General features: G+C 72.4%; 212 protein-coding genes, 1 tRNA gene, 1 pseudogene and 1 other annotated feature (1 of these 215 only partly in view). Of the genes and pseudogenes, 79 read left to right on the plus strand and 135 right to left on the minus strand.

Annotated elements, in window-relative coordinates; translation table 11 throughout:
• The 3 genes from ACFQQI_RS24400 to ACFQQI_RS24410 all read right to left on the minus strand — a co-directional run.
• On the minus strand, positions 1–2109 hold the 5' portion of the coding sequence (locus tag ACFQQI_RS24400; protein WP_378569216.1) for an FtsX-like permease family protein. Its footprint begins 969 nt before the window's first position; 2109 of the gene's 3078 nt are visible here — the first part of the coding sequence; its start codon is at positions 2107–2109; the stop codon falls past the left edge of the window.
• A gap of 82 nt (positions 2110–2191) precedes the next feature.
• Positions 2192–3826, minus strand: coding sequence for a heme peroxidase family protein (locus tag ACFQQI_RS24405; RefSeq protein WP_378569217.1), 1635 nt, complete (start codon positions 3824–3826; stop codon positions 2192–2194).
• A 65-nt stretch (positions 3827–3891) separates the two neighbouring features.
• Entirely contained in the window at positions 3892–4488 is a 597-nt protein-coding gene (locus ACFQQI_RS24410) for a GNAT family N-acetyltransferase (RefSeq protein WP_378569218.1), read from the minus strand.
• A 57-nt stretch (positions 4489–4545) separates the two neighbouring features.
• Here ACFQQI_RS24410 and ACFQQI_RS24415 point away from each other — a divergent pair, with 57 nt between their 5' ends.
• From ACFQQI_RS24415 to ACFQQI_RS24425, 3 genes are all read left to right on the plus strand, one after another.
• Positions 4546–5262: an SDR family NAD(P)-dependent oxidoreductase gene (locus ACFQQI_RS24415; RefSeq protein WP_378569219.1), complete on the plus strand. Its 717-nt coding sequence runs from the start codon at positions 4546–4548 to the stop codon at positions 5260–5262.
• Positions 5259–6257: an S-adenosylmethionine:tRNA ribosyltransferase-isomerase gene (locus tag ACFQQI_RS24420; RefSeq protein WP_378569220.1), complete on the plus strand. Its 999-nt coding sequence runs from the start codon at positions 5259–5261 to the stop codon at positions 6255–6257. Before ACFQQI_RS24415 ends, ACFQQI_RS24420 begins: the two co-directional genes overlap by 4 nt.
• Positions 6258–6465: 208 nt before the next feature.
• A complete protein-coding gene (locus tag ACFQQI_RS24425; RefSeq protein ID WP_378569221.1) occupies positions 6466–7731 on the plus strand; it encodes an HNH endonuclease signature motif containing protein in 1266 nt (421 codons plus the stop codon).
• Between the two features lie 80 nt (positions 7732–7811).
• Here ACFQQI_RS24425 and ACFQQI_RS24430 read toward each other — a convergent pair whose 3' ends face one another.
• Positions 7812–8624, minus strand: coding sequence for an inositol monophosphatase family protein (locus ACFQQI_RS24430; protein WP_378569222.1), 813 nt, complete (start codon positions 8622–8624; stop codon positions 7812–7814).
• Positions 8621–9028, minus strand: a complete 408-nt coding sequence (locus ACFQQI_RS24435) for a secondary thiamine-phosphate synthase enzyme YjbQ (protein WP_378569223.1) — start codon at positions 9026–9028, stop codon at positions 8621–8623. The genes ACFQQI_RS24430 and ACFQQI_RS24435 overlap by 4 nt, the downstream gene beginning before the upstream one ends.
• Positions 9029–9064: 36 nt before the next feature.
• Between ACFQQI_RS24435 and ACFQQI_RS24440 the strand changes: the two genes are divergently transcribed.
• Positions 9065–9853: a GNAT family N-acetyltransferase gene (locus ACFQQI_RS24440; protein WP_378569224.1), complete on the plus strand. Its 789-nt coding sequence runs from the start codon at positions 9065–9067 to the stop codon at positions 9851–9853.
• Between the two features lies 1 nt (position 9854).
• Here the strand turns inward: ACFQQI_RS24440 and ACFQQI_RS24445 are convergent, their stop codons facing one another.
• From ACFQQI_RS24445 to ACFQQI_RS24470, 6 genes are all read right to left on the minus strand, one after another.
• Entirely contained in the window at positions 9855–10499 is a 645-nt protein-coding gene (locus ACFQQI_RS24445) for a DUF3105 domain-containing protein (protein ID WP_378569225.1), read from the minus strand.
• Positions 10496–10795: an MTH1187 family thiamine-binding protein gene (locus tag ACFQQI_RS24450; protein ID WP_378569226.1), complete on the minus strand. Its 300-nt coding sequence runs from the start codon at positions 10793–10795 to the stop codon at positions 10496–10498. The genes ACFQQI_RS24445 and ACFQQI_RS24450 overlap by 4 nt, the downstream gene beginning before the upstream one ends.
• 57 nt (positions 10796–10852) lie before the next feature.
• Complete coding sequence (locus ACFQQI_RS24455; RefSeq protein ID WP_378569227.1) at positions 10853–13660, minus strand: aconitate hydratase; 2808 nt, start codon at positions 13658–13660, stop codon at positions 10853–10855.
• A 159-nt stretch (positions 13661–13819) separates the two neighbouring features.
• A complete protein-coding gene (locus ACFQQI_RS24460) occupies positions 13820–14656 on the minus strand; it encodes an SDR family oxidoreductase (protein WP_378569228.1) in 837 nt (278 codons plus the stop codon).
• 46 nt (positions 14657–14702) lie between these two features.
• Positions 14703–15824 carry a class I SAM-dependent RNA methyltransferase gene (locus ACFQQI_RS24465; protein ID WP_378569229.1) on the minus strand — a complete coding sequence of 374 codons (1122 nt, stop codon included), beginning with the start codon at positions 15822–15824 and terminating at the stop codon, positions 14703–14705.
• The gene (locus ACFQQI_RS24470) at positions 15821–17866 is read right to left on the minus strand and encodes an APC family permease (RefSeq protein ID WP_378569230.1); all 2046 of its coding nucleotides are present in this window, start codon (positions 17864–17866) and stop codon (positions 15821–15823) included. Before ACFQQI_RS24470 ends, ACFQQI_RS24465 begins: the two co-directional genes overlap by 4 nt.
• Before the next feature lie 80 nt (positions 17867–17946).
• Here ACFQQI_RS24470 and ACFQQI_RS24475 point away from each other — a divergent pair, with 80 nt between their 5' ends.
• Positions 17947–18609 (plus strand): potassium channel family protein, encoded by a 663-nt coding sequence (locus ACFQQI_RS24475; protein WP_378569231.1) that lies wholly within the window; start codon positions 17947–17949, stop codon positions 18607–18609.
• A 7-nt stretch (positions 18610–18616) separates the two neighbouring features.
• Positions 18617–19288 (plus strand): potassium channel family protein, encoded by a 672-nt coding sequence (locus ACFQQI_RS24480; RefSeq protein ID WP_378569232.1) that lies wholly within the window; start codon positions 18617–18619, stop codon positions 19286–19288.
• A gap of 12 nt (positions 19289–19300) precedes the next feature.
• Here ACFQQI_RS24480 and ACFQQI_RS24485 read toward each other — a convergent pair whose 3' ends face one another.
• The 4 genes from ACFQQI_RS24485 to dut are packed head-to-tail and all read right to left on the minus strand — an operon-like array spanning position 19301 to position 21538.
• Entirely contained in the window at positions 19301–20029 is a 729-nt protein-coding gene (locus tag ACFQQI_RS24485) for a DUF3159 domain-containing protein (protein ID WP_378569233.1), read from the minus strand.
• Entirely contained in the window at positions 20026–20391 is a 366-nt protein-coding gene (locus ACFQQI_RS24490) for an OB-fold nucleic acid binding domain-containing protein (RefSeq protein WP_378569234.1), read from the minus strand. The genes ACFQQI_RS24485 and ACFQQI_RS24490 overlap by 4 nt, the downstream gene beginning before the upstream one ends.
• 16 nt (positions 20392–20407) lie before the next feature.
• A complete protein-coding gene (locus tag ACFQQI_RS24495; RefSeq protein WP_378569235.1) occupies positions 20408–21049 on the minus strand; it encodes a DUF3710 domain-containing protein in 642 nt (213 codons plus the stop codon).
• Between the two features lie 6 nt (positions 21050–21055).
• Positions 21056–21538 (minus strand): dUTP diphosphatase, encoded by a 483-nt coding sequence (gene dut, locus ACFQQI_RS24500; RefSeq protein WP_378569534.1) that lies wholly within the window; start codon positions 21536–21538, stop codon positions 21056–21058.
• 67 nt (positions 21539–21605) lie between these two features.
• Here dut and ACFQQI_RS24505 point away from each other — a divergent pair, with 67 nt between their 5' ends.
• Positions 21606–22073 carry a DUF3093 domain-containing protein gene (locus ACFQQI_RS24505; RefSeq protein ID WP_378569236.1) on the plus strand — a complete coding sequence of 156 codons (468 nt, stop codon included), beginning with the start codon at positions 21606–21608 and terminating at the stop codon, positions 22071–22073.
• 22 nt (positions 22074–22095) lie between these two features.
• Entirely contained in the window at positions 22096–22392 is a 297-nt protein-coding gene (locus tag ACFQQI_RS24510) for a DUF4235 domain-containing protein (RefSeq protein WP_378569237.1), read from the plus strand.
• A 66-nt stretch (positions 22393–22458) separates the two neighbouring features.
• Here the strand turns inward: ACFQQI_RS24510 and ACFQQI_RS24515 are convergent, their stop codons facing one another.
• The 3 genes from ACFQQI_RS24515 to ACFQQI_RS24525 form a co-directional block, all read right to left on the minus strand.
• Positions 22459–22749: a DUF4193 domain-containing protein gene (locus tag ACFQQI_RS24515; protein WP_378569238.1), complete on the minus strand. Its 291-nt coding sequence runs from the start codon at positions 22747–22749 to the stop codon at positions 22459–22461.
• A 164-nt stretch (positions 22750–22913) separates the two neighbouring features.
• Positions 22914–23753, minus strand: a complete 840-nt coding sequence (locus tag ACFQQI_RS24520) for an inositol monophosphatase family protein (RefSeq protein WP_378569239.1) — start codon at positions 23751–23753, stop codon at positions 22914–22916.
• Positions 23750–24838, minus strand: a complete 1089-nt coding sequence (locus ACFQQI_RS24525; protein WP_378569240.1) for a ferrochelatase — start codon at positions 24836–24838, stop codon at positions 23750–23752. The genes ACFQQI_RS24520 and ACFQQI_RS24525 overlap by 4 nt, the downstream gene beginning before the upstream one ends.
• 68 nt (positions 24839–24906) lie before the next feature.
• On the opposite strand from ACFQQI_RS24525, the gene ACFQQI_RS24530 reads away from it, so the two are divergent.
• Complete coding sequence (locus ACFQQI_RS24530; RefSeq protein WP_378569241.1) at positions 24907–26082, plus strand: MFS transporter; 1176 nt, start codon at positions 24907–24909, stop codon at positions 26080–26082.
• Positions 26083–26095: 13 nt separating this feature from the next.
• Positions 26096–27400 (plus strand): D-arabinono-1,4-lactone oxidase, encoded by a 1305-nt coding sequence (locus ACFQQI_RS24535; protein ID WP_378569242.1) that lies wholly within the window; start codon positions 26096–26098, stop codon positions 27398–27400.
• Here ACFQQI_RS24535 and ACFQQI_RS24540 read toward each other — a convergent pair.
• Positions 27397–28032, minus strand: coding sequence for a trimeric intracellular cation channel family protein (locus tag ACFQQI_RS24540; protein WP_378569243.1), 636 nt, complete (start codon positions 28030–28032; stop codon positions 27397–27399). The two genes, ACFQQI_RS24535 and ACFQQI_RS24540, sit on opposite strands and share 4 nt — an antisense overlap.
• Positions 28033–28228: 196 nt before the next feature.
• Here ACFQQI_RS24540 and sepH point away from each other — a divergent pair, with 196 nt between their 5' ends.
• Positions 28229–29173 (plus strand): septation protein SepH, encoded by a 945-nt coding sequence (gene sepH, locus ACFQQI_RS24545; protein ID WP_378569244.1) that lies wholly within the window; start codon positions 28229–28231, stop codon positions 29171–29173.
• 18 nt (positions 29174–29191) lie between these two features.
• Here sepH and ACFQQI_RS24550 read toward each other — a convergent pair whose 3' ends face one another.
• On the minus strand, positions 29192–29995 hold the full coding sequence (locus tag ACFQQI_RS24550) for a sulfurtransferase (protein ID WP_378569245.1): 804 nt from the start codon (positions 29993–29995) through the stop codon (positions 29192–29194).
• 38 nt (positions 29996–30033) lie between these two features.
• Between ACFQQI_RS24550 and ACFQQI_RS24555 the strand changes: the two genes are divergently transcribed.
• Both ACFQQI_RS24555 and ACFQQI_RS24560 read left to right on the plus strand, forming a co-directional pair.
• Positions 30034–30687: a thymidine kinase gene (locus ACFQQI_RS24555; RefSeq protein ID WP_378569246.1), complete on the plus strand. Its 654-nt coding sequence runs from the start codon at positions 30034–30036 to the stop codon at positions 30685–30687.
• Positions 30688–30733: 46 nt separating this feature from the next.
• Positions 30734–31384: a potassium channel family protein gene (locus tag ACFQQI_RS24560; RefSeq protein WP_378569247.1), complete on the plus strand. Its 651-nt coding sequence runs from the start codon at positions 30734–30736 to the stop codon at positions 31382–31384.
• A 300-nt stretch (positions 31385–31684) separates the two neighbouring features.
• Here ACFQQI_RS24560 and ACFQQI_RS24565 read toward each other — a convergent pair whose 3' ends face one another.
• Together ACFQQI_RS24565 and ACFQQI_RS24570 are read right to left on the minus strand one after the other, a co-directional pair.
• Positions 31685–31945, minus strand: a complete 261-nt coding sequence (locus tag ACFQQI_RS24565) for a hypothetical protein (protein WP_378569248.1) — start codon at positions 31943–31945, stop codon at positions 31685–31687.
• Positions 31946–32104: 159 nt separating this feature from the next.
• Positions 32105–32308, minus strand: coding sequence for a cold-shock protein (locus tag ACFQQI_RS24570; RefSeq protein WP_378569249.1), 204 nt, complete (start codon positions 32306–32308; stop codon positions 32105–32107).
• A 195-nt stretch (positions 32309–32503) separates the two neighbouring features.
• Between ACFQQI_RS24570 and ACFQQI_RS24575 the strand changes: the two genes are divergently transcribed.
• Positions 32504–32689: a hypothetical protein gene (locus ACFQQI_RS24575; protein ID WP_378569250.1), complete on the plus strand. Its 186-nt coding sequence runs from the start codon at positions 32504–32506 to the stop codon at positions 32687–32689.
• On the opposite strand, the gene ACFQQI_RS24580 is transcribed toward ACFQQI_RS24575, so the two are convergent.
• The 4 genes from ACFQQI_RS24580 to ACFQQI_RS24595 are packed head-to-tail and all read right to left on the minus strand — an operon-like array spanning position 32682 to position 37735.
• Positions 32682–33800 carry an alkaline phosphatase family protein gene (locus tag ACFQQI_RS24580; protein ID WP_378569251.1) on the minus strand — a complete coding sequence of 373 codons (1119 nt, stop codon included), beginning with the start codon at positions 33798–33800 and terminating at the stop codon, positions 32682–32684. The genes ACFQQI_RS24575 and ACFQQI_RS24580 overlap by 8 nt on opposite strands.
• Before the next feature lie 9 nt (positions 33801–33809).
• On the minus strand, positions 33810–34397 hold the full coding sequence (locus ACFQQI_RS24585) for a DUF5998 family protein (RefSeq protein ID WP_378569252.1): 588 nt from the start codon (positions 34395–34397) through the stop codon (positions 33810–33812).
• A 26-nt stretch (positions 34398–34423) separates the two neighbouring features.
• Positions 34424–37120 (minus strand): GNAT family N-acetyltransferase, encoded by a 2697-nt coding sequence (locus ACFQQI_RS24590; RefSeq protein ID WP_378569253.1) that lies wholly within the window; start codon positions 37118–37120, stop codon positions 34424–34426.
• 9 nt (positions 37121–37129) lie between these two features.
• Positions 37130–37735 (minus strand): dihydrofolate reductase family protein, encoded by a 606-nt coding sequence (locus ACFQQI_RS24595; RefSeq protein WP_378569254.1) that lies wholly within the window; start codon positions 37733–37735, stop codon positions 37130–37132.
• A 59-nt stretch (positions 37736–37794) separates the two neighbouring features.
• Between ACFQQI_RS24595 and ACFQQI_RS24600 the strand changes: the two genes are divergently transcribed.
• The 6 genes from ACFQQI_RS24600 to ACFQQI_RS24625 all read left to right on the plus strand — a co-directional run bounded on the left by ACFQQI_RS24600 (position 37795) and on the right by ACFQQI_RS24625 (position 44377).
• Positions 37795–40272, plus strand: a complete 2478-nt coding sequence (locus ACFQQI_RS24600) for a DNA topoisomerase (ATP-hydrolyzing) subunit A (RefSeq protein ID WP_378569255.1) — start codon at positions 37795–37797, stop codon at positions 40270–40272.
• A gap of 4 nt (positions 40273–40276) precedes the next feature.
• Positions 40277–40978, plus strand: a complete 702-nt coding sequence (locus tag ACFQQI_RS24605) for an LppX_LprAFG lipoprotein (RefSeq protein ID WP_378569256.1) — start codon at positions 40277–40279, stop codon at positions 40976–40978.
• A 7-nt stretch (positions 40979–40985) separates the two neighbouring features.
• A complete protein-coding gene (locus ACFQQI_RS24610; protein WP_378569257.1) occupies positions 40986–42752 on the plus strand; it encodes an MFS transporter in 1767 nt (588 codons plus the stop codon).
• 20 nt (positions 42753–42772) lie between these two features.
• Positions 42773–43264, plus strand: a complete 492-nt coding sequence (locus ACFQQI_RS24615; protein ID WP_378569258.1) for a beta-class carbonic anhydrase — start codon at positions 42773–42775, stop codon at positions 43262–43264.
• Between the two features lie 111 nt (positions 43265–43375).
• Positions 43376–43987, plus strand: coding sequence for a hypothetical protein (locus ACFQQI_RS24620; protein ID WP_378569259.1), 612 nt, complete (start codon positions 43376–43378; stop codon positions 43985–43987).
• Positions 43988–44101: 114 nt separating this feature from the next.
• The gene (locus tag ACFQQI_RS24625) at positions 44102–44377 is read left to right on the plus strand and encodes a hypothetical protein (protein WP_378569260.1); all 276 of its coding nucleotides are present in this window, start codon (positions 44102–44104) and stop codon (positions 44375–44377) included.
• Here ACFQQI_RS24625 and ACFQQI_RS24630 read toward each other — a convergent pair.
• Entirely contained in the window at positions 44344–46332 is a 1989-nt protein-coding gene (locus tag ACFQQI_RS24630) for a type IIA DNA topoisomerase subunit B (protein ID WP_378569535.1), read from the minus strand. The two genes, ACFQQI_RS24625 and ACFQQI_RS24630, sit on opposite strands and share 34 nt — an antisense overlap.
• Before the next feature lie 492 nt (positions 46333–46824).
• Between ACFQQI_RS24630 and ACFQQI_RS24635 the strand changes: the two genes are divergently transcribed.
• The 4 genes from ACFQQI_RS24635 to ACFQQI_RS24650 all read left to right on the plus strand — a co-directional run bounded on the left by ACFQQI_RS24635 (position 46825) and on the right by ACFQQI_RS24650 (position 49882).
• Entirely contained in the window at positions 46825–47058 is a 234-nt protein-coding gene (locus ACFQQI_RS24635; protein ID WP_378569261.1) for a hypothetical protein, read from the plus strand.
• Between the two features lie 91 nt (positions 47059–47149).
• Positions 47150–47626 carry a DUF456 domain-containing protein gene (locus tag ACFQQI_RS24640; RefSeq protein ID WP_378569262.1) on the plus strand — a complete coding sequence of 159 codons (477 nt, stop codon included), beginning with the start codon at positions 47150–47152 and terminating at the stop codon, positions 47624–47626.
• On the plus strand, positions 47623–48459 hold the full coding sequence (locus ACFQQI_RS24645; RefSeq protein WP_378569263.1) for an EamA family transporter: 837 nt from the start codon (positions 47623–47625) through the stop codon (positions 48457–48459). Before ACFQQI_RS24640 ends, ACFQQI_RS24645 begins: the two co-directional genes overlap by 4 nt.
• 31 nt (positions 48460–48490) lie before the next feature.
• Positions 48491–49882 (plus strand): phytoene desaturase family protein, encoded by a 1392-nt coding sequence (locus ACFQQI_RS24650; RefSeq protein WP_378569264.1) that lies wholly within the window; start codon positions 48491–48493, stop codon positions 49880–49882.
• 8 nt (positions 49883–49890) lie between these two features.
• Here ACFQQI_RS24650 and ACFQQI_RS24655 read toward each other — a convergent pair whose 3' ends face one another.
• Both ACFQQI_RS24655 and ACFQQI_RS24660 read right to left on the minus strand, forming a co-directional pair.
• Positions 49891–51360, minus strand: a complete 1470-nt coding sequence (locus tag ACFQQI_RS24655) for an RNA polymerase sigma factor (protein WP_378569265.1) — start codon at positions 51358–51360, stop codon at positions 49891–49893.
• Between the two features lie 137 nt (positions 51361–51497).
• Complete coding sequence (locus tag ACFQQI_RS24660) at positions 51498–51734, minus strand: hypothetical protein (protein WP_378569266.1); 237 nt, start codon at positions 51732–51734, stop codon at positions 51498–51500.
• Between the two features lie 285 nt (positions 51735–52019).
• On the opposite strand from ACFQQI_RS24660, the gene ACFQQI_RS24665 reads away from it, so the two are divergent.
• Entirely contained in the window at positions 52020–52220 is a 201-nt protein-coding gene (locus ACFQQI_RS24665) for a hypothetical protein (protein ID WP_378569267.1), read from the plus strand.
• Between the two features lie 6 nt (positions 52221–52226).
• On the opposite strand, the gene ACFQQI_RS24670 is transcribed toward ACFQQI_RS24665, so the two are convergent.
• The 5 genes from ACFQQI_RS24670 to ACFQQI_RS24690 all read right to left on the minus strand — a co-directional run bounded on the left by ACFQQI_RS24670 (position 52227) and on the right by ACFQQI_RS24690 (position 55104).
• Entirely contained in the window at positions 52227–52802 is a 576-nt protein-coding gene (locus ACFQQI_RS24670; protein WP_378569268.1) for an HhH-GPD-type base excision DNA repair protein, read from the minus strand.
• Positions 52803–52867: 65 nt separating this feature from the next.
• Positions 52868–53203: a hypothetical protein gene (locus ACFQQI_RS24675; RefSeq protein ID WP_378569269.1), complete on the minus strand. Its 336-nt coding sequence runs from the start codon at positions 53201–53203 to the stop codon at positions 52868–52870.
• A 139-nt stretch (positions 53204–53342) separates the two neighbouring features.
• The gene (locus tag ACFQQI_RS24680) at positions 53343–53927 is read right to left on the minus strand and encodes a hypothetical protein (RefSeq protein WP_378569270.1); all 585 of its coding nucleotides are present in this window, start codon (positions 53925–53927) and stop codon (positions 53343–53345) included.
• A gap of 115 nt (positions 53928–54042) precedes the next feature.
• Positions 54043–54579 (minus strand): hypothetical protein, encoded by a 537-nt coding sequence (locus tag ACFQQI_RS24685; protein ID WP_378569271.1) that lies wholly within the window; start codon positions 54577–54579, stop codon positions 54043–54045.
• A 123-nt stretch (positions 54580–54702) separates the two neighbouring features.
• Entirely contained in the window at positions 54703–55104 is a 402-nt protein-coding gene (locus ACFQQI_RS24690; protein WP_378569272.1) for a universal stress protein, read from the minus strand.
• Positions 55105–55257: 153 nt separating this feature from the next.
• On the opposite strand from ACFQQI_RS24690, the gene ACFQQI_RS24695 reads away from it, so the two are divergent.
• A complete protein-coding gene (locus ACFQQI_RS24695; protein WP_378569273.1) occupies positions 55258–55713 on the plus strand; it encodes a hypothetical protein in 456 nt (151 codons plus the stop codon).
• An 18-nt stretch (positions 55714–55731) separates the two neighbouring features.
• On the opposite strand, the gene ACFQQI_RS24700 is transcribed toward ACFQQI_RS24695, so the two are convergent.
• From ACFQQI_RS24700 to ACFQQI_RS24710, 3 genes are read right to left on the minus strand one after another with little or no spacing between them, the layout of a single operon-like run.
• Positions 55732–57195, minus strand: coding sequence for a glutamate-cysteine ligase family protein (locus tag ACFQQI_RS24700; RefSeq protein ID WP_378569274.1), 1464 nt, complete (start codon positions 57193–57195; stop codon positions 55732–55734).
• 9 nt (positions 57196–57204) lie between these two features.
• Positions 57205–58350, minus strand: coding sequence for a glutamate--cysteine ligase (locus tag ACFQQI_RS24705; protein ID WP_378569275.1), 1146 nt, complete (start codon positions 58348–58350; stop codon positions 57205–57207).
• Positions 58351–58359: 9 nt separating this feature from the next.
• Complete coding sequence (locus ACFQQI_RS24710; protein WP_378569276.1) at positions 58360–59385, minus strand: DUF4192 domain-containing protein; 1026 nt, start codon at positions 59383–59385, stop codon at positions 58360–58362.
• 136 nt (positions 59386–59521) lie between these two features.
• Between ACFQQI_RS24710 and ACFQQI_RS24715 the strand changes: the two genes are divergently transcribed.
• The gene (locus ACFQQI_RS24715; protein WP_378569277.1) at positions 59522–60853 is read left to right on the plus strand and encodes a DNA polymerase IV; all 1332 of its coding nucleotides are present in this window, start codon (positions 59522–59524) and stop codon (positions 60851–60853) included.
• On the opposite strand, the gene ACFQQI_RS24720 is transcribed toward ACFQQI_RS24715, so the two are convergent.
• From ACFQQI_RS24720 to ACFQQI_RS24730, 3 genes are all read right to left on the minus strand, one after another.
• On the minus strand, positions 60816–61682 hold the full coding sequence (locus ACFQQI_RS24720; protein ID WP_378569278.1) for a biotin-dependent carboxyltransferase family protein: 867 nt from the start codon (positions 61680–61682) through the stop codon (positions 60816–60818). The genes ACFQQI_RS24715 and ACFQQI_RS24720 overlap by 38 nt on opposite strands.
• The gene (locus ACFQQI_RS24725; RefSeq protein WP_378569279.1) at positions 61679–62275 is read right to left on the minus strand and encodes an allophanate hydrolase subunit 1; all 597 of its coding nucleotides are present in this window, start codon (positions 62273–62275) and stop codon (positions 61679–61681) included. Before ACFQQI_RS24725 ends, ACFQQI_RS24720 begins: the two co-directional genes overlap by 4 nt.
• A gap of 478 nt (positions 62276–62753) precedes the next feature.
• Positions 62754–63446, minus strand: coding sequence for a LamB/YcsF family protein (locus ACFQQI_RS24730; RefSeq protein WP_378569280.1), 693 nt, complete (start codon positions 63444–63446; stop codon positions 62754–62756).
• A gap of 24 nt (positions 63447–63470) precedes the next feature.
• On the opposite strand from ACFQQI_RS24730, the gene ACFQQI_RS24735 reads away from it, so the two are divergent.
• Together ACFQQI_RS24735 and ACFQQI_RS24740 are read left to right on the plus strand one after the other, a co-directional pair.
• On the plus strand, positions 63471–65615 hold the full coding sequence (locus ACFQQI_RS24735; RefSeq protein WP_378569281.1) for a S9 family peptidase: 2145 nt from the start codon (positions 63471–63473) through the stop codon (positions 65613–65615).
• Between the two features lie 174 nt (positions 65616–65789).
• Positions 65790–66743 carry an RNA polymerase sigma factor RpoD/SigA gene (locus tag ACFQQI_RS24740; protein ID WP_378569282.1) on the plus strand — a complete coding sequence of 318 codons (954 nt, stop codon included), beginning with the start codon at positions 65790–65792 and terminating at the stop codon, positions 66741–66743.
• 66 nt (positions 66744–66809) lie between these two features.
• On the opposite strand, the gene coaE is transcribed toward ACFQQI_RS24740, so the two are convergent.
• Complete coding sequence (gene coaE, locus ACFQQI_RS24745; RefSeq protein ID WP_378569283.1) at positions 66810–67397, minus strand: dephospho-CoA kinase; 588 nt, start codon at positions 67395–67397, stop codon at positions 66810–66812.
• Entirely contained in the window at positions 67382–68338 is a 957-nt protein-coding gene (locus ACFQQI_RS24750; protein WP_378569284.1) for an NAD-dependent epimerase/dehydratase family protein, read from the minus strand. Before ACFQQI_RS24750 ends, coaE begins: the two co-directional genes overlap by 16 nt.
• A 109-nt stretch (positions 68339–68447) precedes the next feature.
• Here ACFQQI_RS24750 and ACFQQI_RS24755 point away from each other — a divergent pair, with 109 nt between their 5' ends.
• The 3 genes from ACFQQI_RS24755 to ACFQQI_RS24765 all read left to right on the plus strand — a co-directional run bounded on the left by ACFQQI_RS24755 (position 68448) and on the right by ACFQQI_RS24765 (position 71514).
• Positions 68448–69137 carry a TetR/AcrR family transcriptional regulator gene (locus tag ACFQQI_RS24755; RefSeq protein WP_378569285.1) on the plus strand — a complete coding sequence of 230 codons (690 nt, stop codon included), beginning with the start codon at positions 68448–68450 and terminating at the stop codon, positions 69135–69137.
• 67 nt (positions 69138–69204) lie between these two features.
• Positions 69205–70248, plus strand: coding sequence for an NAD(P)-dependent alcohol dehydrogenase (locus ACFQQI_RS24760; RefSeq protein ID WP_378569286.1), 1044 nt, complete (start codon positions 69205–69207; stop codon positions 70246–70248).
• Positions 70249–70272: 24 nt separating this feature from the next.
• A complete protein-coding gene (locus ACFQQI_RS24765) occupies positions 70273–71514 on the plus strand; it encodes a class I adenylate-forming enzyme family protein (RefSeq protein ID WP_378569287.1) in 1242 nt (413 codons plus the stop codon).
• Here the strand turns inward: ACFQQI_RS24765 and ACFQQI_RS24770 are convergent.
• Genes ACFQQI_RS24770 through ACFQQI_RS24780 form a run of 3 tightly spaced genes read right to left on the minus strand, consistent with a single transcriptional unit; the run spans position 71489 to position 75425 of the window.
• Entirely contained in the window at positions 71489–72574 is a 1086-nt protein-coding gene (locus ACFQQI_RS24770; protein WP_378569288.1) for an ABC transporter ATP-binding protein, read from the minus strand. The two genes, ACFQQI_RS24765 and ACFQQI_RS24770, sit on opposite strands and share 26 nt — an antisense overlap.
• A 44-nt stretch (positions 72575–72618) precedes the next feature.
• Positions 72619–74352 carry an ABC transporter permease subunit gene (locus ACFQQI_RS24775; protein WP_378569289.1) on the minus strand — a complete coding sequence of 578 codons (1734 nt, stop codon included), beginning with the start codon at positions 74350–74352 and terminating at the stop codon, positions 72619–72621.
• Complete coding sequence (locus ACFQQI_RS24780; protein ID WP_378569290.1) at positions 74349–75425, minus strand: extracellular solute-binding protein; 1077 nt, start codon at positions 75423–75425, stop codon at positions 74349–74351. The genes ACFQQI_RS24775 and ACFQQI_RS24780 overlap by 4 nt, the downstream gene beginning before the upstream one ends.
• Positions 75426–75580: 155 nt before the next feature.
• On the opposite strand from ACFQQI_RS24780, the gene ACFQQI_RS24785 reads away from it, so the two are divergent.
• Entirely contained in the window at positions 75581–77203 is a 1623-nt protein-coding gene (locus ACFQQI_RS24785; RefSeq protein WP_378569291.1) for an arylsulfatase, read from the plus strand.
• A gap of 4 nt (positions 77204–77207) precedes the next feature.
• On the opposite strand, the gene ACFQQI_RS24790 is transcribed toward ACFQQI_RS24785, so the two are convergent.
• Complete coding sequence (locus ACFQQI_RS24790) at positions 77208–78152, minus strand: GlxA family transcriptional regulator (RefSeq protein ID WP_378569292.1); 945 nt, start codon at positions 78150–78152, stop codon at positions 77208–77210.
• Positions 78153–78233: 81 nt separating this feature from the next.
• On the opposite strand from ACFQQI_RS24790, the gene ACFQQI_RS24795 reads away from it, so the two are divergent.
• Complete coding sequence (locus ACFQQI_RS24795; RefSeq protein ID WP_378569293.1) at positions 78234–78392, plus strand: hypothetical protein; 159 nt, start codon at positions 78234–78236, stop codon at positions 78390–78392.
• A 75-nt stretch (positions 78393–78467) separates the two neighbouring features.
• Here ACFQQI_RS24795 and rpsA read toward each other — a convergent pair whose 3' ends face one another.
• The gene (rpsA, locus tag ACFQQI_RS24800) at positions 78468–79940 is read right to left on the minus strand and encodes a 30S ribosomal protein S1 (RefSeq protein ID WP_378569294.1); all 1473 of its coding nucleotides are present in this window, start codon (positions 79938–79940) and stop codon (positions 78468–78470) included.
• Between the two features lie 210 nt (positions 79941–80150).
• Here rpsA and ACFQQI_RS24805 point away from each other — a divergent pair, with 210 nt between their 5' ends.
• On the plus strand, positions 80151–80960 hold the full coding sequence (locus ACFQQI_RS24805) for a class I SAM-dependent methyltransferase (RefSeq protein WP_378569295.1): 810 nt from the start codon (positions 80151–80153) through the stop codon (positions 80958–80960).
• A 33-nt stretch (positions 80961–80993) separates the two neighbouring features.
• Here ACFQQI_RS24805 and ACFQQI_RS24810 read toward each other — a convergent pair whose 3' ends face one another.
• Together ACFQQI_RS24810 and ACFQQI_RS24815 are read right to left on the minus strand one after the other, a co-directional pair.
• On the minus strand, positions 80994–81944 hold the full coding sequence (locus ACFQQI_RS24810; RefSeq protein WP_378569296.1) for a DUF3068 domain-containing protein: 951 nt from the start codon (positions 81942–81944) through the stop codon (positions 80994–80996).
• Positions 81945–82070: 126 nt separating this feature from the next.
• Positions 82071–82796: a hypothetical protein gene (locus ACFQQI_RS24815; protein WP_378569297.1), complete on the minus strand. Its 726-nt coding sequence runs from the start codon at positions 82794–82796 to the stop codon at positions 82071–82073.
• A 41-nt stretch (positions 82797–82837) separates the two neighbouring features.
• On the opposite strand from ACFQQI_RS24815, the gene ACFQQI_RS24820 reads away from it, so the two are divergent.
• Positions 82838–84076 carry an acyltransferase family protein gene (locus ACFQQI_RS24820; protein WP_378569298.1) on the plus strand — a complete coding sequence of 413 codons (1239 nt, stop codon included), beginning with the start codon at positions 82838–82840 and terminating at the stop codon, positions 84074–84076.
• On the opposite strand, the gene ACFQQI_RS24825 is transcribed toward ACFQQI_RS24820, so the two are convergent.
• Positions 83968–88089, minus strand: coding sequence for an alpha-(1->3)-arabinofuranosyltransferase family protein (locus ACFQQI_RS24825; protein ID WP_378569299.1), 4122 nt, complete (start codon positions 88087–88089; stop codon positions 83968–83970). The genes ACFQQI_RS24820 and ACFQQI_RS24825 overlap by 109 nt on opposite strands.
• On the minus strand, positions 88086–88838 hold the full coding sequence (locus ACFQQI_RS24830; RefSeq protein WP_378569300.1) for a class I SAM-dependent methyltransferase: 753 nt from the start codon (positions 88836–88838) through the stop codon (positions 88086–88088). Before ACFQQI_RS24830 ends, ACFQQI_RS24825 begins: the two co-directional genes overlap by 4 nt.
• Positions 88839–88860: 22 nt before the next feature.
• Between ACFQQI_RS24830 and ACFQQI_RS24835 the strand changes: the two genes are divergently transcribed.
• Positions 88861–90186 carry an acyltransferase family protein gene (locus ACFQQI_RS24835; RefSeq protein WP_378569301.1) on the plus strand — a complete coding sequence of 442 codons (1326 nt, stop codon included), beginning with the start codon at positions 88861–88863 and terminating at the stop codon, positions 90184–90186.
• 1763 nt (positions 90187–91949) lie between these two features.
• Here the strand turns inward: ACFQQI_RS24835 and ACFQQI_RS24840 are convergent.
• Positions 91950–93761: pseudogene (locus ACFQQI_RS24840) on the minus strand (alpha-(1->3)-arabinofuranosyltransferase family protein); the annotation flags it as partial.
• Complete coding sequence (locus ACFQQI_RS24845; protein WP_378569302.1) at positions 93758–97810, minus strand: alpha-(1->3)-arabinofuranosyltransferase family protein; 4053 nt, start codon at positions 97808–97810, stop codon at positions 93758–93760. The gene ACFQQI_RS24845 and the pseudogene ACFQQI_RS24840, both read right to left, overlap by 4 nt.
• Positions 97811–97963: 153 nt before the next feature.
• Here ACFQQI_RS24845 and ACFQQI_RS24850 point away from each other — a divergent pair, with 153 nt between their 5' ends.
• Positions 97964–98683 carry a class I SAM-dependent methyltransferase gene (locus ACFQQI_RS24850; protein ID WP_378569303.1) on the plus strand — a complete coding sequence of 240 codons (720 nt, stop codon included), beginning with the start codon at positions 97964–97966 and terminating at the stop codon, positions 98681–98683.
• Between the two features lie 16 nt (positions 98684–98699).
• Here the strand turns inward: ACFQQI_RS24850 and ACFQQI_RS24855 are convergent, their stop codons facing one another.
• Positions 98700–99521, minus strand: a complete 822-nt coding sequence (locus ACFQQI_RS24855) for a class I SAM-dependent methyltransferase (RefSeq protein WP_378569304.1) — start codon at positions 99519–99521, stop codon at positions 98700–98702.
• 114 nt (positions 99522–99635) lie between these two features.
• Here ACFQQI_RS24855 and ACFQQI_RS24860 point away from each other — a divergent pair, with 114 nt between their 5' ends.
• On the plus strand, positions 99636–100799 hold the full coding sequence (locus ACFQQI_RS24860) for a glycosyltransferase family 4 protein (RefSeq protein WP_378569305.1): 1164 nt from the start codon (positions 99636–99638) through the stop codon (positions 100797–100799).
• 80 nt (positions 100800–100879) lie between these two features.
• Here ACFQQI_RS24860 and ACFQQI_RS24865 read toward each other — a convergent pair whose 3' ends face one another.
• Both ACFQQI_RS24865 and ACFQQI_RS24870 read right to left on the minus strand, forming a co-directional pair.
• Entirely contained in the window at positions 100880–101029 is a 150-nt protein-coding gene (locus tag ACFQQI_RS24865; protein ID WP_378569306.1) for a hypothetical protein, read from the minus strand.
• A 58-nt stretch (positions 101030–101087) separates the two neighbouring features.
• Complete coding sequence (locus tag ACFQQI_RS24870; protein ID WP_378569307.1) at positions 101088–102821, minus strand: hypothetical protein; 1734 nt, start codon at positions 102819–102821, stop codon at positions 101088–101090.
• An 87-nt stretch (positions 102822–102908) separates the two neighbouring features.
• On the opposite strand from ACFQQI_RS24870, the gene ACFQQI_RS24875 reads away from it, so the two are divergent.
• Complete coding sequence (locus ACFQQI_RS24875) at positions 102909–104171, plus strand: lipopolysaccharide biosynthesis protein (RefSeq protein WP_378569308.1); 1263 nt, start codon at positions 102909–102911, stop codon at positions 104169–104171.
• Here ACFQQI_RS24875 and polA read toward each other — a convergent pair.
• Positions 104165–106879 carry a DNA polymerase I gene (gene polA, locus ACFQQI_RS24880; RefSeq protein ID WP_378569309.1) on the minus strand — a complete coding sequence of 905 codons (2715 nt, stop codon included), beginning with the start codon at positions 106877–106879 and terminating at the stop codon, positions 104165–104167. The two genes, ACFQQI_RS24875 and polA, sit on opposite strands and share 7 nt — an antisense overlap.
• Here polA and ACFQQI_RS24885 point away from each other — a divergent pair.
• A complete protein-coding gene (locus ACFQQI_RS24885; RefSeq protein WP_378569310.1) occupies positions 106878–107306 on the plus strand; it encodes a PaaI family thioesterase in 429 nt (142 codons plus the stop codon). The genes polA and ACFQQI_RS24885 overlap by 2 nt on opposite strands.
• Positions 107307–107409: 103 nt before the next feature.
• Here ACFQQI_RS24885 and ACFQQI_RS24890 read toward each other — a convergent pair whose 3' ends face one another.
• Positions 107410–107985: a GNAT family N-acetyltransferase gene (locus ACFQQI_RS24890; RefSeq protein WP_378569311.1), complete on the minus strand. Its 576-nt coding sequence runs from the start codon at positions 107983–107985 to the stop codon at positions 107410–107412.
• Positions 107986–108096: 111 nt separating this feature from the next.
• Here ACFQQI_RS24890 and ACFQQI_RS24895 point away from each other — a divergent pair, with 111 nt between their 5' ends.
• Together ACFQQI_RS24895 and ACFQQI_RS24900 are read left to right on the plus strand one after the other, a co-directional pair.
• A complete protein-coding gene (locus tag ACFQQI_RS24895) occupies positions 108097–108843 on the plus strand; it encodes a DUF554 domain-containing protein (protein ID WP_378569312.1) in 747 nt (248 codons plus the stop codon).
• Between the two features lie 172 nt (positions 108844–109015).
• Positions 109016–110329 carry an ABC transporter substrate-binding protein gene (locus ACFQQI_RS24900; protein ID WP_378569314.1) on the plus strand — a complete coding sequence of 438 codons (1314 nt, stop codon included), beginning with the start codon at positions 109016–109018 and terminating at the stop codon, positions 110327–110329.
• A gap of 180 nt (positions 110330–110509) precedes the next feature.
• On the opposite strand, the gene ACFQQI_RS24905 is transcribed toward ACFQQI_RS24900, so the two are convergent.
• From ACFQQI_RS24905 to ACFQQI_RS24930, 6 genes are all read right to left on the minus strand, one after another.
• Positions 110510–111298 (minus strand): ABC transporter ATP-binding protein, encoded by a 789-nt coding sequence (locus ACFQQI_RS24905; protein ID WP_378569316.1) that lies wholly within the window; start codon positions 111296–111298, stop codon positions 110510–110512.
• Positions 111295–112293 carry an ABC transporter ATP-binding protein gene (locus tag ACFQQI_RS24910; RefSeq protein ID WP_378569318.1) on the minus strand — a complete coding sequence of 333 codons (999 nt, stop codon included), beginning with the start codon at positions 112291–112293 and terminating at the stop codon, positions 111295–111297. Before ACFQQI_RS24910 ends, ACFQQI_RS24905 begins: the two co-directional genes overlap by 4 nt.
• Positions 112286–113461: a branched-chain amino acid ABC transporter permease gene (locus ACFQQI_RS24915; RefSeq protein WP_378569320.1), complete on the minus strand. Its 1176-nt coding sequence runs from the start codon at positions 113459–113461 to the stop codon at positions 112286–112288. The genes ACFQQI_RS24910 and ACFQQI_RS24915 overlap by 8 nt, the downstream gene beginning before the upstream one ends.
• Before the next feature lie 11 nt (positions 113462–113472).
• Positions 113473–114660 carry a hypothetical protein gene (locus ACFQQI_RS24920; protein WP_378569322.1) on the minus strand — a complete coding sequence of 396 codons (1188 nt, stop codon included), beginning with the start codon at positions 114658–114660 and terminating at the stop codon, positions 113473–113475.
• 296 nt (positions 114661–114956) lie between these two features.
• The gene (locus ACFQQI_RS24925) at positions 114957–115574 is read right to left on the minus strand and encodes an ANTAR domain-containing response regulator (RefSeq protein ID WP_378569324.1); all 618 of its coding nucleotides are present in this window, start codon (positions 115572–115574) and stop codon (positions 114957–114959) included.
• A gap of 34 nt (positions 115575–115608) precedes the next feature.
• Positions 115609–115791 (minus strand): hypothetical protein, encoded by a 183-nt coding sequence (locus tag ACFQQI_RS24930; protein ID WP_378569325.1) that lies wholly within the window; start codon positions 115789–115791, stop codon positions 115609–115611.
• Positions 115792–115913: 122 nt separating this feature from the next.
• Between ACFQQI_RS24930 and ACFQQI_RS24935 the strand changes: the two genes are divergently transcribed.
• A tRNA-Leu gene (locus tag ACFQQI_RS24935) sits at positions 115914–115986 on the plus strand.
• Between the two features lie 94 nt (positions 115987–116080).
• On the opposite strand, the gene ACFQQI_RS24940 is transcribed toward ACFQQI_RS24935, so the two are convergent.
• The 9 genes from ACFQQI_RS24940 to trpC form a co-directional block, all read right to left on the minus strand.
• Positions 116081–116605 carry a 2'-5' RNA ligase family protein gene (locus ACFQQI_RS24940; RefSeq protein ID WP_378569327.1) on the minus strand — a complete coding sequence of 175 codons (525 nt, stop codon included), beginning with the start codon at positions 116603–116605 and terminating at the stop codon, positions 116081–116083.
• Positions 116606–116638: 33 nt separating this feature from the next.
• Positions 116639–118108: a pyruvate kinase gene (gene pyk, locus ACFQQI_RS24945; RefSeq protein WP_378569329.1), complete on the minus strand. Its 1470-nt coding sequence runs from the start codon at positions 118106–118108 to the stop codon at positions 116639–116641.
• Positions 118109–118170: 62 nt separating this feature from the next.
• Positions 118171–119637 carry a glutamate synthase subunit beta gene (locus tag ACFQQI_RS24950; protein ID WP_378569331.1) on the minus strand — a complete coding sequence of 489 codons (1467 nt, stop codon included), beginning with the start codon at positions 119635–119637 and terminating at the stop codon, positions 118171–118173.
• On the minus strand, positions 119630–124189 hold the full coding sequence (gltB, locus tag ACFQQI_RS24955) for a glutamate synthase large subunit (protein ID WP_378569333.1): 4560 nt from the start codon (positions 124187–124189) through the stop codon (positions 119630–119632). The genes ACFQQI_RS24950 and gltB overlap by 8 nt, the downstream gene beginning before the upstream one ends.
• Positions 124190–124373: 184 nt before the next feature.
• Positions 124374–125342 (minus strand): prolipoprotein diacylglyceryl transferase, encoded by a 969-nt coding sequence (lgt, locus tag ACFQQI_RS24960; RefSeq protein WP_378569335.1) that lies wholly within the window; start codon positions 125340–125342, stop codon positions 124374–124376.
• Between the two features lie 6 nt (positions 125343–125348).
• Positions 125349–125954 (minus strand): SCO family protein, encoded by a 606-nt coding sequence (locus tag ACFQQI_RS24965; protein ID WP_378569336.1) that lies wholly within the window; start codon positions 125952–125954, stop codon positions 125349–125351.
• Complete coding sequence (gene trpA / locus ACFQQI_RS24970; RefSeq protein ID WP_378569338.1) at positions 125947–126723, minus strand: tryptophan synthase subunit alpha; 777 nt, start codon at positions 126721–126723, stop codon at positions 125947–125949. Before trpA ends, ACFQQI_RS24965 begins: the two co-directional genes overlap by 8 nt.
• Positions 126720–127898 carry a tryptophan synthase subunit beta gene (gene trpB, locus ACFQQI_RS24975; protein ID WP_378569536.1) on the minus strand — a complete coding sequence of 393 codons (1179 nt, stop codon included), beginning with the start codon at positions 127896–127898 and terminating at the stop codon, positions 126720–126722. Before trpB ends, trpA begins: the two co-directional genes overlap by 4 nt.
• Before the next feature lie 38 nt (positions 127899–127936).
• Positions 127937–128719: an indole-3-glycerol phosphate synthase TrpC gene (gene trpC / locus ACFQQI_RS24980; protein WP_378569340.1), complete on the minus strand. Its 783-nt coding sequence runs from the start codon at positions 128717–128719 to the stop codon at positions 127937–127939.
• 135 nt (positions 128720–128854) lie between these two features.
• Between trpC and ACFQQI_RS24985 the strand changes: the two genes are divergently transcribed.
• Positions 128855–129166, plus strand: a complete 312-nt coding sequence (locus tag ACFQQI_RS24985; RefSeq protein WP_378569342.1) for a DUF4190 domain-containing protein — start codon at positions 128855–128857, stop codon at positions 129164–129166.
• A 21-nt stretch (positions 129167–129187) separates the two neighbouring features.
• Here ACFQQI_RS24985 and ACFQQI_RS24990 read toward each other — a convergent pair whose 3' ends face one another.
• The 6 genes from ACFQQI_RS24990 to ACFQQI_RS25015 all read right to left on the minus strand — a co-directional run bounded on the left by ACFQQI_RS24990 (position 129188) and on the right by ACFQQI_RS25015 (position 134644).
• Positions 129188–129634, minus strand: a complete 447-nt coding sequence (locus ACFQQI_RS24990; protein ID WP_378569344.1) for a DUF2752 domain-containing protein — start codon at positions 129632–129634, stop codon at positions 129188–129190.
• A gap of 10 nt (positions 129635–129644) precedes the next feature.
• On the minus strand, positions 129645–129845 hold the full coding sequence (locus ACFQQI_RS24995; protein WP_378569346.1) for an HGxxPAAW family protein: 201 nt from the start codon (positions 129843–129845) through the stop codon (positions 129645–129647).
• A gap of 66 nt (positions 129846–129911) precedes the next feature.
• A complete protein-coding gene (locus ACFQQI_RS25000) occupies positions 129912–130499 on the minus strand; it encodes a Trp biosynthesis-associated membrane protein (protein ID WP_378569348.1) in 588 nt (195 codons plus the stop codon).
• Positions 130492–130845, minus strand: a complete 354-nt coding sequence (hisI, locus tag ACFQQI_RS25005; RefSeq protein ID WP_378569350.1) for a phosphoribosyl-AMP cyclohydrolase — start codon at positions 130843–130845, stop codon at positions 130492–130494. The genes ACFQQI_RS25000 and hisI overlap by 8 nt, the downstream gene beginning before the upstream one ends.
• A 221-nt stretch (positions 130846–131066) precedes the next feature.
• On the minus strand, positions 131067–132851 hold the full coding sequence (locus ACFQQI_RS25010) for an ABC transporter ATP-binding protein (protein ID WP_378569352.1): 1785 nt from the start codon (positions 132849–132851) through the stop codon (positions 131067–131069).
• A complete protein-coding gene (locus ACFQQI_RS25015; protein ID WP_378569354.1) occupies positions 132848–134644 on the minus strand; it encodes an ABC transporter ATP-binding protein in 1797 nt (598 codons plus the stop codon). Before ACFQQI_RS25015 ends, ACFQQI_RS25010 begins: the two co-directional genes overlap by 4 nt.
• A gap of 105 nt (positions 134645–134749) precedes the next feature.
• Here ACFQQI_RS25015 and ACFQQI_RS25020 point away from each other — a divergent pair, with 105 nt between their 5' ends.
• Positions 134750–135379 (plus strand): TIGR03085 family metal-binding protein, encoded by a 630-nt coding sequence (locus tag ACFQQI_RS25020; protein WP_378569356.1) that lies wholly within the window; start codon positions 134750–134752, stop codon positions 135377–135379.
• A gap of 135 nt (positions 135380–135514) precedes the next feature.
• On the opposite strand, the gene hisF is transcribed toward ACFQQI_RS25020, so the two are convergent.
• Genes hisF through ACFQQI_RS25085 form a run of 13 tightly spaced genes read right to left on the minus strand, consistent with a single transcriptional unit; the run spans position 135515 to position 149788 of the window.
• A complete protein-coding gene (hisF, locus tag ACFQQI_RS25025) occupies positions 135515–136276 on the minus strand; it encodes an imidazole glycerol phosphate synthase subunit HisF (RefSeq protein WP_378569358.1) in 762 nt (253 codons plus the stop codon).
• The gene (priA, locus tag ACFQQI_RS25030) at positions 136273–137007 is read right to left on the minus strand and encodes a bifunctional 1-(5-phosphoribosyl)-5-((5-phosphoribosylamino)methylideneamino)imidazole-4-carboxamide isomerase/phosphoribosylanthranilate isomerase PriA (protein ID WP_378569360.1); all 735 of its coding nucleotides are present in this window, start codon (positions 137005–137007) and stop codon (positions 136273–136275) included. Before priA ends, hisF begins: the two co-directional genes overlap by 4 nt.
• A gap of 5 nt (positions 137008–137012) precedes the next feature.
• On the minus strand, positions 137013–137342 hold the full coding sequence (locus ACFQQI_RS25035; RefSeq protein ID WP_378569362.1) for a hypothetical protein: 330 nt from the start codon (positions 137340–137342) through the stop codon (positions 137013–137015).
• Positions 137339–137974: an imidazole glycerol phosphate synthase subunit HisH gene (gene hisH / locus ACFQQI_RS25040; RefSeq protein ID WP_378569364.1), complete on the minus strand. Its 636-nt coding sequence runs from the start codon at positions 137972–137974 to the stop codon at positions 137339–137341. Before hisH ends, ACFQQI_RS25035 begins: the two co-directional genes overlap by 4 nt.
• Positions 137971–138579, minus strand: a complete 609-nt coding sequence (gene hisB, locus ACFQQI_RS25045; protein ID WP_378569366.1) for an imidazoleglycerol-phosphate dehydratase HisB — start codon at positions 138577–138579, stop codon at positions 137971–137973. The genes hisH and hisB overlap by 4 nt, the downstream gene beginning before the upstream one ends.
• Positions 138576–139667 carry a histidinol-phosphate transaminase gene (locus ACFQQI_RS25050; protein WP_378569368.1) on the minus strand — a complete coding sequence of 364 codons (1092 nt, stop codon included), beginning with the start codon at positions 139665–139667 and terminating at the stop codon, positions 138576–138578. Before ACFQQI_RS25050 ends, hisB begins: the two co-directional genes overlap by 4 nt.
• Complete coding sequence (hisD, locus tag ACFQQI_RS25055) at positions 139664–141004, minus strand: histidinol dehydrogenase (protein WP_378569370.1); 1341 nt, start codon at positions 141002–141004, stop codon at positions 139664–139666. The genes ACFQQI_RS25050 and hisD overlap by 4 nt, the downstream gene beginning before the upstream one ends.
• 9 nt (positions 141005–141013) lie before the next feature.
• A complete protein-coding gene (locus tag ACFQQI_RS25060) occupies positions 141014–142246 on the minus strand; it encodes a hypothetical protein (RefSeq protein WP_378569372.1) in 1233 nt (410 codons plus the stop codon).
• Complete coding sequence (locus tag ACFQQI_RS25065) at positions 142243–143862, minus strand: glycosyltransferase family 2 protein (RefSeq protein WP_378569374.1); 1620 nt, start codon at positions 143860–143862, stop codon at positions 142243–142245. The genes ACFQQI_RS25060 and ACFQQI_RS25065 overlap by 4 nt, the downstream gene beginning before the upstream one ends.
• Positions 143859–146624 carry a glycosyltransferase family 39 protein gene (locus tag ACFQQI_RS25070; RefSeq protein ID WP_378569376.1) on the minus strand — a complete coding sequence of 922 codons (2766 nt, stop codon included), beginning with the start codon at positions 146622–146624 and terminating at the stop codon, positions 143859–143861. The genes ACFQQI_RS25065 and ACFQQI_RS25070 overlap by 4 nt, the downstream gene beginning before the upstream one ends.
• On the minus strand, positions 146621–147814 hold the full coding sequence (locus ACFQQI_RS25075) for a hypothetical protein (protein ID WP_378569378.1): 1194 nt from the start codon (positions 147812–147814) through the stop codon (positions 146621–146623). Before ACFQQI_RS25075 ends, ACFQQI_RS25070 begins: the two co-directional genes overlap by 4 nt.
• A complete protein-coding gene (locus ACFQQI_RS25080; protein WP_378569380.1) occupies positions 147811–148980 on the minus strand; it encodes a glycosyltransferase in 1170 nt (389 codons plus the stop codon). Before ACFQQI_RS25080 ends, ACFQQI_RS25075 begins: the two co-directional genes overlap by 4 nt.
• Positions 148970–149788, minus strand: a complete 819-nt coding sequence (locus ACFQQI_RS25085) for a glycosyltransferase (RefSeq protein WP_378569382.1) — start codon at positions 149786–149788, stop codon at positions 148970–148972. Before ACFQQI_RS25085 ends, ACFQQI_RS25080 begins: the two co-directional genes overlap by 11 nt.
• A 316-nt stretch (positions 149789–150104) precedes the next feature.
• Between ACFQQI_RS25085 and ACFQQI_RS25090 the strand changes: the two genes are divergently transcribed.
• Both ACFQQI_RS25090 and ybaK read left to right on the plus strand, forming a co-directional pair.
• Positions 150105–150770: an LON peptidase substrate-binding domain-containing protein gene (locus ACFQQI_RS25090; RefSeq protein ID WP_378569384.1), complete on the plus strand. Its 666-nt coding sequence runs from the start codon at positions 150105–150107 to the stop codon at positions 150768–150770.
• Positions 150771–150910: 140 nt separating this feature from the next.
• Complete coding sequence (gene ybaK, locus ACFQQI_RS25095) at positions 150911–151402, plus strand: Cys-tRNA(Pro) deacylase (protein ID WP_378569386.1); 492 nt, start codon at positions 150911–150913, stop codon at positions 151400–151402.
• Here ybaK and ACFQQI_RS25100 read toward each other — a convergent pair.
• From ACFQQI_RS25100 to mraZ, 26 genes are all read right to left on the minus strand, one after another.
• Positions 151389–152963: a hypothetical protein gene (locus ACFQQI_RS25100; protein ID WP_378569388.1), complete on the minus strand. Its 1575-nt coding sequence runs from the start codon at positions 152961–152963 to the stop codon at positions 151389–151391. The two genes, ybaK and ACFQQI_RS25100, sit on opposite strands and share 14 nt — an antisense overlap.
• A gap of 51 nt (positions 152964–153014) precedes the next feature.
• On the minus strand, positions 153015–153536 hold the full coding sequence (locus ACFQQI_RS25105; RefSeq protein ID WP_378569390.1) for a hypothetical protein: 522 nt from the start codon (positions 153534–153536) through the stop codon (positions 153015–153017).
• 56 nt (positions 153537–153592) lie between these two features.
• A complete protein-coding gene (gene dnaE / locus ACFQQI_RS25110; protein WP_378569537.1) occupies positions 153593–157144 on the minus strand; it encodes a DNA polymerase III subunit alpha in 3552 nt (1183 codons plus the stop codon).
• Between the two features lie 172 nt (positions 157145–157316).
• The gene (locus ACFQQI_RS25115; RefSeq protein ID WP_378569392.1) at positions 157317–158030 is read right to left on the minus strand and encodes a GNAT family N-acetyltransferase; all 714 of its coding nucleotides are present in this window, start codon (positions 158028–158030) and stop codon (positions 157317–157319) included.
• Positions 158020–158952, minus strand: coding sequence for an RluA family pseudouridine synthase (locus ACFQQI_RS25120; RefSeq protein WP_378569394.1), 933 nt, complete (start codon positions 158950–158952; stop codon positions 158020–158022). The genes ACFQQI_RS25115 and ACFQQI_RS25120 overlap by 11 nt, the downstream gene beginning before the upstream one ends.
• Complete coding sequence (gene lspA, locus ACFQQI_RS25125; protein WP_378569396.1) at positions 158949–159554, minus strand: signal peptidase II; 606 nt, start codon at positions 159552–159554, stop codon at positions 158949–158951. Before lspA ends, ACFQQI_RS25120 begins: the two co-directional genes overlap by 4 nt.
• Complete coding sequence (locus ACFQQI_RS25130) at positions 159527–160573, minus strand: TraR/DksA family transcriptional regulator (protein ID WP_378569397.1); 1047 nt, start codon at positions 160571–160573, stop codon at positions 159527–159529. The genes lspA and ACFQQI_RS25130 overlap by 28 nt, the downstream gene beginning before the upstream one ends.
• Before the next feature lie 204 nt (positions 160574–160777).
• Positions 160778–161515: a DivIVA domain-containing protein gene (locus ACFQQI_RS25135; protein WP_378569399.1), complete on the minus strand. Its 738-nt coding sequence runs from the start codon at positions 161513–161515 to the stop codon at positions 160778–160780.
• 102 nt (positions 161516–161617) lie between these two features.
• Positions 161618–161911 (minus strand): YggT family protein, encoded by a 294-nt coding sequence (locus tag ACFQQI_RS25140; RefSeq protein WP_378569401.1) that lies wholly within the window; start codon positions 161909–161911, stop codon positions 161618–161620.
• A gap of 12 nt (positions 161912–161923) precedes the next feature.
• Positions 161924–162424: a cell division protein SepF gene (locus ACFQQI_RS25145; protein ID WP_378569403.1), complete on the minus strand. Its 501-nt coding sequence runs from the start codon at positions 162422–162424 to the stop codon at positions 161924–161926.
• Between the two features lie 60 nt (positions 162425–162484).
• Positions 162485–163195, minus strand: coding sequence for a YggS family pyridoxal phosphate-dependent enzyme (locus ACFQQI_RS25150; RefSeq protein ID WP_378569405.1), 711 nt, complete (start codon positions 163193–163195; stop codon positions 162485–162487).
• Entirely contained in the window at positions 163192–163884 is a 693-nt protein-coding gene (locus ACFQQI_RS25155) for a polyphenol oxidase family protein (RefSeq protein WP_378569407.1), read from the minus strand. Before ACFQQI_RS25155 ends, ACFQQI_RS25150 begins: the two co-directional genes overlap by 4 nt.
• A 4-nt stretch (positions 163885–163888) precedes the next feature.
• On the minus strand, positions 163889–165073 hold the full coding sequence (gene ftsZ, locus ACFQQI_RS25160) for a cell division protein FtsZ (RefSeq protein WP_378569409.1): 1185 nt from the start codon (positions 165071–165073) through the stop codon (positions 163889–163891).
• Positions 165074–165377: 304 nt separating this feature from the next.
• Positions 165378–166187, minus strand: a complete 810-nt coding sequence (locus tag ACFQQI_RS25165) for a cell division protein FtsQ/DivIB (RefSeq protein WP_378569411.1) — start codon at positions 166185–166187, stop codon at positions 165378–165380.
• A complete protein-coding gene (gene murC / locus ACFQQI_RS25170) occupies positions 166180–167550 on the minus strand; it encodes a UDP-N-acetylmuramate--L-alanine ligase (RefSeq protein WP_378569413.1) in 1371 nt (456 codons plus the stop codon). Before murC ends, ACFQQI_RS25165 begins: the two co-directional genes overlap by 8 nt.
• Positions 167547–168641 carry an undecaprenyldiphospho-muramoylpentapeptide beta-N-acetylglucosaminyltransferase gene (gene murG, locus ACFQQI_RS25175; RefSeq protein ID WP_378569415.1) on the minus strand — a complete coding sequence of 365 codons (1095 nt, stop codon included), beginning with the start codon at positions 168639–168641 and terminating at the stop codon, positions 167547–167549. The genes murC and murG overlap by 4 nt, the downstream gene beginning before the upstream one ends.
• A 15-nt stretch (positions 168642–168656) precedes the next feature.
• Entirely contained in the window at positions 168657–169904 is a 1248-nt protein-coding gene (gene ftsW, locus ACFQQI_RS25180; RefSeq protein ID WP_378569417.1) for a putative lipid II flippase FtsW, read from the minus strand.
• A 20-nt stretch (positions 169905–169924) separates the two neighbouring features.
• Entirely contained in the window at positions 169925–171385 is a 1461-nt protein-coding gene (murD, locus tag ACFQQI_RS25185; RefSeq protein WP_378569419.1) for a UDP-N-acetylmuramoyl-L-alanine--D-glutamate ligase, read from the minus strand.
• Entirely contained in the window at positions 171385–172494 is a 1110-nt protein-coding gene (gene mraY / locus ACFQQI_RS25190) for a phospho-N-acetylmuramoyl-pentapeptide-transferase (protein WP_378569421.1), read from the minus strand. Before mraY ends, murD begins: the two co-directional genes overlap by 1 nt.
• Positions 172491–173834 carry a UDP-N-acetylmuramoyl-tripeptide--D-alanyl-D-alanine ligase gene (gene murF / locus ACFQQI_RS25195; RefSeq protein ID WP_378569539.1) on the minus strand — a complete coding sequence of 448 codons (1344 nt, stop codon included), beginning with the start codon at positions 173832–173834 and terminating at the stop codon, positions 172491–172493. The genes mraY and murF overlap by 4 nt, the downstream gene beginning before the upstream one ends.
• Positions 173831–175303, minus strand: a complete 1473-nt coding sequence (locus tag ACFQQI_RS25200) for a UDP-N-acetylmuramoyl-L-alanyl-D-glutamate--2,6-diaminopimelate ligase (protein ID WP_378569541.1) — start codon at positions 175301–175303, stop codon at positions 173831–173833. Before ACFQQI_RS25200 ends, murF begins: the two co-directional genes overlap by 4 nt.
• Positions 175304–175380: 77 nt before the next feature.
• Positions 175381–177156, minus strand: a complete 1776-nt coding sequence (locus tag ACFQQI_RS25205; protein ID WP_378569423.1) for a peptidoglycan D,D-transpeptidase FtsI family protein — start codon at positions 177154–177156, stop codon at positions 175381–175383.
• Between the two features lie 57 nt (positions 177157–177213).
• Entirely contained in the window at positions 177214–177798 is a 585-nt protein-coding gene (locus ACFQQI_RS25210; protein WP_378569425.1) for a hypothetical protein, read from the minus strand.
• Positions 177795–178757 carry a 16S rRNA (cytosine(1402)-N(4))-methyltransferase RsmH gene (gene rsmH / locus ACFQQI_RS25215; protein ID WP_378569427.1) on the minus strand — a complete coding sequence of 321 codons (963 nt, stop codon included), beginning with the start codon at positions 178755–178757 and terminating at the stop codon, positions 177795–177797. Before rsmH ends, ACFQQI_RS25210 begins: the two co-directional genes overlap by 4 nt.
• 1 nt (position 178758) lies before the next feature.
• Positions 178759–178950: a hypothetical protein gene (locus tag ACFQQI_RS25220; protein WP_378569429.1), complete on the minus strand. Its 192-nt coding sequence runs from the start codon at positions 178948–178950 to the stop codon at positions 178759–178761.
• A gap of 241 nt (positions 178951–179191) precedes the next feature.
• Entirely contained in the window at positions 179192–179623 is a 432-nt protein-coding gene (gene mraZ / locus ACFQQI_RS25225) for a division/cell wall cluster transcriptional repressor MraZ (RefSeq protein WP_378569431.1), read from the minus strand.
• Positions 179624–180085: 462 nt separating this feature from the next.
• Here mraZ and ACFQQI_RS25230 point away from each other — a divergent pair, with 462 nt between their 5' ends.
• The 3 genes from ACFQQI_RS25230 to ACFQQI_RS25240 are packed head-to-tail and all read left to right on the plus strand — an operon-like array spanning position 180086 to position 184734.
• Positions 180086–181057 carry an AAA family ATPase gene (locus ACFQQI_RS25230; protein ID WP_378569433.1) on the plus strand — a complete coding sequence of 324 codons (972 nt, stop codon included), beginning with the start codon at positions 180086–180088 and terminating at the stop codon, positions 181055–181057.
• 33 nt (positions 181058–181090) lie between these two features.
• The gene (locus ACFQQI_RS25235) at positions 181091–182359 is read left to right on the plus strand and encodes a DUF58 domain-containing protein (protein ID WP_378569435.1); all 1269 of its coding nucleotides are present in this window, start codon (positions 181091–181093) and stop codon (positions 182357–182359) included.
• On the plus strand, positions 182356–184734 hold the full coding sequence (locus ACFQQI_RS25240) for a transglutaminaseTgpA domain-containing protein (RefSeq protein ID WP_378569437.1): 2379 nt from the start codon (positions 182356–182358) through the stop codon (positions 184732–184734). The genes ACFQQI_RS25235 and ACFQQI_RS25240 overlap by 4 nt, the downstream gene beginning before the upstream one ends.
• 191 nt (positions 184735–184925) lie before the next feature.
• Here the strand turns inward: ACFQQI_RS25240 and ACFQQI_RS25245 are convergent, their stop codons facing one another.
• The 4 genes from ACFQQI_RS25245 to ACFQQI_RS25260 all read right to left on the minus strand — a co-directional run bounded on the left by ACFQQI_RS25245 (position 184926) and on the right by ACFQQI_RS25260 (position 187397).
• Entirely contained in the window at positions 184926–185360 is a 435-nt protein-coding gene (locus tag ACFQQI_RS25245; RefSeq protein ID WP_378569439.1) for a DUF3040 domain-containing protein, read from the minus strand.
• Between the two features lie 195 nt (positions 185361–185555).
• Positions 185556–186296, minus strand: a complete 741-nt coding sequence (locus ACFQQI_RS25250; RefSeq protein ID WP_378569441.1) for a methyltransferase domain-containing protein — start codon at positions 186294–186296, stop codon at positions 185556–185558.
• A 43-nt stretch (positions 186297–186339) separates the two neighbouring features.
• Positions 186340–186774 carry an SAV_6107 family HEPN domain-containing protein gene (locus ACFQQI_RS25255; RefSeq protein WP_378569443.1) on the minus strand — a complete coding sequence of 145 codons (435 nt, stop codon included), beginning with the start codon at positions 186772–186774 and terminating at the stop codon, positions 186340–186342.
• Positions 186775–186938: 164 nt separating this feature from the next.
• Positions 186939–187397, minus strand: a complete 459-nt coding sequence (locus tag ACFQQI_RS25260) for a hypothetical protein (protein ID WP_378569445.1) — start codon at positions 187395–187397, stop codon at positions 186939–186941.
• A 50-nt stretch (positions 187398–187447) separates the two neighbouring features.
• On the opposite strand from ACFQQI_RS25260, the gene ACFQQI_RS25265 reads away from it, so the two are divergent.
• From ACFQQI_RS25265 to ACFQQI_RS25275, 3 genes are read left to right on the plus strand one after another with little or no spacing between them, the layout of a single operon-like run.
• On the plus strand, positions 187448–187921 hold the full coding sequence (locus ACFQQI_RS25265; protein WP_378569447.1) for a YbaK/EbsC family protein: 474 nt from the start codon (positions 187448–187450) through the stop codon (positions 187919–187921).
• On the plus strand, positions 187921–188277 hold the full coding sequence (locus ACFQQI_RS25270; protein WP_378569449.1) for an ArsC/Spx/MgsR family protein: 357 nt from the start codon (positions 187921–187923) through the stop codon (positions 188275–188277). Before ACFQQI_RS25265 ends, ACFQQI_RS25270 begins: the two co-directional genes overlap by 1 nt.
• Positions 188278–188283: 6 nt before the next feature.
• Positions 188284–189585, plus strand: coding sequence for a phytoene desaturase family protein (locus ACFQQI_RS25275; protein ID WP_378569451.1), 1302 nt, complete (start codon positions 188284–188286; stop codon positions 189583–189585).
• A 74-nt stretch (positions 189586–189659) separates the two neighbouring features.
• Here the strand turns inward: ACFQQI_RS25275 and metF are convergent, their stop codons facing one another.
• Positions 189660–190550, minus strand: a complete 891-nt coding sequence (gene metF / locus ACFQQI_RS25280; protein ID WP_378569453.1) for a methylenetetrahydrofolate reductase [NAD(P)H] — start codon at positions 190548–190550, stop codon at positions 189660–189662.
• Positions 190551–190614: 64 nt separating this feature from the next.
• On the opposite strand from metF, the gene ACFQQI_RS25285 reads away from it, so the two are divergent.
• Positions 190615–191685 (plus strand): polyprenyl synthetase family protein, encoded by a 1071-nt coding sequence (locus ACFQQI_RS25285; protein WP_378569455.1) that lies wholly within the window; start codon positions 190615–190617, stop codon positions 191683–191685.
• Between the two features lie 3 nt (positions 191686–191688).
• On the opposite strand, the gene ACFQQI_RS25290 is transcribed toward ACFQQI_RS25285, so the two are convergent.
• Both ACFQQI_RS25290 and ACFQQI_RS25295 read right to left on the minus strand, forming a co-directional pair.
• Positions 191689–193389, minus strand: a complete 1701-nt coding sequence (locus tag ACFQQI_RS25290; RefSeq protein ID WP_378569457.1) for a hypothetical protein — start codon at positions 193387–193389, stop codon at positions 191689–191691.
• 131 nt (positions 193390–193520) lie between these two features.
• Positions 193521–193901 (minus strand): Rv2175c family DNA-binding protein, encoded by a 381-nt coding sequence (locus ACFQQI_RS25295; RefSeq protein WP_378569459.1) that lies wholly within the window; start codon positions 193899–193901, stop codon positions 193521–193523.
• A 121-nt stretch (positions 193902–194022) separates the two neighbouring features.
• Here ACFQQI_RS25295 and pknB point away from each other — a divergent pair, with 121 nt between their 5' ends.
• The 5 genes from pknB to ACFQQI_RS25320 all read left to right on the plus strand — a co-directional run bounded on the left by pknB (position 194023) and on the right by ACFQQI_RS25320 (position 200247).
• A complete protein-coding gene (gene pknB, locus ACFQQI_RS25300; protein WP_378569461.1) occupies positions 194023–196065 on the plus strand; it encodes a Stk1 family PASTA domain-containing Ser/Thr kinase in 2043 nt (680 codons plus the stop codon).
• 26 nt (positions 196066–196091) lie between these two features.
• Entirely contained in the window at positions 196092–196967 is an 876-nt protein-coding gene (locus ACFQQI_RS25305) for a deoxyribonuclease IV (protein ID WP_378569463.1), read from the plus strand.
• A gap of 81 nt (positions 196968–197048) precedes the next feature.
• Positions 197049–197939 (plus strand): hypothetical protein, encoded by an 891-nt coding sequence (locus tag ACFQQI_RS25310; protein WP_378569465.1) that lies wholly within the window; start codon positions 197049–197051, stop codon positions 197937–197939.
• A gap of 13 nt (positions 197940–197952) precedes the next feature.
• Entirely contained in the window at positions 197953–198663 is a 711-nt protein-coding gene (locus ACFQQI_RS25315) for a lipase family alpha/beta hydrolase (protein WP_378569467.1), read from the plus strand.
• A 57-nt stretch (positions 198664–198720) separates the two neighbouring features.
• A complete protein-coding gene (locus tag ACFQQI_RS25320) occupies positions 198721–200247 on the plus strand; it encodes a methyl-accepting chemotaxis protein (RefSeq protein ID WP_378569469.1) in 1527 nt (508 codons plus the stop codon).
• Here the strand turns inward: ACFQQI_RS25320 and ACFQQI_RS25325 are convergent.
• From ACFQQI_RS25325 to ACFQQI_RS25340, 4 genes are all read right to left on the minus strand, one after another.
• Positions 200244–201236 (minus strand): threonine aldolase family protein, encoded by a 993-nt coding sequence (locus ACFQQI_RS25325; protein WP_378569471.1) that lies wholly within the window; start codon positions 201234–201236, stop codon positions 200244–200246. The genes ACFQQI_RS25320 and ACFQQI_RS25325 overlap by 4 nt on opposite strands.
• 34 nt (positions 201237–201270) lie before the next feature.
• Complete coding sequence (locus ACFQQI_RS25330; RefSeq protein WP_378569473.1) at positions 201271–202611, minus strand: class II 3-deoxy-7-phosphoheptulonate synthase; 1341 nt, start codon at positions 202609–202611, stop codon at positions 201271–201273.
• A gap of 59 nt (positions 202612–202670) precedes the next feature.
• The gene (locus ACFQQI_RS25335) at positions 202671–204140 is read right to left on the minus strand and encodes an APC family permease (protein WP_378569475.1); all 1470 of its coding nucleotides are present in this window, start codon (positions 204138–204140) and stop codon (positions 202671–202673) included.
• A gap of 81 nt (positions 204141–204221) precedes the next feature.
• On the minus strand, positions 204222–204794 hold the full coding sequence (locus tag ACFQQI_RS25340) for a hypothetical protein (RefSeq protein WP_378569477.1): 573 nt from the start codon (positions 204792–204794) through the stop codon (positions 204222–204224).
• Positions 204795–204849: 55 nt separating this feature from the next.
• Here ACFQQI_RS25340 and ACFQQI_RS25345 point away from each other — a divergent pair, with 55 nt between their 5' ends.
• Positions 204850–205614 carry an endonuclease/exonuclease/phosphatase family protein gene (locus ACFQQI_RS25345; RefSeq protein ID WP_378569479.1) on the plus strand — a complete coding sequence of 255 codons (765 nt, stop codon included), beginning with the start codon at positions 204850–204852 and terminating at the stop codon, positions 205612–205614.
• On the opposite strand, the gene ACFQQI_RS25350 is transcribed toward ACFQQI_RS25345, so the two are convergent.
• Together ACFQQI_RS25350 and ACFQQI_RS25355 are read right to left on the minus strand one after the other, a co-directional pair.
• Positions 205611–206639, minus strand: coding sequence for a 6-phosphofructokinase (locus tag ACFQQI_RS25350; protein WP_378569481.1), 1029 nt, complete (start codon positions 206637–206639; stop codon positions 205611–205613). The two genes, ACFQQI_RS25345 and ACFQQI_RS25350, sit on opposite strands and share 4 nt — an antisense overlap.
• Positions 206640–206684: 45 nt before the next feature.
• Entirely contained in the window at positions 206685–207893 is a 1209-nt protein-coding gene (locus tag ACFQQI_RS25355) for a pyrophosphate--fructose-6-phosphate 1-phosphotransferase (protein WP_378569483.1), read from the minus strand.
• Positions 207894–208025: 132 nt separating this feature from the next.
• Between ACFQQI_RS25355 and ACFQQI_RS25360 the strand changes: the two genes are divergently transcribed.
• Together ACFQQI_RS25360 and ACFQQI_RS25365 are read left to right on the plus strand one after the other, a co-directional pair.
• A complete protein-coding gene (locus ACFQQI_RS25360) occupies positions 208026–208853 on the plus strand; it encodes a DUF1028 domain-containing protein (protein WP_378569485.1) in 828 nt (275 codons plus the stop codon).
• Complete coding sequence (locus ACFQQI_RS25365) at positions 208850–210328, plus strand: FGGY family carbohydrate kinase (protein WP_378569487.1); 1479 nt, start codon at positions 208850–208852, stop codon at positions 210326–210328. Before ACFQQI_RS25360 ends, ACFQQI_RS25365 begins: the two co-directional genes overlap by 4 nt.
• Before the next feature lies 1 nt (position 210329).
• On the opposite strand, the gene ACFQQI_RS25370 is transcribed toward ACFQQI_RS25365, so the two are convergent.
• Genes ACFQQI_RS25370 through ACFQQI_RS25380 form a run of 3 tightly spaced genes read right to left on the minus strand, consistent with a single transcriptional unit; the run spans position 210330 to position 212486 of the window.
• Positions 210330–211226 (minus strand): hypothetical protein, encoded by an 897-nt coding sequence (locus tag ACFQQI_RS25370; protein WP_378569489.1) that lies wholly within the window; start codon positions 211224–211226, stop codon positions 210330–210332.
• Positions 211227–211232: 6 nt separating this feature from the next.
• Positions 211233–211742 carry a flavin reductase family protein gene (locus tag ACFQQI_RS25375; RefSeq protein ID WP_378569491.1) on the minus strand — a complete coding sequence of 170 codons (510 nt, stop codon included), beginning with the start codon at positions 211740–211742 and terminating at the stop codon, positions 211233–211235.
• Between the two features lie 18 nt (positions 211743–211760).
• A complete protein-coding gene (locus ACFQQI_RS25380) occupies positions 211761–212486 on the minus strand; it encodes a lysophospholipid acyltransferase family protein (RefSeq protein ID WP_378569493.1) in 726 nt (241 codons plus the stop codon).
• 59 nt (positions 212487–212545) lie between these two features.
• Between ACFQQI_RS25380 and ACFQQI_RS25385 the strand changes: the two genes are divergently transcribed.
• The 3 genes from ACFQQI_RS25385 (at position 212546) to ACFQQI_RS25395 (ending at position 215478) form a co-directional block, all read left to right on the plus strand.
• The gene (locus ACFQQI_RS25385; RefSeq protein WP_378569494.1) at positions 212546–213319 is read left to right on the plus strand and encodes an alpha/beta hydrolase; all 774 of its coding nucleotides are present in this window, start codon (positions 212546–212548) and stop codon (positions 213317–213319) included.
• A 31-nt stretch (positions 213320–213350) separates the two neighbouring features.
• Entirely contained in the window at positions 213351–213872 is a 522-nt protein-coding gene (locus ACFQQI_RS25390; protein ID WP_378569496.1) for a hypothetical protein, read from the plus strand.
• A 361-nt stretch (positions 213873–214233) separates the two neighbouring features.
• Positions 214234–215478 carry a TIGR00300 family protein gene (locus ACFQQI_RS25395; RefSeq protein WP_378569498.1) on the plus strand — a complete coding sequence of 415 codons (1245 nt, stop codon included), beginning with the start codon at positions 214234–214236 and terminating at the stop codon, positions 215476–215478.
• Here ACFQQI_RS25395 and ACFQQI_RS25400 read toward each other — a convergent pair.
• Entirely contained in the window at positions 215411–216376 is a 966-nt protein-coding gene (locus ACFQQI_RS25400; RefSeq protein ID WP_378569499.1) for an ROK family protein, read from the minus strand. The genes ACFQQI_RS25395 and ACFQQI_RS25400 overlap by 68 nt on opposite strands.
• Before the next feature lie 271 nt (positions 216377–216647).
• Here ACFQQI_RS25400 and ACFQQI_RS25405 point away from each other — a divergent pair, with 271 nt between their 5' ends.
• The 13 genes from ACFQQI_RS25405 to ACFQQI_RS25465 all read left to right on the plus strand — a co-directional run.
• Positions 216648–218045 carry a xanthine dehydrogenase small subunit gene (locus tag ACFQQI_RS25405; protein ID WP_378569501.1) on the plus strand — a complete coding sequence of 466 codons (1398 nt, stop codon included), beginning with the start codon at positions 216648–216650 and terminating at the stop codon, positions 218043–218045.
• On the plus strand, positions 218042–220342 hold the full coding sequence (gene xdhB / locus ACFQQI_RS25410) for a xanthine dehydrogenase molybdopterin binding subunit (protein WP_378569503.1): 2301 nt from the start codon (positions 218042–218044) through the stop codon (positions 220340–220342). The genes ACFQQI_RS25405 and xdhB overlap by 4 nt, the downstream gene beginning before the upstream one ends.
• Complete coding sequence (gene xdhC / locus ACFQQI_RS25415) at positions 220339–221178, plus strand: xanthine dehydrogenase accessory protein XdhC (RefSeq protein WP_378569505.1); 840 nt, start codon at positions 220339–220341, stop codon at positions 221176–221178. The genes xdhB and xdhC overlap by 4 nt, the downstream gene beginning before the upstream one ends.
• A complete protein-coding gene (locus tag ACFQQI_RS25420) occupies positions 221175–222410 on the plus strand; it encodes a DUF6986 family protein (protein ID WP_378569506.1) in 1236 nt (411 codons plus the stop codon). The genes xdhC and ACFQQI_RS25420 overlap by 4 nt, the downstream gene beginning before the upstream one ends.
• Positions 222411–222417: 7 nt before the next feature.
• Positions 222418–223320 carry a factor-independent urate hydroxylase gene (pucL, locus tag ACFQQI_RS25425; RefSeq protein ID WP_378569508.1) on the plus strand — a complete coding sequence of 301 codons (903 nt, stop codon included), beginning with the start codon at positions 222418–222420 and terminating at the stop codon, positions 223318–223320.
• Entirely contained in the window at positions 223320–223778 is a 459-nt protein-coding gene (gene uraD / locus ACFQQI_RS25430) for a 2-oxo-4-hydroxy-4-carboxy-5-ureidoimidazoline decarboxylase (protein WP_378569510.1), read from the plus strand. Before pucL ends, uraD begins: the two co-directional genes overlap by 1 nt.
• Positions 223775–224086 (plus strand): hydroxyisourate hydrolase, encoded by a 312-nt coding sequence (uraH, locus tag ACFQQI_RS25435; RefSeq protein ID WP_378569512.1) that lies wholly within the window; start codon positions 223775–223777, stop codon positions 224084–224086. The genes uraD and uraH overlap by 4 nt, the downstream gene beginning before the upstream one ends.
• Positions 224076–225416, plus strand: a complete 1341-nt coding sequence (gene allB, locus ACFQQI_RS25440; RefSeq protein ID WP_378569514.1) for an allantoinase AllB — start codon at positions 224076–224078, stop codon at positions 225414–225416. The genes uraH and allB overlap by 11 nt, the downstream gene beginning before the upstream one ends.
• A complete protein-coding gene (locus ACFQQI_RS25445) occupies positions 225413–226246 on the plus strand; it encodes a bifunctional allantoicase/(S)-ureidoglycine aminohydrolase (protein WP_378569516.1) in 834 nt (277 codons plus the stop codon). Before allB ends, ACFQQI_RS25445 begins: the two co-directional genes overlap by 4 nt.
• Positions 226247–226999, plus strand: coding sequence for a hypothetical protein (locus tag ACFQQI_RS25450; protein ID WP_378569518.1), 753 nt, complete (start codon positions 226247–226249; stop codon positions 226997–226999).
• A gap of 433 nt (positions 227000–227432) precedes the next feature.
• Positions 227433–228515: a DUF222 domain-containing protein gene (locus ACFQQI_RS25455; RefSeq protein ID WP_378569520.1), complete on the plus strand. Its 1083-nt coding sequence runs from the start codon at positions 227433–227435 to the stop codon at positions 228513–228515.
• A 15-nt stretch (positions 228516–228530) separates the two neighbouring features.
• Positions 228531–228860 (plus strand): transposase, encoded by a 330-nt coding sequence (locus ACFQQI_RS25460; RefSeq protein WP_378566762.1) that lies wholly within the window; start codon positions 228531–228533, stop codon positions 228858–228860.
• Positions 228818–228946, plus strand: a sequence feature (AL1L pseudoknot). (Overlaps the previous gene by 43 nt.)
• Positions 228914–229124, plus strand: a 211-nt coding sequence (locus tag ACFQQI_RS25465; protein WP_378569522.1) for an IS3 family transposase, incomplete at its 3' end; no start/stop codon positions are given. It overlaps the preceding feature by 33 nt.

Below are 229124 nucleotides of genomic sequence, written 5' to 3' on the forward strand. Positions count from 1 at the left end.
CGCGCCCGGCAGGCTGCCGAACCAGATCGACGTGACCGTGCAGCCCTCCGTGCACGGCGCCGTGCCGCGCAGGACCGCGTGCTCGGTGGGACCGGACAGCCGGCCCAGGGTCGTGTGGAGGACCTCGCCGGCGGGACTGACGAGGTCGACGCCCACGGTGACCGGGTACGGCGACCCGTCGACCCGCACCGAGCCCAGGGTCGAGTCGTCGGCGTCCAGCGTGAACGTGCGGCCGGTCAGCACGACCGCCGCGGTCTCCGGTGGCCGGAGCTCGTCCCACACGGCGGAGTCGGGTGTGCCGCCCGGGAAGAGCGCGACGGCGCGAAACCCGTCGGGCAGCACGCCGAGCGTCTCGCCGGCGTCCGCGTCGGGGGCCGGCACCCGCACCACCGGCGTCGCCTGCTGCCCGCCGGGGTCCACCTCGTCGAGCGCGGCACGCACCGACGCCAGGTCGGTGCCCTGGACGTCCGCCACCAGCGGCGCGCCGGCGGCCTGCTCCGCCGCGGCCGCCCGGTTGCGCTCGCCGATCAGCAGGGCGTCCGCGGAGAAGACGGCCAGCGCCGACGCGAGCGTCACCACCGCGATGGTCCGCCGGGTGACGGGGCTGCGCGCCGCGTCGAGGATGCTCACGCCCGCCCGGACTCGGCCGCGCCGCAGCTGGGCCCGACCGAGCAGGCTCGCCGCCGGCGTCGTCACGTGGGCGAGGAGCACACCGGCCACGACGGCGAGGAGCGCGGGCGCGACCATCGCAGCGGGGCCCTCCAGGCCGCCGGTCGCGAAGAGCACGACCACGGCGCCGCACCCGGTCACGACGACCGCGTCCAGGGCCCCGAGGGCCCAGGTCGACTGGCGCGGCGGCACGCGTCGGAGCAGGGCCGCGACCGGCTCCCGCGAGACGCGCACGGAGGCGATCACCGTCACGACGACCAGCACGACCGCGGCCAGCACGGCCGCGAGGATGACCGGGAGCCTCAGCTCGAGGGGTACGTCGCCGGGCAGCGCGACCGTGCGGGCGGACCACGCCGCGACCAGCGCCAGCAACGCGCCGGGCAGCAGGCCGGCGAGCGTGATCGGCAGCAGCTCCGCGAGCAGCAGCGATCGGGCGCCGCGCCGACCGTGGCCGCGCAGCTGCGCCAGTGCCACCTCCGGCCGGCGCTGCTCGGTGACCCCGAGTAGCACCAGCCACAGCACCACGACGGCGAGCAGGCCCAGCTGCGCCATGAGCAGCGGCACGGTGATCCGCGACTGGTCGATCTGTGCCTCGATCTCCTCGGAGAGGTCTGCGATGCCCGAGGCCACCTGGACGGGGAGGTCCCCCAGCCGCTGCGGTCGGTCCGCCAGGTCCGCGATCGCCGGCCCGAGCTCGAGGACCTCGTCGACGCCCGCCCGCTCCGGGTCGATCCGGTAGCCGGCCCACGACGACGTGGTGTCGGCCAACGCGCTCGCACCCTCGAAGGTGTCGCGCACCGTGAGCCACACGTCGTGCTGGACGTGCGGCGGCGTGTCCAGGCTGTCGACGCCCGACCAGCCCGTCAGGACCCGACCGAACCAGTAGTCGTCGGGGTCCTGGCGGTAGGTGCCGACCACCGTCAGCGGGAGCGTCCTCGAGCGCAGGAACCGCCCCTCCTGGTAGAGCCGGCCCGAGACCTCGGTCGTCGCGCCCACGTCGAGGTCGAAGATCCGGGCGTCGGCGCGACTGACCAGCACCTCGCCCGGGGCCTCGGGGCAGCGGCCCTCCTCGATCGTGACGTGGTCGCACTGGCCGCTGCGCCAGACCAGGTCGCCGATCGGGTCGCTGCCGCCACCGGGCAGCACGGCGGCGCTCCCGCCGTACCCGAGGACGACCGGCCGGAAGTCGGGGCGGAAGCCCTCCGGCAGCAGCCCCGCCACCGTCTCCGGCGGCGTCACCGGCTGGAGGATGTCGTCGGTGTTGGACACCGTGAGCTGGACGCTGGAGGTGAGGACCGGGGCCCGGTCGATCGTCACCTGCGTCAGTGACTGCTGCATCGCCCGGTCGTAGAGCGGCGCGAAGAGCGCGCACGCGGCGACCAGGGCAGCCAGCACGGCGATCGCCACCGCCTGCACCGGCCGGTACCGCCAGCGCCTCACGTCCCACTCCCCCGTGTCTCGAAAACCGGCCCACCTTCTCACAGACGGCGATCGTCCGGTGGGGCGGCGTGCGGGTCGGGGGTCAGGCGCCGCCGAGCGGGTTGATGCCGGTCTTCTTCCCGGCGAAGGCGAAGAACAGCAGGTCGGTCATCTCGAAGGTGTCGCCGCGGCCGTGGGCGGGCGTGAAGCCGGGGTTGCGGACCAGCGAGAACCGGCTGCCCTCCATCGCACGGTGGAAGGTCTCCGCGACGATCCGGCCGCCGACCCTGCGCATCCTGCCGTCGCCGGTCTCGGCCTCGCGGAGCACGTAGAACCACAGCGGCGTCCGCTCGACGAGGGCGTCCTGCTGCGCCTCGGTGAGCCCGTCCAGCCTGGCCCCGCCGTTGCCCCGGACGATCTGGCGGCGGCTCAGCGGCTGGACGGCGACCCCGGCGGCGCGCAGCGCGTCCACCATCTGCTGGCCGCTCGCGAGCTTCAGCATCGAGGCGCGCACCAGGTTGCGGAAGGCGAGGTTGCGGCGCCGGTCGTCGAACGGGATCGCCGCGCCGCCGCCGAACGTGCTCGGCGGCAGGTTCTTCAGCGGGTCGGTGAGCAGCGTGTCGATCCGCTGCGCCATGTTCACCTCGTCGGGCGGGCCGAGCGCCGGGCGCCCGCCGGCCGGGAAGTCGTACATCCGCCGCCAGTCGGCGAGCCAGTTGCTGAGCAGCCGGTCCTCGCCGCCGAGGTCGCCGCCGAGGGCCGAGAACTGGAACATGTAGTCGAGGAACCCGATGCCCTCGGGGAAGCGCCGGTTCCAGTCGTAGACGGGCCGCACCATGCTGTGCCCGAGCCGGAACGCCGCGACCGAGAACTCCACGGGCATCCGCGGCATGTCGGTAGGCGCCGCATCGGGGTCGACCAGCTTGCGGCCGTTGGTGAAGACGTCCTCGACGATGCCGGGCTCGACGATCCGCGGCAGGTAGTCATGGCGGATCAGCCACTGGTAGTGCAGCGTGACCGCCTTGCGCGCCTGCCGGAAGCGCTGGGCGGCCGGGACGCTCGCCGGGAGCTTGTCGACCACGCGGTTGTGGAACCGGATCATCGCCAGGTGGGTCTGCGCCACGATCAGGTTCTCGTCGTTGCGCGGGTCCGGGATCAGCGCCCGGCGCCGCTCCTTCCGCGAGCCCGTGCCGACGCGCGGCAGGTCGTGGCCCGTCTTCTCGCGGTCGGGCCCGATCCGGATCGTGTCGCCCGTCTTCAGGCGTACGCCGTCCGCGGCGTAGAACTTCGCCGAGCCGGGGTTGGCCGGGCCCGCGCCGTACAGCGAGTCGAGGTCCAGGGTCGGCGACCGCCCCTGGAGCAGCTCGGCCGGCGTGACCTCGTCGCCGAGGCTGACGTCCGTGGCGTCCATGGTGAGGTCGTGGTCGATGAACTGGCCGAGGTAGGTGTAGCCCGCCGGGATGTCGCTGCGGCCGCCGCCGCCCTTGGTCATCGCGTTCGCCAGCGCCAGCGAGAGCGGCTCCGGCAACGCGCGGCCGCGCGGGCCGATACGGGAGAAGCGGAACGGCGCCACTCTGTTGGTCGAGCCTGTCGAGACCCCTGAAGCGGACGCGCCTGCCGGTCGCGCCTCGGGCTCCGTGATCGGGTCGGGCTCGTCGCCGCGACGTCCGCCGAGCTGGGTGTTGACCACACCCTCGCCCTCGATGAAGAAGGTCTCTGAACCGTGCCGAGTGTTCATGGCCCGACGCTAGGGGCGGCAGATGCCGGGCCGCGTACCCCAAGGTGGCCATCTTCGGCGGCAGGTCAGGCCGTCGGCTCGCCCTCCAGCCCGGCGAGCAACGGGTCGCGCAACCCGACGCAGTCGAGCGCCCAGAACGGCTCGCAGTAGACGAGCGGGCCGGTCATCCACTCCTCGTGCGCCGGCAGCAGGACGACCTGGAACGCCGGGTCGGGGATCCGCGGCGAGGGCTTGGTGAAGCCGAGCGGGCCGGCGGCGGACCAGCCCCGCGCGGCGTAGTAGCCGGGGTCTCCCTCGAGGAAGACCGCCGGCGCACCCAGCCGCTCCGCCTCGGCGACGGCGGCGTCGAGGAGCTCTCGCCCGATGCCCTGCCCCTGGTGGTCGGGGTGCACGGAGAGTGGGCTGAGCACGAGCACGTCCACCAGCGCCCGCCGGGCGTCGACCCACGACCGGTTGAGCTGGACATGACCGACGACGCCGCCGTCCGGCCGGTCGGCGAGCTCCGCGACGAGGCTGGCCCGAGTGCTGCCCGCATCGTCGAGCGCGCCGACGAGGCGCGCGACCGTCGGCCCCTCGTCGGGCCCGAACGCCGCCTCGACCAGATGGCGCACCGAGGCGTCGTCCTCGGGCAGAGCTGCCCGGACCCTTGACTTGAAGTTCACTTCAACTTGCAGCCTTCTCGGAGACGAACCACGACGAGAACACTAGGAGACACCGACATGCCTGTCGCCGTCATCACCGGAGCATCCCAGGGGCTCGGCCTCGCGCTGGCCCACGGCCTGGCCGACGCGGGCTGGTCCGTCGTCGCCGACGCCCGCGACGCCGACCGCCTCGCCGCTGCCGTCGCCGGGCTCCCGGGCGGCCCGCACCTCGCCGTACCCGGGGACGTCGCCGACTCCTGGCACCGCGGCGCGCTCGCTGCCTCGGCGACCGACCTCGGCGGCGCGGAACTGCTGGTCAACAACGCCAGCACGCTGGGCTTCGAGACGGGAGGCGCGACCCCGCTCCCCCGCCTCGCCGACCTGGACCCCTCGGCGTACGCGCGCACGTTCGAGGTCAACGTCGTCGCGCCCGTCGCGCTCGCCGGGATGTTGCTCCCGCAGCTGCGCGAGCGCCGGGGCCGGGTCGTGTCCGTGACGTCCGACGCGTCGGTCGAGGCCTACGAGACCTGGGGCGGCTACGGCTCGTCCAAGGCGGCGCTCGACCACGCGATGCGGGTGCTCGCGGCCGAGGAGCCGCTCGTGCGGGTGTACGCCGTGGACCCCGGCGACCTGCGCACGGCGATGCACCAGGCGGCGTTCCCCGGCGAGGACATCTCCGACCGGCCGGAGCCGGCGTCCGCCGTACCCCACCTGATGACGCTCGTGGCCGGCGACCTGCCCAGCGGCCGCTACCGGGCGGCCGACGTGGTGCCCGCGTCGGAGGTGCGCGCATGACCGCGACGATCCGCGAGGCGACCGTCCCGCCGGAGGCGCGCGGCGTGGCCCGCGACGAGGTGCGGCTCGCGGTGGTGACGCCCGCCGGCACCACCCACACCCGGGCCGTCGCCCTCCCCGACCACCTGCGCCCGGGCGACCTGCTCGTGGTCAACACGAGCGCGACACTGCCGTCGGCCGTCGACGCCGACGGCCTCGGCGTGCACGTCTCCGCGGCGCTCGACGACGGCACCTGGGTGGTCGAGGTGCGCCAGCCCGACAACAGCGGCCCGGCAGTCCCGGTGCCGGGCGAGGTGTTGACGCTGCCCGGCGGGCTCACCCTGCGCGTCGTGGCGCCGCACCCGGCCGGCCAGACCCGGCTGTGGCGCGCGGTCCCCACCCCCGGGGTCGACCGCGCGGCGTACCTGCACCGCTGGGGTCGCCCGATCCGCTACCGCTACGTCCAGGGCTCGTGGCCGATCGAGGCCCTCCAGAACGTCTACGCCACCCATCCCGGGAGCGCCGAGATGCCCAGTGCCGGTCGGCCGCTGACCGAGCGGCTGCTCGTGCGGCTGATGGCGCGGGGCGTCGTGGTCGCCCCGATCGTCCTCCACACCGGCGTGGCCAGCCAGGAGAAGCACGAGCCGCCGCAGCCGGAGGAGTACGCCGTCCCCGCGGCGACCGCCCGGCTCGTCGCCTCGACCCGGGCCGCCGGTCGCCGGGTCGTCGCCGTCGGCACCACGGTCGTGCGCGCGCTCGAGTCCGCCGCGACCGTCGACGGCCGGGTCGTCCCGACCGCGGGCTGGACCTCGCTGGTCCTCGACCCGTCGCGGCCCGCCCGGGTCGTCGACGGCCTGCTCACCGGGCTGCACGAGCCCGAGGCCTCGCACCTGCACCTGCTCGCGGCCGTCGCCGGCCGCGAGCAGGTGGACCGCGGCTACTCCGACCTCTCGGCGCCTGACGCCCCGGAGTATCTCTGGCACGAGTTCGGCGACTCGATGCTGCTGCTGCCCTGACGGGCGATGAGCACCGGGCTTAGGCCAAGGCGCAACGTCGAGACCTCCTGCGGGTGGTCTCGTGGTTGCGACCGACAGGCTGGCTACGGGCGAAGGCGGGTGCGGGGTTGCGGTCCGCCGCCGACTGCGGACCGCAGAAGACCAGAACGACCGGTCCACAGTGCCGATCCCTACTAGAACATATGTGCGAATCGTTGTAGAATGTGGCATGGCCCTGAAGCAGCGCACCACGACACCGGACCCGGTGCTGGATGCGGCCGCGGAGCACACCCGGGTCGCCGCGTTGGCCGAGGCGGCGCGGTTCGAGCTCGCGGCGGTCTGGGCAGAGGCGCATCCCGCGCCGGTCGACGAGCTGGTCGATCAGGTCGTGGACGAGGCCGGGGTGTTGATCCTGTACGGCGACCAGCCGCTGACCATCGCGGGCGAGGGGGCCCCGCAGATGGCGGAGTTCGCGGTCGCGGAGTTCGCCGCGGCCTGCGGGCTGTCGACCTTCCAGGGCCGCGCACTGCTCGGGTCGGCGGTGGAGGCCAGGCACCGGCTCCCCGACATCTGGGTCCGTGCGATCGGTGGGCAGGTGCCGGTGTGGAAGGTGCAGCGGGTCACCGACCGCACCCACCGCCTCACCGCCGCGGCGGCGGCGCAGGTCGACGCCGCGCTCGCTCCGATCCTGGGCTCGTGCTCGTTCGCGCAGATCGAGCGGGCCGTGGCCGCCGCGGAGGCCGAGGCCGACCCCGAGCACGCCGAGGACACCCGCCTGGAGCCGCACAACGCCCCGCACGTGCAGCTCCGGTTCGACGACGCCCACCTCTACGGCGGCCGGGTCCCGTTCTTCGGGCTGCTGGACTACCCCGACGCGCTGGCCTTCGAGGCCACCGTGCAGGCCAAGGCGAGCGAGCTCACCGAGACCTTCCCGAACCTCGAGCTCGACGAGCGCCGCGCCCTCGCCCTGGGCCGCCTCGCCCCCACCAACGGCACCACCACCTCGGCGCCGGCCAAGGAGGTGGTGGTCTACGCCCACTACACGCCCGAGGACCGGCACGGGATCATGGACGTGGAGAAGCTCGGCGCCACCACCCTCGAGCAGGTCGCGGAATGGTGTACCCAGTCCGCCACCAGGATCACCCTCCGGCCGGTGCTCGACCTGGACCTCGAGATCGGCACCGAGACCTACCGCCCCACCCCACGCCAGCGCGAACAGGTCATCCTGACCTGCCCCACCTGCGTGTTCCCCGGGTGCGGCCGCCACGCCCGCGGCTGCGATCTCGACCACATCGTCCCCTTCGACCCCGACAACCCTGACGGCGGGAAGACGACGTCGTGGAACCTCGCACCCCTGTGCCGCCTGCACCACCGGCTCAAGACGCTCGGGTTCTGGACCTACCGCCGCCTCACCCGCACGTCCTTCACATGGACCAGCCCCTGCGGGCGGACCTACCTCGTCGACCACACCCACAAGCGCCGACGAACCCGCTGACCCCCACCTCACCGGCACCGCCGGTGGGGTGCCGCGGCGACCACGTAGTCGTCGCGCGTCTCGATGAGTTCGCCCTAGAACTACGCCGCGTCGCGCTGACCGATCAGACCCAGCAACTCCGCATGCGTCTCCGCGTCGGCGGCGACGAGGAGTCCACTGCCGCCCGGGGTGCCCAGCGGCTCGCCGCGCAGGTCGGTGACGACGCAGCCAGCGGCCCGGCAGAGCGCGATTCCGGCGGCGAAGTGGACGTTGTCGGCGAAGCCGCCGTCCTGGCTCTCGGTGACGTACGCCGCGCGCCGGCCCGCCGCGACCCAGGCCACGGCAAGCGTCGTCGAGAGCACCCGGCCGCCGTACCGAGCCCGGAAGTCGGGGTGCCCGAGCAGCTCGGCCGGACGGAATCGACCGGGGTCGGGGTGGACGGCGTCGAGGTTGACGTCGACGAGCGCGTTCCGGGGAGACGGCTCGAGCCGGACGTCCTCCGAGCCGCGGCGCAGCCACGCACCGTCCCCGTCGGTCCAGAACGCCTCGCCGGCGATCGGGTCGACGACGCCCGCGACGTGGACGGACGGTCCGACGCGGAGCGCGACGTTCACGGCGATCAGCGGCGTGGTCGCCGCGAAGTTGAGGGTGCCGCAGAGCGGGTCGACCAGCCACGTGCGCTTGGCGGCGTCGGAGCCGGTGAGCCCGCTCTCCTCGCCACGCAGGGCGTCGTCCGGGCGGACCTCCCGGAGCACCGCGAGGATGGCCGCCTCGGCGTCGATGTCGGTCGCGGTCGCGAAGTCGGTGTCCGACTTCGCGAACCTCTCCTGCGGGGTGCCGTAGCGCTCCCGGACGACGGCGGCACCGGCGAGCGCGGCGGCGAGGGCGATCTCGGCGTCGGTCCGCGCGGTCACGCGCCACCGACGAACGAGAAGCGCACCTCGCGCTCGGAGTTGTCGACGTTCAGGTCGACCAGGCACACGCTCTGCCAGGTGCCGAGCGCCATCCGGCCGTCGATCACCGGCACCGTCGCATGCGGAGGCACGATCGCCGGCATCACGTGGGACCGGCCGTGACCGCGACTGCCGTGGCGGTGCCGCCAGCGGTCGTCGGCGGGCAGCAGGTCGCCGAGGGCGGCGAGCAGGTCGTCGTCGCTGCCGGCGCCGGTCTCGATGATCGCGATGCCGGCGGTCGCGTGCGGGACGAAGACGTTGAGCAGGCCGTCGCCACGGCCGGAGACGTACTGCCTGCAGTCGTCGGTGAGGTCGAGGACGACCTCGCGGTCTCCGGTGCGGTAGAGGCGGGTCTGGGAATCCACGGGATCGATCGTGCCACGGTCCGCTACCGTCGCCCGGTGCACGTCGAGTCCCTCGCATTCCGTACCGATCTCGAGCTCCTTCGCCTGTCCGGCAGCGAGGTCGAGGACCACGGCTCGTACGTCGCGGTGCGGACGCCCGACAACCCGACGTACTACTGGGGCAACTTCCTGCTGCTCCCCCACGCTCCGACGACGGAGGACCTGCCGGAGTGGATCGAGCGGTTCGGCGCGACGTACCCGCGGTCCCGGCACCTGGCGTTCGGCGTCGACGGCCCTGACGGCACGCTCGACGACCTGGAGCCCTTCCGCGTGGCGGGACTGGACGTGGACGCGTCGTCGGTGATGACGGCGACCGCCGTCCACGAGCCGGCACGGCCGAACCTCGAGGCGACGTACCGCCCGCTCGCCGGCGACGACGACTGGCACCAGCAGCTCGAGCTCGGCATCGCCGGCGAGCACGAGGAGAGCGGCCGCGACTTCGTGGTCGCGAAGACCGCGTCCGAGCGCGCGCTGAGCGGCCGCGGCATCGGCACCTGGTGGGGCGCCTTCATCGGCGACCGGCTCCTCGCCTCGATGGGCCTCTTCGCCGTCAGCCCGGGCCTCGCGCGGTTCCAGCAGGTCAAGACCCACCCCGACGCCCGCGGTCGCGGCCTCGCGGGCACGCTCGTCCACCGGGTGAGCCAGTACGGCTTCGCCGAGCTCGACGCCCGCACGCTCGTGATGGTCGCCGACCCGGACTACCTGGCGATCCGGATCTACCGGTCCGTGGGCTTCGACAGCACCGAGACCCAGCTCCAGGCGGAGCGCAAGCCGGCGACGGACTGAGTCAGACGCTCGTCCCCGGCTCGTCCGCGGGGCCGCCCTCGGGATCGCGCACCCCGCCGGCGCACGACGCGAACGGCTCGGGCGCGGTCTCGCCCCCGCCGTACCGCCGGATGAAGAGCGGCAGCCGCGCGTCGTCGGCCGCCTCGAGCTCGAGCTGGCGACCCCAGACGGTGACGACGACCGGGACGGGCAGGCCCGGGTACGGCGCGAGGATGCCGTTCTGCGGCAGCTGCTCGGCGAGCGTCTCGACGTCGCCCCGGTTGAGATCCGGGTCGTAGCTGATCCAGACCGCACCGTGCTCGAGGTCGTGCACGGCGTTCTCCTCCCGCACCGGCTCGTCGTAGACGCCGCAGTCGAGCCACGTCGGGTCGTGCGGTCCGCCGACGGCCGGGCTCTGCGGGTAGTTGACGTCCTCGGCCGTGTGGTCGAGCGCGAGGTCGTCGTACGCCCGCACCGCGCTGAGGTCCGCGGGCGTGGGGTCCTCGGTGAGGAACATCGGTACGGCGACCGCCAGGCAGATCACGATCGCGGCACCGATCACGGCGAGGGCGATGACGGGGCCGCGCGAACGTGGCGGCGGTGTCGGCTCGGAGGAGACCAGGAAGGCCGGCGGCGGGTGCCCCGGCGGCGGGGGCAGGTCGGTCATTCCGAGAGCAGCCGCTCGACGCGCTCGACCTTCGCGGTCAGCTGGTCCTCCCAGCCGGGCCGGATGTCGGCCTTGAGCACGAGTCCCACGCGCGGGGAGACCTCGGCGACGACGTCGACGGCCCGCTTCACGACCGCCATCACCTCGTCCCACTCCCCCTCGATGTTGGTGAACATCGAGTTCAGCTCGTACGGCAGCCCCGACTCCTTCACCACCTGCACGGCAGCGGCGACCGCTTCGGACACGCTGCCGGTCTCGTCACCCGAGGTCGGGGAGATGCTGAACGCGACGATCATGGCGTCAGGCTAGACGCTGACCCGCCAGAGTCCCTCTGACGGGTCAGCGACCGGGGCTCAGGCGCGGCGGAGGTTCCGCAGGACGTACTGCATGATGCCGCCGTTGCGGTAGTAGTTCGCCTCGCCGGGGGTGTCGATGCGGACGACCGCGTCGAACTCCTTGTCGCCTGCCTTGACCTTGACGGTCTTCGGCGTGCGGCCCTCGTTGAGCTCGGTGATGCCGGAGATCGAGAACTCCTCCTCGCCGGACAGGCCCAGCGACTCAGCGGTCTCGCCCTGCGGGAACTGCAGCGGGATGACGCCCATGCCGATCAGGTTCGAGCGGTGGATGCGCTCGTAGGACTCGGCGATGACGGCCTCCACGCCCAGCAGCGAGGTGCCCTTGGCCGCCCAGTCGCGCGACGAGCCGGAGCCGTACTCCTTGCCCGCGAGGACGACGAGGGGGGTGCCGGCGGCGATGTAGCTCTCCGACGCCTCGAACACCGTCGTGACGTCGCCACCCGAGGTGAAGTCGCGGGTGAAGCCGCCCTCGGTGCCCGGCGCGAGCTGGTTGCGCAGGCGGATGTTCGCGAACGTGCCGCGGATCATCACCTCGTGGTTGCCGCGCCGCGAGCCGTAGGAGTTGAAGTCCCGCTGCTTGACGCCGTGCTCGGCGAGGTACTTGCCCGCGGGCGAGTCCTTCTTGATCGCGCCGGCCGGGCTGATGTGGTCGGTCGTGACCGAGTCACCCAGCTTGAGCAGCACCCGCGCGCCCTCGATGTCGGCGACCGGCGCCGGCTCGTCGGGCATGCCCTCGAAGTAGGGAGGCTTCCGGACGTACGTCGAGTCCTCGTCCCACGCGAAGGTCTTGCCCTCCGGCGTCGGCAGCGACTGCCAGGTCTCGTCGCCCGCGAACACGTCGCGGTAGCTCTCGCCGAACATGTCGGAGTTGATCGCCTGGGCGATGACCTCCTCGACCTCGGACGGCGACGGCCAGATGTCCTTCATGTAGACGTCGTTGCCCTCGGTGTCCTGGCCCAGCGGGTCGTTGAACAGGTCGAGGTCCATCGAGCCGGCGAGCGCGTAGGCGACGACCAGCGGCGGGGACGCGAGGTAGTTCATCTTCACGTCCGGGTTGATCCGGCCCTCGAAGTTGCGGTTGCCCGACAGCACCGAGACGACCGCGAGGTCCTTCTCGTTGACGGCGGCCGAGACCTCGGGGATCAGCGGGCCGGAGTTGCCGATGCAGGTGGTGCAGCCGTAGCCGACCAGGTTGAAGCCGAGCTTGTCGAGGTACGGCGTGAGGCCGGCCTTCTCGTAGTAGTCCGAGACCACCTTCGAGCCCGGCGCCAGCGTCGTCTTGACCCACGGCTTGCGCTGCAGGCCCTTCTCGACGGCCTTCTTCGCCAGCAGCGCGGCGCCGATCATCACCGACGGGTTGGACGTGTTGGTGCACGACGTGATCGCCGCGATCGTGACCGCGCCGTGGTCGAGCGTGAACTTGGTGCCGTCCTCGAGGGTGACCTCGACGGGGTCGCTCTTGCGACCGCCGCCGGTCGCCGCGGCGCTGAAGTGCACCGGGGCCGCCTCGCCGTGGCCGTTCGACGGCGGGTCGGAGGCCGGGAAGGACTCGGCCACGGCCTCGTCGTACCCGTTCTCGTCACCAGCGGTGTCGACGTAGTCCTTGAGCGCGGCGCGGAAGCCGGCCTTGGCGTCGGCGAGCTCCACGCGGTCCTGCGGGCGCTTCGGGCCGGCCAGCGACGGTACGACGGTCGCGAGGTCGAGCTCGAGCTTCTCGCTGTAGCGCGGCTCGGCGTCCGGGTCGTGCCAGAGGCCCTGGGCCTTGGCGTAGGACTCGACGAGCGCGAGCTGCTCCTTCGAGCGACCGGTGAGCTCGAGGTACTTGGTGGTCTCCTCGTCGATCGGGAAGACCGCGATCGTCGAGCCGAACTCGGGGCTCATGTTGCCGATCGTGGCGCGGTTGGCCAGCGGCAGCGCGGAGACGCCGGGACCGTAGAACTCGACGAACTTGCCGACGACGCCGTGCTTGCGCAGCATCTCGGTGATCGTGAGCACGAGGTCGGTGGCTGTCGAGCCCTCGGGCAGGTCGCCGGAGAGCTTGAACCCGACCACGCGCGGGATGAGCATCGAGACCGGCTGGCCGAGCATCGCGGCCTCGGCCTCGATGCCGCCGACGCCCCAGCCGACCACGCCGATGCCGTTGACCATCGTGGTGTGGGAGTCGGTGCCCACGCACGTGTCGGGGTAGGCGAGGAGCTCGCCGTCGACCTCACGGGTGAAGACGGTGCGGGCGAGGTGCTCGATGTTGACCTGGTGCACGATGCCGGTGCCCGGCGGGACGACCTTGAAGTCGTCGAAGGCGCCCTGGCCCCAGCGCAGGAACTGGTAGCGCTCGCGGTTGCGCTCGTACTCGATCTCGACGTTGCGCTCGAAGGCCTCCGGCGTACCGAAGACGTCGGCGATGACGGAGTGGTCGATGACCATCTCGGCCGGGGCGAGCGGGTTGATCTTCGTCGGGTCGCCGCCGAGGTCGGCCATCGCCTCGCGCATGGTGGCGAGGTCGACGACGCACGGCACGCCGGTGAAGTCCTGCATGATCACGCGGGCCGGCGTGAACTGGATCTCCTTGTCGGGCTCGGCGTTCTCGTCCCAGCCCGCCAGCGCCTTGATGTCGTCGGCGGTGATGTCGGCGCCGTCCTCGGTGCGGAGCAGGTTCTCCAGCAGCACCTTGAGGCTGAACGGCAGCGACGCGACGTCGAGGCCCTCGCCCGTGACCGCGTCGAGGCGGAAGATCTCGTAGGACTTGCCGTCCACGTCCAGGGTGCTCTTGGCACCGAAGCTGTTCTGACTGGCCACAGCCGTCATCTCCTGATGTCTCGTCGTCCCGTGATCGCGCCCTCCATCCTGCCGCCGCGCGCGAACGCGGCAAAAGGAAGGTTCCCCTAACTTTCAGGAGAGGGAGCCGTTCGCATATCTCTTGATATCAAGATACACGATACCGAGACGCCAGGCGACCAGGCATGGTCAGCCCTGGGCGGTCTCCGCGACGTGCTGCCACTGCTCCCAGCCCGCGAGCCGCGACTCGTAGTCCGCCCGGGCGATCCGGATCGGGGCGGTGCCGAAGAAGACCCGCAGCGGCGGCTCGTCGGCGTCGACGACCTGCAGCACGGCGTCGGCGGAGGCGACCGGGTCGCCCGGCGCGGCGACCCGCGCCTTGCGCTGCTCGGCCGCCTTCTCGCGGAACGCGTCGTAGTCCGGGTTGGGCGCGGCGAGCTTGGCCGAGGCACCGCCCCAGTCGGTGGAGAAGCCGCCGGGCTCGATCAGCGTGACCTTCACGCCGAAGTCGGCGACCTCCTGCGCCAGCGCCTGCGAGAAGCCCTCCAGCGCCCACTTGGAGGCGTTGTAGATGCCGATGTTCGGGAACGCCGAGATGCCGCCGATCGACGACACCTGCAGGATGTGGCCGCTCCCCTGCTCGCGCAGGATCGGCAGGGCGGCCTGGGTGACCCACAGGGCGCCGAAGACGTTGGTCTCGAACTGTGCGCGGGCCTCGTCCTCGCTGAGCTCCTCGATCATGCCGAACTGGCCGTAGCCGGCGTTGTTGACCACGACGTCCAGCCGGCCGAAGTGCTCGTGGGCCCGCTGGACGGCGGCGAAGTCCGCCGCCCGGTCGTTGACGTCGAGCTCGATCGCGAGGAGGGCGTCGCCGTACTTCACGACGAGGTCGTCGAGCGTGCTGGTGTCGCGGGCGGTGGCGGCGACCCGGTCGCCGCGCTCGAGGGCAGCGATGGCCCACTCCCGGCCGAAGCCGCGCGAGGCGCCGGTGATGAACCAGGTCTTGGCAGAGGTCTGCTCAGTCATGCCCCGAACGTAGAGGGTGGCGCCCAGCCCCGTTCAAGGGTTTTGCTCAGCGTGAGGCGTGAGGCGTGAGCAGCGCGACGCACTCCACGTGGTGGGTCATCGGGAAGAGGTCGAAGCCGCGCAGCTCGCGCAGCGCGTATCCCAGCTCGGCGAACGTCGCCAGGTCGCGCGCCAGCGCCGCCGGGTCGCAGGCGACGTAGGCGACCGCCCGGGGCGAGCGCGCCACGACCGCCTCCACGACCGGCCGCCGGGCGCCCTCCCGCGGCGGGTCGAGCACGACGAGGTCGAACGGCTCGTCGTACGCAGTGGCGAGCACCTCGGCCACGCCCCCGGCCCGCGCCTCGACGCCCGGGCAGTTCGTCGCCGACAGCGCCGACGCGGCCGGGTCGCCCTCGACCGCCACGACGCGGCCCGACTCCCCCACGGCATCGAGGAGGAAGCCCGCGAAGAGCCCGACCCCGGCGTACAGGTCGAGGCAGCGCTCGCCGGGCTGCGGGCGGAGCATCTCGAGCACGGTGCGCACGAGCACGTCAGGCGCGCCGGGGTGCACCTGCCAGAAGCCGTCGTCGGCGACCTCGAAGTGACGCCCGAGCGCCGTGTGGTCCGACGGCTGCGGTGCCTCGATCAGGCAGGTCTCCACCGGGACCAGGTCGTTGGAGCGGTGCTTGCGCATCGCGCGCCCGCCGTCGGGGAGCCGGACGTAGCGCTGCCGGGTCCGCCACCGCAGGCCGTGGTCGTCGCCGGGCACGGCCTCGACATCGCCGTCCCAGGTGATCCCGGCCAGCCGGGTGAGCTGCTCGCGGACGACGTCCGTCTTCAGCGCACGCTGCCGCGGCATCGCCACGTGCTGGAAGTCGCAGCCGCCGCATCGGCCCGGTCCGGCATAGGGACACGGAGCCGGCACCCGGTCCGGCGAGGGCTCGAGCACCTCTACGGCGTCGCCGCGCCAGAACCGGTCGCCGTCGGTGCCCTCGGTGATCTCGAGCACGACCCGCTCGCCCGGGATCGCGTGGCGCACGAAGACCACCCGGGAGATCGGGTCGGGAAGGCGTACGACGCAGTGGCCGCCGTGGGCGACCGGGCCGACGACGGCCTCGAACCGCTCGCCGACGCGGGAGGCGCCGCGCGCCTTCCGCGCGCGGGGCCGGCGCGCCCGCGGTCCGGTCACTTCCGGACCTGCCGGTCGCGGGACCGGCTCTGCACGTTGCCCATCCGCAGCTCGCCCGGACGCACCCAGGTGCCCTCGCGCTCCTCACGCTCGCGCACGAGCTCCGACGAGCGCAGCTGGTAGGGCACCGAGGTCACCATGACCCCCGGGGCGAACAGCAGTCGACCCTTGAGGCGGAGCGCGGTCTGGTTGTGCAGGAGCTGCTCCCACCAGCGGCCGACGACGTACTCGGGGATGTAGACCGAGACCACGCCACGCGGGTTGGCCTTCTTGATCTCCATGGCGTACTCGACGATCGGGCGCACCAGCTCGCGGTACGGCGAGTGCAGCACCTTGAGCGGGATGTCGATGTTGCGCTCGTCCCACTCCTCGAGGAGCCGGTTGGTGGCGTCGGCGTCGACCGAGACGTAGACGCCCTCGAGCACGTTCGGCCGGGTCGCCTTCGCGAAGGCCAGCGCGCGCAGCGTCGGCTTGTGCAGCTTGGAGACGAGGACGATGGCGTGCACCCGCGTGGGCATCACCTTGTCCTCCTCGTCGGCGGCGAGCTCGTCGTTGACGTTGTCGTAGTGGCGGTGGATGCCGCGCATGATGATGAAGAAGACGAGCATGGCCAGGATCGTGATCCAGGCGCCGGCGAAGAACTTGGTGATCAGCACGACGATGAGCACGACCGCGGTGAGCGCGAGACCGACGGCGTTGATCAGCCGGGACCGGAACATGCGCCGGCGTTCGGCCGGGTCCCGCTCGGTCTTCAGGAGGCGGGTCCAGTGCCGGATCATGCCGAGCTGGCTGAGGTTGAACGACACGAAGACGCCGACGATGTAGAGCTGGATCAGCCGGGTCGGCTCGGCGTCGAAGATGACGATCAGCGCGATCGCCATCGCCGCCAGGAAGACGATGCCGTTGCTGTAGGCGAGCCGGTCGCCGCGAGATCCGAGCGCCCGGGGGGCGTACCCGTCGCGGGCGAGGATCGAGCCGAGCACCGGGAAGCCGTTGAAGGCGGTGTTGGCCGCGAGCACGAGGATGACGCCGGTGACCGTGACGACGAGGTAGAAGCCCGGGCGGAAGTCCTGGAAGAGCGCATCGGCGATCTGGGAGATCGCGGTGTGCTGGTCGTAGCCCGGCGGCAGCGGCTCGCCGTCGCGCGTCAGCCGGTCGAGGTCGTCGGGGTCGACCAGCTGCATCCCCATCTGCTTCGCCAGCACGATGACGCTCATCATCATGGAGATCGCGATCAGACCGAGCAGCAGCAGCGTGGTCGCGGCGTTCCGGCTCTTCGGGCGCCGGAACGCCGGGACGCCGTTCGAGATCGCCTCGACGCCGGTGAGCGCCGCACAGCCCGACGAGAACGCCCGCGCGAGCAGGAACAGCAGCGCGACGGTCGTCATGGAGTCGCCGTAGCCGGGCGCGGGCACGAGCTCCAGGCCCGCGCTGCTGACCTCGGGCAGGTCGTCGGTGGCCAGGCGGTAGAAGCCGAAGAGCGCCATGCCCAGGATCGCGACCATGAAGGCGTACGTCGGTATCGCGAAGAACGTGCCGGACTCGCGGATGCCGCGCAGGTTCATCGCCATCAGGAGCAGCACCGCCACGCTCGCGACCGTCACCTCGTGCTCGGAGAGCGCGGGGATCGCGGACGCGGCGTACTGCGCACCCGAGGAGATCGACACGGCCACCGTCAGGACGTAGTCGACCAGCAGCGCGCTGGCGACCGTGGTGCCCGCGGTCCGGCCGAGGTTGACCGTGGCCACCTCGTAGTCGCCGCCGCCGGACGGGTAGGCGTGCACGGTCTGCCGGTAGGACGTGACGACGGCCAGCATCACCAGGGCGACCGCGATGCCGATCTTCCATGACCAGACGTACGCCGAGGCGCCGGCCAGCGAGAGCATGATGAAGATCTCGTCCGGTGCGTACGCGACCGACGAGAGCGCGTCGCTGGCGAAGACGGGCAGGGCGATGCGCTTCGGGAGCAGCGTCTCCCCCAGCTGGGAGCTCCGCAGCTTGCGTCCGAGGAGGACGCGCTTCGAGACGTCGCCGATGCCCACGACCGGAAAGGCTAGACCTTCCGGCTGGCGCGCGGTGCATCCGCCGGGGCGCGGCGTACGCCCTGTTGTAGCGTCGTCCCGTGCACGTCGTGATCATGGGGTGCGGCCGGGTCGGCTCGACCTTGGCGCGCAGCCTCGAGGACCGCAACCACACCGTGTCGGTCATCGACGCCGACCCCGACGCGTTCCGTCGCCTGGGACCGGGGTTCAACGGCGACAAGGTGACCGGCCAGGGCTTCGACCAGGAGGTCCTCGAGAAGGCCGGAGTACGCCGCGCCGACGCGTTCGCCGCGGTGTCCAGCGGCGACAACTCCAACATCATCGCCGCGCGGGTGGCCCGGGAGACGTTCGGGATCCAGCAGGTCGTCGCGCGCATCTACGACCCCGGCCGGGCCGAGGTCTACCAGCGGCTCGGCATCACCACGGTCGCTACGGTGAAGTGGACCTCCGACCAGATCCTGCGGCGCCTGCTCCCGGCGGGCGCCGAGCCGGACTTCCGCGACCCCTCCGGCACCATCCGGGTCGACCACCTGCCGGCGCCCGAGTCATGGATCGGCCACCGGACCGTGGACTTCCAGACGCAGTCGAAGAGCCGGATCGCGTGGATCGACCGGCTCGGCGAGGGCATGCTGCCCACGCGGGACAGCGTGATCCAGGAGGGCGACATCCTGCACGTCGCCCTGCGCGAGGAGCACGCCGCCCACGCCTACCAGGTCATCGACGCCGGCCCGGACGAGAGCTGAGGACGTCATGCGAGTTGCCATCGCCGGGGCCGGCGCAGTCGGACGGTCCATCGCCCGCGAGCTGATCCACAACGGCCACGAGGTGCTGCTGATCGACAAGAACCCCGACTCGATCAAGCCCGAGCGGGTGCCCGACGCCGAGTGGCTGCTGGCCGACTCGTGCGAGCTGTCCTCGCTCGAGGAGGCGCGCATGGAGCGCTGCGACGTCGTGATCGCCGCGACCGGCGACGACAAGGTCAACCTGGTGACCTCGCTCCTCGCCAAGACCGAGTTCGGCGTCCCGCGGACGGTGGGACGGGTCAACCACCCCAACAACGAGTGGCTCTTCACCGAGGCCTGGGGCGTCGACGTCAACGTCTCGACCCCGCGCATCATGTCGGCGCTGGTCGAGGAGGCCGTCACCGTCGGCGACCTGGTGCGGCTCTTCACGTTCCGGCAGGGCAACGCCAACCTCGTCGAGATGACGCTGCCCTCGGACTCGCCGTACGTCGGCAAGCCCGCCGGCCTGATCCCCTTCCCGGAGAACTGCGCGCTGGTCACCATCCTGCGCGACGGCCAGGTCTACGTCCCCAGCGACGACCAGCCGATCGAGGCAGGCGACGAGCTGCTCTTCGTCGTTCCCGCCGACGTCGAGGAGAACCTCGAGCGCCTCCTCGCCCCCTCCGCGCACGGGGGCTGAGCGAGGGTCCGGTCAGGCCTCGACGGGCTCGACCGGCGTGTGGTTGCGCGACAGCACCCAGACCATCGCGCCGAGCGCGAGCAGCTGGAGCGGCCACCCCATCGCGATCTTGAGGACGCCCAGGGCCGCGATCGCGGAGTCGGCGTCGATCGCGCCCGACTTGGCGCCCAGCCAGATCGGCGCCTGCACGACCACGCGCAGCACGCAGGGCAGGGCGAGCAGCCAGGTCAGCAGCCCGCACAGCCGCACCACCTGCTTGTCCTTGTGCCAGGCCGTCGGGTCGCCGGTGACGCTGCCGACCATGAAGCCGACCAGCGGCCAGCCGATCAGGCAGGTCGCGGCGAGCACGACGGAGTAGCCGGCGTTGTAGAGGATGCCGGGCAGGAAGTACGCGAGCGCCTGGTCGTCCTCGCTGCCGCCCCGGCTCGCGGAGATCGTGACGAACAGCCAGCCGATGCCGATGCCGAAGAGCGCGTTGAGCGCGAACTGCACCGTCGAGCGCTGCACCAGCCGGACCACGAGCAGCACGACGGCCGCGGCGACGCTCACGCCGAGCGCGAGCCGCATCTCCCGGGTCGTCAGCCACAACACGGTGAAGGCGATCGTCGGGACCGCCGCCTCGATCATGCCCCGGCGGCCGCCCAGGGCCTTCGACATCTGCGCCCGGACGACCGCCTCGACGGTCTCGACGCCGGTTGCCGGCTCGGTGGTTCCCTGCGGGGTCGGCTCCGGATGGCTCACGGGATCAGCTCGTAGCGGGGGTTGAAGAGGATGCGCTGCCCGCCCTGCTGCCCGATCCGGCCCTCGACCGACAGCGACCGCCCCGGCCCGATGCCGGTGATCCGGCGCCGCCCCAGCCACACGATGGTGATGACGCCGGTGCCGTCGGAGAGCTCCGCCTCCAGCGCGGGCACGCCGCCGCGCGGACGCAGCGTGACGGTCTGCAGGGTGCCGCGGAGCCGGACGCGCTCCCGGTCCGGGGCCTCACCGATCCGGGTGTGGCTCGGCTCCGCGTGATGGGCCTTGCGCAGGTCGCGCACCTCCTGGTCGGTGGAGTCTGCCCACCGGCTGATGGTGCGTCGCAGCCTGTTCTTCTCCGCCATCGCTCCCGTCCTCGCGCTAGGACTCGCGGCGGACCAGGCGGTCGCGCGGCGGCAGCGTGAGCGGCAGCTCCGCGCCGGCGGGCATGGCCTGGTTGCCGCGGCGTACGACGGTCGCCTCGAGCGCGGCGTCCCAGGGCCCGCTGGCCTCCGGCTCGACGGCGGGCCGACCGAGGAACGTGGCGCGCAGCATCCACCGCGGACCGTTGATGCCGATCACCCGCGACGGCTGGGTCGCGGTCTTGCCGTCGTCGGTGCGGACCGTGATCTGGCAGACCAGCTCGGTGCCGTAGCGGCCCTCGCGCTCGGTGGCGGTGCCGCCGCGCTGGGCGTACTCCGCGGCGATCCGCGGGCGGACCTCCGCCCACAGGTCGCCGTTGCGGGGCGCGGCGAACGCGCGCAGCTCGACCGCGCCCTCGGGGCCGGCGTGCATCACGGACTGCACCCGGTCGTTGGACTCGTCGACCTGCATCCGGACCTCCAGCTCCTCGACCGGCGTCAGCACCAGAGAGCCGAGGTCCACGCGCTCGACGTCGTCGAGGTCGTCGACGTCGTCGATGTCGAACGGGCCGGTCGCCGACGCGGTCGGCTCGTCGGCGGCCGAGGCCTCGTCGGGGGTCCCCTCGACCGGGGTCTCGTCGGACTTGCGGCGGAACTTCACGCGGACCTACTCACTCTCGCTGACGGACGACCCGACGGTCGACTGGAACCCTCCAGTAGAACCGTAGCCCCCGGCACCCCGCACCGACTCCGGGAGTGCGGGCACCTCCACGAACGCCGCCCGCTCGCACCGCTGGAGCACCAGCTGGGCGATCCGGTCGCCGCGGCGAAGCTCGATCGGCTCGCGGGGGTCGTGGTTGATCAGCATCACCTTGATCTCGCCGCGGTAGCCCGCGTCGATGGTCCCCGGGGTGTTCACGATCGAGAGCCCGTGGCGCGCGGCCAGCCCGGAGCGCGGGTGCACCAGCGCGACGTACCCCTGGGGCAGCGCGAGCGCGATCCCGGTCGGCACCATCGCCCGCTCCCCCGGCGCCAGCGAGACGTCGACGGTGGTCAGCAGGTCGGCGCCGGCATCACCCGGATGGGCGTAGGCGGGCAGCGGCAGGTCGGGGTCGAGGCGCTGCACGAGCACCTCGAGCGGGCTGTCGATCACGGGGCGGGACCCTACCCGCAGGCCCGCCGCCGACCAATGCGCCGGCCAATGACAGGATTCAGCCGTGACCGTGAGCCCCACCTACGCCGAGCGCCTCGGCGTCCCGCTGCGATGGTGGGTCCAGGGGACGATGCTGGTCGCGACCCTCTGGCTGGCCGTCGTCGTGGCCGTCCCGGGGCCGGTCGCGTGGGTGGTCACCGCGATCGCGCTCGCCGGGCTGTTCGGCGGGCTGTGGTCCTACGGCAACGCGCGCCTGTGCGTCGACGACGGCACGTTCCGGGCCGGCCGGGCCCACATCGCCGCGGCGTATGTCGGCGCCGCCACCGCGCTCGACGCCGCGCAGACCCGCCGGCTGGCCGGTGTCGACGCCGACGCCCGCGCCTACCTGGTGCTGCGTCCCTACCTCAAGCGTTCGGTCCGGGTCGACATCACCGACCCGGCCGACCCGACGCCGTACTGGCTGGTCTCCACCCGCCGGCCCGAGGACCTCGCGAAGGCCCTGACGGCGCTGGGACAGTCCGTTCGGCCGTGACCCGGCTGGGTACTGTTCGGCCATGGCTGAAGGTGGATCGAAGATCTGGACGGCCTTCTCGCTGGCCTCCGCGCTGACCGCGGCGGCCCTGGCGAAGAAGGCGATGGACAAGTCCTGGACCGTGGCGACCGGCAAGAAGCCCCCGGAGAACCCCGCCGACCCCGACGTCGCGATCTGGGAGGCGGTCAGCTGGGCCGTCGTCAGCGGCACCGCCGTCGGCCTGGCGAAGATGCTGGCGCAGCGCCGGGCCGCGTCCTACTACACGCGCTCCACCGGTCACCTGCCCCCGGACCTGCAGAAGGACGACCAGAAGGCCTGACCCGCGTACACATGACGAAGGGCCGCAACCCCCGGGTTGCGGCCCTTCTCGTCTCGTCAGGTGCGCTCAGGCGCAGTCCTTGCAGATCATCTTCTTCGCGTCGGCCAGCTGGCTGCGGTGGTGGACGAGGAAGCAGCTCATGCAGGTGAACTCGTCCTCCTGCTTCGGCTTCACCTCGACGGCCAGCTCCTCGTGGGAGAGGTCCGCGCCGGGCAGCTCGAAGGACTCTGCGGCCTCGGTCTCGTCCTCGTCGACCTTCCCCGAGTTCTTGTCGTGGCGACGGGCCTTGAGCTCTTCGATGCTCTCCTCGGACTGGTCCTCTTCGGTCTTGCGCGGTGCGTCGTAGTCGGTCGCCATTGGTCACTCCACTCTCGGAGGCGCGCTGGGCTTCGCGCCTCGTGCATCTTCATATCGTCTCGTCGTCGGCCCGGCCGGGTGTCGGCGCCAGATTGTGCACCATGGAACGGCCTGTTGGCACACCTGTCCGTCGCCGGGGCAGGTGAACATCCGGTGACCGGCTGCTATTCCCCTGAAACGGGTGAGAATCCGGCGGACCGGATCGCGGCCAGGAAATCGTCGAATCCGTGGTCCGGCGCGCACACCAGCAGGGCGAGCCCGCCGACGCCCTCGGTGACCAGCGTGCGGGCCCCGGCGATGCGCGCGATCAGCCCGGCAGCGGCGTGGTCCCAGTAGTTGACGCCCTCCTCGACATAGGCGTCCATCCGGCCGTCGGCCACCAGACAGAGGTCGAGCGCGCACGACCCGAGACGGCGTACGTCGCGCACGTGCGGCAGCAGCCTGGTCACCGCCTCGGCCTGGAGCACGCGGACCCGCCGGTCGTACGAGAAGCCGGTGGCCACCAGGCGCTCCGCCAGCGGAGCCGGCCCGCGCACCTGGATCGGCTCCCCGTCGCGGGTCGCCGACGCGGGGCGGTCGTCGTCGGCCACGTGGCCGGCGTACTCGGTGCCGGCCTGGACGTCGACGACCACCCCCGCGACGACCTCGCCGCCGCGCTCGGCCGCGACCGAGACGGCGTACTGCGGGATGCCGTAGAGGAAGTTCACGGTGCCGTCGATCGGGTCGACGACCCAGCGGACGTCGCTGGTGCCGACGACGTCGTCGCCCTCCTCCCCGAGGCTCTCTTCACCGAGGAAGGCGTCGTCGGGGCGGGCGGCCAGGAGGTGGGCCCGGATCAGCGCCTCGCTGGCGCGGTCGGCCTCGGTGACGACATCGATGTCGCTCGACTTCACCGCCGCGACGGTGACGTGGCCCCGGGCGCGCTCGCGGACGAGCGCGGCGGCCTCGCGGGCGGCGGCCAGCGCGAGGTCGGCGAGGTCGCGGGGGGAAGCGGGGGCCGTCACGAGTCCGCGCCCGCCAGCGCGGGCCGGTCGCCCCGCGGGTTGGGGCAGCACCCGACCGGGCACCGGTCCCAGCACGCCGGGTAGGACCCGACGCTCGCGCGCACGACCTCCTCGCCGCGCTCGACGGCGGCCCGCTCGAGCAGCAGGTCGCGCACGGTCGCCACGAACCGCGGGTCGATGCCGGCGGTCGCGGCGCGGACGGCCGGCACCCCCAGCTTCTCGGCGGTCGCGAGCGCCTCGGTGTCGAGGTCGTAGACCACCTCCATGTGGTCGGAGACGAACCCGATCGGCACCAGCACGACGCCGGGCACGCCGTCGGCGCCCAGCTGCTCGAGGTGGTCGTTGACGTCGGGCTCCAGCCACGGGATGTGCGGTGCGCCGGACCGGGAGCAGTAGACGAGGGCGTGCGCGTGGCGTCGGCCGGTCTCCTGCCGCACCCGCTCGACGACCTCGGCGACCAGGCTCTGGTGCTGCTCGACGTACGCCCCGCCGTCGGGGCCGCTCCCGTCGTTCATGGAGTCCGGGATCGAGTGGGTGACGAAGACCAGGTGGGCGCGCTCGCGGACGTCGTCGGGCAGGTCCGCCAGCGCCGCGAGCGTCGCGTCGACGTTCGGCTCGACGAAGCCGGGGTGGTTGAAGTAGACGCGGAGCTTGTCGAGCACCGGGGCGCCCTCGACACCGTCGGTGGCGTCGAAGAGGTTCTCCCGGTACTGCCGGCACGAGGAGTACGACGAGTAGGCGCTCGTCACGAAGCACGCAGCGCGCGTCACGCCGTCGGCCGCCATCTGCCGGACCGTGTCGGTCAGGTAGGGGTCCCAGTTGCGGTTGCCCCAGTAGACCGGCAGGTCGATGCCGGCGCCGGCCAGGTCCTCCCGCAGGGCGGCGAGGAACGCCCGGTTGAGGTCGTTGATCGGGGACCGCCCGCCGAAGCCGTAGTAGTGCTGCCCGACCTCCTCGAGCCGATCGCGCGGGATGCCCCGCCCCCGGGTGACGTTCTCCAGGAACGGCACCACGTCCTCGGGCTTCTCGGGGCCGCCGAACGAGACCAGCAGGACCGCGTCGTACGGGCTCGGATCGGGGGTCATGGCGCCAATCCTAGGAAGGCGCCGATATCGATTGGTCGGCGGTCGGTGCGCCCGGATAGCGTCGGGCGGTGTTCACGTCGTACCGGCGGATCCTGGCGGAGCCGGGCGCCCTGCGGATGTCGATGGCCGCCCTCGTCGCGCGGCTGCCCATCTCGATGGTCGGGCTCGGCATCGTGCTGCTCGTCTCGGCCGCGACCGGACGGTACGGCGTGGCCGGCGCGATCTCGGCGGCGTACATGATCGCGAACGCGCTCCTCGCCATCCTCCAGGGCCGCCTGCTCGACCGGCTCGGCCAGGCCATGGTGCTGTCCGTCGCCAGCATCGGCTTCGGCACCGCGATCTCGCTCCTCATCGTCTCGGTCCAGGCGGACTGGCCGATCGCGACGACGTACCTCTTCGCGGCGATCGGCGGCGCCCTGCTCCCCCAGGTCGGCTCGGCAGTGCGCGCGCGGTGGTCGCACGTGCTGGACCGGCCCGCCGACGTGCAGACGGCGTTCGCCCTCGAGGCGGTGCTCGACGAGGCAGTGTTCATCCTCGGCCCGATCGCGGTCGCGGTGCTCGCGACGGCCTGGCACCCGGTCGCCGGCCTGGCGGTCGCCCTGATCGCCTGCGTGGTCGGCACCCTGGTCTTCACCGCCCAGACGTCGACCGCGCCGCCGGCCCACCCCCGCGACGACACCACGGGCCCGCGGCCGTCGATGCCGTGGCGGGCGGTCATCCCGCTCGCCGTCGTCTGCGCGGCGCTCGGCGTCCTCTTCGGAGCCGCCGAGGTGACGACCGTGGCGTTCGCCGAGGAGGAGGGCCACAAGGCGGTCTCGGGCGCGCTCCTCGCGCTGTGGGCGGCCGGCAGCCTCTCGGCAGGCGTGATCACCGGCGCCGTCCACTGGCGCCGCGGCCCGGCGACCCGGGTCCGGTGGGGCTCGCTCGCGATGGCGTGCGCGATGACGCCGCTCTACTTCGTCGGCTCGCTGCCGGTGATGGGCCTGGTGCTGTTCGTGGCCGGGTTCGCGATCGCGCCGACGATGATCGCGTCGATGTCGCTGACCGAGTCGGTCGTGCCGTCCGGGCGACTGACGGAGGGCATGGCGATCATGCAGACAGGTCTCGTCGCCGGGGTCGCGCCCGGCGCCACCCTCAGCGGCATCGTCGTCGACCACCAGGACGCGTCGGCGGCGTACCTCGTCTCGGTCGCGGCCGGCCTGGTCGCCGCGCTGGCCGCACAGACGCTGCCCAGGTCGGGGTGACTACGATCCGCCCGTGAGCAACTGGCAGAACTGGTCCGGGATCGAGTCGGCGCTGCCGGCCCGCGTCGAGGAGCCGGCCGACACCGCCGCCGTCGTGGCCGCGGTCGAGCGGGCCCGCTCCGAGGGCACCACGCTGAAGATGGTCGGCACCGGCCACAGCTTCACCGCGATCTCCGCGCCCGAGCACACCATGCTGCGACCGGGCCGGATGACGGGCATCGTGGCGGTCGACCGCGACGCGATGACGGTGACGGCGCTGGCCGGCACCCGGCTCGCGGACCTCAACTCCGGGCTCGAGGCCCTCGGCCTGAGCCTGCACAACATGGGCGACATCGCCGAGCAGACACTCGCCGGCGCGACCTCGACCGGCACCCACGGCACCGGCGGCACCTGGGCCTCGCTCTCGGCGCAGATCGCCGGCTTCGAGATGGTGACCGGCACCGGCGAGGTGGTGCGCGCGAGCGCCGAGGAGAACCCCGAGATCCTCGACCTGGGCAGGGTCGGCCTCGGCGCCCTCGGCGTGCTCACCACGATCACGTTCCGGGTCGAGCCGGCCTTCGTGCTCGAGGCCACCGAGACGCCGATGGGCTGGGACGCGGCGCTCGACGGCTTCGACGAGCGCCTGGCGAGCCACCACCACGTCGACACCTACTGGTTCCCGCACACCGACCGGCTGATGGTGAAGACCAACGACCGGCTCGACGTACCCGTCGAGGAGGCCGAGCCGCTCTCCCGGCTGCGCGGCTGGTGGGACGACGAGTTCCTGTCCAACACGGTCTTCGGCGCCGCCAACCACGTCACGAACCGCTTCCCGGGCACCATCCGGCGGTTCAACCAGGTCTCGAGCCGGCTGCTCTCGGCCCGCTCCTACAGCGACGTCGCCCACAAGGTCTTCGTGACGCCGCGCACCGTCGTCTTCCGCGAGATGGAGTACGCCGTGCCGCGCGAGGCCGGCCTCGCCGCGCTCACCGAGGCGCGGGCGGCGATCGAGGCGTCGCACCTGAACATCACGTTCCCCGTCGAGATCCGGGTGACCCCGGCCGACGACATCCCGCTGTCGACGTCGACGGGCCGCGAGTCGGTCTACCTCGCGTTCCACACCCACCGCGACATGGACCACCTGGCGTACTTCGCCCTGCTCGAGCCGATCCTGCGCGCCCACGACGGGCGGCCGCACTGGGGCAAGGTGCACACCCGCACCGCGGCCGACCTCGCGCCGGCGTACCCCCGCTTCGCCGAGTTCCTGGCCCTGCGCGACAAGCTCGACCCCGACCGGGTGTTCGCCAACGCCTACCTGCGCCGGGTGCTCGGGGACTAGACGCTCGCGGGGCCGGCCGCGACCGGCGCGTGCCAGTGCCGCCAGATCGCCAGCAGCCGCCAGACGGTGCACAGGCCGCCGCCGAGCAGCGCGATGGTCCAGTAGCTCAGGTCCGTGTGGGCCAGCGCCACCACGACCGCCGAGCCGGCGAGGGCGGGCGTCGCGTAGAGCTCGCCCCGGAAGACCACCGGCACGCGTGAGGCGAGCAGGTCGCGCAGCATCCCGCCGCCGATGCCGGTGGCCATCCCCATGAGCGCGGCCGCGGCGGGGCCCAGGCCGAAGTCGAGCGCCTTGAGGGCGCCGGTGACGCAGAAGAACCCGAGCCCGAAGGCGTCGAGGACGTTGATGGAGCGCTCCATCCGGCCGATGGCCGGGTGGTACATGAACGCCAGCAGCCCGGAGACGAGCGGGACGACGAGGTAGCGCCAGTCCTCCAGCGCGGCCGGCGGCGTCGCGCCGATCAGCACGTCGCGGATGAAGCCGCCGCCGAGGCCCGTCGTACCGGCGAGGACGAAGACGCCGAAGACGTCCAGCCCCTTGCGCACGCCGACCAGGGCGCCGGTGATCGCGAACACGAAGATGCCCAGGAGGTCGAGCACGACCTGGGTGGTGGAGGGGTCCGTGGTGGTCACGACTGGACGGTAGTCCCCGGGTGCTGGTGCCCGTGTGACGGGAGTGACCGTGAGCCACGCCCACCGCGGTCCCCGACTCGCGACCGTCACTGGCGTAGGCTCGGCGCCACCGATGACTGCACCCATCCAGCACCAGACGCACGAGCCCGATCCCCGGAAGGACCCAGCTCCGGGCCCGGGGACGGGGGCCCTTGCCATGTCCTACCTCCGGTTCACCGGCGTGAGCGAGGACGGCACCCGGTTGCGCCTGGTCGACGAGGAGGGAGCCGAGCACGAGCTCGCGGTCGACGACCGACTGCGTGCGGCGGTGGCTGCCACCACGACCGCCGCGACCCCCGCACCCCCGGCCCGAGGAATGGAGAAGACGATGGAGAGCATGCTCCGGCCTCGAGACATCCAGGCCCGGATCCGTGCGGGAGAGACGCCGGAGGCGGTCGCGCAGGCCGCGCAGACGTCGGTGGAGAAGATCATGGCCTTCGCTGCTCCCGTGCTCGCCGAGCGCGAGCACGTCGCGCAGCGCGCCCAGCGGTCGTCGGTACGCCGCAGCGACGGGGCCGCACCGGCCGGCGCCCGCACCCTCGGCGACGCCGTCGCCACCCACCTGCGCAGTCGCAACGTCGACCCCGAGACCGTGTCGTGGGACGCCTGGCGCCGCGAGGACGGCCGCTGGACCCTGACCGGCGACTACTCGACCACCGATCGGTCCGGCAGCGCGTCGTTCACGTTCGACGCCCCCGGCAACTACGTCACCCTCGACGACGAGGACGCCCGCTGGCTGGTCGGCGAGGTGATCACGCCCGCGACGCCCGCCCGTCCCGACGACCTGCAGGCCGCGCGGGAGCGCCGCCTCACCGCCGTCGAGGACCAGCTGCCGCTCGGCGACGACTCCGACCAGCTCGGGATCGACGCGATCGACCTGGTCGCCGAGCAGCCGGTCGAGGCGTTCCTCGACGACGCTCCCCCGAGCGACCCGGAGGTCGCCGAGGAGGAGGCCGAGGTGCGCGAGGAGGCCGCCGACGCGGCCGCCGCCGAACCCGAGCCCGAGGAGCCCCCGGCCCGCCGCCCGGTCAGCAAGAAGCGTGGCCGCGCCTCCGTCCCGAGCTGGGACGAGATCATGTTCGGCGGCGGCGACCGGGGCTGAACCGGCTGCTCGATCGCCCTAGGCGATCGGCCGGTCCGGGTCGGTGATCCAGCCCGACCAGCTGCCCGGGTAGAGCGCGGCCGGGATCCCGGCGACCTCGAGCGCGATGATGTCGTGCACAGCGGTCACGCCGGACCCGCAGTAGACCGCGACCCCCTCATCGCCTTCGACCCCGGCGGCGGCGTACAGCGCCCGGAGCTCCGCCGCGCTGCGGAATCGCCCGTCGGCGCGCAGGTTGGTCGTGGTCGGCACGTTGACGGCGCCCGGGATGTGGCCGGCGACCGGGTCGACCGGCTCGGTCTCGCCCCGATAGCGCTCGGGAGCCCGGGCGTCGACCAGCACCGGTACGCCGAGCACGTCGGCAGCCTCGACGACCGGCATCTGCCCGGGTCGTGCCGTGAAGTCGCCCCGGCTCGGCAGCAGCACGCCCGTGTGCACCTGCCCGCCGGCCTCGACCCAGGCCGGCCAGGCCCCGTCGAGCACCCGCACATCGGCGTGGCCGTGGTGGCGCAGCAGCCACCAGGCCCGACCGGCGGCGAGGCCGTTCCAGTCGTCGTACACCACCACGGGCCGGTCGTCGCGCACCCCGACCCGGCGCATGGCGGCCTCGAAGTCGGCGGTCTCCGGCAGCGGGTGGCGGCCGCCCACTCCCGGCGGGGCGGCGAGGTCGGTGTCCATGTCGACGTACGCCGCGCCCGGGACGTGGCCCTTCTCGTACTCCGCGCGCCCGCCGATTCCGCCCATCCGGTAGCGCACGTCGAGCACGGTCACCTCCCCCAGCCGCTGGTGGAGCTCGGACACGGAGATCAGGGGTGTCGGCATGCGCCCAATCCTGCCGGAGCGTGAAAGGATCCCTCCCCGTGGCTGAACTGCACTTCTTCACCGGCACCATGGACTCCGGCAAGAGCACGCTCGCGCTCCAGACCAACCACAACCACGCGGCGCGCGGCCGGGTCGGGAAGCTGTTCACCACCCATGACCGCGCGGGCCAGGCCACCCTCTCCAGCCGCCTCGGGCTCACCCACGACGCGCACGAGGTCGAGGAGGACTTCGACTTCTGGCGGTACGTCGTCTCCACGCTCACCCAGGGCGGCCGGGTCGACTACCTCATCTGCGACGAGGCGCAGTTCTACACCCGAGACCAGATCGACCAGCTCGCCAAGATCGTCGACGAGCTCCAGATCGACGTCTTCGCCTTCGGCATCCTCACCGACTTCCGCACGCACCTCTTCGAGGGCAGCGCGCGGCTGGTGGAGCTGGCCGACCGGATGAACGTCCTCCAGGTCGAGGCGCTGTGCTGGTGCGGCAAGCGGGCCACCCACAACGCGCGCACCGAGAACGGCGTGATGGTCGTCGAGGGCGAGGTCATCGTCGTCGGCGACGTCGACAAGGTCGACCAGCCGCCCGCCGACGTCGCCTACGAGGTGCTGTGCCGCCAGCACCACCGCCGGCGCCTCACGGCCGCCCGCGCCAAGGCGGTCTCGATGGCTCCCGAGCCGCTCCCCTTCGGATAGGCGCGCCTCCGGACCCCGGCGCCCGACGCCTCCTAGCGTTCGGCGTGTGAGTCGCGTCGAACGGTGGGAGCGCCGAGCCGAGGTGCCGCTCCTGCTCCTCGCCGTCGCCTTCCTCGTCGCCTACGCATGGCCGGTGCTCGACCCGCGCCTCGACCCCGACCTCCTCACGTTCCTCCGGATCACGTCGTGGACCGTGTGGATCGCCTTCGCCGTCGACTTCCTGATCCGGCTCGCGCTCGCCGACGAGCGCCGCAGCTATGCGCGCACCCACTGGTACGACCTCGCGCTGATCGTGCTGCCCATGCTCCGTCCGTTGCGGCTCCTGAGACTCCTCGCGCTCGCTCGCATCCTGAACCGCTCCGCGACGAGCTCCCTGGTCGGCCGGGTCTCGACCTACATCGCGGGCGTGGCGGTCATGGCGGTCGCGCTCGGCGCGATCGCGGTCCTGGACGTCGAGCAGGACGCATCCGACGCGAACATCACGACGTTCGGCGACGCCCTGTGGTGGGCGACCTCGACCGTGATGACCGTCGGCTACGGAGACCGGTACCCGGTCACCGCGGAGGGTCGGGTCATCGCCGCCGCGCTCATGGTCGTCGGGATCGGCGTCCTCGGTGCGGTGACCGCCTCCGTCGCCGCCTGGATGGTCGGGCAGGTCGGCGACCAGCAACGAGGCGCCCGCGACCGCGGCGAGTGACCTCGCTCAGGCGGCGAGGAGGATGTTGGTCAGGTAGATCTCGCCGGCGCTGGCTTGCCGAAGTGAGCTGGGGGCCGGCGCCAGGGGTGCGATGGTCCATCGGTCAAGGTTGGATGCGTGCAGATCCGCGCCTTGGGTGCGGCCGGAAAGCCGGCGGCGAACCGCAACCCCGCGCCCGCCGTACCCCGCTTCGCTGCCCGTCGGTCGTCGCAATCGGAGCGGACGCGCAAGGTGCCGACACTCACCGCGGGCGTGAGCGCTTCTGGGGTCTCGACAAGCTCGACCACCGGTGCCACTGGGTCAGCCGCGGTCGCCGATCTGCCGGTAGAGCGCCAGCTCGTCGCGGATCCGGTAGGGCAGCGGCAGGCCGCCGGCGGCGAGGGCGTCGGCGTAGTTCTGCAGGGCGGTCACCAGGTCGGCGCGGAGCTGCTGCTCCTCCCACCGTGACACCTTCGCGTGGCGTCCGGCACTCAACCGCCGTCGCGCCAGGTGGAGCTCCTGGGAGCACCGTTCGAGCAGGTGGTGCTCCATGCCTCGCGCGCCGTTCGGCGGTTCCGACATATCTCATCCCCCACCGTTGCCCACCCAGACGCACCATGCGCAGGTTCACAGGCGATCATCGACAGTAGCCCGTTCGGACCCGCGTTGTCTGCCGCTACATGCAACGGTGCCCCGGCCTGGGTAGGCCGGGGCACCGTGGAGCGTGCGATGGTGAGTCGCTCAGATGGCGCGAACGTTCTCCGCCTGCGGGCCCTTCGGACCCTGGGTGACGTCGAACTCGACCTTCTGGTTCTCGTCGAGGCTCTTGTAGCCCTGTCCCTGGATGGCGGAGAAGTGCACGAACACGTCGGCGCCGCCGTCCTCCTGCGCGATGAAGCCGAAGCCCTTCTCGGAGTTGAACCACTTCACGGTTCCAGTAGCCATGATCTGTTCCTCTATCTCTGCGGCGCGGACACCGTGTCCGCTGCCAACCGGATGCATCCAGTGAAGTTGATGCCCAGCTGACGCAAAGACCAAGAACTACAGAAGATGTGGAGCACCTGCTCCCTCCAGCATGCAGCACGCTATCACCGCGTACGGCGGGACAGGGCATTGCGATCTGCGGCCTACGATCGGGCCATGAGCGGTGACCTGGCCCGGCTGCTCCGCTGGGAGGACCACGGCGGCGCGTGGCGGGTCGTGCGCCGTACGGACGACGACGTCACCCTCGCGCTGCTGACCTGCGACGGCGGCACCGAGATGGAGCGGTTCACGTCCGACGACACCGCGGTGCGGGAGCACGTCGGCGACCGGGACGTCAGCTGAGCAGCATCGGGATCAGCATCTCGTCGGGGGTCAGCGACCCGTGCAGGCCGACGAGCGTCGCCTCGTAGGGGAAGTCGGTGGTGGACAGGATCGCCGTGTCGCCGTGGCAGGCCACCACGACGTCGCCGAGCCGCGGCAGCACACCCGGCAGCACGGGCCCGAACCAGCCCCGGGCGATCGCGTCGCTGCGCGGCAGCACCGTGGCGCGACCCTCGAGCACCTCACGCCAGGTGGCGACGACGTCGCTGACAGCGCCGCGGTGGCAGTAGAGGTGGCGGAAGCGGGCCTCGCCGCCGAGCAGCGCGACCCCGTCGCGCAGCTCCGTCCGGTCGTCGACGTCGATCCGGCTGTCGGCGGCGGAGTCGATCATGCCGTGGTCGGCGATGACGAGCAGGCGCACGTCGTGGGGCAGCGCCTCGCGCAGCTGTTCGGCCTCCGCGTCGACCATCGACAGCTGCTGGAGCCAGGGGCTCGAGGCGACGCCGTACCGGTGCCCGGTCCAGTCGAGGTCGCCGTCGTAGAGGTAGGTCAGCGACGAGCGCTCGGCCGACGCGGCCACGGCTGCCGCGATCCGCTCGCCGACCCGGTCGGCGCCGACGTACTCGGCCCCGCGATGGGCGGCGACGGTGAGCCCGCTGCCGCGGAACTCGCGCTTGTTGACGACCGTGACCGCGGCGCCGAGCGCGTGCAGCCGGGCGAACGCCGTCTCATGGGGCTGCCACTCGACCGGGTCGACGTCCTTGTCCCAGAGCAGGGCGTTGAGCAGCCGGTCCGTGCCGGGGACCCGCGAGGTGAAGCCCACGAGCCCGTGGGCGCCGGGCGTCAGGCCGGTGCCGAGCGAGGTGAGGCTGGTCGCCGTCGTCGACGGCACGCCCGCGGTCGCCGGGGTGCTGGTGGCGAGGAGTCCCGCGAGGAACGGCGCGGCGTGCGCGTACCGCTCCAGCAGCCGTACGCCGAGCCCGTCGACGAGGAAGACGACGTACGCCGAGGCGTCGGGCAGCGTCAGCCTGGTCGGCGCCCCTGGGGCGGGCAGGCCGAGCGCGGTCGCGACGGCCGGCACGACGTCGCCGAGTGAGCGCTCGCCGTACTCCGGCTCGAGGAACTCGCCCACACGCGGAGGCTAGCGGGTGTGGGTGCGCGCGGAGAGGGACTCCGCGAAGGCCAGCAGCCCCTCGACGGCGTCCTTGCCGTCGGCCGCCGCGGAGACCCGCAGGGAGAAGTCGTCGGAGGCGAGGACGCCGGTGTAGCCGTGGTCGGCGTCGCACTGCGGGTCGTTGCAGCCCGCGGGCTCGAGGTCGACGCGGCTCACGCCGCCCCACCCGATCGTCATGACGGCCTCGGCCGCCGGGGCCGGCCCCGAGGTCGGGTTGGCGACCATCCGCGTGACGACGACGGACCGGACCGACGTCAGCCGGATGGCCTCGGTCGACGTCGACGTGTAGGGCTCCGGGAGCAGGTCGTCGCCCTCGTGCTCGTCGGTGTGCGCCAGGATCAGCCGGCTCGGAGTGAGCACGACGACGGAGAGGTGGCGGCGCACCTCGTCGCGGTCGAAGGTCGGCTCGTGGTGGACGAAGAACGAGACGATCTCCTCGCCGGCGACGGCGCTCTCCACGCCCTCCGTGACGACGTCCGGGTAGTAGCCCGTGCGGTCGATCGCATCCCTGAGCTCGACGGCTCGGCCGCGACCCTCGGTCCTGGTGCTGCGCATACGTGCAGTCTGTCACGCAGGGTGGTTCACGACGGCAGCGTGTCCCCAGCGGGCCGGGAGAGGCGCCGGACGAACCAGTCCGACCGGGGATCGACGACCGGCTCCACCCGCCCCGCGGCGGTCAGCACGGTGGCGCCGTCGGCGCCGGCGAGCACCAGCGACAGCTCGAGCGCGCTCACCTGGGGCAGGTCGTTCTGCAGCTGCGCGACCCGCTGGATCAGCCGCTCGATCTCGGCGACGTCGACGACCTCGCTGCCCCGGTAGCCGAACAGCATCGGCGACGACTTGATCTCGCGGACCATCGACGCGGCGTCGCGGCCGCCGAGCGGCGGGATCCGATACGAGCGGTCCGCGAGCAGCTCGGTGAGCGGGCCGGCGATGCCGAACGACACGACCGGCCCGAAGAGCGGGTCCTCGATGCTGCGGATCGCCACGGGTACGCCGGGGCGCGAGTTCTTCTGCACGACGAACCCGGCGTGCTCCGGCTCGGAGATCACGCTGCCGAGCGTGTCCCAAGCGTCGCCCATCTCGTCGGCGTCGTCGATGTTGCGCCACACGTGCGCCTGGTCGGGCCGCTCGCGCAGGTGCTCGGCCGTCGCCTTGAGCACGACGTCCCAGCCGAGGTCCTCCCCCGCCTTGACCGCGTCCGCACGGGAGGCCACGTGGCGGGTCTGCCACAGCTCGATGTCGTAGGCCGCCAGCAGGTCGGTGAGGTCGTCGAGGCCGAGCTCGGTGCCGCCGGGGTGCTCGGCGAGGATCCGGGTGACGAGCCGCTTCGCCCCGGCCTCGTCGACCGCCTCGCGGTCGACCGACTCGCCGTCGGGCGTCCGCAGCCACACGGCGTACTCGACCACGTGCGCGAGCGCGCGGACGGCGGCCTCGACGCCGGGGTACGACGGCACCGAGCCGCGGCCGGCCGTCGAGCCCGCCACGTCGGGCACGCGCAGGAGCTCGGGCACGCCCTCGGCACCGAGGAACGACGAGACCAGCGGCTTGTCGGACTGCTCGCCGACCGCGGCCAGCACGTTGGCGACGTCCTCGCCCGAGACGTTGATCGGCGGCACGTAGACCGCGATCACCGAGTCGATCTCGGGGTCGTCGATCGCCTCGTCGAGCGCGTCCTCGAAGTCCTCGCCGCTCGCGTCGGCGCCGAGCGCGGTCGACTTGTTGACCACGAGGCCGACGGCGGCGGCGGCGTCGGCGGCCAGCAGGCCGAGCGCGTCGGAGTTGCCGACGATCGCCACTCGCCGGCCGCGCGGCAGCGGCTGGTGGGCGACGAGCTGCGCGACGTCGAACATCTCGTCGAGGGTGTCGACCTGGATCACGCCGGCCTGGCGGAACATCGCGTCCACCGCGGCCGGCGGCGCCGCGATCCGGCGTACCGCGTGGCCCATCGGCACGCCCTGGGTCGTCCGGCCCGAGCGCACCGCGATGATCGGCTTGCGCAGCGAGACCCGCCGGGCGATCCGGGAGAACTTGCGCGGGTTGCCGATCGACTCGAGGTAGAGCAGCACGACCTCGGTGGAGTCGTCCTCCTCCCAGTACTGCAGCAGGTCGTTGCCGGAGACGTCGGCGCGGTTGCCGGCGCTGACGAACGTCGAGAGGCCCAGGCCCCGGTTGTAGACCTTCTCCAGGATCGCGGTGCCGAGCGCGCCCGACTGGCAGAAGAAGCCGGCGCGGCCGCGCGGCGGCATCAGCGGCGACAGCGACGCGTTGAGCGAGACCTTGCCGTCGGTGTTGATGATGCCGAGGCAGTTGGGGCCGATCAGCCGCAGGCCGTAGGACCGCGAGAGCCCGACCAGCTTGCGCTGCCGCACCCGGCCCTCCTCGCCGGTCTCGGCGAAGCCCGCCGAGACCACGACCAGGCCGTGCACGCCCTTCGCCGCGCAGTCGAGCACGACGTCCTGCACCGACTCGGCCGGAACCGCGACGACCGCGACGTCGACGTCGTCGGGGATGTCGGTCACGGACTTGTACGTCGGGAGCCCCGACACGGCGTTCGACGTGGGGTTCACGGCGTACACGCGGCCGGTGAAGTCACCGGTCACCAGGTTGCGCACCAGCGCCTGGCCGATGGTCTCCTGGCGGCGGCTGGCGCCGATGACCGCGACCGACCGCGGGTTGAAGAACCGCTCGATGGACGCCGCCTCGGCGCGGTGCTCGCGCGCGGACATCAGCCCGATGGCGGTGTCGGTCGGGTCGATCGAGAACTCGAGCTGGAGCACGCCCTCCTCGTACTCGCTCGCCACCCGGTAGCCCGCGTCGCGGAAGGTCTGGATCATCCGGGCGTTGTCGGGCAGCACCTCGGCGATGAAGCGCTCCACGCCGCGCTCACGGCCCGCCTGGGCGAGGTGCTCGAGGAGCAGCTGGCCGATGCCGCGCCCCTGGTGCTGGTCCTCGACCAGGAAGGCGACCTCGGCCTCCCCCGGCTTGATCACGTCGTAGCGGCCGACCGCGATGATCCGGCCCTGGAGGGTGAGCACGAAGGCGACCCGGTCGACGTGGTCGACGTGGGTGAACCGGTCGACGTCGCGGTCGGAGAGCCGGGGCATCGGCGAGAAGAACCGGTAGTACTTCGACTGGTCCGACACCCGGGAGTAGAACTCGACGAAGACCTCGCGGTCCTCGGGCCGGATCGGCCGGATGTGCGCGGTCCTGCCGTCGCGCAGGAGGACGTCGGCCTCCCAGTGGGCCGGGGCGACGGGCACGTCCTGCTGGGTCACACGAGAAATCTACCGGCCGCCCCGGACGCGATAGCGCAGGTGCAGCACCCGGTCGCCCCGGACCACCGTGTGCGGGTCCTCCAGGAGGTGCTGGGCCGCGATCGACCCGAAGTAGCGCTTGCCCGTCCCGAAGACGACGGGCACCACGTCCATGGCGACCTCGTCCACCAGCCCGAGCGCGAGCGCCTGGGCGCCCATCTCGCCGGCGCAGACGGCGACCACCCGGTCACCGGCCCGCGTCTTCGCCTCCTCGACCGCGGCGGCCACGTCGTCGAAGAACGGCACGTCGGCCTCGGGGTGCCAGCCGTCGGGCTTGGGCCGGTGGGACACGACCAGGAGGTGGTCGCCGGCCGGCGGCTTCGCCTCCCAGCCGTTGGTGAGGTCGAAGAGGTGCCGGCCCTGGATGATCGCCCCGATGCCGTCCCACATCGGCCGCGTGTAGTCGTAGGAGGCCCGCGAGACGCGGAACCCGCCCGGCTCGGGGTCGGCCATCTCCCCCGACGCGAGCGAGACGTCACCGTTGAAGTACCACTCGAACAGCGGCCCGACGTCGTCGTGCTCGTCGGCGATGAAGCCGTCGACCGACACCACTGCGTGCATGATCACGGTTCCCATGCCGGGACAGACCGGACCGCCTCCGCGGATTCATCGGACCGACCGGCAAGAATGGCGCCATGGCACGGCGTACGACGAAGCAGGACCCGCTCCCCGACGACTTCGAGGAGCACATCCTCGACACCGACATCAAGCAGGAGATGGAGTCGTCGTTCCTCGAGTACGCCTACTCCGTCATCTACTCCCGGGCGCTGCCCGACGCCCGCGACGGGCTGAAGCCGGTGCAGCGCCGGATCCTGTTCACGATGAACGACATGGGCCTGCGGCCCGACCGCGGCCACGTCAAGAGCGCCCGCGTCGTCGGCGAGGTCATGGGCCGGCTGCACCCGCACGGCGACAGCGCGATCTACGACGCACTGGTGCGCATGGCCCAGCCGTGGTCGATGCGGCTGCCGATGATCGACGGGCACGGCAACTTCGGCAGCCCGGACGACTCCCCCGCCGCGATGCGCTACACGGAGTGCCGGATGGCGCCGCCCGCGGTCGCCATGACCGCCTCCATCGACGAGGACACGGTCGACTTCAAGCCCAACTACGACAGCCGCGAGTACGAGCCCGGCGTGCTGCCGTCCGCGATCCCCAACCTCGTCGTCAACGGTACGACGGGCATCGCGGTCGGCATGGCGACCAACTGTGCGCCCCACAACCTCGTCGAGGTCGTGCAGGCCCTGCGCCACCTGATCACCCACCCCAAGGCCGACCTCGACGACCTGATGCGGTTCATCCCGGGACCCGACCTGCCGACCGGAGGCAAGATCGTCGGCCTCGACGGCATCCGTGACGCCTACGAGGCCGGCCGCGGGTCGTTCCGGATGCGCGCCACCGCCCGGGTCGAGAGCATCACCAACCGCCGCAAGGGCATCGTGGTGACCGAGCTGCCGTACGGCGTCGGCACCGAGAAGGTCGTCGAGCGCATCAAGACGCTCGTGCAGAGCAAGAAGCTCCAGGGCATCTCCGACATCAAGGACCTCACCGACCGCGAGAACGGCCTGCGGCTGGTGATCGAGGTCAAGAACGGCTTCGTGCCCGAGGCGCTGCTCGAGCAGCTCTACAAGCTGACGCCGATGGAGGACTCGTTCGGCATCAACGCGGTCGCGCTCGTCGACGGCCAGCCGCGCACGCTGTCGCTCAAGGAGATGCTCCAGGTCTTCCTCGACCACCGGTTCGAGGTCGTCCGGCGCCGCTCGGTCTTCCGCCGCGGCAAGGCCGCCGACCGACTGCACCTCGTCGAGGGCCTGCTGATCGCGATCCTCGACATCGACGAGGTCATCCAGCTGATCCGCTCCAGCGACAACGCCGCGGCCGCCAAGGAGCGGCTGATGTCGGTCTTCGACCTGACCGAGATCCAGGCCGACTACATCCTCGACATGCCGCTGCGCCGCCTGACGAAGTTCTCCCGCATCGAGCTGGAGAAGGAGCAGGACGAGCTGCGCCGCACGATCGAGGAGCTCGACGCGATCATCGAGGACGAGAAGCTCCGCTGGAAGGTCGTCTCCGACGAGCTGGCCGAGGTCGCCAAGACGTACGGCACCCCGCGGCGCACCGTGCTGCTCGAGTCCGCGGGCACGACGGTCAGCGCCGCCGCCGTACCGCTCGAGGTCGCCGACGACCCGTGCTTCGTCTATCTCTCGTCGTCGGGCCTGCTGGCGCGCACGGCGAACGCCGAGCAGCCCGGCCAGGGCGGCGGACGCGCCAACCACGACGTCGTGGTCTCGGCCGTGCGCGCGACCGCGCGCGGTGAGGTCGGCGGCCTGACGAGCGCCGGCCGGCTCGTGAAGATCGGCGTGCTCGAGCTGCCGCAGCTGCCCGACACCGCCAACGACCCGCACCTCGCGGGCGGCCTGCCGGTGAGCGAGATCCTCAGCCTCGAGACCGGCGAGCGGCTGCTCGCGCTCTGCACGCTACGGACCGACGGCCCGGGCCTCGCGCTCGGCACCCGCCAGGGCATCGTCAAGCGGGTCAACCCCGAGGTCCTCAACCGCGACGACTGGGAGGTGATCCGGCTGGCCGACGGCGACGAGGTCGTCGGCGCCGTCGAGCTCACCACCGGCGCGGAGACCCTGTGCTTCGTCACCTCCGACGCCCAGCTCCTCCACTTCGGCGCCGACGCGGTCCGGCCGCAGGGCCGCTCGGGCGGCGGCATCGCCGGCATCCGGGTGACGGCCGGCCAGCGGGTGGCGTGGTTCGGCGCGGTCGACCCGGACGCACCCGAGGGCTCGGTCGTCGTCACGTCGTCCGGGTCGTCGACCGCGCTGCCCGGCACGGAGCCCGGTGCGCTGAAGGTCGCGCCGTTCTCGGAGTACCCCGCCAAGGGTCGCGCGACCGGCGGCGTGCGCTGCCACCGCTTCCTCAAGGGCGAGGACGCCCTGGTCTTCGCGTGGGTCGGCACGGCGCCCGCCCGCGCCGCCGCTGCCAGCGGTGCCCCGGTCGAGCTCCCGCCGGCGACCGGCAGGCGCGACGGCTCCGGCACGCCCGCGAGCCAGCCGATCGTCGCCTGCGCAGGCCCGGTAGCGACGCGGATCCGTGTGGAAGGCTGACCGCGTGCGCTCTTCCACCCGTCTGACGGCGGCCCTCGCGGCCGGGTTCCTCGCACTGTCGCTCTCCGCCTGCAGCGGCGACGACGGCGGTGGGTCCGACCAGGACCCCGAGGAGGCGCTCGCCGCGGCGAAGCAGACGCTCGACGAGACCAGCGGCGTCGCGCTCACGCTCAGCACCGAGGACCTCCCCGACGGCGTCACCGGCGTCGAGCGGGCCGACGGCGTCGGCACCCACGCCCCGGCGTTCGAGGGCACGATCACGGTCGTGCTGTCCGGCCAGGCCTTCGAGGTGCCGGTCGTCGCCGTCGACGACAAGGTCTTCGTCCAGCTCCCGCTGACCACCGGGTGGCAGGACATCGACCCGGCAGAGTACGGCGCGCCCGACCCGGCCGCGCTGATGAGCCCCGACGCGGGCTTCTCGTCGCTGCTCGACGCGACCACGGACCTCGAGGCGGGCGAGAGCGTGCGCGGCGGCGAGGACAACAAGGAGGTCCTCACCGAGTACACCGGCACGGTCTCCGGCGACGTCGTCAAGAACATCATCCCGACCGCCTCGGGCGACTTCGACGCGACGTACACCGTCACCGACGACGGCGAGCTGCGCAGCGCCGACCTCACGGGCGTCTTCTACGAGGACGCCGACTCGATGACCTACACGGTGACCTTCGACGAGTACGGCACCGAGAAGGACATCACCGCGCCGTGAGCGCGACATGACCCGCTCGTCGCGCTGGCTGCTGGGCCTCGCCGCGGTCGCCGTGGCCTTCGCGGCCGCCGACACCTACGTCGTCGTGCTGGCCCTGCCCGACATGATGGCGAGCGCGGGCATCCCCGTGGAGCAGCTGCAGCGGGCGGCGCCGATCGTCTCCGGCTTCCTGCTCGGGTACGTCGCGATGCTGCCGCTGATCGGCCACATCGCCGACCTGCGCGGGCGGGTGCCGGTGCTCGTCGCGGCCCTGCTCGTCTTCGCGCTGGGCTCGCTGCTCACGACCCTCGCCTACGACATGCCGACGATGGTCACCGGCCGGTTCCTGCAGGGCGTCGGCGGCGGCGGGCTGGTGCCCGCCACCCTCGCCCTGGTCGCCGACCTCTACCCGGTCGAGCGGCGCGGCGTACCGCTCGGGGTGGTGTCGGCAGTCCAGGAGATCGGCAGCGTCCTCGGCCCGCTGTTCGGCGCGCTGGTGCTGGCGGTCGCCGACTGGCGGGCGATCTTCCTGATCAACCTCGCCGTCGGCCTCGTGCTCGCCGCCGCGATCCACCACCTGGGCGGTGACCACACGGTGGTTGAGGAGGGCGTTCTGCGCCCGTCTCGAAACCACCGGACGTTCGACTGGATCGGCCTCGCCCTGGCGCTCGTCACGCTGGTCGCGGGCACCCTCGTATTCGTCCAGCCCAGCGAGCTGATGCGCGACCTGACCTGGGGCCGGCTGTTCATCCCGTTGACCGGCGACAGCCGCTGGCTCACCCCCCTCGGCCTCATCGCGATCGGCGCCTTCGTGCTCCTCGTCCTGCGCTGCTGCACGGCACCGCGCCCGCTCCTCGACATCCGCGGGTGGATCCGCACCGTGCGCGAGGCCGACGCGCTCGGCGCGCTGCTGCTCGCGCTGGCGCTGGCCGGGATCGTGCTGGCGTTCGCGACCGCCGACCCGAAGGTGCAGGTCTTCTCCGACCAGGGCGCCTGGTACCTGCTCGCCGCTGCCCTCGCCGCCGTCGCCTTCGTCGTGCACGTACGCCGTGTCGAGCGGCCGCTCGTCCCGGCGGGCGCGATGCGGCGTACCCCCGCCTGGGGCGCGATGCTCGTGAGCTTCTTCGTCGGCGCGGCCCTCATCGCCGCCCTGATCGACATCCCGCTCTTCGCGCGCACCACGGTCTACCCCGGGTCGCAGCTGATGGCGGCGCTGGTGCTGGTGCGCTTCCTGGTCGCCCTGCCGGTGGGTGCCGTCGTCGGCGGCTACCTCACCCACCGCCTGCCGGCCGGGGTCGTGACCGCCGCCGGCATGGCGCTGGCGGCGGCCGGCTTCCTCTGGATGGCGACGTGGGACCTCGAGTCCCTGGAGAGCCCGGTCTCCACGCTGCCGCTGGTGATCGGCGGCCTGGGCTTCGGGCTCGCGCTCGCGCCGGTCAACGCGGCCGTGCTCGCCAGCACCGACGACGACGTCCACGGCCTCGCGAGCGCCTTCGTCGTCGTGTCGCGGATGGTCGGCATGCTCGTCGGCATCTCCGCGCTCACCACCATCGGGCTGCGCCGCTACTACGCCGAGCAGGCCGACGTGCCTCCGGTCCGCGAGGTCTGCGACGGCGAGAGCCGGTGCGCCGAGTTCACCCGGCTGCTCAAGCTCGCGGGCATCGCGCAGGAGCAGACGGTGTTCATCGGGGCCGCGGTCTGCGCCGTCGTCGCGGCCCTGCTCGCGCTGCTCCTCTTCCGCAACGCCCCGACCCGGGCGATCTCGACCGGCGACCTGCTGCGCTCGGCCGGCTGATCCTCGGTTATGTTCCCCGGGTGACCTTCGACGACCTGCTGGCCGCCAACCGGGATTTCGCCGCCTCCTTCGACCTCGCCGGATTCGACGGCGTCGCCCACGCCGGCGTCGCGATCGTCACCTGCATGGACTCACGCATCGACCCGCTGGGGATGCTCGGGCTCAAGCCCGGCGACGCCAAGATCTTCCGCAACCCCGGCGGGCGCGTCACGCCGCAGGCAATGGAGGCCCTGGTGCTCGCCGTGCACCTGCTGCGCGTCGAGCGGGTCCTGGTCGTCCCCCACACCCGCTGCGCCGTCGCCAGCAGCACCGAGGAGGAGCTGCGCGAGCGGGTCTCCGCCTCCGCCGGCATCGACGCGTCGTGGCAGCCGTTCCCCGTCATCGCCGACCAGGTGTCCGCCCTCGGGGAGGACGTCCACAAGGTCCGCTCGCACCCGCTCGTCCCCGACTCCGTCGAGGTGGGCGGCTTCATCTACGACGTCGACACCGGCCTGCTCGACCAGAGGTTCTGAGGGAGGCGAAATAGGGAGGTCGCACCCACAACAGGGGCATCTCCCCGATTCGCAGACCCCGCCCCCGCCGCCAGTCTCGTCCGGTCAGGAACCGAACGAGAGGAGGCGGCCATGCCGCTCCACACGCAGGTCCACTCGCGCAAGCGCTCCCGCATGACCCGGCGCCGGCTCGCCGTACTCGTCGCGGTGTCGGTGCTGACCCCGACGACCGCCGCCGCCGCGCCCGGCCATGACGGTCCGGGGCACGGACCGGAGCCCGGACCGAAGGTCCGCGCCCAGGTCGAGGACGTGCGCGACCACACGGCGAAGTACCGGCACCCGAAGCGCGCGAAGGCCGACGGCTACGCGCTGCTCCGCGACGCGGCCGGCATCGCCTGCATCGACGACCCCGCGGGCGGCATGGGCGTCCACCTGGTCGACGGCGACGCGGTCGCCGACGGGCGGGCCCGCGCCGGACACCCCGAAGCGCTGGTCTACGAGCCGACCGCCCACGGCAAGCGGCTGGTCGCGGTCGAGTACGTCGTCTTCCGCTCCGACTGGCGCGCGAAGCACCCGACCGGCCGGCCCCGGCTCTTCGGCCGGCCGTTCCACTTCGTCGGCGCCGACAACCGCTACGGGCTGCCGCCGTTCTACGAGCTGCACCTGTGGGCGTGGAAGCACAACCCCGCCGGACTCTTCGACGACTGGAACCCCCGGGTCCACTGTCCACCCGCTCGGCGCTAGGAGCCGAGCGGGCCACGTCGGCCGACGGCGCCCTCCCCACCCCCTCAGGCCGGGGCGCCGTCGGCCGATGGACTCCCCGACACCAGATCCACGACCAGGGAGGTCACGCGCCGCATGGCCGACTACAACGTGCTGACGCACTCGGACATGGTCACCGCCGGTCGCCAGCACTACCGCGGCCGCTCCGGCCGCGCGCCCGAGCACCACTACATCGAGGCGACGATGATCGAGCTCACCACCAACCAGAGCTACGACTTCGTCGGCCTGGTCCCCGCGTGGGGCGACCGCGAGCCGCTCTACATCTTCGCGTCGCGGCTGGTGCTGCGTAACCAGGAGGAGAAGCACCGCCTCGGCGGTCAGGCGTCGAGCGCCTCCATGTCGACCTCGTAGGCGCCCTGGACGATGAACTCCTTGCGCGGAGCGACGTCGGAGCCCATCAGCAGCTCGAAGATCCCCGACGCGCTCTCGGCGTCGTCGATGGTCAGCCGCCGCAGCGTGCGGTGGCGCGGGTCCATCGTGGTCTCCGCCAGCTGGTCGGCGTCCATCTCGCCGAGCCCCTTGTAGCGCTGCACCGGGTCCTTCCAGCGGATGTTCTTCTTCTTGAGGTCGGCCAGCTTCCGCTGCAGCTCGTCGTCGGAGTACGTGTAGACGTACTTGTCCATCCCCTTCCTCGGGTTGGAGATCTCGATGCGGTGCAGCGGCGGCACGGCGGAGTAGACCCGCCCGTCGGCGATCAGCTCGGGCATGTACTTGAAGAAGAGGGTCGCGAGCAGGCAGCGGATGTGGGCGCCGTCGGAGTCGGCGTCGGCCATGAAGATGATCCGGCCGTAGCGGCGGGCCTCGAGCTCGAACGTGCGTCCGGAACCCGCCCCGACGACCTGGATGATCGAGGCGCACTCGGTGTTCTTGAGCATGTCGCCGACCGAGGCCTTCTGGACATTCAGGATCTTGCCGCGGATCGGCAGCAGCGCCTGGAACTCGGAGTTGCGTGCGAGCTTGGCGGTGCCGAGCGCCGAGTCACCCTCGACGATGAACAGCTCGGTCTTGTCGTTGTCGGCCGCGCGGCAGTCGGCCAGCTTGGACGGCAGCGCCGACGACTCCAGGGCGTTCTTGCGGCGCTGGGTCTCCTTGTGCTGGCGCGCGGCGAGGCGCGTCTTGGCCGCGTTGGCGACCTTCTCCATGACGAGCTTGGCCTGGGCCTTCTCGGCGCGCTTGGTCGACGTCAGGAACTTCTTCAGCTCGGCCGACACGACGCGGCGTACGACGGTGCGTGCGGCCGGCGTGCCGAGGATCTCCTTGGTCTGACCCTCGAACTGCGGCTCCGCCAGGCGCACGGTGACGACCGTGGTCAGACCCTCCAGCACGTCGTCCTTGACGACGTCGTCGTCGTTGACCTTGAGCACCTTCGTGGCCTTCATCGCGTCGTTGAAGGTCTTGGTGATGGCGCTCTCGAAGCCGCTGACGTGGGTGCCGCCCTTGGGCGTGGCGATCACGTTGACGAACGACCGCAGCACGGTCTCGTAGCCGGTGCCCCACCGCACGGCGACGTCGACGTGGAGCTCGCGCTCGACGTCCTGCGGCGTCATGTGCCCCTTGTCGTCGAGCAGCGGCACGGTCTCGGTGAACGTGTCGGAGCCCTGGAGCCGGACGATGTCGGTGACGGGCTCGTCGGGCGCCAGGAAGTCGGCGAACTCGGCGATGCCGCCGTCGTGGCGGAACTTCTCCTCCCGCGGCGTCTCCCCCCGCAGGTCGCGGATCACCAGCTCGAGGCCGGGGACGATGAACGACGTCTGGCGCGCGCGGCCGATGAGGTCGTCGTAGACGAACCCGGCGTCCTTGGTGAAGATCCGCCGGTCCGGCCAGAAGCGGATGCGCGTGCCGCTCCGGCCCTTCGCGACCCGCCCGCCCTTGCGGGTCAGCCCCGACTTCGGCTCGAACGCCGCGTCGGGCCCCTCGCTCGCGAAGACCCCGGGCGTGCCGTGGCGGAACGACAGCCCCTGCGCCGACGGCGAGCGCTCCACGTCGATGTCCATCCGCGCCGACAGCGCGTTGACGACCGACAGGCCGACGCCGTGCAGGCCGCCCGTCGCGACGTACGAGCCACCGCCGAACTTGCCTCCCGCGTGCAGCTTCGTCGCGACGACCTCGACGCCCGGGAGCCCGGTCTTGGGCTCCTTGTCGGTCGGGATGCCCCGGCCGTCGTCGTGGACCTCGGCGGAGCCGTCGGCGTGGAGCGTCACCTCGACGGTGTGCGCGGCGCCCGCGAGCGCCTCGTCGACGCCGTTGTCGATGATCTCCCACAGGCAGTGCATGAGGCCCCGGGTGTCGGTGGACCCGATGTACATGCCGGGGCGCTTGCGGACCGCCTCGAGCCCCTCGAGGACGAGGAGGTGCGCTGCGTTGTACGTGTTGTCGGCGATCGTGGGGCTCCTGCGGGATGGACGGGAAATCCGGTCGTGCGTCGGCTCCGAATCTACCTGCGACACGCCGGGCACCGGTGCAGGCACGCCTGCCAGGCCCCGGTCTAGCGTGGAGAGCGCTTCCCCGGCTCGACCGCGTGGGATCCACGTCACGATGTGGACACGATCGGGTATATGGTGCCGCGTTTCGGCACCGGGGCCCGGTCCTGCCCGTCAAACTCGACAGCACCTCTGGACCAGTGACCGAATTTGTGCACCGACACCCTTTCAACGCATGGAAATGTGCCGATGGGGGAAGGTGGAACGTGATTGGATCGACGTGTTCCGCACCACGGTTCATCAGCACCAGGACGGGAATCTTGGGACCGATGGCTACGTTGTGGCAGACACCGAGGCAGTACGAGAAATGAGGCCGATGTGACCACTGCAGTTGCCCCCAGCACCGCGGCGCTGAGCGCAGCGGACCGTTGCGACCGTTGCGGAGCCCAGGCCTACCTTCGCGTGGAGCTCCAGTCAGGTGGTGAGCTGCTCTTCTGCGCCCACCACGCCCGCGAGCACGGGGACAAGCTCAAGGAGATCGCCGTCAACGTCGTCGACGAGACCCACAAGCTCTCGAACACCCCCGCCAGCGCCAGCGACGACGAGCGCTGACCGCTCGTCCCCGACTTCCGCCGCGGCCCCGGACCTCGTGTCCGGGGCCGCGGCGCATTTGGCCGTCGTCGATCTGTGGGAGATTGCTCCCGTGACCGCCGCCACCGTCATCGCCGCCCTGCTGGTGGCCGTCGGGCTCGTGGGGATCGTCGTGCCGATCCTGCCCGGGTCCGTGCTGGTCGTCGCCGGCGTCCTCGTCTGGGCCTGGGCCGAGGGCGGCGCCACCGCGTGGGCGGTGTTCGCCGTGGCCACCGCGCTGGTGGCCGCCGGCCAGGTGGTCAAGTACGTCGTCCCCGGTCGCCGGCTCCAGGTCGCGGGCGTGCCGGCCACCACCCAGGCGGTCGGCGCGCTGCTGGGCGTGGTCGGGTTCTTCGTGGTCCCCGTCGTCGGGCTGTTCATCGGCTTCGTGCTCGGCGTCTACCTCGCCGAGGTCGTGCGCCTGGGCAGCAGGGAGGCCTGGCCCTCGACCGTCCACTCCCTCAAGGCCGTGGGCCTGAGCATCGTCATCGAGTTCCTGGCCGCATTCGTGGCCGTCCTCGTCTGGATCGGCGGAGTCGTCGCGACATGAGCGTGCTGCTGTCGCTGCTGGCGGCCGCGTCGTACGGCCTCGGCGACTTCAACGGCGGCATCTTCTCCAAGCGCGGCGGCGCCTGGGCGGTGTCCCTGATGGCCCAGCTCGCCGGCACCCTGCTGGTGCTGACGGTCGCGCTGGTCGACGGGGGCTCACCGACCGCAGGCGACCTCGGGTGGGCGCTGGTCGCGGGGGTCAGCAACGGCTTCGGCACGGCGTTCCTCTACCGCGGGCTCTCCTCGGGCCGGATGGGCGTCGTGGCGCCGGTGTCCGGCGTCGGGGCCGTGCTGGTGCCGGTCGTGGTCGGCGTGGCCGCCGGAGAGCGTCCCGGCGCGCTGGTCTGGCTGGGCATCCTCGCCGCGCTGCCGGCGATCTGGCTGGTCTCCCGCGAGCCGGCCGACGAGGGCCCGCCCGTCGGCCCCGGCTCCGGCCTGCTCGACGGGGTGCTCGCCGGCCTCGGCTTCGGGTCGCTGTTCGCCGCCCTCGCCCAGATCTCCGAGGAGGCCGGCTGGCTGCCGCTCGCCCTCAACCAGCTGGTCGCGGGCGTGGCGATCATCGCGATCGCGACGACGCTCCGGCAGGACTGGGTGCCGCGCAACCGCTACGCGCTCGGCGGGATCATCAGCGGCGCCCTCGGGTCGCTCGCGACCGGGCTCTTCCAGGTCGCCACCCAGCGGGGCTTCCTGACCGTCGCCGCGGTCATCACCTCCCTCTACCCGGCGTTCACGGTGCTGCTCGCCGCCACGGTGCTGCGCGAGCGGGTGCACCGGACGCAGGCCCTCGGGCTCGCGCTGTGCGCCGGCGCGGTCGTCCTGGTGGCCGCGGGCTGATGAGCCGTCGCGCGATGGGAACCTGAGGACCATGAGCGTGGACGCCGTCGTCGTCGGCTCCGGGCCCAACGGGCTCGCCGCCGCGGTCACGTTCGCCCAGCACGGGCTCTCGGTGACCGTGCTGGAGGCGCACGACGAGATCGGCGGCGGCACCCGTACCGCGGAGCTGACCGTCCCCGGCCTGCGCCACGACGTCTGCTCGGCGATCCACCCCTTCGGCGTCGGCTCGCCGTACCTCCGCTCGCTGCCGCTCGCCGACCACGGCCTGGTCTGGCGCTGGCCGGAGGTCGACCTCGCGCACCCGCTCGAGGACGGTACGGCAGGGGTGCTGGTGCGCGACCTCGACGAGACGGCCGCCGGCCTCGGCGTCGACGGCGACCGCTGGCGCTCGATCTTCGGACCGCTCGCGCGGCGCTTCGACGACGCGGCACCCGACATCCTGGCGCCGATGCTGCACGTCCCCCGGCGGCCGGTGGCGCTCGCGCGCTTCGGGCTCCGGGCCGCGCTGCCCGCCACGGCCCTCGCGCGCGGCTTCCGCACCGACGCCGCCCGCGCGCTCTTCGCCGGCTGCGCGGCCCACATCTGCCGCCCGCTGGACCGGCCGACCACCGCGGCCGTCGGCGTCACGCTCATCGCGTCCGGCCACCGGCACGGCTGGCCGGTGGCCGAGGGCGGCTCGCGGGCGATCACCGACGCGCTCGCGAGCCTGCTGCGCTCACTCGGCGGCGAGATCCGCACCGGCGTCCGGGTCCGCGCGTTCGCCGACCTGCCCGAGGCCCGGGTGCGGCTCTTCGACACCTCCCCGACCGGGTTCGCCGACATCGCGCGTCGCCCGCGGCCGCGGTGGCGCTACGGCATGGCGGCGTACAAGCTCGACCTGGCCGTGCGCGGCGGGGTGCCGTGGACGGCCGAGGCGTGCCGGCGGGCCGGCACCGTCCACGTCGGCGGCACGTTCGAGGACGTCGCCCGGGCCGAGGCGCAGGCGGCGCGCGGCGAGCTGCCGGAGCAGCCGTTCGTGCTCGTCGGCCAGCAGTACCTCGCCGACCCGACACGGTCGGTCGGCGACGTGCACCCGGTGTGGGCCTACGCCCACGTGCCGCACGGGTACGCCGGCGACGCGACCGACCTCGTGCTCGACCGGCTCGAGCGGTTCGCGCCCGGCCTGCGGGAGCGGATCGTCGCGCAGCACGTCACCGACCCGGCCGGCTTCGCGGCGTACAACCCCAACTTCGTCGGCGGCGACATCGGCTCCGGCATGGTGTCGGTGCCCCAGCTGGTACGGCGCGCGCCGTACACCACCGGGGTGCCGGGCACCTACCTGTGCTCGGCGTCGACAGCCCCCGGTCCCGGCGTCCACGGCATGTGCGGCCACCGGGCCGCGCTGCGCGCGCTCGCCGACCTCGACCGGGTCTCCAGGGCCTGAGGCGGGCGTCAGTCCAGGTAGTCGCGCAGGACCTGCGAGCGCGACGGGTGCCGCAGCTTCGACATGGTCTTGGACTCGATCTGGCGGATCCGCTCGCGGGTGACGCCGTAGACCTTGCCGATCTCGTCGAGGGTCTTCGGCTGGCCGTCGGTCAGGCCGAAGCGCATGCTCACGACGCCCGCCTCACGCTCGGAGAGCGTGTCGAGGACGGCGTGGAGCTGCTCCTGGAGCAGCGTGAACGACACGGCGTCGGCCGGGACGATCGCCTCGGAGTCCTCGATCAGGTCACCGAACTCGGAGTCGCCGTCCTCGCCGAGCGGCGTGTGCAGCGAGATCGGCTCGCGGCCGTACTTCTGGACCTCGATGACCTTCTCGGGGGTCATGTCGAGCTCCTTGGCGAGCTCCTCCGGGGTGGGCTCGCGGCCCAGGTCCTGGAGCATCTGGCGCTGCACGCGGGCGAGCTTGTTGATGACCTCGACCATGTGCACCGGGATGCGGATGGTGCGGGCCTGGTCGGCCATCGCGCGGGTGATGGCCTGGCGGATCCACCACGTGGCGTACGTCGAGAACTTGTAGCCCTTGGTGTAGTCGAACTTCTCGACCGCGCGGATCAGGCCGAGGTTGCCCTCCTGGATCAGGTCCAGGAAGAGCATGCCGCGACCGGTGTAGCGCTTGGCGAGGCTCACGACCAGACGGAGGTTGGCCTCGAGCAGGTGGTTCTTCGCGCGGCGGCCGTCCTCGGCGATCCACTCGAGCTCCTCCTCGAGCTTCGCCGCGGTCTTGCCGCCCTTGGCGAGCTTCTCCTCGGCGAAGAGGCCGGCCTCGATCCGCTTGGCGAGCTCGACCTCCATCTCGGCGTTCAGCAGCGGCACCTTGCCGATCTGCTTGAGGTAGTCCTTCACCGGGTCGGCGGTCGCGCCCGCGACCATGACCTGCTGCTCGGGCTCGTCGGTGTCGTCGGCCGCGGAGACGACGAACGAGGCCTCCTTCTCGTCCTCCTCGATGGAGGGGTCGGTCGCGACGTCCTTCTCGAACTGCGCGTCGGAGATGTCCGGGAGGACCTTCTTGCCGTCCGGCCCGATCACGACCTCCTCGACCTGCTCGCCGACGGTCTCGCCGGCGGGCGGCTCGGCGTCCTTCTTCGCGGCGGCCTTCTTCGCGGGAGCGGCCTTCTTGGCGGGCGCGGCCTTCTTGGCCGGTGCCTTCGCGGTCTTGGCGGTCGTCGTCTTGCGCGTCGACGTCGCCGCGACGGCGCGGGTCGTGGCGACCGGCAGGTGGACCGAGATCCCCAGCGAGCTCAGGTGGCCGAGGAGGGCCTTGAGGTGGCGCGGCTCGACCGCGGCGTCCTCACTGGCCTGTCGGACCTCTTCCGGGGTGAGGCTTCCCGTCGGCCTCCCCCGCTCGATGAGGGCCACGACGGACGGGTGCGACAGCACCTCGGCAGGGAGCATCTTGCGTGCGTTCGAGGACACGAACACCTCTCGTGAAACGACGGTCCGACCAGATCATGGGCGCGGCCCATCCCGGTGTCGTCAAGAGCCGCGCTGACCATTCTGCCACGCACCCCCAGAGGATTCGGCAATCCCCCACCCCCGGCGGCGCGGCCGCGAGATCGTCAGGCCGGCACGGGTGCGGGCTCGGGGGTGGCGCCGACGCCCGCGAGGTCCTGCGGCACCGAGGGTGCCGGCGTACCGGAGAACTCGGCCATCACGGTCGTCTCGGGCTGCGCCGGATCGATCCAGATCCGGGACGCGCCGTGCTCCTCCAGGATCGCCTCGGTCCGGGTCAGGAGCGCGTCCAGCAGTTCCAGGGGCAGACCAGACGAGACGGTGAGGACGTGGACCGTGTGCACGAGGCACCCTCCATGGCTGCTGCGTTCTCCCGGCGGTCGAGCCACTCCGCCAGTGCGCGGCCCCCGCGGGGCCGCTTGAATCCGACAACAGCCGACCATAATTGCTGCCGGGCGCGCGGTCACGGCCGTACCCCACATGGGGTATATCTCACCGTCCTCCCGCGATTCCCCGGCGCTCCGACGGGAGTAATGACTCAATGGAAGCCTGGAGGCCTGATCGGGGTGGGTCATCAGGACGAAGCCGGTGCGGCAGCACCGGTGGGTCAGGCCTACTGGGGGTAGAGCATGGACGTCGTCGAGCTGGTGGACCAATCCGCGGCCACCGCGCTGCAGCACGCATCCGCGCTGCAGGACCACCTGCGGTCGGCCGACGGCAGCCCGATCATGCGGGAGTGCCGCGCCGAGATGCACCGGCTCGTCGGCGACATCGTGTCGCTGCGCAACGCCGCCGAGCTGCTCAAGCGCCAGACCCTGCTCGACGCCTGATCCGACCTACCCGGCCGTGGCGGACTTCGCGGCCGCCTTCTTCTGCTTCTTGTAGTCGCGCACCTTCTGCAGGCTCACCGGGTCGACCACGTCGGCGACGGACCGGTACCCCTCCTCGGCGTACGCCCCCACCGCCGTCTCCCAGCCCGTCGGCCGTACGTCGAGCTGCTTGGCCAGCAGCGCCACGAAGATCTGCGCCTTCTGCTTGCCGAACCCCGGCATCTCCATCACGCGCTTCAGCAGGTCCTTGCCGTCGGACGCCTCGGTCCAGATCCGCTCCGTGCGGCCGTCGTACTTCTCCTCGATCAGCCCGGCGAGCGTCTGCAGGCGCGCGGCCATCGACCCCGGGAACCGGTGGATCGCCGGCGGCGTCGAGCACAGCGCGGCGAACTCCTCGGGGTCGGCCGCCGCGATCCGCGCGGGCTCGAGGGTGCCGAACCGCTCGAGCACCTTCGCCGGTCCCCGGAAGGCGTGCTCCATGGGGTACTGCTGGTCGAGCATCATGCCGACCAGCAGCGCGAACGGGTCGTCGGTCAGGACCTGGTCGGCGTGGTCGTCGCCGGTGATGTGGATCGTGGCCATGTCGACATCTTGCCGCAGGTCTGCGTACGACGTCCCCGGCCGCGAGCGCTGCACGACCCGCTACATCACCACGGCTTGTACTTGACCACGTAGCGCGAGCCGACTTCCCGCCGTAGCCGGTCGACCAGCGTCCTCGCGCGCTGGTCGAGATCCCGGTACGCCTCCTCGGTTCGAAGCGACGGATTCTCATCGAGGTGGTTCATGGCCCGTCCCCAGGAGGAGAGGTCCCGGATCAGCGGCTCGCTCAGCCCGAGCACCTGACGCAGCCAGGTGGGCTCCTCGGGAAGAAGGCCCTCCCTGTCCCACAGCGGAACCGCGACGGTGTAGTCCCACATGAACCGGATGACATCACCACTGACGGTGATGTCGAGCAGCTCCTCGTCGTCGAACCCCGCGTTCATGTCGGCATTCGACCACAGGACGTCACATGGGCAGAGCCCGTTTCCGCACACGAAGCCGCTCCGCCCACCTCGGTGAGCGGAGCGGTCGTGGCGACCCGTCGTTGCGCTCGGCTGGGCCGACGGGTCGCCGGTCAGCGGGTCAGCGCAGGGCCGGCCAGCGACGTACGACGTTCGTACGCGCCCAGGCCTTCCCGGCACCCCAGGTGTCGCCGGCGTAGGTGAGCGCCAGCACGACCAGGCTGATCGCGCCGAGCACGTGGTCGTCGAGCACCGGGTTGTTGTCGGGGAGCAGGTAGACCGTCCACATCATCATGTAGAGCAGCGCACCGGCGGCGCAGGCGATCCGCATCCCGACGCCGAAGGTCAGCGCGAGGCCGATGCCCAGCAGGCCGGCCATGAACAGCCAGTCGGCCCACCAGTCGCCCGCGATGGAGTGGTAGAAGTCCTCGAACGGGCCCTTCGCACCGAACGTGAGGAACCCCTCGGTCGGACTGCCGCCGTTGATCCAGGCGGCGTCGCCGAACCGGTCGAGGTTGCCCTCGGCGTCGTAGCCGGTGTGGTACCCGAGGGCCAGGAGCTTGTCGAAGAAGGCCCAGAGGAACGTGAGGCCGAACGCGACGCGCAGGACGGCGAGCGCGCGGGCGGCCGCGAGGGTCAGACCCCGAGCGCCGGTGGCGGGTTGCGGGGTCGTGGTGGTGGCGTGCGAGCCGTGGATGGTGCTCATGGGGTCTCTCCTCCCGTGGTCGTGCGGCTTTCGTGCTGCTTCGAGTCCACTCCTGCCGCCCGCCCGGCGACAGGGGCCGGATGCCTCCGGCAGGGGGACCTTGGTCCGTCGGCGGTCAGTCAGCGCGGACCACGCGCGCCGCGAAGTCGTCCGGGTGTCGCCGTTCCAGCTCGTCGAGCAGGCCCTGCCGCTCGCGCACGAGGTCGAGTGCCATCGCCGGCGTGGTGTGCGCGTCGTTCAGGCGCTCCGACGTACGCCGCCAACGCCGCTCGAGGTCGCGGTCGCTCAGCTCGGCGAGCTCACCGGCCAGCAACGTCGGCCAGCGACTGTGGAGCCACGGCGTCACGCGTTGCAGCAGGCGCGGGGCGGACAGTCCCAGCATGAGGAGCACCGGCATCGCCCAACCGCCGATGGCGTTCGGCAGGCCCACCAACAGCAGGCCGATGACGCCGAACCACCGGGCGCAGAGACCGGCGATCCGCCGTCGCGGGCCCCGGTCCTCCCAGGACCACCCGAAGGCGGCGCCGAGCCCCGCGATCATGCCCACGGAGACCGTCAGCGCCCACCAGCCGAGCTGCGCGCCACCGCCGAGCAGGGCGACCAGGGCGGCCACGGACACGGCCACGTTCCAGGTGCGGCGGTACGCACTCATGGAGACAGCGTCGTCCGCGGAGCGACGCAGCGGCAGGGCCGAATGACCCAGTGGTGACGGCCATCCGGGTCACGGCGAGCCGGACCCGAACCGCCCGAACGACCTAGTTGTACCTAGAAGTACCTAGTCGGCCTTGACGGCGAGCACCGGGCAGTGCGCGTCGAGAAGCACCCGCTGGGCGTTGCTGCCGAGGATGAGCTTGCCGACGGGCGAGCGGCGCCGCAGGCCGATCACGATCAGCTCGGCCTGGCAGGCCTCGGCGATGCTGATCAGGTCCTCGGCCGGCTCGAAGCCGCGGACGAGCTGGCGGACCTCGTACTCGACACCGGACTCGTCGAGGGTCTTGCGCACGGCGCTCATCTCGCGGTCGACCTGGGTGGAGGCGTCCGCGTCGAAGTCGGCGCCGCCCCGGTGGGAGTTCACGACGACGAGGCTCGCGCCTCTGAGCTTCGCCTCGGCCAGGGCGGTGCTGAGCGCAGCCTCGCCCTCCGGCTTGGGCACATAACCCACGACGACCTTGCCCATCGATCCTCCCCAGCTCGGAAATCGGTGACCAGTCCGGGCACGCGGCCCACCGGAACCGTAACCGATCCGGACGCGCACACGCATGCCTGTGGACGACACCTGCACGGCGGCGGGGTCCCGGCGAGGCTGGGCACCGACGACGGGAGGCCCGGCATGACCAGCCCACGCAGCAACATCGAGGGCATCCACGAGCCGGTCGGCCGGCCGCTCGAGGCCGTGCTGCGGCGTGCCGTCCTCGACCACGCGACGAGCGAGCACCGCCGGCACCACTCCCCGCTGCTCCACGTGGGCTGGCCGGGAGTGCGGGAGGAGGTGTTCGCGGGCGACCCCGGCGACGCACTCGACCACGCGCTGCGCTGCGACGTCGTCGCGGCCCTGCTGCGCGGCGCCCGCCGCAACGCGCCGGTCTCCGGCGCCGTCCCGATGCTGTGGCTCACCCGGTCGGCGCCGCTGATCGCCGGCGACGTCGACCTCGAGTGGCTCTCAGCGGCCCGCGCGGCGACGGGCGAGGCCGGCCTCGACCTCACGCTCGTCCTGGTCAACCGGCACGGCTGGCTGGACCCGCGCTCCGGCGTACGCCGCGAGTGGAAGCGGCTGCGCCGACGCTGACCCCGCGCTGGGGCGCCGTCAGTCCCAGGTGTGGACCGGCTCGTTGCTGTGCATGCGGTCGCGGTAGTCGAGGAGCGCGGCGCGCAGGGCGTCGTAGCGATCGCGGTCGCCCTCCGCGTGCACCCGGCCGACGAACCACTCGGCGCCGTTGGTGCCGCGCAGGCAGCGCTCCTCGATGATCCCGAGCAGCCGGTCGCTCTCCGAGCTCGGCACGCCCCACGACGCGAGGCCCTCGCGGGCCAGCGGGAGCAGCCGGCGCAGCACCAGCTCGGTGGCCCGGACCTGCCCGATGCCCGGCCAGTAGACCTGGGCGTCGATGCCCTGCCGGGACGCGACGTGGAAGTTCTCCTCGGCGGCGCTGAAGGACATCTGCGACCACAGCGGCCGCTGGGTCTCGGCGAGCGCCCGAACCAGGCCGAAGTAGAAGGCGGCGTTCGCGATCGTGTCGGCGACGGTCGGCCCCGCGGCGAGCAGCCGGTTCTCCACCCGCAGGTGGGGCACGCCGCCGGACACGTCGTACACCGGACGGTTCCAGCGGTAGATGGTGCCGTTGTGCAGCCGCAGCTCGGCAAGCTTCGGCGTGCCGCCGCCCTCGAGGACGGCGAGCGGGTCCTCCTCGTCGTCGACCGGCAGCAGGGCCGGGAAGAACCGGACGTTCTCCTCGAACAGGTCGAACACCGAGTTGATCCACCGCTCCCCGAACCACACCCGGGGCCGCACGCCCTGCGCCTTGAGCTCCTCGCTGCGCGTGTCGGTGGCCTGCTCGAAGAGCGGGATCCGGGTCTCGCGCCACAGCTCCCGCCCCAGCAGGTACGGCGAGTTCGCGGCCAGCGCGACCTGGACGGCCGCGATCGCCTGCGAGGCGTTCCAGTACGCCGCGAACTGGTCGGGCGAGGTCTGCACGTGGAACTGCGTGCTGGTGCACGCGGCCTCCGGCACGATCGAGTCGGCGGTGGCGCGCAGCCGGTCCGGTCCGTCGATCGCGATCGTGATGTCCTCGCCGCGGGCGTTGAGGATCTGCTCGCTGAGCAGCTTGTAGCGGGGGTTCGCGCTCAGGCTGCTGGTGCTCATGTGGCCCTCGCCGAGGGTCGGGAGGATCCCGATCATCACCATGTGCGCGCCCACCGCGGCGGACTTCGACTCGGCGTCGTTGAGGCTGCGCCGCAGGTTGCCCTCGAAGGTGCTCAGGCCGCCCTCGCGCAGCTTCGCCGGGGGCACGTTGATCTCGATGTTGAACTGCCCGAGCTCGGTCTGGAAGTCCTCGTCGGCGATCGCCTCCAGCGCCTGCGCGTTCTTCAGGGCCGGGTCTCCGGCCTCGTCGACCAGGTTGAGCTCGACCTCCAGGCCGGTCATCGGGTCGTCGGTGTCGAAGCGGGCCTCGCGCAGCATCCTGGCGAAGACATCCAGGTTGCGGCGCACCTTCTCCCGGTGGCGGGTCCGGTCGGCGCGGGAGAACTCCTGAGCTTCCACCTCTTCGCCCATGACCAGACCTTAGAGGCTCACAGGGGTCTGCCAGGAGGCTTCGGTGCGCGCAATCACGTCGTCGACGACGGCCGGCACCCCCGCCGCGCGCTCGAACGCGGCGCGCTGCCGGGTCGCGCCGTTGTCGCTCACCGCTCGCACGAGCAGGTCCGAGACGCGGTCGAGGTCCCCGGCCTCCTCCAGGGCGGGGCGCACGTGCCGGACGAGGGACTCGACGACATCGCGGGCCGGCGCGAGCTCCCGGGACCGCGGATCGACGAGGGCCTCGGCCATGCCGAACCGCGAGGCGCGCCAGTGAGCCGCCCGCAGCGCCTCCACCCGCCAGCCGGGCGCCGACCACCCCTCCTGCCAGTCCCGCGCCGACGTCTCGACGAGCGCCCGGACCAGGGCGACGATGCCGACGGCCAGGACCGGGTCGGTGCAGACGTCGCAGACGCGGACCTCCACCGTCGGGTGGTCGACCGACAGCCGGGCGTCGAAGTAGAGCATCCCCCGGTCGCGGGCCACCCCGAGCTCGATCATGGTCCGGCCGACCTCGCGATAGCCCTCGAGCGAGCCGAACGCCTCGGTCTGCCCGGCACTCGGCCAGCGCGACCACACCTGTGAGCGCCAGGAGGCGTAGCCCGAGTCGCGACCTTCGACGAACGGCGAGTTCGTGCTGAGCGCGAGCAGTACCGGCAGCCACGGTGCGATGCGGTCGATGACCCCCACGCCCTCGTCGTCGGACTCGATCGCCGTGTGCACGTGCATCCCGCAGGTCCCGCCGGTGCGCGCGACCTCGCCGTAGGTGTCGACCATGTCGCGGTAGCGGTCGTTGGGACTCACCACCGAGCGGTCGCCGCCGAGCGGGACGATGCCGCACGCACCCACCCGGAGGTCCGCGGCCCGGGCCGCCTCCCCGGCGGTGCGCCTGCCCGCGACCAGCTGGGCGAGGACGGCGTCGAGGTCCGTCGCGGGGTCGGTGCGCGTCTCGAGCTGGTGGCGGAACAGCTCCTGGTCGAGCTCGTCGGTCGCGGCGCGGGGCGGCTGGCGGCCGTGGCCGTGCTCGCGGAACTCCTTGAGCACGGCGGGTGCCGCCGCCACCACCTCGCGCGTCGTCGGGTCGAAGAGCAGCAGCTCCTCCTCCACGCCGACGGTACGAACCGTCCCTCCCATGCCGGAGCACTACCCCGGGCCTCCTGGCGGCATGCCCAGGGTCCAGTCGAAGCCGCCCTCCCACGTCTGCGGCGGCACGGCGCGCGTGAGCAGCTCGGCGACCATCGTGCCCAGCGAGTGGCCGGCGTCCACGTCGAGGCAGCGGTCGACCGCGCACCACGCCAGCGCGCCGTGGCCGGCCTGCCAGGCCGCGAAACCCAGCAGGGCGGCCGGTGCGGGCACCAGCGGCTCCGGAGCGCGTCGCACCACGTCGGACCAGAGCTCGACGTGCTCGCGGGCGCGGTCCCGGCACAGCGGCGACCAGGCGGCATCCCGCACCCGGGTGTCGAGGATGCCGCGGAGCAGCCGGGCGACCTCGGCGTCGTCGGGGCTGGTCGCGCGGTCGACGTGGCGCACGACGAGCTCACGCGCCCACAGGCCCTCGTCGAGCGCCGGGGCCGGCTCGCCGGTCAGCGCGGCCAGCGCGGCGACGACCCGTCCGACCCCGGCGGGGTCCGAGGCGATCGAGGCGGCCAGCTCCTCCCGCGACGCGTGCACCACCCGCCCGTCGTAGACGGCCTGAACGGCGAATCGGTGGGCGGACACGTCGTAGGGCACGCCGAGGGCCGAGACGCCCGAGCGGGGCGGCACGGCGTACCAGCGGCGGCCGTCGGCGCGCAGGCCGTCGAGCACCTCGACCCCGGCCTCGGCCAGCCTCCGGACCGTGGCCCGCAGCGCCCGGTCGGCGAACGGTCCCCGCTCGCTGTAGACGACGAGGATCGCCCAGGGCGCGCCGTGCTCGGCGGCCGGCTCGGCGAGTCCCTCGGCCATCTCGGCGACGTCGGAGAACCGGGTCGGCAGGTCGGCGCGGGCGTGGAAGGGCGTGTCGGTGCCGAAGGTCAGCATCACCATCGACTCGGACGGCTCGAAGCCGAGCACGACCGGCACGACGGCGAGCACGTCCTCGGGCGTGCGGGCGGTCATGGGGGTCGGCGCCAGGTCATCGGGCAGGTCGTCTGGCTGGTCACCGGAGAAGGCGGCACGGTCTGCGGTCATGGCACGACGGTCCCCGCGGCGGCCGACATCGGCAGCCCGCGTCGGACGCGGCTGGGGACAGCCCTGTCGGAACGTCGCCTGTGGACGCAAACCGGGCCGTCCGGCCGGCGTCGGTGGGCCGCGATAGGTTGCGCGGGTGCGAGCGGTTGCGTCGGTGCTGCACCTCGACCTCGACGCGTTCTTCGCCGCCGTCGAGCAGCGCGACAAGCCGTCGTTGCGGGGCAAGCCGGTCGTCGTGGGCGGCGTCGGCGGCCGGGGAGTCGTGTCGACCGCGTCGTACGAGGCCAGGCAGTACGGCGTGCGCTCGGCCATGTCCACCCGGGAGGCGCGGGCGCGGTGCCCCCACGCCGCGTTCCTGTCCGGCAGGTTCCACGCCTACCGAGACACCAGCGAGCGGGTGATGGGGCTGCTGCGCTCCGTCTCCCCGCTGGTCGAGCCGCTGTCGCTGGACGAGGCGTTCGTCGACCTCGCGGCCGCCGACCGCGCGGAGCACCCACTGCTCGGCGACCTGTCGGTGGCGGACGTGACCGCCTTCGCCGAGGACCTCCGCGAAAGCGTCGCCGAGGCGACCGGAGGACTGACCGCGTCCGTGGGCATCGGCACGTCGAAGTTCATCGCGAAGGTCGCCAGCGACCTCGACAAGCCCGACGGCCTGGTCGTGGTCGCCCCGGGCACCGAGCGCGACCTGCTGCGGCCGATGAACGTGTCGGTGATCCCGGGCGTGGGCCCGGCGACCACGGAGCGGCTGCGCCGGGTCGGCGTGCACACGGTCGAGGAGCTCGAGACGCTCAGCGAGGACGAGCTGGTCCGGCTGCTCGGCAACGCGTCGGGGCGCTGGCTCTTCGCGCTCGCCCGCGCCGAGGACGACCGGCCCGTGGTCGCCGAGCGGGAGGCGAAGTCGGTGAGCGTCGAGGGCACCTACGACCACGACCTGACCGACCGCCGCCTGATGGAGCAGCTACTGGCGCGGCAGGCCGGAGACGTCGCCCGGCGGCTGCGCAAGGCCGGGCTGTCGGGGCGGACGGTCACGATCAAGGTGCGGCTCCACGACTTCACGACGCTGAGCCGGTCGAGCACGCTGCCCTCCCCTACGGACGTGCCGGCGACGATCGCCCGGCTCGCGCGGTCGCTGCTGGCAGACCTCGACACCTCGGGCGGGGTGCGGCTGCTCGGCGTCGGCGTCTCCGGGCTCGCCGACTGGGTGCAGGAGGACCTCTTCGGCGAGACCGAGGAGGACGAGGAGGAGCTCCCCGAGGTCGAGGTGCCGCACCACTCCCGGCGCGCCTGGGCGCCCGGCATGGACGTCGTGCACGCCGACATGGGCCGAGGATGGGTGTGGGGGTCGGGCCGCGGGGTCGTGACCGTCCGCTTCGAGACCGCCGAGACACCGGCCGGTCCGGTGCGCAGCTACGCCACCGACGACCCGGAGCTCACGGCCTGGCAGCCGCCGCGTCCCGACGACGGGTGAACCGCAGCTCGTCCCCCGGCCGCAGCTGCGCGCACTGCCACAGGTCGGCCTCGTCGACCACGGCGAGCACCGGGTAACCGCCGGTCGGCGGGTGGTCGGCCAGGAACACCACCGGCACCCCGCTCGGCGGCACCTGCACCGCGCCGAGCACCATCCCCTCGCTCGCCAGCTCGCCGGGACGGCGCCGCGGCAGCGGCGGCCCGTCGAGGCGCAGCCCGATCCGGTCCGAGTCCGCGGACACGACGTACGTCGTGGCGCACAGCCGGTCGAGCGCGTCGTCGTCGAACCAGTCCGCCCGCGGCCCCGCCGAGACGCGCAGCGGGCCTCCCCGCGGGACGCGGGGCGTGTCCAGGGGCCGCGGCAGCCCGCTCGGCTCCCCCACCGGGAGCCGGGCGCCCGCCTCGACCTGCGGCGGACCCACCCACGCGAGCGTGTCGGTCGACCGCGATCCGAGCACGGGCTCGACGGCCACCCCGCCGGCGACGGCGACGTAGCTGCGCAGCCCGCGGGGCGGCGTGCCCAGCGTCAGCGTGGACCCGGCGGGCACCCACTCGGCGCTGGCGTGCGCCCGCGCGGAGCCGTCCACGCCGAGCGGCACCGGCGCCCCGGTGACCGCGACCCAGCAGCCGGCGTCCGCACGCAGGGACAGCCCGCCGAGCAGCACCTCGAGCACGGCGGCGTCGGCGTCGTTGCCGACGAGCCGGTTGGCCAGCTCCGCAGCCGGTACGTCGAGCGCACCCGCCCGCGGGACGCCGAGATGGGCGAGCCCGCGCCGCCCGCGGTCCTGGACGGTCACCAGCGGCCCGGTCGCCAGCACCTCGAGGCTCATGACGCCTCCCGGAAGCGGACCCGAGTGCCCGGCGCGAGCAGCGCCGGCCGGTGCCGGTCCTGGTCCCACAGCGGCGCGTCGGTGCGACCGAGCAGCCGCCAGCCGCCGGGCGACGCGGTCGGGTAGGTGCCGCACCACGCGCCGGCCAGGCCGACCGAACCGGCCGGCACCCGCGGTCGCGGCGACTCCAGCCGCGGCACGGCCAGCTCGCAGGGCAGCCCGGCGAGGTAGGCGAAGCCGGGGGCGAACCCGCAGAAGGCAGACACGAACTCGAGGCCGGTGTGCCGGGCGACCACCCCCGCGACGTCGGTGCCCCACGCCTCGGCGACGAACTCGAGGTCCGGCCCGTCGTACACGACCGGCACCTCCACCAGCTCCCCGGCCGGCGCCTCCGACGTCGGCGTCCACGCCCGCAGGCGCGCGGCCAGGGCGACGACGTCGGGCACCCCGTCGAACAGCACCGTCTCGGCCGCGGGAACCACCTCGACCGCCTCGACCCGCGCCGACCGCGCCCAGGTGGCGAGCGCGAGGGCCTCGGCCGGGCCGGCCACCTCCGCGAGGAGCGCCGCGGGGCCGATCGGTCGCAGGTCCATGGGGTCAGTGTGGTCCCGAGCAGCGCGGAAATGAGGAAGGGCCCCCGGTGGTATGAGCACCAGGGGCCCCTCGGTCAGTCGGTCCGGTGACGTCGCCGACCCACCGGTCAGGTCCTCCGGCCCCGCCCACCCCGTCACCGGGTGGTCGCTGCGAGTCGCCCCGCAGTGCGGACCTTCGTCCCTGTCCGATCCCCAGCTCCCCGTTGCCGGTCGGCTGGTGAGGAGAGTTCTACGTGGTCCGGGTCACACGCCGCAAGGGGTCCCGGCGAACCCACAGCGCGATCCACAGGGCGGGCCCGACGATCCACAACACGAGCGCACAGTCCACAGCGATCGGTCCAGACCTGTGGAGAAGTCTGTGGATCACCGCGGCCCTGCAGCTGTAACGGGGTGTTGTGGCCTCTGGCGCCCCGTCACACCGGGTCAGAAGACGCTCCGACACCCCGTTACAGCTGACGGCGTGATCCGACCAGCGCTCTCACGTGAACGCCCGCAACACCAGCCCGGCGGACTCCAGCGCGGCGCGTACGGCGCGGGCGTGGCCGACCGCGCCGGGGCTGTCCCCGTGCAGGCAGATCGAGTCGACCTCCTCCGCCAGCGCCAGGGCCTGGGCGACGATCTGGTCCACGTCCTCCACCAGGGCGCCGGGCTCCGTGCGCGGCACGAGCCGGCCGTCGGGCGTGTAGCCGCGGTCCGGGAAGCCCTCCCGGAAGGCCGCCCGCCCAGTCTCCACGGCGCGCCGCAGGAACGCCCCCGGCATCCCGAGCACCGGCAGGTCGGCCGAGCCGGCCAGCACCGCTGCCGCCTGCTCCCCGTCGTCGATCACCCGGTGGTAGAGCGCGCCGTGCGGCTTGACGTAGCGGACCGCCGTACCTTCTGCCGCTGCGATCTCGGCCAGCGTCCCGACCTGGTCGGCGACCTGACCGCGCAGCACGGCGTAGGAGACGTCGCGCGCGACCCGCCCGAAGTTCTCCCGGTCGTCGTAGGAGACCTGCGCCCCGACGGCGACCCCGAGCCGGGCCGCCTCCGCGCACACCGCGTGCATGATCGCGGCGTTGCCGGCGTGGTAGCCGCACGCGACGTTGGCGCTGGTCACCACCGCCAGCAGGGCGGCGTCGTCGGTGACCTCCTCCCCCAGGTCGGCGTTGAGATCCACGGTCCGGGGCGTCATGCGAGCGACGCTATCGTCGCCCGCATGCAACCGCCCGTCGCCGACCGACGACCCACCCAGCGCGAGATCCACGGCCAGACCCGCACCGACGACTACGAGTGGTTGCGCGACAAGGAGTCGCCCGAGGTCACGGCGTACCTCGAGGCCGAGAACGCCTTCACGCAGGAGCGCACCGCCCACCTCGCCGACCTGCGGCAGGCGATCTTCGACGGCATCAAGGCGCGCACCCGCGAGACCGACCTGTCGGTCCCCACCCGCAACCGCGGCTACTGGTACTACGGGCGCTCCTTCGAGGGCCGGGAGTACGGCGCGAGCTGCCGGGTCCCGGTCACCGACCCCGACGACTGGACCCCGCCCAGGCCGGCCGCGGACACCGCCCCGGACCAGCCGGCGCTGCCCGGCGAGCAGGTGCTGCTCGACCTGGACGCGCTCGCCGAGGGCCACGACTTCTTCTCGCTCGGCGGGTCGTCGGTCAGCCCCGACGGCACCCGCCTCGCCTACTCGACCGACGTCGTTGGCGACGAGCGGTACACGATCCGGGTCAAGGAGCTGGCGACCGGCGAGCTGCTCGCCGACGAGATCACCGGCGTCCTCGGCGGGGCGACCTGGGACCGCGCCGGCGAGAGCTTCTACTACACGACCATCGACGAGTCGTGGCGCGCGGACAAGATCTGGCGCCACCGGCTCGGCACCGCGCAGGCCGACGACGAGCTGGTGCACCACGAGCTGGACGGGCGGTTCTGGGTCGGCGTCGGCCGCACCCGCAGCGACCGCTTCCTGGTGGTCGCGAGCGGCTCGAAGACGACGAGCGAGTACCGCTTCCTCGACGCCGACTCCCCCGACGCCGGCTGGCAGGTCTTCGCCGAGCGCCGTGAGGGGCTCGAGTACTCCCTCGACCACGCCGTCATCGCCGGCGAGGACGTCTTCCTGGTCATGCACAACCACACGGGCGCCGACTTCGAGCTGTCGACCGCGCCGGTGACGCCGACGCCGGCCGAGGACTGGCGCCCGCTGATCGCCCACGACCCCGCCGTGCGCCTCGAGGACGTCGACGCCTTCGCCGGCCACCTCGTCGTGCACCAGCGCAGCGACGGGCTCACCCAGCTGCGCATCCTCGAGCTCGGCGACAACGGCGTCGGCGACGACTACCTCGTCGAGTTCGACCACGCGGTCTACACCGTCGGGTCGGCCGGCAACCCCGGGTTCCGCCAGCCCGTCGTGCGCCTCGGCTACACGACGATGGCCGTGCCCTCGTCGGTCTACGACTACGACGTCCGCACCCGCGAGCTGACCCTGCTGCGGCGTACCCCCGTGCTCGGCGGCTACGACCCCGACGACTACGAGGAGCACCGCCTCTGGGCGACCGCCGACGACGGCGAGAGGATCCCGATCTCGATCGTCGCGAAGCGGGGCTCGCGCGAGGACGTCGGCGGCGGCACCCGCCCGGTGCCGGCCCTGCTCTACGGGTACGGCGCCTACGAGACCTCGATCGACCCCTACTTCTCGATCGCCCGGCTCGCGCTGCTCGACCGCGGCGCGGCGTTCGCGATCGCGCACGTGCGCGGCGGCGGCGAGATGGGGCGCCGGTGGTACGACGACGGCAAGATGCTCAGCAAGCAGCACACCTTCTCCGACTTCGTCGCCTGCGCGCGCCACCTCGTCGACGCGGGCTGGACCACCGCCGACACGCTGGTCGCCGAGGGCGGCAGCGCGGGCGGCCTGCTCATGGGCGCGGTCGCCAACCAGGCGCCCGAGCGGTTCGCGGGCGTCGTGGCGGCGGTGCCGTTCGTCGACGCGCTGACCACGATGCTGGACGCCACGCTGCCGCTCACGGTCACGGAGTACGACGAGTGGGGCAACCCCGAGGCCGACGCGGCGGTCTACGCCTACATGGCGTCCTACGCGCCGTACGACAACGTCGCCGCCGTCGACTACCCGCCGATCCTCGCCGAGACCTCCCTCAACGACACCCGGGTGCTCTACGTCGAGCCGGCGAAGTGGATCGCGCGGCTGCGCGCGACCGCCGTCGGCAGGCGCGACTTCCTGCTCCGCACCGAGATGGCGGCCGGCCACGGCGGCGTCTCGGGCCGCTACAAGTCGTGGCACGACCGGGCCTTCACGCTGGCCTGGATCCTCGACCGGATGGGCCTGGCCGGGGCGAAACCCTGAGGCTTCCCCTGAGAAGTCCCTGAGAGTACGCCGTCGAGGCAACTCTTCAAGCCTCCCGCACGTCGTCACGGGTGAAGGCTCCACGTTTGGCCCGGGAATCCCGTGGTCACCGTGGACGTTGTTGAGACGTGTGAGGGCGCAGTGACGCCGTCCACAACGGAAGGAGGGCGTTCCATGGCTACCCGAACTGCTCCGGCCACGCGCGAGATCGAGGGTCGTGACAGCGTTGGCCTCTACCTCGACGAGATCGCCCGCAACCCCTTGCTGGACGCCGCCGCCGAGGTCGAGCTCTCCAAGACGATCGAAGCCGGCCTGATGGCCGAGCACCTGCTCGCCGAGGGCCGCGTGGGCCGCAAGAAGGGCGGCGCGCCGATGTCGGCCTCCAAGGAGGAGCTCGAGTGGCTCGCCGAGGAGGGCCGCAAGGCCGTCGACACGTTCATCACGGCCAACCTGCGCCTCGTCGTGTCGATAGCACGCAAGTACGGCCGCGCCCAGATGCCCATGCTGGACCTGATCCAGGAGGGCAACACCGGCCTCATCCGTGCGGTCGAGAAGTTCGACTACACGAAGGGCTACAAGTTCTCGACGTACGCCACCTGGTGGGTGCGGCAGGCGATCACCCGCGGCATCGCCCAGCAGGCGCGCGTCGTCCGGCTCCCCGTGCACGTCGTCGAGGAGCTCAACCAGGTCGGCGGCGCCCGCCGCACCCTGGAGCGCCAGCTCGGCCGTGAGCCCGAGCCGCGCGAGATCGCCGAGGAGCTCGGCATGGACGTCGACCGCGTCCTCGACCTGATGTCGTGGGGCCGCGAGCACGTCTCGCTCGACTCCCCCGTCGACGAGGACGGCGACACCTCGCTGGGCGACCTGATGGCCCAGGAGACGTCTCCGGGTCCCGACCTGACCGTGCTCGACGTCGAGTCCCGCGACCGGCTCAACAGCCTCGTGGGCCAGCTCGACGACCGCGCGGCCGACATCATCCGGTCCCGCTACGGCCTCGTCGACGGCCGCCAGCACAAGCTCGCCGACATCGGCACCAAGCACGGCATCTCCGCCGAGCGGGTGCGCCAGCTCGAGCGCGAGGCGCTCCAGAAGCTGCGTCGTCTCGGCGACCCTGACCTGGCAGCCTGACACCCGGCCGCCAGCCGCTCGACCCGCCCGAAGCGCTCGGGCGGGTCGAGACCATTTCGGGGCGAGTCAGCGTCCCGTGAGCTCGGCGTAGACCTCCTCGACCCGCTTGCGCAGCTCCTCCCGCGACCCGGTGTTGACGACCAGGTGGGTCGCGATCGCCCGCCGCTGCTCCGGGGTGGCCTGGGCGGCGATCCGGGCCTCCGCGTCGTCGCGGGTCCACTGGCGGTCGCGGAGCATCCGCTCGACCTGCACCTCGGGCGGGACGTCGACGACGATCACCGCCTCGAAGCCGTCGGCACGCCCGGACTCGGCGAGCAGCGGGATGTCGTGCACGACCACCGCGTCCGGCGGGGCGGACGCCTCGAGCTCGGCGTACCTCTCGAACACGAGGGGGTGCACGATCCCCTCGAGGGCCTTCCGCTTCGCCTCGTCGGAGAAGACGATCTGCCCCAGCTTCGGGCGGTCCAGGTCGCCCTCGGGCGTGAGGATGTCCGGGCCGAAGGCCTCGACCACCTGCTCGAGGCCCGGCGTGCCCTTCTCCACGACCTCTCGCGCCAGCTTGTCGCCGTCGATGATCACGGCGCCCAGCTCGGCGAGCATCGCCGAGACCGTGCTCTTGCCCGAGGCGATGCCTCCGGTCAGTCCGACTCGCATGGCGTCAGGCTAGAGGGCTCCCCCAGCGCACTCGCACGGCACACCTCCGACCACGGCGTCGGCTCGAGCCCGAGCTCGCGGGCGATCGCGCTGGAGTCGAGGACGTACGGCCGGGTGAACTGGTACTCGGTCTCCCGCAGCTCGCGCAGGACGGGTACGACGGCGCCGCCCACGCCCAGCACCCAGCGCGGGAACGGCTTGACCGTGGCCGGCTCGCGACCGGCGGCCCGGCAGACGTCGGCGACCGCCTCGGCCTGGGTGCGCGGGGCGTTGGTCGGCGCGTGCCAGACCCGGCCCCACGCGCGCTGCGCCTGGGCGACGGTGGCGAGCGCGCGACCCATGTCGCGCACGTCGGTGAACGAGTGCGGCTGGTCGGTCCGACCCATCATGCGCACCGTCCTGCCGGCGAGCGCGGCCGCCGTGACGCGGGCGACGTGCCCGGTGGCGGGCGACACCCACGGGCCCATGTAGTCGGAGCCGCGCACCTCGACCGCGGCGATCCGTCCGGCCTCGTGGGCGGCCAGGGCGTCGGCCCACATCAGCGCCCGGATCCGGGCCTTCTTCGTCGTGGCCGCGTCGGGCATGCCCTCGACCATCGGTCCGTCGACCGGGCCGTAGCCGTAGAGGCACGACGCGATCACCAGCGTCGCGCCGGTGCGCTCGGCGGCGGCGAGGAACGCCGCCGCGACCGGCGGCCAGAACGTCGGCCACACCGTGTAGCTGGGCGGGTTCACGCAGCTGTAGAGCGCGACGGCGCCGGACGCGAGCTCGGCGAGCCGGTCGGCATCGGCCGCGTCGGCGGCCACGCGGCGTACGCCGGGGATCGCCGGGCCGGCACCCGAGCGGCTGACGAGCAGCACCTCGTGGCCCTCACCGGCGAGCTGGATCGCGGTGGCGCGGCCGACCGGGCCGGCGCCGACGATGACGTGCAGATCGGACATGGTTCCTCCTCGAAGACAAAAACGAGAGCACCGCTCTCTGTTTCTAACACTGGCACATCGCCGGCAGGAAAACAAGAGCACTGCTCTCGGAATGTGCGAGGATGCTCCCGTGTCCCCGACATCACGCGCCGAGAACCGCGCCGAGCAGACCCGCGCCATCCAGGCGACCGGCCGCCGCCACCTGGCCGAGGTCGGCCCGGCGGCGCTCTCCCTGCGCGCGATCGCCCGCGAGGTCGGGCTGGTCTCCTCGGCGGTCTACCGCTACTTCCCCAGCCGCGACGACCTGCTGACCGCGCTCATCGTCGAGTCGTACGACGAGCTGGGCGACGCGGTCGAGGCGGCCGACGAGGCCGTCGCCGACCGCGCGGACCTCGCCGGCCGGTTCCGGGCGGTCGTCCACGCGATCCACGACTGGGCGCGAGCGAACCCGCACGAGTACGCCCTGGTCTACGGCTCCCCCGTCCCCGGCTACGCGGCGCCCGACACGACCGTCACCTCGGCCGCCCGGGTCACCGGCGCCTTCCTCCGGCTGGCCGCCGAGTCCGAGGCTGCCGCGCTTCTCGTCGCCCCCACGCGCCCGCTCACCGACGCCGAGCAGGCGGCCCTCGGACCCGTGCGCGAGGTCGTCGGCACTCCCCTCTCCGACGCGCTGCTGCTGCGCTGGCTGATGGCGTGGAAGACGGTCTTCGGACACGTGTCGCTGGAGCTCTTCGGCCACATGCACCGCGGCGTCCTCGACTACGACGCCCACTTCGCCCAGGTCGTCGACCAGCTCTCGGCCGACCTGGGGCTCACCTGACTCGGGGGATGCCGCTGCGCCACCGTGCAGAAGAGACTCGAGCACACCCTCTCGGAAGGAGCACGCCGTGCGCGCCGTCGTGTTCGAGCAGTTCCAGACCTTCCCCTCGCTGACCGAGATTCCCCGCCCGACGCCCGGACCTGGCGAAGTGCTGCTGAAGATCGCGGGGGCGGGCGCCTGCCACTCCGACGTGGCGGTCTATCGCGAGTTCACCGCCGACGGGCCGGCGTCGATCCCGCCGCCCTTCGTGCTCGGCCACGAGAACTCCGGGTGGATCGAGGAGCTCGGCCCCGGTGTCACCGGGTTCGAGCAGGGCGAGGCCCACCTCGTCTACGGCCCGATCGGCTGCGGGCACTGCCGGGCGTGCTCGCGCGGGGAGGACACCTACTGCGAGAACGTCGAGTCGATGCCCTACCTCGCGGTCGGCCTCGGCCGTGACGGCGGCATGGCGGAGTACATGACCGTGCCCGCTCGCAACCTCGTCCCGCTCGGCGACGCCGACCCGGTCGACGCGGCTCCGCTCGCCGACGCCGCGCTCACGCCGTACCACGCGATCAAGCTCTCTCTGCCGCAGCTCGGCGGGGGCGGACGGCATGCGCTGGTGGTCGGACTCGGCGGGCTCGGCCAGATCGCCGTGCAGATCCTCACCGCGCTGACCGGCGCGACGGTCATCGCCACCGACATGAAGGAGGACGCGATGGAGCGGGCGCGGGCCAACGGCGCGATCACCGTGCCGGGCGGGCCGGACCAGGCCGCGCAGATCAGGGACCTGACCGGCGGCAAGGGCGTGGACGCGGCGTTCGACTTCGTCGGCGCGAGCGGGACCATCGCGGCAGCGCAGGGATCGATGGCCCGGCGCAGTCGGCTCACGGTCGTCGGCATCGCCAACGGCTCGGCGCAGTGGTCGTTCTTCACCAACCCGTACGAGTGCGAGCTGACCAACACCTACTGGGGCACGATCGAGGACCTGCACGAGGTCGTCGACATGTACCGCGCCGGCCAGATCCGTCCCGACGTCCAGCGGTTCACGATGGACCGCGCGCTCGACGCCTACGAGCTGCTCGAGTCCGGCGGCCTCTCGGGGCGTGCGGTGGTCACCCCGCACGCGTGACGCGCCCCCACTAGTGTCGGGGCCGTGACCCACCGCCTGCGCGAGGGCGACCGGGTGGCCCTGCTGGTGCCCGGCTCGTCGACGTACCTCGAGGTGGTGCTGGGACTCCTCGCCCGCGGCGTGGTGCCGATCCCGCTCGACCCACGCCTCACGGCGTACGAGCGCGAGCGGATCCTGGCCACGCTCGACCCGACGCTGGTCGTCACCGACGAGGCGGAGCTGGCCGGGCTGCCGCGCGAGCCGGGACTCCCCCGCGCCCGCCCGATGCACGTCACGAGCGGCACGACGGGCACCCCGAAGGGCGTGTGGAGCGGCGTCCTCGACGAGGACGAGGCCGCGGCTCTCGTCGCCGAGGAGCGCGACCTGTGGGGCTTCGCCGCCGACGACGTCAACCTCGTGCTCAGCCCGCTCTACCACTCAGCGCCGCTGCGCTTCGCCCTCGGTACGACGCTCTCCGGCGGGCGGGTCGTGGTGCCCGGCCCGTTCGACCCGGAGCGGGTGACGGCCACGATCGACGCCGAGCGGCCGACCACGATGTTCTGCGTGCCGGCGCACCTGCAGCGGCTGTTCGCCCACTGGGACCGGACTGATCGGCCCGACCTCTCGAGCTTCCGCCTGGTCGCGCACGCCGGGGCGCCCTGCCCGCCGGACCTCAAGCAACGCCTGATCGAGGCGTTCCCCGACGGGTCGACCTGGGAGTTCTACGGATCGACCGAGGGCCAGTTCACCGCGTGCCGCAGCGAGGAGTGGCTGGAGCGCCCGGGCACGGTCGGCCGGGCGCGCCCGGGCCGGTCGCTGCACACCGACCCCGACGGCACGATCTGGTGCGACGTGCCGGGGTACGCCCGTTTCGAGTACTACGGCGATCCCGAGAAGACCGCGGCGGCCTGGCGCGGGAGCAGCTTCACCGTCGGCGACCTGGGCCGGCTCGACGACGACGGCTACCTCTTCCTCGACGGCCGGCGCACCGACCTGATCATCAGTGGCGGCGTCAACGTCTACCCGCTCGAGGTCGAGAACGCGCTGCGCGAGCACCCCGACGTCGACGACATCGCTGTCTACGGCGTACCGGACGAGCGCTGGGGACAGCGGGTCTGCGCCGCCGTCGTCGGCACGGCCACCCCCGCGGACCTCGACGCCCTCGCCCGCGAGCGGCTGGCTCCCCCGAAGCGGCCGAAGGAGTACCACCGGCTCGACGAGCTGCCGCGCACGCTGACGGGCAAGGTGCGCCGCGACGTGCTCACGACTCCGCAGCGAAGACCATGACGTCGACGGGCGCGACGCTCACCGTGACCGCGTCGCCGACCGACAATGCGCCCGGGCCCGCCGCGCGCGGCACCCGGGCGACGATCTGGGCCGCTTCGCACTCGACCACGTAGCGGTTGCCGTCGCCGAGGAACACCGCGTCCCGGATCCGTCCTGCCCAGGCACCCGGCCGTGCCGGGCCGGCGTCACCCGCGCGCTCGAGGCACACCGACTCCACCCGGATGGCGACGTCGACCGGACCGTCCGGCGCCGTGCCCGGGCGCTCGGCGCGGAGCAGCCGGTGGCCGTCGTCCAGAACGCCGTCGCGGAGCGTCATGCGCAGGTGGTTGACCTCACCGAGGAACTGGGCGGCGAAGAGCGTCGCGGAGTGGTCGTACATCTGCCGCGGGCTCCCCTCCTGCACGATCCGGCCCTGGTCGAGCAGCACGATCCGGTCGGACATCGTGAGCGCCTCCGACCGGTCGTGGGTCACGCACACGGTCGCCATCCCGGTCAGCTCGTGGACCCGGCGCAGCTCCAGCTGCATCTCCTCGCGGAGCAGCCGGTCGAGCGCCGACAGCGGTTCGTCGAGCAGCAGGACGCTCGGGCGGAAGACGATCGCGCGGGCCAGGGCGACGCGCTGCTGCTGCCCGCCACTCAGCTGGTCCGGCCTGCGGTCCTCGTAGTCGCCCAGCCGCACCAGGGCGAGGGCCTCGCGCATCGCGGTCACGGCGTCGCCCTTCGACCATCCGCGCATCCGCAGCGGGTACAGGACGTTCTGGGCGACGTTCATGTTGGGGAAGAGCGCGTAGTTCTGGAAGACCATGCCGACGTTGCGCTTGTGCATCGGCGTCCCGCGCACGTCGCGCCCGGCGATCCGGACCTCGCCGTCGTCGGGCGTAGCGATGCCCGCCATGATCTGGAGGCAGGTGGTCTTGCCGCTCCCGCTCGGCCCGAGCAGCGTCACGAACTCGCCGTCCGCGACGGAGAACGAGACGTCGTCGAGCGCGCGGACCGATCCGTAGCGCTTGGTGGCGTGCTCGAGCGCGACGTACTCGGCGGGCTGGGCGGTGGTGGTCACGCTGGTTCCATTTCTGTGTCGGGCGGTTGCAGTCATCCGGGTGCTCACTGTCGGCCCGCCACGTCGGCGAGGTCGATCCGCGCGGACGCGCGCGACATCACGAGCGCCGCGATGGCGGCGGCCAGGAGCAGCAGGCCGATCAGCAGGCTGGCCACGACCGCGACCACCGAGCTGAGCGTGTCCTGCATCTGCGAGAACATCCGGAGCGGGACGGTCGTGTTGAGGCCGGCGACGAACAGCGGGAGCACCAGGTTGTCGAACGCGTTGAGGAAGGCGTACAGCCCGCCGACGACGAGACCGGGCAGCGCCATCGGCACGACGATCCGCCACAGGGTCCGCGCCCTCGAGGCGCCGCTCATCCGGGAGGCGTACTCGAGGTTGAGGTCGATGTTCCGTACGACGGCGGCGACGATGACCGCGGCGAGACTGATCGCCGTCACGGCCTGCCCGATGACCACACCGTGCGCGGTTCCGGCGATGCCGGCGCGGTTGGCGAAGACGTAGTAGCTCAGCGCCGGAACGATCTCGGGCAGAGCGAGGGGGAACACCAGGATGGCCAGGCCCACCACGAGGGTGCGACCGCCGCTGCGCACGAGGCCGTACGCCGCGAGCCCGCCGAGCACGAGTGCGATCGCGGCGTCGACGCCGGCGTACACGAGCGATCGCGACATCGACTCCGTCCAGAGAGGGTCGGCGAAGAACCGCGAGTAGCCGTCCAGGGTCAGCGTCGACGGCGGGAACGAGAGCCGGTTGGCCGGACCGAAGGAGAAGACGATCACGACCAGCTCGGGCACCACGAGGAACGCCAGGACCAGGTACGCCGTCGCTCGCGCCGCCACAGACCACACGCCGTCCGGCACGGCCTCGAGGACCGGGTGGAGGACCCTCGACGCAACCCGCTGGCGTGCCGGGTAGGGGTCTCGACGGAGCCCCGAGAGGCGACGCCCGAGCCGCAGCAGGACCAGCGGGAGGAGGCCCACGACGAGCATCGTGACGGTCATGGCGCCTGCCAGAGGCCAGTTCAGCGAGACGGTCGCCTGGTCGGCGACCACCTGCGCGAACAGCAGGCCGTTGGTGGCCCCGAGCGCCACCGGGATGACGTAGGCGCCCAGCGCGAGCACGTAGACCAGGAGCGCCCCGGTCGCCACGCCTGGCATCGACAGCGGCAGGAAGACCGTGGCGAAGACGCGCACCCGGGAGGCACCCAGCGACCGGGCGGTGACCTCGTGCCCCGCGGGGATGCGGGACATGGTCGCCCACATCGTGAGGATCGCGATCGGCATCAGGACGTGCACGAGGCCGATCAGCGCTCCGACGAGGCTGTGCCCGAGCTGGTGCGGCTCGTCGAAGATGCCGACGGCCACGAAGACCCGGTTGACCGGACCCTTCAGTCCCAGGAGTGCCGACCAGGCGAACACCCTGACCAGGACGGAGGTGAGGTACGGCAGCACCACGAGCGCGCCGAGCACGAGCTTCGTGCGGCCGCTGGCCCGGTGCAGGAGCGCCGCGAGCGGGTACCCGAGGACGACGCACAGCGCCATCACTGCGGCGGCCGAGAGCACGGTGCGGACGAGCACGTCACCGAAGTAGCTGCTCTCGAGGATCTGCCGGTACTGGTCGAGCGTGAAGGACTCCCCGACCCGGACGCTTCCCCAGGCGAAGTTCAGGAGGGGGTACGCCGCGAACACGAGGACGAAGGCGATGCCCGGCAGGGCGAGCAGGGCGGGGTTGGCGAGGACCGAGCCCCGCCAACCCCGCGAGCCGGCGAGCAGTGTCACGAGGCGCGCCACTCGTTCCAGCGGCTCAGCACCTCGTCGAGGTTGCTGGTGCCCTCGTCGTTCTCCGCGGTGTAGTAGTCGTAGTCGAGCAGGGTGCCCTGGTTCTCGCGGTTGGCGAACGGGGCCCACTTGAGGTCAGCGGGGTCGATGAGGTCGTAGACCGGCTGGGAGGGCAGGACGGTCCCGTAGTTGGTCAGGTCGGCGTACTTCGCCTGGACCTCGGGATCGCTGAACCAGTCGAGGAACGGCTGGCCCGCCGTCGGGCCGTGGGGGCCCTTCTCCATCAGCGCCGTGAGACCGCGGGCGATCGGTGAGTGCGGGAAGAGGGTCACCTCGAGGTCGGCTCCGTCCTTGACCGCGCCCAGCGACGCCGGCGAGTAGCTGAATGTCATCGTGGTGTTGCCGTCGATCACATCCTGCAGCGCCTTGGGCGCGGCGTCCCAGAGGGTGATCGAGTCCTTGATGGTGTCGAGCTTCGCGAACGCCCGGTCGAGGTCGAGCGGGTAGAGGTCCTCAGGTGCCACACCGTCGGCGAGGAGCGCGATCTCGATGTTGATCGGCACGCCGAACCCGCCCGACTGGAGGCCGCGGTAGCCCGGGTACTTCTCGAGGTCGAAGAAGTCCTCCCACGACGTCGGCGGGTTGTCCGCGAACTCCTTGCTGTAGGCCGTCACCGCGGTGATGTCCTGGTTCACCAGGTAGTTCTCGTGGACCAGGTCGCCTTCCTCGAGCGCCGCCAGGCCCTCGGGATCGAACTCCGAGGTGTCGATCGGCGCGTACACGCCGTCGGTGTCGGTCAGCGGGAAGACGTCGCCGGGGATGCCCACGGCGATGTCGAAGTCGGCGTTGCCGGACTGCTGGGCCAGGCGCATCTTCGGCCCGTAGTCGGTGTCGCTGAACTCGATCGTCTTGACCTCGAGGCCGCTCTCCTTCTCGAAGTCTGCGACGAGGGTCTCGACGGCGGCGCCGTTGACGCCCGCGCCCCGGGCGAGGGTGATCGCCTCGTCGCCCTCGGCGCCGGAGTCGTCGGATCCGCACGCGGCCAGGGTGGCGACGAGAGGCAGGACGACCAAGGCGCTCGTGAGGCGCCAGCCACGGTGATTCACAACGTCCAACTTTCTATAGTTACTTAACTCGACCCGTATTATGCATATAGCCGACGGCGGAGGTCCGCAACGACCCGAGACGCGCGCGTCGGCACCACCGACCACCGAGCAGAGGAGCCTCCGTGCCCGCACGCCCCGACCGACGCCCCAACATCGTGATCGTCCTCGTGGACGACATGGGCTTCTCCGACATCGGGTGCTACGGAGGTGAGATCCGGACCCCGAACATCGACGCACTCGCAGAGTCAGGAGTGCGGATGACGCAGTTCTACAACACCGCCCGCTGCAGCCCCTCGCGCGCGTCGCTGATGACGGGCCTGCACCCGCACCAGACCGGGATCGGCATACTCAACTACGACGACTCACCCGAGGGGTACCCGGGCACGCTCAACGACCGGAACCTCACCATCGCGGAGGTCCTGGGCACCGTCGGGTATCGCAGCTACCTCTCGGGCAAGTGGCACATGTCCGGCGACATCCACCAGGTGTGCGAGAGCTGGCCCACGCGACGCGGGTTCGACGGGTTCTACGGCACGCTGGAGGGAGCCGGGAGCTTCTTCCGCCCGCGCACCCTCACGAGGGACGAGACCAACGTCGAGGACGAGGCGGCCGCCGACCCGGACTTCTACTACACGGACGCGATCACCGACGAGGCCGTCGGGTTCCTGCGCTCCCATCGGGCCGAGCGCCCCGAGCAGCCGTTCTTCCTCTACACGGCCTACACCGCACCCCATTGGCCGCTTCACGCGCGACCGGAGGACATCGCGACGTACGACGGCCGCTTCGCCGCCGGCTGGGACACCCTGCGCGAGGAGCGCCTGCGGCGGCTGGTCGAGTCCGGGATCATCTCGCCCGACTGGCCGCTCTCGGACCGCGATCCCCGCGTCCCCGCCTGGGAGGAGGTCGAGGACAAGGAGTGGGAGTCCCACCGGATGGCGGTGTACGCCGCGCAGGTCGACCGCATGGACCAGGGCGTCGGACGGATCGTCGAGGAGCTCAAGAGCCAGGGTCTCTTCGACGACACGCTGTTCCTCTTCCTCTCCGACAACGGTGGCTGCGCCGAGGAGATGCCCATCGAGACCGCGCAGGAGTTCGTGACCACCTACGTCAGCTTCGACGCCGTCACCAAGGACGGGCGCGAGGTGCGGCCGGGCAACGACCCGGGCATCCGGACCGGCGGGGAGGACAGCTACGCCACGTATGGCCGGTCGTGGGCGAACCTGTCGAACACGCCGTTCCGGGAGTACAAGCACTGGATCCACGAGGGCGGCATCGCGACGCCGCTCGTGGTCTCCTGGCCGAACGGGCTCGGCTCCGAGCCCCGCCTCCGACACCAGCCGCACCAGCTGACCGACATCATGGCCACGATCGTCGAGGTCACCGGCGCCGACTACGACACGTCGTACCGCGGACGCAGCGTGCTCCCCCTCGAGGGAGAGAGCATGCTGGCGACCTTCGAGAGCGACGCCCGTCGCGACGACCGACTGCTCTACTGGGAGCACGAGGGCAACAGCGGGGTGCGCCGCGGCCGGTGGAAGCTGGTCCGCAAGCACGATCGTGCCTGGGAGCTCTACGATCTCTCGGCCGACCGCACCGAGCTCGACGACCTGGCATCCGCCCACCCCGAGCTCGTGGCCGAGCTGTCTACGGCCTACGAGTCCTGGGCGAGGCGGTGCGGCGTCATCCCCCGTGAAGTCGTGCTCGACCTCTACGAGCGGCGGGGCGCGGGTCTCCCGTCCGAGTAGGCCGTCAGCCCGCGAACCGACGCCGGTACTGCTGCGGGCTGAGGCCGCGCACCCGGGCGAAGTGGTGGCGCAGCGTCGCCGCGTTGCCGAAGCCCACCTCGTCGGCGATCCAGTCGACGGAGTGGTCGGTGCGCTCGAGCAGCTCCTCGGCCGCCTGCACCCGCTGACGCGTCACCCACGCGTGCGGGGTGGTGCCGGTCTCGGCGCGGAACCGGCGGGCGAACGTCCGCGGCGACATGTGGTTCTGACGCGCGAGCGTCTCGACGCTCAGGTCCTCGCCGAGGTTCCCGACGATCCACTCCAGCAGCGGGCCCAGCGTCTCGGCCTCGCAGTCGGGGACGGCGTTCGCGATGAACTGCGCCTGCCCGCCGTCGCGGTGCGGCGGCACGACGATGCGCCGCGCCGTCGTGGCCGCGACCTTCGCGCCGAAGTGGTCGCGCATCAGGTGCAGGGACGCATCGATCCCGGCGGCCGAGCCGGCGCCGGTGAGGATGTTGCCGTCGTGGCAGTAGAGGACGTCCGGCCGCACCTTCGCCTCGGGGTACGCCGCCGACAGCCGGTCGGTGTAGCGCCAGTGCGTCGTGCACTCACGACCGTCGAGCAGGCCCGCGGCCCCGATCTCGAACACGCCGGAGCAGTGCGCGTAGATGGTCGCGCCCCGCGCGTCCGCGGCCCGTAGCGCGTCGAGGACGACCGGGTCGTGGTTCATGAAGTCGTACTTGGGGCTCAGGCACACCAGGTCGGCGTCCGCCGTGGCCTCGAGCCCGCGCTCGACGTACATGTCGAAGTCGGAGCGGCTCCGGAGCCGCCCCGGGCGGGGCGTGCAGATGCGGAAGTCGAAGACGGGATTGTCGTCGTCGGGGTGGTAGGGCTCCCCCCACACCTCGACGAGGGAGCCGAGCCCGAAGGGCTCCGCCCCGTCCTGCACGATCACGGCCACAGTGCGCACACGCACAGCCTGCACCAGATGTGGCAGAAAATCAACGGAGCATGACTTTTCTGCCACTCGTGGCAGGATCACAATCGGCGCATGATTACTGCCATGACCTACCTGATGATCCTCCTCCTGATCGCACTGGCGATGACCGCGGCCACCGTCCGCCTCATCGTCAGGGACGGCCGGGGGCCGCAGCGCCCGCCGGTCTCGCACTTCGAGGACAGCCGGTTCCTGGCACCTCTGGCGCGCTGAACGACCCACACGGCACGAAGGCCCGCCCCGGTCACCCGGGGCGGGCCTTCGTGCTTCAGTCGTACGACCGGGCGATCAGTTGCCGCCGGTCAGCTTCTCGCGGAGAGCCTGGAGCGCCTCGTCGGAAGCGAGCGAGCCGCCGCCGTCGGTCTCCTCGTCGGCAGCGGACGAGGAGTACGAGGTGGCCTCGCCGGCCTCGACCTCGGCCTGCTTGGCCTCGGCCTGCTGCTTGACGTGGGCCTCCCAGCGGGCGTGCGCCTTGGCGTACTGGTCCTCCCAGGTCGCGCGCTGCTCGTCGTAGCCCTCGAGCCACTCGCCGGTCTCCGGGTCGAAGCCCTCGGGGTAGACGTAGTTGCCCTGCTCGTCGTAGGTGGCGGTCATGCCGTAGAGCGTCGGGTCGAACTCCTCGACGTCCGCGGCGGCCGCGGTCTCGTTGGCCTGCTTGAGCGACAGCGAGATCCGGCGACGCTCGAGGTCGATGTCGATGATCTTGACCATGACGTCGTCGTTGACCTGGACGACCTGCTCGGGGATCTCGACGTGACGCTCGGCGAGCTCGGAGATGTGCACCAGGCCCTCGATGCCCTCCTCGACGCGGACGAACGCACCGAACGGCACCAGCTTGGTGACCTTGCCCGGGACGATCTGACCGATCTGGTGGGTGCGGGCGAAGTGCTGCCACGGGTCCTCCTGCGTCGCCTTCAGCGACAGGGAGACACGCTCGCGGTCCATGTCGACGTCGAGGACCTCGACGGTGACCTCGTCGCCCACGGCGACGACCTCGGACGGGTGGTCGATGTGCTTCCAGGACAGCTCCGAGACGTGGACGAGACCGTCGACGCCGCCGAGGTCCACGAACGCACCGAAGTTGACGATCGAGGACACGACGCCCTTGCGGATCTGGCCCTTCTGGAGCTGGGTCAGGAAGCCGTGGCGGACCTCGGACTGGGTCTGCTCGAGCCACGCACGACGCGACAGGACGACGTTGTTGCGGTTCTTGTCGAGCTCGATGATCTTCGCCTCGAGCGTCTGGCCGACGTACGGCTGCAGGTCGCGGACGCGGCGCATCTCGACGAGGGAGGCGGGGAGGAAGCCACGCAGGCCGATGTCGAGGATCAGGCCGCCCTTGACGACCTCGATGACGGTGCCCTCGACGACGCCGTCCTCCTCCTTGACCTGCTCGATGGTGCCCCAGGCGCGCTCGTACTGGGCGCGCTTCTTGGACAGGATCAGGCGGCCTTCCTTGTCCTCCTTCTGGAGGACGAGTGCCTCGACCTTGTCGCCGACCTCGACGACCTCGTTGGGGTCGACGTCGTGCTTGATCGACAGCTCACGCGAGGGGATGACGCCCTCGGTCTTGTAGCCGATGTCGAGCAGGACCTCGTCCCGGTCGACCTTGACGATGGTGCCATCCACGATGTCACCGTCGTTGAAGTACTTGATGGTCGCGTCGATCGCCGCGAGGAAGTCCTCCTCCGACCCGATGTCGTTGACCGCAACCTGCGGCGCGTCGGTGATGTCGGGGAGGGTCGAGATGCTGCTCGTCATAAGGAAGTGTTGTCCTTGGATGGATGGTGTCGTGCGGGCACGTCGAAGGTCCGTTTCACCACTCGTGGAGAGATAGCGAGCACAGCGTCCGCTCCGTCTGGGACCCGGGCAGACCTCCGGCGCAACCTAAAGCCTACGCGGCGCGCCTCACACCAGTCCAACCCGCGCCCCCTCATGGGGTGGTGAGCGTCCGGGACTACGCTCCGAGGCGTGGAGAACCATCCCCCCGTGCGGGTCGAGCGCAGGCCGGTGTCGGAGGAGGAGTCGCGGCGGGCCAACGGCCCCGACTGGGACCGGTACGCCGACGAGTACCAGGCCACGCACGGCGAGTTCCTCGGCGACGTCGGCTTCGTGTGGGGCCCCGAGGGGCTGACCGAGGCCGAGGCCGGGATCCTGGGCGACCTCGCCGGCCGCGACGTGCTCGAGGTCGGGTCTGGCGCCGGGCAGTGCTCGCGCTGGATCCGCTCGCGGGGCGGTCGCGCGTACGGCCTCGACCTGTCCTTCCGGCAGCTGCAGCACTCGCGGCGCATCGACCAGGAGACGGCGATGCCGGTCCCGTCGGTGCTCGGGACCGCGACCGCCCTCCCGTTCCGCGACGACTCCTTCGACATCGTGTTCTCGTCGTTCGGCGCGCTGCAGTTCATCAGCGAGATCGACGTGGCCGTCGCCGAGACCGCCCGGGTGCTCCGCCCCGGCGGCCGCTACGCCTTCTCGATCACGCACCCGACCCGGTGGATGTTCCCCGACGACCCCGAGGAGCCGGGCCTCACCGCGAGCCAGTCCTACTGGGACCGCACGCCGTACGTCGAGGTCGACGACGGGACCGGCGTCGTGTCGTACGTCGAGCACCACCGCACCCTCGGCGACTGGGTCGCCCTGCTGGCCGGCCACGGCTTCGTGATCACCGACCTGGTCGAGCCGGAGTGGCCCGAGGGCCACGAGCGGGTCTGGGGCGGCTGGTCGCACGTGCGCGGGCGGCTCACCCCGGGGACGGCGATCTTCGGGGCCCGCCTCGGCTGAGACGGGCCCCGGACGGCTGAGCTGGTTCGATCGTCAGGCGGAGGTGCCCGCCAGGGTCTTGCCGTCCTCCTTGCCGTCCTGCCTGCGCGTGCCCGTGCTGCGCGTCCTGCGCGAGCTCAGGATGAGGAGCACGCCGGCGACCAGGGCGAGCGCGCCGGCGACGAAGCCGACGATCGGCACCCACGTCAGCATCATGTCGAGCATCCGCAGGTTCGACTTCGCCCCGTCGGTCGACTCCGCGATCTGGTCCTCGGTGAACTCGGCCTGGAGGTTGAGCACCTGGGTGCCGTCGGCGAGGTAGCGCTGCTGGTCCTGGGACTGGTTCAGGATGTCGCCGGTGCGCGGCTCGACGTAGATGTTGACCTCGTTGGTGTAGGTGCCGTCGACTCCCTCGGCGACCTCGATCGGCTCGTCGTCGATGTTGATGCGGTAGTGGTAGGTCTCGACACCGTCGAAGTCCTGGGTGTCGACGAAGACGGCGTCCACGGCACGACCGGCCGTGCCGTCCCAGTACGGGTAGGTCTCCTTCTCGGCGTCGAACGGCCACTTGTTGATGAGGCCCTCGTGCTGCACGGTGTCCGGGGGGACATAGTCGCCGTTCGGCACCGCGAGCGCCGTGACGCGGTCGGTCGGGAACGTGTCCTCGCTGGCGGAGACGAGGCGCGGGTCCTCGCCGTCGACGCACTGCGGGGCGTCGCCGTCGAGGTTCTCGACGACGCACGAGCCGTTGACGAAGACGATCACGTCGTCGTCGGAGGCGTCGGCGTCGGCCTGGGTGATGCTCGTGATGCTGATCGGCACGGCGCTGCCGAGCTCTCCGGTGTCGGAGTCGAGGCGCTGTGCCTCACCGCTGAGGTGCGTGGTGGTGTCCACGTCGAGGGGCGTCTTCTTGACCACCCCGGGCATCCAGGTGATCGCCATGATGGCGACGACCACAAGGAACGCCCCTAGCCCCAACAACACCGGGCCGAAGAACTTGCGCACTCGTAGACCTCCCGCTCACGACCGCCTCCCATGGCTGTCACCCGGGGCGCACAGTAACGCAAGTCACAGCGAAATGTGACCAGCCAGTAGGTAACTGTGACCAACTTTCTTGAAACAGGTTCTTCTTCAGTCGGGGGCGTCGTACTCCCCGACCACCACGCCGTGAGCGGTGTAGAGGAGTCGGTCGTAGCGCGCCGACCAGACGTCGTCGACCGGCACTTCCCGCCACCGGTTGCGGTGGTCGTCGCGCCGGAGCGCCCGGAGCCGGGTGAACCCGAGCTCACCGGTGCGCACCTGCTGATCGAGGTCGGGGTTGTAGTCGACGGGCAGGGTCACCCAGAGCAGGCCGCCCGGCTTGAGGAACGAGCGGAGCCGGTCGACGGCACGGCCGGCCTTCGCCGGATCCTTCGTCTCCTCGTCGAGACCGACGTGCTCGAGGGTCGACACCGCCAGGACGAGGTCGAACTTCCGGTCGAGCTCGAGGTCGACCACGTCGACGTTCATCACGCCGGGGGCGCGCTCGTACCGGTCGACGACGACGTGGTCGACCGGTGCGTAGTGACCGAGGACGTTGCCGATCTCGAGGACGTCCTGCCCGTCGTGCTCCCCCAGCACCTCGAGGGCCAGGGCGACCTCGACGGCCCGCTCGTTCAGCCAGGTGTAGTTGTAGCGGTGGCTGAAGTACGGAACGTCGCGGCCGTCCCAGCGGAACGTGGTTCGCGACACGCGCCCGGCTCGCGGGCGCCCGGCGACCCAGCCCACGGCCCAGCCGACGCACGACCGCAGCACCCGGAGGAACCCGCGGTCGCGACCGAACGCGAGCAGGCGACGAGCGATGTCCGGGACGATCATGGGCGAGAGGGTAGCGGCAGCCCCGTGCGATAGTTCGGACCGTGCCGCCTTCCGTCGAGACCCGCGCCGTCGCCGTCCGCGCCCGCGGCACGCTCCCGGCGCTCGACTCGATGCGCGCGATCGCCGCGATCGCCGTGCTCGCGACGCACGCGTCGTTCTGGGGAGGCGCCTACGCCCACCGCGGCTATGGCACGGCGCTGGCACGGCTCGACATCGGCGTCGCGATCTTCTTCGTGCTCTCGGGGTTCCTGCTCTCGCGGCCGTGGTTCGAGCACCACGCCCACCGGACCAGGCCGCCACGCGCACGGGTCTACCTGTGGCACCGGCTGCTGCGCATCTACCCGGTGTACCTCGTCGCCGCCGTCGCGGCCCTGGTGCTCCTCCCCGGCAACGACGACGTGTCGAGCGCGACGGTCCTGCACACGCTGACGCTCACCAACATCTACCTCGACGACCGGCTGCCCGACGGCCTGACCCAGATGTGGAGCCTCGCCACCGAGGTCGCGTTCTACCTCGTGCTCCCCCTGCTGATGTGGCTCGTGCTCTCCCGGCGCCGCGGCGGGGCGCACGGACGAAGCCGCCTCGGCGTCGTGCTCGCGCTGATGATGATCGTCAACGTGGCGTGGCTCGTGGCGGCCACGTCCTCGCTCGACATCAGCGGCGCGATGACCAGCGTGTGGCTGCCCGGCTACCTCACGTGGTTCGGGGTGGGGTTGGCCATCGCGGCCGCGGCCGTCCACCTCGAGGCCGGCGGCGACGCCGCAGGCTCGGCCCGGGTCGCCACGGCGCTGCGCCAGATGGGTCGGTCGCCCGGCACCTGCTGGGTCGCGGCCCTCGCCCTCTTCGCGATCGCGGCGACCCCGATCGCGGGCAGCGCCTCGCTGGTCGCGCCGGTAGCCGGCGAGGCGGTCACCAAGAACCTCCTGTACGCCGCGAGCGCCGGGCTGCTCATCCTGCCCGGCGTCTTCGCCGACCCCGAGGGCCGCTACATCCGCGTCCTCTCGCTGCCACTGCTGCGCCACCTCGGCCACATCTCGTACGGCATCTTCTGCGTCCACCTCGTGATCCTCGAGCTGGTCGCCCGGTGGCGTGACATGGAGCTCTTCGCCGGTCGCACCCTGGAGCTGTTCGCGATCACGCTCGTACTCAGCATCGCGGTGTCGGAGGTGGTCTACCGGGTCGTCGAGCGACCGGCCCTGCGCTGGAAGCGGCGGTTCGACCGGTCGCCGTCGAGCGAGAGCGCCACGAGCACGCCGAGTCCAGCCAGCACCATCAGCTGAGGCGCGACCAGGGTCCCGGCCCATCCGTCGGCGGAGCCGAGGGGCCGCCACCAGTAGAAGATCCCGGCGGAGCCCACCAGCAGTCCGCTCAGCCACGCCGCCACGTCGCGGGTCAGCCAGCGGTCGACGGTGACCGCGGTCAGCACCATCGCAGCGCCTCCGGCGACGAACGCCCACCAGCCGCCGATCACGCCGTACGTCGCGAGTCCGCACGCCCCGACGAGCACCGCCGGGAGCGACCGCCCCTCGACTGGAGGTGCCGAGGACCTGGCTCGCCGCCAGGCGATCCCGAGGGCCACCATGAGCACCAGCAGGGACCCGCCCACCGCCAGGGCGCCGCGGTAGAGCCGATCGGGCGCGAACCGCAGGTCCACCTGGGTCACGTCGCCGTCGACCCGCCAGCCCTGCTGCCAGCCGTCGATCGTGACCGAGTCGATCGTGCCGTCGTCGGGCGTGGATCCGACCCAGCCGGGGTTCTGGTTCTCCCGGATCGCGGCGATCGAGGAGCCGGGCTCCGGCAGGGTGAGCTCCCGCGCCACCGGCGACTCGTCGGTCAGCTGGGCGGGGGTCACGGTCGGCACCGGCGGCTGCGACCGCGTCATCAGCAGGCGCATGCCGCGGAACGCCGGGGCCGGCGACAGCAGGACGCGCGTGTCACCCGCCTCGACGTCGAGCTCGTCCGGCCCGCACACCCGCGCCGGCAGCAGACCGCCGTCGAAGAGCTGGCGCGGCGAGGCGGTGACCGAGGTCGCGTGGAACGCGTCGCCGGCGCGCACCGTGGGACCGAAGTCGCAGCCGAGGTCAGTGGGCGTGTCCGAGAGCGTGATCGGCAGCAACCCGACGCCGTGCAGGCTCAGCTCGCTCACCCCGACGGGCAGGGGTTCGCGGCTGCCGTCGGGGCCGAGACCGTCGGCAGGCCGCTTGGACTCGAAGTACAGATCGACCCGGTCGGCACGGAACGTCTCGACCCGGGCATGCCCGGTGACGTCGATCTTCACTGCCTGGCGGCCGCCCGGGTACTCGAGCACGACCCTCGTCACGCGCGACGCCGCGGCCTCGCGTCCCAGACGCACGTCGATGCCGCGCACGGTCCGTTCCCCGAGCCAGTCGAGCGAGAGCGACGGCGTCTCGTCGTCCGGGTCCGCGACCCAGGTCGTCCCCCGGTCGCCGTCGACCGCAGCGACCGCCGAGCCGCGAGCGTCGTCGACGGCCTCGGACGACGACCTGATGTTGATGACCTGCTCGCTCTGGATCAGGCCCTGCAGCGCGGGCCCGTTCGTCGGCGCCACCTCGGCCGTGACCTCGTACGACGCGCCCGCACCGAGCCGGACCGTGCGGTCGAGCGCGCCCGGCTCCTCACCGCTGCGGGCACGATCCGGCGAGCAGTGGACGGTGCCGTGCACGGTGACACAGGCCTCGCGCCAGCCGGACGTCGCGGAGAGCAGGATCGAGCGCGGCGCTCCCCAGTCGGCCGGGACCCGCGGGAGCACCAGCGTTCGGTCGACGTCGACGCCGGCGACGCCCACCTCGGCGATCGCCAGCGGGCCCTGGGCACGCCGGTCACGGATGACCGTCACCGACGACGTCGGGCCGGCGGGCACGGCGACGGTCACCGGCTCCCCCGCCGGCGCCTCCACCGCGTCGCTCGATCCGGCGTCGGTCACGACGCGGATGTGCTCGGGCTCCTCCAGGCCGGTGTCCCCGGCAGTGACGACCACGCTGTCGACGTCGAGAGGCTCCTCGAGCTCGACGGAGACCGACGGCTGCCGGTCCTCGACGTCCGACTCCCACTGGGTGGCCGTGAGCCCGTCGAACGCCGCGAACGGCAGGCGCTCGGTCACCACCGGTCCGTTGCTGTCGGCGTACGCCTGCGACGACGACGCGCTGACCGCCTTCGCGCCGAGGATCTGCGCATGGGTCTCCCACCGGGGGTCGCCGATGGTGTAGTCGCGCGCCGGCGCCCCGCGCCGTCCGTCGTCGTCCTCGGCCAGCGTGGCCGACGTGGCGTCGTTGATGCGGGCGAAGTTCCGCTCCTGGCGACGCAGGCCGTCGGTGAGCACCAGGTCGCTGCTGTCGACGTCCCCGGGCGCGTCGGTCGCGAGTACGGCGGGCGCGTCGCCGATCAACCGGGTGTCGAGCAGGTCGAGCAGGTCCTCGGGGCCGCCGACGACCAGCGGGCCGCCCGTCGAGGCCACGGCTCGATGCGCCCCGTCGACGGCGTAGATCTCGACTGCCGGGTAGCGCGCCGTCCAGCCGTCGTCCACCACCGTGGCGTCGCGATCGCTGCCGACCTTGGCCCGACTGCCGACGTACGGACCGAAGTCGGCCACCTTGCGCAGGCCGGGAGACCCGTCGAGCACCTGGTGGACGAGCACCGGCGGTGTCTGGTCGGTGCCGCGCAGGTCGTTGCGCACGACGAGGTGGCCGATGCCGGCGCGGGTCAGGTAGCCGGCCAGGCCGGCGGACGGCCGGCCCGACGCCAGCTGCTCCTCGATCGCGTCGAGCATCCGGATGTTGCCTGCGGGCGCGAGCGGCACGGCGTTGCGGATCGCCCACGGGGTCGAGGCGAGCGGCTGCATCGGCTCGTCGTCGGGGTCGCCCCACACGTAGAAGCCGAAGCTCGAGCCCGGCACCAGCAGCGCGGTCGTGTCGTCGTCGTGCTCGTCGAGCCAGGACGCCGTCTGGTACCAGTAGCCCGGCAGCTCGACGAAGTCGTTGGCCGTCCCCAGCCGACCCGCGAACGCCGGAGCGGCGATGCCGGCGACCGAGGCGATGCTGAGCAGCAGGACGCCGACGTACGCCAGCCGGTCGCCGATCGCGTCGGAGCGGGTCGACCGGTCCCGGGCACCGACCTCGCGTGCGCGGGCGGCGAGGACGGCGATGAGGTGCGCCAGCCCGAGCACCAGCGGGATACGGATGATCGGGTCGAACTTGTGCACGTTCCGCAGCGGCGCCAGCAGCCCGTCGAGCGCGTCGCGCTCGGTGCCTGCGAACCACCCGGCCAGCTGGCCGCCGTGACCGGCGGTGACCATCAGCAGTCCGAGCAGCACCGACAGCACGAGGAACTGCCGGTGCGGGTTGCGGCGCATCGTGAGCCCGGCGACGCCGAAGAGCAGCAGGGCGGCGCTGTTGATCGCCACGTAGCCCGTCGTGATGAGGTCGTTGCCGGCCTGCCACGTGGCATCGACGTACGGGACCCAGTGGGAGGTGCCCCGCAGCGCGTCGAAGACCGTGGTCGGGAACGTCGTCACCCCGGCGGTCTCGATGTAGTCGAGGAACGGCGGGCTGTAGCGACCGAGCAGGAAGAGCGGGACCAGCCACCAGGCCGTGGCGGCCAGCACGAAGACCGGCCACCACAGCATCATCGAGCGCCGCCGCGGCCCGGGCCTCCGGGTGAGCAGCCACACCGCTCCGAGCGGGATGACCGCGAACGTCGCCGCCGCGTTGACGCCGCCGACCGCGGCGACGGCCAGCGCCGACAGCAGCGCCGCCCGACGTGGTGAGCCGCGACCGGCGCCGATGACGAGCGGCACCAGCACCCACGGCGCCAGGGCGCTCGGCCACGCCTCGATGGAGATCGGGCCCAGCACGGTGACGATCCGGGGCGAGAGCGCGAAGGCGAAGCCCGCGACGATCCGGCTGACCGGCGAGCCGATGCCGAGCGCACCGCAGAGCTTGACGATGCCGAGGAAGGCGACGACCAGCAGCAGCGACCACCACATCCGCTGGATGACCCAGCCGGGCAGGTCGAGGAGGTGCCCGAGCCAGTAGAACGGCCCCATCGGGAAGAGGTAGCCGTACCCCTGGTTCTGCACCTGGCCGAAGCTGCCCTCGGGGTCCCACAGGTGCAGCGACCGGGCCAGCAGGCCGCCCGGGTCGATCACCAGGTCGAGCTTGGTGTCGCCGAAGATGCGACCCGGCCGCTGCGAGAACGCGATCGCGACCAGCACGAGGCAGCAGGCGACCAGCCTGAACCGCCACGCGAAGCGGTCGGGTGCGGAAGGCTCCGTCATCGCCGCCGCAGGACGATCACGAAGTTCCACGTGACCAGCTCGCGAACGACCGGGACCCGGGTCAGCCAGTAGGCGAAGCGCGGGTTGTAGCGCGGGATCAGGTCGAGCACCTCGGCCTGGTCCTGGCGGCGGGCCCAGTCGAGCCCCGCCGCCACCGTGACGGCGAAGAGCGACTCGCCGTACTTGTTCTTGGGCTCCTTGCCGTGGCGGCGCCGGTAGCGGTCGCGGGCCCGGCGGCCACCGAGGAAGTGCCACGGCGCGGTCTCGTGCCCGCCCCACGGGCCGAACCAGACCGTGTAGGAGATGAACGTCGTGCCGCCGGGCCTCGTCACCCGCACCATCTCGTCGGCCATCCGCCACGGGTCGGGCACGTGCTCGAGCACGTTCGACGAGTAGCAGAGGTCGAAGGTGTGGTCGGCGAACGGCAGCTCGAGGCCGCTCCCGATGACCGTGCGGGGCGCGATGTCGCCGAGGCCGGAGAGCTCGCCGACGTCGGCGTCGAGGGCGAAGTACGACGTACCGCGATCCTCGAACACCCGCCGGAAGTAGCCCGGTCCCCCGCCCACGTCGAGCATGGCGGCGCCGTCGAGGTCGAGGTAGCCCGCGAGCTGGTCGGCGGAGTCGTTCGCGAGCGCTTCGTAGAAGACTGCGGGCTCGGTCTGCTCCTTGCGGAACGCCCGGAACAACCTGATCGACCGCCGCAGGTCGGCAGCCCATCGGGGTGTGCCAGAAGGACGGTCGCGAAACACGCGCCGACCCTATACTGCGCCCATGTCCGCCAGCACCCACGTGTCGTTGGAGGACACCGCCCCCAACCAGACGCTGTCGGACCGGGCCCAGCAGGTCGCTGCGCTCACCGGGCTGCGTGGGTTCGCGGCACTGATGGTCGTCGTCGTGCACGTCTCCGTGCGCACCGACTACCCGTGGGTCGGCCTCACCGGCTACGGACCGGTCAGCCTCTTCGTGCTGTCCGGTTTCCTCCTCTACCGCCCGTGGGCGAGGTGGACGCTGCGGACCTCCGACCGGCCCGACGTGAGGGTCTTCGCGCGCCGCCGCGTCGCACGCATCTTCCCGGCGTACCTGGTGGTGCTGTTCGTCGTCGCGCTGATCTACCCGGTGTCACGGCCCGACGGCGTCGAGGGGTGGTTGTACGCGATCACGCTGACGTGGATCTACGAGCCCGGGCAGTTCCCGACCGCCCTGGCCCAGACGTGGAGCCTCGCCACCGAGCTCTCCTGGTACGTCGCGCTGCCGGTCATGGCCGGCGTGACCGGATGGCTGGCTCGGCGCCGCTCGCAGCGTGCGGGCTTCTGGCTCGCCACCAGCCTGATCATGCTGTCACTCCCGGTCACCGTCGCCTGGCGCTGGTGGGTCCGCGAGAACGAGCTCGGTATCCACTTCACCTACTCGTTCTGGCTTCCGGGCTTCCTCGTCTGCTTCGCCGGCGGCGCGCTGGTGGCCCTGTTCGCCGAGGGTCTGCGCAACGGCGTGGTCACGATGCCGCGCTTCCGCCGGCTCGCGGCCGACCCGTGGGCGTTGCTGCTCTTGGCGACGGCCGTCGCACTGATCGCGACGTCCACCCTCGGTGGGCCCGACGGCTACGTCACCCGCAACTTCTCCCAGGAGCAGGTGCGGTTCGCGGGGGCGACGTTCGTCGCGATCACGCTGCTGGTGGTCGTCGTCTTCGGCGCGATGAGCTCGCCGTTCACGCGGTTGCTCAGCACGGCGTGGTTCAACGCGATCGGGCGCTGGTCCTACGGCATCTACCTGTGGCACCTGCCGCTGATCACGATCCTCGACGACCAGCTCTCGTTCCCGGACGGTGTCGGAAGCCTGTTCATCCGGCTCGCGTGGGTCGTCGGGCTGTCGATCCCGCTGGGCGCCGCGACGTACGCATGGATCGAGAAGCCGGCGATCGAGTGGTCACACCAGTCGACGAAGGGCCGCACGGCCGCGTCGGCTCACCGCAACGAGCGGGGGCTGCGGATCGCCGACACGACGGAGCCGACGCCGAGCGCGACGAGTGCCAGCACGACGACGGCCCAGCCCGCTGACGCTCCGAGCGCGAGCCGCCCGACGTCGACCCCGGGCGCGTAGCGCACGGCAACGTCGGCCGCGCCGGCCGGCACGTCCCACCCCTGGGCCCAGCCGTCGACCGTCACCGCGTCGAGCCGCTCGCCGTCGACGCTCGCCACCCAGCCCGACTCCGCCGGGAGTGCGAGCACGAGCGTGCGGTCGCCGTCGTTCGCGCCGAGGTGGACGTTCATCGATTCGCCGTAGGCCGTGCGGTCGAGGACGTCGTCGGCGACCGGAGCCGGGCCGGGACCGGCCTCGGCGTCCTCGGCGAGAACCCGACCGAGGTCGCCCGGCATCGCCGCCAGCAGCACCCCTCGCGGCCGCCACTCGAACGTGGCGGGCATCGTCACCCGGGTCTGCCCGTCCGGCACGGTGACATCACCGCAGACAGACGCCTGCACCGTGGCACCGGAGACCAGCTCGGCGGGAGTCACCTCGATGCGGGTGCCGTGGTCGACCCCGCCGATCGTCACGGTCGGCCCGTCCTCGCAGCCGATCCGCTCGGTGCGGTTCGCGTCCCACGTCACCATCGGGCCGCCGAGGATCTCGACCTCGCCGACCGCCACCGGCGTTCGCCGGACGCCGCCGGTGGCCGAGTCGGAGCTCGGCACGTCGGTGTCGTCGAGGACGGTGATGCTGAGCTTGCGCGTGACGATCCGCGGCAGCGTGATGGTGCCGTCGGCATCCACGTCGACCTCGGTCCGGAGGTCCGGCGCCTGCGCTTCGGTGCGCCGTCCGATCACCTCTGCCGTGACCTGCACGCGAGTCGGCTGGGACCCGACGTGCCCGGTCGGGGGCATCAGCCGGACTCCGGAGATATCGGCCGGCGTCGTCCAGGCGAGCGTCAGCTCGGGGTTCCGATCCGCCGGGGCCGGCCGCCATGCCGTGCTCATGTCGGCGTCGGCGGCCGCCTGTGGGCGGGCAACGAGGTCCTGGGTCGCGACGCTGCCGCTGGTGGCGACGACGCTCGGCTGGGCGATCCGGTCCGCGAGCAGTCCCGCGTCCGTCGAGGAGGCGGCAACCACCCATGCTCGTGCCTCGACGGGTGTCGGCTCGTCGACGGTGATGGTCCGGTCCAGCGTGCTGTCGTCGGGGCCGCTGACGCCCAGGCCGTCGTTGCACGAGGTGCCGAGGACGGCGCCGTCGTCGGGTTCGCGTGGCACCGTCGGCACGCACTGCGCCTGGCTGCCGAGCCGGGCAGCCAACAACCACGACTCCGTGGCGGCGTCGTCCAGCGTGAGCCGGTCGGTCACGGTCACGTCGGGGACCGTGACATCGACGATGCCCACGCTGCCGTCGGCGCCGAAGGAGCCGTCGATGGAGGTGATGGTGATCCGCAGTCGACTCGCGTCTCCGACGGCACCGAGGTCGAGCAGCCCGTCGTCGGGCACGTCGTACGTCGCGCTCCTGTCGTCGGCATCGACGCGAACCCGGCTCACGGCGTACCCGCTGAAGACGTTGTGCAGCACCTGCACGGAGGTGCCGTCGAGCGATGTGGGTGCATCGAACCTGACCTCCCACCACTCGCCCTCGCCGGCACCACGGCGCGACTGCCACGCCGTGAAGGCGTTGGCGTCGATGGCGGAGGCCGCGTCCGTGCCGGCCTGCCGGAGGTCGCCGTCCAGATCGGCGGCCGACGAGGACGCCGACACGGCCGTCACACCCTCGATCTGTCGCGCAGCGCTGGTGACCGGGGCGGCGTCCGCCGGAAGCACCGACCTGGCGTCGTCGGCCGAGAGGTCGGGACCGTAGGGGTCGACAGGAACCCGCTGGTCGACGTCGCGCCGACGCGCGCTGTCGGAGAGCACGACGGCCTGCTCGTCGGACCCCGGCCGCAGCTGGATCGCGCGGTCCCGGAGCACCCCGGCGTCCGCGAGGTCGCTGACCGTCCCGGCGTCACCGACTGCCTCCGCCGCGTGACCGTCGTAGACCCAGCCACTCGCGGTCGCGGTCGGTGCCCAGATCTCGACCTGGTCGACGTCGCTGCGGACCCCGAAGTCCGTCAGCGCGTCGGCTTCGGTGTCATCGGTGCCGCGCAGCAGCGCGACTCTGCGGGCGCCCGCCGTGCTGAGGGCCGCACGCACGAGTGACGTCGGGTAGGCACGTTCGTCAGGCACCGGACCGCCCAGCCGCACCAGCACGTACGAGATCCCGAGCCGGCGAAGTGCGCTGACCGTGCCCGGGCCGCCGTCGCCACGTCCGAGGCGGGTGGCCAGGTCGTCGATCGCGGTCGTGCCGCCCGCTCCGGACGTAGGCACGACGTCGCGCCCGACCCAGGGGCGGTCGCCGAGCGCAGTCCCGAGGGCGGCGAGGTCGGTGCTGCCGGTGTCGGGCGGCAGGACGAGCACCCGCCCGGGATCCGCGTCGGTCGACCACCGTGCCACCCCGTCGAGCAGCTCGCTCTCAGCGACCGAGGCAGCCTCCGGTTCGGCCGCCGTCGCCGCCAGCCCGACCAGGGCCGTCACCCCGACGAGCACGGCAACCAGCACACCCACGACGGCTCGGCGACCGTTCCGGAGGTCGTGGACCGTCCGGAGCCGCTCCGTGAGGTCGGCGGCCAAGGGGCCCCAGGCGACGAGCCCCGCAAGGCCGAGCCATCCGAGCAGCGGACCCGCTGCGCTTGCGGGTTCCTCTCCCGCGGTCGGGGCGGCGACCGGCGGCCGCCAGTCCAGGACCCACTCGAGCACGACGACGGCAGCGCCGACGACGAGGAGCGTGAGGACGAACCGGCGCTGGAGGCCACGGCTGCGCAGGAGCACTGCCGGCAGGGCCACGAGTAGCGGACCGACCACCAGGGCGGCCAGGACCACCAGGCCGACCTCGGGTCGGCCAACAGCCTCCGCGACCTCCTCCCGCAGCTCACCTCGGGCCAGGGCCGACACGTCGACCGCGTGGACGGCCTCCCACACCGTCAGCACGATCCACCATGCGGAGGCCGCCGCCGTGAGCACCAGCCAGCGGACGGCGCCGACGACGTCCGGGCGGTTGCGGGTCAGCACCGCCACGAGTCCAGCGCCGAGTGCCGCCAGCGCCCACGCGGGGCTGCCGACGCCGGCCACGCCCACCCAGGCCGCGGAGGCAAGGGCGGGCCGCCAGCCCGTGCCGCGGAGCAGCACAGGCGCGACGACCCACGGAAGGGTGGCGGCTGCGAGCCCGTTCGTGGGGGAGCTGACCAGGGTCGGCACGAGGACCGCTCCGAGGACGAAGACCACAGCGCCTACCCACGGCGCCCAGGGCTCGGCGCGTCCGGCATCGTGACCGGGTGCCCCGGCGAGCCCGCGAGCCAGGCGCACTGCTCCGACGACGGCCAGCACCAGCACCAGCACGCGCCAGCACGTCTCGACCGTGTGCGCCGACAGGCTGGCCTGGCTGCCCAGCCAGAGGACGGCGGCGTACGGCAGCTCACGGATCTGCTGCACGCTGACACCCCCCAGGGTGCCGAGGAAGGTCCAGCTGTCGCCGGCGGAGCGGAGTGCCTCGCCGGGGTCACGGGCGATCCGTTGGGACACCATCGACGCAGGCTGTGAGAGCGACCAGCGGACGGCGATCACGCCCACGAGCAGGGCGACCAGAAACGTACGGGACCTCCCGATCATGCGAGGTCGTCCTCCGGCAGGTCGTCGCCGAACAGCACCCGGCCCGCGACGAGTCCGACCACGACCGCGGTGACGACGTTGGCGACGACGGGCGGAGTGACCGCGCCACCGACGTCGACGATGGCCGCGGCGGCGGCGACGAGCAGACCGGTGGCGCAGGCAGCACTCAGAGCGACGAGTGGCAACCGCCGCGCGGCGAACCCGGCGACGGCGCCCACGCACAGCGGCAACGAGACGAGCGCGAGCGCTCCTGCGCCGACGACCACCACCAGCCGATTCGGTCCGAATGCCGTGGCATCGACCGCTCCGGGTCCGGGGTGGCCGGCGGCGGCGACCCGCGTCCCGCGCCGACGTCGCGACCAGCGCCCCCCCGACACCACGAGCGTGACCAGAGCCGCGACGCTGAGCAGCGCCGCGAGTCCGAGACCGATGACGATGCCCCACTGGAACGACGCCTGCGGGGTGTAGGCCAAGGTGACCTTCCCGGCTGTTCCGGCCGGGATCCGCCAGCCCTGCTTCCAGCCGTCGATCGCCACCGGATCGAGCAGTGCTCCGTCGATCCGCGCCTCCCACCCGGGGTTGTCGCTCTGGGCGACGCTGAGCACCGCCTCCTGGTCCGCTCGCACCTCCACGGTCCGCTCGGCCGACGACCAGGAGACGACGCGCGCGTCCGCCTCGTCCGCGGAGATCGTGCCGGAACCCGAGTCCTCGGGTTCGAGCCAGAGCCTGGAGATCGAGAATCCCTCGGGGCTGGTGACCCGGACCCGCTGGGTGCCGGCGGCGATGTGCACGGAGTCGCGACCGCACGGCTCGACCGACAGCTCGGCCCCGCCGACCACGTCCGCGATGGTGCCGACGACCTTGGTCTCGATGGTCCTGCCCCCGACCTCGACGGTCGGTCCGAACCCGCACAGCAGCCCGGTCGGGGTGACCGCGTCGGTGGTGTGCCGCAGGTCCTCCAGCCCGTCGATCTCCAGCTCGCCGATCCCGACCCCGACGGTCCGCTGCGGGTCCGGAAGTGCGGAGATCAGCAGCTCCTTGGTCCGGACCGGTTCGATCGCACCGGCCTGGTCGCCGGTCGTGGCGACGAGCTGCGGCTCGACGTCCTCGGTCAGCGGGTCGACGACGAGGGCTTCCGGGAGCACGCCGGGCTGGTCGCTGCCGAGGAGCGCCGTCACGGACGTGATGGTGCGGGGACGCTTCCACGAGAGCTTGATGGCCGGGTTGTCGTCGAAGGGTGAGGCGTACCAGCTGGTCTCGGGACGTCCGTCGAACGCGTTCGCCGCGACGACCGCGGGGTCTCCGGCGTAGGTCGAGGTCGCCTGGACGCTCACCTGCCGGTCGTCGAGTGGCGCGAAGAGCCGATCGAGGCTCGGGCCGTTGGTCGCCACCGCGCGACCCTCCAACCGCCAGCTGCTCCCCTGCTCGACGGTGACGGTGCGGTCGAACCCGGCGGTCTCCGGGGTCTCACGCTGCCAGCTCGCCGAGCAGCTGACCCGGAGGCCGAAGAAGACGCAGGCCCGCCGCGCCGGCTCGCTGCGGAACAGCATCGTGGTGTCGGCGGTGACCTCACCGGGGAGCTCGAGGGTGCGGTGGAACTCGCCGCCCTCGATCGCCATGTTGCTGAGGCGCACCTGCCGCGCACCCGGACGCACCTCCAGCACCGTCATCCGGACCGACGAGGTCGTGCCGTCGGGGAGGTCGATCCCCTGGGCGATCCCGTCGGAGCCGACGGTTGCTTCCACCGAGCCGCCGTCGGTGGTCAGGCGCACCTCGGACACGTCCGCCCCGCCCACGTTGTCGAAGATCAGGCCGACCGTGCCGGCGTCGACCGGCTCGTCGTACTCCACCTCGATCCACTGGTCGACCGGTGACGTGAGCGGGGCCGTCGTCCACGCCGTGAAGCCCGAGTCGTCGAAGGCGGCGTACGGCGCCTCGTCCTGACGGATCGCGCCGAGGACGTCGGCGTAGCCGCCAGAGCTGGATGCTTTGACGAGGCTCGCGCCCTTGTACTCCGCGTCGGTGGTCGCCGTCGGCACGGAGCCACCGGTGAAGTCGTGGATCGGCCGGCGCAACCGGAAGTCCTCGTCCGCAGTCATCACGCCGGAGACGCCGTCGGTGATCCGCCCGAAGGAACGTTCGACGCGCTGGTTGCTGTCCGTGACGACATCGACCGTGCCGTCGGACGCGTCGTCCGACCCGCCGGCCAGCACCACCGGCTGGGCTCCGCGGACCAGGTCGAGCTGCGCCAGGTCGTTGACGACCTCGGGACCGCCCTGCACCACCTCGCGCGTGTCCCAGTCCGCGATCGAGACGCGGGAGTCGGCACCTTCGTCCTCGACCTCGAGCACCGCGACCGCGGGGTACTCGTCGGAGGTCCGACCGAAGCTGGCGACCGGGGTGAGCCCGGTCGAGCCCGTCACCGAGGCCATCACGACGGCGATCGGGGGCGCGCTGGTCTCCTCGGGATCGAGGTCGTTGCGGACGACGACGTGGGTGATGCCCATGCGCCGCAAGGCGGCGGCGAAGCCGGTGATCGGCCGACCTGCGGCGATCTGGTTCTCGATCGCGTCGAGCACCCGCAACGTCCCTGCGGGCGCGACGGCGCTCTGCGACCGAGACGCCCAGGGCTGGCTGCTGAGCACCTGGATGGGCTCGTCGACGGTGCGCCCCCACGTCTGCACCGCGAAGGTCGTGCCCGGGAGCACGAGCACACCGACCGGACCGTCCTGGGCGCGCAGGTAGTCGACCGTCTCCTGCCACGACCCGGAGATGTCCCGGACACCGTCCGCCGTGCGCAGGTCTCCGGTCGCGGCGGGCTGGGCAGCCGCACCGACGAGTACGACGAGAGCGGCCGTTGCGCCGGCCACGGCGAGTCCCCGTCGGCGCACCGGAAGCCGGCGAGCGCGGGCGACCAGCTGCGGGACGCCCGCTGCGACGAACGCACCCATCCCGAGGCTCAGGGGAAGCCGCACGAGCGGGTCGAACTTGTGCACGTTGCGCAGCGCCGCCAAGGACGAGTCGAGCGCAGCGAGCCACTCCTTGCCCAGCACCGAACCGGCAGGCTCGGCGCTGCCGAGGGTGAGGACCGCGAGGCCGATCAACATGGAGAGCACGAGCACGCGGCGCGCCCACAGCTCCGGCTGGGCCAGACCCACCAGGCCTGCGCCGGCCACCAGGACGGTCGTCACCATCAGCACCGATGACGAGGCCAGCTCGTAGCCGCCGACCCAACCCGCCGAGCCCCCGCCGGGGAAGAACGCGACCCAGTGGCTGGTGCCGCGGAAGGACGCGAGCCAGCCCGTCTGGCTGGCGGTGTTGTAGGCCGACTCGATGAAGCCGAGGAACGGCGGCGCGTACGCCCCCATGAGGAACAGCGGAACGATCCACCACAGGCTGGCGACGAGCGCGAACCCCGTCCACACGACCGCGTCCCGGACCCGCCGCGGCCAGCTGCGGCCCGCCACCAGCAGCAGGAGCAGTCCCGGGAGGATCAGGCACGCAACGACGAGCGTTGCGTTCTGGCCGCCCATCCACGGGATGGTGGCGGCAGACCACAGGAACGCGACCCACGCAGGGAGCCGCCCCCGCAGGTAGAGCACGAGCGGGAGCACGGTCCACGGCAGGATCGCCGACGGGAGCGTCTCGCCGCTGAGCCCCCCGACCGTGGTCAACACCCTCGGCGCCAGCATGTAGGTGAGACCGGCCAGCACCGCGCCCGCGGCGTTGATCCCCGGCCAGTTGCGGGCCAGGCGCAGCATGCCGAAGTAGGCGATCAGCATCACGGCTGCGGTCCAGAGCCGTTCCCAGATCCACATCGGCACGTGCATGGCATCGCCGAGCCAGAACGCCGGCCCCATCGGCACCAGGTAGCCCGACGCCTGGTTCTGGAGGCCGCCCAGCGTCCAGTCCGCGTTCCAGACGTCGAGGCTCCGGCTGAGGAAGCCGGTGACGTCGAACTGGAGGTCCAGCTTGGTGTCGAAGGTGATCAGACCCGGCTGCTGCACCAGGTTGAGGACGACCACGGCCGCGACGATGGCCAACGACACCGTGCCCTGGTGCCATGCGCGGGGGGCACGGCTCGTGCCCTCGCCAACCGAGGCGCTCTCAGCCAATGCGCCTCCCTTTCATCCGAACGCGGCCCGGAGTCTATAGGGTGCACGGCAAGTTGCATGCCGGTCCGGAGAAGCGAGGAAGCGCCGATGCCCCACCCGAGGAGCGCGGAGTTCTCGAGCGCGTGGGAGCACGCCTCGAACATCGCTGGGTGGCTCACCGAGGACCAGGCGGAGCTTCTCTGGGAAGCCTCGACCGACCTGCCCGACGAGTCGGTCGTCGTCGAGATCGGCAGCCACCAGGGGCGCTCGACGACCGTGCTGGCGGCCGCCGTCCGGGACCGGCACGGCCGGGTCGTCGCCATCGACCCGTTCGTCGACGGGCGGCTGTTCGGCGGCACGAAGACGCGCGACATCTTCGAGCGGAACATCGAGGCGGCGGGGGCGACCGACGTCGTCGAGCTGCTGGCGGAGTACAGCACCCAGGCGCGCCCGGGCTGGAGCACCCCGATCGACTACCTCTACATCGACGGCAAGCACGACTACTGGACCCTCTCCGACGACCTCAAGTGGTCCGAGCACCTGCCCATCGGTGGGCCAGTGCTGATCCACGACTGCTACTCGTCGATCGGCGTGACGCTCGGCGTCCTCGCCCACGTCCTGCCGTCGCGACGACTCGTCTATGAACGCCGCGCGGGCTCACTGGCGCTCTTCCGTGTCGGCCGACCGACACGGCGCGACCGGCTGCGGATCGTTGCCGAGCTGCCCTGGTGGCTGCGCAACGTCGCGGTCAAGGTCCTCCTGCGCCTGCGCCTGCGGCCGGTGGCGGCCAGGGTCTTCGGACACGACAGCCCGTACGACCCCTACTGAGCGCTTCGGGCGTCGGTCACGCGTCCCCATCGCCGACGCGGTAGATCCGCGGCTCGAGCATCGGGTTGTCGGGGCGTCGCAGCTCGGGCTTGACCACGTCGTTGTAGCGCACCTGCACCCGCCTCCGGCGGCGTCGGGTGCGGGCGGTCAGCACGCTGGTCGCCCCCTGGACGACGACGGTCTCCCAGGTGCGCTGGTGACCCGGGGCCGCCATCGCCGCGGCCGCGAACTCCGGGTCCAGCTCGCCCTCGGTCCGCAGCCGCACCTGGTCGGCCCAGTGCAGCTGGATGACCCGGTGCTCGAACTTGCTGTTGAGCACGTCGTCGAGCGCCTGGCGGACGCCGGCGCGCTCGATGTAGGCGTTGATCTCCGGGTCGAAGAACGGCGCGTTCTTCGCGGTCATCACGAGCGTCGGCGCGTCAGGGTCGGTCTCGTCGAGGCGGCACCACCAGAGGTGACTGGGAAAGTCGACGATCTTCGCGCTCGCTGCCTCTGGCACCTCGATGTAGCCCGCCTTGGCCACGCGGGTCAGCTCGGCCGCGACGCCGAGAGGGTCGGTGACGTGCTCGAGCAGGTTCGAGCAGATCGCGTAGTCGAACGCGCCGTCGGCGAACGGCATGTCAGCGGCGTCCGCGTCGAAGAGGGGCCGGGAGACCCGCGCCGAGGCCCGACCGGAACGCTGCGCCGCGAACTCGGCGCCGGCGTACAGGTCGAGCAGCACGTCTGCCCGCCAGGACGGCTTGTCGCCGCTGCCGACGTCGAGCACGAGGTCGTCGTCTCGCACAGGCAACGCGATCCGCCGCTCGACGAACAGCCGCCACTGGGAGATCACCGACACGAGCGGAGAGTATGGCATTGGCGCGCCCGGCTCCGGGGCACCGCCCGGAGGCACCACCACCGGGTTCTGCGGAAATGCGGCCCGTCGCATAACCGGCGGGTAACATGCCCTGCCATGGAGGGACGCGGTCCCGCCACCATCGCGGGTCGCCACGTCGTGTTCTTCAACTGGCGCGACACCAAGAACCCCGAGGGCGGCGGGTCGGAACGGTACGTCGAGACCATGGCGCGCGGACTGGTGGAGCGCGGCGCCCGGGTCTCGATCTTCTGTGCTGCCCACGACGAGGCGCCCTCCGACGAGGTCGTCGACGGCGTCCGCTACGTGCGCCGTGGCAACCACCTCGAGATCTACCTCTACGGCCTGTGGATGCTGCTGCGCCGCGGGTTCGGCCGGATCGACGCGGTCGTCGACGTCCAGAACGGCCTCCCCTTCTTCACCCGGCTCGGCACCCGCAAGCCGGTCGTGGTGCTGGTGCACCACGTGCACCGCGAGCAGTGGCCCGTGATCTTCCCCGGCCTGCTCGGCAAGGTCGGCTGGTGGATCGAGCGGCGGCTCGCACCCGCCCTCTACCGCGGTTGCCAGTACGTCGCGGTCTCGCGGGCCACCCGGACCGAGCTGATGGAGCTCGGCATCAGCAAGCGCCGCCTCGCGGTCGTCCACAACGGCACCGCGGCGCCACCCGACATCCTCCCGACGAAGACGGCGTACCCCTCACTGGTCGTCGTGAGCCGACTCGTCCCCCACAAGCAGATCGAGCACGCGATCGACGCGGTCGTGGCGCTGCGCGACGCGCACCCGAGCATCCGGCTCTCGATCGTCGGCAGCGGCTGGTGGGAGGACGACCTCCAGAAGTACGTCGCGAACGCCGGCGTGGGCGATCTCGTGACGTTCGAGGGGTTCGTCACGGAGGCCCGCAAGCACGAGATCCTCGCGCGCTCGTGGCTGATGCTCCTCCCCTCGATCAAGGAGGGGTGGGGCCTGGTCATCGGCGAGGCCGGTTCGCACCGCGTGCCGACCATCGCCTACACGTCGGCCGGCGGCACCCGTGAGTCGATCGCGCACTTGCGCTCGGGGGTGCTGGTGGGCGACGAGGCGGAGTTCACCGACGCCGTGCGCGAGCTCCTGGAGGACGGCGAGCTGCGCGAGCGGCTCGGCACCGGTGCACTCGAGATGTCGCAGACGTTCACGTGGTCGCACTCGCAGGAGTCGTTCGCCCACGTGCTCGCCGACGTGCTGGACGGCAAGCGGGTCAGCGTGGAGGACCCGGACGGTCCCTGAGCCTCCGGCTCACCTCCCCCAGGCACGACAAAGCCCGCCGCATGCGATGCGGCGGGCTCTGGACGTCTGTCGGTCGGCGACTACTGGTTGGTCGTGCCGTACTCGAGGACGTTGTCGCTCGCGGGCTGGAAGGTCCCGGACGTCGCGCTGTTGACGACGCCGAAGGCCGTCGCGCCGGCCAGGCCAGCGCCGACCAGGAAGGCCACTCCACCGATGATCAAAGCCTGCACGTCGGGTCCCTCTCCCTCAGGTTGCGGCACAACCTACCACTGAGTACCTGGGATCTTGTCAATTCTGTGACACTTTCCGGCGCGTCCGGAACCGGCGTCCCACGGTGACGGCGCCGCTGACCGCGACGGCTCCGAGGCCGACGGCCCACGCGAGCGCGACCGCGACCTTCGTCCCCGCAGAAGCCTCCTCCGGATCCGGTTGCGGCAGCTCCCAGACGACCAGCCGGGACCCGTCGTGCACGACGGGCAGGTCGCTGAGGTCCGCGGACGGAGCCGCGTCGCCCACCTGCTCCTGGGCCTCCTTGTCCAGCACGACCCAGGCGATGCCCTCCTGCGCCAGCCCCCGGGCGAGGTCGTCGTCGTCGAGACCCGCGCCGAGCAACTCGCCCACCCGGGCGGCCCGCTCGTCCTCCCCCGCGATCGCGGCTCCGGAGACGTAGAGGACGTCGCTGGCCAGGTAGTTCGGCGTCAGGTACCGACCGGTCGGGTCGAGCGTGCGGCGGCCGTCGTTCCAGCTCGGCAGCCGATAGGAATTGAAGGGCAGCAGCAGCACGTCGCCACGGACGCCGTCGCTCTGCCGCTGCTGCACGGCGGCACGCGCGGCGGCGTACTCGTCCGGGTAGTCGACCGGCGACAGGCGCCCGGAGAGGGCGAGCCCCAGGTCGGGCATCAGCGCCACCGGCGCGAGGACGAGGACAGTCGCCACGACGATGCGCGCCGCGCGCTCGGCCAGCCGGTCGACCACCGCGGCGACGCCGACGCCGAACAGGCTGGCGACGAGCGGTGCGAGCAGCGCCACGAATCGCGCGCCGTCGCGGAAGAGCCCGCCGCCGGGGACGTGGGCGACGATCCACGCCACCGCGTCGGGTGCCACGCTCCCCGCCAGCGCAACGAGGAAGCCGACGACAGCGGCCAGACCGAGACCGAGCCGGTCACGCAGTGCGATCGACGATCGCCAGCGCCGGAGACCGACCGCGCTGACGCCCACCACGACGGCCAGCGCGGCCACGGCCGCCCAGCCCTCGCGTGACGTGGGGACGACCTCGGCGTTCCAGATGCCGCCGAGTCCGAGGAGCGTGAGCGGCAGGGGCAGCAGGCCTTCGCCCCGGGCGGCGAACGCCTCGACGCCGAGCGGGTCGCTGAGCGCACCGCTGCCGTGGAGCGCCCCCGCGACGATCCACGGCGCGTTGAGCGCGACCGCGCCCACCGCGACGACCGCCGTACGACGCAGTGCGTCGGGCCGACGGCCGGCCACACACGCGAGCGCGAACACGGTGGCGATCACGCCACCGGCAGCGCTGAGGCTCGCGAACGCCAGCCACAGCACGATCAGCGGCAGCGTCCGCTCCCCCGCCCGCGCACGCCGCGTCGCGTCGTAGATCCAGGGCAGTGCGGCGTACGTGAGCAGCAGGGGCCAGTGCCCGATGCCGAGCCGCTCGGCGACGAACGGGCTCCAGAGGTAGAGCGTGCTGGCCGCGAGCTGGGCGGTGAGGCTCTCGGCCGGTACGAGACGACGAGCCCCGGTGCCGGCGAGCCCGAGAGCGACGAGGAGCACCAGCTTCTGGAGCAGGTCCCCGGGCAGCAGCTCGTCGAGCACCGCGACGAGCGCGTCGGACGGCACCGCGCGCGGCAGGCCCGAGCCGAGACCGAGGAAGTCGGAGCGGAACCCGAGGTCGGGGACGAACACCATGTCGTAGGTCAGGACGAAGCCGCGGGGCAGCAACGGACCCAGGACGACGACGGCAAGCACCCAGGGCCAGGCACGAGCGATGAGGACCTGGGGACTGCTCACGGTTCCTCTGCTCCTCACCGGACGACTGCGCCCCGCAATCTATCGCCCGCGCATTTCCGCGACGACGAGTCTCGTAGGCTCTGCGCCGTGACCGCCGCCCGTCGACTGCTGCCCGCCTCGCTGCGGAGCGGGGCGTACGTCGCGGTCGCGATGGGGATCATGAACGTCGCGACGTACGGCTTCACGGTGATCGCCGCCCGCGTGCTCGGCCCGCGTTCGTACGGCGCGTTCGCGTCGCTGATGGCCGCCCTGCTGGTCATCTCGGTGCTCCAGCTCGGGCTGCAGGCCACGGCCGCGCGCCGGATCGCGTCGGAGCCCACCCACGTCGCCCAGATCGAGAAGACGGTCCTCGGGGTCACCTACCGCGCCGCCATCGGGCTGGGGGTGGTGCTCCTCCTGCTCACCCCGGTGCTCAACGCCGTGCTGCGCCTCGACAGCCTCGCGACCGCGGCACTGGTCTCGGCGGTGTCCGTCCCGCTCACGATCATGGGCGGGCAGGCCGGCATCCTCCAGGGCGAGCGCCGCTGGGGCGCCCTGTCGGTCGTCTACATCCTCAGCGGCGTCCCGCGCATCGTGATCGGCACCGTGATCATCCTCTGGCAGCCGACCGAGCTGGCCGCGCTGGTCGGCGTCGGGATCGGAGCCTGCTTCCCGATCATGGCCGGCTGGTGGTTCCTGCGCCGCCCCCGTGACCTCGGGGTGGACTCGGAGGACCACGGCTTCCGCCGGGTGGCCCGCGAGATCGTGCGCAACTCGCAGACGCTGCTCGCGTTCTTCGCGCTGTCGAACGTCGACATCATCGTCGCCCGCAACGTGCTCGACGAGCACGACGCGGGCCTGTACGCCGGCGGCCTCATCCTGACGAAGGCCGTGCTGTTCCTCCCGCAGTTCGTCGTCGTGGTCGCGTTCCCGTCGATGTCCACGGTCCAGGAGGCTCGCCGCACGCTCGTCGCGAGCCTCGGGCTCGTGCTCGGCCTCGGCCTGCTCGTCGTGCTCGGCACGTCGCTGCTCCCCGACCTGGCTCTCGTGTTCGTCGGCGGGGACGAGTACACCGAGATCGCCGACCACCTCTGGGTCTTCGCCGTGCTCGGCACCGTCCTCGCGATGCTGCAGCTGCTCGTCTACTCCGTGCTGGCGCGCCAGGGCCAGCGCTCGGCGTACCTCGTGTGGATCGCTCTGGTCACCGTGGTCGGGCTCGGGCTCAGCTGCTCCACGCTGCGCGGCCTGCTGACCGTCGTGATCTCGACGGACCTCGTGCTGCTCGCGGCGCTGCTCGCGATCAGCCTGACGGTCATCCAGCGGCCGACGCGCACCGCGAGCCGCGCGCCCGCGCCGACCGTCGATCAGTGAGCGGCTTCGTGCCAGCTGCGGCCGAAGCCCACTGACACGTCGAGCGGCACGGCCAGGTCGGCCGCGCTGCCCATCTGGTCGCGGACGAGCGTCTCCAGCGCCTCCTGCTCCCCCGTCGCGACCTCGAACACGAGCTCGTCGTGGACCTGGAGCAGCATCCGGGACTGGAGGCCGGCCTGGTCGATCGCCTTGTCGACGTTGAGCATCGCGACCTTGATCAGGTCGGCAGCCGAGCCCTGGATCGGCGCGTTGAGCGCCATCCGCTCGGCCATCTCGCGGCGCTGGCGGTTGTCGCTGGTCAGGTCGGGCAGGTAGCGGCGCCGGCCCCAGATGGTCTCGGTGAAGCCGGTCTTGCGGGCCTCGTCGACCACGCCGCCGAGGTACTCGCGGATGCCGCCGAAGGTCTGGAAGTACTCGTCCATCAGCCCGCGCGCCTCACTCGGGTCGATCCCGAGCTGCTGCCCGAGGCCGAAGGCGGACAGGCCGTAGGCGAGGCCGTAGTTCATCGCCTTGATCTTCGCGCGCATCTCGACGGTCACGTCGTCGGCCGGTACGTCGAAGACCCGCGCCGCGGTGATCGAGTGGAAGTCGCGACCCGACTTGAACGCCTCGATCAGCAGCTCGTCCTCGGAGAGGTGGGCCATGATCCGCATCTCGATCTGGCTGTAGTCGGCCGTCATCAGCGACTCGAAGCCGGGCCCGACGACGAAGCCCTCCCGGATGCGACGGCCCTCCTCGGTGCGGATCGGGATGTTCTGGAGGTTGGGGTCGGTGCTGGAGAGCCGGCCGGTGGCCGCGATCGTCTGGTTGAACGTCGTGTGGATGCGGCCGTCGCCCGAGACGGTCTTGAGCAGTCCCTCGATCGTCTGCCGCAGCCGCGCCACGTCGCGGTGGCGGAGCAGGTGCAGCAGGAACGGGTGCTCGGTCTTCACGTAGAGCGCCTGCAGCGCGTCGGCGTCGGTCGTGTAGCCGGTCTTGGTGCGCTTGGTCTTCGGCATGTCGAGCTCGTCGAACAGCACCACCTGGAGCTGCTTGGGCGAGCCGAGGTTGATCTCCTTGCCGATCACGGAGTACGCGTCGTCGGCGGCCTGGCGCACCTCGGCGGCGAAGTGGCTCTCGAGGCTCTCGAGGTGGTCGCTGTCGACGGCGATGCCGGTCTGCTCCATCTTCGCGAGCAGGCGGACCAGCGGCAGCTCGACCTCGGCCAGCAGCCGCGCGCCGCCGGCGCGGTCGACCTCGGAGTCGAGCGCCTCCGCGAGGTCGATGACCGCACGGGCGTGCAGCATCGCCGTGGACGCGGCGTCCTCGCCCTCGTCGGCGAACAGCGTGCCCTGGTCGGTCTCGCCCTCACCGCGCAGCTCGCGACGGAGGTAGCGGAGCGTGAGGTCGGCGAGGTTGTAGGACCGCTGGTCGGGCTGGACGAGGTACGCCGCCAGCGCCGTGTCGCTCACGAGTCCCCCCAGCGTCCAGCCGTGGGCGGCGAGGGCGAGGATCGGCCCCTTCGCGTCGTGGAGCACCTTGCGGCGCTCCGGGTCGGCGAGCCACTCGGCGAGCGCCTTGTCGTCCTCCGGGCCGAGCCCGGCGACGTCGAAGTACGCCGCGAGGCCGGTCACGGCCGCCAGGGCGATCCCGTCGACCGAGCCGGTGCCGGAGCCCCAGGAGCCGCGGATGTGGACGCCGACGTGCTGCTCCCCCAGCCCGGCCAGGAAGTCGCCGACCTCACCCGGGCCGAGCACGCGCCCGGCCAGCTCGAAGCCGCCCTCCTCGACGGGAGGCTCCTCCTCGGCGCCGAGGGTCTCCAGCGCGCGGGTGCGCAGCTCACCGCGGAACTCGAGCTCGTCGAACAGCGTGAGCGTGGCCTGCCGGTCCCACCCCTCGCTCAGGAGGTCGTCGGGAGCCACCTCGAGGTCGAGGTCGCGCACCAGCGCGTTGAGCCGGCGGTTGCGGATCACGTCGCCGAGGTGCTCGCGGAGCGCCTCGCCCTTCTTCCCGGTGATCTCGTCGGCGTGGGCGATCACGTTGTCGAGGCCGTCGTACTGGTTGATCCACTTCGCGGCGAAGCCCTGACCGACTCCCGGCACTCCGGGCAGGTTGTCGGAGGTCTCCCCCACGATCGCGGCGAGCTCGGGGTAGCGCGCGGGGGGCACCTTGTACTTGTCCTCCACGGCCGCCGGGGTCATCCGGGCGAGGTCGGAGACTCCGCGCATGGGGTAGAGCACCGTCGAGCGCTCGGTCACCAGCTGGAGCGAGTCGCGGTCGCCGGTGAGGATCAGCACCTCCATGTCGTCGGCGGTGAGGGCCTGGGTGACCAGCGTGGCGATGATGTCGTCGGCCTCGTAGCCGTCCTTCTTCAGGAACTTGATGCCGAAGGAGGTCAGGACCCGCTCGATCAGCGGCAGCTGGCTGCTGAACTCCCCCGGCGTCTTGTTGCGCTTGGCCTTGTACTCGGAGTACTCCTCCAGGCGGAACGTCTGGCGCGAGACGTCGAACGCGACGGCGACGTGGGTCGGCTGCTCGTCGCGCAGCACGTTGACGAGCATCGAGGTGAAGCCGTAGACGGCATTGGTGTGCTGGCCCGTCGCCGTGGAGAAGTTCTCCACGGGCAGCGCGAAGAAGGCGCGGTAGGCGAGCGAGTGACCGTCGAGCAGCAGCAGGCGTGGCACCCTGCCGACTCTAGTGGCCGGCACCGACAGGCAGGATGAGGCCATGACCGACGAGCTCTCCCTGGACGACTTCCTCGCCTCGATGCCCCAGGGCATGGGCGTCCTGAACGAGAAGATGGGCATCCAGCTGACCGAGATCTCCGCCGAGCGGGTGGTCGCGACCATGCCGGTCGAGGGCAACACGCAGCCCTACGGGCTGCTCCACGGCGGCGCGTCAGTGGTGCTCGCCGAGACCCTGGGCTCGGTCGGCTCGGCGATCCACGCCCAGCCCGACCGGCTCTCGGTCGGCATCGAGATCAACGCGACCCATCACCGCTCGGCCACGTCCGGCACCGTCACCGGGACGGCCACCGCGATCCACCTCGGCCGCACGACCGCGACGTACGAGGTCGTGATCACCGACGAGCGCGGCAAGCGTGTCTGCACGTCGCGCATCACCTGCGCGCTGATGCCGCGGGAGCGGTACGCATAGGCCGGCGCGCACCTCACGGGGCCTCGACACGCCGGACGCGACTTCGTTCCTCAGTCGCGCGGCTCGCTCGACCACCAACAGCGGATCCGCTGACGCGTCTCCGCTACCCCTCGACGCTCGCCCGGCTGCGGCGCAGCGAGCGGCGGGCGGCGAGCACCTGGGTCAGCTGCCGGCCGTTGCCGGTGGCGACCGGGCGGCGGTGGACGCTGAGCCGACTCCGCACCGCGTGGGTCGTGGCGACCCGCAGCACGGCGTACGGCCCGAGCGCGATCCGCGCCATGAAGCGGTTGGCGTCGCGGGAGCCCGCGACGGCCGCGGTCGCGACGTGGGGGATGCCGAGCTCCTCGGCCCACGTGACCGCGGCGTCCATCAGCGCGGTGCCGACGCCGTGCCGCCGGTACTGCGGCAGCACGTGCGGCGAGAGCGCGCGGACGACGGGCTCGAGGTTGAGCGCCGACATCGTCGTGCGCTCGAGATGGACCGCGCCGGCGAAGTGGCCGTCGTACTCCGCCACCACGATCCGCTGGTCGTCGGCGGCCAGGACGACCCCGATCACGGTCTCCATGTCGAGGACCTGGTCCTCGGGACCGACCCTGCGGATGACGTCGGACCACGCCTCCGCGAGGTGCGGCGCGTCCTCGGGGGTCACCGAGCGGAGTGACACCAGGGAGCGACTCATCGCGCCATAGCCTTTCCTGGACCTCTCAGGTCTGCCGCGTCTCCCGTCCCCCGAACGCGGCTCCAACGGAAGAGACTACGCTCAGGCTCCCCGAGATGTCAGAGGAGTCCTGTGATCCCCGGTATCGGCACCGTCGTGAACGTCGCCACCGTGCTGATCGGGAGCACCATCGGGGTCCTCCTCGGCAACCGACTGCCGGTGCGCACCCGCGACGTCGTGACCGACTCGCTGGGCCTGGTCACGCTGCTGATCGCGGGTACGTCGGCGATGGCGGTGCTCGACGACGACCTCGCCGACCGGGTCGGCGACAGCGCACCGATGCTGATCGTGCTCGGCTCGCTGCTGGTCGGCGGGATCGTGGGCTCGCTGCTGCGGCTGGAGTCGCGGGTGGAGTCCTTCGGCGGCTGGCTGCAGCAGCGGCTCGCGGGCGGCACTAGCTCCGCCGAGCGGCACCGCTTCATCGAGGGCTTCGTGATCTCATCCCTCGTCTTCTGCACCGGCCCGCTCACGATCCTGGGCGCGCTCAACGACGGGCTCGGCAACGGCGCCGAGCAGCTCTTCCTGAAGGCGGCCCTCGACGGCTTCGCCGCGATCGCGTTCGCGGCGTCCTTCGGCTGGGGGGTCGCGGCGAGCGTCGTCACCATCATCGCGATCCAGGGCAGCCTCACCCTGATCGGGCTGGGACTCGGCGACGTCCTCCCCGACGCCCACCTCGCCGCGATCACCGCCGCCGGAGGCCTGCTGCTCGTCGGCGTGGCGCTGCGGCTGCTCCGCGTGCGCGAGATCCCGGTCGCCGACCTGCTCCCCGCGCTGCTGGTCGCGCCCCTTCTGGTGCAGGTCGTGGGCGCGCTTCATTGACGTAACGGTTCGCTAACGACAGTGTTCCGTACCACCGGTTGCCCTGTGCCCAGCCCTACGGTGACAAGGCTATGCCCGTACCAAACCCGAGGACGGGCGCGGTGTAGTGCATCAACGCGACAGAAAGGTTCACCCCGTGAATCGATCCAGAACCGCCACTTGGGTGCGGCTGATGGCGGGCACAGCCGCCCTCAGCTTCGCCCTGACCGCTTGCGGAGGCGACTCCGACGATGGTGGAGACGAGCCCCAGGCCGAAGACACCGCCACGTCCGAGGCCCCCGCCGCGGACTCGTTCACCAACGACAAGTGCGCCGGCAGCGCGACCAGCGCCGACTCCTTCCGCGTGGGTGGCATCCTGCCGCTCACCGGCAACCTGGCATACCTCGGCCCGCCGGAGATCTCTGGCGTCGGCCTGGCGGTCTCGGACATCAACGCCGCGGGCGGCGTCGGCGGCGCACAGGCCTGCCACGACGTCCAGGACTCCGGTGACTCGACCGACATGTCGGTCTCCACCGCGTCTGCGGGCACCCTCGTTGCCAGCAAGCCCTCCGTGATCATCGGTGCCGCGTCGTCCAGCGTCTCGCTGAACGTCGTCGACACCTTCGCCGACAACAAGATCGTCCAGATCTCGCCGGCGAACACCGCGGTGGACCTGTCCGGCTACTCGCCGTGGTACTTCCGCACCGCTCCGCCGGACGGCGTCCAGGGCAACGCGCTCGGCACCCTGATCTCGACCGACGGCTACTCGAAGGTCGGATTCCTGGTGTTCAACGACACCTACGGCACCGGCCTGCGCAACGCGGTCGAGCAGACCGTCACGGCCGCCGGTGGTTCCTGCGTCTACGGCTGCAAGGGCCAGGGCGACGAGTTCCCGGCCGGCCAGACGACCTTCTCCGCCGAGGTCAGCGGCGTCCTCGCCGCCAAGCCCGACGCGATCGTCGTCCTCGCCTTCGACGAGACCAAGTCGATCATCCCCGAGCTCAAGGCTCAGGGCTGGGACATGGCGAAGACCTACCTCTCCGACGGCAACACCGCCGACTACAGCGCGGACTTCGAGCCGGGCACCATGGAAGGCGCGCAGGGCACCATCCCGGGCGCCGACCCGGAGCAGGGCTTCAAGGACCGTCTCGTCGGCTGGTACGACCAGGCCGAGGGCCAGCAGCTCAAGGACTTCGCGTACGGCGCCGAGTCCTACGACGCCACCATCCTCGCCGCGCTCGCCGCGGTGAAGGGCGGCGGCACCGACCCGGCCACGATCAAGGACAACATCGCGGCCGTCTCCGGCGCCACGGACGGCGAGGAGTGCACGTCGTACGAGGACTGCGTCGCCCTGCTGGACGAGGGCAGCGAGATCCGGTACGCCGGTCCGTCGGGCATCGGTCCGATCGACGACGAGAACGACCCGTCGTCGGCGTTCGTCGGCATCTACACCTACAACACCGACAACAAGAACGAGCTCACCAGCACCGTGGAGGGCAGCAAGTGATCTGACGATCACCTGCTGAGCTCTGGCAAGGGGCCCCGGACTTCGGTCCGGGGCCCCTTGTCGTTTCCCGGGTCTGTCGTTCGCACGCAGCTGCGCGGCGGTCGGGGAGTTTCATCGAGACCCACCGAATGCGAACGGCCCGCCCCAACCGGGACGGGCCGTTTCGTCGTACGCCGAGGCTCAGGCCTCGTGGTCTCGGGACTCGTCGACGTCCTTGGCCAGCGTGCCGAGGTAGAGCTCGATGACCTTCGGGTCGTTCGCGAGCTCGCGTCCGGTGCCGGTGTAGGCGTCCCGGCCCTGGTCGAGCACGTAGCCGCGGTCGCAGATCTGCAGGCAGCGGCGGGCGTTCTGCTCCACCATGACCACGCAGACGCCGGTCTTGTTGATGCGCCGGGTGCGCAGGAACGTCTCGTCCTGGCGCACCGGCGACAGGCCCGCGGAGGGCTCGTCGAGCAGCAGCACCGACGGCTCCATCATCAGCGCCCGGGCCATCGCCAGCGACTGGCGCTCGCCACCGGAGAGCGCGCCGGCGCTCTGGTTGCGCCGGTCGTGCAGCACCGGGAAGAGGTCCCACATGGCGTCGAGGCGCTCGCGCACCTTCTTGGGGCGCAGGAACAGCCCCATCCGCAGGTTCTCCTCGATGCTCAGCGACGGGAAGACGTTGTTGGTCTGCGGCACGAAGCCGACGCCCATCTCCACCAGCTGGTTGGTGCGCAGGTTCGTGATGTCACGATCGCCGAGCATCACGGAGCCGGAGTGCACCTTCACGAGGCCGAACATCGCCTTGAGGAGCGTCGACTTGCCGGCGCCGTTCGGGCCGATGATGCCGATCATCTCGCCCGGGTAGGCGACCAGGCTGCAGCCGTTGAGGATGTTCACGCCCGGCAGGTAGCCGGCGACGACGTCGCGGGCCTCCACGACCGCCGATCGGGTCTCGGTGGCGGTGCCACCCGTCTGCTGCTCGGTCATCGCAGTCCCTCCGCCTCTTCCTCGGCCTCGCGCTCGGCGTCCGCGGCCGCGACCTCCTCGGCGAGCTCCTCCATCGTCGCGTCGGTGAGCAGTGCGTCGTCGCCGAGGTCGGTGTCGTGGTGCGCACCGAGGTAGGCGTCGATCACGGCCGGGTCGGACATCACCGTGTCGGCCGGGCCCTCGGCCACCAGCCGGCCCTCCGCCATCACCGCGACCCAGTCGGAGATGTGGCGGACGACGTGCATGTCGTGCTCGACGAACAGCACGGTCGTGCCCTCGTCGCGCAGGCTCTGGATGTGGCCGAGCAGCGACTGGGTCAGCGCCGGGTTCACGCCGGCCATCGGCTCGTCGAGCATGATCATCTTGGGATCGCTCATCAGCGCCCGGGCCATCTCGAGGAGCTTGCGCTGGCCGCCCGAGAGGCTGCCGGCGTAGTCGTTCTTCTTCTCGTACAGCTTGAACCGCCCGAGCAGCTCGTCGGCCTTCGCCTCGATCTCCGTCTCCTGCTTGCGCCAGGTGCCACGGAAGATCGACTTGAAGAGGTTCTCGCCGGCCTGGTTCTGGGCGCCGAGCATCATGTTCTCGATCACCGTCATGGCACTCAGCGCCTTGGTGAGCTGGAAGGTCCGGACCATGCCGGCCTGGGCCACGCTCGACGCCGAGGTCTTGTCCAGCTTCCTGCCGTCGAAGGCCCAGTGCGCCCCCTCGCCGGCCGAGGTCGGCCGGTCGAAGCCGGTGATCAGGTTGAAGAACGTCGTCTTGCCGGCACCGTTCGGACCGATCAGCGCGGTGATCAGGCCGCGCTGCACCTCCATGTGCTGGACGTCGACGGCCGTCATGCCGCCGAACTGGCGGACGATGTTGTCGACCACCAGGATCGGGTCCGGCTTGCTCGAGCCCGGCTCGGCGTCGAAGCCCGCGACCAGCTCGCGGCGGGCCGCCGGGTCCGCCAGGTTGCGCGGCGCGACGGCCGACGAGGACATCTGGTCAGACATTGAAACGCAACTCCCTCTTGTTGCCCAGGATGCCTTGTGGCCTGAAGATCACGATCAGCATCAGCGCCACACCGACCACGATGTAGGAGAACTGCTCGGTCTGCTGGCCGTTCATGATGCTGTCCGGCACGTACGCCGCGGCGGTGTACTTGATCCCGATGCGAGCCGCGAAGAAGAGGATCGCGCCGAGGACCGGCCCGAAGATCGTCGCGGCGCCACCGAGCAGGAGCGCCGTGTAGCAGAAGAACGTCAGCGAGCGTCCCATCGAGTCCGGCTGCACGCTGGCCGGCAGCACGTACATGATCCCGCCGAGCGCACCGAACAGACCGCCGATGATCAGCGCCTGCATCTTGATGGCGAAGACGTTCTTGCCCAGCGAGCGGATCGCGTCCTCGTCCTCGCGGATGCCGCGCAGCAGGCGGCCCCACGGGCTGCGGACGAGCAGGTAGACCAGGAGCGTGCACAGCAGCACGAGACCCCAGGCGACGAACCGGACCCACCAGCCGTTGACACCGGTGCGCTGGTTGGGGACCGGGAAGAGGAAGAACAGGAGGAACAGGCCGAAGACGATCAGGCCCATCATGAGCGCGGCCTGCGCGATGCCGCCGAACGCGCCGCCCTTCCGCAGCCGTTGGACCACGAGCACGATCACCGCGACCACGACGACCCAGCCGATGATCCGCACCCACGCCGCGCCGTCGGCGACGTCGGTGTAGTTGAACGGGAGCAGCGTGAACGCCCCGCCGCCGAAGAACGACAGGCTCGTGAAGGGATCGCGGAACTGGCTGCCGGGGATGCCCTGGGCAGAGCCCGTGAAGTCGGTCAACAGAGCCGATCTGCCGACGTACCTGATGATCTCTGCCGCCGAGATCGTGACGATCGCCAGGTAGTCGCCGCGCAGCTTGAGCGTCGGCGCACCCAGGATGAGCGCGAAGACGAACGCCGCGGCGAAGCCCAGCAGGACGCCGACGATCATCGGCAGGCCGTGCCAGATCGAGATCGCGAAGCCGTAGGCCCCGAGCAGCATGAAGGCCGACTGGCCGATGTTGATCAGGCCCGTGAAGCCGAAGTGGATGTTCAGGCCGATCACGGCGATGGCGACGGCAGCGGTCTGGGGCGAGAGCGCCTCGCGCATCATGCCGTTGAGGATGAACTGGATGGTGTCCATGGCTGCCTCCCTTACCCGACCCGCTGGGCCTTGCCGAGCAGACCCTGCGGCCGCACGAGCAGGAGCAGGATCAGGATCAACATGGCCGTCGCGTACTTGAAGTCACCGGGCATGCCCAGCACCGGCGACAGCTCGACCACCAGGCCGATGATCAGCGCACCGATGAGCGCGCCGAACGCCGTACCGAGGCCGCCGAGCGTGACCGCGGCGAAGAGCAGCAGCAGGATCTGCATGCCGGAGTCCCACTTGATGCCGTTGGTGACCAGGGCGTAGAGGAGGCCGGAGAGGCCCGCCAGGCCCATCGCGACGGTCCACACCAGGCGGATCACCCGGTCGGTGTCGATGCCGGAGGCGGCTGCGAGCGCCGGGTTGTCGGACACCGCGCGGGTGGCGCGACCGATCCGGGTCCGCAGCAGCGCGTAGCCGACGGCCGCCAGGACGACGATCGAGATGGCCATCGCGACGATGGACTGGTTGGTGATCGTCACCGACCCGAACGTGCTGACCTCCGGGTTGTCCTGGACAACGCGGACGGTGCGCGCGCCGACGGCGTACTGGAAGGAGTACTGGAGGGCGAGCGAGAGGCCGATCGTCACGATCATCATCTGGATCAGCCCCAGGCCACGGCGTCTGAGTGGTTGCCAGAGCACTCTGTCCTGGAACCACCCGCTGAAGGCACACACGATGACGACGAGGATGCCGCCGACCCAGAGGCTGAGGCCGTTCTGGTTGATGAAGAGGTAGCCGAGGAGCCCGCCCAGCGTCACCTGCTCCGCGTGCGCGAAGTTCGAGAGGCCGGTGGTGCCGTAGATCAGCGAGAGACCGACGGACGCGAGCGCGAGCAGCAGGCCGAGCCGGAGCCCGTTGACGGTGCTCTGGACGAGCTCGTCGACCTTGCTGGTCTCGGCGCTGTAGGAGCCGGTGCGGACGTCGATCGTCGCGGCCTGCGTGGCGCCCAGCTTGACGGTCACGTTGATCTCGGGCCGGTCGGTCACCACGTCGTCGGGGAGGCTGTCCTCGTCGAGGGTGACGGTGTAGTCGCCCGGCTCCGAGACCTGGACGTTCCACTTGCCGGTCTCACCGGTGGTGACCTCCTCGGAGAACCCACCCGGTCCGGTGATCGTGATGGTCGCGTCGGGAACGACGTCGGCCTCGGTGCGTAGCGTGCCGGCGATGCAGCCCGCCTCGGGTGACGGCATGCACAGCGTCTCCACTGCATGTGCCGGCCCCGATGACATCAACGCGAGCAGTGGCGCGAGCAGCAGCGCGAGAACGAGTCCCGCTGCCCCCCGGACCATCGTCCGCTCGCGGACGACGTGTCGAGACTTCAACTCGGTCCTCCCATCCAGAACCCGGCTGGGTTCGCACGGCAGTCTAGGGGTCAGTGATGTGCTCCGCGCCACAACCCGGCGCGCGGCGTCGGTGCGCGCGACGGCGTTACCGAAGCGTGATCGGGCCGAGACACGTCCGCATCGTCCCGGCCGGGCCCCGGCCTTCAGCCGGCGATCCCGGGTCCGTGGGTGATGACACCCTCGGCGACCTGGCGCATCGAGAGGCGCAGGTCCATGGCGGTCTTCTGTATCCAGCGGAACGCCTCGGGCTCGGAGAGGCTCAGCTGCTCCTGGAGCACGTTCTTCGCACGCTCGACGGCCTTGCGGGTCTCGAGCCGCTCGGAGAGGTCGGCGACCTCGGCCTCGAGCATCGAGAGCTCGGCGAAGCGGCTCACCGCCATCTCGATCGCCGGCACCAGGTCGGACTGGCTGAACGGCTTGACCAGGTAGGCCATCGCACCGGCGTCGCGGGCCCGCTCGACCAGGTCGCGCTGCGAGAACGCCGTCAGGATGACGACCGGCGCGATCCGCTGGCCCGCGATCCGCTCCGCGGCCGCGATGCCGTCGAGCACGGGCATCTTGACGTCGAGGATCACCAGGTCGGGGCGCAGCTCCTCGGCCAGCTCGACCGCCTTGGCGCCGTCGCCAGCCTGGCCGACGACGTCGTACCCCTCCTCGGAGAGCATCTCCGCGAGGTCCATCCGGATGAGGACCTCGTCCTCGGCGATCACGACCCGGCGCGCAGCGCTCTCGGGCGGCGGCTGGTCGGTCGGGTCATTCACGGGCAGAAGGGTAGCGGCCCGTGGAGGTACTCCGTCAGGCCGGTCGCGCGGCCCCCGGCGTCGGCACCCGGGCGCCCCGCCCGCGGAGGTAGAGCTCGACCTCGTCGCGCTCGACCCGCGCCCGGCTCAGCGCCGTCGACGCCTGCCGCGCGTTCGCGACGGCACGCTCGTTGCTGCGCCGTCCCCAGCCGGCGATGAACCCTCCGTCGATCCTCACGTCGATCTCCCCTGCTGCCCGAGCACCCGCGAAACCCTGTCCGCTCGAAACTGTAGTGGGTCACTCGACTTTAGCCAAGGGTCGAGTCCGGGCTGGATTCGGCTAGGGTTCTGGCGCTGTCGGCCCCGGTATCCCAACGGCAGAGGAAGCGGTCTCAAACACCGTCCAGTGTGGGTTCGAATCCCACCCGGGGCACGGTGGCACGAGTTTCACCGGGTACCCGGTGAATCTCGTGCTTCCCGCACGCAGTTGCACGACAGAAGTTCGAGTTTCGTGCGGGAAGCAACGGTCACGGCACGGTCGGCAGCGGCCAGGTCTCCCCCGTCGCGCTGTCGATCAGCGCCGCCCGGGCGACGGTCAGCCCCATCGGCACGGTGTCGGCGATCGTGGCCACCGCGGCCGTCCGGACCGGACGCGGGGCGTGGGTGGCGGCCGAGACGTGCGGGATCCAGTGGCCGGGCCGGTAGTGCTGGTGCAGGTCGGCCCCGGTCGACGCGAGGGCCGCAACGACGCGCTCCTGGCGGACGGCGGCCGCCGCGGGGATCGAGACGGCCAGCGCGATCCGGCCGCGCGGGAACAGTACGGACCCGTGCCCCTCGGCCAGGAACTCGCCATCGTCGGGCAGCGCGGTCACCGCGTCGCGCACCCGCTCGAGGTCCCACGCGCGGAGCACGGCGTACGAGAGGTGCGGCCGGTGCCGGCGGTGCGTGTGCGTCTCGAGCGTGTGGACGCCCTGCGCCTCCAGGCGGCTCCACAGCTCCCGGACCAGCCGCTCGGACCGGCCGTCGAAGAGGAGGCAGACCGCGAGCGCCATGCGCCCAGTGTCGCCCTCCGGCGGAGCGACGCCTCAGCGCTCGGGTCGCCGGTACGCCGGAGCGACTCCCTTGATGGCGTCGCCCATCCGGTGGATCCGCAGCGCGTTGGTGGAGCCGGGGATGCCCGGAGGGGCACCGGCGATGATCACGACGAGGTCGCCCTCGGTGACGCGACCGATCTGGAGCAGCTGCTCGTCGACCTGGCGCACCATCTCGTCGGTGTGCTCGACCACGGCGGTCAGGAACGTCTCGACGCCCCAGCTCATCGCGAGCTGCGACCGGACGGCCGCGACCGGCGTGAACGCGAGGATCGGGATCGGGCCGCGCAGCCGCGACATCCGCTTCGCGGAGTCGCCGCTCTGGGTGAACGCGACGACGTACTTCGCGCCGACGCGCTGGGCGACCTCCTCGGCCGCCTTCGCGATGACACCGCTGTTGGTGTGCGGGTCCCAGTCGATCGCGGCCACCCCGGCGCGCTGCCCCTCCTGGAGCGCATGCGCCTCGGTCGCGGAGACGATGCGGGCCATCGTCTCGACGGTGTGGACGGGGTACTCCCCCACGCTGGTCTCGCCGGAGAGCATCACCGCGTCGGCGCCGTCGAGCACGGCGTTCGCGACGTCGGACGCCTCGGCGCGGGTCGGCGCCGGGTTGGTGATCATCGACTCGAGCATCTGCGTGGCGACGATGACCGGCTTGGCGTTGAGCCGCGCCTTCTCGATGATCTGCTTCTGCAGGAAGGGCACGTCCTCGAGCGGGCACTCCACGCCGAGGTCGCCGCGGGCGACCATGAAGCCGTCGAACGCCGCGATCACCTCGTCGAGGTTGTGGATCGCCTGCGGCTTCTCGATCTTGGCGATGATCGGGACGTGGACGCCCTCCTCGTCCATGATCTTGCGGACGTCGTCGGCGTCCTTGGCGTCGCGCACGAAGCTCAGCGCGATGAAGTCGACCGTGAGGTGCAGCGCGAAGCGCAGGTCCTCGATGTCCTTCTCCGACAGCGCCGGCACCGACACGGCGACGCCCGGCAGGTTGATGCCCTTGTTGTTGGACACCTTCCCGCCGACCAGCACCTCGGTGTGCACGTCGGTGCCGTCCTCGACCTTGGTGACCCGCAGCCGGACCTTGCCGTCGTCGATGAGGATCGGGTCGCCGACGTTGACGTCGCCGGGCAGGCCCTTGTACGTCGTACCGCACGCCTTGTCGTCGCCGGGCACGTCGCGGGTGGTGATCACCCACTCCTGGCCGCGGTGCAGCACGACCGGTCCGTTCTCGAAGGTCTCGAGGCGGATCTTCGGGCCCTGCAGGTCGGCGAAGACGCCCACGCCGTGGCCGCTGGCGTCGGAGGCCTCACGCACCAGGCGGTACGCCTCGGCGTGGTCCTCGTGCGCCCCGTGGCTCATGTTGAGCCGCGCGACGTCCATGCCGGCGTACACCAGCTCCCGGATTCGTCGGGGCGACGCGGTCGCCGGGCCGAGGGTGCAGACGATCTTGGCTCTACGCACGTGCTTCACCCTATCTCGACTTTGACCTTCTGAAGACCAAACCCCGGCCCGGCGGCGATCCGTCACACCACCAGCGGGCGCTCGGTCGGCTTGATCGGCGCCGGCAGCGTGGTCGAACCGGTGAGGTGCCGGTCCACCGCTGCCGCCGCCGCGCGACCCTCGGCGATCGCCCAGACGATGAGCGACTGGCCGCGGCCGGCGTCACCGGCGACGAAGACGCCCGGCACCGAGGACTCGTACGACGCGTCGCGCGTGATGTTGCCGCGCTCGTCGAGGTCCACGCCGAGCTGCTCCACGAGGCCCGGCTTCTCCGGACCGACGAAGCCCATCGCGAAGAGCACGAGCTCGGCCGGGATCTCCCGCTCGGTGCCCGCGATCTCGGTGAGCTTGCCGCCCTCGAAGACGACGTCGACCAGGCGCAGCGCCCGGACGTTGCCCTGCTCGTCGCCGAGGAACTCCTGGGTGGAGACGGCGTACACCCTCTCCCCCGCCTCCTCGTGGGCCGAGGAGATCCGGAAGACCATCGGGTACGTCGGCCACGGCTGTCCCGCCGGCCGCCCCTCGGGCGGCTCCGGCATGATCTCCAGCTGCGTGATCGACGCCGCGCCCTGCCGGGTCGAGGTGCCGAGGCAGTCCGCGCCGGTGTCGCCGCCGCCGATGATCACGACGTGCTTGCCCTCGGCCGTGATCTCGTCCTCGACCTCTTCGCCGAGCGCCTTGCGGTTGGCCTGGGGCAGGAACTCCATCGCCTGGTGGATCCCGCCGAGCTCGCGGCCGGGGACCTTCAGGTCGCGGGCCTCGGTGGCGCCCATGGCGAGCACGACGGCGTCGTACCGCTCCCGGAGCGCGTCGGCCCCGAGCGCGGAGCCGACGTCGACGCCGGCCCGGAAGACCGTGCCCTCCCGGCGCATCTGCTCGAGGCGCCGGTCGAGGTACTTCTTCTCCATCTTGAACTCGGGGATGCCGTAGCGCATCAGCCCGCCGATCCGGTCCGCGCGCTCGTAGACCGCGACCGTGTGGCCGGCGCGGGTGAGCTGCTGGGCCGCCGCCAGGCCGGCGGGGCCGGACCCGACGACCGCGACCGTGCGGCCCGAGAGCCACTCCGGCGGCTGCGGCCGGACCAGGCCGGACTCCCACGCCTTGTCGGCGATCGCGACCTCGACGTTCTTGATCGTGACCGGGTCCTGGTTGATGCCCAGCACGCAGGCGGTCTCGCAGGGGGCCGGGCAGAGGCGACCGGTGAACTCCGGGAAGTTGTTGGTCGCGTGCAGGCGCTCGATGGCGCCCTCCCAGTCGTCACGCCAGACCAGGTCGTTCCACTCGGGGATGATGTTCCCGAGCGGGCAGCCCTGGTGGCAGAACGGGATGCCGCAGTCCATGCAGCGGCCCGCCTGCTCGGTGATGATCGGCAGCAGCGCGCGGCCGGCCGAGCCCGGGTAGACCTCGTTCCAGTCCTGCACCCGCTCGTCGATCGGACGGCGGGTCGCGACCTCACGGCCGCTCTTCAGAAACCCGCGGGGGTCAGCCATGGAGCGCCTCCATCATCGCGTGGGCGGTCTCGTTCTCGTCGAGGCCGTCGGCTTCCGCCTTGGCCTTCGCCTCCAGAGACTTCCGGTAGTCGGTGGGCATGATCTCGGTGAACCGCGTCAGCGAGGTCCCCCAGTCGGCGAGCAGGTCCTCGGCGACCGTCGAGCCGGTCTCCTCGAAGTGGCGGCGCACCATCTGCTCGAGCTCGACGGCCGCCTCGCCGGCGACCGGACCGAGCTCGACCAGGTCGGCGTTGACCCGCTGCGCGTCGAGGTCGAGGACCCAGGCCACGCCGCCGGACATGCCGGCCGCGAAGTTGCGGCCGGTCGGGCCCAGCACGGCGACCCGGCCGCCGGTCATGTACTCGCAGCCGTGGTCGCCCACGCCCTCGGTGACGGCCCGCACGCCGGAGTTGCGCACGCAGAACCGCTCACCGACGCCGCCGCGGATGAAGATCTCGCCCGAGGTCGCGCCGTACGCGATCACGTTGCCGGCGATGATCTGCTCGTTGGCCTCGAACCTCGCCGCCCGGTCCGGGCGTACGACGATCCGGCCGCCCGACAGGCCCTTGCCGACGTAGTCGTTGGCGTCGCCCTCGAGCCGCAGCGTGATGCCCTGCGGCACGAAAGCGCCGAACGACTGGCCCGCCGACCCCGTGAAGGTGATGTCGATCGTGCCGTCGGGCAGCCCGTCGCCGCCGTGCTTCTTCGTGACCTCGTGGCCGAGGATCGTGCCGACGGTGCGGTTGACGTTGCGGATCTGCACCTGCGCCCGCACCGGCTCACCCTGCTCGATCGCGGGCTTCGCCAGCGGGACCAGCTCGGTGACGTCGAGCGACTTGCCGAGCGCGTGGTCCTGCGACTTGGTGCAGTAGAGGTCCTGCTCCGGGAACGCCGACCGGTCCGGCTGGTGCAGCACCGGGCTCAGGTCGAGGCCGGCCGCCTTCCAGTGGTCGACCGCGCGCGCCACGTCGAGGCTGCCGACCTGGCCGATCGCCTCGTCGAGCGATCGGAAGCCCAGCTCGGCGAGCAGCTCGCGGACCTCCTCGGCGATGAACTCGAAGAAGTTCACGACGAACTCGGGCTTGCCGTTGAAGCGCTCGCGCAGAACGGGGTTCTGCGTCGCGACGCCCACCGGGCAGGTGTCGAGGTGGCAGACCCGCATCATGATGCAGCCGGAGACCACCAGCGGCGCCGACGCGAAGCCGTACTCCTCGGCGCCCAGCAGCGCCGCGATCACCACGTCGCGGCCGGTCTTGAGCTGGCCGTCGGTCTGAACCACGATCCGGTCACGCAGGCCGTTGAGCAGCAGGGTCTGCTGGGTCTCGGCGAGGCCGAGCTCCCACGGGCCGCCCGCGTGCTTGAGCGACGTGAGCGGCGCGGCGCCGGTGCCGCCGTCGTGGCCGGAGATCAGCACCACGTCGGCGTGCGCCTTCGAGACGCCCGCCGCGACCGTGCCGACGCCGACCTCGGACACCAGCTTCACGTGGACGCGGGCCTGCGGGTTGGCGTTCTTGAGGTCGTGGATCAGCTGCGCCAGGTCCTCGATCGAGTAGATGTCGTGGTGCGGCGGCGGGCTGATGAGTCCCACGCCCGGCGTGGAGTGCCGGGTCTTCGCCACCCACGGGTAGACCTTGTTGCCGGGCAGCTGGCCGCCCTCACCGGGCTTCGCGCCCTGGGCCATCTTGATCTGGATGTCGTCGGCGTTGGTGAGGTACTCCGACGTGACGCCGAACCGGCCCGACGCGACCTGCTTGATCGCGCTGCGCCGCTCGGGGTCGTAGAGGCGGGCGGGGTCCTCGCCGCCCTCACCGGTGTTGGACTTCGCGCCCAGCCGGTTCATGGCGATCGCGAGGGTCTCGTGCGCCTCCTTGCTGATCGAACCGTAGGACATCGCGCCGGTCGAGAACCGCTTCACGATCGCGGAGGCCGGCTCGACCTCCTCGAGCGGGATCGGCGGGCGCCCGGACTCGCCGGAGTCCTTGAACCGGAACAGCCCGCGCATCGTCATCAGCCGCGCGGACTGCTCGTCCACGCGCGAGGTGTACTGCTTGAAGACGTCGTAGCGACCGGTGCGGGTGGAGTGCTGCAGCCGGAAGACGGTCTCGGGGTCGAACAGGTGTGGCTCGCCCTCGCGGCGCCACTGGTACTCGCCGCCGATCTCGAGCTCCCGGTGCGCCGGCGAGATGCCGCCGCGCGGGTACGCCGTGGCGTGCCGGCGCGCGACCTCGTCGGCGATCGTGTCGAGCTCGACGCCGCCGAGCTTGGAGACCGTGCCGGTGAAGTACTTGTCGACGAGGGCCTGCGAGAGCCCGACCGCCTCGAAGATCTGGGCGCCGGTGTACGACGCGACCGTCGAGACGCCCATCTTCGACATCACCTTCAGGACGCCCTTGCCGAGCGCCTTGACGAGGTTCTTGACGGCCTGCTCGGGGTCGTTGCCGACGTAGTAGCCCTCGCGGGCGAGGTCCTCGACGGACTCCATCGCGAGGTACGGGTTGACCGCGGCCGCGCCGTACCCGACGAGCAGCGCGACATGGTGCACCTCGCGGACGTCGCCGGCCTCGACCAGCAGCCCGACCTGGGTGCGGGTCTTCTCGCGCACCAGGTGGTGGTGGACCGCGCCGGTGAGCAGCAGCGACGGGATCGGAGCGTGCTCGGCCGTCGAGTGTCGGTCGGAGAGCACGATGATCCGCGCGCCGTCGGCAATCGCGGCGGACACCTCCTGGCAGATCTCGTCGATCCGCTGGGCCATCCCGGCGCCGCCACCCTCGACGGGGTAGAGACCGCGCGCCACGTGGGTGATGAAGCCCGGCATGTCGCCGTCGCGGTTGATGTGCCGGATCTTGGCCAGGTCGTCGTTGGAGATGACCGGGAACGGCAGCACGACCATCCGGCACGACGCCGGCGCCGGCTCGAGCAGGTTGGCCTCGGGCCCGATGGTGCCGGCCAGCGAGGTCACCAGCTCCTCGCGGATCGCGTCGAGCGGCGGGTTGGTGACCTGGGCGAAGAGCTGGCTGAAGTAGTCGAACAGCAGCCGCGGCTTGTCGCTCAGCGCGGCGATGGGGGTGTCGGTGCCCATCGAGCCGATCGGCTCGGCGCCGGTGTTGGCCATCGGCGTGAGCAGGACCCGGAGCTCCTCCTCGGTGTAGCCGAAGACCTGCTGGCGCCGGGTGACCGAGGCGTGGGTGTGCACGATGTGCTCGCGCTCGGGGATGTCGTCGAGGTGGATCAGGCCGGCGTGCAGCCACTCGTCGTACGGGTGCTCCGCCGCGAGCTCGGCCTTGATCTCCTCGTCCTCGATGATCCGGTGTTCGTCGGTGTCGACGAGGAACATCCGGCCCGGCTGGAGGCGGCCCTTGCGGACCACCTTCGCGGGGTCGATGTCGAGCACGCCGACCTCGGAGGCCAGCACGACGAGGCCGTCGTCGGTGACCCAGTAGCGCGAGGGGCGCAGGCCGTTGCGGTCGAGGACGGCGCCGATCTGGGAGCCGTCGGTGAAGACCACGCACGCCGGGCCGTCCCAGGGCTCCATCAGCGTGGAGTGGAACTCGTAGAACGCGCGGCGCTTGGCGTCCATCTCGCCGTGGTTCTCCCAGGCCTCCGGGATCATCATCAGCACGGAGTGGGGCAGCGAGCGGCCACCCATGTGCAGCAGCTCGAGCACCTCGTCGAACGACGCGGAGTCCGACGCACCGGGCGTGGTGATCGGGAACAGCCGGTCGAGGTCGCCGGGGATGACGTCGGAGGCCAGCAGCGCCTCGCGGGCCCGCATCCAGTTGCGGTTGCCCATGACGGTGTTGATCTCGCCGTTGTGCGCGATGAAGCGGAACGGGTGCGCCAGGGGCCAGCTCGGGAACGTGTTGGTCGAGAAGCGCGAGTGGACCACGGCCAGCGCCGACGTGACCCGCTCGTCGAGCAGGTCGGGGAAGAACTTGTCGAGCTGGTCGGTGGTGAGCATGCCCTTGTAGATCAGGGTCCGCGACGACAGCGACGGGAAGTACACGTCGGTCTCGCGCTCGGCGCGCTTGCGCAGGCAGAACGCCAGCCGCTCGAGCGCCATGCCGGTCACGCGGGAGCCCGAGCCGGCGACGAACAGCTGCTGGAAGGACGGCATCACGCCGAGCGCCATGCCGCCGAGCTCGGCGGGGTCGGTCGGGACGTCGCGCCAGCCGAGGACGGTCAGGCCCTCCTCGGCAGCGATCTCCTCGATCCGGTGGCGGGTCTTGGCGACCTGCTCGTCGTCGCCGGGCAGGAAGGCCGTGCCCACGGCGTACGCGTGCTGCGGCGGGAGCTCGAAACCGGCCTCCTGCGCGGCCGCGCGCAGGAAGGCGTCGGGGATCTGCAGCAGGATGCCGGCGCCGTCGCCGGTGTTCTGCTCGGCCCCGGCGGCGCCGCGGTGGTCGAGGTTGCGCAGGGCCTGGATGCCCTGTTTCACGATGTCGTGGCTGGCCTCGCCCGTGAGGGTGGCCACGAAAGCGACGCCGCAGGCGTCCTTCTCGAAGCGCGGGTCGTAGAGCCCTTCGGGCGGCGGGAATGCGTGCGAGTACGGCACCGGGCATTCTCCCGTCGTCTCGTGCCGCGCAGGACCTACAACGCTGTGGGGCCGGCGCCGGCGGATCGGCAAAGCTGATTCGGTGGGCAGGGGACGACATTGGCCCTAGCGGAAGAGCCAGATTATCACCCGCGCGGGATGGTCATTCCCGTCTGTCCGGCCTCGGACACCTGTCGAGTGGAGGTCAGTCCGTCCCGGAGTGGCCGCCGCGATCGGCGTCGGCCTCCGTCGAGCGTACGTCGGTTTCCGCGGACCCGGGAGAGGTGGCCTTCGTCTCGCCGGCGTCCGGCGGCGTGTCGGGGCCGCGGCCCGCGACGTACACCTGCTCCTCACGGCCGGGATGGCGCCGCGCGCTCACGACGAACCAGGCCAGGGCGGCCAGGAAGAGTGCGATCGACGTCCAGACGTTGAACCGGAGGCCCCCGACGTCGTCGAGCTCCACGTTGTCGATGCGCAGCATCTCGATCCAGCCGCGGCCGACCGTGTAGACCATGATGTAGAGCGCCACGACGCGGCCGTAGCCGAGTCGGAAGCGCCGGTCTGCCCAGATCAGCAGCGCGAAGCCCGCGAGGCACCACAGGCTCTCGTAGAGGAACGTCGGGTGGAACGTCGTGCCGGGTGGGTGGCCGGCGTTCAGCGCGACGTCGTCGCTGACCTCGAGGGCCCATGGCAGGTCGGTCGGCTTGCCGAAGAGCTCCTGGTTGAACCAGTTGCCCCACCGGCCGAGGGCCTGCGCGACCAGCACGCCGGGCGCCATCGCGTCGAGCACCGGCAGCAGCTTGATGCCCTTGAGCCTGGCGGCGATGATCGCGCCGACGGCGCCCAGGGCGATGGCGCCCCAGACGCCGAGGCCGCCGCGCCAGACGTACAGCGCCTCGACGGGGTTCTGGCCGGAGCCGAAGTAGAGGTCCTGGTCGGTCAGCACGTGGTAGAGCCGCCCGCCGACCAGCCCGAAGGGCACCGCCCAGATCGCGATGTCCTGGATGTCGCCCGGCCGGCCGCCGCGGGCCACCCAGCGCCGCTCGCCGATCCAGATGGCCGCGACGATCCCCAGGATGATCGCGAGTGCGTAGCCGCGCAGCGGCAGCGGACCCAGGTGCCACACGCCCGACGACGGGCTGGGGATCGAGAGCACGGTGGCGAGCGCGGCCATGGGACCTCAGTTCAGGAGCGTGTGGATGTCGGCGGCGAAGTCGGCGGACGAGGTCGACTCGCTCCAGTAGACCGTGCCGTCGTCGTCGGCGTCGATGCCGGTGATCGTGGTGCCGTGGGTGACGTCGTAGCCGCCCGAGGGCAGCTTCTTACCCTGCGTGACGCCCACGCCGAGGGGCTTCGCGACGCCGACGATCGTGTCGAGGTCACCGGTGAGCCCGACGAACGACGGGTCGAAGTGCTCGAGGTAGCGCCCCAGGACCTCGGTGGTGTCGCGGGCCGGGTCGGTCGTCACGAAGACGACGTCGACCCGCTCGCGGTCCCGCTCGTCGAGCCGGGTCACCGCCGTGGCGAGGTTGGACATCACGGCCTGGCAGATGTCCGGGCAGTGCGTGTAGCCGAAGAAGACGAGCGTCAGCGGCTTCTCGGTGTCGTCCGTCAGGGAGTACGGCTGCCCGCTGGTGTCGGTCAGGGCCGTCGACGCCACCTCGAACGGCGGGTCGAGCACGGTGCCGGCGAGCCCTCCGCCGCCACCTCCGTCGTCGTCGCCACCGCAGGCGGCGAGCGGGAGGAGCAGGGCGGTCAGGGCAGCGGCGATGATGCCTCTACGCACGCCGTACTCCCTCGGCCAGGTCCTCGGTCAGCAGGGCCAGCGCGGGCAGGCCGTCGGCCAGCGCCCGGACGAACGCCGTGCCCACGATAACCCCGTCGACGTGAGCCGACAGGTCGGCCGCCTGGGCCCTGGTGCTGACCCCGACGCCCACGCCGATCGGAAGCTGGGTGGTCGCCCTGGTCCGGGTGATCAAGGGAGCGACTCCGGCCGCGGTCGCCTGCGTGGTGCCGGTGACGCCCATGATGCCGGTGGCGTACACGAAGCCACGGCAGCTGGCCGTGGTCATCGCGATGCGCTCGTCGGTCGAGGAGGGCGCCACGAGGAAGACCTTGTCCAGGTCCCGGGCATCCGCGGCGGCGATCCAGTCGGGGACGACGTCGGGCGTGACGTCGGGGGTGATGAGGCCAGCACCTCCCACGTCGTACAAGCGCTGGGCGAATCGCTCGACCCCGTGACGCACGACGGGGTTCCAGCTGGTCATCACCAGGGTCGGGGTGCCAGTGGCGGCGACTGCCTCGACCACCCGGAAGACGTCGTCGATGCGCACGCCGCCGTCCAGGGCCTGCTGCACCGCCGCCTGGATCACCGGGCCGTCCATGACGGGGTCGCTGTAGGGCAGGCCGATCTCGATGACGTCGCACCCCGCGTCGACCATCACCTCGAGCGCCTTGATGGAACCTTCGACGTCGGGGAACCCGGCGGGCAGGTAGCCGATCAGCGCGGCGCGGCCCTCCTCCTTCGCCCTCGCGAAGGCACTGCTGGTGCTCACTTGCCGGTCTCCTCGTCGGGGCTGCCGAGCTTGAAGTACTCGAGCGCGGTGCCCATGTCCTTGTCACCGCGGCCGCTGAGGTTGACCAGGATCGTCTGGCCCTGGCGCTCCGGCGCCAGCCGCAGCGCGCCCGCGAGCGCGTGGGCGGACTCGATCGCCGGGATGATCCCCTCGGTGCGGGCGAGCAGCGCCATCGCGTCCATCGCTTCGACGTCGGTCACGGGCTCGTACGTCGCGCGCCCGGAGGCGGCGAGGTGCGCGTGCTGCGGGCCGACGCCCGGGTAGTCGAGGCCGGCCGAGATCGAGTGCGACTCGATGGTCTGGCCGTCCTCGTCCTGGAGGACGTACGTGCGGGCGCCGTGGAGCACGCCGGGGTCGCCGGCGTAGATCGTCGCGGCGTGCCGGCCGGTGTCGAAGCCCTCGCCGCCGGCCTCGAAGCCGTAGATGTCGACGTCGGCGTCGTCGAGGAACGCGGTGAACAGGCCGATCGCGTTGGACCCACCGCCGACGCAGGCGGCGATGGCGTCGGGCAGCACGTCGTACTGCTCGAGGCACTGGGCGCGGGCCTCGTCGCCGATGCCGCGGCAGAACTCGCGGACCATGCTCGGGAACGGGTGCGGCCCGGCGGCGGTGCCGAAGAGGTACGCCGTGTGGTCGACGCTCGCGACCCAGTCACGCAGGGCCTCGTTGATGGCGTCCTTGAGCGTCGCGCTGCCGGAGTCGACCGCGACGACCTTGGCGCCGAGGAGGTTCATCCTGGCGACGTTGAGCGCCTGGCGCTTGGTGTCGACCGAGCCCATGTAGACCGTGCAGTCGAGGCCGAAGTAGGCCGCGGCGGTCGCGCTCGCGACGCCGTGCTGGCCGGCGCCGGTCTCGGCGATCACGCGGGTCTTGCCCATCCGCCTGGTGAGCAGCGCCTGGCCGAGCACGTTGCGGATCTTGTGGGCACCGGTGTGGTTGAGGTCCTCGCGCTTGAGCAGGATCCGGGCGCCGACCTGGTCGCTGAGCCGCTCGGCGAAGTAGAGCGGGCTCGGCACTCCGGCGTACTCGCGCAGGATCTGCTCGAACTCGGCGACGAACGACGGGTCGGCCATCGCGTCCTGCCACGCCACCGTGAGCTCGTCCAGCGCGGAGACCAGGGCCTCGGGCATGAAGCGCCCCCCGAACCCGGTCATGGGGTCTCCGAACCACCCCCGCTCGTCGGCGTCGAACGTCACGGCGTCACTCCTGTCATCGCGGCGACCGCGGCCTGCGGGTCGCCGTCCTTCACCAGCGCCTCGCCGACGAGCACCGCGCGGGCGCCCTCGGAGACGAAGCGCTTCACGTCAACCGGGCTGAAGATGCCGCTCTCGGCCACCTTGACGCGGTCGTCGGGCACCAGCGGCGCCAGCCGGCCGAACGTGTCGTCGTGGATCGCGAGCGTCTTGAGGTTGCGTGCGTTGACGCCGACCAGCTCGGCGCCGAGCGCGACGGCGCGCTCGGTCTCGGCCTCGTCGTGCACCTCGACCAGCACGGTCAGCCCGAGCTCCCGGGCCTCGTCGTGCAGGCGCCGCAGGGTGTCGTCGTCGAGCGCCGCCACGATCAGCAGCGCGAGGTCGGCGCCGGCGGCGCGGGCCTCGACGAGCTGGTACGTCGTGACGATGAAGTCCTTGCGCAGGATCGGCGTGTCCACGGCGGCCCGCACCGCGCGCAGGTCGCCGAGGCTGCCGCCGAAGCGGCGCTGCTCGGTGAGCACGCTGATCGCGGCCGCCCCGCCCGCGGCGTACCGCTGCGCGAGCTCTGCCGGGTCCGGGATGTCGGCGAGGTCGCCCTTGCTGGGGCTGCGCCGCTTCACCTCGGCGATCACGCTCGAGCCGGGCCCGCGGAAGTGCGGCATCGGGTCGCGCGGCGGGTCGACGTCGGCGAGCGCGGCGCGCAGGTCGGCGAGGCTGGTCCGCGACTCACGCTCGGCGAGGTCGGCGCGCACGCCGGCGACGATGTCGTCGAGCACGGACATGCTGGTCTCTCCCACCGGACGGGCTGCGGATCTTGCGGCCCCAGTGTTTCACGCGGCATGAAGCCGATGCCCGTGGGTAGTGTCCGCTGATACACGGCCCGGCAGACGGACGGGCCGACACGAGAGGAATCACGCGTGAGCTACTCAGACCCGCCTCCCCCGCCGCCGCAGTACGGCGCTCCGCAGCCGCCGTACGGCGCTCCGGTGCCGAACCACCCGCGGGCAACCCTGATCCTCGTCCTGGGCATCCTCAGCATCCCCTGCTGCGGCCTGTTCACCGGCATCCCGGCGATCATCATGGGCCGCAGCGCGCTCAGCGAGATCGACGCGAACCCGGGCCAGTACGGCGGGCGCGGCCAGGTCAACGCCGGCTACATCTGCGGCATCATCGGCACGGTGCTGTCGGTGCTCGGCATCATCGTCAACATCGCCCTGCTCGCCGCCTGACCGGCGCCGATCGCCGTCGGGTCAGGGCGCGAGCCACGACCCGGCGGCGACGTTGCGCAGGACGGTGAAGGCAAGGGCGACGATGCCGGCGCCGACCAGGAACACCTGGGTACGACGCGCGTCGGGCACCCGCACCCGCCCCGTCCAGCGGTCGAGCGCCCAGCGACCGAGCAGGAACACCAGCAGCGGCAGCAGCGCGACGAAGAGCAGGTTGCTCGAGGCAGCGGCCCCGAGGTCCGCGTTCGTGAGGTCGTTGACCGCACGCAGGCCGCCACAGCCCGGGCAGTAGATGCCGAGCGCGGCGCTGGGGCAGAAGCCCCACGACCCCGACTCGTGCGGGTCGCGGACGTGCAGCGCCAGCGTGGCCAGGCCGAGCCCGCCGAGGACCAGCGCCGGCCCGCGGACCCGCCGCCACCGGCTCGTGGCGTACGCCGCCCCCGCGATCGGGGCCGGCGCGGTGGCGGTCATGACCGGTCCGTCAGTGGTCCGACTCGTGGAAGCCCAGGCGGACCATGATCGGGAAGACGATGAGCGAGGCGACCGCGAGGGCGGCGCCGATCCAGAAGATCGTCCAGTTGATCGGGCTGAACAGCATGCCGGCGGCGCCGACCACGAACCCGAGCATGGCGATGGCGACGAACGTCCAGGCCGCAGGGGTGTTGCCGTGGTTTGCAGACATGCGGGGCTCCTCGAGCAGGGGCGGACAGCGGTGCGGGGACAGTCTATTCAGAGGGATGCCCTGACCTCAGGCGGTGGGGTCGCGTCCCTCGTCCATCGCCTTCCAGAGGTCGAGGTTGCTCTGCTCCTCGGCGGGCGCCACGGGCGCCGGCTCGGCGGAGCCGGGCGCGTCGTAGCGGGTGCCCATCTCGGGCCACGAGGGACACCACAGGAACGCCAGCGCGCCGGCGATCGTGGCGAGCACCGTCCCGGCGACCGCCGCCCAGTACCACGCGGTGCGGGACAGGTCGGGGTCGGCGATCCCCACCAGGGCCAGCTCGTCACGGAGCTGGTCGGGCACCTGGGAGTACGCCGCGAGCGCGGCCACCAGCGCGCCGGCGCCCGCCAGCGTGGCGAGGGCGGCGACGGCACGGCGTACCCGACCCCTCGTCACCAGCAGGACGCCCCAGCACGCGAGCACGACCAGGCCGAGCGACGTCACCAGCGGCAGGTGCGCGTCGAACGAGACCAGCATGCTGCTGGTCGCCCGCGCCGCCTCGCCCTCGCCCTCGACCGCCGGCTTGGTGCCGGCGACGGCGGCGAGGCCACCGGCGGCAAGGCCGAGCAGCGCGACCGGGCCGAAGGTCCGGCGCCGCCCGGTGGTCGCGTCAGCCATCCGTGGCCTCGTGGAGCAGGGCGGCGTCGAAGCAGGTGCGGTCGCCGGTGTGGCACGCGGCTCCCACCTGGTCGACCTTGACCAGCAGCGTGTCGCCGTCGCAGTCGAGGCGGATCTCCTTGACCCACTGGACGTGGCCGGACGTGTCGCCCTTGACCCAGTACTCCTGGCGCGAGCGGCTCCAGTACGTCGCCCGCCCGGTCTCGATCGTCCGGGCCAGCGACTCGTCGTCCATCCAGCCGAGCATCAGCACCTCGCCGGTGTCGTGCTGCTGCGCCACCGCGGGCACGAGGCCCTCCGCGGTGCGCTTGAGCCTGGCGGCGATGGCGGGGTCGAGCGTGGTCACGCGTCCAGTATCCCCTCACCTGATTTCGAGACGGGTCGTGGTTTCGAGACAGGCGCTAGCGCGCCTTCCTCAACCACCGTCACGGTGGTTGAGGAAGTTGCCCTGGCAACCGTCTCGAAACCGCCGTCACGGTGGTTGAGGAGGTTGCCCTGGCAACCGTCTCGAAACCGCCGTCACGGTGGTTGAGGAGGTTGCCCTGGCAACCGTCTCGAAACCACCGATCATGAGCCCTGCTGAGCCACCCACGAGCTGTGCAGCCCGGCGTACACGGAGCCCTCCTGGGCGACCAGGGCGGCGTGGGGGCCGCGCTGGACGATCCGGCCCCGGTCGACCACGACCACCTCGTCGGCGGCCTCGGCGGTGGAGAGCCGGTGGGCGATGGTGACGCTGGTGCGGCCCTGCATCAGCCGCTCCAGCGCCCGGCCGATGCGCATCTCGAGCGCCGGGTCGACGGCGCTGGTCGCTTCGTCGAGGACCAGCAGGTCGGGGTCGGCGAGCTGGGCGCGCAGCAGTGCGACGAGCTGCCGCTCCCCCGCGGACAGCGACTCGCCGCGCTGCCCGACCCGCGTCGCGAGCCCGGCGGGCAGCCCGCCCAGCCAGTCGCCGAGGCCGAGCTGCTCGGCGGCGGCGGCGATCTCGTCGTCGGTCGCGTCGAGCCGGCCGTAGCGGACGTTGCTGGCGAGCGTGTCGTCGAAGAGGAAGCCCTCCTGCGGCACCAGCACGACGCTGCGCCGCAGCGAGGCCTGGGCGATCTCGCGGACGTCGATGCCGTCGAGCACGACCGCGCCGTCGCTGGCGTCCATCAGCCGGGTCAGCAGCTTGGCGATCGTGGACTTGCCCGAGCCGGTCTCGCCGACGACGGCCACGCGCGTGCCGCCCGGGATGTCGAGGTCGATCTCGCGGAGCACCGGCGGGCCGCCCGGGTAGGCGAACGTGACGCCGCGGAAGGACACGTCGATCGGGCCGCGCGGCAGCACCCGCCCCGCCTCGCCCGGGTCGACCAGGTCGGCCGGCGTCTCGAGGATGCCGATCACACGGCGCCAGCTGACCAGGGCGTTCTGGGCGTCGGTGAGGATCTGGGTGCCCATCTGCACCGGCCCGACGAACAGCGTCACCAGGAACGCGAAGGCGAGCACCTTGCCGGCGGTGATGTCTCCGGCGAAGCCCAGCTGGATGCCCACGATCAGCACCCCGGCGTTGGCGAGGCCGGCCGAGATGCCGCCCAGCGAGAACGACACGACCGTGAACTGCTGCGCGCGGGTGCTCGCCGTCTTGTAGCCGTCGATCGCCTCGTCGATCCGCGCCTGGGTGCGGTCCTCGATCGCGTAGGACTTCACGACCCCGGCGCCGACGACCGGCTCGGAGATCGCCGACAGCATCACGGCGACCTGGCGCCGGACCACGCCGTACGCCTCGGAGAGCTTGCGCTGGAAGTAGCGGATCGAGAGGAACAGCGGCGCGAAGGCGACCCACACCACGATCGCCAGCTGCCAGCTGTAGAACACCATCACGATCGTCGCGATGATCACCTGGCAGACGCTCACGATGAGCAGCAGCCCGCCGAAGACCAGGAACTGGCTGACCTGGTCGACGTCGCTCGTGACGCGGGAGACGAGCGCGCCGCGGCGCTCGGTGTTCTGGGTGAGCAGCGGGAGGTCGTGGACGTGCCGGAACGCCTTGACCCGCAGCGTGGCCAGGCCGCGCTCGGAGACCGTGAACAGCCGGGCGGTCATGAGGTACGACGCCCAGCTCGTCACCACGATCGCCGCCGCCGCCGCGAGCGCGGTCATCACGGTGAACGAGACGTCGGGCCCGTCGGGGCCGTTGAGGCCGTGGTCGAGGGTCTGCTGGACCGCGATCGGCACGACCACCTGGCCGATGGCGGCGATGAAGGCCAGCGTGATCGTCCAGCCCAGGCCGTCCTTGAGCTCGGGCGAGACCTGCACGCCGCGGCGGACGGTGTCGAAGGCGCCGATCTGCTCGCCCGTGTCGAACGCGGTGCTCATGCGGGGTCCTCCACCAGGTCGGCGGGGCCGTGCTCGTAGGCGTTGACCAGCCGGGCGTACGCCGGGCTCCGGTCGAGCAGCTCGGCGTGGGTGCCGCGGTCGGCGATCCGCCCGCCCTCGAGGTGCACGACCTCGTCGGCGAGGCCGATCGTGGCCTTGCGGTAGGCGACCACGACCAGGCTGCCGCCCTGCTCGCCGGAGCGGAGCGCCTCGAGGATGCGGGCCTCGACCTCCGGGTCGACGGCAGACGTGGCGTCGTCGAGGATCAGCAGGCGCGGGCGACGCACGAGCGCGCGGGCCAGCGAGATGCGCTGCCGCTGCCCGCCCGACAGGGAGGTGCCGCGCTCGCCGAGCTGGCTGTCGAGACCGGCGGGCAGCGCAGCGACGAACCCGTCGGCCTGCGCCGCGCGGAGCGCCGCCCAGACCTCGTCGTCGGAGACCTCGGCACCGAGGGTGACGTTGCCGCGGACAGTGTCGTCGAAGAGGAACGCCGTCTGCGCCACCACCGCGACCGCCTCCGCGAGCTCGCCCTTCGCGAGGTCGCGCAGGTCGGTGCCGTCGAGCATCAGCCGCCCGTCGTCGGGGTCGACCAGGCGGGCCATCAGCGTCGTCAGCGTGGTCTTGCCGGACGCGGTCGCGCCGACCAGGGCGACAGTGCGCCCGGGCTCGACGGTGAACGACACGTCCTCCAGGAGCGGCTGCTTCGCGTCGTACCGGTAGCCGAGGCCGGCCACCTCGAGCCGGGCACCCCCGCTCGCGGACCGGTCGACCGTGCGGTCGCCGTACGGCATCTCACCGGTCGCGCGCAGCACCGTGCGCACCCGGTGGTATCCGACGACGCTACGCGGGAACTCGCCGAGCAGCCAGCCGATCGAGCGGATCGGGAACGAGACGACGGTGAGCAGGTAGGACACCGTGACGACGTCGCCGGGGTCGGTGGCTCCGGAGAGCACGCGCTGGACGCCGACGACGAGCACGACCAGGACGCCGAGGTTGGGCAGCGCGGCGAGGGTGGGGTCGAAGGCCGCGCGGATGCGTCCGGCGCGGATGTTCACCTCGCGCAGCTCGTGGGCCTTCTCCTCGAAGCGGGCGGTCTCCTCGCCCTCGCGGCCGAGCGTCTTGACGACCATCGCGCCGTCGAACGACTCGTGGGCGACCTCGCTGAGCTCCGCGCGCAGCTGCTGGGCCTTGGTCATCAGCGGGGATGCGAGGCGCTGGTAGGCGAGGTTGGCGACGACGACCGCCGGGAAGACCATCAGGCCGACCAGCGCCATCACGACGTCGGCGGCGAACATCTGGACGATGGCGATCGCCATCATCGCGAGCGTGCCGACCGCCATCGGCAGCGGCGCGATCGGGCCCCAGGCCGCCTCGACGTCGGAGTTGGCGTTGGACAGCAGCTCGCCGGTCGGGTGTCGCTGGTGCCAGGACATCGGGAGCGCGAGGTACTGCCGCGTCACGGCACGCCGCGTGTGGGCCTGCATGCGGTACTGCATGAGGCCGGCGCCGAGGCGGCGCGCGACGATGCCGACGGCGCGCAGGATCGCCACACCGAGGAACAGCGCGAACACCGCGACCAGCATGTCGGCGCCGATCTCGCCCTCGTCGAAGGCGGGCAGCACGACGTGGTCGGTCGACCAGCCGAGGACCCACGCGTCCGCGACGGTCAGGGCACCGAAGAGCAGGCTGCCGATCGTCGACAGCGTGAAGATCCATGGCTCGCGGCGGATCGCCACCCAGAGGACGCGGAACCCGTCCGTCGTCGTCCCGCGCCTGCTGCGACCGTCACTCACTACCCGCTCGTCCCCGTCTCTCCTGCGTTGCTCGCGGGAAACCCCGCCGTCCACACAGGCTATTCCCGGCCGCCGACATCCCGCGTCCCGGTTATCGTCGCGGGCATGACCGCACCGCTCGCCCGACGGGAGCGCGCCGCGCTCTGCGACCTGGCACTCGAGACCGGCCCGGACTCGCCGACGCTGTGCGCCGGCTGGACCGCCCGCGACCTGGTCGTCCACCTGCTCGTCCGCGAGCGCCGGCCGCTGGCCTCCGCCGGCATCGTGGTGCCGCCCCTCTCGGCGCTGACCTCGCGCGCCTCGCGGTCGCTCGAGGGTCGGTCGTACGAGTCGCTGGTCGCGCGGCTGCGCTCGCCCGGCGGCATGTACGCCGTACCGGCCCTCGACCGCGCGCTGAACACCTTCGAGTACGTCGTCCACCACGAGGACCTGCGCCGCGGCCTGCCCGACTGGCAGCCACGCACCCTCCCGCCCGCCGATGTCGATCTCCTCTGGGCGAACCGGTCCCGCGGGGTCGCCTTCCTCGCCCGCAAGCTGCCCGCGCCGACCGTGCTCCGCCGCGCGGACACCGGCGACACCATCGTCGCCAGCAAGGGTGACTCGCCCGTGACCGTCACCGGCGACGTCGTCGAGCTGCTGCTCTTCCTCTTCGGCCGCTCCGCGACCAGCGGCATCACCTTCGAGGGCCCCGACGACCGGGTCGCGTCGGTGCGCTCGGCGAGCCTCGGGGTGTAGGCGCCCCGGTGCGATAGTCCGGCACGTTCCGGCCGTCGATCCGCCCTGGAGGGCGACCAGAATGTGCCGGACTATCGCTCAACGTCCCTTGTTCGGCGACGCCCCGGGTGACGGCACCGGCCCGCTGAATCCCCTCTAGCGCACCGGGTGACCGGCGCCCGCCAGCGTCTGCTTGACGTCGGCGATCCGCAGCGTGCCGAAGTGGAAGACCGTGGCCGCGAGCACGGCGTCGGCCCCGGCCTCGACGGCGGGCGGGAAGTGCTCGGTGGCACCCGCACCGCCGGAGGCGATCACGGGGATGGTCACCTCACGGCGTACGGCGCGGATCAGGTCCACGTCGAAGCCGTCCTGGGTGCCGTCGGCGTCCATCGCGTTGAGCAGGATCTCCCCCGCGCCCAGCTCGGTCGCGCGGACCGCCCACTCGATCGCGTCGAGGCCGGCGGACTTCCGTCCGCCGTGCGTCGTCACCTCGAACCCCGAGGACGTGCCGGCGGCCCGGCGGGCATCCACCGACAGCACGAGCACCTGGTTGCCGAACCGGTCCGCGATCTCGGCGACCAGCGCGGGCCGGTTGATCGCGGCGGTGTTGACCGCGACCTTGTCGGCGCCGGCGCGCAGCAGCCGGTCGACGTCCTGCACGGACGACACTCCCCCGCCGACGGTGAGCGGGATGAAGACCTCCTCGGCGGTCCGCGACACGATCTCCATCGTGGTCGCGCGGCCCTCGTGGGAGGCCGAGATGTCCAGGAACGTCAGCTCGTCGGCGCCCTCGGCGTCGTACGTGCGCGCCAGCTCGACCGGGTCCCCGGCGTCGCGCAGGTCGAGGAAGTTGATGCCCTTGACCACCCGGCCGCCGTCGACGTCGAGGCACGGGATCACGCGTACGGCGAGGCTCATGCCGAGCCCTTGGTGAGCGCCAGCGCGTCCTCGAGCGTGAAGCGGCCCTCGTAGAGCGCGGTGCCCGCGATCGCGCCCTCGACGCCGTCGGGCACGAGCGACATCAGCGCGCGGATGTCGTCGAGGGTCGTCACGCCGCCCGACGCCACCACGGGCGCCGGCGTCGCGGCGCAGACGTCGCGCAGCAGCTGGAGGTTGGGCCCCTGGAGCATGCCGTCCTTGTTGACGTCGGTGACGACGTACCGGGCGCACCCTTCGGAGTCGAGTCGCGCCAGCACCTCGTAGAGGTCGCCCCCCTCACGGGTCCAGCCGCGGGCGGCAAGGGTGCGGCCGCGTACGTCGAGGCCGATCGCGACCCGGTCGCCGTGCTCGGCGATCACCTTCGCGCACCACTCGGGCTGCTCGAGCGCGGCGGTGCCGATGTTCACCCGACGGCAGCCCGTCGCCAGCGCGGCCGACAGCGTCTCGTCGTCGCGGATGCCGCCGCTCATCTCGACCTGGATGTCGAGCGCGCCGACGATCTCGGCCTGGAGCTCGCGGTTGGAGCCGCGGCCGAACGCCGCGTCGAGGTCGACCAGGTGGATCCACTCGGCCCCGGCGTCCTGCCAGCGCATCGCGGCGGCGACCGGGTCGCCGTACACGCGCTCGGAGCCGGCGACGCCCTGGGCGAGCTGGACGGCCCGGCCCTCGGTGACGTCGACGGCGGGGAGCAGCTCGAGGTAGTCAGACATGGCCTTCACTTTCCACTGGTCAGGAGGATGTGCACGAGGGGTGCGAGGAGCACGCTCAGCAGCAGGGCGATGGCCCGCAGGGCCCAGTCGCCGGACGCGAGCCAGACGAGCACGTTCACCGCAACGACGCCGACGACGAGCAGGCGGGTTCGGGTACGTCGCCGCTCGGCGAGCACCCCGGTCTGACCGCCGGTCCTCTGCGGCACCCACTTCGTCAGCGCCTGCACCCGGGCGTCACGACGCCGCTTGCGCTCGGCCTCGGCGGCCCGGGCTGCGGTCAGCGCGGCCGCCGCGGCCTCGCGCTCGGCACGACGGCGGGCCCGCTCCTTGCTCACAGTGAGGTCACCCAGTTGTGGAACAGGGCCGCGCCGGCGTCGCCGGACTTCTCGGGGTGGAACTGGGTCGCGCAGAGCGGACCGTTCTCGACGGCCGCCACGAACCGGTCGCCACCGTGCTCCGCCCAGGTGACGAGCGGCGCCCGCGTGCGGTCGTTGGTGACCAGGGTCCAGTCGCGCACGGCGTACGAGTGCACGAAGTAGAACCGCTCGTCCTCGATGCCGGCGAAGAGCGCGGTCCCGGACGGCGCCTCGACGGTGTTCCATCCCATGTGCGGCACCACCGGCGCCTGGAGCCGCTCGACGACACCCGGCCACTCGTCGCAGCCCTCGGTCTCGACCCCGTGCTCCACGCCGTGCGCGAAGAGGATCTGCATGCCGACACAGATGCCCAGCACCGGCCGTCCGCCGGCGAGCCGGCGCCCGATGATCCGCTCGCCCTTGATCTCACGCAGACCGCGCATGCAGGCTGCGAACGCCCCCACGCCGGGTACGACGAGGCCGTCGGCGTTCAGCGCGGTGTCGAAGTCGCTGGTGAGCGTGACGTCGGCACCGGCACGCTCGACCGCGCGCACGGCGGAGCGGAGGTTCCCCGATCCGTAGTCGAGGACCACCACGTTCGGTTGCGTCACAGACTGCCCTTGGTGGAGGGCACGCCGGTCTCCCGCGGGTCGAGCGCGACGGCGTCGCGGAACGCGCGGGCGAACGCCTTGAACTGCGTCTCCACGATGTGGTGCGGCTCGCGACCGGCCAGCACCCGCACGTGCAGCGCGAAGTGGCCGTGGAAGGCGATCGACTCGAAGACGTGCTGGGTCAGCGAGCCGAGGTACGCCGGGGTGCTCCCACCGAGCTGGACGTACTGCTGCCCCTCCGGCTCGCCGGTGTGCACGCAGTAGGGCCGGCCGGACACGTCGACGACGGCCTGCACGAGCGCCTCGTCGAGCGGCACGGTGGCGTCGCCGAAGCGACGGATCCCCTGCTTGTCGCCGAGGGCCTGGCGCAGCGCCTGCCCGAGCGCGATCGCGGTGTCCTCGGTGGTGTGGTGGGCGTCGATCCAGTGGTCGCCCTCGGACTGCACGGTCAGGTCCACGAGCGAGTGCCGCGCGAACGCGGTCAGCATGTGGTCGTAGAAGCCGATGCCGGTGGAGACGTCGTGACGACCGGTGCCGTCGAGGTCGACCTCGACGAGCACCTTCGACTCGCTGGTCTGCCGCTCGATGCGTGCGGTACGGCTCATGACATCTCCTCCATGACTGCGGACAGTGCGTCCTTGAATGCCTGCATCTCGCCCGGCGTGCCGATCGACACCCGGAGCCACCCGTCGGGGCCTACCTCGCGGACCAGCACGCCCCGGTCGAGCAGTCCCTGCCACACAGCATGCCGGTCGGCGAACGTGCCGAACAACGCGAAGTTCGCGTCGGAGTCGGCGACGGCGAGCCCCTGCTCGCGCAGCCAGGCCACCGTCAGGTCGCGCTCGGCGCGCAGCTCGTCGACCTTCCCGAGCAGCTCGGGGGCGTGCGTCAGCGCCGCCAGCGCGGTCGCCTGGGTGACCGCGGACAGGTGGTAGGGCAGGCGTACGACGCGGATCGCGTCGCAGATCTCCGGGTCCGCGGCGAGGTAGCCGAGCCGCAGCCCGGCCGCCGCGAACGCCTTGCTCATCGTGCGGGTGACGACCAGGTTGCGGTGGGTCGGCAGCAGCTCGACCGCGCTCGGCACACCCGCGCGACGGAACTCGCCGTACGCCTCGTCGACGACGACCAGACCGTCACCGGCGGCCTTGCACAGCAGGCCCACGGCCTCGGGCGGCAGGGCGGTGCCGGTCGGGTTGTTGGGGCTCGGCAGCAGCACCACGCTCGGCTGCTCGCGCTCGACCGCCTCACGGGCCACGTCGAGGTCGAGGCTGAAGTCCTCTGCCCGCCGGCCCTGCACCCAGGTGGTCGAGGTGTCGCGGGCGTACTCGGGATACATCGAGTACGTCGGCGCGAAGCTCATCGCCGTGCGCCCCGGACCACCGAACGCCTGGAGCAGCTGGAGCATCACCTCGTTGGAGCCGTTGGCCGCCCACACCTGCTCGACCGAGACGCCGTGCGGCGTGTCCCGCGAGAGGTACGCCGCGAGCGCGGTGCGCAGCGCGACGTGCTCGCGGTCGGGGTAGCGGTTGAGCGTCAGCGCGGCCTCGCGCACGGCGGCGGCGATGTCGTCGGCGCACGCCTCGGACGGGCCGTAGGGGTTCTCGTTGGTGTTGAGCTGGACGGGCACGTCGAGCTGCGGTGCGCCGTACGGCTCGAGACCCCGCAGCTCCTCCCGGACCGGGGGCCAGCTCATGGTTCCTGAGGAGGTTGCGCAGCAACCGTCTCGAAGGGTCGCTGGAACCGGACCGAGATCGCGGCGCCGTGACCGGGCAGGTCCTCGGCGTTCGCGAGCGTGACAACGTGGTCGGCGACCTCGGCGAGCGCCTCGCGGGAGTAGTCGACGACGTGCACCGACTTGGTGAAGGCACGCACCGACAGCCCGCTGCTGTGGCAGGCGCAGCCACCGGTGGGCAGCACGTGGTTGGAGCCGGCGCAGTAGTCGCCCAGGCTCACCGGCGCGTGCGGGCCCACGAAGATCGCGCCGGCGTTGCGCACTCGCGCGGCCCATGCCGGTGCGTCGTCGGTGTGGATCTCGAGGTGCTCGGCGGCGTAGGCGTTGACGACGTCGAGCCCCTGCTCGAGGTCGGCGACCATCACGATGCCCGACTGCGGGCCCGAGAGGCTGGTCCGGATGCGCTCGACGTGCCTGGTCACCGACACCTGCTTGTCGAGCTCGGCCTCGACCTCGGTCGCGAGCCGCTCGCTCGGCGTGACGAGCACCGACGCCGCGAGCGGGTCGTGCTCGGCCTGGCTGATCAGGTCGGCGGCGACGTACGCCGCGTCGGCGGTGTCGTCGGCCAGGATCGCGATCTCGGTGGGCCCGGCCTCGGAGTCGATGCCGACCTGGCCCTTGAGGAGGCGCTTGGCCGTGACCGTGTAGATGTTGCCCGGCCCGGTGACGAGGTCGACGCGGGCGCACGGGCCGACGCCGTACGCGAACATCGCGATCGCCTGGGCGCCGCCGACGGCGTACACCTCGTCGACACCGAGCAGCGCGCACGCCGCCAGGATCGTCGGGTGGACGTTGCCCCCGAACTCCTTCTGCGGCGGGCTCGACAGCGCGATCGAGCGCACCCCGGCCGTCTGGGCGGGGACGACGTTCATCAGCACGCTCGAGACCAGCGGGGCCAGGCCACCCGGCACGTAGAGGCCGACCCGGTCGACCGGCACCTTGCGGTGAGTCACCCTCGCGCCCGTGCCGAGCTCGGTCACGGCGTCCTGCTCGAGCTCGTTGGCGCAGGTCGCGCGAAGCCGGCGGATCGACTCCTCGAGGCCCGCGCGGATGGCGGGGTCGAGGTCGGTGAGCGCCTGACGGATCCCCTCGGGCGCGACGCGGATGTCGTCGACGACCACGCCGTCGAACCGCTCGCCGTACTCCCGGATCGCCGCCAGCCCGCGGACGCGGACCTCCTCGCAGATCGCATGCACCGCCGGCACCGCGGCCTCGACGTCGAAGTCGGCGCGGGGCACGGCTGCGCGGTAGTCGACGCCCGAGCGGTCGGCTCCTCGCAGGTCGATGCGCTGGATCATGCCTCGATTCTACGAGCGGGAGACCGCTCGACCCGAACCGCGACGACCGGTGGACTCCCCCGTGGCGAGCTCGTCGAGCGCGCGCTGCACGGCGTCGAGGTCGAGCACCTCGGGGTGCAGCCCGGCGCTCACCTGGAGGCCGGCCGGGGTGTGCACGAAGGCGAGCGTGATGCCCTGGGGGCCCGACGGCGTCGTGCCGATCGTGTAGCGGGCAGTGGCCGGGTCCTCCCACGGCAGCCGGTCGAGCCCGAGCCGGCCCTGGTAGCTGAGCGTGATCCGCGGGCGGGGCGGGTCGTTCGCCACCGGCGCCGCGTCGCCGGGGGTGCCGCCCAGCAGGTTGCGGGTCGTGAGGGCGGCCAGCAGCGCGAGGGGTACGCCGTCGGCGGCCGCCGCGGAGATGCCGGCGCCCAGGCGGTGGGCGTCGGTGGGGTCGACCGGCAGGAAGGGCCCGGAGGCGAAGTTCCCGGTCACGCGCCCGTCGTCACCCAGGTAGCGGCGGCAGCCCATCATCACGAAGGCACCCTCTCCGCGGACGCCGTGCCGGGCGAGCGCCCGGCAGGTGTCGGCCATGACCAGCGACGCGACGGAGACGTCGGGGGCGTACGCGTCACGCCGTGCGCGCACCGCCTGCACCCGCTGCTGCGGGATCACCGCGGTCGCGACCGAGGGTGTGCCGACCTCGACCGGGTGCACGTCACCGGCCGGCGGCGCCAGCGGGAACATGCCCCGCACCGCCCGCGCCGCGCGGACCGGGTGGGTGGCGAACCGCCGCAGGCAGGCGCGGGCGAGCGGCCAGCGGGCCGTGTCGGCGCGGACGAGATCCGCGGGATTCCCGGCGGCGAGCAGGGAGGGGAACCACGCGTCGACCACGCCGCCGTCCCCGATCGCGTGGGAGGTCCGGATCGCCGCTGCCCGCCGGCCTAGCACCAGCCGGAACGGCAGGTCGCCCAGCGGCTCGGCCAGCATCCTGCGCGCGAGCTCGTCGGGGTCGTCCGCGCCCGGCCCGTCCTCCAGCGGGGTGACGGCGGTCTGGAGGAAGCCGTCGAGGTCGCCGGGGGCGACGCGCACGAGGCGGTCACCGACCAGCCGGCACAGCAGCGGGTGGCCGGGGTCCACGCGGTCGAGGTCGGCCAGCACCGCCCGCACCTGCTCCGCCGGCGGGACCCGCAGCGGCCCCGCGGCACGGACGGTGTGGAACCGCAGCCAGGTGCGGTCGCGCGCGCCGACGCGACGAGCGCTCACGACGCGCGGGTGGTCGTGAGCTCGGCGAGCGGGTCCGCCTCGGGCGGTCGGCCGTCCACTGACTGCCAGCGCGCCTCGCCGACCGGGAGGTCGCGCAGGGCCCGGCGCTCGAGCGCCCGGGGCCGCAGCGCCCAGGAGATGCCGGTCCCGATGACCACCAGGTGGAGCAGGCAGAACGCGACGTTGTTGAGCATCGCAGCGTCCCGGGAGTGCACCAGTCCGTAGCCGGCGGTGCCGAGCAGCCCGGCGCCCGCCAGAAGACCGGGGACGACCGCCCCCGGCTGCCACAGCCCGGTGCCCGCCTTCGGCGTCACCACGAACCGGCCCTTGCGCAGGGTCAGCACCTGGAGGGTCGCGAACACGTGGATCCAGAACGACGCCGCGGCCAGCGCGAACGCGGTGAACGTGTAGGACCCCGCGCCGCCGAGCGCGACCGCGCTGATCGCGAGCAGGAAGTACGGCGCGAAGTGCAGCAGGAAGGTGTCCGCGGTGGCCGCGGCGACCGCCTGCTCGCCCGTGAGGATCCGGATGATCGGCAGCGACACGTAGACCATCAGCGTCCATCCGGTCAGGAAGTACATGCTGGACAGGACGTACTGCGCCTTCACCCGCAGCGGCAGCCGCGCGAAGAGCGCCTTGCCGAGCGCCGACAGGCAGCCGCGCGCCCAGCGCAGCTGCTGGCCGACGTACGACGACATGTCGGCCGGCCCGAGTCCCTGGACCAGCACCTCGCCGACGTACGCCGTGCGCCAGCCGCGCTGCTGCAGCACGAGGGACAGCTCGAAGTCCTCGGTGACCGAGTGCGTCGGGAAGCCCCCCACGTCGTCCAAGGCGGCCCGCCGGAAGACGACGTTGGTGCCGCAGCAGAACATGGCGCCGAGGTCGTCCTTGCCGCGCCCGATGCAGCCGAAGAACAGCGCCTGCTGGGCCCAGGCCGCGGCGGCGATCGGGTTGCGGTCGGCGTTCGCGTAGTACTGCGGCGTCTGCACGAAGGCGACCCGCTCGTCCTGGAGGTGGCCGAGGGTGCGGCGCAGGAACTCCGGGTGCGGCACGTGGTCGCAGTCCAGGACCACGACGAACTCCCCCGCGTCCGGCCCGGCGATCCGGGACAGGGCGTGGTTGATGTTCCCCGCCTTCGCACCGACGTGCCGCTCACGGGTCAGGTAGCGAGCGCCGTGCCGGGCGGCGAGCGCCGCCATCTCCGCGTCGTCGCCGTCGTCGAGGAGGTGGACGACGACGTCGGCGCCCCGCAGCGCGGTGGCCGCGGCGATGACCGGCTCGACCACGTCGACCGGCTCGTCGTAGCGCGGGATGAGCACGTCGACCCGGGCGTAGTGGGCGATCGGGGCCGGGCGCCGTGGCGGCCGGTCGTGCAGCAGCGTCCACCAGAAGCCCAGCGCCTGGACCAGGTTGAAGATCTCGGCGGCCACCAGGGCGCCGTACAACCACGGGTTGCCGACCCGGCCGGGCACCAGCAGCCAGCCGAAGTACCAGACCGCGGCGGTGAACGCGAGGCCCACCACCACCCTGGCCAGCATCGGCCGGGGCCGGCCCAGGATCTGCTCGGTGGTGGCGACCGTGGGCGCCACCGCACCGGTCGTGGTCTCGGCGCTCATGAGGCGCTCTCCTTCCGCTGGAACTGCCATACCTTCACGTTCGCGACCTCGTGCTCCCCGACCTGCTTCCAGCCCTTGGTCTCGAGGTCGGAGAGCGCGCGACCGATCTCGGCCGAGGTGCCCTTCTCCTCGAGGAAGCTGCCGAACACGAAGACCGAGGCGTCCCGCGGCGTCGACCTCGGGAGGCCCAGCCGGGGCTGGTCGGGGTCGAGAGCGGTCGTCGGGCGGGTGGGGGTGCCGGGCGAGTAGTAGTCGAGCTCGTCGTCGAGGAACGCCGGGGCGTAGGCGACCACGTCGCCGTCCTCGGCCCGGTCCTCGACCCACTGCACGCCGCCGCGGAAGTCGTACGTCCGGGGGTTGGACTGGTTGACCTGCTGGTCGACCAGTCCGACGGCCAGCGAGCCGACCACGAGCACCGGCAGCACGGCAGCCGTGACCGGCCCCCGGCCCCAGCTCGACGCCAGCCGGGCGAGCAGCAGCAGGAGGACCGGGACGGTCGCGGTGAAGTAGCGCAGCTCGAACATCTGCCGGCGCTCGAAGCCGACGGCGAAGAGGATCGCGACCGGGACGAGCGCGACCAGCACCATCACGGCGGCGTTGCGCGAGCGGCCGCGGCCGAGCAGCGCCAGGCTGCCGACCATGACGAACGGCCACAGCGCGCTGAGCTGAATCATCACGCTGTCGGCGTGGTAGCCCCACAGCGCCCAGATCGCGTTCGCGAGCACGGCGTAGACGTCGGGGTGCCCGGCGTCCATCGCCTGCGAGACGTCCGCACCCGTCTGTCCCGGCGTGCTGCCGGCGCCGGCCTCGACGACGCTGTTGAGCTGGGCCATCGCGAACCCCACGAGCGGAGCGACCAGCGCGAGCCCCAGGAGGACCGCGCCGAGCCACGGCAGCCACAGCCTGCGCGTGCCACGGCGTACGGCCGCGACGAGGAAGACGGCGTGCTGCACCAGCAGCGGCAACACCGCGAACCACTGGAGGTAGACGGTCGCGACCGTGGCGACGGTGAACACCAGCCAGCTCAACCAGCCGCCACGGCCGCCGCGCGTCGCGTCGCGCAGGATGCGCAGCTGCATCCACACGGCGAGCGTCGCAGTGAGCATCCAGAGGGCGTACATGCGCGCCTCCTGGGCGTACCAGACGCCGATCGGCGCGACCGCGATGACGAAGGCCGCGATCCGCGCGGTCCGGCGGTCCCACAGGTCGTGGGCCATGGCGTAGAACACCGGGATCAGCACGACGCCGGCGAGCAGGCTGGGCATCCGCACCACCCACTCGGCGGTGCTGCCGGTGCCGTGGACGAACGCCCACAGCACCACGTCGAAGCCGGGCGGGTGGACGTCGTTGTCCTGCAGGTCGGCGAGCATCTCGCGCATCGGCAGCTGCGCCTGGCGGATGCTGATCGCCTCGTCCAGCCAGATGCTGCGCGTGACGATGCCGCGCAGCGCGGCGCCGACGACGACGGCGAGGACCAGCGGCCACCCGGTGCGCAGCCAGCCGCGCACCCCCTGCCGACGGGCCTCGGGAATCGGCTCGGTGACCGGCTCCGGGGAGGGCGCCTGACCACGCTGTCGCAGCGCACCCGCACCGGCGCCGAGCAGCAGCACACCGCAGCCGGCCACGGTGGCGGTGACGATGTCCTCGGGCGTCGTGGCGACGAGCAGCAGCGCGAGCTGGGCGAGCACGGCCATCGCCGCGAGCAGCGCGGCGAGCCGGCTCCGGCCCGTCATGCAGAGCCGGGCGAGCAGCACCTTGGCGATCCCGAGGGCAGCCATCGCGCTGACGTAGGGGACGGCCAGGTCGGCCAGGTGGCGGTAGGTCTCGCCCAGAGCGAGGGCGTAGTAGTCCTCCGGCAGAAGGGCGACCGCGGCGATCACGGCGGCGGAGACCAGCAGCGCAGCGGTCAGCGCCATCCCCGTCGAGCCGCGCTCCCCCGGGCCGCTCGGCAGCAGCACGAGCGGGATGGTCGCGGTCGCGAAGTACGCCGCGCCGCCGACGGTCGCCACGACGGCGACCAGGCCGGCGTCCGCGTCCGGGAGGACCTTGTTGGCCACGATGACGTCCTGGGCGGCGATGATCGCGACCAGCAGGAAGGCACCGGTCACCGTCGCGGCCCGTCCGGCCGCGGGCTGCGGGGCCGTGAGCGCGGGAGGCCGTCGTCCCGCGAGGGCAGCCACCAGCAGCGCGGCGTAACCCGCCGCGACGACGCCGGCCGCGGCGCCGACCTCGCCGACGACGGGCACCAGGAGCAGGCCGATCACCCCGCGCGCGAGCGGCTCGACCGCGAGCGTCAGCGCGATCCCGCCGACGCGGCGCATGCCGTACAGCCGGCCGCGGGCGAGGCCGAGCAGCGCCGCCGACGGCACCGAGGCGCCGAGGAGGACGACACTGGCCGCGGGCAACCCGACCATCGGGCCGAGCGTGGTCGCCCCCAAGGCGAGCGCGGTGCCGCCGACCAGGCCGATCGCGAGGGCCTGTCGGAAGAGCCGGGTGCCGAGCGCCGGGTCGAGGGCGGTGGCGGCGGTGATGCTGGTGGCCAGCATGTGCAGCAGCACGTACGCGCCGAGGAACGCCGTGAAGCCGGCGTACTCCCCGGGCAGCAGGACGCGCGCGAGCAGGACGCTGACGGCGAGGTTCCCGGCTCCGGCGACGCCCTGGCCCAGCAGGGCCACCAGCTGGCGGCCGCCGGCGGAGGCCGGCCCCGCTCGGTGGGAAGCGGCACGGGTGTCGCGCTCGGCGGCGACGTCGAGGGCGTTCATCGCATCACTCCGGTGGGTCGCGGGCCGGGCAGCTGGTCGGACGCGGCCGCGCGGACCGGCCCGACCGACGTCTCCCCCTGGGTCAGCAGGAGACGGAGCAGGTCGAGGACCTCGCCGGCGGCGGCCACCTCCTGGCGGACGGCGGCGAGCGTGCGGCCGCCGCGGTCGATGGCGGCCTCGACGGCTGCGTCGACAGCGGCGTCGACGGGAGCGGCTCCGGCCGATGCCGGCAGCACGGGCACCTCGAGCCGTCCGGCCAGGTCGGCGTCGTGCGGGTCGCGGGACCAGGCGAGCAGCGGGACGCCGGCCGCCGCGGCCGCCATCAGCGCGTGCTGGTGGCCGCACACGGCGAAGAGCGCACCGGCCATCACCTCGCGCTGGTCGCGCAGCGACAGCTGGGGGGCGGCGACGTCGACGGGGATCCCGCCGACCTCGGCGCGGCAGCGGAGCCGGCCGGCGACCTCGTGCGCGGCGTCGAGGTCGGCCCCCGCGCCGAGACCCGGTCGCCAGGCCTGGAGGACGACACCGGACGGCTCCGGGAACCGCGCCCGCGTGGCCGCCACGACGGAGGCGAGCAGGTCGGCGAGCCCGTCGGCTCCGCCGAGGACCGCGACGTCGCGCGCACGCACGCAGGACCAGATCGGCCCGGCACCGGGGCGCTCGGTCGGCGGGTCCTGGAGGTCCAGCCAGCCCAGATGGGCGCCGAGGCGCAGCGGCGTCGGCAGCCCGGCATCGGTGAGGTGCCGGACCGATGTCGGCGCATCGAGAGTGGTGAGGGCACTACCGTGCACGGCCCGGCGGCTCAGGACCGCGCCGCGGCCGGAGACCCGGTCCGCGCCGACCCCGACCAGGGCCACCGGCTTCCCGGCCAGCCGAAACGCGGTCGTCACGCCGTAGAGGGCACCCAACGAAAGGACCTCGGTGGCCGCGCCGCCGGCGGGTCCCGCGGGTCCGCCCCGAAAGGGGCGACCGCCGAGGACCACGAGCGCGTCCACCGTCGGGAGCATCCGGAGCACGGCGACGCGGTTCGCCGCGACCGTGGGGACGGCGGTGACCCGGCCGGTCCGCTCGGGGTCGTGAGTCGCGGCGACGACCCGCATCGGCGCCAGCTCACGGGCCGCGACCATGAGGGCCGTGTCGTCGGCGGCGTCACGTTCCCGCGTCGTCTGGAGCAGCAGCACAGTGCTCACGGGCGGCCTCCTTCGTACAGCTCGATGTGACGGCGCGCGACGCCGGGCCAGGTGCGGTCGACGGCCATCCCGTCCACGTGCTCGCGGAGGCGGCCCGCGGCCGACGCACCCGCGCCCAGTGCCCGAAGCCGGTCGGCCCATGCGGCCGGATCCGGGGGTACGGCGAGCTCGGGATCGGCGCCGACGACCTCGGCCAGGCGCGCCGACAGCAGCACCGGCGTGCGATGGGCGAGGGCGAGGGCCAGCGGCCCGCTCGAGGCGTGCGGCTCCGGGTAGGGAAGCAGCAGGACGTCGGCGGCGCGGAACCAGTCCGACACGTCGGCGTCGGGCACGTAGCCCGTGAAGGTGGCCACGTCGGCCCAGCGCTGTCGGAGCCGCTCGGCGTAGTCGTCGCCCTGGGCGGCGAGGCGCGGGTGCGGTCCGCCCGCGACGACCACGCGGACCCCGGGCCCGGCCAGGGAGGCCGCCTCGAGCGCGGTCTCGAGGCCCTTGTACGGCGCGAGGAAGCCGAAGCAGAGCGCGACGAGCTCGTCGCCCAGTCCGAGCCGGGCGCGCAGCCGGTCGCGCGGCTCGGCGGCCGGTGCCGGCTCCTCGATGCCGTGCGGCACCACGGTGGCGCCCGGGATGGTCCGCTGGAAGGACGGCTCGTGCACGATCACGGTGTCGGCGAGCCGGGGCAGCACCCGCTGCACCGCGTCGATCGCCGTGCGGGCCGCCACCGGTGGCACCCGGACCCGGTGCATCGCGGTGTAGTCCTTCGTCACCGCGGCGGGCGCGACCACCTGGTGCATCGTGATCGCGGTCGGCGGCCCGAGCGCCTTCGCGCGGGCGAGCGCTGCGGTCGTCGCCGGCAGCCCGGCGGCTCCCGAGTAGAGGAACAGCTCGTGCTGGAGGTGCACCTGTGCCGCACCCGTGGCGCGCGCCGCGGCGAGGGCGGCGGGCACGGCACCCGGTCGGCCGGACCGGAAGGCGCGGCGGACCCGCACCCGGCCGTCGTACCCGTCGGCGCGCTCGCCGTCGATCTCCGGGGCGACGACGCAGACGTCGAGGCCCTGCGCGTCGAGGGCGTGCGCGAGGTTGGCGGTGTACGACGCCACGCCGCTGTCGCCGTCGTGGCGGCTGCCCAGGCGCGGGTAGGGGCTGATCAGGGTGAGGTCAGGACGCATGGCGGGCCTCCTCGCGCTCGGTCGGCCGGGTTTCGAGCTCGGGTGCCACCCGGGCCGGCGGCTGCCCCGCCGACGCGGTCCACTCGCGGGCCGGCATCCGCACCGGCACGACGCGGTGGTGCAGCCACAACCGGGCCAGCGAGGCGGCCATCCGGACCGAGTCCTTGACGACCTCCATCCGCGACCCGTCGCGATCGATCCAGACCGTGGGCATCTCGGCGACCGTCATGCCGAGCGCACGGGCGGTCACGAGCAGGTCGACGTCGAAGACGAAGTCGCGCGACGACAGCAGCGGTGTGACTCTCTGCACGGCGTCGCGACGCATCACCTTCGCGCCGCACTGGGTGTCGTGGAAGGGCAGCGAGAACACCCGGCGCACCGCCGTCGCGAACCCGAGGCTCGCGGCCCGGCGCGGCATCGACCGGGGCGTGGGCAGCACCGAGGACGGGTGCCAGCGCGAGGCGATCGCGATGTCCGCGCCGGTGTCCTCGATCGTGTCCGCGAGCAGGTCGATCTCCGAGGGAGGCGTCGAGCAGTCCGCGTCGACGAAGGCGGTGAGGTCGGCCTCGGAGGCGCGGAAGGCCTCGGTGAGCACGCCGCCCTTGCCGAGCCGGGGGTACTCGACCGCGCGGATCCGGTGGTCTCGGCGCGCGTGCTCGGCGACGACGCGCGCGGTGTCGTCGGTGCAGTCGTCGAGCGCGACCGTGATGGTCAGCCCGGGATCGAGCAGCTCGGCGCTGTAGGCGCGGAGCGTCGGACCGATGCGGTGCTGCTCGTTGTGGGCAGGGATGACGATCTCGAGGGACATGGAGGAGCTCTCCTGGCACGGCAAGCGGGGGCGGCTGGCGAGGGCGAGGCGGCGGATCGGACGGGGTTCGCTCGGTGGCGGTCGCGGTCGGGGGTGGCGCGCCTGCCCCCCGACCATGACCAGGTGGCTCCCGGTCGTTCAAGTCGTCGGGCCGGGATTCACCCAGTTGTCACACCGACCTGCTCGATGCAACGCCCCCTCAACAGGGCCGATGCGATCGACTGTGGACTCACTCACACACCGGGTCTGCCAAGTCCTGGGGGACGTCAGCGCGTCTCGCCGCACCGGTCCGGCGCGGCAGGGCTACGTTGGGTCCGTGCCCGACTCGCTTCCGATGTTCCCGTTGAACGTGGTGCTGTTCCCCGGGCTGAGCGTGCCGCTGCGGGTCTTCGAGGACCGCTACCGGGCTCTCGTGCACCACCTGCTGCGCGTCGAAGACCCGGCGGAGCGGGTGTTCGGGTCGGTCGCGATCCGGGAGGGCTACGAGGTCGGCGACCACGGCGCGCAGTCCCTCTACCGGATCGGCTGCCGCCTCCAGCTCACCGACATCGAGAGCCACCCCGACGGCACCTTCGACGTCGTCGCGGTCGGCATGGAGCGGATCGAGCTGCAGCGCCTCGACACCGGCGGCCCGTTCCCGGTCGGTCACGTCGTCGACCGGCCCGACAGCACGCAGGCGGTGCCCGAGGACGTGCTCGAGCGGGCGCGCGCGGCGTTCGTCGCCTACCGCGCGGCGCTGGCCGACCTGCACAGCGACCCGTACGAGGGCTCGCTCCCCCGCGACCCGACGTACCTCTCCTGGACCCTGGCCGCGCTCGCCCCGCTCCCGATGTCGGAGCGCCAGTCGCTCCTCGAGGCCGAGGACGCCAGCGAGCGCCTCGTGCTCCTCACCGACCTGCTGCGCACCGAGCTGCGCGCGATGAACGTCATCCCGTCGCTGCCGGCCACCGAGGTCGCCCGCACGCGATGGTCGCCGAATTGAAGGCCACAGCTCCGGCGAGGAACGAGCCGGAGCGTCGTGGCCGCAGATCGAGCAAGCGACGCGACTGAGGAACGAAGTCGCGCGAGCACGTCGAGATCCGGTGAGATGAGAGTCGGCCGCAGCCACTGACAGGAGGGCCGATGGCACGAAGGAAGTCAGCCGGCGGCACGCAGGCGACCGTCGCCCTGACCGCTGCCGGGATCGCGTTCACGCTGCACGAGTACGCCCACGACCCGCGCGCGAGCTCCTACGGGCTCGAGGCGGCTGCGGCGCTGGGACTCGACCCCGCCCGGGTGTTCAAGACGCTGATGGCCAGCGTCGACGGCGCGCTCGCCGTCGGCATCGTCCCCGTCTCCGGGCAGCTCGACCTCAAGGCGCTCGCCCGCGCCCTCGGCGGCAGCAAGGCAGCGATGGCCGACCTCGCCGCGGCCGAGCGCGCGACGGGGTACGTCGCGGGCGGCATCTCCCCCGTCGGGCAGAAGCGGCGGCACCCGACCGTGCTCGACGAGACCGCGACCTCCTTCGAGACGGTCTACGTCTCCGCCGGGCGCCGCGGGCTCGACCTCGAGATCGCGCCCACCGACCTGGTGTCGGTGACCGGCGCGGTGCTCGCCCCGATCAGTCGGTCGTGACCTTGAGGACGGCGTGCGACGTGTCGCCGTCCTGCCACGTGCTCAGGCCCAGCGCATCGAGCGGCTCCAGGTTGTCCCGCACCTCCGGGTCGTCGCCCCAGAGGTCGGTCAACCAGGCCTTGCTCCCGTCGACGTCGACGTAGAGGACGGCGCCGGCGGCGTCGCTGTGCTCGACCACGCCCTGGAAGGCGTCGGTGTCGCCGAGCCCCCCGTCGTCGAGCAGGCGCTCGCGGTAGGCGGCGTCCGGCCCGACGGCGACCACGTCGTCACCGGCGTCGCTGTCGAGGGTGCTGCCGAGCTCCCCCGCAGCGGCCGCTCGCACCTTGTCGAGCACGCCCTCGATGCCGGCGGGGTCGCCGTGGATCTTCACGCCCGCGCCGATCGACGGCTCGGACTCCAGCGCCCCGGGGCTGAGGGTCCCCAGCTCGGGATCGAAGTCGGCGCCGATCGCGAGCGCGAGCGCGTCCCCGGCGAGCGTCTCGGCGTCGTCGGGCAGGTCGATCCCGAGCTCCTCGCTCGCCTCGGCGATCAGCTCGTCGGGTGCCTCACCGGACAGGTCCCCGAGCCGGCCGAGCACCTCGTCGAACCAGCCCTCGCCCATGCTGAGCCCGAACGCCGCAACCGTGTCCTCGGGCAGCGACGCCACCAGGTCGCCCGCCTGGTCACCCTGGGGAAACGCTCCCGCGGCAGCCGTGTCGGAGACGACCTCGAGCTCCACGCCGCCGTCGTCGAAGCGCAGCGTCGCGGCCGCACCGGCGAAGCCCTCCAGCACCTCGGCACCCGGTGAGACCCCGAGATCCTCGGCAAGGAAGTCACCGACCTCGGGCGCGGCGTACATCGACACGATGCCGCTGTCGCCGGCCTCGTCGGTCCAGTGGCGGAAGTCGTCGTCATCGGCGAGCGACCCCTCGGCTGCGTCGCCGGCGATTCCGTCGGCCAGCTCCTGGGTCTCGGCCAGCACCGCCCAGCCGTCCCGGATCGACCAGGCCGCGATGTCATCGCCTCCGCACGCGCTGAGCGCGTCCAGGCCCGTGCCGGCGGCGCCCTCGTCGGTGACCTGGAGCACGACCGCGGGCACGACCCCGTCGGCACCGGTGTCGACGGCGGCCGCCGCGAACCGGTCGCCGAGCCACGGCGCCACGTCGTCGTCGTAGTCGAGCCCGTCACACCCGGCCTCCGCCGCGGCGCGATCGAAGATCCAGCGGCGTACGTCGTCGTCGGCGTCGAGTCCGACGACGTCCTCGAACGCCGGGAACTTCGACAGCGTGCGCAGGGCGGCGATCTTCTGCCCGCCGCTCGGGTCGAGGTCGATGCTGGCGTAGGCGACCGTCGAGGCCGGCAGCGCCTCCGCCGGTTGGGCGCCGGTCGAGAAGAACGACCACGCCGCCCAGGTCGCGCCACCGGCAGCCAGGACACCGACGGCACCGACGCTCGCGAGGACGGTCGTGCGCCGGCTGCGTCCGCCTTGCTGCGGCGCACCGCCGTGGCTCTCGAGCGTCTCGGACGTCTCGCCGGGAGGCGGGCCGGAGGGCGGCGGACCGCTCGGCGGGTCGAAGGACATCGGCAGCCTCTGCGTTCGGGTCGGCGGCGGTGCCACCGGGGTGGCAGAAGACTAGTCAGCCGCGTGGGGCTGCGGGTCGTTCTCCACAGCGTCGGTCCGCGGAACCCTCGCCGACAGCCCGATGAACACGAGCACGAGGCCCAGGAGCGCCCCGACCGGGAACGCGATGAACGGGCTGAGCCCCGACACCGTCAGGTCGTCGGGCACCCGGGTACCGTCGTCGGCGGCCCGGGCGACCGTCTCCGGGTCGGGCGGTCCGAGGGCGCCGCCCACGAGGAGCATCACCCAGGCGGCGAGCACGGAGCCGACCACGACGGCGAGCAGCGAGAGGAGCGGGACCCGATCGGCCACGAGGGTGACCGCGACGCCGGCGACGAGCCCAGCGACGACGGCGACCACGACGTACCACCCGGTGCCGGAGAACTGGTGCTGCAGCCCGAGGGCGTCCTTGGCCGTCCACTGGTGGTCGACGACGACGCCGACGGTCGGGCTCCACACCCACTCCCAGACGACGCCGGCGAGCGCGCCGGCCGCGGCGAGCGCCACCACGACCAGCACGAGCTGCACTGCCACCGGTCGGGTCCCGGGCCGGGTCGCCGGCTGTGTCGTCGGCTCTGTCGTCGGCTCGGTCATCCGGTGAGGCATCCGGGGCCCAGGAGCTGCTTGAGGTCGGCGAAGAGCGCCGGGCTCGGGGTGACCCGGTGGCGCTCGAGGTTGAGGACCACGGTCTTCTCGCGCATCCGCAGCCGCAGGTGGACCTCGGTGGCGCCGGCGTGGGTGGCCAGCACCTCCTTGAGGTGGTCGACCACGTTGCCGTTGACCCGGGTCTGCGGGAGGTTGATCACGACCGGACCGCTCGGGCCCTGGGTGGTGTCGACGAGCGACACCTCCTGGCCCATGATCTCGGGCTGCTCCTTGCTCCGGGAGAGCCGCCCCTTCACGGTGATGATCGCGTCCTCGCTGATGAGGTGTCCGCAGAGCTGCCACGAGCTCGGGAACAGCAGCACCTCGATGGAGCCGTCGAGGTCCTCGAGCGTGACCAGCGCCCACGCGTCGCCGCGCTTGGTGATCTTGCGCTGCACGGAGGTGACCAGGCCCGACACCGTGATCGGGCTGCCGTCGGGGCGGCTCTCGTCGAGCATCAGCTGGCCGATCGAGCAGTCGGTGCCCTGCGAGAGCACGTGCTCGAGACCCAGCAGCGGGTGGTCGGAGACGTAGAGGCCGAGCATCTCCCGCTCGTGCCCGAGCAGGGTCATCTTGTCCCAGTCGTCGATGTCCGGGATCGCGACGCTGACCCCGAAGCCGGACCCGTCGTCGTCGAGGCCGCCGAAGAGCGAGTCCTGGCCGATCGCCTCGTTGCGCTTGATGTCGACGTACTGGTCCACGGCCGTCTCGTGGATCGCCACGAGCGCACGCCGCTTGTGCTTCATGTCGTCGAAGGCGCCGGCCTTGACGAGCGACTCGATCACCCGCTTGTTGCAGACCTGGGCCGGGACCTTCTTGAGGAAGTCGTTGAAGTCCTCGTAGCGCCCCTGCTCGGTGCGCGCGGCCGCGATGCCGTCGACCACGTTGGAGCCGACGTTGCGGATCGCGGTGAGGCCGAAGCGGATGTCGTTGCCGACCGGTGTGAAGTTGTGGGCCGACTCGTTGACGTCGGGCGGGAGCACCTGGATCTTCATCCGGCGGCACTCGTTGAGGTAGATCGCCATCTTGTCCTTGTCGTCCCGGGCGGACGTGAGGAGCGCGGCCATGTACTCGGCGGGGTAGTTGGCCTTGAGGTAGGCGGTCCAGTACGTGATGACGCCGTACGCCGCGGAATGCGACTTGTTGAACGCGTAGTCGGAGAACGGGAGCAGGATCTCCCAGAGCGTGTCGATCGCCTTCTGGGGGTAGCCGCGCTCGAGCATGCCGGCCTGGAAGCCGGCGTACTGCTTGTCGAGCTCCTCCTTCTTCTTCTTCCCCATCGCGCGGCGCAGGTTGTCGGCGGCGCCCAGCGTGAAGCCCGCCAGGACCTGGGCGATCGCCATCACCTGCTCCTGGTAGACGATCAGGCCGTACGTCTCCCCCAGCACCGGCTCGAGCGCCTCGGCGAGCGCCGGGTGGATCGGCTCGATCGGCTCCCGGCCGTTCTTGCGGCGGGCGTACTTGTTGTGGGAGTCGGCGCCCATCGGGCCCGGCCGGTAGAGCGCGCTGACGGCGGTGATGTCGGCGAACTGGTCGGGCTGCATCGAGCGCAGCAGCGCCCGCATGCCACCGCCATCGAGCTGGAACACGCCCAGGGTGTCGCCCCGGCCCATCAGCTCGTAGGTCGCCCGGTTGTCGAACGGGACCTCCTCGAGGACGACGTTCTCGTCGCGGTTGGCCTGGATGTTGGCCAGCGCGTCCTCGAGGATGTGGAGGTTGCTCAGCCCGAGGAAGTCCATCTTGACCAGCCCGAGCGACTCGCACATCGGGTAGTCGAACTGGGTGATGATCGCGCCGTCCTGCGGCCGCGCCATGATCGGGACGACGTCGATGATGGGTGCGCTCGACATGATCACGCCGGCGGCGTGCACACCCCAGTTGCGGATCTGGCCCTCGAGGCCGACCGCGGTGTTGTAGATGGTGCGGACGTCGGGGTCGGAGTCGTGCAGCGAGCGGAACTCGCCGCCCTCGCCGTACCGCTTGTGCTCGGGGTTGAAGATCTCCTTGAGCGGGACGCCCTTGCCCATCACGTCCGGCGGCAGCGCCTTGGTGATGCGGTCGGAGATCGCGAAGCCGTGGTCGAGCACGCGCGCGGCGTCCTTGATCGCGGCCTTGGACTTCAGCCGGCCGAAGGTCGCGATCTGGGCGACCTTGTCGGCGCCGTACTTGTCGGTGACGTACCTGATGACCTCGCCGCGCCGGTGGTCGTCGAAGTCGATGTCGAAGTCGGGCATCGACGGTCGCTCGGGGTTGAGGAAGCGCTCGAAGAACAGGCCGTGCTCGAGGGGGCACAGGTCGGTGATGCTGAGCGCGTACGCCGCGATCGAGCCCGCGCCGGAGCCGCGGCCCGGGCCGACCCGGATGCCGTTGCGCTTGGACCACTGGATGAAGTCGGCGACCACGAGGTAGTAGCCGCAGTAGCCCTTCTGGGAGATGACCGCGAGCTCCATCTCGACGCGGTCCTTGACCTCCTGGTCCAGCCGGTCCCCGGGGTAGCGGGCCTCGATGCCCCGCCACACCTCCTTGCGGAACCAGCTCTCCTCGGTCTCGCTCTCCGGGACGTCCGCGCGCGCCATGTAGCCGCCGGTCGACTCGACGAACTCGACCTCGCAGCGCTCGGCGATCGCGAGCGTGTTGTCGCACGCCTCGGCGAGGTCGTACTGCGCCCACAGCTCGCGCATCTCGGCCGCGGACTTGATGTAGTAGCCGCCGCCGTCGAACTTGAGGCGGTTGGTGTCGGAGAGCCGCTTGCCGGACGCGACGCAGATGAGCGCGTCGTGGGCGTCGGCGTCCTCGGGGTTGTTGTAGTGGGAGTCGTTGGTGGCCAGCGGCGGGATGCCCATCTCGCGGCCGAGGCGGAGCAGGTCGTCGCGGACCCGCTTCTCGATCGAGATGCCGTGGTCCATCAGCTCGAGGAAGACGTTGTCGCGCCCGAAGATGTCCTGGAGCTCGCCGGCCTCGCGGACGGCCTCGTCCCACTGGCCCAGCCGGAGCCGGGTCTGGATGGCGCCGCTGGGGCAGCCGGTGCTGACGATGATGCCCTTGCTGTGCTCCTGGAGGATCTCCTTGTCCATCCGCGGCTTGTAGAAGAAGCCCTCGAGGCTGGACCGGGACCCGAGCCGGAACAGGTTGTGCAGGCCCTCGGTCGACTCGGCCCACATCGTCATGTGCGTGTAGGCGCCGCCACCCGCGACGTCGTCGCCGCCCTCCTCGGCCACGTCGCCCCGGCCCCACCGGACCCGCTTGCGCTCACCCCGCGGGGTGCCGGGGGTGACGTAGGCCTCGATGCCGATGATCGGCTTCACGCCGTACTTCTGCGCCTTGGAGTAGAAGTCGTAGGCACCGTGGAGGTTGCCGTGGTCGGTCATGGCGATCGCCGGCATCTCCAGCTCCGACACCCGGCTGAAGAGCCCGTCGAGCAGCGAGGCCCCGTCGAGCATGGAGTACTCGGTGTGGACGTGAAGGTGGACGAAGGAGTCCTGGGCGGCGTTCGCCATCGTCGTCGGCCACTCCTCGGGTACGTTCGGTGCTGCGGGCATGCCTGACCAGAGCCACGAAGCGGTCGTGGCGCCGGGTTGGGGAAGGACGCCAGCCTACGTGACTTCGTGGGACACGTTAGAGCGGCTCACCGACAGTCCGTCCGATTCGGTGGTTGAGGTGCGAGGAGCGCTAGCGACGAGCCTCGAAACCACCCGTGCGGGCGGCGTCGAGGCTCTCGGTGATGATCGTGTGCACGATGCGGAGCAGCCGCTCCTCGCCGAGCTCGGGCGCGCGGCGGGCGAGCGCGGCGGCGATCTCGCGCTCCCGCTCGGGGTCGCGGGCGGGGTCGGCCTTGATGTCCTGGACGGCCCGGGTGAGGACCACCCGGCGGGCGAGCAGGTCGCCGAGCTCCTCGTCGACCTCGTCGATGAGCCCCCGGAGGAAGCGGAGCGGGTCGGCACCGGGCCAGGCCATCCGGACGTCCGGCGCCCTCTCCTCGTTGCCGGAGCCGTCGGTGCGCTCGAGCTCGACCAGCCCGTGCCGGGCGTAGAAGGCGCGCGCCCCGGCGTTCATCTCAAAGACCCAGAGACAGAACCCGTCGGGGCGCTGCGCCTTCACGACGTCGAGGAGCGCCGACCCGATCCCGCGGCCGGCGTACGACGGCAGCACGTAGAGGTCGTCGAGCCAGGTCGCCGTGAACCGCGCGTAGCCGACAGGCGTCCCTCCGGCCTCCGCCAGCCAGACGTCGTCCGCCCGGAGCCTTCCGGCCATCCAGTGCCGGACCTCGTCGTCGGTGTGCACCCCCGGCGGCATGGCGGCCGCACGGCGACTCGCCAGGTGGATCCCGGCCACGTCGTCCGCGTCGGCCTGGCTGGCCGGTCGCAGCGTGACGTCAGTGGGCATCCCTGATCACCTCGAGGGCGTGGGCGAGGTCGTCGGGGTAGGTCGACTCGTACTCGACGTACTCCCCCGAGCCCGGGTGCTCGAAGCCGAGGCGTACGGCGTGCAGCCACTGCCGCTCCAGCCCGCACCGGCGGGTGAGCGTCGGGTCGGCACCGTAGGTGAGGTCGCCGACGCACGGATGCTTGAGCGCGGCCATGTGCACCCGGATCTGGTGGGTGCGGCCGGTCTCGAGGTGGATCTCCAGCAGGCTCGCGAACCGGTGTGCCTCGAGCGTCTCGTAGTGGGTGACGCTGTGCCGCCCGTCGGCCATCACCGCGAACTTGTAGTCCGCCTTCGGGTGCCGCCCGATCGGGGCGTCGATGGTGCCCTCGAGCGGGTCGGGATGGCCCTGCACGAGGGCGTGGTAGATCTTGTCGACGGTCCGCCGGCGGAAGGCGTTCTTGAGCACCGAGTAGGCGTGCTCGGACTTGCAGATCACCATGACGCCAGAGGTGCCGACGTCGAGACGCTGCACGATGCCCTGCCGCTCGGACGCGCCACTGGTGGAGATCCGGAACCCCGCGCCGGCGAGGTGCCCGACGACGGTCGGCCCGGTCCAGCCGGGCGAGGGGTGGACGGCGACGCCGACGGGCTTGTCGATCACGACGATCGCTTCGTCGTCGTGGATGATCCTGATCCCCTCGACGACCTCGGGCACGACCTCGAGCGGATCGGCCTCGACGGGGATGGTCACGTCGAGGATGGCGCCCGCCATCACGCGGTCGCTCTTCGCGACAGCAGTGCCGTCGAGCTCGACGTGGCCGGCGGCGATCAGGTCGACCGCGCGGGTGCGCGACAGGCCGAAGAGTCGCGCCATCGCGGCGTCGACCCGCTCCCCCGCGAGACCCTCGGGAACCGGCAGGATGCGGTGCTCGGCGTTCACTCGGCGGGCTCCGCTGCCGGCCCGGCGCCCTCGTCCTTCATCTTGTCCTTCACCTCGCGGTGGCCGTCGAGGTGGACGCCCCGGAAGACCTGCACGAGGATCAGGCCCGCGGCGATGTTGATGCAGATGTCTGCCACGTTGAAGACCGGCCAGTTCGGCAGCATGAAGAAGTCGATGACGTGGCCGCGCAGCGGGCCCGGCTCGCGAAGCAGGCGGTCGGTCAGGTTGCCCGCGACACCGGCGAGCAGGAGGCCGAGCGCCACCGCCCAGACGACGCTGCCGACCTTGCGGACCACCCACAGCACCGCGACGACGGCGACCATCGCCAGGATGGTGAAGACCTCGGTGAAGCCGGTGCCGGTGCTGAACGCCGCTCCGGGGTTGCGCACCAGGTGGAGCACGAGGAGGTCGCCCACGACCTCGACGTCCGGCCGACCCGTCAGCCGGTCGACCGCGACGATCTTGGAGACGACGTCGACGGCGTACGCCGTGGCCGCGACGAGCGCGAAGACGGTGAGCAGCCGGGCACGCGATGTGCGGGGTCGAGTGGGTGGGTCTACCTCGTGGTCGCCGGTCAGCGACGCTCCTCGCGCTGCTTGCATGTCATGCACAGTGTGGCACGGGGAAAGGCCATCAGCCGCATCTTCCCGATGGGGTTGCCGCAGGACTCGCAGACCCCGTAGGTGCCGTCGTCGATGCGGGCCAGCGCGCGTTCGATCTGGGCCAGCTTGTCGCGCTCGCTGTTGAGGACGGTGAGCTCGTGGTCGCGCTCGAACGTGCTCGCCCCCACATCGGCCTGGTCCTGGCCGGCACCGTCACCCGAGTCGCGCATCAGGCCGTTGAGCTCGGTGTCGAGGCTGTCGACGATCTCCAGGCTGTGGGTCCGCTGCTCGTGGAGCTCGTCGAGGACCTCCTTGAGCTCCGCCTTGGTCCAGGCGGACTCGCCCTTCTGGACCACGAGGGAGCTGGCGGCCGCCTTCTTGCGGGATGCCGTCTTCTTGGCGGGTGCGGCCTTCTTGGCGGGTGCGGCCTTCTTCGCGGGTGCGGCCTTCTTCGCCGCCACCTTGGCCGGTGCGGCCTTCTTGGCGGGCGCGGCCTTCTTCGCCGCCACCTTGGCCGGTGCGGCCTTCTTCGCCGGCGCGGCCTTCTTCGCCGGCGGGGCCTTCTTCGCCGCCACCTTGGCGGGTGCGGCCTTCTTGACTGGCGCCGCCTTCTTCACAGCGGCCTTCTTCGCCGGCGGCGCCTTCTTCGCAGCCGCCTTCTTGGCCGGCGCCGCCTTCTTCGCCGCCACCTTGGCGGGTGCGGCCTTCTTGGCAGGCGCCGTCTTCTTCGCAGCGGTCTTCTTGGCCGGAGCGGCCTTCTTGGCAGCCGCCTTCTTGGCCGGAGCGGCCTTCTTGGCAGCCGCCTTCTTGGCCGGAGCGGCCTTCTTGGCAGCCGCATTCTTGGCAGCCGCATTCTTGGCAGCCGCCTTCTTGGCCGGCGCGGCCTTCTTCGCCGGTGCGGCCTTCTTCGCGGAGGAACCCGAGCCCGCGGCGGCCTTCGCAGGGGCCTTGCGCGTGACGACCTTCCGGGCTGCCGCGGCCGCCTGTCCGGCGATCGACTTCCTGGTGCTGCGAGCCATCAGCGGGCCTCCTCGGCCGTTGGGGCGCATTCGCGTCGTGCCACAGTGGGTGCAGGGAGGGTAGCCGAGCGCCGCAACCCCCTCAAACCCGACTCACCGGGGACCTCGCAGCGGAAAGCCGCGGCCCGAGCACGGCACGCCCGGGAAAAACGCAACGCCGGCCGGTCCCACGGGGACCGACCGGCGTCAGCGGTTGCTCAGGTGTCAGCCGTCGTCCTCGCCGAGGATCGACCGGAGCCGCTTCGGCGCGGGCGTCTCGTCACCGGACGAGGTCGGCGCCTCGGACCCGGTGTTGAGCGACTCCAGCTGCTGGGTGAAGTAGCTCTTGAGGCGGGAGCGGTACTCACGCTCGAACGAGCGCAGCCGCTCGACCTCGGAGTTGAGCTTGTCGCGCTCCGTCTCGAGCTCACCGAACATCTGGCGCCGGCGCTCGGCCGTCTCGGAGTCGAGCATCTGGGCACGGGTGCGGGCGTCCGCCTCCAGGCGGTCCGCCTTCGTGCGGGACTCCACGTCGAGGCGCTCGGACTTGGTCCGCGCCTCGGCGATGATCTTGTCGGCCTCGTTCTTCGCGTCCTCGACCAGCTCGTCGGCGTTCCGAGTGGCGATCTCCAGCAGGCGCGCCGCGGCGTTCGAGGCGTCCGGGACGGTCTCGACGCGGAGCGTCTCCACGGGGCTCGCGGCCACGACGGGCTCGGGGGTCGGGGCCGGAGTCGGCTCGGGCGCCTTCTCCTCGACCACCGGCGCGGGCGCCGGAGCCGGGACGGGGGCGCCGGACTGCGCAGCAGACAGCTTCGACCTGAGGTCGTCGTTCTCCTTCGTGAGACGCGCCAGCTCGGCCTCCACCTCATCGAGGAACTGGTCGACCTCGCCCATGTCGTAGCCCTCGCGGAGCCGGACGGGAGTAAAGCGCTTGTTACTCACGTCCTCAGGCGTCAGCGGCATGACCTCACCCATTCATTCTTGTCAGAGTTACTGTCCGTCGAACAATAGCGCCTGTGCTGGTCCCCGGAGCATCCAACCGGGTGCAGCCAGCAGGGCGCCGCCTCAGCTCAGCAGCAATCTTCCGTTGAGCGAGAGGAGGATGTATGCCCCGATCATGACGATCAGGAAGCTCAGGTCGAGCGAGATGCTCCCGAGCCGCAGCGGCGGGATCACCCGGCGCAGGGCCTTGATCGGCGGGTCGGTGGCCGAGTAGACGCCCTCGAGGCCGACCAGTAGCGGGCCGCGCGGCGTCCACTGCCGCGCGAAGATCTGCACCCAGTCGACCACGAAGCGCACCCAGAGGAGTGCGATGAACACCCACAGCACCACCTGGATGATCAGACCAACGGTTTCCACGTGTGAAGCGTCCTAGCTCTGGTTGAAGAAGCCGCCCTCGACGATCCGTTGCTTGTCCTCGGCGGCCACCGAGACGTTCGGCGGCGAGAGCAGGAACACCTTGTTGGTGACGCGCTCGATGGTGCCACGCGTCGCAAAGACCAGCCCAGCCGCGAAGTCGACCAGGCGCTTGGCGTCGGCGTCGTCCATCTCACCGAGGTTCATGATCACGGGGGTGCCGTCGCGGAAGTTCTCCCCCACGGTGCGGGCCTCGTTGTAGGTCCGCGGGTGCAGGGTCGTGATCCGGGACAGCTCCGCGACCACGCCGGTCGGACCGGAGGCCGCCGGGGCGGTGGTACGCCGCCGCTCGGCCAGGTCGGACACGGGTGCGGGGCGGGTCTCGCGCTTGCGCGCGGCCACCGGGGCGGTCTCCGTGGTGTCGTACTCCTCGTAGGAGGCGTACTCGTCGTCGTACCGTCCGGTGTCCTCGAGCAGGCCGAGGTACTCGCCGATCCTGCGCATCGCGCCGCTCATGACTGTCGTCCTCCGGAACTCCGCGCCCCCGTCGGGGACGCACTTGTGGTGATTGGGACCCTACTTGAGCCGAGGCCTCGAACCGAGGACCGCGGACCCTATGCGTACGTGTGTCGCGCCGGCACGCACGGCGTGCTCGAGATCACTGCTCATCCCGGCCGAGAGCCAGGTCGCGTCGGCGTGCTCGGCGACGAAGCCCTCGCGGATGCCGGTCAGCCGCTCGAACGCCGGCCGGGGGTCCTCCCCGAGCGGCGCCACGGCCATCAGCCCGCGCAGCCGCAGCATCCCGGCCTCGGCGACCCTGGCGGCCAGCACCGGCAGCTCGCCGGCGTCGGCGCCCGCGCGGCCCTCGCGGCCCGGCGGGTCGAGGCTGACCTGGAGCAGCACGTCGACGGCGTGCGAGCGCTGGTGGGCGCCACGGTCGAGCGGCCCCACGAGCTTCGCGCGGTCGACGGACTCCACGACGTCGGCGTACGACGCGACGGCCGCGGCCTTGTTGCTCTGGAGGCCGCCGATGAAGTGCCACGCGAGCCCGAGGTCGGCGCACTCGGCGGCCTTGGCCTCGGCCTCCTGGTGACGGTTCTCACCGACGTCGGTGACGCCGAGCTCGGCGAGCAGCAGCACGTCGCTGGCCGGGAAGAACTTGGTGACGACGACGAGGCGTACGTCGTCCGGCGACCGGTCCACGTCGGCGCAGGCCGTCGCGATCCGCTCCCGGACGGCGGCGAGGTTGGCGGCGATCTCGTCGCGGCGGGTGCCGAGGGTGTTCACGTCAGCCACACCAGCCCGGCGAAGCGACCGGCCGCGGCGCCGTCGCGACGGTAGGAGTGCAGCCTCGCGTCCTCACGCGTGCAGCCGTCGACACGGGTGACCTCCGCGCCCGCCGCGACGAGCTGGGCCTCGACGCCGGCGCCGAGGTCCAGCGCCGGACTGCCCCACGAGGTCTCCGAGCGGGACTCGGGCACGAGCGCCGCGACCTCGTCGCGCATCTCCGCGGGCACCTCGTAGCAGCGGCCGCACACATGCGGCCCCACCCAGGCGCGCACGGTGCCGGCGCCCTGCGCCCGCATCGCGTCCACGGCGGCGGTCACGATCCCGAGCGCCATGCCTGGCCGGCCGGCATGGACGGCACCGATCACCCCGGCCTTCGGGTCGGCCAGCAGCACGGGCACGCAGTCGGCGACCCGCACCATCAGGCCGAGACCCCGTCGCGTCGTCACGAGGGCGTCCCCCGTCGGCACCGCGTCGGGCGCCATCGGGCCGTCCGCGATCTGCACCTCGGCGCCGTGGACCTGGGTGAGCCGGGCGAACGGCACCCCACAGGCCCCCTCGACCTCCGCGAGGCGGCGCGGGAACTCGGGCCCCAGCCCCTGGAGATCGAGGCTGGAGTCCGTGAAGGCGACGTCCAGCCGGACGTCGCCCTCGACGGTGCTCCCGATGGAGTCGGCGAAGTAGTACAAGCCGCTACTTCAGGAAGTCGGGCACGTCCAGGTCGTCGTCGTCGAACTGGACCTGGGGAGGTGCGGTGCGGGGCGCGGGCTGGGTCGGCCGGGACGCCTGGGCGGGCTCGGCCTTCTCGCGGGGCTTCTCCGCCTCGGGCTGCCGCGAGGCGAGCGCCTGGGCCGCGGCCCGGGTCTCGGCCTGGGTCTGCTGCGGGCGCGCGTCGCGGCGCAGGACCGAGCCCTCGTCGCGGCGCTTCGGCATGCCGCCGTCGAAGCCGGCCGCGATCACCGTCACCCGCACCTCGTCGCCGAGGGCGTCGTCGATGGTCGCACCGAAGATGATGTTGGCCTCGGGGTGCACGGCCTCCGCGACGAGTGCGGCGGCCTCGTTGATCTCGAACAGGCCGAGGTCCGAGCCACCGGCGATCGAGAGCAGTACGCCGTGCGCTCCGTCGATGCTCGCCTCGAGCAGCGGGCTGGAGACCGCCATCTCCGCGGCGGCGACCGAGCGGTCGTCGCCGCGAGCGGAGCCGATGCCCATCAGCGCCGAGCCGGCGTTGGACATGACCGACTTCACGTCGGCGAAGTCGAGGTTGATCAGGCCGGGGGTCGTGATCAGGTCGGTGATGCCCGAGACACCCTGCAGCAGCACCTGGTCGGCCTGCTTGAACGCGTCGAGGACCGACACGTTGCGGTCGCTGATCGACAGCAGCCGGTCATTGGGGATCACGATGAGGGTGTCGACCTCCTCGCGCAGCTGCGCGATGCCCTCCTCGGCGGAGTTGGCGCGGCGGCGACCCTCGAACGCGAACGGGCGGGTGACGACGCCGATGGTCAGCGCGCCGAGCGACCGGGCGATCCGGGCCACGACGGGGGCGCCGCCGGTGCCGGTGCCGCCGCCCTCGCCGGCGGTCACGAACACCATGTCGGCGCCCTTGAGCACCTCTTCGATCTCGTCGGCGTGGTCGTCGGCCGCCTTCGCGCCCACCTCGGGGTTGGCGCCGGCGCCGAGTCCGCGGGTGAGCTCGCGGCCGATGTCGAGCTTGACGTCGGCGTCGCTCATGAGGAGTGCCTGCGCATCGGTGTTGATCGCGATGAACTCGACGCCCTTGAGGCCGACCTCGATCATCCGGTTGACGGCGTTGACACCACCACCACCGATGCCCACGACCTTGATGATGGCCAGGTAGTTCTGTGCTGCTGCCACGGCGATCTCGCCTCTCGCTGCTCGTTCGGATGGTGCTGGTCTGGTTACGTCGTCCGGCGTGTCGAGGAACCCTGACCCTCAGGCTGAGGGTTATAGTTATGTCAACCTCGCCGTGCTGAAGACAGTAGGTACGCGACCGGGCGATTTGGTGGCGACACGCCCAGCGCGTCGGCGCGGCAGCGATTTTCTGGGCCGCCCTCAACCTGTAACGGGGTGTTGTGGCAACTGTCGCCCCGTCACAACGCACCGGCAGACACAACAACACCCCGTTACAGCAGTGGGGGCAGCAGGGGGGGCAGCCGGGTCAGCGCGTGGTGGGCTGGCCCGGGACGCTGACGTCGTACTGCTGCGCGTCGGGTACGGCGGCGACCAGGTCGGCGAGCACCTCGGACTTGAGGTCGGACTCCTCGGCGCTCCCCCACAGGACCTGACGGCCGTCGCGGAGCGCGAGCGTGATCTCGTCGATGGTCTCGACGCTGACGTGGTCGACCTTCGCGGCCAGGTCGCCGGGCAGGGAGCCGACGACGAGCGCGCCCTCGCGGAGCGCCTCGGTGCCGGTGTCGGCGGCGGTCTCGATGCGGGGCAGGTCCGGCGGCGCCTGGGCGAAGTCCCGGAACACCACGCCCTCCTCGTCGAGGCCGCGCAGCTTGCCGCCGATGCTCACGACGGCGACCGGCACGCGCTCGGTGACGGTGACCAGCACGTGGTCGGGCCACTGCCGGGTGACGTCGGCCGACTTCACCGGCGCGAGCGACTCGACGCGGGCGCGGATCCGGTCGAGGTCGGCGGTGGCGAGGGGCTCCCCGGTCGGCGCGGCGGCGGCGCGCTCGATCTCGGCGGCGCTGAGCTGCTCCTCGCCGACGACCTCGACGCCCTTGACGGCCAGGTAGGAGGAGAAGTAGACGAGCCACACGCCGCCGGCGACCAGAGCGATCAGCAGCACGACGGCGAGCAGCGGCTTCCAGGTCAGCCAGCGGCGCGCCCACTGGCGGCGGGCGAAGCGGCGCCGGCTGCGCGCGACTGCCGGATCGGGTGTGGGCTCCGGTCCGTCGTCCCGGGCGGCACCCAGCCCGTCGAATCCCTGGGTCTCGTCGACGTCGCGGCGCCTAGCCATCCGTCCCGCCTCGGGACAGCAGGTCCAGGATCCGCGGGCCGAGCTCGGTGACGGTTCCGGCACCGAGCGTCAGCACCAGGTCGCCGGGCCGGGCGCGGTCGAGGACCGCGGCGGGGACGGCGTCGAAGTCGGCGACGAACGCCACCCGCTCCGCCGGCAGGGGTACGGCGCCGGCCACCAGCGCGCCGGTGACGTCGGGGTCGGCGTCCTCGCGCGCGAGGTAGACATCGAGCACCACGACCTCGTCGGCCGCCCCGAGCGCGACGCCCATCGCCTCGCCGAAGATGCGGGTGCGCGAGACGAGGTGCGGCTGGAAGGCCACGACCACGCGGCCCTCCCCCGCGACCGCCCGCGCGGCCGCGAGGTCGCCGGTGATCTCGGTCGGGTGGTGGGCGTAGCTGTCGTAGACGCGCACGCCGCCGGCCTCGCCCTTGCGCTCCATGCGCCGCTTCGTGCCGGTGTACGACGCGATGCCGCGCGCCAGGTCGGGTGCGTCGAAGCCGAGGGTCACGCCGGCGGCCAGCGCGGCCAGTGCGTCGACGAGGTAGTGCTCCCCCGGTGACCAGAGCGTGACGCCCGCGAGGGCGTCGGGCCCGAAGTCGGCCTCAACCCGCGTCGACACCGTGACGACGCGCCGCCCGAGGGCGCGCTGCCGCTCGGCGAGCCGGGCCGCGCCGGGGTCGTCGACGCAGCAGACCAGGAATCCGTCGGGGTCGACGGTGTCGGCGAACTCGTCGAACGCCGCGACGTACGCCTCCTCCGTGCCCCAGTTGTCGAGGTGGTCGGCCTCGACGTTGGTCACGATCGCCGCGTGGGGCGCGTAGTGGAGGAACGCGCCGTCGCTCTCGTCGGCCTCGGCGACGAAGACCTCGCCGGTGCCCTCGGCCGCGTTGACGCCGGTGGCGGCGAGGTCGCCGCCGATGGCGTACGTCGGGTCGGCCCCCGCGGCCTGGAGCGCCGTCGTCAGCAGGGACGTGGTCGTCGTCTTGCCGTGGGTGCCGGCGACGGCGACCACCCGACGGCCGGCCATCACGGCGGCGAGGGCGGCCGAGCGCGGGAGCACGCGCAGGCCGCGGCGCACGGCCTCGACGTACTCGGGGTTGTCCTCGCGCACGGCGGTGGAGACGACGAGGGTGTCGGCGTCCGCGAGCTGCTCGGCCGCGTGGCCGAGGTGCACGGTCGCGCCGAGACCGCGCAGCGCGGCGAGCGTCGGGGAGTCGACGCCGTCGCTGCCGCTGACGATGGTGCCCCGCGCCAGCATGATGCGCGCGATGCCGGAGAGCCCGGCGCCGCCGATGCCGACGAAGTGGACGTGGCCGAGGCGCTCGACGGGGAGCATCTCGGCGGGCACGGGGATCCTCACTTCTGCGCCGCCTCGAAGACGATGCGCGCGAGCCGCTCGTCGGCGTCGCGTGGGATCAGCGCGGCCGCGGCCGCGCCCATCGCGGCCAGCTTGTCTGCGTCGTTGGCGAGGTGCGGGATCGTGCCGGTCACCCAGTCGGTGCTGAGGTCGGCGTCGGCGACGAGGATGCCGCCACCCGCGTCGACGACGGGGCGGGCGTTGTGCTCCTGCTCGCCGTTGCCGATCGGCAGCGGCACGAAGACCGCGGGCAGCCCGACCGCCGCGGCCTCGGTGACGCTGCTCGCGCCGGCCCGGCAGACGACGAGGTCGGCGGCGGCGTAGGCGAGGTCCATGCGGTCGACGAAGTTGACCACGACGTACGGAACGTCGCTGTCCGCTCCGGCGTCCGGCGAGGCTTCGCCCTGGGGTCCGACGACGTGCAGCACCTGGACGCCTGCGGACGCGAGCGCTCCGGCCGCACCGGAGACCGACTGGTTGAGCCGGCGCGCGCCCTGCGAGCCGCCGGTGACGAGCAGCGTCGGCCGGTCGGGGTCGAGGCCGAAGAACGCCCGCGCCTCCTCGCGGAGACGGGACCGGTCGAGGCCGGAGATCATCGGGCGGATGGGCAGCCCGATGTACTCCGCGTGCGGCAGCGGGGTGTCGGGGAAGCTGACGGCCACGCGCCGGGCGATCCGCGCGCCGGCCTTGTTGGCCAGCCCGGGCACGGCGTTCTGCTCGTGCACCACCAGCGGCAGCTTGCGCCGGCGCGCGGCGAGGTAGGCCGGCATCGACACGTAGCCGCCGTAGCCGACGACCACGTCGGGGCGCACCCGGTCGAAGACCGCGAGCGTCTCCTTCACGGCCGCCCGCAGCCGCGCGGGCACCTTGACGAGGTCGGCGTTGGGGCGGCGCGGCAGCGGCACCGGCGGGATCAGCTCGAGCGGGTAGCCGGCCTCGGGGACCACCCTGGTCTCGAGGCCGCGCGGCGTGCCGAGGCAGGTGATCTCGGGGTCGATCCCGAGGTCCGGAGCCAGCCGCCGGATGGCGTCGGCCGTGGCGAGCAGGGGCGAGGTGTGTCCGGCGGTGCCGCCGCCGGCGAGGAGTACGCGCATCGTCGACAACCCTAGTTAGTTGGCGCGCGGGCCCGCCGACAGCCCGGCCGAGCGCACCTTCTTGCGCTGCGCGAGCGCACGGGCCGCCTCGGGCTCGCGGCGGGCGAAGCCGATCAGCAGGCCGAGCGCGACGAGCGAGGGCACGAGGGCGGAGCCGCCGTACGAGACGAGCGGCAGCGGGATGCCGATGACCGGCAGGAGTGCGAGGACCATGCCGACGTTGATGATCATCTGCCCGAGCAGCCAGACCACGATGCCGAAGGTCAGGTAGCGCACGAACGGCTCGGTCGTGCGCGAGGCGACCCGCACCGCGGCGTACGCGATGACGAGGAAGAGCACGATCACGAGCAGCGTGCCGACCAGGCCGAGCTCCTCGCCGAGCACGGCGAAGATGAAGTCGGTGTGGGCCTCGGGGAGCGTGCCCCACTTCTCCTGGCTGGCGCCGATGCCCTGCCCGAAGATGCCGCCGGACGCGAGCGCGAAGAGCCCGTGGGCGGGCTGCCAGCCGGCGTCGTGGAAGTCCTTGAACGGGTCGGTGAAGGTCGTGAGGCGCTCGAGGCGGTGCTGGCTGGTGGTCGCCAGGTAGAACGCCAGCACGCCGATCATCGAGATCATCAGCGCGAAGAGGCGGCCGGGCGCGCCGACCACCCAGAGCATCGCGAGCAGGATCGCGAAGAGCACCAGCGCGGTGCCGAGGTCGCGGCCGAGCATGACCAGCACGATCACGAGGCCGATGCCGGGCACGACCGGCGTCAGCACCTGGTGCAGGTTGCCGAGCCGCTTGTCCTTGCGGGCGTAGATGTGCGCGGCCCACAGCACGATCGCGAGCTTGGCGATCTCGGCGGGCTGGACCGTGAAGGGACCGACGCCGAGCCAGTTGGTGTTGCCGTTGACCGTGCGACCGAGCCCGGGCACCTGCACCAGGGCGAGCAGCACGATCCCCACCAGCAGCGCCGGCCAGGCGAACCGGCGCACGGCGCCGATCGGCAGCCGCGACGCGATGAACGCGCACGGGATGGCGATCACCACCCACATCAGCTGGCGGGTGACGATGGCGTAGGAGTTGCCGTCGTTCTGCTCGTGGGAGTAGACGCTCGACGCGCTCAGCACCATGATCAGCCCGATGGTGAGCAGCAGCGCCGAGGCCCCGAGCAGCAGGTAGTACGACGTCAGCGGCCGGTCGAGCGCGGCTCGCACCGCGGCGAGCCCGCTGCCGATCGACGTACGCCGGTGGCCGGTGTCGAGGGGGTCCGCGGTGGTCATCGCGTGTCCCCCTCCCGGACTCACAACCTTCTTCGTACGGCGGAAGCGAACGCGTCGCCGCGCTCGCCGTAGTTGGCGAACATGTCCATGGAGGCGCACCCCGGTGCCAGCAGCACCGTGTCGCCGGGTCGAGACAACTCGGCAGCGGCAGCCACGACGCGCTCCATGGCATGTCCACCATCTACGGGGCCAGTCTCGTCGTCGCCGACCACGATCACGGGCACATCCGGGGCGTGTCGCGAAAGCGCGCCGGCGATCACGTCCCGGTCGCGCCCGAGCAGCACGACGCCTCGCAGCCGCTCCCTCGCGGCGAGCACCAGCCCGTCGAACGTCGCGCCCTTCGCCAGTCCGCCCGCGACCCAGACGACCGGGTCGTAGGCGAGCAGCGACGACTGCGCGGCGTGCGGGTTGGTGGCCTTGGAGTCGTCGACCCAGGTGACGCCGTCCTTCTCCCCCACGACCGCGATCCGGTGGCCGTCGGGGCGGAAGGACCGCAGTCCGTCGCGCACGGCCGCCTGGGACACGCCGTGGGCGCGGGCCAGCGCGGCCGCCGCCAGCGCGTTGGCGACGAAGTGCGGGGCCGGCGAGGCGAGGTCGGCGATCGTGCAGAGCTCGGCGGCGCTCGACTGGCGCTGCTCGATGAACGCGCGGTCGGCGAGGATGTCCTCGACCACGCCGACCATGCCGACGCTCGGCATGCCGAGCGTGAAGCCGACCGCCCGGGCGCCCTCGACGACGTCGGCCTCGCGCACCAGCCGCTCGGTCTCGGGGTCGGCCGCGTTGTAGACGCAGGCCCGCTGGACGCGCTCGTAGATGCGGCCCTTGTCGGCGGCGTAGTCGGCCATCCCCGTCGGGCCGGTGTACCAGTCGAGGTGGTCCTCGGCGACGTTGAGGACCGCGGCCGACTCGGCGCACATCGAGTCGGTGTAGTGGAGCTGGAAGCTGGAGAGCTCGACCGCGAAGACGTCGTACGGCTCGGGGTCCATGACTGCCTCGACGATCGGCAGCCCGACGTTGCCGACCGCGATGCTGCGCAGCCCGGCCGCGCGCAGGATGGCGTCGAGCATCTGGACGGTCGTGGTCTTGCCGTTGGTGCCCGTGACGCAGAGCCACGGCGTGTGGTGGTGGGGGTCGCGCAGCCGCCAGGCCAGCTCGACCTCGCCCCAGATCGGCACCCCGCGGGCGGCGGCCTGCGCGAGCAGCGGCGCGGTGGGCCGCCAGCCGGGCGAGGTGACGAGCAGGTCGACGTCGTCGGGGAGGGTCGCGGTGCTGCCGGCGCCCAGGCGTACGTCGGCGCCGAGCACCTCGAGCAGCTCGGCCTTCTCCGGGCGGTCGCCCGCGTCGGACTCGTCGAGCGCCGTGACGGACGCGCCGAGGTGGTTGAGGTTGTCGGCGGCGGCGAAGCCGGACACGCCGAAGCCCGCGACGACCGCCCGCACGCCCTCCCAGGAGTCGTGGCGGCCGAGGGTGGTCGGGTCCACTACAGCCTCGCCACCCACTCGGCGTAGAAGACGCCCAGGCCGCCGGCGACGCACAGCCCGGTGATGATCCAGAACCGGATCACGATCGTGACCTGCTCCCAGCCGAGCAGCTCGAAGTGGTGCTGGAGGGGCGCCATCCGGAAGACCCGGTGACCGGCCTGCACCCGGAAGACCTTGCGGACCAGCCCGGACCTGCGGGACAGCTTGAAGAAGCCCACCTGCACCATCACCGACAGCGTGATCACGAGGAAGAGGCCGCCGAGGATGACCAGCAGGAGCTCCGTGCGGGTCAGGATCGCGAGCCCGGCGAGCGCGCCGCCCAGCGACAGCGACCCGGTGTCGCCCATGAAGATCGCGGCCGGGGAGGCGTTCCACCACAGGAAGCCGAAGCACGCGCCGGTGAGCGCGGCGGCGACGATCGCGAGGTCGAGCGGATCTCGTACGTCGTAGCAGAGGGCGGTGTCCTCGACGGCGCAGGACTGGTTGCTCTGCCAGATGTTCACGATCATGTACGCCGCGAACACCATCGTGCACGCGCCGGTGGCGAGGCCGTCGAGGCCGTCGGCGAGGTTCACGCCGTTGCTGGTGCCGACGATGATCAGCCAGATCAGCACGACGGCCAGGGCCATCGGCAACGCCAGCCAGCTGATGTCGCGCAGGAACGAGATGTTCTGCGACGCCGGGGTGACGCCGTTCTCGTCCTCCAGCCACGGCGACAGCGCGAGCACGCCGAAGATGACGGCGACGAGCGTCTGCCCGATCATCTTCGCCTTGCTGCGCAGGCCGAGGCTGCGCTGCTTGGAGATCTTGATGTAGTCGTCGAGGAAGCCGACGAGGCCCATCCCGACGAAGAGGAAGAGCAGCAGCAGCGCGGACGCCGACGGCGGGGTCGCGGTGATCGCGAGCGCGCCGAAGTAGCCCACGACGGTCGCCAGGATGATCACGACGCCGCCCATCGTGGGCGTGCCGCGCTTGGTGTGGTGGCTGGTCGGTCCGTCGTCGCGGATCTCCTGGCCGTAGCCCCAGCGGGTGAAGAGGTTGATCGCGCTCCGGGTGCCGAGCAGCGAGATCAGCAGGGCGAGGCCGCCACCGAACAGGATGGCTCTCATGCCGTGGTCACCTCTCCCTCCAGGAGCCCGTCGGCGATCGTCTCCAGGGCGGCTCCGCGCGAGGCCTTGACCAGCACGACGTCGGCGCCCGCGACATTCTGCCGCACCCAGGCCAGTGCCTCGTCACGCCCCGCCGTGACGATCGCCTCATCGCCGAAGCCGGCCGCGATCGCGGCGGCCGCCTCGCCGACGACGACCACGGTGTCGATGCCGAGGGTCCGCGCGGTCTCCCCGACCTGGTGGTGGCCGGCACGCGAGCTGTCGCCGAGCTCGCGCATCTCCCCCAGGACGGCGACCGTACGACGTCCGCGCCGCTCGCCGATCGTCCTGAGCGTCTCGAGGGCAGCCGTCATGGAGGCCGGGTTGGCGTTGTAGGCGTCGTTGACGACCAGCAGCCCGTCGGACCGCTCGTGCAGCTCCATGCGCATCGGCGATGCCGACGTCGCGGCGGTGAGCGCGTCCGCCACCGTGTCGAGGGACAGCCCGGCGGCGAGTGCCATCGCGGCTGCCGCGGTGGCGTTCGCCACCTGGTGGAGGCCGGACTGGGTGAGCCGCACGGGGCGCCACTCCCCTGCGTGTCCGAGCTCGAACGACGGTCGGCCGAGGTCGTCGACCTCCACGCCGCGCCACGCGACCTCGCCGGCCGTGCCGAAGGTCAGCACCCGTGCTGAGGTGCGGGCGGCCATCGCGGCCACCAGGTCGTCGTCGGCGTTCAGCACGCCGACGCCGCCCTCGGGGAGCGACTCGACGATCTCGCCCTTGGCGGCCGCGATCGCCTCGCGGGAGCCGAACTCCCCGATGTGCGCGGTGCCGACGTTGATCACGGCCGCTACCTGCGGCGGGGCGATCTCGCACAGGTAGGAGATGTGGCCGATGCCGCGCGCGCCCATCTCCAGCACGAGGAACTCGGTCGCGGCGTCGGCGCGCAGCACCGTCAGCGGCAGGCCCAGCTCGTTGTTGAAGCTGCCCGCCGTGGCGACGGTGGGGCCCGCGGCGGCGAGCGCCTGCGCGAGGTAGTCCTTGGTGCCGGTCTTGCCCTGCGAGCCGGTGAGGGCCAGCACCGTCGCGGGGAGCTGTCGGGCGACGTGTCCGGCGAGGCGGCCCAGGGCGACCACGGGGTCGGCGACCACGACCGTGGGCGCCTCGGTCGGGCGGCTGCCGAGCACGGCGTGGGCGCCCGCGGCGTACTCGTGCCCGTCGACGTGCTCGCCCACCACGGCGACGAAGAGTCCGCCCGGCTGCGCCTGGCGACTGTCGACGTAGGCAGGTCCGGTCACCTCGAGGTCGGGGTCGCCGTGGACGGTGCCGCCGACGACGCCGGCGATGTCGGCCAGGGTCAGGGCAAGCACGCCAGCTCCTCCCGGGCGACCTCGCGATCGTCGAAGGGGTGCACCACGCCGTTGATCTCCTGTCCGGTCTCGTGTCCCTTGCCGGCGACCAGCACGATGTCGCCGGGCCGCGCGCGACGCACCGCCCCGCGGATCGCTGCGCGCCGGTCCCCGATCTCGAGGACCTCAGCACCTTCCCCCGGATGACCCGGATCGACACCCCCGAGCATCGCGGCCCGGATCGCGGCGGGGTCCTCGGTGCGCGGGTTGTCGTCGGTGACGACCAGCACGTCGGCGAGCCGGGCGGCGATCTCGGCCATGATCGGCCGCTTGCCGGGGTCGCGGTCGCCACCGGCGCCGAGCACGACGATCACGCGGCCGTCGGTGAGCGGCCGCAGCGTGCGGATCGCCGCCTCGACGGCGTCGGGCTTGTGGGCGTAGTCGACGACCACGAGGAAGTCCTGGCCGGCGTCGACGCGCTCGAGGCGTCCGGGCACGCCACCCGCCGCGGCGATGCCCGCGGCGACGACGCCCGCGTCGAGTCCGGCCTCCCCCGCCGCGGCGACGGCCGCCAGCGTGTTGGCGACGTTGAAGTCGCCGGGCAGCGGGCAGGCCGCGGGCAGGCGGCGTCCGTCGGGAGCCACGACGACGAACGTCGAGCCCTCGGGCCCGAGGTGCACGTCGTCGACCGTCCAGTCGGCCTCACCTGCGGTCGAGAAGGTGCGCACCGGCACGCCCGCCTCGGCGACGAGGCGACGGCCGTGCTCGTCGTCGACGTTGACCAGCCCGAGCCGGGCCCGCTCGGGGGTGAAGAGCGACGCCTTCGCACGGAAGTAGTCCTCGACGCCCGAGTGGAAGTCGAGGTGGTCGCGGCCCAGGTTGAGGAACACCGCCACGTCGAAGACGACGCCGTCGACCCGGCCCATCACCAGCGCGTGGCTGGAGACCTCCATCGCGCAGGTCGTCACGCCGCGCTCGCGCATCATGGCGAAGAGGCCGTGCAGGTCGGGCGCCTCCGGCGTGGTCAGCACGGTCTTCACGTCGGCGCCCGCGACGCGGGTGCCGACGGTGCCGATCACGGCCGCGGTCTCGCCGGAGGCGGTGAGGCCGCCCTCGAGCAGGCGAGTCGTGGTGGTCTTGCCCTGGGTGCCGGTCACGCCGATCATCCGCATCGACTCCGCGGGCCGACCGTAGACCTGCGCCGCGAGGCTGCCGAGCACCGCGCGCGGACGGTCGACCACCAGCACCGGTACGTCGACCGCGCCGGCGGCCGCGCCGTCGGCGTCGGTCAGGACCGCGACCGCGCCGGCCTCGACCGCGCCGGCCGCGAAGGCGATGCCGTGGGCGCGGGCGCCGGGCAGCGCGGCGTACAGGTCCCCCGGCCGGATCCGCTGCGACGAGAGCGAGACACCGGTCACCTGGACGCCCTCGGCGTCACCGAGGACGCCGATGTCGCGGGAGGCGCCGAGCCACGCGACCAGGGTCGCGAGCGGTGTCCGCGGAGGGCTCTGCGGGCGGGTGGAGTCGCTCACCACGTGAACCTATCGCCGGGCGTCCATCACCAGGCGACCGGGAGCCGCGACGGCCGGGTGCCGGTCGGGGGCACCTGGTAGCGGCGCAGCGCGTAGCCCATGATCTGGGAGAAGGCCGGGCCGGCGACCGAGCCACCGCCACCGCCGTTGCGGGGGTTCTGGACGACCACGTAGATCGTGAAGCGCGGGTCGTCGGCCGGGGCGAAGCCGGCGAAGGACACGGTGAACGAGCCGTCGTAGCAGCCGCACTCGGGGCCGACGCGCTGCGCCGTACCGGTCTTGCCGGCGACGCGGTAGCCCGGCACCGCGGCGCCGGGGGCGACGCCGACCTCGGGGTCGACGACCCGCTCCATCATCAGCGCGGTCTGCTTGGCGGCCCGCTCGCTGACGACCCGGGTGCGGGTGGCGTGGTCGGTGCCGACCTGACGGCCGTTGTCGGTGGTGGCCGAGCCCTTCACCAGGCTCGGGGAGACCCGTACGCCGTCGTTGGCGATCGTGTTGACGGCGGCCGCCATCTGCACGCCGTTGACCGAGAGCGACTGGCCGAAGTCGATGCGATCCTCGAGCTGGGAGGTCCACTCGCCGAGCTTCGGAAGCAGGCCCCGGGTCTCGCCGCGCACGCCGATGTCGGTGCGCCGCCCGAGCCCGAACTTGCGCAGGTAGTCGTAGAGCTGGCCCTGCTTGAACTTGTCGGCGGCGAGCACGGTGGCGATGTTCGACGACTGGGCGATCGCGCCGGTCAGCGTCATCCGGAGGGTGCCGTGGGGGAACCAGTCGTGGATCACCCGTCCGTCGCGCGGCAGCTGGGACGGCACCTCGATCTTGGTGCGCGGCGTGACCAGCCCCGCGTCGATGAGGGAGCTGGCGGTGAGCACCTTCTGCACCGACCCGGGCTCGTAGACGCCCTGGAGGGCACGCGACCCGAGGTCGTCCTTCTTCGAGTCGGTCGGGCTGTTGGCGTCGTACGTCGGGTCGTCGGCGATGGCGAGGAGCTCCCCGGTGCGGGTGTCCATGACGACCGCGAAGCCGGAGTCGGCCCGGGCGTCCTCCACGGTCTGGCGGACCACCCGCTGGGCGAACCACTGCAGCTTGAGGTCGAGCGTGGTCTGCAGGTCCGTGCCGTCGACGGGCTCGGTGAGGGTGCTCTCGCCGAGCGGCAGCCGGTTGCCGCCGCCGACCTCGTAGCGCGCGGACCCGTCGGTGCCCGACAGCGTCCGGTCGAAGGTGCGCTCCATGCCGGCCAGCGGCTCGTCGGTGCCGAGGAAGCCGACCAGGTTGGCGGCGACGTCGTCCGCGGGGTAGTCGCGCACCGGGTCGCGGCGGGTGTCGAGGCCCTCGAACTCCTGACGCTCGGCCTCCTCGAGGACCTCGGTCGCGATCGTGGAGGGCACCCGCCGGGCGATGTACTCGAAGCGCGCCTCGACGCCGTCCTCGGTCTCGTGCGCGCGCAGCTTCTTGAGCGTGCTGACGTAGTCGATGTCGAGCTTGCGATAGAGGTACGCCGCCAGGTCGGCCGCGTGCTCGTCGGTGAGCTTCGGGTCGGCGACCAGCATCATCCCGTCGATCGAGTCGGCCATCGGCTCGCCGTCGCGGTCGACGATCTGGCCGCGCTTGGCCGGCAGATCGACCTCGACGAGTCCCTCCGCGGCCGCCATCTCGGCGTACGAGTTCGGGTCGAGGCCCTGGAGCTGCACCAGGCGCGCACCGAAGACCGAGAGCACCATCGCGATCACGATGAACCCGACGCGCAGCCGCAGCTGCGGCGAGCCGCGCCGGGTGCCGCGGGGCGTGGTCGCGGGCAACGGTGCTCCTCTGGTCAGGTCGGACTGGTGGCTGGCGGGTCGCGAACGAGCCGGGTGCTACCGGTTGTCCTTCTTCTTACCGTCCCGGTCACCGCGATCCGGGTTGCCGCGGCCCGTGTCGTCCTGTGAGTTCTCGGAGCCCTCGGTCGCGGGCGGGTCGACCGTCACGACGTTGGGCGCCGGGTCGAGGATGGCCGGCTTGGCCGGCGCCTTCGGGTTGATCCGCAGCGACGGGCTCTCGACGCTGCCGCCCGCGCACGGCTGGCCCTGCACCTCGCCGCTGCCGAGCCTCAGGAACGCCGGGCTGCACGCCTGCACCATCCCGAGCCGCTTGGCCGCGGCGGCGATGCGCTGCGGGTTGCGGAGCCGGTCGAGCTCCATCTCGAGGCCCTGCTGGTGGGCGGCGAGCCGGGTCGCCTGCTGCTCGAGCGCGGTGGTCGCGAACGACGCCTGCTGCATCGAGGTGTTGAACAGCAGCAGGCCGACGACGCCACCGAGCAGCACCATCGACACCAGGGCCAGGAACGGCGCGCGGCCGGCCGCCCTGCGGCGGCGCGGCACCACCGTGAGCCGGGCCCGTTCGACGGCGGCGCCGGCGATCCTCGGGATCTTCGACCGGACCTGCATTGCCGGAGTACTCATGCTGCGGCTCCCCCTTCTCGCACACGTTCGATGGCCCGCAGCCGCACCGAGGCGGCGCGCGGGTTCTCGGCGATCTCCTCCGGCCCGGCCTTCTCGCTCCCGCGAGTGACCAGGCGGAGCGCCGGTTCGTGCCCCTCCGGCACGAACGGCAGGTCCTCGGGGACGTCGCTGCGGGTCGCGGCGACGAACGCCTGCTTGACCAGCCGGTCCTCCAGCGAGTGGTAGGACTCGACGACGACCCGGCCGCCGACGTTGATCGCGTCGATGGCCGCAGGCATCGCCCGCCTCAGCACGGCGAGCTCGTCGTTGACCTCCATCCGCAGCGCCTGGAAGGTGCGCTTCGCAGGGTGACCGCCGGTACGCCGCGCCGGCGCCGGGATCTCGGCGTACAGCAGCTCGACGAGGCGACCCGACCTCGTGAACGGCTCCCGCTCCCGCTCGCGCACGATGGCGCCGGCGATCTTGCGGGCGAACTTCTCCTCGCCGTACTCCTTGAGGATCCGGGTCAGGTCGGCGGCGGGATAGGAGTTGAGCACCTCGGCGGCCGTGATCCCGGTCGTGCCGTCCATGCGCATGTCGAGCGGGGCGTCCTCGGCGTACGCGAACCCGCGCTCGCGGAGGTCTAGCTGCATCGACGAGACGCCGAGGTCGAAGAGCACGCCGTCGACGGCCGGCAGGCCGAGGTCGGCGAGCACGTCGGCGATCTCGTCGTAGACGGCGTGGACGGCGGTGAAGCGGTCGCCGTACGGCGCGAGCCGGGTGCTCGCCATCTCGAGGGCCTGCGGGTCGCGGTCGATGCCGACGACGCGGGTCGCGTCGATGCGCGAGAGCACGGCCTCGCTGTGGCCGCCGAGGCCGAGGGTCGCGTCGACCAGCACGGCGCCCGGCCGGTCGAGCGCGGGTGCGAGAAGAGAGACGACCCGGTCGAGCAGGACCGGGACGTGGGACGGGCCGGGCATCTCAGGCCTGTCGCGCCGCGATTGCGAGGAGCAGGAAGCAGAGCGCGAATCCCAGCGACACGGCCGCGGAGAAGGCCATCAGGGTCGCCGCGTCGCGCGCCTGCTGCCGGATCCGGGGTGCGGCCGGCCGCGTGGGCGGCTCGGCGACCGGTTCGGTCAGGTGCGGCGACGGTGCCGCGGAGGCGATGCTCATGGTTCTCGACCCTCGACGTGGTGGTGCTGGGGAAGTTGTCTCGTGGGTGGTGCTGCACGTGCGGCGATCCGCCTGACCAGGTCCCTGCCCGCTCCCGGTGTGGGTGGTCATCTGGAACCGGGGAAGGTGCCCCAGATGGAGTGCCGTCTGGAACCGGGGAAGGTGCCCCAGACAGGCGCGGGAGCGGGCTCGAGACCTCGTCCTGCGGATCGCTGTTGAGTTGTGGCTGTTGTCGGTCTGGCTACTCCGTGGGGGCGGGCTGCTCGTCGAGCTCGGCGAACTTCGCCTGCGCGCCCGTCGAGTACTCGCGCCAGCGGGCCGGGTCCCAGATCTCGATCCGGTCCATCACGCCGATGACGACCACGTCGCGGTCGAGCCCGGCGTACTCGCGCAGCGGGGACGGGATGCCGATCCGGCCCTGCTTGTCCAGGGACCCCTCGTCCGCGCCGGCGAAGAGGATGCGGGCGTAGTCACGCGCGCCGCGCACCGTCATCGGCGTGGCCTGGGCCCGACGGGCCTCCTCCATGAAGACGTCGGTCGGCCACACGACCAGGCAGTTCTCCTGTCCCTGTGTGACCACGAGCCCCTCCGCGAGTCGATCCCTGAACTTGGCTGGAAGGAAGAGCCGCCCCTTTTCGTCGAGCTTCGGCGTGAACGTGCCCATGAAGAACATCGGGCACCTCCGCTCCACCGACTCCCTGTGTCAGTGACCCTTCCTCCACTGCGCTCCACATTACTCCACAATCCACCACCGTCAACCACATTGGGCGTGTTGCCGCGCCGGAATCCGGCCGTCTGCGGGTGCGGCCGGGGCGATCGGTGGCGGCCGGGCCGCGCCGTACTCCCCCGGCATCCGCGCAGGTCAGCACGGGTACGCCGGCGCTCGCCCCGCCCGGGTGGTGCGCCGGTGGGGAGGAATGGCGTGCGAGGTGGGGCGTGGTGGGGCGCCGGGTGGCGCCACGTCCTTCCGCCCGCGAACAGGCCCGTGAACCGGCGGCGCAACCAGAACGTGATCACCGGAGTCAGATGCGTGCGGCCTCCGGGCCACGTAGGTTTCCGTCCACGAATTACGGTTGGGGACAGCGTGGTCCGCCTCACACGGGCGGGCGGCTTGGGCTAGAGGGATAGGGACGACGTGGACATTCAGACGGGCGGGGCGGATCTCGAGACCCTGGCGCGAGTCGTGGGGCGGGTCCGGACCAACATCGAGCGAGTCATCGAGGGGAAGCCGGACGTCGTCAGCTCGTCGTTGGTCGTGCTCCTCGCCGAGGGTCACCTCCTCATCGAGGACGTGCCGGGCGTCGGCAAGACGATGCTCAGCAAGGCGCTCGCACGCAGCATCGACTGCACGGTGCGGCGCATCCAGTTCACCCCCGACCTGCTGCCCTCCGACGTGACGGGCGTGTCGGTCTTCAACCAGAACACCCGCGAGTTCGAGTTCCGGCCCGGCGGGGTTTTCGCGAACATCGTGGTCGGCGACGAGATCAACCGGGCGTCGCCCAAGACGCAGTCCGCGCTGCTCGAGTGCATGGAGGAGCGCCAGGTCACCGTCGACACCACGACGTACCAGCTCGAGCAGCCGTTCATGGTCATCGCGACCCAGAACCCCATCGAGATGGAGGGCACCTACGCCCTGCCGGAGGCCCAGCGCGACCGGTTCATGGCGCGGGTGTCGGTCGGCTACCCCGTCGAGGCCGCGGAGATCGCGATGCTCGGCAGCCACACCGGCGCCAACCCGCTCGACGACCTCGAGCCCGTCACCGACGCCGCCGAGGTGCGCAAGCTGATCGCGATCGTCAACCAGGTGCACGTCTCCTCCGACGTGCAGCGGTACGCCGTCGCCGTCACCTCGGCGACCCGTCGCTCGGAGGAGCTCTCCCTGGGCGCGTCCCCGCGCGCGACGCTGCACCTGGTACGCGCCGCCAAGGCCGCCGCGGCGATCGCCGGACGCGACTACGTCCTCCCCGACGACATCCTGCGGCTCACCCGCTCGGTGCTCGCCCACCGGCTGCTGCCGAGCGTCGAGGCCGCGATGAGCGGCCGCTCGACGGCCGCCATCCTCGACGCCGTCGTCGGGACGGTCGCCGTCCCGGGCAGTGCTCGCTGACGTGCCTCGCGGGTTCGTGAAGGAACAGGGCTCATGAGAGAGGCACTCGCCGGCCTCACCGTCCGCGGTCGGGCGTTCCTCGCCGCCGGGATCACCGCGGTCGTCTGCGCGATCATGCTCGACCAGACGACGCTCGCCCGGGTCGGCGTGCTGCTGCTGGCGCTGACGCTGATCACGGTGCTGGTGCTCTCCCGCAACCGCTACCGGCTGACGCTGGTCCGCAACGTCACCCCGCAGCTCGTCGCGGCGGGGCAGCCCGCCCGGGTGACGCTCACGCTCGCGAACGACGGGCTCGCGCCCAACGGCGTGCTGCTGCTCGAGGACCAGGTGCCCTACGTGCTCGGCACCCGTCCGCGCTTCGTCCTCGAGGGGATCAGCCAGGGGTGGCGACACTCCGTCAGCTACCAGGTGCGGTCCGACGTGCGCGGCCGCTTCGAGATCGGGCCGATGACGGTGCGGGTGAACGACCCGTTCGGGCTCGTCGAGCTGGGCCGCACGTTCCGCACGACCGTGCCGCTCACCGTGACGCCGCGGACGATCGCGCTCCCCCAGATCCCCCTCGGCGGGGCGTGGACCGGGTCCGGTGACAACCGGCCGCGTTCGTTCGCCACCGGCAGCGCGGAGGACGTCACCGTGCGCGAGTACCGCCGCGGCGACGACCTTCGCCGCGTGCACTGGCGCAGCTCGGCGCGGGTCGGCCAGCTGATGGTGCGCCGCGAGGAGCAGCCCTGGCAGTCGCGGGCGACGCTCTTCCTGGACAACCGCGTGATCGCGCACCGCGGCCAGGGCATCGCGTCCTCGCTCGAGGCGGCGGTCTCGGCGGCGGCATCGATCGCCGTGCACCTGACCCGGCGCGGCTTCGCCGTACGCCTGGTCACCGCGACCGGCGAGGAGCCGGGCAGCGCCTGGCACCTGCGCGGTGCCGACCTGAACGCCGCGCCGCTGCTCGAGGCGCTCGCCGTCGTCGCGCCGGTGCAACAGGGACGGCTCGAGACCGGATGGCTCGCCGAGGGCTCGCACGGCGGCCTCACCGTCGCGGTGTTCGGCGGCGTGGACGTCGCCGACCGGCCGGTGCTGCGCCGGATGCAGCACCACGCCGGGTCGGCGCTCGCGATCGCGGTCGACGTCGACGCCTGGATCGGCGCAGCCGGGGACGGCGGTGCGACGACCCGGGTCCTCGCCCAGCAGGGCTGGCGGGCCGTCGCGTTGCGCCCCCGCGACCGGCTCGACACGGTCTGGCAGGAGCTCGGACACACCAGCGCGCAGAGCGCGCGCGGCGCCCACCGCGAGGTCATGTCATGACCAGGCCCCGGGGTCGCCTCGGCGCCAACGTGCTCTTCGCCGCCACCGCGGCCGGCACCACCTGGCTCGCGATGAACGCCTGGCGCGACCTGACGGAGGTGCCCGGCGACTTCCTCAACCCGCTGCTGCTCATGGCGGTGGTCGTGGCCGGCACCGGCGTCGCCGGTCGCTGGTGGCGCTGGCCCGGACCCGCGGTCGTGGCCTTCCAGGTCGCGGTGACCGCGATGCTGACCTCCCTCATGCTCACCGGCTCCCCGCTGCCCGTCGGCGGCGCGTGGGCCGAGCTGACGGCGACGTTCCGGGACGCCATCGACAGCTCGCAGACCTACCGCGCGCCGGTGCCGATCGAGGCCCCGCCCGTCGACCCGCTGCTGATCGTCGGCGGACTCGCGTGCCTGCTCCTCGTCGACATCCTGGCGGGCACGATGCACCGGGTGCCGCTCGCCGGGCTGCCGCTGCTGGCGATCTTCAGCATCCCCGTCGGGATGATCGACGGCGCCGTCGTCTGGTGGGTCTTCGCCGCCACCGCGGCCGGCTACCTCGCGATGCTCGCCCTGCACGAGAGCGACCAGGTCGCCCGGTGGGGTCGGCCCCTCGGGGCCGACCGCGAGACCGGCGACCCGATCGCCTTCGGTGCCGGCGCGACGACCGTGCGCAGCACCGCGGGGCTCGTCGGTGGCGCCGCCACGGCGATCGCCGTGCTGCTGCCCGTGGTGATCCCCGCGACCGGGCTGCACCTCTTCGACTTCGGGCCGGGCAGCGGCGGGGGCGATGACATCCGCGTCGACAACCCGACGGCCGACCTGGTGCGCGACCTGAAGCGCGGCGACGACGTCCCGCTGGTCAAGGTCACGACCAACGACCCGGACCCGTCGTACCTCCGGATCCTCACGCTCACCCGATTCTCCGAGGCGGAGTGGAGCCCCGGCGACCGCGAGGTCCCGTCGGACCACCTCGCCAACGGCTCGATGCCACCGCCGCAGGGCGTCGCCTCCGACATGCAGCGGCAGGAGCACCCGTACCAGGTCACGATCATGCCGGAGTTCGACTCCCGCTGGCTCCCGACGCAGCCGCCGGTCAGCATCGTCGACGCGGCCGGCGACTGGCGCTACGACCAGCGCACGATGGACTTCATCGCCGGCGACGAGGACCTGTCGACCGAGGGCCTCGAGTACACCATGACCGCGGTGGACCTCGACGTGACCGCGGGCCATCTCGAGGACGCCGGCACGTCCACCGGGAAGGTCGACGCGATCTTCACCGACCTGCCCGACGACATGCCCGCGATCGTCCACGACCTCGCGGTTCAGGTGACCGAGGGCAAGGCGACGGCGTACGAGCAGGCCGCCGCCCTGCAGGAGTGGTTCCGCAGCGAGTTCACCTACTCCCTCGACCAGGCCGACGGCAACGGCATCGACGCGCTGGAGGACTTCCTCACCGACGGCCCGGGTGGCCGCGTGGGCTACTGCGAGCAGTTCGCGTCGGCGATGGCGGTGATGGCGCGTGACCTCGGCATCCCCGCCCGCGTCGCCATCGGGTTCCTGAACCCCTCGGCGGAGGGCGCGGGGAGCTGGGTCTACAGCTCCGACGACATGCACGCCTGGCCCGAGCTGTTCTTCGACGGCGTCGGCTGGGTGCGCTTCGAGCCCACGCCGCCGGGGCGCGCGTCCGAGGTACCGGACTACACCGTGCCGGGCACGCCGGACATCGACCCGACCGAGTCGACCGCACCGTCGGAGAGCTCGTCGGCGGCGGCGCCGACGACCCGGCCGCTGGAGCCCTCGGCCACCGCCTCCGCCGACGACGAGACCGCCGACACCGGGTCCGCGATCGCCTGGGGCCCGACGATCGGCGGGCTCGCCGCGGTCGTCGTCGTGCTCGGCGGGCTGCTGCTCCCCCGCCTGGTGCGCGCGCGGCGCCGGGAGCGCAGGCTCTCGGCGGGCGCGGTCGAGCCGGTGTGGGACGAGCTGCAGGACACCGCGCTCGACCTCGGCGTCCCCTGGCCGCCCGGCCGGTCGCCGCGGCGTACCCGCGACGTCCTGGTCGACCACCTCGGCACCCCCGTCGACACGAACACGGCCGAGCGCCCCGCCCACGGCCCGAACGTCGCCCCGGAGGCGGTGGCTGCCCTGGACCGGCTCGTGCTCACCCTGGAGCTGGCCCGCTACTCGCGCGCCGGCGCGACCATCGACCCGGTGCGGCTGCGCGCCGACGGCGAGACCTGCATCGCCGCGCTCGCCGGTGGGGCCGCCCGGTCCGCCCGGCGCCGCGCCGCCTGGTGGCCGCGCACGGTCCTCACCCTGCGAAGCCGGACCCGGATGGCCCCGACGCCCCTCGAGGCGAGGTACGGCGGGGTCGTCGACAACATGTCATAGCGGAGACGCGGCAGCGGATCCGCTGATGGTGGTCGAGCAAGCGGCGCGACTGAGGAACGAAGTCGCGACCCGCGTGTCGAGACCCGGTGACAATGGATGAGGGCGGTGACCACCGTGGTCCCGCCCTGCACACGCTGAGGGGGTCTCGACAAGCTCGACCACCAACGACGCGTCCGCTGGCGCGTCTCCGCTCAGAACCCGCCGTTCTCGCGGCGGCGGCGCCAGCGCTCCTCCATGCGCTCCATGAAGGAGCCGTGGCCGGCGTTGCGGTTGCGCTTGGTGCGGCGGCCGCCGTCGATGACGGTGAAGCCGCGGCTGGGGTGGGCGGCGCGCGGGTCGGCGGCGGCCGGGGCCGAGTGGTGGCCGCGAAGCGCGGCGAGCGCCACGGTGGCCGAGCCGAGCATCACGACGAAGCCGGCGATGCCGAGAGCGGTGATGCGGGCGACGGCGCCGGTCATCAGGATCGCGACGCCGATCACGAAGCAGGCGCCCGCGATCATCGCACGACGCCGAGCCGATCGCCGGAAGGCCGTGCCGCGCAGCGTGGACGCCAGCTTGGGGTCCTCCTCGACGAGGGCGCGCTCCATCTGCTCGAGCAGTCGGAGCTCCTCTTCCGAGAGTGGCACCGTACCTCCCACAAAAGTCGTCGCCGGAAAACGGGGGCCGGCACCTGCAAGTCTAGGCAGCGGCCCGTCATCCCGGTAGCCGGGATCGGGAAATTCGTGACCGAACCGTGCCAGACGCCTCTGAAGAGTACGGTGCCCAGCCCGGGCTTCGGCCAACCCCCGGGGCCCGAAAGCGTGCCCGAGCCGGCCCGCCTGTCAGCGCGCGAGCAGGTGCAGCTGGGCCGCGAGGGGGAGGTACTCGGGGCGCTCGGCGACCGCACGCTCCAGCTCGACGAGGGCCGCGGTCGAGCCGGGTTCGAGGTCGAGGAGCGACCCGGGGACGAGGTCGGCGAACACGCGTACGCCGTGGACGGCGTCGACCGAGAAGCCCGCCTGCCCCAGCAGGGCCGTGGCCTCCGCCGCGGTGAACCGGTTGCCGGCGCGACCGTCGCGCTCCCCTGCCGGCGAGTCGAGGAGGGCCAGCGCCTGGGTGAAGTGGCCGGCCATCGCCCGCGCCACCACCGCCGCGTGCCGCTGCGCGACCAGCAGGCTGAGCACGCCTCCCGGCCGAAGGACGCGGCGCAGGGTGCCGAGGGCCGCGACCGGGTCGTCGACGACCTCGAGCACGCCGTGGCACAGCACGACGTCGGCGCTGCGCGGCTCCACGACGTCGAGCAGCGTCGCGAGGTCGCCCTGCAGTGCGGACACCTCGACGTCGAGCTCGCGGGCGCGCCGGCCCAGCGCCGCCAGGGCGTCGGGGCTCGGGTCGACGACGGTCACCCGGGCGCCGAGCCCGGCGACGCGCACCGCGAACCCACCGGTGCCGCCGCCGATGTCGAGGACGTCGACGCCGGCCGCGTCGTCGACGTACGGCCGGACGGCGTCCCAGACCACGGAGCTCCGGGCCGCGGCGCGGCGTTCGCTCGGCCGCTCGGTGGACCGCACGCTGTCGCTCATGCCCCAACCCTAGGGCCTACGACATGGGCCCACGACGTGGCGATCAGCCGGCGCGCACGACGGCCGCGCGGCTCGCCACGGGCGCGTGCGGCACCAGGCCGAGCGACCGCTCGACGACCGCGAGGAACCGGTCGGCGTCACGCACGAGGTCGTCGGCCTCCCGCTCGCCGACGGCCCGGGTGGAGCCGGCCTCGGCGGCGGCCCGCTTCGCCGCGCCGCCGGCGAAGAACGTCGCCCACTCCCCCAGCTCCGGGGCGACCTCGGCGAGCAGTACCCACGCGTTCGTCTGCGGGCGGCGCCGGCGGCTCGCCGTCGGCCGCGCCCGCGCGGACAGCAGGGCGGCCGCGGCCCGGAGCGCGGCGACGTGCGCGCAGGCATACCGTGTCGGCGCCTCGGTGGCGGAGACCGCCTCGCTCAGGGACTCCGCCGCCCGCGCCAGGTAGGAGTGGGTCGTGGCGGGCAGGGCGTACGGGTTCATCGGGCACCTCTCTCCGTCGACCCCGGGCTGGCGACCCCACCGTCGTACGTCGGCCCGCACCGGGCCGGCCCGACGGGGACGGGGGTCGAATTCGCCCCCGCCGAGCCCGGATCGAACAGGTGTTCGATCCGGGTCCCACGGTACACCCGGCCGCCGACAGCCCGTCAAGGTCCGGAGCGCACGTCCTCCGAGCGATCCGCGGCGCGCAGGTAGACCCCGGTGTCGCGGTGCCAGAGCGCGATGAGGATGGCGGCCTCGAGCACCAGGCTGGCGACGGACAGCACGACGAACAGGGCGGGCGGCTCGATGCGGAGGGTCGCCAGCGTCCCGAGCGCCATCCCGATCACCGCCACCGTGATCGCCACCCGCGCCCAGGCGTGGCGCGACCGGAAGAACTCGGCGAGCACGACCAGCAGCAGGGCGAGCACGATCAGCATCACGACGACCACCGGCACCAGATCGGGCGGCTCGACGGAGCCGGTGTCCTCGCGGCCGGACTGCCAGGCGTCGAGCAGCTCGGACTTGAAGAGGATCGACAGGACGGCCGTCACGACCGACAGCACGACCAGCGACAAGGTCAACCAGACGCCGGCCGTCACCGTCACCGGTCGCTGCTGACTCATCCGTCTCCTCCTTCATCCCCGGCGCAGCACGCTGCCCTAGGGTCTCGACCATGAACTCCGAACATCCGGCGATCACGGCGTTCCGCGACGACCACGCGCGACGGGGTGGCACCGGTGAGATCGTCATCCTGCCCGATTCGGTGCACACCGCGGCGCTCGCGGCCGAAGCCCTGGGGTGCGAGGTCGGCGCGATCGCGAACAGTCTGCTCTTCGACGCCGACGGGGCGCCGGTGCTCATTCTGACGTCGGGCGCGCACCGCGTCGACACCGCCCTCGTCGCCGCGCACCTCGAGGTGGGCAAGCTGCGGCGGGCGACGCCGGAGTTCGTCCGCGAGCACACCGGACAGGTGATCGGCGGTGTCTCGCCGATCGGACATCCGCACCCGGTGCCGACGTACCTCGACTCGTGGCTGCGCAGGTACGACGTGGTCTGGGCGGCGGCCGGTCACCCGGCGGCGGTGTTCTCGACGACGTACGACGAGCTCGCGAAGATGACCGGCGCCCCGGAGGTCGAGGTCCAGTGATGGAGATCTGGCTCAACCCCGCCTGCTCGAAGTGCCGCACGGCCGTGGCCGAGCTGGACAAGGCCGGCGTCGACTACACCGTGCGGCGCTACCTCGACGAGCCGCCCACCGCCGCGGAGCTCGCCGACGTGATCGCGCGCCTGGGCCTCGAGCCGTGGGACGTCGCGCGCCCCAAGGAGGCTCGCGAGGAAGGCATCGACCTGCCGAAGGACGCCGAGCACCGGGACGCCTGGTTCGAGGCGCTCGCGGCTCACCCCCGGGCGATCCAGCGCCCGATCATCACGGCCGCGGACGGCACGACCGTCGTCGGGCGCGACCAGGAGTCGCTGGACCGCGTGCTCGACGCCGAGGCCTGAGCGTCGATGGCACGGGTCGCGGTCGTCGGCGGCGGGTTCGGCGGCCTCGCAGCCGCGCTCAGGCTGGCGAAGCTCGGCCACGAGGTCACCCTGCTCGAGCGGGCGCCGACCCTGGGCGGCGCGCTCTCGGAGGTGCGTGCGGGCGACTTCGCGTGGGACGCGGGCCCGACGTACACCCTGCTCCCGGCGGTCGTGCGCGACCTCTTCCGCAAGTCCGGCCGACCGGTCGAGCGCGAGCTGGACCTGGTGCCGCTGGACGTGGTGCGTGAGCACCGGTTCGAGGACGGCTCGACGGTGCGGGTGCCGAGCGGGCGCGCGGCGCAGCTCGCGGCGTTCGACCAGCTCGGCCCCGGGCTCGGGCAGCGGTGGGTCGACCACGTCGCGTCGTACGCCGACGACTGGGAGGTGCTGCGCCGCGGCTACCTCGAGAACCCGTGGGACCCGAGCGACCTCCCCCGCGACGTCGCCGGTCGCCTCGACAGTCGGGAGACGCTCTTCAAGCGGCTGAAGCGGACGTTCAAGGACGATCGCCTGCGACTCGTGGCGGGGCACCCGTTCATCGCCGAGGGCCACGAGCTGCGCAACGTGCCCGCCTGGGCCGGCATGACGGCGTACGTCGAGCAGCGCTTCGGCGCCTGGACGGTCACGGGCGGGATGGCCCGGCTCGGCGACGCGCTGGTCGCGCGGCTCGCGACGCGGAAGGTGTCGGTGCTCGCCGAGACCGAGGTGCGGGACGTCGTCGTGCGCGACGGCCGGGTCGTGGCCGTCGCGACCGACCGGGGCGACGTCGACGCCGACGTCGTGGTCTGCGCCGTCGACCCGCGACGGCTGCCCGCGCTCGCGGCGTACGTCGAGCGCACCATGCCCGCGATCCCGCCGGTGGTGGCGCACGTCGGTCTGTCCGGCGAGGCGCCGGACCTGCCGCACGAGCTCGTGCTCCACGCCGACCCGATGCTCGTGGTGCGCACCGGCGGCCGCGCCGCCGACGGGCACGCCGCCGTGACCGTGCACGGCCGCGGCCGGCTCTCCGAGGACATCCTCCGCGCGCTCGCCCGGCACCGGATCGACCTGCGGCCCCAGGTCGTCGAGCGCGTCGACCTCAGCCCGCGCGACCAGGTCGAGCGCTGGGGCGGCTCGCCGATGGGCGTGCTCTGGCAGGGCCGTGGCACCGTCCGCCAGCGGCTCGGCCCGCGCACCCCGATCCCGGGTGTGTACGCCGCCGGCGCCCACGCCACCCCGGGAGCCGGCCTGCCCTACGTGGGGTTGTCGGCGGCCCTGGTGGCGGCAGAGATCGGACCACCGGGATAGTCCGTCACGTTCTGGCCGTCCCGGACGGCGTGCAGCCGGCCATTTCGTGACGGACTATCCCAGTGGTCGCACTCTCAGACCCGGATGTTGAGCGCCGCGAAGATCTCGCGGGTCGCCTTGGACCGGTTGAGCGTGTAGAAGTGCAGGCCGGGGGCGCCGCCGTCGAGCAGCTCCTCGCACAGCTCGGCGGCGAGGGCGATGCCGGCCGCGCGCATGGCCGCCGGGTCGCCGTCGTGGCCCATGATCCGCTCGACGACGGAGGCGGGTACGTCGGTGCCGATCAGCTCGCCCTGGCGGCGGATGTTGCCGAGGTTCAGGATCGGCATGATGCCCGGGAGGATCGGCAGGTCGACGCCGCGCGCCCGTACCCGGTCGACGAGCCCGAAGTAGTCCTCGGCCCGGAAGAACATCTGCGTCACGGCGAACTCCGCGCCGGCCCGGGCCTTCGCGACCAGCACGTCGGCGTCGTGGTCGAGCGACTCGGCCGAGGGGTGCCCCTCGGGGAAGGCGGCCACGCCGATGCTGAACTCACCTCGGCCGCGCACCAGCTCGACCAGCTCGGTCGCGTACGTGAGCCCGCCCGCGGTCGGCGTCCACGGGGCACGGGGGCCCTCCTGCGGGTCGCCGCGGAGCACCATCACGTTGCCGATGCCGGCGTCGGCGTACGAGTCCAGGACGCCCTCGAGCTCCTCGCGAGTGTGTCCGACGCAGGTCAGGTGGGCCATCGCGGTCATCGAGGTCTCGCGCGCGATCCGGCCGGTCACCCGCACGGTCGTGTCCCGGGTCGAGCCGCCCGCGCCGTACGTCACCGAGACGAACGTCGGGCGGAAGGGCTCGAGGTCCCGGATCGCCTGCCACAGCTGCTCCTCGCCGGCCGCGTCACGCGGCGGGAAGAACTCGAACGAGAACGACCGCTCGCCGGACCGGATGAGGTCGCCGATCCTGGGTTGCTGCTGGTTCGCCATACGCAACAGTCTAGGAACGCCGACCGCCTCCGGCCGCATTCTGTCCACCCCCTAGTCTCGTCGCGTGACAGCGAACGGGTGGGACAGTGTCGCGTTCCGCGACCGGGTCCAGGCGGCGCTCGACGCGTTCGTCGACGAGCAGGCGGCCCTGCTGGCGCCGCTCGGGCCCGACGCGGACCGCATCGTGGCGGAGGCCCGCGCCTCGGTGAGCGGCGGCAAGCGCTTCCGGGCGTCCTTCTGCTACTGGGGCCACCGGGCGGTCGCGCCGACCCCGGCCGACGAGGACGCACTCGTCCGCGCCTGCGCCTCCCTCGAGCTGTTGCACGCGAGCGCGCTGGTCCACGACGACCTGATGGACGCCTCCGACACCCGCCGCGGGCGGCCGGCGACGCACCGCACCTTCGAGGCCGAGCACCGGGCCGCCGGCTGGCCCGGCGACCACGCGCAGTACGGCGCGGCCGCCGCGATCCTGATCGGCGACCTGCTGCTGAGCTGGGCCGACGAGCTGCTGCGCAACTGCGGCCTGCCCATCACGCAGGTCGCGCCGGCGCTCGCGGTCTTCGACCGGTGCCGGTCCGAGGTCATCGCCGGGCAGTTCCTCGACGTGTCGGTCCAGGCCCGCGGCCGCGCCGACGTCGACGCGGCCATGACCGTGCTGCGCTACAAGTCCGCGAAGTACTCCATCGAACGGCCGTTGCACATCGGTGCGGCCCTCGCCGGCGCGCCGCTGGAGACGATGCAGGCGCTGACGGAGTACGGGCTGCCGCTCGGCGAGGCGTTCCAGCTCCGCGACGACCTGCTCGGGGTGTTCGGCGACCCGGCGACCACCGGGAAGCCGGCCGGCGACGACCTGATCGAGGGCAAGCGCACCGTGCTCGTGGCGCTCGCCCTGGACGCCGCGCCGCCGGCCGACGCGGCCCGCCTGGACGACGCTCTCGGCACCGCCCTCTCCCCCGACGAGGTCGCCGAGCTGCGCCGGATCATCGACGACTCCGGCGCCCACGCGCAGGTCGAGGCCGTCATCGACGAGCTCGGCGGCCACGCCGTACGCGCCCTGGACAAGGCCGACATCGACGACCACGCCCGCGAGGTCCTCCGGGGACTCGCCGACGCGGCGACGCGACGCGTGGTCTGAGGGTCAGCCCGCCGGCGCGTAGTAGGTGTAGTCGAGCGTGTACGACGCGATGTCGTACCGGCCGTCGCCCGGAGCGCCGGCGTACCACCGCATCCGGGCGTTGCCGTTGAGGCTCGGGTCGTTCGGGTAGAGCTCGACGTCCGGCCGGACGGTCGTCCAGTCGGTTGTCACGGACGCGTCGCCGGCGAGGGTCGCCGACGGACCGTCGCCGTGGAACGCGATGCTGCGCGAGGTGGCGATGCCGACCGTCCCGGTGTCCGCCGCGCCGGCGGTCGTGGGTCCGCCGGTCGCCGTGACGCGGAACCGGTCGAACCTGGTGCTGCCCGCCGGCAGGTCGGGGGTGAACCCGTAGTGGCGGAACGCCTGGGCCGGGGTCCAGAAGCGGCAGTCCTCGGCGTTGGACCGGAACGACTCGCCGCCGGCGAACCGCTCGGAGGCGACCGGCGCGCAGCGCGGCACCTCGCCGCAGTAGTTGCCGGCGCAGTAGTCGCTCGCCCCCGGCGCCGTCGACGCGGTCCAGGTGACGGTGCCGGTGTGCTCGACGAGCTGCTCCGTCGACACGGCGACCTTCTTCACGGTCGTGGTCCTGTTGCCGGCGTCATCAGAGACGGTGATGCGGACCTTGTAGGCGCCGGCGGGCACCGGCCCCGCGGCGTTCTCGGCGTACCAGGTCAGCAGGGTGCAGGGGCCGTCGACGCCGTCGACGCTGTCGCCCCAGTAGCAGTCGTGCTGGGCCGGCGCGAGCCTCTTCAGGCGATTGCCGTTCGGCTTGCGGATCTCTGCCGCGACGTACTCCGGCGCGACGTCGACGCCGATGCGCAGGCTGTCGTTGATGACGGTCGCGGAGGGGTACACGGTCGAGCGGTTCAGCGTGATGCTCGGGTCGGGCGCGGTCCGGTCGACGGCGATCCGGGCCCCGGCCTCGCTGGTGGGCCCGCCCTTGACGGGGACCGCCCTGAGGTCGAGGTCGTAGTCGGCGTCCGGCACCACCTTGCCGTCGGCCCTCCCGTTCCAGACCCACGCGTTGCGCCCCTCGTCATGGACGCCCAGCCTGATCCGGTAGGTCTTGCTCGGGTTCGAGCGCTCGAGCACGGCGGTGACGCGGGAGCGTCGCTCGAGGCTGAACGTGACCCTGGCCCGATCCTGGACATGGTCGCCGTTCGGGGAGATGGCCGTCCCGTAGGTCCCACGAGGCTTGACGGAGCCGACGACCAGGGCATCGGAGAAGTACTCGAAGCTGGTGCGGGCCCGACCGTGGCCGAGCTTCCCGGTGTCGGGGTCGGCGACGCCGCTGGAGTCGGTCGCGTCGAGGACGACGCGGTAGTGGCCGGACTTCCAGTACCGCGGGCCGGGGCCGTAGCGCAGGTGCAGGTCGGCCCACGTGGCGACGTGGGTGCCGGCGGAGAGCTGGCACCCCAGGCCGTCGATCGACAGGCAGCTGCTGCGGCGTACGACCCTGCCGGTGTCGAGATCGACCACCTTCGCCTCGACCCGAGCCGCCTTTGCGAGGGTGAACGGGATGCGGAGCCGATCGTGGTAGCCGTCCCCGTTCGGGGACACCGAGGGCCGGAAGCTCCCGATCGTGATCAGGTCGGAGGTCCGGTCCGCCGGCTGCGCAGCCGCGGCCCCCGTCAGGGCGAGGGACGCGCCGAGCGCCCCCACCGCGGTCCTGGTGAAGATCCTGGTGAAGCTGGTCCTGCCCACGCGATTTCCCCCGTCCCGGCATGCTCCGGAGCGGAGCCGCGGTAGCCGCCGGTCCCGACCAGCCGCCGGGACCTTGCGCAACCTACAGCGCCGCAGGGCAGCGCGGCGTTACAGAGAACGCGGGGGTGCGGCTACAGCATCGCCTGCGCGCGGCGCTTGACCTCGGACCCGCGGTTCTCGCGGAGCGCGTCGATCGGGCGTCCCGGCAGGTCGTCGTCGCTGAAGATCCAGGCGATGCACTCGCGGTCGTCGAATCCGGCGTCGTGGAGGACGGTGAGCAGGCCGGGCAGGCCCTTGACCGGCAGCCCGTCCTGGATGAGCTCGGCCGGCACCTGCTGGCCAGCGCCGGGCGCCGGGACCGCGGCCGCGAGCTCGTGGTCGCGGATCATCGTCTTCACCTTGGCGACCGTCACTCCGAGCTCGGCGGCGGCCGCCGCCCAGTCGATCCAGTCCGGCACGAGGGCGGCGAGGTCGGCGTCGGCGAGTCGTCCGGGGTTGGTGCTGCGTTCCATGCCGCCAGTCTTCCACCCGGCCGCACGCCACGCCGCGCCGCCGCCCAACGGGTCACGATCGCAGGTCGTCCGTACGATTGGGGCACCGGATCCTTCCCCATCCGGCCACAGGAGGGTCGCTGTGCAGCCAGACCGGCACGACGATCGGCACGCCCGCGCGGGCGGCGCCGACCCTGCCGCCGACCCCATGATCGGCCGCGTGCTGGAGCGCCGCTACCGCATCGGCGCCCGTATCGCCCGCGGTGGCATGGCCAGTGTCTACGAGGCCACCGACATCCGCCTCGACCGCACCGTCGCCGTCAAGGTGATGCACCCGGGACTGGGCGACGACAACGAGTTCGCGGAGCGCTTCGTGCGCGAGGCCAGAGCCGCCGCCCGCCTCTCGCACCCCAACGTCGTCGCCGTCTACGACCAGGGCGACGACCGCGGCGCGGTCTTCCTCGCGATGGAGCTGGTCTCCGGCCACACGCTGCGCGACGTGATCCGCAAGGAGAGCCCGATGGCGCCGGGGAAGGCGCTGGCGCTGCTCGAGCCCGTGCTCTCCGCGCTCGCGAGCGCCCACCGCGCCGGCCTGATCCACCGCGACGTCAAGCCCGAGAACGTCCTGATCGCGGACGACGGTCGGGTCAAGGTCGCCGACTTCGGCCTGGCCAAGGCGGTCAGCGCCGACACCCAGCACACCGCGACCGGCGGGGTGTTGATCGGCACCGTCTCGTACCTCGCCCCCGAGCTGGTCGTCAACGGTCGCTCCGATGCCCGCGCCGACGTCTACGCCGCCGGGGTCGTCCTCTACGAGATGCTCACCGGCACCAAGCCCCACGAGGGCGAGACGCCGATCCAGGTCGCCTACCAGCACGTCCACGAGGACGTGCCGCCTCCGTCTCAGAAGGTGCCCGGCATCCCTGGGTACGTCGACGCGCTGGTCGCCCGCGCCACCGCCCGCGACCGGGAGCTGCGGCCGGCCGACGCGGCGGTCCTGCTCCACCAGGTGCACCGGGTCTCCCACGCGCTGGCCGAGGGCGTCGTCGACGACCCCGAGCTGACCTCCGACCTGACGCCGCTGCGGATGAGGTTCGAGTCAGCCGAGGCACCGTCGACGGACGACACGGCACCCGACCCGTTCGACGGCCGGGTGCTCGCGACGCTCGTCCCGCCCGCGGCGCAGGCCGACGCGGACCTCACCGCACCGATCCGCACCCTCGCGCCACCGACGCCCGCACCCCCGGCCCCGCGGCCACCGGTGGCGCGCGGCGAGACCCCGCCACCCCGGCGCCGCTCGCGCAAGGGGCTGGTGCTGCTGCTCGTCGCCCTGCTGCTGGTGATCGGCGGCGGCGTCGCCGCGTGGTGGTTCATCGACGGTCGCTACTCCACGACCCCGGGCGTGCTCGGGATGACGCAGAGCGGCGCGCGCGCCGAGCTCGAGTCGGCTGGCCTCGAGGCGGAGTTCGGCGACGAGGCCTACTCCGAGACGGTGCAGGCGGGACGAGTCGTCGCCACGGACCCCGGGCCGGGCGCCAAGGTGCTCGACGGCGGCACCGTGTCGGTCGTCATCTCGCTCGGCAAGGAGCGCTACGACGTACCCAAGCTCAAGGGCATGAGCGAGGACGAGGCCCAGGACGCGCTCGCCGCCACGAACCTCGGCTTCGGCCGGAGCATCGAGGAGTGGTCCGACAAGGTGCCCGTCGGCGAGGTCATCTCGAGCGACCCCAAGGCGGGTACGACGCTGCGCCCCGACTCCCCCGTCGACCTGGTCGTCAGCAAGGGACCGAAGCCCGTCGACCTCAAGGACTGGGTCGGCAAGAGCGCCGACAGCGCGATGGAGTGGCTCGACGAGCGCGGCCTCACCGGCACGGTCGCCAGCGAGGAGTACTCCGACGACGTCGCTGCCGGCGACATCATCTCGATGGACCCGCCCGGCGGCACGACCGTGCACCGCGGCGACGAGGTGTCGTTCGTCGTCTCGAAGGGCCCGGAGCTCATCGAGGTCCCGTCGGTGCGCGGCAGCGGCGTCGACGCCGCCCGCGAGACGCTCGAAGACCTCGGCTTCGACGTCGACATCGAGGACGCGGAGGGGTCGCTCGGCCTCGGCTTCGTGTGGTCGCAGTCCCCCGGTGCCGGCGAGATGGTGCCGCCCGGGTCGACGATCACCCTGTCGCTGATCTGACGGAGGCCGCCGGATAGGTTGACGCGGTGCGCAACCCGATCGGAACCCACGTCCTGGTCGGCAAGGGCCTCGTCGACGGCGCCGTCGCGAACGCCGACCTGGTCGGCTGCGAGACGTTCCAGGTCTTCGTGGGCAACCCGCGCGGGTGGGCATTGAGCGAGGGCAAGCCCGCGGAGGACGCGCGGTTCCGCGACCTGATGGCGGAGCGCGGGACGCGGGTGTTCATCCACTCGCCCTACCTGGTCAACCTCGGCTCGCCGACCCTCGCGACGTACGAGCGCTCTGTGGCCTCGGTCGCCCACAACCTCAAGCGGGCCGCCGAGATCGGCGCCGAGGGCGTGGTGGTGCACACCGGGTCGTTCGTGGACCCGAGCGAGGGCGACAGCGCCGCGAGGTACGACGCCGCCATGAAGCAGGTGCGCGAGGCGCTGCTCCCGATGCTGGACGCGGTGGCCGGCAACGACGCACCGTGGCTGCTGCTCGAGCCGACGGCAGGTCAGGGCCGCTCCCTGTGCGCGGGCGTCGAGGATCTCGCGGCGTACCTCGACGCGCTCGACCACCACCCGAAGGCCGGGATCTGCCTGGACACCTGCCACGTGTTCGCCGCGGGCGCGCCCCTGGACGAGCCGGGCGGCGCCACCGCCACCGTCGACCGCATCGTCGAGATCGGCGGGCCGGGACGGCTGCGCCTGATCCACGCCAACGACTCGATGGACGTGCGCGGCGCGTTCAAGGACCGGCACCAGCGCATCGGCGAGGGCCACATCGGCCAGGCGGCGTTCACCGAGCTCTTCGCGCACCCGGCGACCGAGGGCGTGCCGTTCATCCTCGAGACGCCCGACTCGCGCAACGCCGACACCCGCGACATCCCGCTGCTCAAGCGCCTCCGAGCGGCGGTCTGACGGGGCCCGTCACCAGCACCGTCGTCTAGGGTGAGGCTCCGGACGCCCGGCAGCCGCTGAACGGGAGCCGGGAGGAGAACGATGGATCACTGCACCAGATGCGGTCACGAGCTCGGCATCGGCCGCTACTGCACCAACTGCGGTCATCCCGTCGCCGTCGAGCCCGAGTGGCGCACGGACACCGCCGAGCGCTCCCGCCCGATCCCGCCGCCTCCTGACGAGCCGCCGCCCCCGGCCTGGACGCCGCCGCCGCCCGCGCGGTTCCCGTTGTACGCCGACGAGGCACCGCCCTCCGACGACACGCTGCACCACGCGCCCGTGGGCGGCGTCCACCGCGCCCGGCCGTGGGGCCTGTGGATCGGGGGCGCCGCAGTCGCCGTCCTGGTGCTCGTCGTCGTCATCGCGCTGCTCGCCGACGACGACACGCCCCCGCCGGCCGCCGAGGAGACGGCATCCGCAGCGCCTGTCGAGGAGGGAGCGGGCGGCGGCGGGACCGGCGGCGGGGTCGGCAACCTGGCCTCGCAGGCGTCGGTGGAGGTGCCGGCCACGGCTGCGCCCGGACAGGACGTCGCGGGCGAGCCCGTCACCTTCGACGCCGAGAACATGCTCGACGGCGTGCCCGAGACCGCCTGGCGGATGCCCGGGGACGGCACGGGCGGGGAGATCGTCGTCACCCTGGCCTCGGAGTCGAGCCTCCGCTCGGTCGGGCTGATCAACGGCTACGCCAAGAAGGCCGAGGGCCGGGACTGGTACCACGGCAACCGGCGCGTCGAGCAGGTCGAGTGGGTCTTCGACGACGGCACCACGATCAGCCAGGACTTCGAGGACACCACGGGCGTCCAGTCGACCGACGTCGAGATCACCACGACCACGATCACGATCCGCCTGATCGCCGTCTCCGAGCCGGGCACCGGACCGTCGTCGCGCGACTTCACCGCGATCAGCGACCTCTCGATCGTCGGCGAGAGCTGACCGGGCCGGTCCCGTGCGGCGCCTCGTGCTCGCTGCCCTCGCCCTCGCGGCGGTCGCGGGCTGTGGCGCCGACGAGCCGCAGTCGCCACCGGCCTCGCCGTCCGGTGCGCTGCCGCCGGTGCTGCTCGTGCACGGGTACGGCGGCTCGGCCGGCGACATGGCCCGCCTGGCGAGCGCCCTCGAGGCCGCCGGCCGGGACGCACGGCCCGTGAACCTCGACCCCGCCTGGGGCGACTGGGACGACCAGGTGGCGCGGCTCGACGCAGCGGCCGGCGACGACGCGGAGGTCGACGTCGTCGGCTTCTCCGCCGGCGGCCTGGTCGCGCGGCTGTGGGCCGTCGGCGACGGAGCCGAAGTCGCCCGGCGCGTCGTCACCGTCGCGACCCCCAACCAGGGCACGGACCCGGCGGTGCTGGGCAGCGCGTGCACCGGCACCTGCGCCGACCTCCTGGCCGGGAGCGACCTGCTCGACGACCTGAACGACCGGGAGCCGCCGACCGGGCCGGACTGGGTGGCCGTCTGGAGCGAGGACGACGGCGTCGTGGTGCCGGCCGAGTCGGCGCGGCTCGAGGGCGCCCTCGACGTACGCCTGCAGGACGTCTGCCCCGGCGTCGCGGCGGCCCACCTGGACCTCCTCGGACCACCCGCGACCGCGATCGTGGTCGCCGTACTGGACGGTGACGCGCCGGCGGCGCCCGACGACTCGAGCTGCGCGTCCGAGTGACCTCAGGTCGGCGGTTCGCCCGCCGATAGGGGGGTCCCCCGAGAAGGAGACCCCTACATGACGCGGACTGCGGTCCTCCCCCTGCTCTGCGTGGCTGCCGTGGCCGAGCTCGCGCTCGCCGTGGCCCGGTTCGGCGACCCGGCGGTCCTCGCCCTGGCCCTGGTGGCGTTCGCGGCGACGGTCGTCGCCGGCGTCGTCGTACGCCGTTCGCTGACCGGCGAGCTCGACCCCGCGATCACCCGCGCCGAGCGCCTCGCGACCGGCGACCTGACCGCGACCGGCGAGGCGACCGACCGCCTCGGGCAGGCCCTCGACGCCGCTGCCGCCCAGGTGCGCGACGCCGTGCGCAGCGTCGTCGACTCCGCCGGGTCGCTCGACGGCACCGCCGCCGCGGTCGCGGGCGCCGCCGAGTCCATGGGCGCCGCGTTCGCCGAGACGTCCGAGCAGGCGACCACGGTGAGCAGCACGGCCGACTCCGTCTCCCAGCGCCTCTCCCAGGTCGCGGCCGGCGCGACCGAGCTGCGGGACTCCATCGGCGAGATCGCCACCAACGTCACCGAGTCGGTGTCGGTCGCCCAGGACGCGGTCGCGCTCGCCGGCCAGACCACGACCGTGATGGGCCAGCTCGGCTCCGCGAGCGAGCAGATCGGCAACGTCGTACGCCTCATCACCGCGATCGCCGAGCAGACCAACCTGCTGGCGCTCAACGCCACCATCGAGGCCTCGCGGGCCGGCGAGGCCGGCCGCGGCTTCGCCGTCGTCGCCAACGAGGTCAAGCAGCTGGCCCAGGAGACGGCGCGCGCCACCGAGGACATCACCGAACGCGTGGCGACCCTCCAGTCCGGCACCCGCGAGGCGATCACCTTCCTGGACCGCACCACCGAGGTCGTCTCGCGGTTCGCGGACTACCAGACCACGATCGCCAGCGCCGTCGAGGAGCAGACCGCGACCACGAGCGAGATGAGCCGCCTGCTGGCCGACGCGGCCGACGGGTCGCAGGGCATCGCCGGCGCCGTCGGCTCGGTCGCCGGCGCGACCACGCGCGCGGTCGAGCAGCTCGCGCACACCGAGCGGGCCGCGCGGGAGCTGGCCGAGCTCGCCCGCAGCCTCGGCGAGGTCACCGGCCGGTTCACGCTGCCGCCGCTGCAGGTCGTGGTCCACGAGACCGGACCCGCCGGCGGCGTCGCGCTCGAGATCGAGGACACGGTCACGGTGCGGCACGAGCCGACGCTCGACGCCGTGGTGGTGCGGTGGCTGCGGCACGCCGACGACGCCGTACGCCCGGCGCTCGGCCAGCAGCTCGACCTCATCGTGCGGCACCGGCTCGGCACGGTGATCGTCGACTCCAGCGACGCGACCGGCGCCTACTCCGCCGAGACCAACGCGTGGATCGGGCGCGAGTTCGTGCCGAAGCTGATGCGGACCTCGATCCGCGGCTTCGTCACCGTGGTGCCCCGCAACGCCGTCGCCGACCTCGCCAACCAGGGCTGGCAGGAGGCCGACGACAGCCTCGGCTTCCCGATGGTCCAGGTGGGGACCTACGCCGAGGCCGAGCAGCTCGCCCGAACCTGGCGCCGCGGCTAGAGGCCGCTGAGGATCCCGGCGGCCTTCTCGGCGTCGGCGGGCGTGACGTCGAGGTGGGTCACGAGGCGTACGGCGGTCGGCCCGACCGCCGAGACCAGCACGCCCTGATCGCGTGCGGACGCCACGAACTGCGGCGCGTCCGCGCGCTGGACGACGACGATGTTGGTGTCGACGGTCTCCGGGTCGACGCCGCACGCCTCGGCCAGCAGGCGCGCGTGCGTGTGGTCGTCGGCGAGGCGCTCGACGTGGTGGTCGAGCGCGTGGAGGCCGCCGGCCGCGAGGATGCCGACCTGGCGCATGCCGCCGCCCATCCGCTTGCGCCACACCCGCGCCTCGGCGATCGCGTCGGCACTGCCGACCATCAGCGAGCCGACCGGCGCCCCGAGACCCTTGGACAGGCAGACGGCCAGCACGTCGGCGACCGCGCCGTACTCCGTCAACGGCGTGCCGGTCGCGACGTGCGCGTTCCAGACCCGGGCGCCGTCCATGTGGACGCGGACGCCGACGCCGGTGGCGTACTCGCGCAGGTCGCGCAGGTCCTGCAGCGGCAGCACCGCTCCCCCGGCGAAGTTGTGGGTGTTCTCGACCGAGATCGCCGCCGTGGGCACGAAGAACGGGCCCATGTCGGGCGCGAAGATCGTCCTGATCGTGTCGAGGTCCACCTGGCCGCGCGGGTCGATCCAGGTGCGCATCGTCAGGCCGGTGTAGGCACCGTGCGCCCCGAGCTCGGCCCGCGCGATGTGCGCGCTCGCCTCGCAGAGCACCTCCTGCCCGGCGCTGACCAGGGACCGAACCGCCAGCACGTTGGCCATCGACCCGGTCGGCGTGAAGAGCGCCGACTCGTGCCCGAACATCCCGGCCACGCGCTCCTCGAGCCGCGCGACCGTCGGGTCCTCGCCGTACACGTCGTCGCCGACCTCGGCCCGCGCCATCGCGGCGCGCATGTCGTCGGTGGGCTTCGTCAGGGTGTCCGAGCGCAGGTCGATCACGGCCTCATCCTGTCAGGCGCGACACTCCCCCGGCTCAGGCCTGGCGCAGCATCTCCGCGACGAGGAACGCCAGCTCGAGCGACTGCACGCGGTTGAGGCGCGGGTCGACGACGGACTCGTAGCGGTGCGCGAGCCCCTCCTCGTCGATCTCCTCGCCACCACCGATGCACTCGGTGACGTCGTCGCCGGTCATCTCGACGAGGACGCCGCCGGGCCAGGTGCCGAGCGAGCGGTGCACGTCGAAGAAGCCCTGGACCTCGTCGATGACGTCGTCGAAGCGGCGGGTCTTGTAGCCGGTGCTCGACTCGAACGTGTTGCCGTGCATCGGGTCGCAGACCCACGCGACCTGCACGCCGGCGGCGGTGACCTTCTCGACCAGCTCGGGCAGCCCGTCGCGGATCTTGCCGGCGCCGAAGCGGGTGATGAACGTGAGCCGGCCGGCCTCGTTCTCCGGGTTCAGGCGCGAGGCGAGGGCGATCGCGTCGTCGGCGGTCGCGGTCGGGCCCAGCTTGCAGCCGATCGGGTTCTGGATGTGGCGGAAGTACTCCACGTGCGCACCGTCGAGCTGGCGGGTCCGCTCGCCGATCCACACGAAGTGGCCGGAGACGTTGTACGCCTTCTGGGTGCGCGAGTCGATGCGCGTCATCGCGTGCTCGTACTCGAGCAGCAGCGCCTCGTGGCTGGAGTGGAAGTCGACCCGGCGCAGCTCCTCCGGGTCGGCGCCGATCGCCGTCATGAACGCGATCGCCTTGTCGATCTCGCCCGCCATCGTCTCGTAGCGCTGCCCGGCGACCGAGGTGCGCACGAAGTCGGTGTTCCAGGTGTGCACCTGCCGCAGGTCGGCGTAGCCACCGGTCACGAACGCGCGGACCAGGTTGAGCGTCGCGGCCGACGCGTTGTAGACGTCGAGCAGCCGCTTCGGGTCGGGGATGCGCGACTCCGGGGTGAAGTCGAAGCCGTTGACCGCGTCGCCGCGGTACGCCGGCAGCGTCACGCCGTCGCGGGTCTCGGTGTCGGAGGAGCGCGGCTTGGCGTACTGGCCGGCGAGCCGGCCGAGCTTCACGACAGGCACGGACCCGGCGTACGTCAGGACGACCGCCATCTGCAGCAGCACCCGCAGCTTGTTGCGGACGTTGTCGGCCGTGACCTCGGCGAACGTCTCCGCGCAGTCGCCGCCCTGGAGCAGGAACGCCTCACCCCGCGTGACCGCCGCCATCTTGGCCTTGAGCTCGTCGCACTCACCGGCAAACACCAGCGGCGGCATCGTGCGCAGGCGCGCGACGTTGGCCGCAACGGCCTCCGCGTCGGGGTAGGTCGGCTGCTGCGCTGCTCCGCGCGCGTGCAGGGTGGCGAGATCGGGGACGGTGGTGCTCACCCGTCAAGGGTACGGCGGTCGGCGGTGCTCCCCCGATTCCTCGAGATCCCGCGAGACGGTCAGTGGTCCCGTCGGTCGTCGACGCCGTCCTCCATGTGGTCGATGTCGCGGAAGCCGGTCCGCTTGGCGCGGACCGCCCGGTTGGTCAGCCAGGTGAAGGCCCACAGCACGATGCCGATCAGCAGCAGGCCCGCCGCGATCTCGTAGACGATGCCGTCGCGGTCGACCCACGGGCCGACGAGGAACGCACACAGCACGGCCGCGAGGGCGGGCGTGAGCCCCGGCGAGCGGAACCTGCTCTCCCGCCCGTCGCGGCGCAGCACGAGGCACGCGATGTTGACGATGGTGAACACGCAGAGCAGCAGCAGCGCCGTGACCGACGCGAGGTTGACGACGATGTCGTCCTCGGCGCGGTTGGCGACGTAGAGGATCAGGCCGAGCGCCAGGATCGTCGAGAAGATCACGCCGACGTACGGCGAGCGGCGGTTGGGCGACACCTTGCCGAGCGTGCGCGGGAGCACGTCCTGGTTGGCCAGGCCGTAGAGCAGGCGGCTGGCCATCAGCATGTTGATCAGCGAGGTGTTGGCGACCGCGAACACGGCGAGGAACGGGAAGACCTTGTCGATCGGGAAGTCGGGGGCGCCGACCCGCACGACCTCCAGCAGGGCACGACCGTCGGCGGCGCCGGCGATCTGCTCCGAGGTGAGCACGGTGACCGTGGAGATCGCGACGAGCATGTAGATGATCACCGCGATACCGAGGCCGGTGAGCATCGTGCGCGGGAAGATCCGCTCCGGGTCCTTGGTCTCCTCGACCATGTTCACCGAGTCCTCGAAGCCGACCATCGCGAAGAACGCGATCGACGTGGCGGCCGTGACCGCGAGGAAGAGGCCCTTGTCCTCGGGGTTCTCGAAGGTCGTCACCCGGCTGAAGTCCCCGTCGCCCTGGGCGATCGAGTAGAAGCCGACGCCGATCACGATCGCGAGCGCCGTGATCTCGACCAGGGTCAGGAGCACGTTGAACTTCACGGACTCGCCGACGCCGCGCAGGTTGATCAGCGCCAGCAGCACCATGAACGCCAGCGCGATGATCGTGATCGTGCCCGTGCTGGGCTCGGAGTCCATCCAGCCGTTGGCCACCAGGCCGCCGGTGAGGTTCTGCGCCAGCACGTTCGCCGACGTCGACGCGCTGGTGATGCCCGAGCAGATCACCGCGAACGCGATCAGGAACGTCACGAAGTGGATGCCGAACGCCTTGTGCGCGTAGAGCGCGGCACCCGCGGCCTGGGGGTACTTCGTCACGAGCTCCAGGTAGGACAGCGCGGTCAGGCTCGCGACGATGAAGGCGACCAGGAACGGGAGCCACACGATGCCGCCGACGACGCCGGCCATCTGGCCGGTGACGGCGTACACCCCGGCGCCCAGGATGTCTCCGACGATGAACAGCAGGAGGAGCTTGGGTCCCATCACCCGCTTGAGATCGGGACTCGGACCGTTCACGTCCTGCGACTCGGGAGCGGCGGTGGTCATCGTGGCCTCCTCGTGGTGGTCATCAGTCGAGGTGCAGCGTCCCCCAGTCGAGTGGTGCTGAACCCACTCTGGCCCCACCCGTCACGATCCGCCAGCATCCGGACCCTCCGCGTGTACGCCGAGGCGGCCGAGCAGGAAGAGCAGCGCCTCGGCGAACGGGTTGTCCGCCGTGCGCTCCGCCACCACCGCCCAGTCGACCTGCTCGCGCACCGCCCGCGCGGCCGGGACGACCGCACCGAAGTCGCAGGCGTGCTCCTCGAGCGCGTTGAGCTTGTCGACCATCAGCTCCGTCGCCGTCAGCACCGGCATCAGCACCGACTCGACCTCGATGTGGTCGACGTGCTCGAGCCGCTCGTGGGTGACCGGGTCGCCCCCGGCCCGGAAGAGGACGTCGACCATCGCGCCGTCGACGTACACCTTGAACAGCCAGTCCTCCGGCGGCTGCACCACGTCGAGGCCACGCCCGGCGAGGAGCTCCGCCGCAGCGGCGGCGTCCTGCTCGGCGACGATGAAGTCGACGTCGTGGTCGGGCTCGGGGCCGCCGCGTGCCCACAGCGCGTAGCCGCCGGTCAGCGCGAAGGGAGCGCCGCCCTCCTTGAGGGCCACCGCCACGAGCTTGAGCGCCTCGCGCAGACCCGACTGGACGTCGTTCACACAGGTGGAGTTACCCCGGGCAACCGGACGCATGCCCGTGGGTACCGTCGACACGATGCGTCTGGCGACCTTCAACATCCTGCACGGCCGGTCCCCGGCCGACGACCGCGTCGACGTCGAGCGGTTCGCAGCGGCGGTGCGTGAGCTGGATGCCGACGTGCTCGCCCTCCAGGAGGTCGATCGCAACCTGCCCCGATCCGCGCACGCCGACCTGACCGCGGTCGCGGCCGGCGCGATGGGCGCGGCCGAGCACCGCTTCGTGGCGGCGCTCGACGGCAGCCCCGGCGCCACGTGGACCGCCGCGACCGGCGCGGAGCAGCCGGACAGCGCGGGGTACGGCGTGGCGCTGCTCAGCCGGTACCCGGTGACCGCCTGGGAGGTGGTGCGCCTGCCGGCGCTCCCGGCGCGCGGCCCGTGGCGCTGGCACGACCAGCGGCTCCCCCGCCTGGTGCGCGACGAGCCGCGGGTGGCGGTGGCCGCGCAGGTCGAGACGCCGGCCGGGTCCGTGACGGTCGCCAACACGCACCTGTCGTTCCTCCACTACTGGAACGGCCGCCAGCTGCGCCAGCTCGTGCGGGCCCTGCGCGACGCGCGGCGCCCGCTCGTGCTGACCGGCGACCTGAACATGGGTCCGCGACGGGCGGAGCGGGTCACGGGGCTCGTGTCCCTGGCCGCGCACCGGACCTTCCCCGCCGACAGCCCGGACCGGCAGATCGACCACGTGCTCGCCGACGGCGCGCTCGTCGCCACGGCGTCCGAGGCACGGCGGCTGGCGCTCTCCGACCACCTCGCGCTGGTCGTCGACCTCGAGATCGGCTAGCCGAAAAAGACTTGCGCCTCGGCGTACTCCTTGGCGCTGACGAGCTTGAGCTCGCCGGTGCCCTCGATCAGCGGGACCCGGACGATGTCGGTGCCGCGCAGCGCCATCATCGTGCCGAACTCGCCGTCGGCGACCGCGTCGATCGCCTGGAGGCCGAAGCGGGTCGCCAGCCAGCGGTCGAACGCCGTGGGCGTGCCGCCGCGCTGGATGTGGCCGAGCACGACGGCCCGGGCCTCCTTGCCGGTGCGGGTCTCGATCTCCTTGGCGATCCGGTCGCCGATGCCGCCGAGGCGGACGTGGCCGAAGTCGTCGAGGTCGCCCGAGACGAGGGTCATGTCGCCGCCCTCGCGCGGGACCGCACCCTCGGACACCACGAGGATCGGCGAGTAGCGGGACTCGAACCGGCTCTCGATCAGCTCGCAGACCTCGGTGATGTCGAAGGGCTGCTCGGGGATCAGCACGATGTTGGCGCCGCCGGCGATGCCGGAGTGCAGCGCGATCCAGCCGGCGTGGCGGCCCATCACCTCGACGACGAGCACGCGGTGGTGGGACTCGGCGGTGGTGTGCAGCCGGTCGATGGCCTCGGTCGCGATGTTGACGGCGGTGTCGAAGCCGAACGTGAAGTCGGTGCCGGACAGGTCGTTGTCGATCGTCTTCGGCACGCCGACCACGTCGACGCCGAGGTCGGCGAGCTTGGTGGCGACGCCGAGCGTGTCCTCGCCGCCGATCGCGACGAGCGCGTCGACGCCGTCCTTCGCGAGGTTCTCCTGGATCCGCTCCACGCCGTTGTCGACCTTGAACGGGTTGGTGCGCGACGAGCCCAGGATGGTGCCGCCGCGCGGCAGGATGCCGCGGCACTGCTCGATGCCGAGCTCCATCGTCACGCCCTCGAGCGGGCCGCGCCAGCCGTCGCGGTAGCCGACGAACTCGAAGTCGTGCTCCTTGACGCCCTTGCGGACCACGGCCCGGATGACGGCGTTGAGGCCGGGACAGTCCCCGCCTCCGGTGAGTACTCCGACGCGCATGACGGCTCCTGGCTCGAGGGGGGGTCGTGCCCAGCCCGACCGACTCTAGTGGGTGCTCAGCTGGCCGATCTGCTGCAGCAGCTCGCGGAACCACGGCGTCGAGGTGTCGAACGCCTTGCCGCCCTTGATCCGCGGGAACTCGACGACGCGCAGCACGTCGCCGGCCTCCTCGTCCTGCCCGACGACGCCGCTCTCGCCGCGCAGCGCGGCCACGGCCGCGAGGTCGGCGCAGGCCCGGATCAGGGCCAGGTCCTCGTCGTTGGCGGCCGCGGACCGGGAGAAGTAGCCGCTCTTCTGCACCATGGTCTTCTCCGCACCGACCATGCCGGCGAACTGCTTGGCGAACCACTGCCCGGGGTTGATGGTGTCGATCTTGACGTGGCCGAACGCGTCCCGCTTCGGCTCCTCGCCGCGGGCCAGCATCTCCTCGACGATCGTCGAGACGCCCGCGCCCTCGGACAGGAACACGTTGACGCAGCCGGCTTCGTCCATGATCGCCTTCAGCCGTTCTGCCTCGGCCGCGATGTCGAGCTCGAGCTCGGGCACGTAGACGGCGTGGACGTCCCAGCACTCCCGGGTGTTGTTGCCGAAGCCGGAGAACTCCTGGGTGCCGAGCCGCTCGCGGTACTTCGCGGCGGTCGCGGCCGTCAGCCACCCGCAGTGGCGGCCCATCACCTCGTGGATGATCAGCATCCGCGGGTTCGAGGAGTGCTCGGCGATGATGTTCTCGGCGAACAGCGCGCCCTGCTCGGCGGCCGTCCACGCACCCAGCGACTGCTTGATCGGCACGACGTCGTTGTCGATCGTCTTCGGCAGGCCGACGACGGTCAGCTCGTAGCCGTTCTCGTGCAGGTACGCCGCGAGATCGGCCGCGGTGGTGTTGGTGTCGTCGCCGCCGATGGTGTGCAGGACGTCGACGCCGTCCTTCGTCAGCTGCTCGGCGGCGACGTGCAGCGGGTCCTGACCCTCCGCGACCAGGCCGCGCTTCACGCAGTCCTTGACGTTGGTGAGCTTCACGCGGCTGTTGCCGATCGGACTGCCGCCGAAGCCGTGCAGCAGGTGCGCCCGCTCCCGCATCTCCGGGGTGACCGTGATGTGCTCGCCGCCGAGCAGACCGGCGTACCCGTTGAGGTAGGCGATGATCTCGATCTCCGGCTCGAGCTCGGTGTAGCGCTCGATCAGGGCGCCGACGGCCGAGGACAGACAGGGAGCGAGCCCACCGGCGGTGAGCAGGGCGACGCGGCGGACGGTCATGGGGACTCTTCAGCCTCTTCCTCGGGTTCGGGCGCGATCAGACCATGCTTTGGTACTTCCAAGACTAAAGGGCGGAGCGGGCCAGACCAAGAGGCACACCGCGATCGTGCGACACACCACTAGGGTCGGCCCATGACGTTCTCGATCGTGGCCCGCTCCGCCGACGGTGAGTCGTGGGGCGTGGCCGTCGCCTCGAAGTTCCTCGCGGTCGGTGCCGCGGTCCCGGCCGCCGTCGCGGGCGTGGGCGCGATCGCGACCCAGGCGCACGCCAACGTCGCCTACAAGGGCCAGGCGCTCGCCCACCTCGACGACGGCGCCACCGCAGCGGTCGCGCTGCAGCGGCTGTTGGAGGAGGACGACGGGCGCGACCAACGCCAGGTCGGCATCGTCGACGTCGACGGCAACGCCGCCAGCCACACCGGTGCGGCCTGCCTCGACTGGGCGGGCGGCGTCACCGGCGACGGCTACGCCATCCAGGGCAACATCCTCGCCGGTGACGAGGTCGTCGCGGCGATGGAGGCCGCCTGGCTGGACTCCTCCCCCGAGGCTCCGCTCGCGCAGCGGCTGCTCGAGGCCCTCGCCGCCGGCGACGCGGCCGGCGGCGACTCGCGCGGCCGGCAGTCGGCGGCGCTGCTGGTGGTCAAGGAGGAGGCGGGGTACGCCGGCCTCGACGACATCGCGGTCGACCTCCGCGTGGACGACCACCGCGAGCCGATCGTGGAGCTCGCCCGCCTGCTCGCGCTCAACGACCTCTACCTGACGGCATCCGCCGAGGAGGAGAAGGTGCCGGTCACGCCCGACCTCGCCGCGGAGCTCGAGGAGCTCGCGACCGCGCTCGGCCATCGCGACTTCCTGGCGTGGGTCGGCGCCGAGAACTACGAGATGCGGGTCGCCGACGACGGCTCCTGGATCGACGTACGCGTCCTCGAGATCATCCGCGACTCCGAGGCCGACCGGTGACCGACAGCGGCGCCGTCCTCGCGATCGACGCCGGGACCACCGGCGTGACGGCGCTCGTCGTCGAGCACGACGGCCGGATCGTCGCGCGTGGCTACGAGGAGTTCGCCCAGCACTTCCCGAAGCCCGGCTGGGTCGAGCACTCACCCGAGGAGATCTGGCAGGCGACTCTGGAGTCGTGCCGCTCCGCGCTCAAGGGGTACGACGCGGGTCGGCTGCGCGGCATCGGCATCACCAACCAGCGCGAGACGGTCATGCTCTGGGACCGCGAGACGCTCGGGTCACCACGACGCGCGATCGTGTGGCAGGACCGGCGTACCTCCGACCTGTGCACGCGCCTGCAGGGCGACGGTCACGAGGACCGCGTGCGCGAGCTGACCGGCCTGCGGCTCGACCCGTACTTCTCCGGCACCAAGCTGATGTGGCTCGCCGAGCACGAGCCGCACACGTGGGCGCTGGTCGAGTCGGGCCGCTACGCGATCGGCACCGTCGACTCCTACCTGATCGCCCGGATGACGCGCGGCACCTACCACGTCACCGACGTCTCCAACGCCTGCCGGACGCTGCTCTTCGACCTCGAGGCGGGTGACTGGTCCGACGAGCTCTGCGAGCTGTTCGGCGTACCGCGCGACGCGCTGCCCGAGCTGGTGCCCAACTGGGGCGAGCTGGCCACGACCGACCCGGCGACGTTCCTCGGCCTGTCGCTGCCGATCGCCGGCATCGCGGGCGACCAGCAGTCGGCGCTGTTCGGGCAGACCTGCTTCGACGAGGGCGACTCGAAGTGCACCTACGGCACCGGGTCGTTCATCCTCACCAACACCGGCAGCGACGTGCAGCGCTCCGACGCGCTGCTGGCGTCGGCGGCCTGGCGCTCCCCCGAAGGCGCGATGACCTACTGCTCCGAGGGCTCGATCTTCGTGACCGGCGCGGCCGTGCAGTGGCTGCGCGACGGCCTCCAGCTCGTCGGCTCGGCGGCCGAGTCCGAGGCGGTCGCGTCGACGGTGACCGACAGCGGCGGCGTGGTGTTCGTGCCGGCGCTGACCGGGCTCGGCGCACCGTACTGGGACCCGCAGGCCCGCGGCCTGATCGTCGGCATCACCCGCGGCACCACCCGCGCCCACCTCGTCCGCGCGACGCTGGAGGCGATCGCGTTCGAGGTCCGCGACGTGCTCGACGTGATGCCGGCGCTCTCGGCGCTGCGCGTCGACGGCGGCGCCTCCGGCAACGACCTGCTCTGCCAGCTGCAGGCAGACCAGCTCGGCGTGCCCGTGGAGCGGCCGACCGTCGTCGAGACCACCGGCCTCGGCGCCGCCTTCCTCGCCGGCCTCGGCGTCGGCCTCTGGAGCTCCACCGATGACCTGCGCGACACCTGGACCCTCGACCGCCGCTTCGACCCCGTCCCCGACCGAACCGAGCCCGACGCCGCCCACGCCCGCTGGACCCGCGCCGTCGAGCTCGCGAAGGGCTGGGCGGACTGAGTCATCGGGATAGTCCCTTCAACCTCTCCAGCTCGGCCTGCGCGGCAGCACGCACCTTGGTGGCCGCGTCGAGGTCGGACTGGGCCTCGGTACGGGCCTCCTCGGCCTCGGCCAGCTCCTCGTCGGTCTCCTCCGCGGCGGCCTCGAGCTCGTCGATCCGGCTGCGCAGCTCGGCGATCTCGGACTGGAACTGCAGGCCGCGCGCCTCGAGGGTCTCGACCGCCGCCGCCGCGTCGCCGTGGGCGGCCTCGGCCCCAGCGTACGCCTCCTCCGCCTGCTCGAGCGCGTCCTCGGCCGCCCGGACGGCCTTCTGGTCCGCCTCGGGATCGGGTACGACGTGCAGGTCGGGTCGGCCCGGCGGCTCGACCTCCCGTGGCGGCGCCACGAAGCCCAGGGCCTCGGGCACCGCCACCGCGCCCTCCACCTCGGCCGGCTCGAGCCCGGTGGTCGTGAGCGCGGCGACGAGCATCCCGCTGCGCAGCGCCTGGCCGCAGCGCTCGTCGACCATCGCCGCGGTGAGCGTGGCCTCGACCTGGTCGGCCACCGCCTGGGTGACCTTGGTGCCCTCCTCGCGGGCGATCCGCCGGGCGCCGGTCGTGACGGCCGCGGTGAGCTGCCGCCGCTGGCGAGTCAGCGCCCGCAGCTCGTCGGCCGACATCGACTCCTGCGCCTCGCGCAGGGCGGCACCGACCGCGAGCACCTGGTCGACCTGCTCGGCGTCGCGTCGCACCAGCAGGTTGGCGACCCAGGCCGCGATCGACGGCTTGCGCAACGACTTGACCCGCGCGGCGAGCGGCGTGCCCTTGAGCTCCTTCGCACGCGCGTCCCGCGCCGGGGTGAAGTCGGCGAGCGGCAGCCCGTACAGCTCGTCGGCGATCTCGAGCAGCTCGTCAGCCATGTGCCGTCATCTCGTCTGCCTCACGTAGCGACCACGTCGGTGGACGAGCGGCTCGGCGTCGTCGCCGACGGTCACCGACTCCATCACGCAGGTGAGCTGCCGGGACCAGCCGACCTCGGCGGCCGACTCGACCGTCACGCCGGCCCAGGTCGAGGCGTCCGCGAGCCGCGGGCCCCACTCGGTGTCGGTGAAGGCCGCCATCCGCCACGGGCCTCCCGGGGCGGGGGCGGTGCCGGCGAACGCCTCGGCGAGGTCGCGGTGCGTCCACGACAGCAGCTGCACGACCGCCCGGCCGGTGCGGGCCACCGCGTCGGCGAGGTCGCTGTCGGGGTCGACGAGCACCAGCACGCGCGGCGGGTCGCCGTTCGCGACCATCAGCGACGAGACCGTCAGCCCGGCGCGGCCGGACGCGTCAGCGGTGGTGACGAGCGAGACGGTCCCACCGAGCCGGCCGCGGAAGCGGCGTACGGGATCCCGGTCGGGGTCCGCGAACGGGTGCGTGTCGTGGATCGTCACGGAGCCGTCACCCGGTCGTCACGAGGCGAGCCGGGACTGGTCCTCGCCGTGGTCGCCGTCCTTGTCGGCCTTCGACAGCTCCTTCGCCCGGGTGGCGTACATGTCGACGTACTCCTGGCCGGAGAGCCGCATGATCTCGTACATGATCTCGTCGGTGATCGACCGCAGGATGTAGCGGTCGTTCTCCATGCCCTCGTAGCGCGAGAAGTCCAGCGGCTTGCCGAACCGCACGAGCGGCCGCGTGAACCGGCCGAACGTCTTGCCCGGCGGCGCGACCACGTCGGTGCCGACCACCGCGACCGGGATCACCGGCACCTTCGACTCGAGGGCGAGCCGGGCGACGCCGGTCTTGCCGCGGTAGAGCCGGCCGTCGTGCGAGCGGGTGCCCTCCGGGTAGATGCCGAAGAGGTGGCCCTCCGCGAGGATCCGCTTCGCCGCCGAGAGCGCGCCCTCGGCCGCGGAGCCGCTGGCGCGGTCGATCGGCACCTGGCCGGACCCGCCGAAGAAGAGGCGCTGCAGCCAGCCCTTGACGCCCTTGCCGGTGAAGTACTCCGCCTTCGCCACGAACGTCACTCGGCGCGGCAGCCGCAGCGGCATGAAGAGCCAGTCGGCGTACGAGAGGTGGTTGCTGGCCAGGATCGCCGGACCCAGCGCGGGGACGTTCTCCTCGCCCTCGAGGCGGGGCCGGAAGACGAGCTTGAGCCACGGCCCGATCGCCACCCACTTGAGGAACCAGTAGAACACCGCCGCAGCCCTTCCGACATCCGACCGTCCACGGGGAACTCTAGCCCTACCATCCACCCATGACGATCCACCCGCTCGCCGCGCCGCTCTCCGCTCCGGCGCAGCCGGACCACACCGGCGGCCGCCGCATCGGCGTCCTGCTCAGCCACGGCTTCACCGGCCAGCCGGCGTCGATCAAGCCCTGGGGCGAGTCGCTGGCCGGGCAGGGGTACGCCGTCGAGGTGCCGCGGCTGCCGGGTCACGGCACCACCTGGCAGGAGCTCAACACGCTCACCTGGGCGGACTGGTACGCCGAGCTGAGCGCGGCCTTCGACCGGCTCGTGGCCGACAACGACGCGGTCGTGGTCGGCGGCCTCTCGATGGGTGGCGCGCTGGCCCTGCGGCTCGCGGCCGACCGGCCAGACGACGTCGCCGGCCTGGTGCTCGTGAACCCCGCCGTCGCCACCAAGCGGCTCGACGTCAAGCTGCTGCCGGTGCTCAAGCACCTCGTGAAGTCCTTCCCCGGCCTCGCCGACGACATCAAGAAGCCCGGCGCCGAGGAGCACGGCTACGCGCGCACCCCGCTCAAGGCGATCCACACCCTCTTCCAGGCGTGGCCGCCGCTCATCGCGGACCTGCCGAGGATCACCGCCCCGATCCTCTACCTGCGCTCCACCGAGGACCACGTCGTCGACGAGGCGTCCGAGCCGATCATCACCAGCCGGGTCTCGTCGACCGACGTGAGCGTCGTACGCCTCGAGGACAGCTACCACGTCGCCACCGTCGACAACGACGCCCAGCGGATCTTCGACGAGTCCGCGGCCTTCGTCGCCCGCGTGACATCCATTTCGTAGCAGTTCACGTCGGGGGCTTACGCTCGTTCTTGTGCCGGACCCCCGCGACCCCCGCGACCCGCGCGACGACCGCGGCGACCACGACCAGACCGCCGACGAGCGCGCCTGGCAGGAGATCGTCGACAACTACGGCGAGCGCGCCGAGCTCGACGAGCCCCCGGTCGCCGAGACGCCGGCCTCCGAGGCGCCGGCCACCGACGTCCCGTTCGGCGGACGGTTCGGCGACCCCCAGGCGTTCGTCGTCGACGACGCCGACGACCCGTACGTCGGCCATGAGCCCCAGGAAGCGGTCGCGGACCCGCAGGACGTCGAGGACGGCTACGTCCCCCCGCCGCCCCCGCCGCTGCCGCAGGTCCGGCCCGACCGCGGCCTCGCCTGGGCCGGGGTCTTCGGGTCGCCGCTGATCCTGCTGGTGGCGCTGATCGTCGGCATCGACCTGCCGAGCTGGCTGGGCTACCTGCTCGTCTCCGGCTTCGTGGGCGGCTTCGTCTACCTCGTGGTGACGATGCCGCGCGGACCCCGTGACCCCTGGGACGACGGCGCGCAGGTCTGAGCGGCTGCAGGGCTCGGGTAGTAGAGCCTGACGAGACCCCCAGAACCGCGCGCTTTTCGGTGGTCGAGCCTGTCGAGACCCCCGCAACCCGCGCGCCGCCGTCGGGTGCGGGGGTCTCGACGACGCTCGCTGGCGCTCGCTGCTCGACCACCGGAGGCGCGGGCACCGGTGGTCGAGCCTGTCGAGACCCCCGCAACCGCGCACCGTCGGTGGTCGAGCCTGTCGAGACCCCCACAACCCGCGCGCCGCCGTCGGGTGCAGGGGTCTCGACGACGCTCGCTGGCGCTCGCTGCTCGACCACCGATGCGGTCCGGTGAGTCGGCGTGCGGCGGTGACGGACCACTTCGTTACTGTGCCGAACGTGAGCGCCAACGAGACCGTCGAGATCACCGGCCACCTGATGGACCACGGCATCCTGTCGCGGGTCCTCGACGACATCCGGGAGTACGGCGGCGACTACACGATCGACCGCTTCGACGTGGGCCGCGAGACGGACGACACCTCGCACGCGGTCATCTCGGTCACCGCCGAGGACGACGAGGCGCTGCAGCGGCTGCTGATGCGGCTGCAGACCCGCGGCGTCAACCAGGTCGACCCGGGCACGGCGCAGGTGACGGAGGCCGAGCAGGACGGCGTCTTCCCCGACCAGTTCTACTCGACGACCAACCTCGAGACCCGGGTCCGCATCGACGGTGCGTGGCTGCACGTCGAGAACCCCGAGATGGACTGCGGCCTCGTGCTCGAGCGCGACGCCGACGGCCGCGCGAAGCGCGTCTTCACGCTGCCGATGTCGGACATCCGCGCCGGCATGCTGGTGATCACCGGCGCCGACGGCATCCACGTCAGCGTGCCGGTGCCCGACTCCAGCGCCGAGGCGTTCGGCTTCATGGAGTCCGAGGTCTCCTCCGAGAAGCCGCAGGCGGTGCTGGTGCGCCAGGTCGCCGACGGCATGCGCGAGGCGAAGGCGGCCGGCCGGAAGGTGCTGTGGGTCGGCGGCCCGGGCGTCGTCCACACGGGCGCCGCGCCGGCGATGGTCGCGATGGTGCACGCCGGCTTCGTCGACGTGCTCTTCGCCGGCAACGCGCTCGCGACGCACGACATCGAGGCGGCGCTCTACGGCACCAGCCTCGGCGTGGACCTCGCGATGGGCCGCGGCGTCGAGCACGGCCACGAGCACCACATCCGCGCGATCAACGAGATCCGCAAGGCCGGGTCGATCCGCGAGGCGGTCGAGAGCGGCGTCCTGACCGGCGGGATCATGCACGCGCTGGTCACGCACGACAAGGAGTTCGTGCTGGTCGGCTCGGTGCGCGACGACGGCCCGCTGCCCGACGTCCACACCGACGTGATCGACGGCCAGCGCGCGATGCGCGCGCAGCTCCAGGACGTCGGCTTCTGCCTGATGGTCGCGACCATGCTGCACTCGGTGGCGACCGGGAACATCCTCCCGGCCTCGATCCCGCTCGTGTGCGTCGACATCAACCCGGCGACCGTCACCAAGCTCGCCGATCGCGGCTCGTCGCAGGCGCGCGGCATCGTCACCGACGTCGGGCTGTTCCTCGAGCAGCTCGCCGTCGAGCTCGTGCCCGAGTACCGGCGCTCCTGAAGGTCTGACGCGCCAGGTCGGCCGCACCGATCGCCCCCGCCTCGGGGCCGAGCGCCGCGCGGACGACCGGCGGGATCGCGCGGTGGTCGGCGCCGACCAGCGACGCACGCAGCGCGCGACGGGCCGGCTCGAGCAGCAGGTCGCCGGCCGCGGAGACGCCGCCGCCGACCACGACGATCTCGGGGTCGAACGCCGCGACCACGTTGGCCAGCCCGACACCGAGCCAGCTGCCGACCTCCGTGTACGCCGCCAGCGCGACCGGGTCCCCGGCCTGCGCGGCGGCGGTGATGTCCGCTCCGGTCAGGTCCTCGACGCCCTTCTCCCGCATGAACCGGGCCAGTGCGTTGCCGCTGGAGTACTGCTCCCAGCAGCCCGTGCCGCCGCACTCGCACGACCGCCCGTCGGGCACCACCTGCATGTGGCCGTACTCCCCCGCCATGCCGTTGTGCCCGCGGAAGACGTCGCCGTCGAGGACCACCGCCCCGCCGATGCCGGTGCCCAGCGTGACCACGATGGCGTTGGCGGCCTCGCCCACCGCGCCGTACGTCAGCTCGGCGCGCGCCGCGCAGTTGGCGTCGTTGTCGAGCACCACCGGCGCGCTCCAGCGCTCGGCGAGCCGGGCCCGCACGCCCTCGTCGCGCCAGGGCAGGTGCGGCGCGAACCGCACCTTCTCCCCCTGCGCGTCGACGAACCCCGCCGCGGCGATCCCGATCGCGCTGATCCGGCGCACCCCGGCGATCTCGTGGACCGCCTCGGTCAGCGCGTCCTCGACCAGGCTCGCCTCGACGCGTCGCCCGGGCGTCGTACGCCGTGCCGTGCGCAGCACCCGCCCGGACCTGGAGACCGCCGTCGCCAGCACCTTGGTCCCGCCGATGTCGACGCCGATGAAGAGACTCACGCGGGTCATTCGACCAGATCCGGCCCGGGTGGGTCATTGACCGGCCCGTGGTGCCTTCCTACTCTGTGGATCTTCCTTGCTTCGTCCCACCGATGGGGTGTCCCGTGCTGCAGTCCGCACAGACCGACCTCCGCCAGCAGGTCCACGTGACCGCCTGGACGCGTGGCCGCGTCGCCCACGGCGCCTAGCCGCCTGCACCGGCTCCTCCCAGCGCGCACCGAGCGGCCGGACCGCTCCTGCAACCCACCACTCCTTCCGGCAAGGAACACCCATGACGCACATCGTCGTGAACGGCGAGCCCCGGAGCCTCGACGGGACTCCGGTGCACACGAACGCACTGGACTTCCTGCGGGGCTGCGGACTCACCGGCGCCAAGGAGGGCTGCGCCGAGGGTGAGTGCGGCGCCTGCTCGGTCCTGGTCGCCCGGCCCGCAGCCGACGGCACCGCCACCACCGAGTGGCTCGCGGTCAACTCCTGCCTGGTCCCCGCGGCGGCGCTCGACGGCCAGGAGGTCGTCACCGCCGAGGGGCTCGGCTCCCCCGACGACCTGCACCCGGTCCAGCGGGAGATGGCGGTGCGCGGCGGCTCGCAGTGCGGCTACTGCACGCCCGGCTTCGTCTGCAGCATGGCCGCCGAGTTCTACCGACCCGCCCGTGCCGACGGGGCCGACGGGTTCGACCTGCATGCCATCAGCGGCAACCTCTGCCGGTGCACCGGCTACCGGCCCATCCGCGACGCCGCGCTCGCACTCGACCTCCCGGACAGCGACGACCGGCTCGCCGCCCGCTGCACGCACCCGGCGCCGGACCCGAGCCGGACCGACCTCAGCGACGGTCACGCCGCCTACCTGCGGCCCGCGACCCTCGACGAGGCCCTGGGCGCGCTCCACGACCGGCCCGACGCCGTCGTCGTCGCCGGCAGCACCGACTGGGGCGTGGACGTCAACCTGCGCGGCAGCCGGGCCGACCTGGTCGTCGCCGTCGACCGGCTCTCGGAGCTGCGCGGGTGGTCGGTCACCGACACCGAGATCCGCATCGGCGCCGCCCTGACCCTCACCGAGATCGAGCGCCGGCTCGACGGCCGGCTGCCGCTGCTGGAGGCGGTGATGCCGCAGTTCGCCTCGCCGCTGATCCGCAACGGCGCCACCCTCGGCGGCAACCTCGGCACCGGGTCGCCCATCGGCGACACCCTGCCGGCCCTGCTCGCCCTGGAGGCCGGCGTCGTGCTCGCCGACATCGACGGCCACCGGACCGTCCCGCTGGACGCGTACTTCACCGCCTACCGGCAGTCGGTACGCCGGCCCGGCGAGCTGATCACCGAGGTCGTCGTACCGATGCCAGCCAGCACCGTGACCGCCTTCCACAAGATCGCGAAGCGCCGGTTCGACGACATCTCGTCCGTCGCCGTCGCCTTCGCCCTCGACATCGGCGACGGGCGGGTCCGCAAGGCACGCATCGGGCTCGGCGGCGTCGCCGCCACCCCGGTCCGGGCCGTCGCGACGGAGGCGGCGCTCGAGGGCCGTCCGTGGACGCACGACGTCGTCGAGGAGGCCGCCGGCGTGCTGAGCGGCGAGGCGACGCCCATCTCGGACCAGCGGGCCAGCGCCGCCTACCGCACCGCGATGCTCGCCGAGTCGCTCCGCCGGCTGTACGCAGAGGAGCCAGCATGACCACGACCACCCGGCCGGCCCAGCCGGCCCCGAGCCCGCTGAGCCGACGCCCCGACAACCCGGTCGTCGGCGAGGCGCTGCACCACGAGAGCGCTGCCGCGCACGTCACCGGGCACGCGCTCTACACCGACGACCTCGTCATCGGCACGCACCGCGTGCTGCACGCCCACCCCGTCCAGGCACCCCACGCGCACGCGCTGGTGACCGACCTCGACGTGGCGCGCGCGTACGACGTACCCGGCGTCGTCCGGGTGCTCACGGCCGCCGACGTGCCGGGCGTCAACGACGCAGGCGCCAAGGGCGACGAGCCGCTCTTCCCGAGCGAGGTGATGTACCACGGTCACGCGGTGTGCTGGGTGCTCGGCGAGACCCTCGAGGCGGCCCGGCTGGGCGCCGCCGCGGTCGACGTCGCCTACGAGCCCCTCCCGTCGATCCTCACCGTCGACGAGGCGATCGCCGCCGAGAGCTACCAGGGCGCCCGACCGACGGTCGCCCGCGGCGACTCCGCGGCCGGGCTGGCCCGGGCGACGCGGGTCTTCGAGGGGGTGACGGCCTTCTCCGGGCAGGAGCACTTCTACCTCGAGACCCACTGCTCGCTCGCGCTCGTGGACGAGGCCGGCCAGGTGTTCGTCCAGTCGAGCACCCAGCACCCGACCGAGACCCAGGAGATCGTGGCGCACGTGCTCGGCGTGCCCAACCATGCGGTCACCGTCCAGTGCCTGCGCATGGGCGGCGGCTTCGGCGGCAAGGAGATGCAGCCGCACGGCCTCGCGGCGGTCGCCGCGCTCGGCACGACGCTCACCGGTCGGCCGGTGCGGCTGCGGCTGACGCGCGCCCAGGACATGTCGATGACCGGCAAGCGGCACGGGTTCCACGCGACGTGGCGCGTCGGGTTCGGCGACGGCGGGCTCTTCACCGGCCTCGAGGCGACGCTCACCTCCGACGGCGGCTGGAGCCTCGACCTGTCCGAGCCCGTCCTGTCCCGCGCGCTCTGCCACGTCGACAACGCCTACTGGATCCCCGACATCACCGTGCACGGCCGCGTCGCCAGGACCAACAAGACCTCGCAGACCGCGTTCCGCGGCTTCGGCGGACCGCAGGGGATGCTGGTGATCGAGGACATCATCGGCCGCTGCGCACCGGAGCTCGGGATCGACCCCGCGGAGCTGCGCCGCCGCAACTTCTACGTCGACGGCCAGGCCACGCCGTACGGCCAGCCGGTGCGGCACCCCGAGCGACTGGTCGCCGCCTGGGAGCAGGTCCACGAGACCGCGGCCCTCGACGCCCGCCGCGCGGAGATCACGGCGTGGAACGCCGAGCACCCGCACCGCAAGCGCGGGCTGGCGACGACGCCGGTCAAGTTCGGCATCTCGTTCAACTTCACGACGTTCAACCAGGCCGGCGCGCTCGTGCACGTCTACAAGGACGGCTCCGTGCTGATCAACCACGGCGGCACCGAGATGGGCCAGGGCCTGCACACCAAGATGCTCCAGGTCGCCGCCACCGCGCTCGGCCTGCCGCTGGCGCGGGTCCGGCTCGCCCCCACGCGGACCGACAAGGTGCCCAACACCTCTGCCACCGCCGCCTCCGCCAGCGCCGACCTCAACGGCGGCGCCATCAAGGACGCCTGCGACCAGATCCTGGCGAGGCTGGTCGCGGTGCGCGCCGACCTGCCCGACGCGTCCTGGGACGAGCTCGTCGCGGCGGCGTACCACCGACGCGTGCAGCTGTGGGCCGCCGGCTTCTACCGGACCGAGGGCCTGAGCTGGGACGCCACCACGATGACGGGGCACCCGTTCAAGTACTTCGCGTACGGCGTCGCCGCGACCGAGGTCGAGGTCGACGGGTTCACCGGCACCTACACCACGCGCCGGGTCGACATCGTGCACGACGTGGGCGACAGCCTCTCGCCGCTGGTCGACCTCGGCCAGGTCGAGGGCGGCTTCGTGCAGGGCGCCGGCTGGCTGACCCTCGAGGACCTGCGGTGGGACGAGTCCGACGGCCCGGGCCGGGGCCGGCTCCTGACCAACAGCGCCTCCACCTACAAGCTGCCGTCGCTCTCCGAGATGCCCACCGAGCTCAACGTCGCGCTGCTCGAGCGGGCGCACGAGGACGGGGCCATCTACGGCTCCAAGGCCGTCGGCGAGCCGCCGCTGATGCTCGCGCTGAGCGTCCGCGAGGCGCTGCGCGACGCGTGTGCGGCGTTCGGGCCACCCGGTCGCGCCGTCGAGCTCGCCTCCCCCGCCACGCCCGAGGCGGTCTACTGGGCGCTGTCCGCCGCACGGAGCCGGCCGTGATCACCACGTGGTGGCAGGCCGTCGCCCACCTGCGCGAGCAACGCCGGCCCGGGGTGCTCGTCACCGTCACCGACGTCCGCGGCCACGCGCCCCGCGAGTCCGGCGCGAAGATGGTCGTGACACGGGAGGAGACGTGGGGGTCGATCGGCGGGGGCAACCTCGAGGAGGTCGCCGTACGCCGCGCCCGCGCGAGCCTCGACTCGGGCGCGGCCGGTCCGTCGTCGTTCACCTGCAGCCTCTCCGACAAGGCCCCGATCGAGCACGGCGTCCAGTGCTGTGGCGGCGAGGTCACCGTGCTGCTCGAGCCGCTGCCCGTCGCGCCGTCGGTCGCGATCTTCGGGATGGGCCACGTCGGCCTCGAGCTCGCCCGCATCCTCGCCCGGCACGACCTCGACCTGCACCTGGTCGACTCGCGGGCCGAGCAGCTCTCCGACCGTCGTCTGGCGCCGCTGACCGACGCCGTGGCGGCGGTGCACGTCCACCAGGTGCCCGTGCTGCCCGAGCTGGTGCTCGGCGGCCTGCCCGGCGGCACCCGGATCTTCGTGCTCACCCACGACCACGCCGAGGACCTCGCCATCGTCGACGCCGCCCTGCGCTGCGACCACCTCGGCACGATCGGACTCATCGGGTCGTCGGCGAAGTGGTCGCGCTTCCGGTCGCAGCTCGCCGACGCGGGGATCCCGGCACACCGGATCGACGACGTACGCACGCCGATCGGGCTCCCCGGCGTCACCACCAGCAAGGACCCCGCGGCGATCGCCGTGTCCGTCGCCGCCGCCGTGCTCGCGTCCCTGGAGCCGGCCGTCCCCGCCGAGGAGAGGCAGGTCCAGGAGTGAGCCGAGACAGTCCGGACGCGCAGCGCCTCGCCGCCGACCTCGCCGCCCAGCTCGACGAGAGGCTGGCGAACGCCGACGCGATGCTCACCCGCGCCTACCCGGGCGGCCGGCCGGGACGGCAGCCGGTCCACACCGTCTACGTCCCCGCGGACCAGTACACGGCGGACCTCGTGCCGGAGTACGGCGTCGCCGCGACGCGGGCCCTCGACGACCACGCCGACGCCTTCGCCACGCTGGTCGCGGACGACGACGTCGTCCGCCGGGTCCGCGACAAGCTGGTCCACGAGCCGGTCGAGGACCTCCGGATCGACTTCGAGGACGGCTACGTCGACAAGTCCGACGCCGACGAGGACGCCGACGTCGCGCGCACCGCCACGGCCCTCGCCCGCAGCCAGGCCGACGGGACGGCCGCGGCGTTCGGCGGCATCCGGATCAAGAGCTTCGAGGCGCCGACGAGGGGCCGTGGCGTCCGCACCCTGACGTCGTTCGTGGCCGCGCTGGCGGCGGACGGCGGACGCCTCGACGGCTGGGTCGTCACGCTGCCGAAGGTGACCAGCGTGGAGCAGGTCGAGGCCATGGTGCACGCCTGTGGAGTGCTGGAGAGCGGGCTCGCCCTCGCGGACGGTGCACTGCGGTTCGAGATCCAGGTCGAGACGCCGCAGTCGATCCTCGGCCCCGACGGCACCGCGCTGATCGCCCGCATGGTGCAGGTGGCCGGCTGCCGGCTCAGCGGCCTGCACTACGGCACCTACGACTACTCCGCGTTCTGCGGGATCCCGGCGGAGCACCAGTCGCTGGAGCACCCGGCCGCCGACCACGCCAAGCTCGTCATGCAGGCGGCCGCAGCGGGCACCGGCGTGTGGCTGGCCGACGGCTCGACCAACATCCTGCCGGTCGGCGACGCGGCGGCGGTCGCGGCCGCCTGGGCCACCCACCACCGGCTGGTCCGGCGCGGGCTCGAGCGCGGCTTCTACCAGGGCTGGGACCTGCACCCGGCCCAGCTGCCGACCCGCTACGCCGCGAACTACGCGTTCTACCGCGGCGGGCTGGCGCGCTCGCTCGAACGCCTCGGCGACTACGTCAACCAGACGATGAGCGGCACTGCGGACGAGCCGGCCACGGCGCGCGCGCTCGCGGCGTACGTGCTCCGCGGCATCGACTGCGGCGCCGTCGCGCCCGACGAGGTCCCGCTGCCCGCCGCGACCCTCCACTCACTCGCTCACGGACGGTAGGAGACCCATGGGATACGCACTGGGCGCGAACCAGTACGGCAAGGCCGAGAACCGCGTCGTCCGCATCGTCCGGGACACCGCCAGGCACGAGATCCGCGACCTCAACGTCTCGACCTCGCTGCGCGGCGACTTCGAGGCGGCCCACACGATCGGCGACCAGTCGGCGGTGCTGCCGACCGACACCCAGAAGAACACCGCGTTCGCCTACGCGAAGCTCCACGGCGTCGACTCCGTCGAGGACTACGCCCTCGCGCTGGGATCGCGTCTGCTGGAGGCCACCCCCGCGGCCACGTCGGCGCAGGTGCGCGTCGAGGAGTACGCGTGGGACCGGATCGACGTCGGCGGCACGCCCCACGACCACTCCTTCGTGCGTCGCGGCGGCGCGGTGCGCACGTGCGTCGTCACCGTCGGCAGGGCGGACACGCACGTCGTGTCGGGCATCCGCGACCTCGTGGTGCTGAAGTCGACGGGTTCGGAGTTCCGCGGCTTCCTGCGCGACGAGTTCACGACGCTCGCGGAGGCCGACGACCGGATCCTCGCGACGTCGCTCGTGGCCCGCTGGCGGCACACGACCGCCAGCAAGGACTGGAACGCGTCGTACGACGCGGTCGTCGGCGACCTGCTGACGACCTTCGCCACGACGTACTCCCGAGCACTGCAGGAGACGCTGCACGCGATGGGCGCGGCCGCCCTCGACGCCCACCCGGACCTGGCCGAGCTCCGCTTCTCCGCGCCCAACAAGCACCACTTCCTCGTCGACTTCTCCGGCTTCGACGTGCCCGGCCTGACCAACGACGGCGAGGTGTTCGTCGCCGCCGACCGCCCGTACGGCCTGATCGAGGCGCAGGTCGTGCGCGACGACGCGGCTCCCGCCGGCGACGCGTGGCTGCACGTCCCGGGGTTCTGCTGATGACCGACGACATCACGACGACGCGGGAGGTCCTCCTGGGCTGTCTCGCCGTGCCGCGCTGGGCCGACGACGTGCTCGACGCGCAGCCCTACCCCAACCGCAAGGCGCTCCTCGCGACCGCCGACGCCGCCGCGCGACGACTCACCGACCACGAGCTCGGGCAGGCGCTCGCCGGCCATCCGCGGATCGGCGAGCGTGGCGGCGCGCAGTCCCGACGAGAGCAGTCGGGCGTCGACGTGGACGCCGGCGACGTCGCGGCCCGGCTCGCCGCCGGCAACGCGGCGTACGAGGAGCGCTTCGACCGCGTCTTCCTCATCCGCGCCGCCGGCCGTGGGGCCGAGGAGATCCTGGGCGAGCTGACGCGCCGACTCGCCAACGACGACGACACCGAGCGCGCCGAGACGGTGGACAATCTCCGGGAGATAGCCCTGCTACGGCTCGAGGAGGCACTGTCGTGAGCACCGTCAGCACGCACGTCCTCGACACCGCGCAGGGGCGACCCGCCGCGAACGTGACCGTCCGGCTCGAGACCCGCGGCGGCGAGGCGCTCGGCGAGGGGGTCACCGACGCCGACGGGCGCGTCGGACGGCTGGGCCCCGATCCGCTGCCCGCCGGCGACTACCGGCTCCGCTTCGACACGGGGGCGTACGTCGACGGCTTCTACCCCGAGGTCGTGATCGTCTTCTCGATCGCCGACCCCGAGCAGCACTTCCACGTGCCGCTGCTCCTCAGTCCCTACGGCTACTCCACCTACCGTGGCAGCTGAGCTCGACCTCGTGCTCCGCGCCCGTCGCGCAATCGTCGGCGGGGCGGAGGTCGCCGCCAGCGTCGGCATCTCGGGCGAACGCATCGCGGCCGTCACGGCGTACGACGCTCCCCCACCGGCTCGGGAGACGGTGGACCTCGCGGACGACGAGGTGCTGATCCCCGGCCTCGTCGACACGCACGTCCACGTCAACGAGCCCGGCCGCAGCGAGTGGGAGGGGTTCGCGACGGCGACGCGCGCGGCCGCGGCCGGGGGCGTCACGACGATCGTCGACATGCCCCTGAACGCGATCCCGCCGACGACGACCGTCGCGGCGCTCGAGCAGAAGCGCGCCGTGGCCGCCGGCCAGGTCCACATCGACGTGGGGTTCTGGGGCGGCGCCGCGCCCGGCAACCTGGCCGACTTGGCGCCGCTGCACGACGCGGGCGTGTTCGGCTTCAAGTGCTTCCTGCTCGACTCGGGCGTCCCCGAGTTCGGGCACCTCGACGCCGCGGCGTTCGGGCTGGCATTGCAGGAGACCGCTCGCCTCGGGGCGCTGATGATCGTGCACGCCGAGGACGGGAGTCTCCTCGATGACGCGGCGCTCGACGGCGCGGCGTACCAGGGCTTCCTGGCATCGCGTCCGCGACGCTCGGAGGACGCCGCCATCGCGCTGGTGATCGCCGAGGCGCGGCGGACCGGCGGGCCCGCCCACGTCGTCCACCTCAGCAGCGCCGACGCGATCCCGCAGGTGCGGGACGCCCGGGCGGCCGGCGTCGACCTGACCGTGGAGACCTGCCCGCACTACCTGACTTTCGACGCCGAGCAGATCCCCGACGGCGCCACCCAGTTCAAGTGCTGCCCGCCGATCCGTGAGGCCGCCAACCGCAAGGCGCTCTGGGCCGCGCTGGCGGACGGCGACATCGACTTCGTCGTCTCGGACCACTCCCCCTGCACGCCCGAGCTCAAGGCCCAAGGGGCGGGCGACTTCGGGGCCGCATGGGGCGGCATCGCGTCGCTGCAGGTGAGCCTGCCCGCGACCTGGACGTCAGCGCGCTCGCGCGGCCACTGCGTCGCCGACGTCGTGCGGTGGATGGCGACCGGGCCGGCCGACCGCGTCGGACTCTCCCGCAAGGGCCGCATCGAGGTGGGCGCCGACGCCGACCTGGTCCGCTTCGCCCCCGACGAGGAGCTCACGGTCGACGCCGCGCGGCTGCGGCACCGCAACCCGGTGTCGGCGTACGACGGCCACCGGCTCACCGGCGTCGTGCGGGAGACCTGGCTGCGCGGACAGGCGGTGCGAGACGACGCGGCGCCCCGAGGACGACTGCTACACCGAGGAGAGCGATGAGCTACCACGTGCCCCGGGGCGGACTGCCTCCCCAGACGGCCCTGACGACCGACCGGGCCAGGTTCACCGACGCCTACGCCGTCATCCCCGCCCGGACGCTCAGCGACATCACGGCGTCCCACCTCCCCGACTGGGACCGGACCCGGCTGTGGGTCCTGGCCCGACCGCTGACCGGGTTCGCCGAGACGTTCAGCCAGTACGTCGTGGAGGTCTCGCCCGGCGGCGGCTCCGACCGGCCGGAGTCGGACGCCGGTGCGGAGGCGGTCCTGTTCGTGGTCGACGGTCTTCCCGTCCTCACCCTGGACGGGACCGACCACGAGCTCTCGCCTGGCAGCTACGTCTTCCTTCCGCCGGGCACCCCGTGGGCCCTGCACAACGACACCGACGCACCCGCCGTCTTCCACTGGATCAGGAAGGCCTACGCGCAGGTCGCGGCCCTGGACGCGCCCGAGGCGTTCGTCGCGCACGAGCGCGACGTCAAGCCCGTCGAGATGCCCGACACCGACGGCGCCTGGACGACGACCCGGTTCGTCGACGTCGCCGACATGCGGCACGACATGCACGTCAACATCGTCACCTTCCAGCCGGGCGGGTCGATCCCGTTCCCGGAGACACACGTCATGGAGCACGGCCTCTACGTCCTGGAGGGCAAGGCCGTCTACCTCCTCAACACCGACTGGGTCGAGGTCGAGGCCGGCGACTTCATGTGGCTGCGCGCCTTCTGCCCGCAGGCCTGCTACGCCGGCGGCCCCGGCCGGTTCCGTTACCTGCTGTACAAGGACGTCAACCGGCACGCAGGCTTGGACATCGGGACGTCACGGGGGTCGTGAATGGAGTGGCTGGTCATCGCCCTGGCCGTCGGCGGCGCGGGCCTGGTGGGCCGCCGCTGGCAGCGGCGGCGCGCCCTGGCCGGGACCACGAAGGCCGAGCTCGACGACGTACGCCGGCTCGCCGAGGAGGACGTCACCGTCCTGGGTGAGCAGCTGCGCCGGCTCGACGCCGAGGTCGCCGGCCGCGACCTCGACGAGACGGCCCGGGTCGACTACCAGACCGCGCTCGACGCCTACGAGTCCGCCGGCCGCGCGGCGCCGCTCATCAAGACGCCCGAGGAGATCAGCAAGGTCGTCGACACGCTGTCGACGGGCCGCTACGCCCTCGCCTGCGTCCAGGCCCGCGTCGACGGGCGGCCCGTCCCGGAGCGACGGGTCCCCTGCTTCTTCAACCCACAGCACGGCCCGTCGGTCGCCGAGGTGATGTGGACGCCCGGGCGCGGTCGGGGGACGCGTCGGGTCCCGGCCTGCGCCCAGGACGCGGCCAGGGTCGCCGCCCACGAGGACCCCGAGGTCCGCACGGTGACGGTCCGCTCGCGCCGGGTGCCGTACTGGGAGGCCGGCGCCGCCTACCTGCCGTACGGCGAGGGCTACTTCGCGAGCGCGACCGTGATGACCTGGGCCTTCCAGCCGCCCGTCGACGGCGGCGGTTGGGGCGGACTCGACGGCGGCGCCTGGGGCAGCGGCATGGACGGCGGCGGCTTCGACGGCGGCGGTGGTGGTGACGGAGGTGGTGGCGGCGGCGCGCCGTGACGGCCCACGGTTCGGGGCTCCGGGACACCGTGGTTGAGGTGCGAGGAGCGCCAGCGACGAGCCTCGAAACCAAGTTCGCGTCCCCGCGTACGTCGAGCGGGGGTGATCGTTCCTTGGTAGCGAGTCGGGCGTCCTCCCGGCGGCGCCATTGTTCGTCCTCCGCCAGGGCGGTCAAGGGTTCCCTGCGGCGGCTTCGCCGCCCTTGACCGCCCTGTCTCCGGACGAGTTGGCGCCTATCGGGAGGACGCCGACCTGCGGTCGGTCCGCGGGCTCCGGGACACGGTGGTTGAGGTGCGAAGGCGCCCCGCGCCTGAGCCTCGATACCACCCTCCGCGGGCCGCTTCCCGTCCACAGGCCGGCTTCCCACCCGTGTTTGCACATGCGGTCCGGCGGATCGGGCTGGTTGTCGGTGGGGGTGCGTTGGCTGGATGGCATGACAGCGATCGCGACACCCCGGCACCGGGTCAGTGCTGCGGTCGCGCATGTCCACGCCGAGCTCGACGCCGTCGCGGACGCATCCGTGTGGTCCATGGACGCCGACGAGACCTGCGCGACGCTGGTCGAGCTGACTCGCGCGAAGGCGCGGCTCGAGGAGCTCGAGGCCCGGGTGGCCGCGCACGCCGACGACCTCCACGTCGGCCGGGACGTCGGTGCCTCCAACGCGGGCAACTGGCTCGCCCACCAGACCAAGGCGACCCGCCCGGCCGCGCACGCCACGGTCCGGCTGGGACGGTCGCTCGAGGCGCATCCGCTCGTCCGGGACGCGCTCGCCGCCGGCCAGGTGCTCGCCGAGCAGGCCCGGGTGATCATCCGCTGGGTCGACAAGCTCCCCGACACCCTCGGCGCCGACGTCCTCGAGAAGGCCGAGCGGCACCTCCTCGACCAGTCCCGTGACCACGACGCGCGGAACCTGAACCACCTCGGCCGACACCTCTACGAGGTCGTCGCCCCCGAGCAGGCGGACGCGCACGAGGCCCGGATCCTCGCCGAAGAGGAGGCCGCCGCGGCCAAGGCCTGCGAGCTGGTGATCCGCGACGACGAGCGCGGCCGCACCCACGGCACCTTCACCGTCCCCCGCTACCACGGCGCCGCGCTGCGGAAGGCGCTGACGGCGATCATGGCGCCGAAGCACCAGGCCGCCACCCAGGGCGCCGGGGTCGAACGCAAGCCGACGCCGCAGGCGATGGGTCAGGCGTTCTGCGAGTACATCGCCCGCTACCCGGTCAAGCGGCTCCCGCGCACCGGCGGCATCAACGCCAACGTGCTGGTGCTGATGGACCTCGACGTCCTGACGGGACGGCTGGAGAAGGCCGGCGTCCTCGACACCGGCGACACGATCAGCCCCGGCCTCGCCCGCCGGCTGGCGTGTGAGGCCGGGATCATCCCCGTCGTCCTCGGCGGCGACTCCGTCCCCCTCGACCTCGGCCGCAAGCGCCGGTGCTTCACCGACCACCAACGCCTCGCGATGTTCGTGCAGCACTGTGAACCGCCCCGGGATGTCCGGAGGCTTCATTAGTTGGAGGATGAAGTCATGGCACGTCCCAGCAAGTACCCCCGGGAGCTGCGTGAGCGCGCGGTGCGGGCGGTGGCCGAGTCGGTCGCGCAGGGCGAGTACCCCTCGGAGTTCGTGGCGATCCGCAATATTGCCGGGCAGCTCGGGCTCGGTTCGCCCGAGACGCTGCGCAAGTGGGTGCGGCAGGCGGAGGTCGATGGGGGCAGGCGTCCGGGGAAGACGACCGAGGAGATCGCTGAGATCCGGGAGCTGAAGAAGAGGGTCGCCGAGCTGGAGCGGGCGAACCAGATCCTGAAGTCGGCGTCGGCTTTCTTCGCGGCGGAGCTCGACCGCCAACCCAAGTTCTGATCGAGTTCATCGACCAGCATCGAGATCTGTACGGAGTCGAGCCGATCTGCCGGGTGCTCACCGAGCACGGCGTCAAGATCGCTCCGTCGACCTACTACGAGGCCCGCACCCGGGCGCCCTCGAAACGGGCGCTGCGTGATGCGGAGATCCTCGAGCTGATCCGGGTCGCGCGCGAGCACCGATTCCGTGCCCGGTTCGGTGCCCGGAAGATGTGGCTCCACCTGCGCGCACAGGGCCATGACGTGGCGCGGTGCACCGTCGAGC

Source organism: Nocardioides sp. GCM10030259 (assembly GCF_042666375.1).
In the GTDB taxonomy this organism is placed as follows: Bacteria; Actinomycetota; Actinomycetes; order Propionibacteriales; family Nocardioidaceae; genus Nocardioides.

Coding starts and splice junctions, on each gene's coding strand:
- ACFQQI_RS24405 (WP_378569217.1), bottom strand. CDS start 3,826: ATGAACACTCGGCACGGTTCAGAGACCTTCTTCATCGAGGGCGAGGGT.
- ACFQQI_RS24415 (WP_378569219.1), top strand. CDS start 4,546: ATGCCTGTCGCCGTCATCACCGGAGCATCCCAGGGGCTCGGCCTCGCG.
- ACFQQI_RS24420 (WP_378569220.1), top strand. CDS start 5,259: ATGACCGCGACGATCCGCGAGGCGACCGTCCCGCCGGAGGCGCGCGGC.
- ACFQQI_RS24425 (WP_378569221.1), top strand. CDS start 6,466: ATGGCCCTGAAGCAGCGCACCACGACACCGGACCCGGTGCTGGATGCG.
- ACFQQI_RS24445 (WP_378569225.1), bottom strand. CDS start 10,499: ATGACCGACCTGCCCCCGCCGCCGGGGCACCCGCCGCCGGCCTTCCTG.
- ACFQQI_RS24450 (WP_378569226.1), bottom strand. CDS start 10,795: ATGATCGTCGCGTTCAGCATCTCCCCGACCTCGGGTGACGAGACCGGC.
- ACFQQI_RS24455 (WP_378569227.1), bottom strand. CDS start 13,660: ATGACGGCTGTGGCCAGTCAGAACAGCTTCGGTGCCAAGAGCACCCTG.
- ACFQQI_RS24460 (WP_378569228.1), bottom strand. CDS start 14,656: ATGACTGAGCAGACCTCTGCCAAGACCTGGTTCATCACCGGCGCCTCG.
- ACFQQI_RS24480 (WP_378569232.1), top strand. CDS start 18,617: ATGCGAGTTGCCATCGCCGGGGCCGGCGCAGTCGGACGGTCCATCGCC.
- ACFQQI_RS24490 (WP_378569234.1), bottom strand. CDS start 20,391: ATGGCGGAGAAGAACAGGCTGCGACGCACCATCAGCCGGTGGGCAGAC.
- ACFQQI_RS24510 (WP_378569237.1), top strand. CDS start 22,096: ATGGCTGAAGGTGGATCGAAGATCTGGACGGCCTTCTCGCTGGCCTCC.
- ACFQQI_RS24515 (WP_378569238.1), bottom strand. CDS start 22,749: ATGGCGACCGACTACGACGCACCGCGCAAGACCGAAGAGGACCAGTCC.
- ACFQQI_RS24525 (WP_378569240.1), bottom strand. CDS start 24,838: ATGACCCCCGATCCGAGCCCGTACGACGCGGTCCTGCTGGTCTCGTTC.
- sepH (WP_378569244.1), top strand. CDS start 28,229: ATGTCCTACCTCCGGTTCACCGGCGTGAGCGAGGACGGCACCCGGTTG.
- ACFQQI_RS24550 (WP_378569245.1), bottom strand. CDS start 29,995: ATGCCGACACCCCTGATCTCCGTGTCCGAGCTCCACCAGCGGCTGGGG.
- ACFQQI_RS24565 (WP_378569248.1), bottom strand. CDS start 31,945: ATGTCGGAACCGCCGAACGGCGCGCGAGGCATGGAGCACCACCTGCTC.
- ACFQQI_RS24570 (WP_378569249.1), bottom strand. CDS start 32,308: ATGGCTACTGGAACCGTGAAGTGGTTCAACTCCGAGAAGGGCTTCGGC.
- ACFQQI_RS24575 (WP_378569250.1), top strand. CDS start 32,504: ATGAGCGGTGACCTGGCCCGGCTGCTCCGCTGGGAGGACCACGGCGGC.
- ACFQQI_RS24585 (WP_378569252.1), bottom strand. CDS start 34,397: ATGCGCAGCACCAGGACCGAGGGTCGCGGCCGAGCCGTCGAGCTCAGG.
- ACFQQI_RS24595 (WP_378569254.1), bottom strand. CDS start 37,735: ATGGGAACCGTGATCATGCACGCAGTGGTGTCGGTCGACGGCTTCATC.
- ACFQQI_RS24600 (WP_378569255.1), top strand. CDS start 37,795: ATGGCACGGCGTACGACGAAGCAGGACCCGCTCCCCGACGACTTCGAG.
- ACFQQI_RS24610 (WP_378569257.1), top strand. CDS start 40,986: ATGACCCGCTCGTCGCGCTGGCTGCTGGGCCTCGCCGCGGTCGCCGTG.
- ACFQQI_RS24620 (WP_378569259.1), top strand. CDS start 43,376: ATGCCGCTCCACACGCAGGTCCACTCGCGCAAGCGCTCCCGCATGACC.
- ACFQQI_RS24625 (WP_378569260.1), top strand. CDS start 44,102: ATGGCCGACTACAACGTGCTGACGCACTCGGACATGGTCACCGCCGGT.
- ACFQQI_RS24630 (WP_378569535.1), bottom strand. CDS start 46,332: ATGTACATCGGGTCCACCGACACCCGGGGCCTCATGCACTGCCTGTGG.
- ACFQQI_RS24645 (WP_378569263.1), top strand. CDS start 47,623: ATGAGCGTGCTGCTGTCGCTGCTGGCGGCCGCGTCGTACGGCCTCGGC.
- ACFQQI_RS24650 (WP_378569264.1), top strand. CDS start 48,491: ATGAGCGTGGACGCCGTCGTCGTCGGCTCCGGGCCCAACGGGCTCGCC.
- ACFQQI_RS24665 (WP_378569267.1), top strand. CDS start 52,020: ATGGACGTCGTCGAGCTGGTGGACCAATCCGCGGCCACCGCGCTGCAG.
- ACFQQI_RS24670 (WP_378569268.1), bottom strand. CDS start 52,802: ATGGCCACGATCCACATCACCGGCGACGACCACGCCGACCAGGTCCTG.
- ACFQQI_RS24675 (WP_378569269.1), bottom strand. CDS start 53,203: ATGAACGCGGGGTTCGACGACGAGGAGCTGCTCGACATCACCGTCAGT.
- ACFQQI_RS24680 (WP_378569270.1), bottom strand. CDS start 53,927: ATGAGCACCATCCACGGCTCGCACGCCACCACCACGACCCCGCAACCC.
- ACFQQI_RS24685 (WP_378569271.1), bottom strand. CDS start 54,579: ATGAGTGCGTACCGCCGCACCTGGAACGTGGCCGTGTCCGTGGCCGCC.
- ACFQQI_RS24690 (WP_378569272.1), bottom strand. CDS start 55,104: ATGGGCAAGGTCGTCGTGGGTTATGTGCCCAAGCCGGAGGGCGAGGCT.
- ACFQQI_RS24695 (WP_378569273.1), top strand. CDS start 55,258: ATGACCAGCCCACGCAGCAACATCGAGGGCATCCACGAGCCGGTCGGC.
- ACFQQI_RS24700 (WP_378569274.1), bottom strand. CDS start 57,195: ATGGGCGAAGAGGTGGAAGCTCAGGAGTTCTCCCGCGCCGACCGGACC.
- ACFQQI_RS24705 (WP_378569275.1), bottom strand. CDS start 58,350: ATGGGAGGGACGGTTCGTACCGTCGGCGTGGAGGAGGAGCTGCTGCTC.
- ACFQQI_RS24710 (WP_378569276.1), bottom strand. CDS start 59,385: ATGACCGCAGACCGTGCCGCCTTCTCCGGTGACCAGCCAGACGACCTG.
- ACFQQI_RS24720 (WP_378569278.1), bottom strand. CDS start 61,682: ATGAGCCTCGAGGTGCTGGCGACCGGGCCGCTGGTGACCGTCCAGGAC.
- ACFQQI_RS24725 (WP_378569279.1), bottom strand. CDS start 62,275: ATGGACCTGCGACCGATCGGCCCCGCGGCGCTCCTCGCGGAGGTGGCC.
- ACFQQI_RS24730 (WP_378569280.1), bottom strand. CDS start 63,446: ATGACGCCCCGGACCGTGGATCTCAACGCCGACCTGGGGGAGGAGGTC.
- ACFQQI_RS24735 (WP_378569281.1), top strand. CDS start 63,471: ATGCAACCGCCCGTCGCCGACCGACGACCCACCCAGCGCGAGATCCAC.
- ACFQQI_RS24740 (WP_378569282.1), top strand. CDS start 65,790: ATGGCTACCCGAACTGCTCCGGCCACGCGCGAGATCGAGGGTCGTGAC.
- coaE (WP_378569283.1), bottom strand. CDS start 67,397: ATGCGAGTCGGACTGACCGGAGGCATCGCCTCGGGCAAGAGCACGGTC.
- ACFQQI_RS24750 (WP_378569284.1), bottom strand. CDS start 68,338: ATGTCCGATCTGCACGTCATCGTCGGCGCCGGCCCGGTCGGCCGCGCC.
- ACFQQI_RS24795 (WP_378569293.1), top strand. CDS start 78,234: ATGATTACTGCCATGACCTACCTGATGATCCTCCTCCTGATCGCACTG.
- rpsA (WP_378569294.1), bottom strand. CDS start 79,940: ATGACGAGCAGCATCTCGACCCTCCCCGACATCACCGACGCGCCGCAG.
- ACFQQI_RS24815 (WP_378569297.1), bottom strand. CDS start 82,796: ATGATCGTCCCGGACATCGCTCGTCGCCTGCTCGCGTTCGGTCGCGAC.
- ACFQQI_RS24825 (WP_378569299.1), bottom strand. CDS start 88,089: ATGACGGAGCCTTCCGCACCCGACCGCTTCGCGTGGCGGTTCAGGCTG.
- ACFQQI_RS24835 (WP_378569301.1), top strand. CDS start 88,861: ATGTCCGCCAGCACCCACGTGTCGTTGGAGGACACCGCCCCCAACCAG.
- ACFQQI_RS24850 (WP_378569303.1), top strand. CDS start 97,964: ATGCCCCACCCGAGGAGCGCGGAGTTCTCGAGCGCGTGGGAGCACGCC.
- ACFQQI_RS24860 (WP_378569305.1), top strand. CDS start 99,636: ATGGAGGGACGCGGTCCCGCCACCATCGCGGGTCGCCACGTCGTGTTC.
- ACFQQI_RS24885 (WP_378569310.1), top strand. CDS start 106,878: ATGACCGACGAGCTCTCCCTGGACGACTTCCTCGCCTCGATGCCCCAG.
- polA (WP_378569309.1), bottom strand. CDS start 106,879: ATGGCCTCATCCTGCCTGTCGGTGCCGGCCACTAGAGTCGGCAGGGTG.
- ACFQQI_RS24890 (WP_378569311.1), bottom strand. CDS start 107,985: ATGAGTCGCTCCCTGGTGTCACTCCGCTCGGTGACCCCCGAGGACGCG.
- ACFQQI_RS24900 (WP_378569314.1), top strand. CDS start 109,016: ATGGCGGGCACAGCCGCCCTCAGCTTCGCCCTGACCGCTTGCGGAGGC.
- ACFQQI_RS24905 (WP_378569316.1), bottom strand. CDS start 111,298: ATGACCGAGCAGCAGACGGGTGGCACCGCCACCGAGACCCGATCGGCG.
- ACFQQI_RS24910 (WP_378569318.1), bottom strand. CDS start 112,293: ATGTCTGACCAGATGTCCTCGTCGGCCGTCGCGCCGCGCAACCTGGCG.
- ACFQQI_RS24915 (WP_378569320.1), bottom strand. CDS start 113,461: ATGGACACCATCCAGTTCATCCTCAACGGCATGATGCGCGAGGCGCTC.
- ACFQQI_RS24920 (WP_378569322.1), bottom strand. CDS start 114,660: ATGCCGTCACCCGAGGCGGGCTGCATCGCCGGCACGCTACGCACCGAG.
- ACFQQI_RS24940 (WP_378569327.1), bottom strand. CDS start 116,605: ATGGCGCTCGCGGTCTGCCTCCTCTTCGACGGCCGGTCCGAGCGGCTG.
- ACFQQI_RS24950 (WP_378569331.1), bottom strand. CDS start 119,637: ATGGCTGACCCCCGCGGGTTTCTGAAGAGCGGCCGTGAGGTCGCGACC.
- lgt (WP_378569335.1), bottom strand. CDS start 125,342: ATGGCCGCGCTCGCCACCGTGCTCTCGATCCCCAGCCCGTCGTCGGGC.
- trpB (WP_378569536.1), bottom strand. CDS start 127,898: ATGACCGGGTTCGGGGGGCGCTTCATGCCCGAGGCCCTGGTCTCCGCG.
- trpC (WP_378569340.1), bottom strand. CDS start 128,719: ATGTCCGTGCTCGACGACATCGTCGCCGGCGTGCGCGCCGACCTCGCC.
- ACFQQI_RS24990 (WP_378569344.1), bottom strand. CDS start 129,634: ATGACCGCCACCGCGCCGGCCCCGATCGCGGGGGCGGCGTACGCCACG.
- ACFQQI_RS24995 (WP_378569346.1), bottom strand. CDS start 129,845: ATGTCTGCAAACCACGGCAACACCCCTGCGGCCTGGACGTTCGTCGCC.
- ACFQQI_RS25000 (WP_378569348.1), bottom strand. CDS start 130,499: ATGGCTGACGCGACCACCGGGCGGCGCCGGACCTTCGGCCCGGTCGCG.
- ACFQQI_RS25010 (WP_378569352.1), bottom strand. CDS start 132,851: ATGAGCACCGCGTTCGACACGGGCGAGCAGATCGGCGCCTTCGACACC.
- ACFQQI_RS25020 (WP_378569356.1), top strand. CDS start 134,750: ATGACCGCACCGCTCGCCCGACGGGAGCGCGCCGCGCTCTGCGACCTG.
- hisF (WP_378569358.1), bottom strand. CDS start 136,276: ATGAGCCTCGCCGTACGCGTGATCCCGTGCCTCGACGTCGACGGCGGC.
- priA (WP_378569360.1), bottom strand. CDS start 137,007: ATGTCTGACTACCTCGAGCTGCTCCCCGCCGTCGACGTCACCGAGGGC.
- hisB (WP_378569366.1), bottom strand. CDS start 138,579: ATGAGCCGTACCGCACGCATCGAGCGGCAGACCAGCGAGTCGAAGGTG.
- ACFQQI_RS25050 (WP_378569368.1), bottom strand. CDS start 139,667: ATGAGCTGGCCCCCGGTCCGGGAGGAGCTGCGGGGTCTCGAGCCGTAC.
- hisD (WP_378569370.1), bottom strand. CDS start 141,004: ATGATCCAGCGCATCGACCTGCGAGGAGCCGACCGCTCGGGCGTCGAC.
- ACFQQI_RS25065 (WP_378569374.1), bottom strand. CDS start 143,862: ATGAGCGCCGAGACCACGACCGGTGCGGTGGCGCCCACGGTCGCCACC.
- ACFQQI_RS25070 (WP_378569376.1), bottom strand. CDS start 146,624: ATGAACGCCCTCGACGTCGCCGCCGAGCGCGACACCCGTGCCGCTTCC.
- ACFQQI_RS25080 (WP_378569380.1), bottom strand. CDS start 148,980: ATGCGTCCTGACCTCACCCTGATCAGCCCCTACCCGCGCCTGGGCAGC.
- ACFQQI_RS25085 (WP_378569382.1), bottom strand. CDS start 149,788: ATGTCCCTCGAGATCGTCATCCCTGCCCACAACGAGCAGCACCGCATC.
- ybaK (WP_378569386.1), top strand. CDS start 150,911: ATGGCACGAAGGAAGTCAGCCGGCGGCACGCAGGCGACCGTCGCCCTG.
- ACFQQI_RS25100 (WP_378569388.1), bottom strand. CDS start 152,963: ATGTCCTTCGACCCGCCGAGCGGTCCGCCGCCCTCCGGCCCGCCTCCC.
- dnaE (WP_378569537.1), bottom strand. CDS start 157,144: ATGGCGAACGCCGCCCAGGACTCCTTCGTCCACCTTCACGTCCACACC.
- ACFQQI_RS25115 (WP_378569392.1), bottom strand. CDS start 158,030: ATGCCCACTGACGTCACGCTGCGACCGGCCAGCCAGGCCGACGCGGAC.
- lspA (WP_378569396.1), bottom strand. CDS start 159,554: ATGCAAGCAGCGCGAGGAGCGTCGCTGACCGGCGACCACGAGGTAGAC.
- ACFQQI_RS25130 (WP_378569397.1), bottom strand. CDS start 160,573: ATGGCTCGCAGCACCAGGAAGTCGATCGCCGGACAGGCGGCCGCGGCA.
- ACFQQI_RS25135 (WP_378569399.1), bottom strand. CDS start 161,515: ATGCCGCTGACGCCTGAGGACGTGAGTAACAAGCGCTTTACTCCCGTC.
- ACFQQI_RS25145 (WP_378569403.1), bottom strand. CDS start 162,424: ATGAGCGGCGCGATGCGCAGGATCGGCGAGTACCTCGGCCTGCTCGAG.
- ACFQQI_RS25165 (WP_378569411.1), bottom strand. CDS start 166,187: ATGGCTAGGCGCCGCGACGTCGACGAGACCCAGGGATTCGACGGGCTG.
- murG (WP_378569415.1), bottom strand. CDS start 168,641: ATGCGCGTACTCCTCGCCGGCGGCGGCACCGCCGGACACACCTCGCCC.
- ftsW (WP_378569417.1), bottom strand. CDS start 169,904: ATGACCACCGCGGACCCCCTCGACACCGGCCACCGGCGTACGTCGATC.
- mraY (WP_378569421.1), bottom strand. CDS start 172,494: ATGAGAGCCATCCTGTTCGGTGGCGGCCTCGCCCTGCTGATCTCGCTG.
- ACFQQI_RS25210 (WP_378569425.1), bottom strand. CDS start 177,798: ATGAGTACTCCGGCAATGCAGGTCCGGTCGAAGATCCCGAGGATCGCC.
- rsmH (WP_378569427.1), bottom strand. CDS start 178,757: ATGCCCGGCCCGTCCCACGTCCCGGTCCTGCTCGACCGGGTCGTCTCT.
- ACFQQI_RS25220 (WP_378569429.1), bottom strand. CDS start 178,950: ATGAGCATCGCCTCCGCGGCACCGTCGCCGCACCTGACCGAACCGGTC.
- mraZ (WP_378569431.1), bottom strand. CDS start 179,623: ATGTTCTTCATGGGCACGTTCACGCCGAAGCTCGACGAAAAGGGGCGG.
- ACFQQI_RS25235 (WP_378569435.1), top strand. CDS start 181,091: ATGAGAGAGGCACTCGCCGGCCTCACCGTCCGCGGTCGGGCGTTCCTC.
- ACFQQI_RS25240 (WP_378569437.1), top strand. CDS start 182,356: ATGACCAGGCCCCGGGGTCGCCTCGGCGCCAACGTGCTCTTCGCCGCC.
- ACFQQI_RS25250 (WP_378569441.1), bottom strand. CDS start 186,296: ATGAGCGACAGCGTGCGGTCCACCGAGCGGCCGAGCGAACGCCGCGCC.
- ACFQQI_RS25255 (WP_378569443.1), bottom strand. CDS start 186,774: ATGAACCCGTACGCCCTGCCCGCCACGACCCACTCCTACCTGGCGCGG.
- ACFQQI_RS25260 (WP_378569445.1), bottom strand. CDS start 187,397: ATGAGTCAGCAGCGACCGGTGACGGTGACGGCCGGCGTCTGGTTGACC.
- ACFQQI_RS25265 (WP_378569447.1), top strand. CDS start 187,448: ATGAACTCCGAACATCCGGCGATCACGGCGTTCCGCGACGACCACGCG.
- ACFQQI_RS25270 (WP_378569449.1), top strand. CDS start 187,921: ATGGAGATCTGGCTCAACCCCGCCTGCTCGAAGTGCCGCACGGCCGTG.
- ACFQQI_RS25275 (WP_378569451.1), top strand. CDS start 188,284: ATGGCACGGGTCGCGGTCGTCGGCGGCGGGTTCGGCGGCCTCGCAGCC.
- metF (WP_378569453.1), bottom strand. CDS start 190,550: ATGGCGAACCAGCAGCAACCCAGGATCGGCGACCTCATCCGGTCCGGC.
- ACFQQI_RS25295 (WP_378569459.1), bottom strand. CDS start 193,901: ATGGAACGCAGCACCAACCCCGGACGACTCGCCGACGCCGACCTCGCC.
- ACFQQI_RS25310 (WP_378569465.1), top strand. CDS start 197,049: ATGGATCACTGCACCAGATGCGGTCACGAGCTCGGCATCGGCCGCTAC.
- ACFQQI_RS25320 (WP_378569469.1), top strand. CDS start 198,721: ATGACGCGGACTGCGGTCCTCCCCCTGCTCTGCGTGGCTGCCGTGGCC.
- ACFQQI_RS25335 (WP_378569475.1), bottom strand. CDS start 204,140: ATGACCACCGCCGCTCCCGAGTCGCAGGACGTGAACGGTCCGAGTCCC.
- ACFQQI_RS25345 (WP_378569479.1), top strand. CDS start 204,850: ATGCGTCTGGCGACCTTCAACATCCTGCACGGCCGGTCCCCGGCCGAC.
- ACFQQI_RS25350 (WP_378569481.1), bottom strand. CDS start 206,639: ATGCGCGTCGGAGTACTCACCGGAGGCGGGGACTGTCCCGGCCTCAAC.
- ACFQQI_RS25355 (WP_378569483.1), bottom strand. CDS start 207,893: ATGACCGTCCGCCGCGTCGCCCTGCTCACCGCCGGTGGGCTCGCTCCC.
- ACFQQI_RS25360 (WP_378569485.1), top strand. CDS start 208,026: ATGACGTTCTCGATCGTGGCCCGCTCCGCCGACGGTGAGTCGTGGGGC.
- ACFQQI_RS25370 (WP_378569489.1), bottom strand. CDS start 211,226: ATGGCTGACGAGCTGCTCGAGATCGCCGACGAGCTGTACGGGCTGCCG.
- ACFQQI_RS25385 (WP_378569494.1), top strand. CDS start 212,546: ATGACGATCCACCCGCTCGCCGCGCCGCTCTCCGCTCCGGCGCAGCCG.
- ACFQQI_RS25405 (WP_378569501.1), top strand. CDS start 216,648: ATGACGCACATCGTCGTGAACGGCGAGCCCCGGAGCCTCGACGGGACT.
- xdhB (WP_378569503.1), top strand. CDS start 218,042: ATGACCACGACCACCCGGCCGGCCCAGCCGGCCCCGAGCCCGCTGAGC.
- pucL (WP_378569508.1), top strand. CDS start 222,418: ATGGGATACGCACTGGGCGCGAACCAGTACGGCAAGGCCGAGAACCGC.
- uraD (WP_378569510.1), top strand. CDS start 223,320: ATGACCGACGACATCACGACGACGCGGGAGGTCCTCCTGGGCTGTCTC.
- ACFQQI_RS25445 (WP_378569516.1), top strand. CDS start 225,413: ATGAGCTACCACGTGCCCCGGGGCGGACTGCCTCCCCAGACGGCCCTG.
- ACFQQI_RS25450 (WP_378569518.1), top strand. CDS start 226,247: ATGGAGTGGCTGGTCATCGCCCTGGCCGTCGGCGGCGCGGGCCTGGTG.
- ACFQQI_RS25455 (WP_378569520.1), top strand. CDS start 227,433: ATGACAGCGATCGCGACACCCCGGCACCGGGTCAGTGCTGCGGTCGCG.
- ACFQQI_RS25460 (WP_378566762.1), top strand. CDS start 228,531: ATGGCACGTCCCAGCAAGTACCCCCGGGAGCTGCGTGAGCGCGCGGTG.